155 protein-coding genes and 6 pseudogenes are annotated in these 169811 nt (G+C 68.4%); 104 read left to right on the forward strand and 57 right to left on the reverse strand.

The window, feature by feature from the left end:
* Positions 1 to 81 precede the first annotated feature (81 nt).
* Entirely contained in the window at positions 82 to 408 is a 327-nt protein-coding gene (locus FAB82_RS17530) for a tetratricopeptide repeat protein (RefSeq protein ID WP_136535838.1), read from the forward strand.
* 166 nt (positions 409 to 574) lie between these two features.
* Entirely contained in the window at positions 575 to 2092 is a 1518-nt protein-coding gene (locus tag FAB82_RS17535; RefSeq protein WP_136535839.1) for an alpha/beta fold hydrolase, read from the forward strand.
* A 59-nt stretch (positions 2093 to 2151) separates the two neighbouring features.
* Here the strand turns inward: FAB82_RS17535 and FAB82_RS17540 are convergent, their stop codons facing one another.
* From FAB82_RS17540 to FAB82_RS17555, 4 genes are all read right to left on the reverse strand, one after another.
* Positions 2152 to 2799 (reverse strand): LuxR C-terminal-related transcriptional regulator, encoded by a 648-nt coding sequence (locus FAB82_RS17540; protein ID WP_136535840.1) that lies wholly within the window; start codon positions 2797 to 2799, stop codon positions 2152 to 2154.
* Between the two features lie 11 nt (positions 2800 to 2810).
* Positions 2811 to 4079 (reverse strand): sensor histidine kinase, encoded by a 1269-nt coding sequence (locus FAB82_RS17545; protein WP_136535841.1) that lies wholly within the window; start codon positions 4077 to 4079, stop codon positions 2811 to 2813.
* 81 nt (positions 4080 to 4160) lie between these two features.
* Complete coding sequence (locus tag FAB82_RS17550; protein ID WP_136535842.1) at positions 4161 to 4691, reverse strand: DUF6069 family protein; 531 nt, start codon at positions 4689 to 4691, stop codon at positions 4161 to 4163.
* 151 nt (positions 4692 to 4842) lie between these two features.
* Complete coding sequence (locus tag FAB82_RS17555; protein WP_211116651.1) at positions 4843 to 5991, reverse strand: RNA-guided endonuclease InsQ/TnpB family protein; 1149 nt, start codon at positions 5989 to 5991, stop codon at positions 4843 to 4845.
* Between the two features lie 185 nt (positions 5992 to 6176).
* Here FAB82_RS17555 and FAB82_RS17560 point away from each other — a divergent pair, with 185 nt between their 5' ends.
* From FAB82_RS17560 to truB, 4 genes are all read left to right on the forward strand, one after another.
* Positions 6177 to 6473, forward strand: a complete 297-nt coding sequence (locus FAB82_RS17560; protein WP_136535843.1) for a DUF503 domain-containing protein — start codon at positions 6177 to 6179, stop codon at positions 6471 to 6473.
* A 41-nt stretch (positions 6474 to 6514) separates the two neighbouring features.
* Positions 6515 to 6952: a 30S ribosome-binding factor RbfA gene (gene rbfA / locus FAB82_RS17565; RefSeq protein WP_136535844.1), complete on the forward strand. Its 438-nt coding sequence runs from the start codon at positions 6515 to 6517 to the stop codon at positions 6950 to 6952.
* On the forward strand, positions 6949 to 8271 hold the full coding sequence (locus FAB82_RS17570; protein ID WP_136535845.1) for an MATE family efflux transporter: 1323 nt from the start codon (positions 6949 to 6951) through the stop codon (positions 8269 to 8271). The genes rbfA and FAB82_RS17570 overlap by 4 nt, the downstream gene beginning before the upstream one ends.
* 216 nt (positions 8272 to 8487) lie before the next feature.
* On the forward strand, positions 8488 to 9384 hold the full coding sequence (gene truB / locus FAB82_RS17575; RefSeq protein ID WP_136535846.1) for a tRNA pseudouridine(55) synthase TruB: 897 nt from the start codon (positions 8488 to 8490) through the stop codon (positions 9382 to 9384).
* 27 nt (positions 9385 to 9411) lie between these two features.
* On the opposite strand, the gene FAB82_RS17580 is transcribed toward truB, so the two are convergent.
* On the reverse strand, positions 9412 to 10584 hold the full coding sequence (locus tag FAB82_RS17580; RefSeq protein ID WP_136535847.1) for an MFS transporter: 1173 nt from the start codon (positions 10582 to 10584) through the stop codon (positions 9412 to 9414).
* 54 nt (positions 10585 to 10638) lie between these two features.
* On the opposite strand from FAB82_RS17580, the gene FAB82_RS17585 reads away from it, so the two are divergent.
* Positions 10639 to 10974 (forward strand): ArsR/SmtB family transcription factor, encoded by a 336-nt coding sequence (locus tag FAB82_RS17585; protein ID WP_136535848.1) that lies wholly within the window; start codon positions 10639 to 10641, stop codon positions 10972 to 10974.
* Positions 10975 to 11005: 31 nt separating this feature from the next.
* On the opposite strand, the gene FAB82_RS17590 is transcribed toward FAB82_RS17585, so the two are convergent.
* Complete coding sequence (locus tag FAB82_RS17590) at positions 11006 to 11821, reverse strand: helix-turn-helix domain-containing protein (RefSeq protein ID WP_211116652.1); 816 nt, start codon at positions 11819 to 11821, stop codon at positions 11006 to 11008.
* A 167-nt stretch (positions 11822 to 11988) separates the two neighbouring features.
* On the opposite strand from FAB82_RS17590, the gene FAB82_RS17595 reads away from it, so the two are divergent.
* A complete protein-coding gene (locus FAB82_RS17595; protein ID WP_136535850.1) occupies positions 11989 to 12633 on the forward strand; it encodes a mycothiol-dependent nitroreductase Rv2466c family protein in 645 nt (214 codons plus the stop codon).
* Between the two features lie 167 nt (positions 12634 to 12800).
* Here the strand turns inward: FAB82_RS17595 and FAB82_RS17600 are convergent, their stop codons facing one another.
* Positions 12801 to 13295: a DUF3145 family protein gene (locus FAB82_RS17600; protein ID WP_136535851.1), complete on the reverse strand. Its 495-nt coding sequence runs from the start codon at positions 13293 to 13295 to the stop codon at positions 12801 to 12803.
* Positions 13296 to 13685: 390 nt separating this feature from the next.
* On the opposite strand from FAB82_RS17600, the gene FAB82_RS17605 reads away from it, so the two are divergent.
* Complete coding sequence (locus FAB82_RS17605) at positions 13686 to 14036, forward strand: hypothetical protein (RefSeq protein WP_136535852.1); 351 nt, start codon at positions 13686 to 13688, stop codon at positions 14034 to 14036.
* Between the two features lie 232 nt (positions 14037 to 14268).
* On the opposite strand, the gene FAB82_RS17610 is transcribed toward FAB82_RS17605, so the two are convergent.
* The 3 genes from FAB82_RS17610 to FAB82_RS17620 form a co-directional block, all read right to left on the reverse strand.
* Positions 14269 to 16014 carry a protein kinase domain-containing protein gene (locus FAB82_RS17610; protein WP_136535853.1) on the reverse strand — a complete coding sequence of 582 codons (1746 nt, stop codon included), beginning with the start codon at positions 16012 to 16014 and terminating at the stop codon, positions 14269 to 14271.
* A 253-nt stretch (positions 16015 to 16267) separates the two neighbouring features.
* Positions 16268 to 18877 carry a trehalose-phosphatase gene (gene otsB / locus FAB82_RS17615; protein ID WP_136535854.1) on the reverse strand — a complete coding sequence of 870 codons (2610 nt, stop codon included), beginning with the start codon at positions 18875 to 18877 and terminating at the stop codon, positions 16268 to 16270.
* Between the two features lie 63 nt (positions 18878 to 18940).
* Positions 18941 to 20371, reverse strand: coding sequence for an alpha,alpha-trehalose-phosphate synthase (UDP-forming) (locus tag FAB82_RS17620; RefSeq protein WP_136535855.1), 1431 nt, complete (start codon positions 20369 to 20371; stop codon positions 18941 to 18943).
* A gap of 153 nt (positions 20372 to 20524) precedes the next feature.
* On the opposite strand from FAB82_RS17620, the gene ettA reads away from it, so the two are divergent.
* The 4 genes from ettA (at position 20525) to FAB82_RS17640 (ending at position 24241) form a co-directional block, all read left to right on the forward strand.
* Positions 20525 to 22204 carry an energy-dependent translational throttle protein EttA gene (ettA, locus tag FAB82_RS17625; protein WP_136535856.1) on the forward strand — a complete coding sequence of 560 codons (1680 nt, stop codon included), beginning with the start codon at positions 20525 to 20527 and terminating at the stop codon, positions 22202 to 22204.
* Positions 22205 to 22206: 2 nt separating this feature from the next.
* Positions 22207 to 22608 carry an acyl-CoA thioesterase gene (locus FAB82_RS17630; protein WP_136535857.1) on the forward strand — a complete coding sequence of 134 codons (402 nt, stop codon included), beginning with the start codon at positions 22207 to 22209 and terminating at the stop codon, positions 22606 to 22608.
* Positions 22596 to 23156 (forward strand): DUF8185 domain-containing protein, encoded by a 561-nt coding sequence (locus FAB82_RS17635; protein WP_136535858.1) that lies wholly within the window; start codon positions 22596 to 22598, stop codon positions 23154 to 23156. Before FAB82_RS17630 ends, FAB82_RS17635 begins: the two co-directional genes overlap by 13 nt.
* Positions 23157 to 23488: 332 nt before the next feature.
* On the forward strand, positions 23489 to 24241 hold the full coding sequence (locus tag FAB82_RS17640) for a type III secretion system chaperone family protein (RefSeq protein ID WP_136535859.1): 753 nt from the start codon (positions 23489 to 23491) through the stop codon (positions 24239 to 24241).
* A 105-nt stretch (positions 24242 to 24346) separates the two neighbouring features.
* Here FAB82_RS17640 and FAB82_RS17645 read toward each other — a convergent pair whose 3' ends face one another.
* Together FAB82_RS17645 and FAB82_RS17650 are read right to left on the reverse strand one after the other, a co-directional pair.
* The gene (locus FAB82_RS17645) at positions 24347 to 24775 is read right to left on the reverse strand and encodes a globin (protein WP_136535860.1); all 429 of its coding nucleotides are present in this window, start codon (positions 24773 to 24775) and stop codon (positions 24347 to 24349) included.
* 78 nt (positions 24776 to 24853) lie between these two features.
* Complete coding sequence (locus FAB82_RS17650; RefSeq protein WP_136535861.1) at positions 24854 to 25849, reverse strand: mechanosensitive ion channel family protein; 996 nt, start codon at positions 25847 to 25849, stop codon at positions 24854 to 24856.
* A gap of 263 nt (positions 25850 to 26112) precedes the next feature.
* Here FAB82_RS17650 and FAB82_RS17655 point away from each other — a divergent pair, with 263 nt between their 5' ends.
* From FAB82_RS17655 to FAB82_RS17665, 3 genes are all read left to right on the forward strand, one after another.
* A complete protein-coding gene (locus FAB82_RS17655) occupies positions 26113 to 26655 on the forward strand; it encodes an HNH endonuclease (RefSeq protein ID WP_342799464.1) in 543 nt (180 codons plus the stop codon).
* Positions 26656 to 26833: 178 nt separating this feature from the next.
* Positions 26834 to 27097, forward strand: a complete 264-nt coding sequence (gene ctaJ, locus FAB82_RS17660; protein ID WP_136535863.1) for an aa3-type cytochrome oxidase subunit CtaJ — start codon at positions 26834 to 26836, stop codon at positions 27095 to 27097.
* Positions 27084 to 27518 carry a DUF5130 family protein gene (locus tag FAB82_RS17665; protein WP_136535864.1) on the forward strand — a complete coding sequence of 145 codons (435 nt, stop codon included), beginning with the start codon at positions 27084 to 27086 and terminating at the stop codon, positions 27516 to 27518. Before ctaJ ends, FAB82_RS17665 begins: the two co-directional genes overlap by 14 nt.
* A 71-nt stretch (positions 27519 to 27589) precedes the next feature.
* On the opposite strand, the gene FAB82_RS17670 is transcribed toward FAB82_RS17665, so the two are convergent.
* Positions 27590 to 28522, reverse strand: coding sequence for a hypothetical protein (locus tag FAB82_RS17670; RefSeq protein WP_136535865.1), 933 nt, complete (start codon positions 28520 to 28522; stop codon positions 27590 to 27592).
* A 190-nt stretch (positions 28523 to 28712) separates the two neighbouring features.
* Positions 28713 to 31250, reverse strand: coding sequence for an aminopeptidase N (gene pepN / locus FAB82_RS17675; protein WP_211116653.1), 2538 nt, complete (start codon positions 31248 to 31250; stop codon positions 28713 to 28715).
* A gap of 148 nt (positions 31251 to 31398) precedes the next feature.
* On the opposite strand from pepN, the gene FAB82_RS17680 reads away from it, so the two are divergent.
* The 6 genes from FAB82_RS17680 to pyrE all read left to right on the forward strand — a co-directional run bounded on the left by FAB82_RS17680 (position 31399) and on the right by pyrE (position 37662).
* On the forward strand, positions 31399 to 32742 hold the full coding sequence (locus tag FAB82_RS17680; RefSeq protein ID WP_211116654.1) for an RNA-guided endonuclease InsQ/TnpB family protein: 1344 nt from the start codon (positions 31399 to 31401) through the stop codon (positions 32740 to 32742).
* A gap of 118 nt (positions 32743 to 32860) precedes the next feature.
* Positions 32861 to 34066, forward strand: a complete 1206-nt coding sequence (locus tag FAB82_RS17685) for a DUF1015 family protein (protein ID WP_136535867.1) — start codon at positions 32861 to 32863, stop codon at positions 34064 to 34066.
* 11 nt (positions 34067 to 34077) lie between these two features.
* On the forward strand, positions 34078 to 34545 hold the full coding sequence (locus FAB82_RS17690; protein WP_136535868.1) for a ribose-5-phosphate isomerase: 468 nt from the start codon (positions 34078 to 34080) through the stop codon (positions 34543 to 34545).
* 153 nt (positions 34546 to 34698) lie between these two features.
* Positions 34699 to 35175, forward strand: coding sequence for a hypothetical protein (locus tag FAB82_RS17695; RefSeq protein ID WP_136535869.1), 477 nt, complete (start codon positions 34699 to 34701; stop codon positions 35173 to 35175).
* A 170-nt stretch (positions 35176 to 35345) separates the two neighbouring features.
* Positions 35346 to 37058: a serine/threonine protein kinase gene (locus FAB82_RS17700; protein WP_136535870.1), complete on the forward strand. Its 1713-nt coding sequence runs from the start codon at positions 35346 to 35348 to the stop codon at positions 37056 to 37058.
* Between the two features lie 67 nt (positions 37059 to 37125).
* On the forward strand, positions 37126 to 37662 hold the full coding sequence (gene pyrE / locus FAB82_RS17705; RefSeq protein ID WP_136535871.1) for an orotate phosphoribosyltransferase: 537 nt from the start codon (positions 37126 to 37128) through the stop codon (positions 37660 to 37662).
* Positions 37663 to 37684: 22 nt separating this feature from the next.
* Here pyrE and FAB82_RS17710 read toward each other — a convergent pair whose 3' ends face one another.
* Together FAB82_RS17710 and FAB82_RS17715 are read right to left on the reverse strand one after the other, a co-directional pair.
* A complete protein-coding gene (locus tag FAB82_RS17710) occupies positions 37685 to 39487 on the reverse strand; it encodes a Stk1 family PASTA domain-containing Ser/Thr kinase (RefSeq protein WP_136535872.1) in 1803 nt (600 codons plus the stop codon).
* Positions 39488 to 39534: 47 nt separating this feature from the next.
* Positions 39535 to 41748, reverse strand: a complete 2214-nt coding sequence (locus FAB82_RS17715; protein WP_211116655.1) for a HelD family protein — start codon at positions 41746 to 41748, stop codon at positions 39535 to 39537.
* A gap of 261 nt (positions 41749 to 42009) precedes the next feature.
* On the opposite strand from FAB82_RS17715, the gene FAB82_RS17720 reads away from it, so the two are divergent.
* The 5 genes from FAB82_RS17720 to FAB82_RS17740 all read left to right on the forward strand — a co-directional run bounded on the left by FAB82_RS17720 (position 42010) and on the right by FAB82_RS17740 (position 48256).
* A complete protein-coding gene (locus FAB82_RS17720; protein WP_136535873.1) occupies positions 42010 to 43554 on the forward strand; it encodes a sodium-dependent transporter in 1545 nt (514 codons plus the stop codon).
* Positions 43551 to 43667, forward strand: a complete 117-nt coding sequence (locus tag FAB82_RS17725; RefSeq protein ID WP_136535874.1) for a methionine/alanine import family NSS transporter small subunit — start codon at positions 43551 to 43553, stop codon at positions 43665 to 43667. Before FAB82_RS17720 ends, FAB82_RS17725 begins: the two co-directional genes overlap by 4 nt.
* Positions 43668 to 43746: 79 nt before the next feature.
* Positions 43747 to 45285, forward strand: coding sequence for a sodium-dependent transporter (locus FAB82_RS17730; RefSeq protein WP_136535875.1), 1539 nt, complete (start codon positions 43747 to 43749; stop codon positions 45283 to 45285).
* Positions 45286 to 45499: 214 nt separating this feature from the next.
* Entirely contained in the window at positions 45500 to 46345 is an 846-nt protein-coding gene (locus tag FAB82_RS17735) for a lytic polysaccharide monooxygenase auxiliary activity family 9 protein (RefSeq protein ID WP_136535876.1), read from the forward strand.
* Between the two features lie 288 nt (positions 46346 to 46633).
* Positions 46634 to 48256: an ATP-binding cassette domain-containing protein gene (locus FAB82_RS17740; RefSeq protein WP_136535877.1), complete on the forward strand. Its 1623-nt coding sequence runs from the start codon at positions 46634 to 46636 to the stop codon at positions 48254 to 48256.
* Positions 48257 to 48295: 39 nt separating this feature from the next.
* Here the strand turns inward: FAB82_RS17740 and FAB82_RS17745 are convergent.
* A pseudogene (locus tag FAB82_RS17745) lies at positions 48296 to 49509 on the reverse strand (RNA-guided endonuclease InsQ/TnpB family protein); the annotation flags it as partial.
* A 145-nt stretch (positions 49510 to 49654) separates the two neighbouring features.
* On the opposite strand from FAB82_RS17745, the gene FAB82_RS17750 reads away from it, so the two are divergent.
* The 5 genes and pseudogenes from FAB82_RS17750 to FAB82_RS28645 form a co-directional block, all read left to right on the forward strand.
* The gene (locus tag FAB82_RS17750; protein ID WP_136535879.1) at positions 49655 to 50176 is read left to right on the forward strand and encodes a hypothetical protein; all 522 of its coding nucleotides are present in this window, start codon (positions 49655 to 49657) and stop codon (positions 50174 to 50176) included.
* A 118-nt stretch (positions 50177 to 50294) separates the two neighbouring features.
* Positions 50295 to 54263: an ATP-dependent RNA helicase HrpA gene (hrpA, locus tag FAB82_RS17755; protein WP_136535880.1), complete on the forward strand. Its 3969-nt coding sequence runs from the start codon at positions 50295 to 50297 to the stop codon at positions 54261 to 54263.
* Positions 54264 to 54427: 164 nt separating this feature from the next.
* The gene (locus FAB82_RS17760; protein WP_136535881.1) at positions 54428 to 55417 is read left to right on the forward strand and encodes an ATP-binding cassette domain-containing protein; all 990 of its coding nucleotides are present in this window, start codon (positions 54428 to 54430) and stop codon (positions 55415 to 55417) included.
* Entirely contained in the window at positions 55414 to 56223 is an 810-nt protein-coding gene (locus FAB82_RS17765) for an ABC transporter permease (protein WP_136535882.1), read from the forward strand. The genes FAB82_RS17760 and FAB82_RS17765 overlap by 4 nt, the downstream gene beginning before the upstream one ends.
* 65 nt (positions 56224 to 56288) lie before the next feature.
* Positions 56289 to 56426: pseudogene (locus tag FAB82_RS28645) on the forward strand (HigA family addiction module antitoxin); the annotation flags it as partial.
* A gap of 284 nt (positions 56427 to 56710) precedes the next feature.
* Here the strand turns inward: FAB82_RS28645 and FAB82_RS17775 are convergent.
* Positions 56711 to 57622 (reverse strand): EamA family transporter, encoded by a 912-nt coding sequence (locus FAB82_RS17775; RefSeq protein WP_136535883.1) that lies wholly within the window; start codon positions 57620 to 57622, stop codon positions 56711 to 56713.
* Positions 57623 to 57756: 134 nt separating this feature from the next.
* On the opposite strand from FAB82_RS17775, the gene FAB82_RS17780 reads away from it, so the two are divergent.
* Both FAB82_RS17780 and FAB82_RS17785 read left to right on the forward strand, forming a co-directional pair.
* Positions 57757 to 58269: a MarR family winged helix-turn-helix transcriptional regulator gene (locus tag FAB82_RS17780; protein WP_136535884.1), complete on the forward strand. Its 513-nt coding sequence runs from the start codon at positions 57757 to 57759 to the stop codon at positions 58267 to 58269.
* A 217-nt stretch (positions 58270 to 58486) separates the two neighbouring features.
* Entirely contained in the window at positions 58487 to 59758 is a 1272-nt protein-coding gene (locus tag FAB82_RS17785) for a vanadium-dependent haloperoxidase (RefSeq protein ID WP_136535885.1), read from the forward strand.
* Between the two features lie 63 nt (positions 59759 to 59821).
* Here FAB82_RS17785 and FAB82_RS17790 read toward each other — a convergent pair whose 3' ends face one another.
* The 3 genes from FAB82_RS17790 to FAB82_RS17800 form a co-directional block, all read right to left on the reverse strand.
* Entirely contained in the window at positions 59822 to 61246 is a 1425-nt protein-coding gene (locus tag FAB82_RS17790) for an extracellular solute-binding protein (protein WP_136535886.1), read from the reverse strand.
* A gap of 1 nt (position 61247) precedes the next feature.
* A complete protein-coding gene (locus FAB82_RS17795) occupies positions 61248 to 63224 on the reverse strand; it encodes a vWA domain-containing protein (protein ID WP_168801659.1) in 1977 nt (658 codons plus the stop codon).
* A 122-nt stretch (positions 63225 to 63346) separates the two neighbouring features.
* The gene (locus FAB82_RS17800) at positions 63347 to 64309 is read right to left on the reverse strand and encodes an MBL fold metallo-hydrolase (protein ID WP_136535888.1); all 963 of its coding nucleotides are present in this window, start codon (positions 64307 to 64309) and stop codon (positions 63347 to 63349) included.
* Positions 64310 to 64628: 319 nt separating this feature from the next.
* Between FAB82_RS17800 and FAB82_RS17805 the strand changes: the two genes are divergently transcribed.
* From FAB82_RS17805 to FAB82_RS17820, 4 genes are all read left to right on the forward strand, one after another.
* Complete coding sequence (locus FAB82_RS17805; RefSeq protein ID WP_136535889.1) at positions 64629 to 65738, forward strand: substrate-binding domain-containing protein; 1110 nt, start codon at positions 64629 to 64631, stop codon at positions 65736 to 65738.
* A 138-nt stretch (positions 65739 to 65876) separates the two neighbouring features.
* Positions 65877 to 66239 carry a YciI family protein gene (locus FAB82_RS17810; RefSeq protein WP_136535890.1) on the forward strand — a complete coding sequence of 121 codons (363 nt, stop codon included), beginning with the start codon at positions 65877 to 65879 and terminating at the stop codon, positions 66237 to 66239.
* Between the two features lie 15 nt (positions 66240 to 66254).
* Positions 66255 to 67532 carry an RNA polymerase sigma factor gene (locus tag FAB82_RS17815; RefSeq protein WP_136535891.1) on the forward strand — a complete coding sequence of 426 codons (1278 nt, stop codon included), beginning with the start codon at positions 66255 to 66257 and terminating at the stop codon, positions 67530 to 67532.
* A 170-nt stretch (positions 67533 to 67702) separates the two neighbouring features.
* Entirely contained in the window at positions 67703 to 68803 is a 1101-nt protein-coding gene (locus tag FAB82_RS17820; RefSeq protein ID WP_136535892.1) for an LPXTG cell wall anchor domain-containing protein, read from the forward strand.
* Positions 68804 to 68888: 85 nt separating this feature from the next.
* Here FAB82_RS17820 and FAB82_RS17825 read toward each other — a convergent pair whose 3' ends face one another.
* From FAB82_RS17825 to FAB82_RS17840, 4 genes are all read right to left on the reverse strand, one after another.
* Positions 68889 to 69191, reverse strand: coding sequence for an AzlD domain-containing protein (locus tag FAB82_RS17825; protein WP_136535977.1), 303 nt, complete (start codon positions 69189 to 69191; stop codon positions 68889 to 68891).
* 2 nt (positions 69192 to 69193) lie between these two features.
* Positions 69194 to 69889 (reverse strand): AzlC family ABC transporter permease, encoded by a 696-nt coding sequence (locus FAB82_RS17830; RefSeq protein ID WP_246039697.1) that lies wholly within the window; start codon positions 69887 to 69889, stop codon positions 69194 to 69196.
* A gap of 127 nt (positions 69890 to 70016) precedes the next feature.
* The gene (locus FAB82_RS17835) at positions 70017 to 70241 is read right to left on the reverse strand and encodes a DUF397 domain-containing protein (RefSeq protein WP_136535893.1); all 225 of its coding nucleotides are present in this window, start codon (positions 70239 to 70241) and stop codon (positions 70017 to 70019) included.
* Positions 70238 to 70972 (reverse strand): DUF5753 domain-containing protein, encoded by a 735-nt coding sequence (locus FAB82_RS17840; protein ID WP_136535894.1) that lies wholly within the window; start codon positions 70970 to 70972, stop codon positions 70238 to 70240. Before FAB82_RS17840 ends, FAB82_RS17835 begins: the two co-directional genes overlap by 4 nt.
* 88 nt (positions 70973 to 71060) lie before the next feature.
* Between FAB82_RS17840 and FAB82_RS17845 the strand changes: the two genes are divergently transcribed.
* From FAB82_RS17845 to hemC, 3 genes are all read left to right on the forward strand, one after another.
* A complete protein-coding gene (locus tag FAB82_RS17845) occupies positions 71061 to 71525 on the forward strand; it encodes an ATP-grasp domain-containing protein (RefSeq protein WP_136535895.1) in 465 nt (154 codons plus the stop codon).
* A 90-nt stretch (positions 71526 to 71615) separates the two neighbouring features.
* Positions 71616 to 72734, forward strand: a complete 1119-nt coding sequence (locus FAB82_RS17850) for a methyltransferase domain-containing protein (RefSeq protein ID WP_136535896.1) — start codon at positions 71616 to 71618, stop codon at positions 72732 to 72734.
* Positions 72731 to 73657, forward strand: coding sequence for a hydroxymethylbilane synthase (gene hemC, locus FAB82_RS17855; protein WP_136535897.1), 927 nt, complete (start codon positions 72731 to 72733; stop codon positions 73655 to 73657). Before FAB82_RS17850 ends, hemC begins: the two co-directional genes overlap by 4 nt.
* Positions 73658 to 73788: 131 nt before the next feature.
* Here the strand turns inward: hemC and glnA are convergent, their stop codons facing one another.
* Positions 73789 to 75213 carry a type I glutamate--ammonia ligase gene (gene glnA / locus FAB82_RS17860; RefSeq protein WP_136535898.1) on the reverse strand — a complete coding sequence of 475 codons (1425 nt, stop codon included), beginning with the start codon at positions 75211 to 75213 and terminating at the stop codon, positions 73789 to 73791.
* Positions 75214 to 75488: 275 nt separating this feature from the next.
* Here glnA and FAB82_RS17865 point away from each other — a divergent pair, with 275 nt between their 5' ends.
* Positions 75489 to 75908 carry an RDD family protein gene (locus FAB82_RS17865; RefSeq protein ID WP_136535899.1) on the forward strand — a complete coding sequence of 140 codons (420 nt, stop codon included), beginning with the start codon at positions 75489 to 75491 and terminating at the stop codon, positions 75906 to 75908.
* 104 nt (positions 75909 to 76012) lie between these two features.
* On the opposite strand, the gene FAB82_RS17870 is transcribed toward FAB82_RS17865, so the two are convergent.
* Positions 76013 to 77353, reverse strand: a complete 1341-nt coding sequence (locus FAB82_RS17870; RefSeq protein WP_136535900.1) for an NYN domain-containing protein — start codon at positions 77351 to 77353, stop codon at positions 76013 to 76015.
* A gap of 129 nt (positions 77354 to 77482) precedes the next feature.
* Here FAB82_RS17870 and FAB82_RS28650 point away from each other — a divergent pair.
* A pseudogene (locus FAB82_RS28650) lies at positions 77483 to 78601 on the forward strand (glycosyltransferase family 4 protein); the annotation flags it as partial.
* A gap of 48 nt (positions 78602 to 78649) precedes the next feature.
* Here FAB82_RS28650 and FAB82_RS17880 read toward each other — a convergent pair.
* From FAB82_RS17880 to FAB82_RS17890, 3 genes are read right to left on the reverse strand one after another with little or no spacing between them, the layout of a single operon-like run.
* A complete protein-coding gene (locus FAB82_RS17880) occupies positions 78650 to 79300 on the reverse strand; it encodes a response regulator transcription factor (protein ID WP_211116669.1) in 651 nt (216 codons plus the stop codon).
* A gap of 46 nt (positions 79301 to 79346) precedes the next feature.
* Positions 79347 to 81083, reverse strand: a complete 1737-nt coding sequence (locus FAB82_RS17885) for a GAF domain-containing sensor histidine kinase (RefSeq protein ID WP_136535901.1) — start codon at positions 81081 to 81083, stop codon at positions 79347 to 79349.
* 9 nt (positions 81084 to 81092) lie between these two features.
* Positions 81093 to 82886 (reverse strand): AMP-dependent synthetase/ligase, encoded by a 1794-nt coding sequence (locus tag FAB82_RS17890; RefSeq protein WP_136535902.1) that lies wholly within the window; start codon positions 82884 to 82886, stop codon positions 81093 to 81095.
* Positions 82887 to 83165: 279 nt separating this feature from the next.
* On the opposite strand from FAB82_RS17890, the gene FAB82_RS17895 reads away from it, so the two are divergent.
* Positions 83166 to 84122: an ROK family glucokinase gene (locus FAB82_RS17895; protein WP_136535903.1), complete on the forward strand. Its 957-nt coding sequence runs from the start codon at positions 83166 to 83168 to the stop codon at positions 84120 to 84122.
* Positions 84123 to 84195: 73 nt separating this feature from the next.
* On the opposite strand, the gene FAB82_RS17900 is transcribed toward FAB82_RS17895, so the two are convergent.
* From FAB82_RS17900 to FAB82_RS27575, 6 genes are all read right to left on the reverse strand, one after another.
* A complete protein-coding gene (locus FAB82_RS17900) occupies positions 84196 to 85755 on the reverse strand; it encodes an RICIN domain-containing protein (protein WP_136535904.1) in 1560 nt (519 codons plus the stop codon).
* Positions 85756 to 85970: 215 nt separating this feature from the next.
* The gene (locus FAB82_RS17905) at positions 85971 to 87125 is read right to left on the reverse strand and encodes a right-handed parallel beta-helix repeat-containing protein (RefSeq protein ID WP_136535905.1); all 1155 of its coding nucleotides are present in this window, start codon (positions 87123 to 87125) and stop codon (positions 85971 to 85973) included.
* A 129-nt stretch (positions 87126 to 87254) separates the two neighbouring features.
* On the reverse strand, positions 87255 to 89957 hold the full coding sequence (locus FAB82_RS17910; protein WP_136535906.1) for a cellulose binding domain-containing protein: 2703 nt from the start codon (positions 89955 to 89957) through the stop codon (positions 87255 to 87257).
* Between the two features lie 165 nt (positions 89958 to 90122).
* Positions 90123 to 91367, reverse strand: coding sequence for an ornithine cyclodeaminase, nickel-pincer nucleotide-dependent (locus FAB82_RS17915; protein WP_136535907.1), 1245 nt, complete (start codon positions 91365 to 91367; stop codon positions 90123 to 90125).
* A gap of 285 nt (positions 91368 to 91652) precedes the next feature.
* Positions 91653 to 92963: an MFS transporter gene (locus FAB82_RS17920; protein WP_136535908.1), complete on the reverse strand. Its 1311-nt coding sequence runs from the start codon at positions 92961 to 92963 to the stop codon at positions 91653 to 91655.
* 217 nt (positions 92964 to 93180) lie between these two features.
* A complete protein-coding gene (locus tag FAB82_RS27575; RefSeq protein ID WP_211116656.1) occupies positions 93181 to 93438 on the reverse strand; it encodes a hypothetical protein in 258 nt (85 codons plus the stop codon).
* A gap of 149 nt (positions 93439 to 93587) precedes the next feature.
* On the opposite strand from FAB82_RS27575, the gene bioA reads away from it, so the two are divergent.
* From bioA to FAB82_RS17945, 4 genes are read left to right on the forward strand one after another with little or no spacing between them, the layout of a single operon-like run.
* Positions 93588 to 94913 (forward strand): adenosylmethionine--8-amino-7-oxononanoate transaminase, encoded by a 1326-nt coding sequence (gene bioA, locus FAB82_RS17930; protein ID WP_136535909.1) that lies wholly within the window; start codon positions 93588 to 93590, stop codon positions 94911 to 94913.
* The gene (locus FAB82_RS17935) at positions 94910 to 96040 is read left to right on the forward strand and encodes an aminotransferase class I/II-fold pyridoxal phosphate-dependent enzyme (protein WP_136535910.1); all 1131 of its coding nucleotides are present in this window, start codon (positions 94910 to 94912) and stop codon (positions 96038 to 96040) included. The genes bioA and FAB82_RS17935 overlap by 4 nt, the downstream gene beginning before the upstream one ends.
* Positions 96037 to 96690: a dethiobiotin synthase gene (bioD, locus tag FAB82_RS17940; RefSeq protein ID WP_136535911.1), complete on the forward strand. Its 654-nt coding sequence runs from the start codon at positions 96037 to 96039 to the stop codon at positions 96688 to 96690. Before FAB82_RS17935 ends, bioD begins: the two co-directional genes overlap by 4 nt.
* The gene (locus FAB82_RS17945; protein ID WP_136535912.1) at positions 96663 to 97559 is read left to right on the forward strand and encodes a serine hydrolase; all 897 of its coding nucleotides are present in this window, start codon (positions 96663 to 96665) and stop codon (positions 97557 to 97559) included. The genes bioD and FAB82_RS17945 overlap by 28 nt, the downstream gene beginning before the upstream one ends.
* On the opposite strand, the gene FAB82_RS28430 is transcribed toward FAB82_RS17945, so the two are convergent.
* Positions 97553 to 97861: a LysR family transcriptional regulator gene (locus FAB82_RS28430; protein WP_136535913.1), complete on the reverse strand. Its 309-nt coding sequence runs from the start codon at positions 97859 to 97861 to the stop codon at positions 97553 to 97555. The two genes, FAB82_RS17945 and FAB82_RS28430, sit on opposite strands and share 7 nt — an antisense overlap.
* Positions 97862 to 97944: 83 nt before the next feature.
* Here FAB82_RS28430 and FAB82_RS17955 point away from each other — a divergent pair, with 83 nt between their 5' ends.
* Complete coding sequence (locus FAB82_RS17955; RefSeq protein WP_246039698.1) at positions 97945 to 98925, forward strand: MBL fold metallo-hydrolase; 981 nt, start codon at positions 97945 to 97947, stop codon at positions 98923 to 98925.
* A gap of 113 nt (positions 98926 to 99038) precedes the next feature.
* On the opposite strand, the gene FAB82_RS17960 is transcribed toward FAB82_RS17955, so the two are convergent.
* The gene (locus FAB82_RS17960; protein ID WP_136535914.1) at positions 99039 to 100160 is read right to left on the reverse strand and encodes a cytochrome P450; all 1122 of its coding nucleotides are present in this window, start codon (positions 100158 to 100160) and stop codon (positions 99039 to 99041) included.
* A gap of 51 nt (positions 100161 to 100211) precedes the next feature.
* Here FAB82_RS17960 and FAB82_RS17965 point away from each other — a divergent pair, with 51 nt between their 5' ends.
* Together FAB82_RS17965 and FAB82_RS17970 are read left to right on the forward strand one after the other, a co-directional pair.
* A complete protein-coding gene (locus FAB82_RS17965; protein ID WP_246039699.1) occupies positions 100212 to 101669 on the forward strand; it encodes a flavin-containing monooxygenase in 1458 nt (485 codons plus the stop codon).
* Positions 101666 to 102295 carry an alpha/beta fold hydrolase gene (locus FAB82_RS17970; protein ID WP_136535916.1) on the forward strand — a complete coding sequence of 210 codons (630 nt, stop codon included), beginning with the start codon at positions 101666 to 101668 and terminating at the stop codon, positions 102293 to 102295. The genes FAB82_RS17965 and FAB82_RS17970 overlap by 4 nt, the downstream gene beginning before the upstream one ends.
* Positions 102296 to 102436: 141 nt before the next feature.
* Here FAB82_RS17970 and FAB82_RS17975 read toward each other — a convergent pair whose 3' ends face one another.
* Together FAB82_RS17975 and FAB82_RS17980 are read right to left on the reverse strand one after the other, a co-directional pair.
* A complete protein-coding gene (locus FAB82_RS17975) occupies positions 102437 to 102886 on the reverse strand; it encodes a hypothetical protein (protein ID WP_136535917.1) in 450 nt (149 codons plus the stop codon).
* On the reverse strand, positions 102883 to 103650 hold the full coding sequence (locus tag FAB82_RS17980; protein ID WP_211116657.1) for an alpha/beta hydrolase: 768 nt from the start codon (positions 103648 to 103650) through the stop codon (positions 102883 to 102885). Before FAB82_RS17980 ends, FAB82_RS17975 begins: the two co-directional genes overlap by 4 nt.
* Positions 103651 to 103903: 253 nt before the next feature.
* On the opposite strand from FAB82_RS17980, the gene FAB82_RS17985 reads away from it, so the two are divergent.
* Positions 103904 to 104581 (forward strand): lysophospholipid acyltransferase family protein, encoded by a 678-nt coding sequence (locus FAB82_RS17985; RefSeq protein WP_211116658.1) that lies wholly within the window; start codon positions 103904 to 103906, stop codon positions 104579 to 104581.
* A 104-nt stretch (positions 104582 to 104685) separates the two neighbouring features.
* Here FAB82_RS17985 and FAB82_RS17990 read toward each other — a convergent pair whose 3' ends face one another.
* Positions 104686 to 105378: a Crp/Fnr family transcriptional regulator gene (locus FAB82_RS17990; RefSeq protein WP_211116659.1), complete on the reverse strand. Its 693-nt coding sequence runs from the start codon at positions 105376 to 105378 to the stop codon at positions 104686 to 104688.
* A gap of 326 nt (positions 105379 to 105704) precedes the next feature.
* Here FAB82_RS17990 and FAB82_RS17995 point away from each other — a divergent pair, with 326 nt between their 5' ends.
* The 4 genes from FAB82_RS17995 to FAB82_RS18010 all read left to right on the forward strand — a co-directional run bounded on the left by FAB82_RS17995 (position 105705) and on the right by FAB82_RS18010 (position 109266).
* On the forward strand, positions 105705 to 106241 hold the full coding sequence (locus FAB82_RS17995; protein ID WP_136535918.1) for a polyadenylate-specific 3'-exoribonuclease AS: 537 nt from the start codon (positions 105705 to 105707) through the stop codon (positions 106239 to 106241).
* A gap of 136 nt (positions 106242 to 106377) precedes the next feature.
* The gene (locus tag FAB82_RS18000) at positions 106378 to 107403 is read left to right on the forward strand and encodes a 6-phosphofructokinase (RefSeq protein WP_136535919.1); all 1026 of its coding nucleotides are present in this window, start codon (positions 106378 to 106380) and stop codon (positions 107401 to 107403) included.
* Between the two features lie 185 nt (positions 107404 to 107588).
* Positions 107589 to 108050: a hypothetical protein gene (locus FAB82_RS18005; protein WP_136535920.1), complete on the forward strand. Its 462-nt coding sequence runs from the start codon at positions 107589 to 107591 to the stop codon at positions 108048 to 108050.
* Positions 108051 to 108492: 442 nt separating this feature from the next.
* Positions 108493 to 109266, forward strand: coding sequence for a hypothetical protein (locus FAB82_RS18010; protein WP_136535921.1), 774 nt, complete (start codon positions 108493 to 108495; stop codon positions 109264 to 109266).
* A gap of 152 nt (positions 109267 to 109418) precedes the next feature.
* Here FAB82_RS18010 and FAB82_RS18015 read toward each other — a convergent pair whose 3' ends face one another.
* Positions 109419 to 110267, reverse strand: coding sequence for a bifunctional 5,10-methylenetetrahydrofolate dehydrogenase/5,10-methenyltetrahydrofolate cyclohydrolase (locus tag FAB82_RS18015; RefSeq protein ID WP_136535922.1), 849 nt, complete (start codon positions 110265 to 110267; stop codon positions 109419 to 109421).
* Positions 110264 to 110887 (reverse strand): cyclodeaminase/cyclohydrolase family protein, encoded by a 624-nt coding sequence (locus tag FAB82_RS18020; RefSeq protein ID WP_211116660.1) that lies wholly within the window; start codon positions 110885 to 110887, stop codon positions 110264 to 110266. The genes FAB82_RS18015 and FAB82_RS18020 overlap by 4 nt, the downstream gene beginning before the upstream one ends.
* A gap of 231 nt (positions 110888 to 111118) precedes the next feature.
* Here FAB82_RS18020 and FAB82_RS18025 point away from each other — a divergent pair, with 231 nt between their 5' ends.
* Positions 111119 to 112501 carry a class II 3-deoxy-7-phosphoheptulonate synthase gene (locus tag FAB82_RS18025; protein WP_168801658.1) on the forward strand — a complete coding sequence of 461 codons (1383 nt, stop codon included), beginning with the start codon at positions 111119 to 111121 and terminating at the stop codon, positions 112499 to 112501.
* 54 nt (positions 112502 to 112555) lie between these two features.
* On the opposite strand, the gene FAB82_RS18030 is transcribed toward FAB82_RS18025, so the two are convergent.
* Entirely contained in the window at positions 112556 to 113488 is a 933-nt protein-coding gene (locus tag FAB82_RS18030; protein WP_136535924.1) for a hypothetical protein, read from the reverse strand.
* Between the two features lie 139 nt (positions 113489 to 113627).
* Between FAB82_RS18030 and FAB82_RS18035 the strand changes: the two genes are divergently transcribed.
* Positions 113628 to 114692 carry an LLM class flavin-dependent oxidoreductase gene (locus FAB82_RS18035; RefSeq protein ID WP_168801660.1) on the forward strand — a complete coding sequence of 355 codons (1065 nt, stop codon included), beginning with the start codon at positions 113628 to 113630 and terminating at the stop codon, positions 114690 to 114692.
* Here the strand turns inward: FAB82_RS18035 and FAB82_RS18040 are convergent.
* The 3 genes from FAB82_RS18040 to FAB82_RS18050 form a co-directional block, all read right to left on the reverse strand.
* Positions 114607 to 115167, reverse strand: coding sequence for a hypothetical protein (locus tag FAB82_RS18040; RefSeq protein WP_136535926.1), 561 nt, complete (start codon positions 115165 to 115167; stop codon positions 114607 to 114609). The genes FAB82_RS18035 and FAB82_RS18040 overlap by 86 nt on opposite strands.
* A gap of 109 nt (positions 115168 to 115276) precedes the next feature.
* Positions 115277 to 116161, reverse strand: a complete 885-nt coding sequence (locus FAB82_RS18045) for a TIGR01777 family oxidoreductase (protein ID WP_136535927.1) — start codon at positions 116159 to 116161, stop codon at positions 115277 to 115279.
* Between the two features lie 27 nt (positions 116162 to 116188).
* Positions 116189 to 116671, reverse strand: coding sequence for an RrF2 family transcriptional regulator (locus FAB82_RS18050; protein WP_136535928.1), 483 nt, complete (start codon positions 116669 to 116671; stop codon positions 116189 to 116191).
* A 133-nt stretch (positions 116672 to 116804) separates the two neighbouring features.
* Between FAB82_RS18050 and FAB82_RS28655 the strand changes: the two are divergent.
* Positions 116805 to 117199, forward strand: a pseudogene (locus FAB82_RS28655) (RidA family protein).
* Between the two features lie 119 nt (positions 117200 to 117318).
* Positions 117319 to 117813 (forward strand): cupin domain-containing protein, encoded by a 495-nt coding sequence (locus tag FAB82_RS18060; RefSeq protein ID WP_246039701.1) that lies wholly within the window; start codon positions 117319 to 117321, stop codon positions 117811 to 117813.
* Between the two features lie 13 nt (positions 117814 to 117826).
* On the opposite strand, the gene FAB82_RS18065 is transcribed toward FAB82_RS18060, so the two are convergent.
* Positions 117827 to 118753 carry an acyltransferase domain-containing protein gene (locus FAB82_RS18065; RefSeq protein WP_136535929.1) on the reverse strand — a complete coding sequence of 309 codons (927 nt, stop codon included), beginning with the start codon at positions 118751 to 118753 and terminating at the stop codon, positions 117827 to 117829.
* Positions 118754 to 118812: 59 nt separating this feature from the next.
* Between FAB82_RS18065 and FAB82_RS18070 the strand changes: the two genes are divergently transcribed.
* Entirely contained in the window at positions 118813 to 119142 is a 330-nt protein-coding gene (locus FAB82_RS18070) for a hypothetical protein (protein WP_136535930.1), read from the forward strand.
* Entirely contained in the window at positions 119139 to 119483 is a 345-nt protein-coding gene (locus FAB82_RS18075) for a DUF3817 domain-containing protein (protein WP_136535931.1), read from the forward strand. Before FAB82_RS18070 ends, FAB82_RS18075 begins: the two co-directional genes overlap by 4 nt.
* On the opposite strand, the gene FAB82_RS18080 is transcribed toward FAB82_RS18075, so the two are convergent.
* Both FAB82_RS18080 and FAB82_RS18085 read right to left on the reverse strand, forming a co-directional pair.
* Positions 119480 to 120709 carry a L,D-transpeptidase gene (locus FAB82_RS18080; RefSeq protein ID WP_136535932.1) on the reverse strand — a complete coding sequence of 410 codons (1230 nt, stop codon included), beginning with the start codon at positions 120707 to 120709 and terminating at the stop codon, positions 119480 to 119482. The genes FAB82_RS18075 and FAB82_RS18080 overlap by 4 nt on opposite strands.
* Before the next feature lie 74 nt (positions 120710 to 120783).
* The gene (locus FAB82_RS18085) at positions 120784 to 121809 is read right to left on the reverse strand and encodes a coiled-coil domain-containing protein (protein ID WP_136535933.1); all 1026 of its coding nucleotides are present in this window, start codon (positions 121807 to 121809) and stop codon (positions 120784 to 120786) included.
* Between the two features lie 234 nt (positions 121810 to 122043).
* Here FAB82_RS18085 and FAB82_RS18090 point away from each other — a divergent pair, with 234 nt between their 5' ends.
* From FAB82_RS18090 to murC, 8 genes are all read left to right on the forward strand, one after another.
* Positions 122044 to 122526 carry a MarR family winged helix-turn-helix transcriptional regulator gene (locus FAB82_RS18090; RefSeq protein WP_136535934.1) on the forward strand — a complete coding sequence of 161 codons (483 nt, stop codon included), beginning with the start codon at positions 122044 to 122046 and terminating at the stop codon, positions 122524 to 122526.
* A gap of 97 nt (positions 122527 to 122623) precedes the next feature.
* Positions 122624 to 124093, forward strand: a complete 1470-nt coding sequence (locus FAB82_RS18095; protein WP_136535986.1) for a UDP-N-acetylmuramoyl-L-alanyl-D-glutamate--2,6-diaminopimelate ligase — start codon at positions 122624 to 122626, stop codon at positions 124091 to 124093.
* Positions 124094 to 124186: 93 nt separating this feature from the next.
* Entirely contained in the window at positions 124187 to 125569 is a 1383-nt protein-coding gene (locus tag FAB82_RS18100; RefSeq protein ID WP_136535935.1) for a UDP-N-acetylmuramoyl-tripeptide--D-alanyl-D-alanine ligase, read from the forward strand.
* Complete coding sequence (gene mraY / locus FAB82_RS18105) at positions 125566 to 126699, forward strand: phospho-N-acetylmuramoyl-pentapeptide-transferase (RefSeq protein ID WP_136535936.1); 1134 nt, start codon at positions 125566 to 125568, stop codon at positions 126697 to 126699. The genes FAB82_RS18100 and mraY overlap by 4 nt, the downstream gene beginning before the upstream one ends.
* Positions 126700 to 126702: 3 nt before the next feature.
* Complete coding sequence (gene murD, locus FAB82_RS18110; protein ID WP_168801661.1) at positions 126703 to 128070, forward strand: UDP-N-acetylmuramoyl-L-alanine--D-glutamate ligase; 1368 nt, start codon at positions 126703 to 126705, stop codon at positions 128068 to 128070.
* Positions 128071 to 128136: 66 nt separating this feature from the next.
* Positions 128137 to 129423, forward strand: a complete 1287-nt coding sequence (gene ftsW / locus FAB82_RS18115) for a putative lipid II flippase FtsW (protein ID WP_211116663.1) — start codon at positions 128137 to 128139, stop codon at positions 129421 to 129423.
* A gap of 29 nt (positions 129424 to 129452) precedes the next feature.
* Positions 129453 to 130565 (forward strand): UDP-N-acetylglucosamine--N-acetylmuramyl-(pentapeptide) pyrophosphoryl-undecaprenol N-acetylglucosamine transferase, encoded by a 1113-nt coding sequence (locus FAB82_RS18120; RefSeq protein ID WP_136535937.1) that lies wholly within the window; start codon positions 129453 to 129455, stop codon positions 130563 to 130565.
* Positions 130562 to 131974, forward strand: a complete 1413-nt coding sequence (murC, locus tag FAB82_RS18125) for a UDP-N-acetylmuramate--L-alanine ligase (RefSeq protein WP_136535938.1) — start codon at positions 130562 to 130564, stop codon at positions 131972 to 131974. The genes FAB82_RS18120 and murC overlap by 4 nt, the downstream gene beginning before the upstream one ends.
* A gap of 121 nt (positions 131975 to 132095) precedes the next feature.
* Here the strand turns inward: murC and FAB82_RS18130 are convergent, their stop codons facing one another.
* Positions 132096 to 133013 carry a siderophore-interacting protein gene (locus FAB82_RS18130; RefSeq protein ID WP_136535989.1) on the reverse strand — a complete coding sequence of 306 codons (918 nt, stop codon included), beginning with the start codon at positions 133011 to 133013 and terminating at the stop codon, positions 132096 to 132098.
* A gap of 145 nt (positions 133014 to 133158) precedes the next feature.
* Between FAB82_RS18130 and FAB82_RS18135 the strand changes: the two genes are divergently transcribed.
* From FAB82_RS18135 to FAB82_RS18165, 7 genes and pseudogenes are all read left to right on the forward strand, one after another.
* Positions 133159 to 133893, forward strand: coding sequence for a cell division protein FtsQ/DivIB (locus FAB82_RS18135; RefSeq protein ID WP_136535939.1), 735 nt, complete (start codon positions 133159 to 133161; stop codon positions 133891 to 133893).
* Between the two features lie 77 nt (positions 133894 to 133970).
* Positions 133971 to 134913 (forward strand): annotated as a pseudogene (gene ftsZ, locus FAB82_RS18140) (cell division protein FtsZ); the annotation flags it as partial.
* Between the two features lie 212 nt (positions 134914 to 135125).
* Positions 135126 to 135836 (forward strand): YggS family pyridoxal phosphate-dependent enzyme, encoded by a 711-nt coding sequence (locus FAB82_RS18145; RefSeq protein WP_136535941.1) that lies wholly within the window; start codon positions 135126 to 135128, stop codon positions 135834 to 135836.
* Between the two features lie 135 nt (positions 135837 to 135971).
* Positions 135972 to 136541: a cell division protein SepF gene (locus tag FAB82_RS28435; RefSeq protein ID WP_136535942.1), complete on the forward strand. Its 570-nt coding sequence runs from the start codon at positions 135972 to 135974 to the stop codon at positions 136539 to 136541.
* Between the two features lie 16 nt (positions 136542 to 136557).
* Entirely contained in the window at positions 136558 to 136854 is a 297-nt protein-coding gene (locus tag FAB82_RS18155) for a YggT family protein (protein WP_136535943.1), read from the forward strand.
* 82 nt (positions 136855 to 136936) lie between these two features.
* Entirely contained in the window at positions 136937 to 137881 is a 945-nt protein-coding gene (locus FAB82_RS28440; RefSeq protein ID WP_136535944.1) for a DivIVA domain-containing protein, read from the forward strand.
* Positions 137882 to 138297: 416 nt separating this feature from the next.
* Positions 138298 to 138942, forward strand: a complete 645-nt coding sequence (locus FAB82_RS18165) for a hypothetical protein (protein ID WP_136535945.1) — start codon at positions 138298 to 138300, stop codon at positions 138940 to 138942.
* Between the two features lie 420 nt (positions 138943 to 139362).
* On the opposite strand, the pseudogene FAB82_RS28930 reads toward FAB82_RS18165, so the two are convergent.
* Positions 139363 to 139581 (reverse strand): annotated as a pseudogene (locus tag FAB82_RS28930) (hypothetical protein); the annotation flags it as partial.
* On the opposite strand from FAB82_RS28930, the gene FAB82_RS18170 reads away from it, so the two are divergent.
* The 14 genes from FAB82_RS18170 (at position 139526) to FAB82_RS18230 (ending at position 151539) form a co-directional block, all read left to right on the forward strand.
* Complete coding sequence (locus FAB82_RS18170; protein ID WP_342799466.1) at positions 139526 to 139945, forward strand: TraR/DksA family transcriptional regulator; 420 nt, start codon at positions 139526 to 139528, stop codon at positions 139943 to 139945. The pseudogene FAB82_RS28930 and the gene FAB82_RS18170 overlap by 56 nt on opposite strands.
* Positions 139918 to 140583 (forward strand): signal peptidase II, encoded by a 666-nt coding sequence (gene lspA, locus FAB82_RS18175; RefSeq protein WP_211116665.1) that lies wholly within the window; start codon positions 139918 to 139920, stop codon positions 140581 to 140583. The genes FAB82_RS18170 and lspA overlap by 28 nt, the downstream gene beginning before the upstream one ends.
* On the forward strand, positions 140580 to 141539 hold the full coding sequence (locus FAB82_RS18180; RefSeq protein ID WP_136535947.1) for an RluA family pseudouridine synthase: 960 nt from the start codon (positions 140580 to 140582) through the stop codon (positions 141537 to 141539). The genes lspA and FAB82_RS18180 overlap by 4 nt, the downstream gene beginning before the upstream one ends.
* 387 nt (positions 141540 to 141926) lie before the next feature.
* Positions 141927 to 142841 carry a MinD/ParA family ATP-binding protein gene (locus tag FAB82_RS18185; protein ID WP_211116666.1) on the forward strand — a complete coding sequence of 305 codons (915 nt, stop codon included), beginning with the start codon at positions 141927 to 141929 and terminating at the stop codon, positions 142839 to 142841.
* Between the two features lie 102 nt (positions 142842 to 142943).
* Positions 142944 to 143711, forward strand: coding sequence for a DUF2567 domain-containing protein (locus tag FAB82_RS18190; RefSeq protein WP_136535948.1), 768 nt, complete (start codon positions 142944 to 142946; stop codon positions 143709 to 143711).
* A 45-nt stretch (positions 143712 to 143756) separates the two neighbouring features.
* On the forward strand, positions 143757 to 145067 hold the full coding sequence (gene hisD / locus FAB82_RS18195; protein WP_136535949.1) for a histidinol dehydrogenase: 1311 nt from the start codon (positions 143757 to 143759) through the stop codon (positions 145065 to 145067).
* Complete coding sequence (locus FAB82_RS18200; RefSeq protein WP_136535950.1) at positions 145064 to 146167, forward strand: histidinol-phosphate transaminase; 1104 nt, start codon at positions 145064 to 145066, stop codon at positions 146165 to 146167. Before hisD ends, FAB82_RS18200 begins: the two co-directional genes overlap by 4 nt.
* Positions 146164 to 146772 carry an imidazoleglycerol-phosphate dehydratase HisB gene (hisB, locus tag FAB82_RS18205; protein ID WP_136535951.1) on the forward strand — a complete coding sequence of 203 codons (609 nt, stop codon included), beginning with the start codon at positions 146164 to 146166 and terminating at the stop codon, positions 146770 to 146772. The genes FAB82_RS18200 and hisB overlap by 4 nt, the downstream gene beginning before the upstream one ends.
* On the forward strand, positions 146769 to 146930 hold the full coding sequence (locus tag FAB82_RS27200; protein ID WP_168801662.1) for a hypothetical protein: 162 nt from the start codon (positions 146769 to 146771) through the stop codon (positions 146928 to 146930). Before hisB ends, FAB82_RS27200 begins: the two co-directional genes overlap by 4 nt.
* A gap of 9 nt (positions 146931 to 146939) precedes the next feature.
* Positions 146940 to 147557, forward strand: coding sequence for an imidazole glycerol phosphate synthase subunit HisH (gene hisH, locus FAB82_RS18210; protein ID WP_136535952.1), 618 nt, complete (start codon positions 146940 to 146942; stop codon positions 147555 to 147557).
* Positions 147554 to 148282, forward strand: coding sequence for a bifunctional 1-(5-phosphoribosyl)-5-((5-phosphoribosylamino)methylideneamino)imidazole-4-carboxamide isomerase/phosphoribosylanthranilate isomerase PriA (gene priA / locus FAB82_RS18215; RefSeq protein WP_136535953.1), 729 nt, complete (start codon positions 147554 to 147556; stop codon positions 148280 to 148282). Before hisH ends, priA begins: the two co-directional genes overlap by 4 nt.
* A 54-nt stretch (positions 148283 to 148336) precedes the next feature.
* Positions 148337 to 148738 (forward strand): Rid family hydrolase, encoded by a 402-nt coding sequence (locus FAB82_RS18220; RefSeq protein ID WP_136535954.1) that lies wholly within the window; start codon positions 148337 to 148339, stop codon positions 148736 to 148738.
* Positions 148739 to 148807: 69 nt separating this feature from the next.
* Positions 148808 to 150571: a coenzyme B12-dependent isobutyryl-CoA mutase large subunit gene (icmA, locus tag FAB82_RS18225; RefSeq protein WP_136535955.1), complete on the forward strand. Its 1764-nt coding sequence runs from the start codon at positions 148808 to 148810 to the stop codon at positions 150569 to 150571.
* 170 nt (positions 150572 to 150741) lie between these two features.
* The gene (locus FAB82_RS18230; RefSeq protein WP_136535956.1) at positions 150742 to 151539 is read left to right on the forward strand and encodes a SigB/SigF/SigG family RNA polymerase sigma factor; all 798 of its coding nucleotides are present in this window, start codon (positions 150742 to 150744) and stop codon (positions 151537 to 151539) included.
* A gap of 130 nt (positions 151540 to 151669) precedes the next feature.
* On the opposite strand, the gene FAB82_RS18235 is transcribed toward FAB82_RS18230, so the two are convergent.
* Positions 151670 to 152224: a hemerythrin domain-containing protein gene (locus tag FAB82_RS18235; protein ID WP_136535957.1), complete on the reverse strand. Its 555-nt coding sequence runs from the start codon at positions 152222 to 152224 to the stop codon at positions 151670 to 151672.
* 156 nt (positions 152225 to 152380) lie between these two features.
* On the opposite strand from FAB82_RS18235, the gene FAB82_RS18240 reads away from it, so the two are divergent.
* Positions 152381 to 153049, forward strand: coding sequence for a UdgX family uracil-DNA binding protein (locus FAB82_RS18240; RefSeq protein ID WP_136535958.1), 669 nt, complete (start codon positions 152381 to 152383; stop codon positions 153047 to 153049).
* Positions 153050 to 153160: 111 nt separating this feature from the next.
* Here FAB82_RS18240 and FAB82_RS18245 read toward each other — a convergent pair whose 3' ends face one another.
* The 3 genes from FAB82_RS18245 to FAB82_RS18255 all read right to left on the reverse strand — a co-directional run bounded on the left by FAB82_RS18245 (position 153161) and on the right by FAB82_RS18255 (position 156273).
* Complete coding sequence (locus tag FAB82_RS18245) at positions 153161 to 153577, reverse strand: CBS domain-containing protein (protein ID WP_136535959.1); 417 nt, start codon at positions 153575 to 153577, stop codon at positions 153161 to 153163.
* A gap of 197 nt (positions 153578 to 153774) precedes the next feature.
* The gene (locus FAB82_RS18250; protein WP_425461590.1) at positions 153775 to 155625 is read right to left on the reverse strand and encodes a transketolase; all 1851 of its coding nucleotides are present in this window, start codon (positions 155623 to 155625) and stop codon (positions 153775 to 153777) included.
* A 225-nt stretch (positions 155626 to 155850) separates the two neighbouring features.
* The gene (locus tag FAB82_RS18255; RefSeq protein ID WP_136535960.1) at positions 155851 to 156273 is read right to left on the reverse strand and encodes a CBS domain-containing protein; all 423 of its coding nucleotides are present in this window, start codon (positions 156271 to 156273) and stop codon (positions 155851 to 155853) included.
* 285 nt (positions 156274 to 156558) lie between these two features.
* On the opposite strand from FAB82_RS18255, the gene FAB82_RS27205 reads away from it, so the two are divergent.
* From FAB82_RS27205 to FAB82_RS18290, 7 genes are all read left to right on the forward strand, one after another.
* Positions 156559 to 157032: a phage holin family protein gene (locus tag FAB82_RS27205; protein WP_168801663.1), complete on the forward strand. Its 474-nt coding sequence runs from the start codon at positions 156559 to 156561 to the stop codon at positions 157030 to 157032.
* On the forward strand, positions 157029 to 157544 hold the full coding sequence (locus tag FAB82_RS18265) for a hypothetical protein (RefSeq protein ID WP_136535962.1): 516 nt from the start codon (positions 157029 to 157031) through the stop codon (positions 157542 to 157544). Before FAB82_RS27205 ends, FAB82_RS18265 begins: the two co-directional genes overlap by 4 nt.
* A 185-nt stretch (positions 157545 to 157729) precedes the next feature.
* The gene (gene araB, locus FAB82_RS18270) at positions 157730 to 159394 is read left to right on the forward strand and encodes a ribulokinase (protein ID WP_136535963.1); all 1665 of its coding nucleotides are present in this window, start codon (positions 157730 to 157732) and stop codon (positions 159392 to 159394) included.
* Complete coding sequence (locus tag FAB82_RS18275; protein ID WP_136535964.1) at positions 159391 to 160059, forward strand: L-ribulose-5-phosphate 4-epimerase; 669 nt, start codon at positions 159391 to 159393, stop codon at positions 160057 to 160059. The genes araB and FAB82_RS18275 overlap by 4 nt, the downstream gene beginning before the upstream one ends.
* Before the next feature lie 22 nt (positions 160060 to 160081).
* Positions 160082 to 161578 (forward strand): L-arabinose isomerase, encoded by a 1497-nt coding sequence (gene araA, locus FAB82_RS18280; protein WP_136535965.1) that lies wholly within the window; start codon positions 160082 to 160084, stop codon positions 161576 to 161578.
* Between the two features lie 156 nt (positions 161579 to 161734).
* Positions 161735 to 162427 carry a haloacid dehalogenase type II gene (locus FAB82_RS18285; RefSeq protein WP_136535966.1) on the forward strand — a complete coding sequence of 231 codons (693 nt, stop codon included), beginning with the start codon at positions 161735 to 161737 and terminating at the stop codon, positions 162425 to 162427.
* An 82-nt stretch (positions 162428 to 162509) separates the two neighbouring features.
* The gene (locus FAB82_RS18290; RefSeq protein WP_136535967.1) at positions 162510 to 162773 is read left to right on the forward strand and encodes a CsbD family protein; all 264 of its coding nucleotides are present in this window, start codon (positions 162510 to 162512) and stop codon (positions 162771 to 162773) included.
* Positions 162774 to 163633: 860 nt separating this feature from the next.
* Here FAB82_RS18290 and FAB82_RS18295 read toward each other — a convergent pair.
* Positions 163634 to 164791 (reverse strand): ROK family transcriptional regulator, encoded by a 1158-nt coding sequence (locus FAB82_RS18295; RefSeq protein WP_136535968.1) that lies wholly within the window; start codon positions 164789 to 164791, stop codon positions 163634 to 163636.
* 133 nt (positions 164792 to 164924) lie between these two features.
* Between FAB82_RS18295 and FAB82_RS18300 the strand changes: the two genes are divergently transcribed.
* The 5 genes from FAB82_RS18300 to FAB82_RS18320 all read left to right on the forward strand — a co-directional run bounded on the left by FAB82_RS18300 (position 164925) and on the right by FAB82_RS18320 (position 169522).
* On the forward strand, positions 164925 to 166157 hold the full coding sequence (locus FAB82_RS18300; protein ID WP_136535969.1) for an MFS transporter: 1233 nt from the start codon (positions 164925 to 164927) through the stop codon (positions 166155 to 166157).
* Positions 166158 to 166392: 235 nt separating this feature from the next.
* Entirely contained in the window at positions 166393 to 166977 is a 585-nt protein-coding gene (locus FAB82_RS18305; protein WP_136535970.1) for a TMEM165/GDT1 family protein, read from the forward strand.
* A gap of 10 nt (positions 166978 to 166987) precedes the next feature.
* Positions 166988 to 167527, forward strand: coding sequence for a ribonuclease HI (gene rnhA, locus FAB82_RS18310; protein ID WP_136535971.1), 540 nt, complete (start codon positions 166988 to 166990; stop codon positions 167525 to 167527).
* Positions 167524 to 168423, forward strand: a complete 900-nt coding sequence (locus FAB82_RS18315) for a co-chaperone YbbN (protein WP_136535972.1) — start codon at positions 167524 to 167526, stop codon at positions 168421 to 168423. The genes rnhA and FAB82_RS18315 overlap by 4 nt, the downstream gene beginning before the upstream one ends.
* Before the next feature lie 187 nt (positions 168424 to 168610).
* Positions 168611 to 169522, forward strand: coding sequence for an arginase family protein (locus tag FAB82_RS18320; protein WP_136535973.1), 912 nt, complete (start codon positions 168611 to 168613; stop codon positions 169520 to 169522).
* Positions 169523 to 169811: the final 289 nt, after the last annotated feature.

Here is a 169811-nt window from a genome sequence, read left to right on the forward strand (position 1 = left end):
GTGGCTTCAAACGGTACGACCCCAGACTGACAGCAATGGCTGTGCCTTCTGCTGGCCGGGCAGGGTCGCGTCGAGGAGGGGTTGGCGGTCATCGACGACCTCGCAGAGCAATCCGGGGGCATGACGGACGAGTTGTTCGGCCAGCGCATCTCGCTCATGGCCGACGGTGGCCGCACTGACCAGGCGATCACCGAGTTGCGCGGCCACCCCTCGGTCGACACCAGGTGCGGGACGCGGCTCCTGGCGGTCATGTTGGAGCAGGCCGGCCGACTTGACGAAGCCATAGCGGTGCTGCGGCCGATGCACGTCGATGGAGCGAACGCCACCGATCTGGCGAGACTGCTCATCCTCCAAGACCGCGTCGGCGACGCGGTCACGGTCTTGGAGGATGCTCGAGAACGCAGATAGGCCAACGGTGTAGCCGGGGTTGAGGAGGCAATCGGGGCAAATGTGGAAATGTCCGGAACCCCATGGGGCCAAAGCTTTTCGTATTATTTGGTCTATCCCGAGTGGATATGAACCCTGGGCCGCGATCTGAGGCGCCCAGGTCCCTTCAACTGGAAGGCATTCCAGGATGCGAAGAAGCACCCGACACCTCGCCGCGGCCGCCGCCGCGGTCCTCGCCACCACCCTCCTGGCCGCGGCACCCGCGGCCGCGGCCGGTCCGACCCACCACGGCATCGACTGGCAGCCGTGCGCCGAAGTCGATCCCGTCGAAGAGGTCGACTGCGCCACCATCACCGTCCCGCTGGACTACTCCAAGCCGTGGGGCGAGAAGATCGAGATCGGTCTCGCCCGCAGGCAGGCCGCGAATCCGGACGAGAAGCTCGGCACGATCCTCATGGACCCGGGCGGGCCCGGCGGGTCGGGCGTCGAGGTCGTCAAGCAGGTGAACGTGCTGACCGGCGAGGCCGCCGAGCGATTCGACCTCGTCGGCTTCGATCCCCGCGGCGTCAACTCCAGCACGCAGGTCCTGTGCGGCGAGGACGCCATGGGCGCCGTCGCCTCGATCGGCGTACCGACCGACCAGGAGTCCTTCGAGTCCCTCGAGGCGGCCAACTCGGCCCTCACCGACGACTGCCGCGAGCGGACCGGGGAACTGTTCGACCATGTCAGCAATCTCGAAACCGTCGAGGACATGGAGCGAATCCGCCGCGCGCTGGGCGAAGGCAAGCTCAACTACCTCGGCTACTCGTACGGCACCATCATGGGTCAGCAGTACGCCGAGCGGTACCCCCGGCACATCCGCACGATGGTGCTGGACGGCAACATGGACCACAGCCTGGAGTCCACGTGGGACTTCATGAGTACCGAGACCGCCCCGGTCGAGGAGAACTTCGACGCCTTCGCCGACTGGTGCGAGTCCGAACCCGAGTGCGCGCTCCACGGCCAGGACGTCAGGGCCGGCTACGCCGATCTCAAGGCGTCGGCGCGGGCGGGCGAACTCGTCGACCCCTATACCGGTGAGCCACTGGACTTCTACGGCCTGACCGGCATCTACACCTTCGCGGCGAACTTCCCGCAGGACTGGCCGCTCCTGGCCGAGGACTACGCCGCGATGCTCGCCGGTGAGTCTCTCCCGGGCACTTCGCAGCTGCAGGAGCCCGAGGCGGTCGAGAACCTCTTCTACCCGGCCTGGTGCTCCGACTACGGGTTCGAGATCGCCGACTTCGCGGAGCTTGACGCGCTCCAGGGCAAGCTCGCCGCCGAGTACCCCGACGTGGAGTGGACGCCGTACGACGAGTTCGCGCTCGCCTGCGTCGGCTCGGGCATCGAGAACACCAACGAACGCGGGGAACTCGACATCGACCACGCCCCTGAGCTGCTGTTCATCGGCAACGAGCACGACTTCGCCACGGTCTACGAATGGTCCGAGACCGCCTCGGCCCAGGCCGACGGCAATCTGCTCACCTACGAGGGGTACCTGCACACCATCTACGGCGGGACGTCGGAATGCATCGACGACCTCACGAACGCCTACTTCGTCGAACGCGCGGTCCCGGACGAGGGCGCGAGCTGCCCGAACCTGGACTTCCCCGGCGCCACGGTGCTCTCGGAGCGGCGACTGCCGGGCGCGGTCAGTCCCTACTAGACAACTGGATTTGAAGTAATGCGCGACCGGGGGACCGGGAGACCGGTCCTCCGGTTCGCTCAGGAGCGCAGGTAGGCCAGGACGGCCTTGACCCGGCGGTGGTGGTCGCCGTCCTCGCTGCTGAGCGCGAGCTTGGTGAAGATATTGCGGATGTGCTTCTCGACCGCGCCGTCGGAGATGAAGAGCTTCTTGCCGATCGCGCGGTTCGAGTGGCCCTCGGCCATGAGCTCCAGGACCTCGCGCTCGCGCGGGGTGAGGCTCGCGACGGGATCGTCCTTGCGCCGGCGGACCATCAGCTGCGACACGACCTCGGGGTCGAACACCGTGCCGCCGGAGGCGACCCGGCGCAGGGAGTCCATGAAGTCCTCGACGTCGATGACCCGGTCCTTGAGGAGGTAGCCGACCGCGCCGCGCGCGTCGGCCAGGAGGTCGTCGGCGTAGGAGACCTCGACGTACTGCGAGAGGATGAGCATCGGCGAGCCCGGCACGAGGCCGCGGGCGCGGGTGGCGGCGCGAAGTCCTTCTTCGGTGAACGAGGGCGGCATTCGCACGTCCACCACGGACACATCGGGCCGGTGTTCGGCGACGGCCTCCACGAGAGCGTCGCCGTCGCCCACCTCGGCGACCACTTCGCAGTCGAACTCTTCCAAGAGCTTGACGAGCCCGGAACGAATCAGCACTGCGTCATCGGCCACCACTACGCGCACCCGTTAACCCCTTATGTGCACGGAACCTCGGCGAGGATCACTGTCGGCCCGCCCTCCGGAGAGTCGACGGTCCACTGTCCCTCGGCGGCTTTGATCCGGTCGGCCAGGCCCGAGAGCCCGTGCCCCTTCGAGACATGCGCGCCCCCGATCCCGTTGTCGCCGATCGAGACCACCAGCCTATCGTCCCAGTCCTCGACCGTCACCGACGCCTTGGTGGCCTGCGCGTGCTTGGCCACGTTGGTAAGAGCCTCCGCGACGACGAAGTACACCGTGCTCTCGACGCTCGTCCGGTAGCGGGCACGGGCCCGCACGTCCAGGTCGACCGGGACGGTGGAGCGCGCGGCCAGGGCCGCCAGGGCCGCCTCCAGGCCTCGGTCGGTCAGGATCGGCGGGGCGATGCCGCGAGAGAGGGCGCGCAGTTCGTCGATGGTCTCGCGGGTCTGGGAGATGGCCGCGTCCAGGGTCGCCTGGGCCGCTTCGGGATTGGCCTCCATTTGGCGGCGGACCCGGGACAGTTCCATGCCGAGGCTGACCAGCCGCTGCTGCGGTCCGTCGTGGATGTCCCGCTCGATGCGGCGCAACGCGTCGGCCTCGGCGGAGGTGGCGGCGTCGCGCGACTCCTCCAGGGTGTCGATGCGTTCGTACAGGCCGGCGAGCGAGGCGAGCAGTCCCTTGCCGGTCCAGGCCAGCGCCAGGGCCATGCCGCGGATGACCAGCGGCAGCAGCACGGCGACGATGAGGCCGGCGAGTACGGCGACGATCGATTGGGCCGTATAGGAGTCGCCCCAGCCGAGCCACACGGCGGCATAGTCGGGGCCGGCGTTGTAGTTCTCCTCGCCGACGGCGGCATTGATGATCCACCCGTACAGCGGGAACGCGAGCGTCCCGATGGTCGCGGCCCACCAGGCGATAGCGACGGCGAAACCGGCGACGGCGATCGGCAGGGCCGCGACGGCCCACAGCAGGTTGAGCCAGGACTGGCCGTCGGTGAGGGCGGTCAGGTACCGGCGCAGGGCAGAGGCGCCGGGCTTCGCCTTCTTGTAGTGCGGCCGGGGCACCTCGCGGCGGATCACGTGCGGAATCTGGGCCCGCCCGGCGGCCGCCATGCCGCGCATCGCGAACAGCGTGGCGGCCATGATCGGGACGCCGATCCAGATGACGGCGGTGCCGAGACCGAGGGCGAAGCCGACGACGCCGATGATGAAGGCGGGCAAGGCAATGAAGAACGAAGCGAGCAGGTAGCCCGAATCGATCCCCAGTTGCCGGAAGGTTTTACGCATGGGTCAAATGTAGAGAAGAGAGGCCGACCGCCGCGAGCCTGCGCACCGGCGTCTTGGAGGTAGGGACAGCCCTACCCCCGGTCAGGCGCCCGCGCCGGGCGGCTGGTTCGAGCGGGTCGCGATGCCGGCGACCGAGTTGAGCAGGCTCATGATGCAGATGCCGATGACCAGGTCGATCGCGGCGGTCGCGATCTGCGATTCGAGCAGCGCGTTCACGGTGAACGGGATGAGGACCGCGACGGCGATGGCCAGCAGCATGATCCAGTTGAAGAAGCTCATCGGCCGCGGCATGAGCAGCAGCAGCACGTGCAGGACCCCCGTGGCCAGGATCGCGATCGCGAACGACACGAACGCGTAGGCGGTGGTCGAGGCGTCGCCGTACATGCCGGCCTCGCTGGGGGACAGGATGGCGATGTCGAGGACCCCGCGCACCAGCAGGATGCCGACGAGCGCGACCAGCGCGGCCACCACCGCCGTCCCGAAACCGCCCGCCCACAGCTTGCCGGCGTCCACGGAGGGACGCTGCCCGGACTGCGGCTGCGGCACGGCCCCGTAGCGCCTGGTCGGGTCGTTTCCTTGCGGCTGGTCCCAGCCGCCCTGCGGTGCCGACATCGGGTCTCCTCTGCTCGCCTGCTTCCGCCATCGCGCCAGGCGTACGTGAGTCAAATCGCCATTCGCCTGATGGCGGTGGCTTGCACCTCGTCCTCCGCCACTGGCTGCGGCGTGGAGGATACATTGACGCTACCCATTTCGGGGAGCGTCGTTAGGACCTTTGACTAACAGCCCAAGCCATCCGTGAACGTGCACGCACGTTCACGGCGGCTATGACGTCGGCGGGTCCAGCGAGACCACACCCACGACACTCGAATTCATCCCTGGTTCTCCGGTTAGCGCGTTCGGTGTGGTGGCACAGAGGGCACTGCTGCGACGTATGCCGCGCGTCCACGACCACCACCGGCACCCCGGCCCGCTTCGCCTTGTAGGCGATGAACTGCGCGAGCTGGTGGAACGGCCAATTCGAGATCCTGCCCCGCTGGGACGCATGTAGCCGTACCCGGTCGCGGAGGCCCTCAAGGTCTTCCAGGCCGATCCCGCGTCCGGTGCGTTTCGCCGCCGACACGATCTCTTTTGATATTCGATGATTCTCATTCGCCGCATGCCGCGACTCGCGGCCCGAGCGCCGCTTGAGTTTCCGCTTCGCCGACTTCGTGGCCTTGGCCTGCAGCTCGGCCCGGACCCTGGCTTGGCTGCGCCGGTACCGCTCCAGGCCCTTCCCCTGGTAATTGATTTCATCTGAGGTCGTCGCGAGGTTCACGATGCCCCGATCGACACCGATGAAGTCGACCGGCTCGTATTCGGTTTCCTCAGGGATTTCAATCGTCGCGGCCAGATAGAGCGCGCCGTCGCGCTCCAGTAGATCCGACTCGCCCTGCCGGTGATCGACCAACACTTTCAGATCCGCGCGCGAACAAGCGAACGGGATGTTCTTCCGGCGACCTTCCAGGGTCCAGATGGAGTCTGTCCGTGCCTCCAGGTCCCAGGACAGGCACCGGTCGTCGAACGGCTGTGCCCCACCGGGACGGAACTCGACCGGCTTGCTCATCGCGGCGCGGGCGCGCTTGCCTCGCAGCATGCCGCACTCGACCTGGCCGTAAACGGCCGCATATGCGGCACGGGTCTTCTTGATGACGTGCAGGGCTGCCTGCGCACCGAACCCGGCGGCCTTCAAGTCTTGGTAGCAGCGCCGCTGCAAACCCTGGAACGACTCGACCCGACCGGATTTCCGGCTCCGGTTACGGTAGGCGATCCGCGAGACCTCGTTCGCGAAGGTGTTGGCCGCGTGCAGGGTGCGCCGCATGGCATCCCGGTCGGCATCGACCGGTTCAAGCTTCACCACCACGACCTGCTTCACACTCACGATCGTAGAAGCGGGGTCCGACACTTTCCGCCAAACTAAGGTTCGAACAGTCCCGCTTCGCGGGACCGATCGTCAGGTGATTCTGGTACTCCTCCAAACGGAAGATGCCCTGGACCTCTAGCCGGAAATCACGGTGTAAAGCGATTGGGGATGTCGGGAGCGGCGCGTAATCTAGAGCGGTGTTCACCGGATGTGTTGAATTTGACCTCCTCCTCCCCGAAGACTCCCGCTCGTTGAAGGCCAAGCGTTCCTACGTGCGCCCGATCATCGCCTCGCTTCGCAAGTACGAAGTGGCGGTGGCCGAGGTGAGCGATCAGGAAGTGCACGGACGCAGCACGATCGGCGTCGCCGCAGTGGCGGGGGACCACCGGCATGTACAAGAGATCCTCGACGCGTGCGAGCATCACGTCGCGGGACGCCCCGAAGCCGAGCTTCTGAGCGCCCGCAGGCGGGTGTTCGGACCCGAGGACGAATAACACAGCCGAATAGCAACAGTAGTTAGAGGCAGGGAGACGACATGGCAGACGCGGCTAAGCAGGCCCAGGTGGCCAGGCGGGTATTGGAGCTGACCGCGCAGGCGGTCCGCAAACTCAAGGACCCGCGCGTCGGCATGGTCACCATCACCGACGCCCGGATGACGCCCGACCTGCGCGAGGCGACCGTCTTCTACACCGTGATGGGCGACGAAGACCAGGTCAAGGACTCCGCGATCGGGCTTGAACGCGCCACCGGACACCTGCGCACCACCGTCGGGCGGGCACTGGGCATGCGGCACTCGCCGTCGCTGACCTTCGTGGCCGACACCGTTCCCGACCAGGCCAACCGGATCGAAGAGCTGCTCGCCAAGGCCCAGTACGCCGACGAGCAGGTCCACAAGATCGCCGAGGGCAAGACCTACGCCGGCGAAGCGAACCCGTATATCGAGCACGAGGACGAGGCGGAAAACACGAAATGACGGCGAGCGCCGATGCGGAGGTCGCCCCCGCCTCGTATCGGCGCATCGCCTCCCTCGCCCTCCCGGCCCTGGTGGTCCTCGCCGCCGAGCCGATCTACGTCCTCATCGACACGGCCGTCGTCGGCCACCTCGGCGCCGTCCCCCTGGCCGCCCTCGCGGCCGGGGCAACCATCATGGGCCTCGCCGCGTTCATCGGCGCGGTCCTCGCCTACGGCACCACAGCCCGAGCCGCCCGCCGCTACGGCGCCGGCGACTCGGACGGTGCCGTAGCCGAAGGCGTGCAAGGCACCTGGCTGGCGCTGGCCGTCGGCCTCGTCATGGTCCTCGTCGTCGAAATCCTCGCCGGGCCGCTGGCCACGGCCCTCGGCGACACCCCCGCCGTCGCCGACGCCGCCGCGCAGTGGCTGCGCATCGCCATCCTCGGCGCGCCGTTCCTCCTGGTCGCCGCCGCAGGCCAAGGCTGGATGCGGGCGATCCAGGACACGGTGCGGCCCATGTGGTTCGTGTGCGTCTCGTTCCTGATCTCGGCCGTACTCGCGCCGATCCTCGTCTACCCCGTCGGCCTCGGCCTGGTCGGCTCCGCGTGGGCCAACGCCCTCGCGCAGGCCATCACCGGGACGCTGTTCCTGCTCGCGCTGCGTCGCGAGGCGACGAGCCTGCGCCTGGACTGGCCGCTGCTGACCAAGCAGCTCATGGCCAACCGCGACCTCATCGTGCGCGGCGGGGCCATGCAGGCCTGCAACATCTCGGCCACCGCCGTCGCCGCCCGGGTCGGCGCGACCTCCCTCGCGGCCCACCAGATCGGCATGCAGCTGTGGTTCTTCGCGGCGCTGGCGCTCGATGCGGTCGCCATCGCGGCGCAGGCCCTCATCGGGGCCGACCTCGGCGCCGGAAAGGTCGCCACGGCGAAGGCCTCGGCGAAGCGCGTCACCTGGGTCGGGCTCGGCTACGGCGTGGTCTTCCTGATCGTCGTCCTCGCACTGGTGCCGGTGCTTCCGCGCGTCTTCACCTCGGACGCGACCGTGCGGGACCAGTTCGGCCTCATCTGGCCGTGGCTGGTGGCGGCGCTGCCCGTGGCGGGCGTGGTCTTCGCACTCGACGGGGTGCTGCTGGGGGCCGGGGACCTGGTTTTCACCCGCAATATGTCCGTGGCCGCGGCCGCGAGCTGGCTCCCGTTCATCTGGCTCACCCTCGTCTTCGACTGGGGTCTGGCCGGCATCTGGGGCGGCCTGGTCGTGTTCATGCTGGTCCGCCTCGCGATGATCTTGTGGCGCTTGCGATCCGGTGCCTGGGCCGTGACCGGCGCCGAGCGCGACTAACAGCTCTTGTCCCACTATGTGATTTCACCCATGAAATGATCTTGAACGTTCGTTAAGGTTTCGAGGATGAAGACCACTTCATCACCGAAGCGCAAGCGCCGCACTCGTCCCACTAAATGGGATGATGAGCAGGCGGAGGCCCGCCGCGCCCTCCAGGAATCGCTCGACCGCCACCAGTAGCGACCGACCCGGCGGCCACGGCTAGCCTGTACCGCTGTGACCACACCGCATCCGGGCCTCATCGTCGTCGACAAACCGCAGGGCATCACCTCGCACGGGGTGGTGGCCCGAATGCGTCGCATCTGCGGCACCCGCAAGATCGGACACGGCGGCACCCTGGACCCGATGGCCACCGGCGTCCTCATCCTCGCCATCGGCAAGGCCACCAAGCTGCTCACCTACGTCTCCGGGCTGGACAAGTCCTACGTCGCGACGATCCGACTGGGCCAGAACACGATCACCGACGACGCCGAAGGCGACGTGATCGCCGAGACCGACGCCTCCGGAGTCGAGGGGGCGGCGATCCGCTCCGCCCTGGTGTCCATGACCGGCGAGATCGACCAGGTCCCCAGCGCGGTCAGCGCCGTCAAGATCGACGGCAAGCGCGCCTATCAGCGCGTTCGCGAGGGCGAGACCGTCGCGCTCAGGGCCCGCCGAGTCACCATCGCTTCGATCGAGATCGGCCGGATCCGACGCAGCGAGACGTTCACCGATATCGACGTCGACGTCTCCTGCTCCTCGGGCACCTACATCCGCGCCATCGCCCGCGACCTCGGCGACACGCTGGGCGTCGGCGGGCACCTCACCGCCCTGCGCCGCACCAGGATCGGCAACTTCGGCATCGACGTCGCCGCGACCCTGGACGAGCTCGCGGAGCGCAGTGAGGCAGGAGAATCCTTGGGCGCGTTGACGATGGGCCAGGCGGCGGCCCGGCTCATGCCGACCCGCACCGCCACCGAGGCCGAGGCGAAGGCCCTCTCCTACGGCAAGTCGATCGACGCCGCCGGCATCGAGGGCCGCTACGCGGTGCTGGGCGAACAGGGCGAACTGCTGGCGGTCATGACCGAGGAAGGCGACCGCGCCAAGCCCGAGACGGTCTTCGCCGCCGCCTGACGTCGGTGAGTGCCCCAGCGGGCACGGTCAAGCTCGGCTCCCGACGAGCCGGCCGGGCCGCGTCGCGGGGCTCGCGATCACCCCGGCTGCGGCGAGGGCGAGTGCCCCGATGACGGGAATGGCCTGCGGGCCCAAGTGGTCGAGGGCGAGTCCGCCGAGGGCGCCTGCGATCGCGGTTCCCGCGTACAGGCCGGTGATGTTGAGCGAGACCGCGGTCATGGGGGCGTCCGGGGCCGCCGCGATGGTGCTGGCCTGCATGGGCGGATTGAGCGCCCACGCGAACAGCGACCAGACCGCGACGATCGCGGCGAAGGCCCAGATCGGCGCGCCGTATCCCGCGAGCAGTGCGAGGACGGCGAGCGCGGCGGCATGTCCGGTGATGACGATGACCCGGGAGCGCCGCGGCCCGAATCGGTCGCTGAGCCGTCCACCTCCGAGCGCGGCGCCGACGCCCACCAGCCCTGTCAGGAGCAGGAGCAGCGGAAGGTGTTCGTCGCTGCCGGTGGTCCGCTCGGTGATCGGCCCCAGGTAGGTGTAGAACATCAGTCCTCCCGTGCCGCACAGGAAGATCGCCGCGACCATGCGCAGGACGGAGGGATGGCGCAGCGGCGCGAGCCGTTCGGACAGGGGTGCGGGGGCGGCGCCGGGCAGGGGCGGCAGCGTGCTGAAGGCGGTGAGCGCCGCTGCGGCCGCGACGACGGCGATGAGGACGAAGGTCGCCCTCCAATTGAAGACGTCGGCGATCCACGCGCCGATCGGGACGCCGGTGAAGAGGGCCACGGTCAGGCCTGCGGTGACCACGGAGAGGTAGGTGCCCTGGCGGCCCCGGGGTGCGCCGGCGGCGGCGATGGCGAAGGCGCTGGTCGATACCGCCGCGGCCGACAATCCTGCCAGGATTCGGAGGGCGAGCAGGGCGGGGAAGTCGTCCACCGCGGCGCAACCCAGATTCGCGAGGGCGAAGATCGCGAGGCCGCCGCACAGTACCGGACGGCGCGGGTGGCGGTCCAACCACACCGCGAGCACCGGGGCGCCGAGGGCGAAGGCCAGCGCGAAGGCGGTGACGAGCTGTCCGGCCGCGCCGGTGCTGATTTCGAGGTCCGCGGCGACGGGGGTCAGGACTCCGGCGATGACGAACTCGTCGGTGCCGAGTGACAGGGTGGCGATGAAGAGGCTGGCGAGCCACAGGTGGTTACGAGTCATGTCCCATTCCATTGTTCGATGTTCGGCGAACATCGAACAAGTTATCATGGAGACATGCGCAATCCGGAACACCCCGATACCGGCGACATCGTCCTGACCAAAGTGCTGTCGGCGCTCGCCGACCCGTTGCGGCTGGGCCTGGTCTGCCTGCTCGCCGATGGGCGGGAGCGCCAGTGGGGAGAACTGGACGCCCCGGTGTCGAAGTCGACGCTGAGCCATCACCTCAAGACCTTGCGGGGCGCGGGCGTGACGCGGACGCGGGAGGAGGGCACCCGCTGCTATGTGCACCTTCGTGCCGATGACCTCGAGTCCCGTTTTCCCGGACTCCTGGGCGCATTGATGAGTGCCGCGCCGGACGACGCCACGCCCGTCACGCTCAAACGGCCGTGACGAGATCCCTTCCCTGAGCTGCCGAAGGGGGTCAGCGCTGCCTCGGCGGACCGAGCGGCTCCTGGTTCACGCTGGCGCGGAAGGCGATCGGCGTGGTTCCGGTGCGCTGGTGAAAGAACTTGTTAAAGTTCGTGGCGCTGGAGAACCCCAGCCGCGCCCCGATGCGGGCCGCCGCCAGGTCGGTGCAGGCGAGCATTCGCTTGGCCTCCAATACGACCCGCCGGTCGATGAACTCCTTGGCCGGCACTCCGGCGGCCGCGAGCGTCGCGCGCGAGAGCGTGCGCGGCGAATAGGCCAGCGCCCCCGCGTAGTCGCTCAGGCGCTTGGTGCCCGCGAAGTCGCGTTCGACGGCGTCGCGGAAGGCCAGGTAGACCTCGCTCGGCTCCGTCAGCAGGCCGCCGCGGGCCGGCAGGCCCGAGACGCGCAAGGCCAGCACGGCCAGCAGATGCCGCAGCACCTGGAGGTGGGTGTCGAGCGGCGTCCGCTCGGCGGCGGAGCACTCCCACTGGAGCTGGCTGGTGGCCACCCGCAGCAGCGCGTGGTCCTCGGTGCTCGGGACGCGCAGCACCGGCGCGTGCGGGTCGTCCGCGCACACCCCGATGGCGGTGTCAGGATCGAGGAAATCGCGCTCGAAACTCACCAGGGTCCCTTCGGCCCCTTGCAGATCGCCCCACTGCCGGACCTGGCCCGGGCGGACCCACAGCCACTGGCCGGGCGCCATCGCGTACTCGGCGAAGTCGACGGTCGGCCGCAGGGCACCCGAGGTGAGCGTCAGCAGGTGGTGCCGCTGTGAGCGCACCGGACCGGTCAGGACGGGGCCGGAGCGCAGCTGCGCCAGAGTGGACATCTCGACGCCGGACGCCGGTCCGGGCGAGGGGACGGGTATTTTGCCCGTTATGTCAGTGTGTCGTGTTTTCACCAGCATCAACAGCAAGCTTATTCCGTATGGCGGTTTCGCGGCGGGCACTCCAGCGATTCGGAGCATCGTCACATTGGCGACGTAACCTGGTTCCCATGGCTGAAACGAAGACTGTTGATTTCTGGTTCGATCCCGCCTGCCCGTGGGCGTGGATGACCTCCCGCTGGATCCTCGAGGCGGCGAAATATCGCGACCTTGACATTCGATGGAACGTGATGAGTCTCTACGTGCTCAACGAACCTCGGCTTGACGAGCTGCCGGAGCAGTACGCCGAGATGATGCCGAAGACGCGTGCGGCGGTCCGGGTCGCCGCGGCCGTGGCGGAGCAGTACGACAACGAAACCCTCGGGAGGCTCTACACCGCGCTGGGCAACCAGATCCACCTGGCGGGGGAGAAGGACTCCGCGGTGTACATCCCGGCCGCGCTCGAAAATGCCGGCCTCCCGGCCGAGCTCGCCGCGGTCGGCAAGACCGAGGAGTACGACGAGGCCGTGCGCGTCTCGCACGGCAGGGGCATCGGCCTGGTCGGCACCGACGTCGGCACCCCGGTGGTGGCGGTGGAGAACGACGAGGGCGAGAAGGTCGGGCTGTTCGGCCCGGTCGTCACCCCGGCCCCGCAGGGCGAGGCCGCGGCCAAGCTGTGGGACGGCGTCTACGCCGTGACCACCACCCCGGGCTTCTACGAGCTCAAGCGGACCCGGACCAAGGGCCCGGATTTCTCGAACCTGACCGCTGACTAAGGGAACTGTCGTACCTCGCGGGTAAACTTTCGCCTAGGGGTCCGCCTTGGACTACCTCTTTTGGCGTGCCCCGCAAACGGTGAAGACCCCGAGATCGACGCAGACCCCGCGATCGACATAAAGGAACCGGCCCCGCGTAATAGCGCGGGGCCGGTCTTCCTATTCGTCTAACCGACCTGCGAGAGCCAGGACTGCTCTTCGCCCCCGGCGGCCTGCCGGTAGGGCTCGATCTCGCGATCCCAGTCGAGGCCCAGCAGCTGGTCGAGGCCGCTTCGCAGGGCCTCGGCGCTGGTCGTGGTCGCCAGCAGCGCCCGGATGCGGTCCTCGGCGACCATCACGCCGCCGCCGGCGCTCATCGCCGCGCGGAAGACGCCCCGACCCGGGACGTGCATGATCCGCTCGCCGTCGCGCCCGACGCTGGCGTCCTCGGTCACCTCGAAGCGCAGCATCGGCCACTGCGCCAAGGCCTTCGCGACCTCGGCGCCGACGCCCGGCTCGGCCGTCCACGGCCGCTCCGCGCGCATCGTGCCGCGCTCGGCCGCCTGCGGCGCCCATCCGAGCTTGACCGTCGCCGAACCCAGGACACGTCCGATAGCCCACTCGACGTGCGGGCACACGGCCGACGGGCTGGAGTGGATGTAAATCACGCCGCGTGACTGCATCGCGCACCTCCTTGGGAATCGGCGTATCTGAGTACTGGCTCACTCCTTGTGGTCAATTGGTGACGATTAAAAATCGTCCAACGGCTATCGGCCGGGTCAGTTGAGGGATGAACTCGAACCCGGCACGCTATTCCGCTCACTTACATACTGACAGCTTCGAACACATCGCGCTAGGCTTAAACCGCTCCGGGCGCTCACTTTTTCGATGATTCGTTGCGTCACACCTGGTCTATGTGCTAGTTCGCACAGGCCGCACCTGAGCTACACTTGCGCATGACCGGCATACTGTCGGTTTTCTTTTGTGGCCCAACCCAGGTTCAGTGCCCGTCTTCCGGGCTGCTCTGCCTGTGTCAGGCCGAAGATTTCGTCTTACATGGTGAGGAGACCGGCGTGGCAGCCAACACTTCCAAGACAGCACGCGCTTCCGTCAAGGCCGGGCAGGCAAAGAACGGTGCTGGACTCAACGTTCTCGGTGAGTTCAAGTACCTGATCCCGCTCAACAACGGGAAGCACGTCTACCTGCGCAACCTGACCGACGGGCGCACCCTGCACCTGGCCACCGGCACCGACGCCTTCGCCGAGGCCATCAAGGCCCTCGCCGAGGCCGGTCACGGTGCGAAGATCAAGGTCGAGCTGGAGACCCTCGCGTCGACGCTCCCGGCCGAGCAGGGCTGGGACACCACGCTCAAGTCCCTCGAAGAGGCCGGTGCCTTCGGTGAGCTCGCCGACGCCGCCGCCTAAGGCCCAAACGTAAAAGGCTCCATGCACTCGCGATGCGAGGCATGGAGCTTTTTCATTGCCCGCTAGTCGTATCACCGTCTATCCCGCGCGCATTCGAACGGGACGCACCCACGCCTTACCGATGCCATTCGGTTGCGCGCTGCGACCCATTCCACAGGTCTTTCTCGTCCGTACGTATGAGAACCATTCAGTTCCTCGGGTACTGCGTCCCCATCTTGCATAAACGGACGGGCTAATCGCCGGTGCAGACCTCGTCGGACATCGGCACCCGGTCGACCTCCCACACCGCGCCCACCTGGAAGCAGTACTCGTCGGCCGGGCTCAGTCCCGCCGACGTAATCGTCGTCTCGGTCGTCGGCCCCTGGCCCAACAGCTCGGCCTGCTCGTCGCCGACGCGCTGCACGAACACCGTGTAGCTCAGCTGCGAGTCCTCGGCCGGGGCGCTCCAGCTCAGGGTGATCTGCCCGTCCGCCCACGACTCGATCGTCAGGTCCTGCGGCGCGCCGTCGCCCTCCAGCTGCGCCGGGTCCAGGTCCTCTTCGGTCTTGTTCGGCGCGATCAGCCACAGCCACCCGCCCATGACCGCCCCGAGCACCACCGTGATCACCAGGCCCAGAATCACGTACGGCCGCAGGCCGCCCTGCTGTCCGCGCTCCCTCGGACGCGGCGGCGCCTTCGGGGCCTTCATCGGCCGCGACTTGTGTTGCCTCTCGCCCTCGCGCCCGATCACCGGCGGCGCGAACGCCGGCTGCGGCGCCTGCTGGGGCGGCGCTCCCTGCTGCATGGCCTGCTGCGGCATCCACGGCGTGTTCGGCGGCTGCATGCTCACCGGTGCGTGCGGTGGCGCCGAATACGGCACGGTCGAGATCGGTGGCGCGCTGGCCTGCGGCGTGCCGCTCACCGGCATCGCCGAACCGTCAAGGGAGGCATAACGCGAGTCCACCGACTGGCCCAGCGTGTAGCGCCCGTCGGTCCTCCCACCGGTCACGCCCTGCCCGAGCGTCCCGCCGCCCTCAGGGCCCCTCTGGGACCCCACCGGCGCGAACGGGTCCAGCGGCACCCTGGTGCCCCGCGAGGCGACCTCGGGGCGGTACACCGTCTCCTCGTTGCTGACGTCGTCGATCCGCGAAGGCGCCGAGGCCGTGCCGACGCCATTGCCGTACATCCCGCGCTGGAGCTCGTCGGCGAAGGCCTGGCACGAGGCCGGGCGCCGGGCCGGGTCGCGCGCGAGCGCGCGCACCAGCAGCTCCTCGACCCACTCCGGGACGTCCTCGCGCGGCAGCTTCGGCGGCGGCTGGTCGGAGGTGACGCGGCCCCGGTGCGTGTCGGGGTCCGTCCCGCCCTCGGGGTTGGCGAACGGCGCGAAGCCCGCCAGCAGGTGCCACATGCTCGACGCCAGGCTGAACAGGTCGCTCGAAGCGGTCTGCGCCGTCCGCAGCAGCGCCTCGGGGGAGGCGTGGAGCGGGGTGAGCTTGTCGATCGCGGCCGTCGCCGACAGCGAGGCGCTGCTGCGGGCGATCCCGAAGTCCGCCAGCGCCGGTCCGTACTGGCCGCGCAGGATGTTCTGCGGCTTGACGTCGCGGTGGAGGATGTCGGCGTTGTGGGCGGCCTGGAGGGCCAGCCCGATCTTGATGCCGACGTCGATGACGTCGTCGATGCCGAGGGGCCCGTTCGCCTTCATGATCGCCGAGTACGAACCGCCCTCGCAGTACTCCATGACGATGTAGGGCCGGCCGTCCTCAGTGGAGCCGGTGTCGATGATCGAGACGATGTGGGGGTGGCCCGAGACCGCGACGGTCGCCTCCAGCTCCTTCTCGACGGAGTCGGCGGTGGTCATGTCGTCGTCCACGAGCAGGACCTTGACGGCCACGGCCCGGTCGAGTCGCTCCTGGACGGCGCGGTAGACGAACGCGGTCGAGCCGTGAGCGACCATCTCGAAGTCGCGGTAGCCGGGGATGGCCGGGGTGGGGGAGCTCAAGGCGGAGGCTTTCTGTTGGGGACGCGGTTCGCAGTGGCGGCGCGCAAGCTTCGCCGCGTGTGCGTCCCCAACAGATTAGCGTGTCGTTAGTGGTGCCCGCCCTAGATGGGTGGTCGCCGGTTGGGGAGGAGCATTGCCCGGTCTATTTTCCCGCTCCCGTCGTTATCGAACGTCCGCTTACCACTTTCGGTAGGCGGACATTCGGCCGTCTAGGGAGCGGAAAAATATCCTCGGGCACCGCGGACCTCCCCGATCAGCGACTACCCATCTGGCCGTTGAGGAGGTTCGCGACCCGGATCAGACCCAGGTGCGAGTAGGCCTGCGGGTGGTTGCCCAGCCCGCGTTCGGCGATCGGGTCCCACTGCTCGGGCAGCAGGCCGGTCGGTCCGGCGCAGGCGAGGATCTGCTCGAACAGTTCCTCGGCGTCGGCGCGGCGCCCCACCTGGAGGTAGGCCTCCGCGAGCCAGGCGGCGCAGATGATGAATCCGCCCTCGGTGCCCGGCAGGCCGTCGTCCCGGTGGTAGCGGTAAACGGTCGGCCCGCTGCGCAGTCCGGCCTCGATCTTGAGGACGGTCTTGAGGTAGCGCGGGTCGTCGGGCTTGAGCAGCCCCGACAGGCCCACCCACAGGGAGGCGGCGTCGAGGTCGTCGTGCCCGTAGGCGGCGGTGTAGGCGCCGACGTCGTCGTTCCAGCCCAGCTCCAGCACGTTCTTCGCGATCGCGTCGCGCAGTTCGGGCCAGGTGGGTGCGGCCTCCATGCCGAACTGCTCGGCGACCTTCAGGGCCCGGTCGACGGTCACCCAGCACATCACCTTGGAGTAGACGTGGTGCCGGGGGGCCTGGCGGGCCTCCCAGATGCCGTGGTCGGGTTCGTGCCAGCGCTTCTCGACCGCCTCGACCATCGATGACATGACCGACTGCTCGAAGTCGGACAGGTGGCCGCGCCGTTGGGCGACGTCCTCGATGAGCATGGCGACGGGACCGAAGACGTCGAGTTGGACCTGGCTGGACGCGGCGTTGTTGATGCGCACCGGCCTGGCCCCGGCGTAGCCGGGCAGGGTCTCGATGATGGCCTCGGGGCTGGGCGCCTGGCCTTCGATGTCGTAGAGCGGGGCGAGCCGCTCCGGGTGGCCGGCGGTGCGCTCCAGAATGCCGGAGACGTACTCGAAGTACGCCTCGGCCTCGTGGAGCGAGCCGAGGTCGACCAGGGCGTTCGCGGTCATCGCGGCGTCGCGGATCCAGCAGAACCGGTAGTCCCAGTTGCGGACCCCGCCGAGTTCCTCCGGCAGCGAGGTCGTCCCGGCGGCGAGGATCGCGCCGGTCGGCTGGTACTGGAGGGCCCGCAGCGTCAGCGCCGAGCGCGAGACCATTTCGGGCTCGATCAACGGCAGTTTCAGCGAGTCCGACCAGTTGCGCCAGCCCGCCTCGGTGGTGCGGCGGCGGACCTTGACCGGTGGCTTCCAGTCGTCCAGGTTGTCGATTCCGGCGCGCATCTCCAACGTCAGCGAGCCGCCCATCTGGGCGAGGTCGACGGTGGCGGTCGCGAAGGAGAACTGGCCGTCGTATTCGATGTGCCATTCCACGCCCGGCGAGCGGAGGCTGATGGGCTCCCTGCCGCCGAGGACCTTCAGGCCGTCGTCGCCGACCGGCTGGAGCTGCACGGGCAGCTGGCCGAATTCGGGGCGCGGCGCGAAGGTGATCTTGACGGGGATCTCCCCGGTGATCTCGCGGACCAGGATGGTGGCGTTGACGTCGCCCCGGCGCCGCAGCGTCGAGTCGAGCCAGTCGGTGACGGCCAGGCCCGGCCAGCGGGTCTCGACGGTCATGGTCCCGGAGATGTAGCGCTGGCCCAGCGGGATGCCCGCGTTGACCGGTTGCACCGTGAAGTGGCCGGCGTGTTCGCCGCCGAGCAGGTCGGCGAAGATCGAGCCGGAGTCGGGCCTGGGGTGGCACATCCAGGTCAGGCGGCCCTCTGGCGTGAGCAGCGCGTGGTTGGCGCCGTCGGCCAGGAGGGTGTGGCGCTCGATGAGCTGGGCCGATTCGCCCTGGAGCCATGAGCGCCGCGCGTCGACCAGGAGGGCCAGGAGCTTCGCGACGTCTTCGGGGTCGGCGATGCGGTGGCTGGCCCTGGTGGGGCCGGAGCCGACGCGGACGCCGATGTCGGGGCCATGGAGGTGCGCAAACGCATTCTCGTCGGTCACGTCGTCGCCCAGGAAGAGGACCGCGGACGCCCCCAGCTGGTGGCGGAGCTGGTCGAGGGCGTCACCCTTGTGGGTGGCCACCACCGACAGGTCGATGACGGCCTTGCCCTCCGTCGTCTGCACGCCATCCCAAGTGGACGGACCCTCGCGGACGTCCTCGGTGGCGCGCTCGGCGCCTGCGGCCGAGCACTCCCTGGTGTGCAGGGCGGCTCCCGCCGGTTTGGGCTCCACCCGGGCGCCCGGGTGGCGTTCGCCGATGGCCGTCAGCTCCGCGACGAGTTTGTCGCGCAGCCGCTGGTCCTCGCTGGAGAGCGCCCGGGTGAAGCCGATGTCGAACTCCGAGCCGTGCGAGCCCACCAGGTGGATCTCGGACGGCAGGCGCGAGAGCGTCGCCAGGTCGCGCAGGGCGCGACCGGAGATGACCGCGACCTTCGTCTGCGGCAGGTTCGCGAGTGTCCGCAGGGCCGAGACCGACTCAGGTATCGGCTTGGCCTGCGAGGGATCGGTCACTATCGGGGCGAGCGTGCCGTCGTAGTCGCACGCGATCAGCAATTGCGGAACGCGTGCGAGCAAAGTAAGGGCCGAGCGGAGCTCCTCGGAGGAACTCATGTCCTCGGGGGCGGACCCCTCTGAGGCGGATCCCTCTGGGCTTGGTGCGGTCATATGGCGTAACTCCAACACCGGTCAGTTGTGGAAAAGTGAGCCTACCGGCCTTCCGCCCCCGTATCAGTCGGCGGCGGGTGGGCTGCCCGGATTGTACGCCGCGCTGCGTTCCGGAACGCCTAGCGCCGTGAGGAAACTGCGCGCCCAACGACTCACGTCGTGCTTGCGCAGATAACGCCTCATCGCACGCATCCTCTTCATCTTATCGTCAAGCGGCGCGTTCGCGGCTGTCACAAATCCGTCTTTCAAACCGGTCAAATCATGCGGATTCACCAAGAACGCCTGCCGCAGATCGCCTGCGGCACCGGCGAACTCGCTCAAGACCAGCGCGCCGCGGTTATCGACCTGGCTCGCCACGTACTCCTTCGCGACCAGGTTCATGCCGTCGCGAAGCGGAGTGACCGCCATGACGTCGGCGGCCTGGTACAGCGCCGCCAGTTCGTACCGGTCGAAGGACTGGTGTAGATAGTGGACCGCCGGGAGTCCCACTTGACCATACTCGCCGTTGATGCGCCCCACCTCCCGCTCGACCTTGTCCCGCAGCCTGCGGTACTGCTCGACCCGTTCTCGACTGGGGGTGGCGACCTGGACCATGACGGTCCTGGGCACCTCGAATCGCCCGTCCTCGAGCAGTTCCCGGAACGCTTTGAGGCGCTGTTCGATGCCCTTGGTGTAGTCGAGGCGGTCGACGCCGAGGATGACCGTCTCCGGTTCACCCAGCTCGGTGCGGATCTCCTTGGCGCGCTGGCGGACCCGCTCGGTGCCGGCGACATCCTCGTTGGTGGCGGTGTCGATCGAAATGGGGAAGGCGTCGGCGCGCACCAAACGGTCGTCGACGGTGACATAGTGGCCCCGGGGCCGGTAGCCCAAGAGGTGCCGGGTCAGGGCCAGGAAGTTCTGCGCGGCCAGCGGCCGCTGGAATCCGACCAGGTCCGCCCCGAGGAGCCCCTTGAGGATCTCCATCCGGTGGGGCAGCTGCATGAACAGCTCCACCGGCGGGAACGGGATGTGCAGGAAGAACCCGATGCGCAGGTCCGGGCGCCGCTCGCGCAGCATCGCGGGCACCAGCTGGAGCTGGTAGTCCTGGATCCACACCACCGCGCCGGGCGCGGCCTCCGCGGCGCACACTTCGGCGAAGCGGGCGTTGACGTCGTGGTAGGACTTCCACCAGGAGCGCTTGAAAACCCGCGGTTCGACCGCGTCGTGGTATAGCGGCCACAGCGAGGCGTTCGAGAAGCCCTCGTAGTAGCGAGCGACTTCATCGGCGCTCAGTTCGACCGGCAGCAGTTTGATGCCGTCGGCCTCGAAGGGCTCGGGAGCGGCGCCGGGCCGGCCGGCCCATCCGATCCACGTGCCCTGATTGGCCTGCAGTACTGGTTCGAGGGCGGTGACGAGGCCGCCAGGGGATCGGCGCCAGGTTCGATTTCCCTCGTCGTCGACCACAGAGTCGACGGGGAGGCGGTTGGCTACGACAATGAAGGATGCGTTGCTCAATTCGTATTCCCTCCTTTACGCAAGCCTAACCTCGCAACATTGCCGACCGGTTGCGGTGACGTAGCCGGACCCGGGGTCGGCCCGCATTGGCGGGTTCGGCGCGGGCTTGACATCATTGACACCGGTCAGTTCCGAATCGTGCGAAGGATCAGCGTGGCGCAGTTCATCTACACCCTGGAAAAGGCGCGGAAGGCGCACGGCGACAAGGTCGTGCTCGACGACGTCACCCTGTACTTCCAGCCCGGTGCCAAGATCGGCGTGGTCGGGCCCAACGGCGCCGGCAAGTCGAGCCTGCTGCGGATCATGGCGGGTCAGGACCAGGTCTCCAACGGCGACGCCAATCTCGCGGTCGGTGCGACCGTCGGCATGCTGGCGCAGGAGCCGCCACTGAGCGAGTCCAAGACCGTCATGGAGAACGTCCAGGAGGCCATCGCGCCGATCCAGGCCAATCTCGACCGGTACAACGAGGTCGCCATGGAGATGGCCACCGACTACACCGACGAGCTGATGGAGGAGATGGGCCGACTCCAGGAGGAGCTCGACGCCGCCGGGGCCTGGGAGATCGACTCCAAGATCGAGCAGGCGATGGACGCCCTGCGCTGCCCGCCCGGCGACTGGCCGGTCACCAACCTGTCCGGTGGCGAGCGCCGCCGCGTGGCGCTGTGCAAGCTGCTGCTCGAAGCGCCCGACCTGCTGCTGCTGGACGAGCCCACCAACCACCTCGACGCCGAGTCGGTGCTGTGGCTGGAGCGCCACCTGGCCTCCTACGCCGGCGCCGTCATCGCCATCACGCACGACCGGTACTTCCTGGACAACGTCGCCGAGTGGATCCTCGAGCTCGACCGCGGCCGGACCTACCCCTACGAGGGCAACTACTCCACCTACCTGGAGAAGAAGGCCGAGCGCATGAAGGTGGAGGGCCGCAAGGACTCCAAGCTTCAGAAGCGCCTCAAGGACGAACTCGAATGGGTCCGCTCCAACGCCAAGGGCCGCCAGACCAAGTCCAAGGCCCGCCTCGGCCGCTACGAGGAGATGGCCGCCGAAGCCGAGAAGACCCGCAAACTCGACTTCGAAGAGATCCAGATCCCGCCGGGCCCGCGCCTGGGCTCGACCGTCATCGAGTCCAACGACCTCCACAAGGGCTTCGACGGCGTCACGCTCATCAACGGCCTCGACTTCTCCCTGCCGCGCAACGGCATCATCGGCATCATCGGCCCGAACGGCGTCGGCAAGACGACCCTGTTCAAGACCATCACCGGCCTGGAGAAGCCCGACATGGGCGAGGTCAAGGTCGGCCCGACCGTCGAGATCTCCTACGTCGACCAGAACCGCTCCGGCCTCGCCGGCGACAAGTCGGTCTGGGAGACCGTCTCGGACGGCCTCGACTACCTCATGGTCGGCAAGGTCGAGATGCCCTCGCGCGCCTACATCGCCGCGTTCGGCTTCAAGGGCCCCGACCAGCAGAAGCCCACCAAGGTCCTCTCCGGTGGCGAGCGCAACCGCCTGAACCTCGCGCTCACCCTCAAGCAGGGCGGCAACGTCCTCCTGCTCGACGAGCCCACCAACGACCTGGACGTCGAGACGCTCTCCTCGCTGGAGAACGCGCTGCTGGAGTTCCCCGGATGCGCCGTGGTCATCAGCCACGACCGGGCCTTCCTGGACAAGGTCGCCACCCACATCCTCGCCTGGGAGGGCGAGGACGAGAACGGCCAGCCCAAGTGGTTCTGGTTCGAGGGCAACTTCGACTCCTACGAGAAGAACAAGATCGAGCGCCTCGGCCCCGACGCCGCCAACCCGCACCGCGTGACGCACCGCAAGCTCACCCGGGACTAGCCATGGGCCGCTTCAACACCGACGTGGCACTGCGCTGGTCCGACATGGACGCGTTCGGCCACGTGAACAACAACAAGTTCATGGTGCTGCTCGAAGAGGCCCGCGTCGCGATGATGTTCACCCAGGCGACGGACGCCGGGATCCCCGGGTTCAGGGAGGGCATCGTGGTCGCGCGCCACGAGGTCGACTTCCTGCTGCCCGTCGTGGTCCCGGCCGACGCCCGGGTCGAACTCTGGGTCGACCGGATCGGGAACTCGTCCTTCACGTTCGCCTACGAGCTGTTCGCCGACGACAAGCTCGCCCTGCGGGCCAAGACCGTCATGGTCCCCTACGACGTCGCCGAGCAGCGGCCGAGACGCGTCACCGAGCAGGAACGGGCGTTCCTGGAGCAATGGACCGAGTGAACCTCGCCGGCGACGACGCCTCCTTCGCCTCCCGCGTCGCCCGGCTCGACCCCGACGCCCCCGTCCTGGTCAAGGACTCCCGGCTGTGGGCGACCCTGCCCATCGGCGTGCTCGCCGTCCGCGACCTCGACTCGGCGCTCGACGAGGGCGTCTACCGTGCCGCGGGCCTGGCACAGGGGACCGGCGAACCCGGCCCGGAGGCCGGCTGGCGCGGCAAACTGCCGCTGGGGGAGTGGGAGACCATCGAGACCATTCCGGCCGCCGAGATCGCCCGCCTGGACCGCCAGGCCGGCGAGGCGCTGGCCGAGCGGCGCGGCCAGGGCACCGGCGACCGGCGCCTGCGGGACGCCCTGCTCGACCACGTCGTGCTCCGCGTCGAGCACGACGGGAAGACCCATCACGTCGAGTTCCGGCTCATCGCCGCGCTCATGCGAATGGGCTTCCTCGGCGACGATCCCGTTCGGGTGGTTCGGGCCGGGCGACGCCTCGGACTCGCGGCGACGTTCGGGACCGTCTGGGAACGCGAGCGGGGCCTGCCGCTGCTGTGACGGGCCGGCCGTCCCAGAAACTGGACACCCGTTCACTCTGACGGAAATACGACTTCCGAGTGAATCTGTGACACCTTCCCGACCTCTACATATGAGACGGGTGACAGTCGCTCGTTCGGTACTGCGAACAGGCGCACGAGGGTTCATACTTTTGGTCAGGATTGGTTGACGGTTGTGCCATGTCGGTCCGAAGCCCTAGTCTGCTCACCACAACGCGACGTAACTTGGCACTGCCCGCGAAACACAATCAATTGCCCAGTCAAGCAGGTATGCCAACGTAAAGCCCAGTACTGCCAGTGATTCGCATTTTGGGTGGGAAGGCGGACAACACCATGACATGGTGGCGCAGCAGCAGAAAGCGCGATGCAGAGGAAGCGGCGATCGAACCGGTCGCCGAGGTCGACAGCGAGATCGGCGGCACGGCCGAGCGCGCCCACGCGCGCGGCAGCCAGCCGAGCGCGGTACCGAGTCCTCGCACCGACGGCCTCGAGGCCGCCGGTGTCGAGACCGAGACCGACGAGTTCGAGCACACCGCCGAGCAACTGGTCTACGGACCCGACGAGGAGCAGATCTCCGAGGTCGAACGGTGGCACCTGATCAAGCAGGACCTCGAAGAGATCGACCCTGACTTCATCACCGACCTCGAACAGATCGCCGCCGAGGCGCGCGACGAGTCCGCCCCGCTGGACTCCGACCGGATCGTCTCGGCGCTGAAGAACCTCGACATCCGCTACCTGATCGATGAGAACGGCGGCATCGTCGCCCTCTGGGAACGCCACATCGTGCAGGTGCGCGCCGAAGGACCCGACTCCGACATCCTGGTACTGCGCGCCCGCGCCTACCAGACGGTGCCCCGAGAGTGGGCCGAGCGCGGCTACGCGGCCATGAACGAGTGGAACCGCACCCGCCGCTTCCTCAAGGCCTACCTGGGCGAGCCGACAGAATCCGGCGCCATGCCGGTCTTCGGCGAGATCCAGGTCCCCGTCCGCCCGGGCATCACCACGGCCCTCCTCGAAGAACTCATCGACTGCGGCACCGCTATCTCGGGCACCTTCGTCGAATGGCTCGAAGGCGAACTGCTGTAGACCGCAACGAATTCGGGCCCGGAAGCACTGCTTCCGGGCCCGAATTCGTCGCGGTGAGAAAGGAGGGCGGGCCGCTTAGCGGCCCGCCCTTCCACCGATGCTTGTCTAAGAGTTCCGCATGAAATCTGCCGCGCGCTCCATGTACTCCCACATGACCTGGTCGTACTCGGGCGCGAGCTCCACGGTGTCCATCGCCGACCGCATGCAGCGCAGCCAGGCGTCGCGTTCGCGCTCGCCGATCGTGAAGGGGGCGTGGCGCATTCGCAGCCGCGGATGGCCCCGCTCCTCCGAGTAGGTGTGCGGGCCGCCCCAGTACTGCTCCAGGAACATCTGGAGGCGCCGGGCCGCGGGGGCCAGGTCCTCTTCCGGGTAGAGCGGGCGCATGATCTCGTCGCCCGCGACCTCTTCGTAGAAGGCGTCAGTGAGACGCTTGAACGTCGCCTCGCCGCCCACGGCCTCGTAGAAGGACTGCGTGGGCGCGGGCTGTCCGGTGGGCGTCAGCGGCACGACGCTGCGAGGGCTGTCAGTCGGCATCTCTCCATCGTGCCAACCGCAGGACCGCCTGGGAAGCCGATCCGGTACGCGTCACACCGATTGCGCCGCAGATCACCGTTACTGCGCGGGGCCGCCCGTGCCGCGCGGGATGTAGACCCGACTCGACGTGTTGACGATCTCCGCCTCGCGCAGCGACTCGCTGATGCGCAGCCGCAGCTCACGGCCGACCGCCCACTGCTGATCCGAGGAGGTCCGGACCCCGAGCCGCACCTTGATCTCGTCGATCGTCACCTCGACCACGCCGAGGTACTCCGGCGCCTCCAGAATGTGGCCGCGCCACTCGTCCTCCCCGACGAACGCCTCCGCGATCCCGGTGATGATCTCGCCGACCCGGTCCACATCCGCGCTCGGCGGCAGCGGCGTGTCCACCACGACGTACGCCCAGCTCTGACTGGAGTTGCCGACCCGAAGAATCTGGCCGTTGCGCACGTACCAGAGCGTCCCGTCGAGCGACCGCAGCGTTGTCACCCGCAAACCCATGTCCACCACTTCGCCCGTGGCGTCGCCCACGTCCACGAAGTCGCCGACCCCGTACTGGTCCTCCACCAGGATGAAGATCCCCGCCAGATAATCCTGCACCAGATTCTGCGCGCCGAAGCCGATCGCGATGCCCGCGATGCCGGCGCTGGCCAGGATCGGTGCCAGGTTCACGTTGAAGACGCTGAGCACCAGCATGAACGCGACGGACATGATGATGATGCTGGTCACATGCTGGAGCACCCCGGTGAGGGTGTCGGCGCGCTGCGAGGAGCGGTCGCCGACGATCCCCTCTCGGCGGGAGGCCGAGGAGGCCAACCTGTCGGCCAGGTCGGAGATCGAGGCGGGGCCCTTGGTGGTCGTGACCTGCTTGATGATCCGGTGGATCGATCGGTTCACGAGCCAGCGCAGCACGAGCGCGGCGGCGATGATCATCAGCACGTGGAAGATCGTGTCCAGGACCGCCCCGCCGTCGACGGCGAAGCTCTCGCTGTCGGTGATCTTCAAAAGCAGCGAGCAGGAGTTGAATCCCGCCTCGCAGGGCGAGGCGTCTCCGGTTGCGGCAAGCAGTTCCACGTTGGTCCTTTAGCGGTCAGCGGCGAAGGCGCCGGTCGGCAGCGGTAGGGCGCCAGAATCGGTGCACCGGGCCGGTCGTCGGCACCTGTTCGACCAGACGATATTCACCCGTCATCAAACATCCCATCGAACCGGGGTGCAATTTTCTGAGATTTAGGTCAAACTTGACGAGACCGATGGCTTGGAGGTATGTCACCGTGATAGGTCCTCGACATAGGAGCACGCTAGATAGCGATGGCTCTTCCCCAGGGGCGCATGGGAACCTGTTCTCAACCGCCGCAGCGCTCGGCTCCGCGCTGGTGCTGAACCAGAGTTATGAACCGCTGTGCGTGGTGCCAGTGAAGCGGGCGGCAGTCCTGCTACTGACTCGCAAGGCCGAGACCGTCACCCCAGGTGACGGTTTTCTCCGCAGTGAGACCATGAACATCCCTATCCCCGCTGTCGTCCGTCTCAACCGCTACGTCAAGATCCCTCGCCAGGTCGGAAGCAGCCCCTCGCGGCGCGGCGTCTTCGTCCGCGACGACTGGCACTGCGTGTACTGCGGCTCCACGGCCGAGACCATCGACCACGTCGTCCCTCGTTCGAAGGGTGGCACGCACACCTGGGACAACGTCGTCGCCGCCTGTGCTCCGTGCAACCACCGCAAGAGCGACAAGACCCTGGCCGAGATGGGCTGGCGGCTGCCGCGCGTCCCGCGGGCCCCCTCGGGTTGGCAGCTGCGCGGATTCCGCGGTCAGCGGCGCCCCGACCCGGCGTGGGAGGCCTGGCTGCCCCGCGGCCACCGCGAACGCTCCAGGGTCCACTGACCGGCACCGCTTCACCTATCGGACGCATGAGCCCGCCGACCGCCTGTTCAAGGCGATCGGCGGGCTCGTTCCGTCTGCGACCAACCGCACCTCATTGCCGCCTGCGAGGATGCCTGGGACGCATTTGGATTAGTCTGAGGGCCGAGGTCACCCTCAGTACCTGAATTAGGGGAGCAACATGACATTCCAGGAGCTGCTGATTATGTTCGGCGCCCCGATCCTGGTTGTGGTCGCGGTATTCGCCGTGATCTTCCTGCGGCATCCGCGCCCGCAGTCCCGTTACCGCCCCGGCGAGCCCTACAGCTTCAAGCCGGTCTGGTTCATCGCCCGGGACGGCGCCGTCGGCGCCCCCGCGAGCCACGCGTCCGGGGAATTGGAATCAGCCGAGAGCGGCGAGGCGTTCGCCGGTGGACCGAAGGGAGGCGCTCATGGCAAGTGGTAGCGAAGTGGTGCAAGCGAACCGCGCACCGGACAGCCCCGAGGGCCTCAGGCCCGCCGTCCTGGACGGTCCCTTCGACGTCCCGGAGCTGTTGCACCTGGACGAGGCCTTGTCCGCGGCCGAGCAGAACGGCGGCGGCCTGCACTTCAGCGTCTACGTCGGACCGCTCCACGACCCGGTTCGCGGCGCCGCCGAGACCCTGCACGACCGCCTGAGCGACCCGGACAGTTCCGTGCTCATCGCGGTCTCGCCCGAGCAGCGTCGCGTCGAGGTCGTCACCGGCAAGCTCGCCCAGGAGAAGATCCCGGACCGCTCCGCGGCCCTGGTGGTGTTCTCCATGGAGGCCGCCTTCGGCGCCGGTCAGCTGGCCGGCGGCATCATGACCGGCCTGCGGATGCTGGCCGAGACCGCCCAGAACGCGTAGGGCGCTAAGAACACCAAGACCAAGCACGCCGGTCCGGACTCAGTCCGGGCCGGCGTTTCGCTTGTCAGCGGTTACTTCTTCTTGCTCTCGGCGAGCGGCAGCCGGTGCCCCAGCATGGCCTCGGCGTCGGTCAACTCCAGCTTGTTCACGAACTCGACCCACGACAGCGAGTCGGCCACGGTCTCCCTGATGGACAGGATCGTGGTGCCGGGGATGCGCATCGTCAGCGTCGCCGGGAGCCCGATCTGCTTCTGCGCCAAGACCGCCTCGGTCGGCTGGCCGCTCGGGCCCCGCGAGAGCTCGAACACCGCCGCCTCGTTCTCCTTGGCCACCGGCACCCATTCCATGTCGCGCTTGAGCATCACGGCCGCGCCGACCTTCTTGCCGTCGGACTCGCCCTCGTACTGGAGCACGATCCGGTTGGCGTCACCGCGGGCGTTCGACAGATGCCAGGACTCGTCGGTCACGTCGACCAGCTGGCCGCCGAAACGCTCGACGGCGCTCCGGGCCTGCTTGAGCGCGCGCTTCTCGGCCAGCGGGCGGGCGATCCAGCGGAACGCCATCCCGAGCAGGGCCAGCACCAGCACACCGACCGCGACGGCCGCGACCTCGTGGAGACCGAGCTCGATCGCCGCCACGACCGAAAGCGACACCAGCACACCCGAGCTGAAGCCCAGCAGCGGCTTGAACCAGAACGGGGCATTGCCCCTCGGCAGCCGCAGCGGCGCCATCAGCCCGATGACGGTGGCGACCACCAGCGTGATCCCGACGAGCGTCGGCGCGGGCGAGCCGCTGCCCTCCAGCCACGAGACCGACCACCAGGAGAGGAAGATCGAACCGATGATGACGGTGGGGATGAGCAGCGCGACGGCGAACAGCAGCTGCTGCGGCTGCGGGCGGTTGCGCGAGGCCAGGACCGGTCCGAGCAGCAGTAGCGGCAGGACGATCCCGAACAACGCGACCAAGGTGGCACTGATGACGACCACCGGCAAAAGCGCAGACAAGACTGCTCTCCGTTCACATGACTGGTGAGCCTTAAGGCCTGTCAGGACAGGCCCGGGGGTGGATTCGCCCGAGCCTATCAATGCCCCGAATATGAGTCGGGGCTCCGGGACCGCCCTATAACGGCGGTCCCAGAGCCCCGATCGAATTCGCGGCCTCAGCGGTGCGCCAGGCGCGCCGCCGAGGCGACGGTCAGGACTGCGCGTCGAGCGCGCGCCCGGCCAGGGCCCGGGCGATGTCGGCCCGTCCCTCGGCCACGCCGCGCTTGACCGGCGCCGGCCGGTCCTCGGCCAGCCACCCGTCCAGCACGGCGAGCGTCTCGGTCTCGATCAGGCAGGACGGGAAGGCCAGCTTCGAGAACTCCACCGCCTGCTGCGCGCCCAGCTTCTCCCACAGCTCCGGGACCGCCTCCAGGTAGCGGCCCAGGTAGGGACGCACCAGGTCGGCCTGGTCGAGCGGCGCGAAACCGAGCATCGACGAACGGCGGATGTAGTTCTCCGTGTTCGGGTCGGTGATCCGCTCCCAGGCGCGCTCCTTGGCGGCCACGGTCGGCACCGCCGCGCGGGCGACGAACGACAGGCGCTTGCCGTCGGCGGTGTCGTCGCGCTCGAGCTCGTAGTCGATCGCGGCCTCGTCCACGGCGCCTCCGGCCACCAGCCCGGTCAGCAGGGCCCACCGCAGGTCGGCGTCGACCGCCAGCCCGTCGGGGATCCCCTGGCCGTCGAGCCAGCCGCGAATGCTCGCCTGGTCGGTCTTCGACCGCGCGGCCGAGGCGTACGCCTTGGCCCAGGAACGCTGCGCGTCGCCGCCGCTCGGGGCGGTGTCCATCGCCGTCTTCGCCGCCTGCGCCCAGGACTCGCGCAGGTCCGCGCGGGCCGCCGGGTCGGCGTAGGCGAGCGAGCCGGCGACCTGGCGCTGCGCGACGGTCACGATATTGATGTCGGTCTCGGTGGTCAGGCTCGATGCGCCCAGTGCGACGAAGCGGCGCGCCGGCAGCTCGGCGTCGCGCAGCATGTCCCAGGCCGCGGCCCAGATCAGCGCGCGCGGCAGCGAGTCCTCCAGCGCCGAGGTGTGCTCGACGGCGGTGCGCAGGCTTCGCTCGTCCAGGCGCAGCTTCGCGTACGTCAGGTCGTCGTCGTTGAGCAGCAGCAGGTCCGGCTGCTTGACGCCCGCCAGCGCGGCGACCTCGGTCTCCTCGCCGCTCACGTCCACCTCGAGGCGGTCGCGGCGCACCAGGGCGTCGCCCTCCAGGTCGTACAGGCCGATCGCGATGCGGTGCGTGCGGGTCGTCGGGTGGTCGGCCGGGACCTCCTGCTTGACCGTGACGCGCCGGTACTCGCCGTCGCTCACGGCGATCTGGGGACGCAGCGTCGAGACGCCGGCGGTGCGCAGCCACGTGTCGGCGAAGTCCGCCAGCGGCTTGCCGCTCGCGGTCTCCAGCTCGCCGAGCAGGTCCGAGAACACCGCGTTGCCGAACTTGTGCTTCTCGAAGTAGGCGCGCAGGCCCGCCAGGAACGGGTCGATGCCGACGTAGGCGACGAGCTGCTTGAGGATCGAGGCGCCCTTGGAGTAGGTGATGCCGTCGAAGTTGGCCTGGATCTCCTCGGTGTCGGCCGCGTCGGTGTACACCGGGTGGGTGGTCGGCTGCTGGTCGGCGCCGTAGCCCCAGTTCTTGCGGGCCGACAGGAAGGTCGTCCACGCCCCGTCGAAGCGGGTGGCCTCGACATTGGCCCAGTGGCTGGCCCACTCGGCGAAGGACTCGTTGAGCCACAGGTCGTCCCACCAGCGCATGGTGACGAGGTCGCCGAACCACATGTGCGCCATCTCGTGCAGGATCACATTGGCGCGCTGCTCCAGCTCGAAGTCGGTGACCTGGCTGCGGAACAGGAACGCCGCCTCGGCGATCGTGATGCAGCCGAAGTTCTCCATCGCGCCGAAGTTGTACTCGGGGGCGAAGATCTGGTCGTACTTCGGCAGCGGGTAGCGCACCCCGAACTTGGAGTGGAAGTGGTCGAAGCCCTGCCGCGTCACCTCGAAGACGCCGTCGGGGTCCAGGTGCTCCTTCATGGACTGGCGGCAGTACAGGCCCATGTCGATGCCGTCGTGCGTCTCGTGCACCCCGAAGTAGGGGCCCGCGCAGATCGCGGTGATGTAGGGGCTCATCCGCACTGACGTCTCGAACAGCGTCACCTTCAACTGGGCCGCCTCGACGACGGTCTCGGACACGGCGGGCATGTTCGAGATGACCGTCCACTGCTCGGGGGTGCGCACTTGGAAGGTGAAGGAGGCCTTGAGGTCCGGCTGGTCGAAGCAGGCGTACACGCGCTGCGCGTCGGCCACCTCGAACTGCGAGTAGAGGTAGGTCTCCTTGTCGACCGGGTCGGTCATGCGGTGCAGGCCCTGACCATCGGTCGAGTAGGCGCAGATCGCGTTCACGACCAAGGAGTTCTCAGCGGCCAGGCCGGTCAAACGCAGGCCGTCCTTGGGGTCGAACAGCGTGATGTCGACCTGCTCGCCATTGAGGTAGGCGTCCTCGATGCGCTCGGCGGCGATTTCGATGAAGGTCTCGGCACCCGGTTCGGTGCAAGAGAACTCCACCGCGGTACGCGAGGAGAAGGTGTCCCCCGCCGCGTGACCGGTCAGGTCGAGTTCCACCGTGTAGGAATCCACGTGGAGCAGCTCGGCGCGGCGCCGGGCCTCGTCCCGCGTGAGAATATGCGTTGCCGCCACAATGCCTCCAGTCTCGTAGTTTGCGATATGAAAGAAGTGTGTCATATCGCGGGGAGCGGCTCAGGGATCGAGTGGCCACGACTGGACGGGCTCATGGATCGTGACTGTTGGAACCGCAGGGTTACAGAAAGTGTCGTACCCCCTCGGCATGGTTAATCGCGTGACGCACCTGCGGTACAACTACCGGATCTACCCCGATGTCGACCAGCGAACGATGCTGGCTCGGACGTTCGGGTCGGCACGCGTGGTTTACAACGACGCGTTGCGGATCTTCCAGAACGCCTGGAAGGCGGGCTTGGATCGCCCGGGATTCGCGGCGGTCGCGCGAGCGGTGATTACTGAGGCGAAGCAGACGCTGGATCGGGTGTGGCTCGCTGAGGTGTCGGTAGTCCCGTTGCAGCAGTCTTTGCGGCATCTACAGGTCGCCTACAATGCGTTCTTCGCCTCTCTCAGGGGTGACCGGAAAGGCCCGAAGGTTGGGCCACCTCGATTCAAGCGGCGTTCGGCGCGGCAATCGGCGGAGTTCACTCGGCGCGGGTTCGTGCTGCGGGAGACCGGGAAGCTGTATCTGGCGAAGATCGGCGAGGTCAAGGTCGCCTGGTCGCGAGACTTGCCCTCGGAGCCGTCGTCAGTGACGGTGATCAAGGATGGGACGGGGAAGTATTTCGTCTCGTTCGTGGTGGCCGTCGACGGTGCGCCGTTGCCAGATCTCGGGGAAGATGCCGTGGTCGGGATCGATCTGGGATTGTCGGCGTTCGCGGTGACCAGTAGTGGGAAGCGGATCGAGTCGCCGAAGTTCCTGCGCCGGGCCGAAAGGAAGCTGAAGAAGTACCAGCGAGCCGTGTCCCGCAAGCAGAAAGGCTCGCAGAACGGCCGGAAGGCCCGTCTGAAGTTGGCGAAGGTCCATGCCAGGGTCGCGTCGCAGCGTCGTGACTTCATTGAACAGGAAACGACCCGCCTCGTGCGCGAGAGCCAAGTGCTCGCGGTGGAGACGTTGAACGTTCATGGTATGGCCGCCAAAGGCATGCGCCTCGGCAAGAGCGTGCACGACCAGGCCCTGGGCATGTTCCTTCGTGTCCTGACCGCGAAGGCCGCCCGTGCCGGGCGGACCCTCATCGCGGTCGACCGGTTCTACGCCTCGACGCAGATCTGCTCGGCGTGTGAGGCGAAGACCGGGCCGAAGGGCAAGGAAGAACTCCACGTCCGGGAGTGGCAGTGCACCGACTGTGGTGCGGTCCATGACCGTGATGTGAACGCTGCGATCAACATCCTGCGTGAAGGCCTGCGCCAGATCGCTGAACACGAACAGCTCGCCGCTGGACACCGAAAGGACCAGAGCAATCTGGGAGCGGAGAGCCTAAACGCCTGCGGAGGGGACACCAAGACCAGCGACACGCTGGCAGCCCCCGAAACCCCCAATACTGGGACAGAACCAGGAACCAGTGGGAACGCGAAACCCGAGAGGGATAAGTCACTACCACCTTCTTTGTGACGAAGCATCATTACAAGGCAAAGGAGATCCCTGGCCATCCGGTCAGGGAGGATGCCAAATCGCGGGAGTTCGCTCGGCGGCTGCGGGATGACCAGGGAAGTCCGGCTAGGCTGTCGGCGTGAGTGCTGCACACCCGATTTCGCAGGCCTGGCTTTCCACTGGATCGACCGGCGCCAAGAACTATGACGAGTTCCCCGACGAAACCGAGATCACTCGGATCATCGAGGCCAACCCCGCGAGCGTGCTCGGCGTCGAGATGCCCGCCCACACGCCTGAGGCGGTGGCGGCGGGACTGACGTTCGAGCAGGCCCTCCCGGCCGCCGCCGAGCGGCTCGCCGCCCTCAAGGAGGCCGGCCGCTTCGCGTCCTTCGGCGACGTCGCCGTCGCCTACCGGATCTCCGGCGGGCCCGAGCCAGTCGCCTACGGCGTGTTCTGCCTGGTCGACACCGCGGAGATCTCCTCCTCGGCCGACGAGCCCGGCAAGGTCATCCGCAATGAAGACGTCTTCATCGAGAAGGTGAAGCAGCGCAACGAACTCAATCAGCGCCTGCGCCACCTGCTCAGCCCCGTCCTGCTGCTCCAGTCCTCCAAGGGCGACGAGCTGCACGCGGCCATCGCCGCCGCGATCGAGGGCGCCGGTGAGCCGGTCGCCTCCGACGTGGACGAGGTCGGCCGGTCCCACGAGATCTGGGCGATCGGCGGCGAGGCCGGCGAGGCCCTGACCGCGCTGGCCGGGGACGGCGACCTGATCGTCGCCGACGGCAACCACCGTTCGCTGGCCGCGCAGGTGGGCAAGCTCGACCGCTTCCTGGCCGTGGTCACCACGCCGCAGTCGGTGGTGCTGCGTCCGTACAACCGGCTGGTCGCCGGGCTGCCCGGTTCCGCCGCGCAGCTGGTCGAGCAGATCGGTCAGATCGGCGCGAGCGTCACCGAGGTGGACGGCGCCCCCGAGGTGCCCGCCGAGGCCGGCAAGATCGTCGTCTACGGCCGGGGCCGCACCTGGGAGATCGCGTTCGGCGAGGTCGAGGGCACCGTGATCGACCGCCTGGAGCACACCCGCGTCGAGCAGGAGGTCTTCAACGGCCTCCTCGGCTGGGACGCCGGGGACAAGCGCATCACCTATGTCGGCGGGGACTACCCGGCTTCCTGGATGGCCGAGCAGGTCGACGCCGGGAAGGCCGACCTGGCGATCCTGATCGCGCCGGTCACGGTCGAGGACTTCATCGACGTCAACCTCAAGCGGCTCAAGATGCCGCGGAAGTCGACCTGGTTCGTGCCCAAGGCGCGGGCCGGTCTGACCATCGCCGAACTGCCGAAGGGTTAGGGGAGACTTTCGTGCGCATCTACATCGGTACCGACCACGCCGGTTTCGACCTCAAGCAGCACCTGGTGAAGCACCTGGGCGAGCGCGGCTTCGAAGTTGTCGACGTCGGCCCGCACGTGTACGACGCCGAGGACGACTACCCGCCGTTCTGCCTGAACGCGGCCGCCATGGTGGTCGCGGACCCGGGCAGCCTGGGCGTCGTCATCGGCGGCTCGGGCAACGGCGAGCAGATCGCCGCCAACAAGGTCCCCGGTTGCCGGGCGGCCCTGGCCTGGAGTGTCGAGACCGCCAAACTCGGCCGCCAGCACAATGACGCGAACGTCATCGCGGTCGGCGGCCGGATGCACTCGGTCGAGGAGTCCACGAGCTTCGTGGACGCCTTCGTGGACGAGGCCTTCTCGGGCGCGGAGCGCCACCAGCGGCGCATCGACATGCTCTCGGAGTACGAGCGGACCCGCGAGGTGCCCGAACTGCCCTAGGGGGTCCGCAACCACCCCCTAGGCGGCAAGCGAAGACACCGCTGATACGGCGGAAGGCCCGGGCGCGAGCCCGGGCCTTTTCGTCGGTGGAATTCCCTCGAATTCAGGTTCGTAAATCTGGAGTTAGTGGACACGTGTTGGTAGCGTCAATCTATGAATATAGGTCTTCGCGTTCTCCTCCACCTGTTCCAGGTGCTCCTCGTGTTGGCGGCTCTCGGACTGCTGGCCGCGGTGTTCGCCTCCGAGTTCGATATGTGGGACCTCAGCGAGCGGGAGGCGAACATCTTCCCGCTGTACGCCATCGGCACCGGTGTGCTGAGCATCGCCTTCTCCCCGTCGTTGTGGTCGCTCAGCCGCGGCGGCGGCTCGGCCCCGGCGCGCGCCTCGACCGGCAGTTTCGACCGTGTCTCGGAGGCCCCGGCGGGCCCAGTGCAGCAGCCGGGCCCTTTGCAGCAGCCGAGCGCCGGCGGCCCGAACTCGTTCGAGCCGCTGGGCGGCGGCGGTGCTCCGGCCCCGCCGGCCAGCTCGTACGGACAGCCGTCCGGTCCCGGTTTCGGTGCCCAGCCCTCGGCCGGCATGACTCCGGCCTCCCCGCCGCAGGGTGACAGCCCGTGGGGCGGCAGCCGTTGAGTCGGGCCCGGCGCGCCGCCTTCGAACCTTCGGCGCGTCCCGAAACTTCTTCGGAGCCGCCGGTTGCCCGTTGAGACGATGCGAACAGGGCGGCCGCTGTGGGCGGCGCAAGGGTGCGTGCGGGCGTTACGCTATGGGACAACCAACCATCCGCGAAGGAACCACGCCTCATGTCGAACGCCACCGTTGACCTCGTCTGCGGCCCGGCCGACCCCGTGCCGGGAGCGGAGCAGAGCTACCGGCTCACCGGTCTGCTCGGTTCCGGCGGCCAGGCCGACGTCTTCCAGGCCGTCCGCATGTCGGCGGGGATCTCCTCGACGCCCTTGACCGTCAAGGTCTTCCGGTTCAATCCCTCCGATCCGAAGGAACAGCAGTTCCGGTCGTGGGACAAGGGCGACGCGGTGCTGATGGATCTCCACAGCCGCAATGTCGGCGCGATCTGCCGCCGCATCGACGCCTTCTACGGCCGCGCGCCGCACTCGCCCGACGCCCCCGCCGTCGGCGACCCGGTCCCCTTTCAGGTCCTGGAGTACCTGCCGGGCCACGACCTGCGGCAGCTGCTGTCCCAGCGGCTCGCCCGCGTCAATGCCGCCCGCACCCTCCAGTCGGTCGTCAACGTCATGTTGGCGATGCACCACCCGCCGGCCGGCGCGCACCCGGTGCTGCACATGGACCTCAAGCCCGCCAACGTGATCATCGGTCCCGAAGGCTCGGCCAAGGTCATCGACTTCACCGGCGCCCGCTACTACACGCCGGCCCACCTGACGACGATCGCGTACACGCCCGAGTCGGCTGGGCCCGAGGCCCACCAGGGCACCGTCGGCCCGTCCTACGACGTGCACGGTTTCGGTTCGATCGCGTTCTACATGGTCACCGGCGCCAGCGCCCGCACCGACACTCCCGGGCAGGAGCAGTCGGTGCCGTGGTCGCGGCTGCGCACCCACCCGGTCCTCGAATCCAATCCGCGCCTGCGGGACATGCTGACGGCGACGTTGGACGACAAACCGTCGAACCGGCCTCGCACCGAGGAGCTCTCGCGCTGGATCACCGAGCTGGTCGATGAGGTCTCCCGTTCGAACCTGCCGGACCTGGGGGTCGACTGGGGAGCGTCCAATGGCGCTTTCGCGAGCTCGACCGAATCCACGCGACGCCTGGTCGGTCCGGTCAATTCGCCGATGGCCGCGCCCATGCCGTCCCCGCCCGCTCCCGCGGCCCCCGCAGCCCCGGCGAACAGCACCCGCATGATGGAGCCGGGCCTGGACGGCGTCGGCCCGGTGAATGGCGCGAAGCCGATCGTCGGCCACGTCCGCGTCCCCGAGCAGGGGAACTACGCGCCCGGCCAGTCCGACAATAACGAGCTGCCGCGCCTGCGCCTGGCGGGCGACCCGTCCCAGAGCCTGCGCCGGGACGACCACCCGGACCATGTCGACCGCGAGGAGCAGCCGCCGCTGCTCGGTCCGCCCGGCAGCCTCTCCAAGGGCCTCGAACTGTCCATTATCGGCGGGCTGTTCTCGCTGATCATGTGGCTGTTCTTCACGATCCAGCAGGGCATGGAGACGATCCGGAACCAGGCGCTGGGCTACCTGCTGGTCATCGGCGTCGCGATCGGGTTGTTCTTCCTGATCCGGCTGGCCGGCGGCCTGTTCTGGGGCCGGATCCTCCATGCCAAACGGCGCACCGCCCGGCTGGCGCACCTGGCGACGGGGATCTTCCTGTTCCTGGTCGGCATGAACTACCTCGACCAGCTGACGTGGTCCTGGCTGGACTTCGACTTCAACCCCATCGACTGGTTCACCGGTCTGTTCTCGTGGTTCTCCTTGGACGGCATCACCGCTGCGGTGACCGAGAAGGTCTCCGAGTGGTTCGAAAACCTGTTCGAGTAGGCGTGATCCGATCGGCATGAGCGCCGGTCTCCGCCAAGGTCCCGGGTGCTTCTGGCAGGGTGGAGCCATGAGCAATCACGCCGAGCTGGCCAGCGACATCTACCACCGATCCCACCTGACCGGCGAGTTCACCCTCCGGTCCGGGGTGGTGGCCAACGAATACTTCGACAAGTACCTGTTCGAGTCCGACCCGGTGCTGCTGCGGCGCATCGGCGAGGAGCTGGCGGCGCAGGTGCCGGCCCACGGGGTCGACATGCTGGCGGGCCTGGAGCTCGGCGGCATTCCCTTGGTGACCATGCTGTCCCAGCTGACGGGGGTGCCGGCGCTGTTCGTGCGCAAGGAGGCCAAGACCTACGGGACCTGCCGCCTGGCCGAGGGCGGCGACATCGACGGGCGCGAGCTGCTCATCGTGGAGGACGTCGTGACCTCGGGCGGGGCGATCCTGGACGGGGTCGCCGAGCTGCGCAAGCGGGGCGCGATCGTGAAGCGGGCCCTGTGCGTCATCGACCGCGAGACGGGCGGCGTGCAGAACCTGACCGACGTCGGGGTCGAACTCACGGCCCTGTTCACCATGACCGAGCTCAAGGCCGCCGGGGATAAGTAGCCCGGCCGCGGCCGCGCGCGGGTCAGCGGGCCCAAATCCAGATCTCGGAGCCCTTGTCGACCTCGTCGCCCTCGTCCAGCGACTGGTCGAACACCGTTCCGGTGAACCAGATCTGGCCCGTCTTGACCGTGAAGCCGAGTCCTTCGAGGAGTTCCTTCGCGTCGTCGACGTCCATGCCGACCACGTCGGGAACCTCGACCGGCTCCGGGCCCTCACTGATCACCAGGCCCACCTCGTCGCCCTCGGCGACCGGGCTGTCCGCCGCCGGCGAGGACTCGATGACCGAACCCTCGGGGATGGTGTCGCTGTAGCGTTCGCTCGTCTCGCCGACCTCGAGTCCGTTGGCCTCCAAGGCCTCCTCGGCGGAGTCCTCGTCCATGCCGACCAGGTCGGGCACCTGTAGCGGCGGCACCCCGTCGGAGACCGTGACGGTCACCGAGGCGCCGGCCTTGACCTCCTGGCCGGCCGGCGGATCGGTCGAGATGACCTGGCCCTTCGGGTACTCGGTGCTGTAGTCGTGCGCGACGGTGACCTCCGCGGAGAACTTCCCGAGCTCGGCGAGCGCCTCGTCCTCGGTCCTCCCCGCCAGCTCGGGCACCTCGTAGCGCTCCGGGCCCAGCGACAGCGTCACGGTGATGGTGCTGCCCAACCGGATCCGCTCGCCCGGTTCCGGGTTCTGCGCGAGGACCCCGTCCTTGGGCACGCCCTCGGAGTAGCCGCCCTCGTCGAACTCGACCTCGAAACCCTCGTCCTCGGCGTACGCGGCGACCGACGCCGCGTCCTGGCTCAGGAGCGAGGGCGCGTCGGTGTAGCGGCCGATGCCGATCCACCAACCGGCGGCCGCCACGGCCGCGATGATCGCAATGATGATGGCGAGCTTGATGAGCGCCTTCCAGGACCGGCCCGACCCCGCCTGCGGGACGACCATCGTGGTCCGCACCGCGCGCGTCGGGCGCGGGACCTGACCGGCCGCCTGCTCGCTGGGCTCGGTGTCGACGGCCTGGAGCCGACGCGCGAACGCCCCGGCGTCGACCGGACGCTCGCCCGGCCGGCGGCTCGCCGCGGCCGTCACCAGCTGCGCGAGCCCCTCGGGCACATCGGGGGCGGCCAGCCGCGGCGACGGAATGTCCTCGTCGCGGTGCCGGCGGGCCACCTCCCCGGCGTCGGGCCCGTCGAAGGGCACCTCGCCGGTCAGCAGCTCGTACAACAGGATCGCGGTCGAGTACACGTCGCTGGCCGGGGTCGCGCTCTGGCCGCTGACCAGCTCGGGCGCCACATACGCGGCCGTCGCCAGCAGCGGTCCGCCCCGCTGCGACTCCCCGTGCACGGCCTCGGCCAGACCGAAGTCCACGACCTTGACGCGGTCGCCGCGGCCGCCGTTCTTCAGCAGGATGTTCTCGGGCTTGATGTCGCGGTGGACCAGCCCGGCGTCGTGCGCGGCCTGGAGCCCGTCGAGGATCTGGGCGCACAGTTCGGCGGCCTCCTCGATGCGCAGGCGGCGCCGCCGGTTGAGCAGGTCGCGCAGCGTCGTCCCGGGGACGTACTCCATGACCACGTACGGCAGGCCGTCGTGAACGCCCTGGTCGAACACGGCCACGATATTGGGGTGGGAGAGCCGCGCGATATTGCGCGCCTCGTTCGTGAACGAGTCGAGGTCGAAACCGGTGATGCCGGACGCGGTGATGATCTTGACCGCGACCGTGCGGTCGAGCCGGTCGTCATGCGCCTCGTACACCGACGCCATGCCGCCGTGCGCGATGAGCCGCTGGAGCCGGTAGCGCCCGTCGACGTGCGCGCCCGTCAAGTCCCCGGTCGTCGTTGTCAACCCGCACCCCTTCCTGTGGACAACAGTCTAAAAGACTGGTGCGACGACTACAGGACCTCGGCACCGGGGAAGACGGGTTTGTCGGGCGCCACAATTCCGAGGCGCTTGGTGGCCCGGGTCAGTGCGACGTAGAGGTTCCGCAGGCTGGTGCCCGCGATCGCATCCGGGTCGACCACGATGACCGCGTCGAACTCGAGCCCCTTGGCCTGCTTCACGGTCAGGACCGAGGCCGAACTGATACCGGAGAGTCCCGCCGCGAGTTCGGGAGTGGTGATGATCGCCACCGATCCGCCGTCGACCTTCGCCGCCTCGGCGGCGACGAGGGCCTCCATGCGCTCCTCGAGGTTCTCCTGCACGACCTCCAGCCACGGCTCGTACCCGGACGAACGCACCGCCGTCGGACGCGGGGCCTCGACGTCGATCGCGTCCAGCACCCGGGTCGCGACGGCCATGATCTCGGCCGGGGTCCGGTAGGAGACCGTCAACTGCTCGGCCCGCCAGGCCAGCTCGGAGTCGCCGAAGACCTGGTCCCAGCTGCGTGGCGCCGAAGCGTGCCCGGCCTGGGCGAGGTCGCCGGCGACGGTGAATGACCTGGCGACGCAGCGGCGCAGCAGCGCCCGCCACTCCATCGGCGAGAGCTCTTGGGCCTCGTCCACGATGACGTGGCCGAAGATCCAGCGGCGGTCGGCGGCGGCCCGCTCGGCCACCGAGACGAACCGGTGGTCGACCTGCCGCTCGCCGAGGAGCGCGGCGTCGACCAGGTCGGACGCCATGAGGATCTCCGAATCGGCCTCGTCCTCGAAGTCGAAGGAGGCCGAACCGGACGCGATCGACAGGACGTCCTCGGCGTAGGCGACCTGTTCGGCGTCGATGGCCTGCGCCCGGTCGCGCTCGATGTCGCCCAGGTGCTCGGCGGCCTCGTCCAGCAAGGCGATGTCGGCCTCCGACCAGCCGCCGGGCTCCCGCCGGAGCAGCCGCCGTTCCTCCTTCTCGAGCACGGCCGCGGCCGAGGCGATGAGCGCGGGGGAGGAGAACAGGTCTTCGAGCAGATCGGTGGCCCGCAGCTGCGGCCACAGCGCCTCGATCTCGCCGCGGATGACCGCGTCGGTGGCGATCTCGGCGGCCAGCTTCGCCCGGTCCTCGAGCCCCAGCAGGTTCTCCCCGCCGAGGGGGTCCGCGCCGATGATGTCGGCGTACTGCATCGCCAGGTCGGCGATGACGCGCTTGTGGAAGGTCTCGCGGGCTTCGTTGTGCGGCAGGCCGGACTCGCGGGCGGCATCGCGCGCGGCAGTGATCTTCTCCGGACGCAGCAGCAGCTCGTGGCCCTCGAAGTCGACCGGCAGCGGCTCGCGGGGGACGACCTGGCGGTCGGCCACCGCGCTGGCGATGACCCCGGCCATGACGGCGCGGCCCTTGACGGCGGCGACGGCCTCGGACTCGGGCCGGTCGGCGACGATGCCGGGGTAGAGCTGGCTCGGGGTGCGCAGGAGGACGTCGGTCTCGGCCAGGCCCGGCAGCACGTCGGAGATGTAGCGCAGGAACTGCTTGCCGGGGCCGATGATGAGGACGCCGCGGCGCTGGAGGCGTTCGCGGTGCTCGTACAGCAGGTAGGCGGCGCGGTGGAGGGCGACGGCGGTCTTGCCGGTGCCCGGCGCGCCGTCGACGATCATTATGCCCTCCAAGGGGGCGCGGATGATCCGGTCCTGCTCGGCCTGGATGGTGGCGACGATGTCGCGCATCTTGTCGGTGCGGGCGGCGTCGAGCGCGGCCATGAGCGCGCCCTCGGAGCCGATCGTGGAATCGGAGCCGTCGGCCGCCGCAAGGTCCAGCACCTCGTCGTTGACCGAGGTCAAGCGCCGGCCCTTGGTGTGGAGGTGGCGGCGGCGCCGCACCCCTGAGGGGGCGGCGGCGGTGGCCAGGTAGAAGCGGCGACCGGCCTCGGAACGCCAGTCGACCTGCAGCTGTTCTCCGCCCTCGGCGTGGACGCCGATGCGTCCCAGGTACATCGGTTCGTCCTGCTCGATGTAGTCGAGCCGTCCGAAGCACAGGCCGTCCTCGACGGCGTCGAGCCCGGCAATGCGGAGGCGGTGGAAGTGGGCCTCGGCGTCGCGCTGCGAGAGCTCCTGCTCGTTCTCCACGTGCTTGCGCCGCGACTCAGCGAGGCGCGTGTGGGCCTGATCGCGAATCTGGTCGAGCCGGGCGTAGAGACTGTCGAGCCGTTTCTGCTCGGTTTCGATGGCAGGAGTGATGGCAGCGGACACGGGTCTCCTAGATGGTGATGCCGGAATTCGGCGCAGAGCGGCGCAACTGAAAAGAATACCGCGCTCCCGGCCGATCGTCTCCCTAGCGACAGAACCTTGATTACGCTGGTACAACGATCAAATCGGCGCAGAAGAGGACGAACGTCCGAAGTGCGAAATCGACAACAAGGTGATAACAGTGCCTTGACCTCGCATTCGCCCGGGGACTACGGTAACGCGCTATACGAGTGCCCTTTATTGGCGTGACTGGAGAGATTACTCATGACTAGAGAGAATTGGGGGACCAGGGTCGGGTTCATCCTCGCCGCCATCGGATCGGCGGTCGGACTCGGCAATATCTGGCGTTTCCCCGGTGTCGCCTACGAAAACGGTGGCGGTGCGTTCATGGTTCCGTACCTGGTGGCCCTCGTGACCGCCGGTATTCCATTGCTCATCATGGAATTCACGATCGGGCGGAAATACAAGGGATCCGCCCCGGTCGCCTTCCGCCGCTTGAACAAGAACGCCGAGGTGATCGGCTGGTGGCAGGTGGCGATCTCGATCGTCATCGCCGTCTACTACGCGGCGATCATCGCCTGGGCCGGCTGGTACGCCTTCTTCGCGCTGGACCAGCGCTGGGGCGACGACCCGGAGGCCTTCCTGTTCGTCGACTTCCTGCAAGCCGGCGACATGTACGACTTCGGCACCTGGCTGCCCGGCCTCGGCACCGTCATGATCGTCATCTGGGCGGCCACGCTCCTGGTGATCGGCCTGGGCGTCAAGAAGGGCATCGAGCTGACCGCGAAGATCGCGATCCCGCTGCTGGCGGTCATGTTCGGCGTCCTGGTCGTCCAGGCGCTGACCCTGGAAGGCGCCGAGGTCGGCCTCAACGCCTTCTTCAGGCCGGACTGGGAGCTGATCTGGAGCACGCCGAGCGTCTGGCTCGCCGCCTACGGCCAGATCTTCTTCTCGCTCTCCGTGGGCTTCGGCATCATGGTCACCTACGCGTCCTATCTGAAGAAGAAGTCGGACATCACCACTTCGGCTCTGACCGTCGGCTTCGCGAACTCCTCGTTCGAGCTGCTCGCGGGCATCGGCGTGTTCTCGGTGCTCGGCTTCATGGCGGTCCAATCCGGGACCGCGGTCGAGGACCAGGTCAGCGCCGGCATCGGACTGGCCTTCGTGGCCTTCCCGGCCATCATCAGCACGCTGCCGACCCTGCCGGGACTGTTCGGCGTCCTGTTCTTCGGCAGCCTCGTGATCGCCGGCTGGACTTCACTGATCTCGATCGTGCAGGTGCCGGTCGCGGCGTTCGAGGACCGCTTCGGCTGGAGCCGCGGACTGTCCACCGCGATCCTCGGCGGCCTTATGGCCGTCGTCTCGATCGGATTGCTGCCCACCGTCAACGGCATCATGCTGCTCGACGTCTCCGACGAGTTCATCAACAAGTACGGCATCGCCGTGGCCGCGCTGGTCTCCATCGTGGCCGTGGTCTGGGTCGCCTGGAAGTGGAAGGAGCTGCGCGACAACGCCAACGCCACCTCCACGTTCAGGGTCGGCCCGATCTGGGTGGTCTTCCTCGGCGTCATCACGCCGATCATGCTCACGGTCATCCTGTTCTACAACATCCGCGACCTGTTGACCGCGGACCCGAGCGACCCGGAGGACCCGCAGGCCACCTACAACCTGTACCAGTCCTTCGGTTGGTCCGTGGCGCTCGGCGCCGTGGCCTTCGGCATCATCATGGCGCTGATCCTGCGTCGCCGTGACGTGCCCGAGATCCCGAGCGAAGAGGAAGAGGCCATTCGAGAGGAGGTCGGCCAGTGACCAGCAGTGCGCTCATCATGATGATCGTCGCGATCGTCGTCATCTTCGGAGGACTCATCGTCTCCGCGGTAACGCTCATGACCCACCCCGAGCAGCCCGACGCCGACGAGTAGCCGCTAGCGGGGGGTCGGTCCTCGGACCGGCCCCCCGCTGTTTCAACCCACGGAACCTTGCCACGGAGAACTGAATTCAATGAAGACAAGAGAGACCTGGGGAACCCGCGCCGGGTTCATCATGGCCGCCGCCGGATCGGCGATCGGCCTGGGCAATATCTGGCGTTTCCCCGGCGAGGCCTACGAATTCGGCGGCGGCGCCTTCCTGGTGCCCTACCTGATCGCGATCCTCACCGCCGGCATCCCGCTGCTGCTGCTGGAGTACACGATCGGCCGCAGGTACCGCAGCGGCCCGCCCTCGGCCTTCCGGATGCTCTCGCCCCGCGCCGAGGGCATCGGCTGGTGGCAGAACGCCATCGCCTTCTTCCTGGCGACCTTCTACGCCGTCATCATCGCCTGGGCGGTCTGCTACGTCTTCTTCGCGGTGACCAGGTCCTGGGGCGAGGACTCGGCGATGTTCTTCGGCGTCGACTTCCTGGCCGCCTCCGAGGACCCGCTCACCTTCGGGGAGTACCGCCCCACCATCATGGCGGCCTTGATCGGCGTGTGGGTCCTGGTGCTGGTCATCATGCTCGGGGGCGTCCGCAAGGGCGTGGAGCTGGCCAACCGCATCTGCATTCCGCTACTGGTGGTGCTGTTCGGCGTCATCGTGATCCGCGCGGTCACCCTCGACGGCGCCTTGGACGGCCTGAACGCGTTCTTCACCCCGCAGTGGGACACCATTACAGCTCTTGAAACAGGGCCGGAGATCTGGCTGGCAGCCTACGGGCAGGTCTTCTTCTCCCTGTCGATCGGCATGGGCACCATGATCGCCTACTCCTCGTACCTGAAGAAGAAGGCGGAGTTGTCGACCACGGCCGTCACCGTCGCGTTCGCGAACTCCTCGTTCGAGCTCATGGCGGGCATCGGGGTGTTCTCGATCCTGGGCTTCATGTCGGCCCAGAGCGGCACCGCGATCGGCGAGCTGGTCGGCGTCGGCGGCGGGGTCGCGTTCGTGACCTTCCCGGCGATCCTCAACGAGATGCCCGGCGGCAACTTCGTCGGCGTGCTGTTCTTCGCCAGCCTGGTGGTGGCCGGCGTCTCCTCGATCATCTCGATGGTGATCGTGCCGTTCTCCTCAGTGGAGGACCGCTTCGGCTGGAGCCGCAAGAAGACCGTCGCGGTCATCGGCATTCCGATGGCGCTGTTCTCGATCCTGATCTACCCGACCACCAACGGCTCGTCGATGGTCGACGCGGTGGACTTCGCCGTCTCCGGCTACGGCCTGGTGCTCGGCGGCCTGGCGACGATCGTCCTGGCGTTCGCCACCGGGAAGATCCGGGTCCTGGCGGCCGAGGCCAACCGCACCTCGGTGCTCAAGCTCGGCTGGGTCTGGTACGTCTGCCTGGCCCTGACGACGATCATGCTGACTCTGGTGCTGATCCTGAACGTCAAGGGGCAGATCGAAGACCTGTCCGACCCGGAGATCGCCAACGAGCTGATCTACATCAACTGGGGCGTGGGCGGGGCGATGATCCTGTTCGGACTCGTCATGACCGCGGTCATGTACCGCCGTCCGCTGCCGGTCGCGAATTCTGAGGACGGCGAGTCCGTCGACAGCGGGTCGGCCACCGCCTGAGGAGCCCTTCCGTCGCATGTGGCCGCACACGTTTCGTGTGCGGCCACCTGGCTTTCCGTCAGCTTTAGTGCGAAATGCGAGAAAGGTTAGAAATCCCCGTACTCGCCTCTTGTGTGCCCTGTCGCCAACTGTTAAGTTTGCTTGCAATTCGGTGGTTCCCATCACGTCGCCGCCGAAGGACCGCTGACCCAGACATCGTCGATAGGAGACGAAGATGCGCAAGTCGCGCAAAATCATCCTGTCCCTCGCGGGAGTCGGGACCCTGGCCGTCTCGGCTTCCCTGGCCGCCCTCGCCTGGGGGCACGGCTACACCTCCGACCCGCCCAGCCGCTCGGCCCTGTGCGCCGACGGCACCGTCACCGACTGCGGCGCCATTTCGTATGAGCCCCAGAGTGTCGAGGGTCCCAAGGGCTTCCCCGACGCCGGTCCCGCCGACGGCGAGATCTGCGCCGGCGGCCACGCCGAGTTCGCCGAGCTGGACGACCCGAGGGGCGGCAACTGGCCGACCACCTCGGTCGGCTCCGGCGCCCAGACCGTCTCGTGGACGATGACCGCCCAGCACTCGACGGCGACCTTCGACTACTACATCACCAAGGACGGCTGGGACCCCACGCAGCCGCTCACCCGCGACCAGCTCGAACTCACCCCGTTCGACTCGTTCGACATGGGCGGTTCCAAGCCCGACCACACCATGACGCACGACATCACGCTCCCGGAGAAGTCCGGCCGGCACCTGATCCTCAGTGTTTGGAACATCGCCGACACCGCCAACGCCTTCTACTCCTGTGTGGACGTGGACTTCGGCGGCGGCACCGGCGGCGACCCCACTGAGGCGGAGCCGACGGACGGCGCATCCGAAGACCCGACCGACGGCACCACGACCGACCCGGCCACCGGTGCCGAGTGCGAGGCGGCGGCCTGGGACACCGGCGCCACCTACACGGCCGGCGACCAGGTGACCTACGACGGCGTCGCCTACCGGGCCGACTGGTGGACCCAGGGCGAAGAGCCCGGGACCACCGGCGAATGGGGCGTGTGGAAAGAGCTCGCCACCTGCTGATCCTGTGATCTGAGCCGAGGATGAGGGGAGAGTGCTTGACGGCGCTCTCCTCTCGAGGCTATCCTTGGCGGCGTCTTTGTAGTCGGCGTTAGGAACTCCCTTGAAGCTGTAGGTCCCAGACACCGCGCCACCACGTCTCTGCGCACGTGGGGCAGTCTGCGATCTTCAGGGAGCCCATCGACTTCCCGAACCCGCCACCGGTCACTCAATTCATGAGCATGGTCGGTCAATGGCGCGGTGTCTTCTCAATCGATTCCCGCATCGGAACCTGTGAGAGGACTCTGCTCCATGTCCACATTCATCACCGTCAACCAGCTCCGTTTCTCCTGGCCCGACGGCGACCGCGTCTTCGACGGGGTCGACGCCGCCTTCTCGGGCGGCCGGACCGCCCTGATCGGCGACAACGGCACCGGGAAGTCCACACTGCTGCGCCTGATCGCCGGGATCCTGACTCCCGAGTCCGGCGGCATCACCGTCTCGGGGCTCGCGGCCTACCTGCCGCAGGATCTGCCGCTGCGCCTGGACGACACCGTCGAGGACCTGCTCGGCATCACCGCGAAGCGAAAGGCCTTGGCGGCCATCGAATCCGGTGACGTGGACGAGGACCACTTCGCCGTCATCGGCGAGGACTGGGACTTCCTCGACCGCGCCCGCGTCACGCTGGACGAACTCGGGCTGGACCACATCGGACTCGACCGCACCATCGCCACGCTCTCGGGCGGGGAGTCGATGCTCGTCGGTCTGGCCGGGAAGCTGCTGCTGCGCCCCGACGTGCTGCTGCTGGACGAGCCGTCGAACAATCTCGATGCCTCGGCCCGTGAACGGCTGTACCAGGCGATCGGGCGATTCGGCGGCACGCTGCTCGTGGTCACCCACGACAAGGCCCTGATGGAGCACGTCGACGCCGTCGCCGAGCTCTACCGCGGCTCCATCCGCGTCTTCGAGGGCAACTTCGACGCCTACGAGCGGGCCATCGCGATCGAAGAGGAGGCCGCCGCCCGCGCCGTGCGCGACGCCAAGGCCGACCTCGGACGCCAGAAACGCGAGCTCATCGCCGCCCGCATCAAGGGCGACCGGGGCGCCGCCGCCTGGCGCAAGGAACGCGACTCCGGAGGCACGCCGAAGATCCTCCTCAACGGCAAGAAGAACGCCGGAGAGGTCAGCTCGGCGAAGTACCTGGGCGCCAAGCTCGACGACGTGGCCGAAGCCAAGGACCGCCTCGACGAGGCCGAGGACGCCCTGCGCGACGGCGCCGCCATCAACATCGACCTGCCCGAGACCTCCGTCAGTTCGCACCGCGAGATCGTGGTCTTGAAGGGGTACAGGCTGAAGGGCCTCAAGGCGACCGATCTGTACGGCGACGGCATCGACCTGCACCTGCGCGGCCCCGAGCGGGTGGCGCTGAGCGGCGACAACGGCTCGGGCAAGACCACGTTGCTGCGGGCCGTCGCCGAAGCCTCCCGGGTGCCGTACGGGTTCTTGACCCAGCGGCTCGAGCTGCTCGACGGCGCCGCCAGCGTCTTCGACAATGTCCGATCCCGCGCCCCCGAGGCCGAACAGGCGCTGCTGCGCACTCGCCTGGCCCGCTTCGGCATGCGCGGCGACGCGGTCTTCCAGCAGGTCGACTCGCTCTCGGGCGGCCAGCGCCTGCGGGCGGCACTGGCGACGGTGCTGTCGGCCCAGCCGGCGCCGCACCTGCTGCTGCTGGACGAGCCCACCAACAACCTGGACATGACCTCGACCCGCCAGCTCCAGCAGGCGCTCACCGCCTACCAGGGCGCGCTGGTCGTGGTCAGCCACGATGAGGCGTTCCTGGCCGGCCTCGGCCTGACCCGCCGCATCACGCTCGAACGCGGGGAGGGAATCGTCGCCGACACGACGGCCGAAATACCGCGTGCCGACCGGTTGTAGGTCGATACTGCCTGATTGACATCTCCCCTCCCTTCGGGAGGGGAGCCCAGCCGTCACCGGCCGGGTTTCCTGTTTCGTCGACAGTTGCACTCGCCCTAGGAGGGTTCGTGTCTGACACCGTCTCCGCAGGCGTTTCGCCTCTCCGCCAGCCCGGCGGCGAGGATGTTCTTGGCGGCGTTGACGTCCCTGTCTTCGCCGTGCCCGCAAGTCGGGTCGGGGCAGGTGAAGGTCCGTTGGCCGAGTGGCATCGCTTCGACCAGGGTTCCGCACGCCGAGCAGGTCTTGGACGAGGGCAGGAACCGGTCGACCGCTATCAGGTCGCGGCCGTACCATTCGGCTTTGTATTCGAGCATGCGCCGGAACGTGGACCAGGAGGCGTCCTGGATCGCTCGCGCGAGTGTGTGGTTGGCCAGCATGCCTTGCACGTTCAGGTCCTCGACTGCGATCGTTTGGTTTTCGCGAATGAGTCGGGTCGTGAGTTTGTGCAGGTGGTCGGCGCGCCGGTCGGCCACGCGCGCATGAGCGCGGGCGAGCTTCACCTTGGCTTTGCGAAAGTTGGCGGAGCCCTTCTGTTTGCGCGAGAGTTCACGCTGTCGCTTGGTGATGCGGTCGCGATCCCGGCGTTCGTGGCGTGGGTTGGTGATCTTCTCGCCGGTCGAGAGTGTGAGCAGGCTGGTGATTCCGGCGTCGATGCCGACCGCCTCGTCCCGTTTGGGGAGGGCGGGAATGTCTGCTTCGACCAGGAGGGACACGAACCAGCGTCCGGCCGCGTCGCGGGTCACGGTCACCGTCGACGGCACTGCTTCGACAGGAAGTTGGCGCGACCAGCGGATCTTCAGCGATTCTTGCTGTTTCGCGAGGGTGAGCTGCCCGCACGACCATTTGAACGCCGAGCGAGTGTATTCGGCCGACCCGGCCAGGACCCGCTTCTTCTTCATGCTCGGGTATTCGGTGTGGCCCTTGAAGAACCCCGAGAACCCCTTCTGGAGGTGCCGCAGGGCCTGCTGGAGCGGGACGGAGGAGACCTCGTTCAGGAACGCCAGGTCCTTGCGCCGCTTCCACTTGGTCAGCATGGTCGAGGTCTGCGTGTAGCCGATCGATTCCTTACGGCGGTAGTAGGCCTTGTGGCGATAGTCGAGGGCTTTGTTGTAGACCAGGCGCACGCACCCGAACGTGCGGGCCAGCTGCTCGGCCTGCACGGGAGTCGGGTAGCACCGGAACCGGTAAGCCCGGTGGCGCGCTTGGACACTCACGACTCACATTCTAAATAAATTTTTGTAAGAGCGACTCCGGGGTGGTCAGACGGCGAAAGCGTCGCGTTCGCCCGCCCCTGACCTGCTCCGCAAGAGTCAATTACCTCCTCGGCCTGAAGGTCAAGGTATCCATGAAGGAGATCCAATGAGAATCGCACCCGTTGCCGCCGCGGTCGCCGTCCTGCTGACCACGGTTGCGTGCGGCTCCGATGCCGAAGACGATGCCGACCTGGGCCGGTCCGGCACGGCCACGCTCGAAGTCCTGGACGAATGGGCCGAGGCCTACCCCCGCGGTACCGGGACCGCGAACGTCTCGACCGACGACGGCACCACCATCGAGCTCGCCGTGACGGGACTGGCCGCCGACAGCGAGTACACCTTCCACGTCCACGACGCCGCCTGCGATGCCGATCCGCCCGGTGGCGAACACTGGTCGACCGACGCCGAGGGCGGTGGATACTCGGGCGCCAACGGGTCCACGGCCTCTGACGAGATCGGCATGTCCTTCACCACCGGTGAGAACGGCGCGGGCAACACCACGGCCACCTCCGAGCTGGTCCTGGACGATCGCGCCGAGAGCATCGTCGTCCACGCCCCGAGCAGCGACGAGCACTTCGAGCACCTGGATTCGGATCGGCTCCTGTGCGGTGACCTGGCCGCGGGCTGAACTGCACCTCCCTTCGGCTTCCCGGGCCCGACGTAGTGCCCCGAGACGTGTCCGGTCCGCGCCTGCCGTAATTGCGTTGGCGCCCGAGGCGGATGCTCAAGTATTCTTAGCGATCGTCATGCCCGAGAGCACCTCGAACACCCGGACCAGCCTGCGCGAGCGCGTATCCGCCCTGCGCACGGCCGATCAGCGTGCACTGCGCCGCAAGCTTCGCGAGGCCCGCGAGGCCGATGGACCGGCCCGCGCCGCGGCCTTCGCCGCGCTCGAAACCGACGTGGAGGCGAAGGAGCAGGCTCTGAAGGCCCGCGCCGCCCGCCTCCCGAAGATCGTCTATCCCGAGGAACTGCCCGTCTCGCAGCGGCGCGAGGACCTGCTCGAGGCGATCCGCGACAACCAGGTCGTCATCATCGCGGGGGAGACCGGCTCGGGCAAGACCACGCAGATTCCAAAGATCTGCCTCGAGCTCGGCCGGGGCGTGCGGGGCATGATCGGGCATACCCAGCCCCGCCGCATCGCCGCCCGCGCCGTGGCGGAGCGCATTGCCGAGGAGCTCGGTTCCCCGCTGGGCGAGGCCGTCGGCTGGAAGGTCCGCTTCACCGACCAGGTCTCCGACGCGAGCTTCATCAAGGTCATGACCGACGGCATCCTGCTCACCGAGATCCAGCGCGACCGGCTCTTGAGCGCCTACGACACGATCATCATCGACGAGGCCCACGAGCGCAGCCTCAATATCGACTTCATCCTCGGCTGCCTGCGGCAGATCCTCTCCAAGCGGCCCGACCTGAAGGTCATCGTCACCTCCGCGACCATCGACCCCGAGCGGTTCGCGAAGCACTTCGCTGGAAGCGAAAAGGGGCTCAGTGCTGGAGGCGAAAAGAAGGGGCTCAGTGCCGGAGGCGAAAAGCAGGGGCAGAGCGGTACGGATGGGGACCCGGCGCCGATCATCGAGGTCTCCGGCCGCACCTACCCCGTCGAAGTTCGCTACCGGCCCCTGTTGGAGGACGAGGTCCAGCGCGACCAGACCGACGGCATCTTGGAGGCCGTCAGCGAGCTCGGCCGCGTCGGCGACGGCGACATCCTCGTCTTCCTCTCCGGCGAGCAGGAGATTCGCGACACCGCCGACGCCCTGGAGAAGGCGAAGCTCCGGCACACCGAGATCGTCCCGCTCTACGCCCGGCTCTCCGCCGCCGAGCAGCACCGCGTGTTCTCCTCCCACACCGGCAGGCGCATCGTCTTGGCCACCAACGTCGCCGAGACGTCCCTGACGGTGCCCGGCATCCGCTACGTCATCGACGCCGGCAACGCCCGCATCTCCCGCTACTCGGCCCGCACCAAGGTCCAGCGCCTCCCGATCGAGCGGATCAGCCAGGCCAGCGCCAACCAGCGGGCCGGGCGCTGCGGCCGTGTCGCCGAGGGCGTCTGCATCCGCCTCTACTCCGAAGAGGACTACCTTTCCCGGCCGGAGTTCACCGACGCCGAGATCCTGCGCACCAACCTCGCCAGCGTCATCCTCCAGATGACCGCCGCGAAGCTCGGCAAGGTCGAATCGTTCCCGTTCGTGGACGCCCCGGACCAGCGCAATATCAAGGACGGCACGGACCTGCTGGTCGAGATCGGCGCGCTGGAAGACATTCGAAGCGGCGAGCGGCGCCTCACCCAGACCGGCCGCGACCTGGCGCGGTTGCCGATCGACCCGCGCCTGGCGCGAATGATCCTCCAGGCTCGCGAGGAGGGCTGCGTCTACGAGGTCGCAGTCATCACCGCGGCCCTGTCCATTCAGGACCCGCGCGAGCGTCCGGCCGACAAGAAGGCCCAGTCCGACCAGGCCCACGCCCGCTTCAACGACCCCGAATCGGACTTCTCCGCCTACCTCAACCTGTGGAAGTACCTCGACGACGAGCGGCGCTCCCGCTCCTCGAGCGCCTTCCGCCGCATGTGCAAACAGGAATACCTGCACTACCTGCGCATCCGCGAGTGGCAGGACCTGGTGCGCCAGATCCTCTCCGTGCTCAAGAGCCTGAAGATCCCCACACATCCGACCAACCCGGCCCCGGACACCAAGCGCATCCACACCGCGCTGCTGTCGGGGCTCCTGTCCCACATCGGTGTCAAAGAGGCCGACAAGCGCGAATACCTCGGCGGGCGAAACGCCAAGTTCGCGATCTTCCCCGGTTCGGGATTGTTCAAGAAGCAGCCGCGGTGGGTCGTCGCCGGGGAGCTGGTCGAGACCTCCCGCCTGTGGGGCCGCGTCTGCGCCAAGATCGAACCCGAATGGGTCGAACCGCTCGCCGAGCACCTCACCAAGCGCACCTACTCCGAACCCCATTGGTCCAAGAAGTCCGGCGCCGTCCTCGCCTTCGAGCGCGTCACGCTCTACGGCGTTCCGATCGTGCCGCGCCGCCAGGTCAATTTCGGCCGCATCGACCCGGCCGCCAGCCGCGAGCTGTTCATCCGCCACGCCCTCGTCCAGGGCGAGTGGGAGACCCACCACGCGTTCTTCCAGCGCAACCGCGACAAGATCGGCGAGGTCGAGGACCTGGAGAACCGGGTGCGGCAGCGCGGCCTGCTGGCCGACGAGCAGACCCTGTTCGACTTCTACGACGAGCGCCTGCCCGCCGACATCGTCTCCGGCCGCCACTTCGACTCCTGGTGGAAGAAGCAGCCGGACAAGCACCGGCTCGACTTCGACGAGGCACTGCTGCTGGGCGACCGCGCCGGCGACGTCGCCGCCGAGCACTACCCCGAGGTGTGGACGTCCGAGGGCGTCGACCTCGAACTCGACTACGAGTTCGAGCCGGGCAAGGCCAATGACGGCGTCACCGTCGGCGTCCCACTTCCGGCCCTCCAGCAGCTCGACCAGGACGCCTTCACCTGGCAGGTCCCGGGCCTGCGCGCCGAGTTCGCCGAGTCGCTGCTCAAGAGCCTCCCGAAGTCCCTGCGCCGCAACTTCGTGCCCGCGCCGGACTTCGCCCGGGCCGCCGTCGCCCGCATGTCACCCGAGGACGGGCGGCCGATGACGGCCGCGCTGGCGGAGACGCTGCGGACCATGACCGGCGTCCACGTCCCCGAGGACGCGTTCGACCTCACCAAGATTCCCGGCCACCTGCTCATCACCTTCCAGATCAAGGACGAGGACGGCTCGGTCCTGGCCCAGGGCAAGGAACTGGGGGCGCTCCAGCGGCAGCTGGCGCCGAAGGCCGCCGAGGCCGCGTCCGAGGCCGCCCCGGAACTCGAACGCACAGGACTGACCACTTGGGACTTCGGTGATCTGCCGAAGCTCCAGGAGACCCCGCGGCGCGGCTACACCGCGAAGGCATACCCGGCCCTGGTGGACGAGGGCACGACCGTCGGCATCAAGGCCTTCCCCGACCCCGCCTCCCAGGCGGCCGGCATGTGGGCCGGCACGCGCCGCCTCATCCGCCTGAACGTCCCCGACCCGCACCTCAAAGAGGCGCTGACGCGGAACGAGCAGCTCGCGCTGGCCACCGGGCCCTACGACAATGTCGGTGCGCTGCTTGACGACTGCATTCGGACCGTGCTCGACAAGGTCCTCATCGAAGGCGGCGGAACGGCCTGGGACCAGGCCGGCTTCGAGGCGCTGCTCAAACGCGCCCGTCCCGAGGTCGCGGGAGAGTCGGCCGCGGTGGCGCGCAAGGCCGCCGCGATCCTGACCGAGGCCCGGGCGGCCTCGCGCCTCCTCGAAGGCAAGTTCGACTTCTCGATGCTGCCGGCCATGAGCGACATGCGCGCCCAGCTCGACGGCCTCGTCGGCAATGACGGCTTCATCGGCGCGACCGGCTGGTGGCGCCTGGACGACCTGCACCGATACCTCAAGGGCATCGTCTACCGCGCGAAGCGCGTCGTGACCGACCCGGCGGGGGACAAGGCGAAGATGGACCTGGTGCGCGGCCTGGAGGCCGAACGCGACTCCCTCGCCCGCACCCGGCCCACGGCCCTGCGCTCGGGCGAGGGCCGCGAGCTGCGCTGGATGCTCGAGGAGCTGCGCATCAGCTTCTTCGCGCAGCAGCTCGGCACCCGCTACCAGGTGAGCGAGAAGCGGGTCCGCAGGCTCCTGCAGTCGCTGTAACGCACCTGCCCGGATGATCCGACACGAAATGCGGGCCCCGAGGCGCGCCGATCGCCCATAGGATCGACGCCAGGTCCGCCCCGCGCGCCGAGCTCATCCCAAAACCGATCGATCTTGTCGGACCGGCGTTGCATGATCGGAGAGGACCTATTTAGGAGGACCTCGTGTCGCAAGACAACGCCATCGAAACCGAGGGGCTGACGAAGCGCTTCGGCGACCTGGTCGCCGTCGACAACGTCGACCTGACCGCACGCACCGGTTCGGTGCTCGGTGTGCTCGGCCCCAATGGGGCTGGAAAGACCACCATCGTCAGGATGCTGGCCACCCTCTCCCAACCCACCGCGGGAACCGCCAGCGTCGGCGGCCACGACATCGTGCACGACGCCGCCCGGGTGCGTTCCCTCATCGGCCTCACCGGCCAGTTCGCGGGCGTGGACGAACTGCTCACCGGCGAGGAGAACCTGCTGTTCATCGGCCGCCTGCTCGGCGTTCCGCGCCGCGCCGCGCGCGAGCGGGCCCGCGAACTGCTGGCCCAGTTCGACCTCTCCGACGCCGGCGACAAGGCCGCGAAGGCCTACTCCGGCGGCATGCGGCGGCGCCTCGACCTCGCCGCGAGCCTCGTCGGCCGACCCAAGATCCTGTTCCTGGACGAACCGACGACGGGACTGGACCCCCGCGCCCGCGGCGAGCTGTGGGACCTGGTGCGCACCCTCGTGGCCGACGGAACCACCGTCCTGCTCACCACCCAGTACCTGGAGGAGGCCGACCAGCTGGCCGACGACATCGTTGTGATCGACCGCGGCAAGGTCATCGCCACCGGCACCCCCAACCAGCTCAAGTCCAAGATCGGCGGGCAGACCCTCCGCATCCAGCCCGAGGACCCCGCCCAGCTCGAGACCGTCAGCGGCCTCGTCGCCGCCCGCTTCCCCGAACTCGACCCGCTGGTCGAGGCGGGAGCGATCACCATCGGCGTCAACGATGACGGGGTCATGCCCTCCCTTGCCGCCGACCTGCGCGAACGGGGCATCACCCTCACCGACTTCCACCTCGGACTCTCCAGCCTGGACGAGGTCTTCCTGACTCTCACCGGGCACCGCGCCGAGACCGACGATGAAACCGACCCGACCGAGACCGAACCCGAGGTGTCACAATGACCGCCGCGACGATCGACATCGATATCGAGACCACCGGCCGCCCGAACCCGGTCGACACCGTCCGCCAGACGCTGAGTATGGCCTGGCGGCAGATGGTCCGCATCAAGCACAACCCGTTCGAGCTCGTCGACCTCTCGCTGAGCCCGATCATGTTCCTGCTGCTGTTCGTCTACGTCTTCGGCGGCCAGATGGCCGGCTCCACCTCGGACTATCTGCAGTACGTCCTCGGCGGGCTCATCGCCCAGAACGCGATCTTCCTGACCATGTACACCGGCACCGGCATCAATGCCGACCTGCGCAAGGGCGTCTACGACCGCTTCCGGTCGTTGCCGATCGCCCGCTCCGCGCCCCTGGCCGGAAAAATCTTCGCCGACATGTTCAAGCAGGTCTGGTCCATCGTGATCATGCTCGGGCTCGGCCTGCTCATGGGTTTCGAACTCCGCAGTGTCGCCGGGGCAGTCCTCGCGGCGGTCGTGCTCGTGTTCTTCGCGCTCGCGATCTCGTGGGTCTCGGTCCTCATGGGCGTGGTGGCGGACTCGGAGGAGAAGGTCCAGATCTACGCGTTCGTGATTATCATGCCGCTGACCTTCACCTCCAGCGCCTTCGTCGACATCAACACGATGCCGGGCTTCATGCAGGCCTGGGCCAAGGTCAACCCGGTCACGCACCTGGCCGACGTCATGAGGGGCCTGCTCTCCAACGGCCCGATCGCCTCCCCGCTCATGTGGACGGCGGTCTGGGCGGCGGCGATCCTGGTGGTCACCGCCCCGGTGGCGATGGCCGCCTACAAGAGGAAAATGGTCTGACCCTCAACACGCCGATCATGACGCTTGGCGTTAATAACGTCATGCGTTATTGACAGCACAGCATTATCGTCCACGGCAAGCGACGCATCAGTGCCGACACCGCGCTGCGTCTAGCACGGTATTTCGGAACATCCGATCGGTTCTGGACGAACCTCCAGAACCGCTACGACCTTGAAATCGAACGAGACCGGCTCGCTGGATAGCTACGGCGGATCAAGCCCTACGCTGCTGCCTAGCCGAAATTGATTCGGAGGGAACAATTCATGCCCCGCAAGGACGAAATCCCAGGCGCCGCAGTTCCAATACCCTGGAGTGAGGCGCGCAAAGCAATGCTGGAAGCGGTGGGGCGCTACGAGGAAGGGACCGAGCGTCCCTGGACGATGCCCAGATCCTTCGGAAAGCCGCCTGAACCGATCTCCGCTTGTACCGCAGAATCGCTGGAGATCGCGGAGGGCTTGGACTACAGGTAGCCCTCCGCGATCGTCGATCAGACGCGGGCCGGTTCGAGCGTCTTGAGCGGGGCCAGCGGGGCGGCCGGGGTCTTCGGCCGATTGCCGAGCTGGCTGATGATCATGGCGCCCAGGGCCACCGCGAAGCCCGCGGTCTGCCAGGCCGTGAAGGTCTGACCCAGGACCAGCCAGCCGAGGAAGGCGGCGGTCAAGGGGGAGAACAGACCCAGGAAGCTCATCGGGACCACTGAAAGCCGCCCGATGCCGCGGAACCACAGCCAGTAGCCCAGCGCGGTGTTGATCAGGCCGAGGTAGGCGTAGCCGACCAGGTTCTGCCCCGTCAGGTTCGGGATCGCCCTTTCGACCGCGAAGGCCACGGGGACGAGCAGCAGGCCGCCCGCGGTCAACTGCCAACCGGCCAGCGCGGCCGGTCCGGCATTGTCGGGTTTGCCCCAGCGCTTGGTGAGGACCACGGCGACGGCCATCGAGATCGCGCCGCCGACGCCCGCGAGGACGCCGATCAGGTCGAGCCGCGCCTCGGCGGTGAGGGCGACCATCGCCACCCCCGCGACGCCGGCGAAGCCGAGCAGCCAGTTCCGCAGCCGGACCTTCGCCCTGAGGATGACGATGCTCGCGGCGGTCGTGGCCAGGGGCCCGATCGCGGCCGCGACGGCGGCGACGCCACCGGGGAGGCGGTAGGTGGCGATGAACAGCAGCGCGAAGAACACGGCGATGTTCAAGGTGCCGATCACCGCCGACTTCCACCACCAGGATCCTCTTGGGAGCCTTCGTGACAGGAGGATCAGGAGGAGGCCTGCGGGGAGGGCTCGGAGCAGGGCGGTGAGGAAGGGGCGGTCCGCCGGGAGGAACTCGGTGGTCACGAGGTAGGTGGTGCCCCACATGACCGGTGCGAGGGCGGTCAGCAGGATGTCCTTGGTGCTGCGGTTCATCGGGGGCTCCTTGAAGTTCCTTGAAGTAGCTTGTATAAAAGTAGCTTAGATTCAAGCTAGTATTGGTCAAGATTCTTGAGGTTGAGTTAGATCACTCCGAGGTACCTCCTCGGTGTTCGGGCAGGTGGGACAGAATGTCAGCTATGAATGAGGACGCCGTGGACCGCATCGTCGCGCAGTGGCGCCGGGAGATGCCCGACCTCGAACTCGACGCGATGGCCGCCTTCGGGCGCATCCACCGCGTCTCGAGAAAGGTCGGCGACCGCAACCACGCGGCGTTCGCCGAGTTCGGCATCGGGCGCAACGAGTTCGACGTCCTCGCCAGTCTGCGTCGTTCCGGCGAGCCGTTCACGCTCTCGCCCAAGCAGATCGGCGCGAGTCTCATGCTCAGCTCCGGCGGACTCACCGGGCGGCTCGACAAGCTCGAATCGGCAGGGTTCGTCGAACGCCTTCCCGATCCCAGCGATCGCAGGGGACTGAAGATCCGGCTCACGGAAGCGGGACGCGAAGCCGTCGAAGGTGCGCTGCGGGCCGAACTGGTGATCTTGGAGGATGCGCTCTCGGAACTCGATGCCAAGGAGCGCAAGGATCTCGGCGCTCTCCTGCGGAAGCTCCACGCCGGATTCGAGGATCAGCCGTTCGGCTAGTCGGGTTTCAGCTTTTCGCGGACCCCACCGTTTTGCGTCGCGCCCATATACTGGGGTGCGGAACCCAAATCACAAGACACCTCAGCGGTCCTACCCGCTTGGGAGTTCATTAGGACAGTCCTACTCGGACAAAACGCGCATGGCCCTAGCCGCGCATTCCCATTCACTGCCAGGGCTCATGCCACGCACCTATCTGCTGTAAAGCGAGGGACAGGCTATGACCGAGAACCGAGGCCGTACGGCCTTCGATCCAGTCCTGTACTGGAACGATACGCTATTGGAAACCTATAGGGAAGTGGGTGGAGCGCCAGGTCCGCTCGCCCGGTCCGGGGCAATGCTCCATGCGGCCCAATGGGACGCACTCGTATCGGTCTCCCGCAAGGGAACCCCCTACCAGTCGCAGACTCCCGAGCTGCCCGACGACGAGAACCCGCCGGCCCTCGAAGCGGCCCTGAGCTACGCCGCCTATGAGGTCCTTCGCTCCGTCTACTCCGGACGCGACTACGGCACCGCGCTCGACGAGGCCGTCTCCCGGTTCAAGGGCGAGTACACCCCGATCCAGCTCATCCGGGGCGCCCGCATCGGCGAGGCCGTCGCCGAGGCGATCGTGGCGGCCCGCGCATCAGACGGCGCGAACGGCGACGACTCCTACGAGTCCGAACTCGTCCCCGGCGCCTGGCGCCCCACCGCCTCGGGCGCGGCCGCGACCCCGCAGTGGGGCAAGGTCGCCCCCTTCACGCTCAAGCACGGTGGCCAGTTCCGGCCCTCACCGCCGGACGACTGCCCCGACTACGCGCGACTGCTGGCGTCCCCGCTGTACGAGCGCCAGCTCGAAGAGGTCCGCGCCCTCGGCGAGAAGGACTCCCGCGCCCGCACCAGGGCAGAGACCCGGATCGGCTTCTTCTGGGCCAACGACCTCGACGGCACCTACAAGCCGCCCGGGCAGCTGTTCGACGCCACCAAGCGCCTGTCGATCGAGGCCGGCCTGGGCGTGGAGCAGAACGTCCGACTCTTCGGACTCCTCGGCCTGGCCTTGGCCGACGCGGGCATCGCCGCATGGGACTCCAAGTACCTCAGCAATATCGACCTGTGGCGTCCCGAGCAGGCCATCCGATACGCCGACCGCGACGGCCGGCCCGACACCAACCCCGACCACGGCTGGGTGCCGCTGTCGCAGGACCGCAAGGGCGAGCCGTTCTCCCCGAACTTCCCCGCCTACGTCTCCGGCCACGCCACGTTCGGCGGCGCCTGGGCGGCGGTGCTGCGCCTGTTCTTCGACGCCGACAACGTGCCCTTCACCGTCGGCACCGAGGACCCGCACTCAGGGAACGGCGAGACCCGCGACTTCGAGTCGTTCACCGCCGCAGCGGAAGAGAACGCCCGCAGCCGCGTCTTCCTCGGCGTCCACTACCAGTTCGACGGGGACGCCGGGAACAAGCTGGGCGCCCGGGTCGGCGAGCACGTCTTCGCCAACCACCTGCGCGCCTAGGAAAAAGGTACAGAGAGCGGCGGCGGGGGCCACTGGCCCCTGCCGCCGATACGTCCGCACCGCTCACTCGTCCGCCACCTTGCCCTCGATGGCCGCCCCCAGCGCCGCGCCGAGCCCGTCCAGGTCGGGGCGGGCGCCGTTCGCGAGCGGGCCGTGGAGCGCAGCTTGGAACGCCTTGCTGAACCCGGTGTACCGCTCGTACTCCGGACGAATGCCCGGCGTCCCCAACCGCTCATCGCCCTCCAGCGCCCTGAGCAGCTGCTCGGCCTCCAGCCTCGGCACGTCGTCCGCCCCGTCGGTGCAGATCTGGTTCGCCGGCAGGTCATTGCCGTGGCGTCGCTGGTAATCCTCGATGAAGGCGATGGAGTCGTAATACGACTCGGTGCGGACCGAGGCGAACCCGCCCGAGTCGAACAGCTGCTGCTGGCTCGAACCGCTCGTCAGGAAGTCGATGAGCGCCCGCGCGGTGTGCTTGCGCTCGGAGAACTCGCTGATGGCCAGGCTCTGCCCGCCGAGCACGCCGCCCGGCATCGGGACCACGCCGACCTGGAAGCCCTGGTCGCAGTTCTGGAGCTGCCGGAACGCCCGCGGCCAATGCCGCAGGAACGGCGTCCTGCCCTCCTGGAACGCCGCGAGCGAGGCGTCCTCCTGGCACTGGAGCGACGCCGGCAGGATGTCCGGGACGCGGCCGTCGCGCGACTCCAGCGAGCCGGAGAGCTCCTCGAGCAGCACCACGGCATCCGAACCCGGGCCGAAATCGATGGACCCGTCCTCCGGATCGGCATCGATGCCATTGGCCAGCAAGTACTCCCACACGTTGACCGTGAAGCCCTCATAGGACGCCAACTGCATCGCTATCCCGGCCTCGAACGGGGCATCGCCCTCGCCGAGGAACTCGCCCTGACCGTCCAGGACATCGGCGATGACGCTCCGCAGCGAGTCCCAACCGGTGATGGAACCGATCTGGTCGGGGGAGACGAAGAGCTCGCGGTAGTAGAGCATCCCGACATCGGCGTTGAACGGCAGTGCGTACACGTCGCCGTCGACGCGCCCGGCCGCGAACGGCCGATCGATGAACCCGCTGTCCTCGGCCTCCTCCAGCCGGTGCAGGTAGCCCTGCTTGGCGAACTCGGCGATCCACGGCAGATCGAGATTGACGATGTCGACGCCCGGATCCTCGGACTGGAGCGCCGCGTGCATCGCGCTGTACTGGAGATCGGCGACGCCCGGGAGCTCGATCAGCTGCGCCGTGTATTTGGGGTGCTCGGCGTTCCAGGCCTCGATGAGCAGCCGGCGCTGGCCGCCGGTGCTGTCGTCCCGGCCGCTGTAGACCTTGAGCGGGTCGTCCTCGGTGACCTCCCATTCGTCGTCGCCGAACGGGACGCACCCGCCGGTCGCGGACAGGAACCCGGCCCCGGCGCCGCCGAGCAGCAGTCGCCGACGGGACGGTCCGGGCCGGAGCAGCGGGTGGTTCTCCTTGCGGCTCATCTCAACTCCAAAGCCGGTGGAAGAGGCTGTCGAATGTCGACCTGATCTGGTCCTCGTCCGCTTCCAGGCAGGTGATGCGCGAGTCCGCGGTCATCTCGGTGAACTGCTTGGACCGGCAGGAGGCCTCGCCGACGGCGATGACGTAGACCGAGACCTCGGAGTTGGCCACGTAGTCGCCGACCTCCGCCGCGCTGGTCGAGGAGGAGTCCTCGTCGGCGCCGTCGGTGAGCACCACCATCGCCTTCACGTCGTCCTCCTCCGAGGCGGCCTCGACCGCGTCGACGCCGTCCACGATCGTTCGGTTGAGGTCGATGCCGGTGACCGCTGGCCGTTCGTAGAGGAGGTCGGCGTCGTCCGGGCTGCGTCCCTCCGCGATGCCGAGCACCTCCACATAGGTGTCCCCGCCCTCGGCCGGGAACGTCCACATGCCGGCGCGGTCCTTGGGATCGAGGCGGCCCAGCGCCGTCCGGACCCCTTCGACGGCCAGGTCGAAGCGGCTGCGCTCCTGGCCGTCCACGACGTCCATCGACTGCGAGTGGTCGATGGCGAGCAGGACATTGGTCGGGACGCGGTTGTCGCCGTACTGCTCGAGCAGCGCGTCGGGCTCATCGGTCGCGAGCGGTTCGGTGTCGTCCTCGAACTCCAGGTCGAACTCGATGTCGCCGCCGAGCACACCGCCGTTGTGCTCATTGCCGCGGATGCCGAAGGCCTCCAGCGGAGAGGTTTCGTCCCCGGCCAGCCAGGTCGACAACGCGTCGGCGACCTCGGCGCGTTCCGCTTCCCCCGGATCGCCCCAGCCGGGCCGGACGGCCTGGTAGTCCAGGCCGCCGGCGCCTTGGAGGTAGACCGGCGACAGCGCCGCGCGGCCCGTGTCCTCGAGCGGGCAGTTCGCTCCGAGGGGCTCGCCCCGGTTGTAGCTGGACAGCGCCCGCTCGGTGGTGATCAGGGCCGCCTCCGGTTCGCGAAGGGCCATGTCGCACATCAGATCGGTGTCCGAGCCGGGAATGGCGAGCCCGGTCTGCGCCACCGAGCTGGCCAGGAGTTTCTCCACCTCGGTGCCGCTGGTCGTCGCGCGTTCGTCATAGAGCGACCGCAATGCGGTCAGGGCGGTGTAGGAGACCGTCGGGTCCGACCTGAGCATTCCCAGCTCATCGCGCAGCTCCCGCGCGAGGTCGCCCAACGGCAGGACCGACCGCTGCTCATCCTCGTATTCGGACTCGAAGACCGGGCCCGGCACGGCCATGACCAGCGGCGTCCATCCGAGCGGCCGCGACGAGTCGGGCTCGATGACCCGGTCGCCGCCCGCGGCGACCATGGCCTGGCCCGCGAGTTCGACCTGGGTCTGGGACTCGGCCACCCACAGGTCGGGCTCGGGTCCGACATCGCGGAGCGGGTCGAAGTCCGCCGGGCCCTCGTCCGAATCGACCGGCGCCCAACCGGCCTCGAAGGCCTTCCACACCTGGGGCCAGGGCGCGGAATAGGTGGTGATATTGGCTCGCCTGCAATCGGAGCCTGTGGTGTCGGAGCCGTTGAAGTCGGCGATGGCCTGCTCGAACCCGTACGCGCCGTCCTCAGGGACCAGGACGGTGAGTTCAATCGGGTCCTGGCAGTCCGGCGTGCGGTCGACCCAGTGGAAGACCGGCACGGACGCGGCGGTGACGACCAGGATCGGGACGAGCACGGCGGCGATCCGGCGCATCCGCGTCCTGCGGTCGGTGGTCCGCGAGGGCCGGAGCTGGTACAGGAGCCAGCCGGCGAAGCCGAGGGCGATCACGATCGCCGCGGCGAACGCCGCAGTCCGGACGGCTCCGGTGGCGATCTCGCCGATCGCGGCCAGCGCCGCGCAGAGGAAGCCGGCCGCGGCGGTGAGGATGCTCAGGGCGCGGTTGCTGACTCCTTGGAGCTCACGCGGACCGGCGGCTTCGGGGGCAGCGGGCGATGCGGGTGGCTCGGGTTCCTCGGGCGCGTCGGTGGACAATGGTGCCTCCGAACAGGGGTGGCGGCGGTGCCGTTCGAATCGTCGGGACATCGAACGAATTCATTATGCCGCAAGTCGGCCCGCGCCGGGTCCGTCCATTTCGGTCTATCGGGGCGGAATGCTCAGAGTCCTTGGGTGAGATCGATGTTGTAGTCGAAGACGTCGTAGATGATGACCGGCGCCCACGGTGCTTGGTCGAAGGCGGGATTGCCCATGCGGCTCTGCTCGGCCGAGGCCGGGCTCGGTGCCGGCGGCTCGGGGATCGGCGCGGGCGGGGGAGGAGGCGCCAGGAGGCGGCTTCGCTGGAGCGCCGTCTCCATGGTGGCGGCGCTGAAGGGATTGTGGTCCTTCGCCTCCTGCTCCGAGACGTGGCCCAGGGCCACCTCGTTGCAGAGCCGGGCGACCTCGGCGAGGTCCCGGGTCTGGGTGCGGGCCCACCAGTAGTCGACGGGGTCGCCGTGGCCTGGGACGACGATGGTCGGCTTCCAGCTCAGCAGGTATTCGACGTTCTGCGGCCAGTGGTAGGGAAACGCGGCGTCGTAGTTCGGCGGCGCGCCGTTCTCCAACAGGTCGCCCGCGAACAGCACGCCCGCGTCAGGGATCTCCACGACCATGTCGTTGTCGCTGTGCGCCAGGCCGACCTGGCGCAGCACCACGGTGCGCCCGCCGAGGTTCAGGCCGATCGCGCCGCGCACGGCGCAGTTGGGCGGCACCAGGCGGGAGCGCCCGATGCGCCGCGCGGCCTCCTCGCGGCGGTCCCGCCGGTACTTCGCGGCCCATTTCTTGCGCTGGTCGTCCCCGATGGCGAGGTAGTTGGCCCCATCGGCCACCGCCCAGATCGCCGACTCCCCGAACGCCTGCGTCCCGAACCAGTGGTCGAAGTGATCGTGCGTGTAGGCGATCTGCCACGGTTTGTCGGTCAGTTCGCGGATCGCGGTGGCGAATTCGAAGCCGTGGTCGGCGTCCACGCCCGTGTCGATGACCAGGCAGCCGTCGTCGCCGACGACCAGACCCAGCGAGAGGTCCAATTCCTCGCAGCGGCGCACCCACACCCGCTCCGCCACTTCAAGCCACCGATCGCCCATGCCGCAATGGTATGCGGTCGCGGACAGGCTCCTCCGGGAGCGATGGCCCTCGTGGAGAACGGTATATCCTATAGGAAACGGGCCAAAACGGGGGCGACGGACCTCGCTTCGGGGGAGGGTCGTGTCGACCAGGCGTTCGAGACCTTCTACCGTCGCATGGTGAGTTTCATTCCGGCGCTTAGCAGGCGGGTATGTCCCCGTTTGTCAGCCAGATAGGACACAGTTCCATTACGGAATGTGAAACTTATTGAGAATTTGGCTCGTGTAAGTTTCGGGGTGAAATGTCGCCCCGCCCCGCGTACGAAGGAGTACCTCCCCCATGCACCTCAGTCGCCGCGGCCTGCTGTCTGGATCGGCAGGTGTCGCAGCCGTCTCGCTGGCCGGATGCTCGGCGGGCGAGGATTCGGTCCAGCTCTCCGGCTTCACCGGGATCGCCATGCCCGCCACCGACTCCGACCGCTGGGTCATCGAGGGCGAGGTGATGGAGCAGCTGCTCAAGGACAAGGGCTACCAGACGGTCCTGGAATACGCCGAGAACAATGCCGATGACCAGATCGCACAGATCCAGTCGATGGTCGATCAGGGCGCCGAGTTCCTCATCATCGGCGCCGTCGACAACACCTCGCTCGGCCAAGTCCTGCTCCAGGCCAAGAACCAGGGCGTCTACATCATCGCCTACGACCGCCTGATCCTGGAAACCCCCGACGTCGACTACTACGCCTCGTTCGACAACAACCAGGTCGGCGTGCTCCAAGCCGAGCACATCATCAAGAAGCTCGACCTGGAGAACCAGGACGGCCCGTTCAATATCGAGCTGTTCTCCGGCTCCCTGACCGACTCCAACTCCGAGTACTTCTTCCAGGGCGGCCTCGACACCCTGGAGCGCTACATCTACGAGGACAAGATCCGGATCCTCTCGGGCCAGACCGAGCAGGACGTCACCGCGACCAAGGACTGGAACGGCGTCGTCGCCATGGATCGCATGACCGAGCTGCTGGAGACGTACTACGAGGACGACCCCCTCCACGCCGTCCTCTCGCCGTACGACGGCATCAGCCGCGGTATTGTCGCGGCCCTCAAAGAAGGCGGTTACAACCCCGGCGCCGACGACTTCCCGATCGTGACCGGCCAGGACGCCGAGGCCCGCTCCGTCAGGGCCATCAAGGAAGGGAACGGTCAGACCCAGACCGTCTTCAAGGACACCCGCGACCTCGCCGACATCGCTGTTTCGATGGTCGAGGCGATCGTCGCCGGCCGCACCCCCGAGGTCAACGACCTGGGCACCTATGAGAACGGCTTCAAGCACGTGCCCGCGTACCTGCTCGAACCCGTCAACGTGGACGCGTCCAACTACGTGGAGATCCTGATCGACAGCGAGTACTTGACCGCGGAGGAGATCGACAACGCCGAAGAAGACCTGGAGTTCTAGCCCGCGGAATAAAATCTGAAGCAGCATCCGCCGAGGTGTCGATTCGCCGCCGCCCAGATCGACGTATGGGTAGCCAGTCGCCTTCACGGCAGTCAGCTTCGCCGTGAAGGCCGAATACGAACTCGAAGGAGCAAGACCATGCGCTACCTCATCAACGTCGTCCACGACGGCCCCATCGACCCCGACACCGTCAAACCCGAGACGTTCGAGGCGATGGGCGGCTTCGTCGCCAAGCTCGCCGCCGACGGCATCCTGGTCGACGCCGCCGGCCTCGAACCCGTCGAACAGGCCACCCGCGTCGACCTGCACGACGGCCAGATCAAACTCCTCGACGGCCCCTTCGCCGAGGCCAAGGAGTGGATCGGCGGCTACTTCATCATCCAGGTGCGGGACCAGGACGAGGCCGTCGAGTACGCCCGTCAGTCGGTTGAAATCCACCGCGTGCACGCACCCGGCATGAACGTGATCCACGAAGTCCGTCGGATCGTCGACGAAGAATAGAGAGCGGCGGTCTCATTGAGTGGGCCCGACACCGTCCGCAGGACGGTCGACACGGTGTGGCGGATGGAGTCCGCCAAGATCATCGCCGTGCTCGCCCGGACCGTGAACGACGTCGGGCTCGCCGAAGAACTCGCCTCCGACGCCGCGGTGGCGGCCCTGGAACAGTGGCCCGTCGACGGCGTCCCCGACCGGCCCGCCGCCTGGCTCATGGTGACCGGCAAGCGCCGCGCCGTCGACCGAATCCGGCGCGACCAGAACCTCAAGACCAAGTACCAGCACCTCGCCGGCCGCCTCGAGGCCTCCGGCATGGCCGTGGACCCCATCGCCGAAGCAGAGGCCGAACTCGACGACGACATCGGCGACGAACTCCTGCGCGTCATCTTCTGCGCCTGCCACCCCGTCCTGTCGCCCGAGGCCCGCGCCGCCCTCACCCTCAAGGCCGCCGCCGGACTCTCTACCGCCGAGATCGCCCGCGCCTACCTCACCAGCGAATCCACTGTCGCCCAAAGGATCGTGCGCGCCAAACGCAAACTCGAATCCGCCGGCGTCACCTTCGAAGCCCCGGGTCAGGGCGAGTTCGCAGTCCGCCTGGACGCCGTCCTCGAAGTCGTCTACCTGATCTTCAACGAGGGCTACACCGCCACCGGCGGACACGACCTGATGCGCCCGGAACTGTGCCAGGACGCCCAACGCCTCGCCCAACGACTCACCGCCCTCGTACCCGACCAGCCCGAAGTCCTCGGCCTGGCCGCCCTGCTCGACTTCCAGGCCTCCCGCACCCGCACCCGCGTCGACTCCGACGGCGAACTCGTCCCGCTGCCCGAGCAGGATCGGTCCAAATGGGACCGCCTGCTCATCCGCCGCGGCCTCGCCGCCCTGCACCAGGCCAGCGCCTGGGGCGACGACGCCGGGCCCTACCGGCTCCAGGCCGCCATCGCCGCCTGCCACGCCCGCGCCGCCCGGCCCGGCGAGACCGACTGGGTCCGCATCGCCGGGCTCTACTCGCGGCTGCTGAACGTCCAGCCCTCCCCGGTCGTCGCCCTCAACCGCGCCGTCGCCTTTGGAGAGGCCTTCGGCCCCCAGTCCGGATTGGACCGCGTGGACGAGATCGCCGACCTGCCCGCCCTGGCCGGCTACCATCTGGTGCCGGCAGTGCGGGGCGAGATGCTCGAACGCTTGGGGCACAAGGAGAGTGCGCTGGCCGAGTTCGAACGGGCGGCTTCCCTGGCCTACAATGAACGCGAGCGGGCGAGGCTGACGCAGCGCGCCGCGGACCTCAGGAACACCATCTGATTCCTTGCGCCCCAGCAAATCGTGGGAGCGCTTGTTACCGGATTGTGATGCGACCTTTTCTCGCATTGCGACGTGTCTCATGAGTACGGCTCCGAGTCGACTGGCATTCGTGCCCGCGGCCGCCGGAGCCCATACCCCACTTCTGAAGATTCATCCCCCCAAGGAGCAATATGAACTCCACCCTGAAACGGGTGCTCGGAGTGACCGGCAGCGTCGCGCTCGGCATCGCCGGCGCGCTCACGTTCGCCTCGGCCGCCCAGGCCCACCACGTCGAGATCGTCGGCACCGCCACCTGCGCGGACGACGGCTGGACGGTCACCTGGGAGACCACCGACTGGGACTCGCAGAATGTAGGCGCGGGCGTCATCGAGACGATCACCTCCAACGGTGAGCTCTCGGGCGACATCGTCGAGGGCGCCGAGCTGCCCCACCCCAGCACGGGTGACAAGCTCATCGGTACGCAGGCCCTCGGCTTCGACGAGACTGTGGCGTCGATCCAGATCGACGCGGTGTGGCCGAACGGGCACACCGGTACCGGGGTCGCCGAATTGCCCCAGCCCGAGGGCGGCTGCGACGAGCCGGTCGACCCCGCGCCGGTCGTCGATGTCGGCGCCTCCAGCGACTGCTTCGGCCTGGAGATCCTGGTGACGAACCAGGACGCCGAGCGGACCGTGGAGATCGGTCTGCAGGACAGCCAGAACGAGTACGGCGACTGGTACTACTACGAAGTCGCGCCCGGCGACACGCTGACGGAGTACTTCGCCAACGATCCCGAGCTCGGCGATCTCGCGGTAGCGGTCACCGTCGACGGTGAGGACCACGGCACCTTCGAGTGGGACGGCGGGACCAACTGCGAGTGGGGCTACGTCACCGACACCTGTGAAGGCTTGGATCTCGAACTGACGATCCCCGAGGACGGCCTCGAGACCACCTACACGTTCAACCCGAGCAACTCCGACGAGGAGACCGTCGTGACGGTCGCCCCGGGCGGCACCGAGCCGGTCTCCTTCGCCGCCGGTGACGACGAGGAGTTCAGCGTCGACTACATCATCGACGACGGCAAGTCCTTCTACGAGGACACGCTCACCTGGACCAAGCCCGCCGACTGCGAGGAAGTCCCGACCGAGTCCGAGTCGCCCAGCGCGGCTCCGACCCTGCCGACCACCGGTAGCTCGATGACCATCATGATCAGCGCTGCCGCGGCCCTCGTGCTCGCGGCCGCCGTCCTGTTCATGATCGCCCGCCGCCGTAAGGCCGCCGGGAACTGGTAAACCGCTCCGCTAGTCGGAACAGGTAGACCCGAGGGGCCGCGCGATCTCGATCGCGCGGCCCCTTTCCCATGCCCGCGTTCGGGTCTCAGGAGATCCCGGCGAGGCGCAGCAGCGCGGTCGTGGCGGCCGCGGCGACGACGATGACGAGGATCGGGGCCCGGCGCCAGGCCAGGAGACCGCCGACGAGCACGCCCGCCGGGAGTGCCCAGCCCGCGAAGCCGCCGTCGGCGATGAGGGCGCCGGTGATCACCAGTGCCGCGAGCACGACCGTGGCGCCGCGTTTCATCATCGCCTCGGTGCGTTCGGAGACGTTGATGCGGTTGCGCAGGACGGGGCCGGTGAGGCGGACCAGGAATACCCCGACCGCCAGTGCGAGGACTGCTGTCATGGTCACCTCGCGGTCTCCGTTCCGCCGCGGCGCGGCCAGGTCACCGCGAGGCCGGCGAGCGCCAGTAGGACCGGGATGCCGGTCGGCAGGAACGGGGCGGTGGCGAGGGCGATGGCCGCGCCGACCAGTGCGGCCAGGAGCGTGCCGCGGTCCTTCAGCGCCGGGACCAGGAGCGCGAGCAGCAGGGCCGGGAAGGCGGCGTCGAGGCCGAGGACCGCCGGGTCGGCGATGTAGCCGCCGGCCAGGACGCCGATGACGGTGCCGACGTTCCAGGCGATGAAGAGGATGACGCTGGTGGCCCAGAACGCGGTCTTGGCGCGCCGCCTGTCCTCGCCGGCGGCCAGGGCGAACGCGGTGGACTGGTCGATGAGCATGTGGGTGCCGAGCAGGCGGGTCCACCAGTGCTTCCAGTACAGGTCGCCCACGGCCAGGCCGTAGGGGATGTGGCGGAGGTGGATGACGATCCCGGCGACGAGTCCGGCGATGACGCCGCCGCCGGCGGTGATCACGGCGAGCATCGCGAACTGGGAGGTGGCGGCGAAGGTCAGGAACGACATGGCGACGGGGATCCACCAGGGCAGGCCGGCGGTGGTGGCGAGGGCGCCGAAGGAGGCGCCGACGATGGCGATGCCGATCGCCATGGCTCCGGCGTCGCGGTAGACGTCCCGGTCGCGGTTGGGCAGGAAGCGGGGAGACACCGGGCGAGTATGCCTGGTGACTAGCCGACCGGCAAGCAAGGGGCGCGGCCGGTGTGAACCAGCCGCGGGCAAAAACAAGGCGCACCCCCCCTCTACAAGGTGGGCGCGCCCGTGAGCTGGGGGTGTGCTAGTCGATCTCGCCGGACTTGATTCCGGAAAGCAAACCCGTGAAGTCGCCTGTGGGCAAATCGAAAATCGGGGAGGAGTCTCCAAGCTTCGTATCCGCGATACCAAAACCTCCACCTTCGTAGAGGACCTCAACGCATTCACCGCTGGTGCCGCCGTTGCTCCTGCTGCTCTTGCGGCGCTGCGCGCGAGCCCACTTGTCTTGGTTGCAGGCCCTTTGAGTCATTGCTCCACTTCCCTCAACAATTCTTCCAAAAGTCTGTTGGTTTGCTCAGCATCTTGGGCTCCCTCGTCCCAGAGGAAATCGAAGGCGTCCAGAGCCGATCTCAAGTCTATGCCGCCGCTGTCACCGATAACCGGGCCGATCGGCGTCTCGACATGGACCAGAGTCGGCCATCCTGCTGGCAGTTTCATGACGGTGAATCCTGCGGTGACCTCAGTGACCGTGGGACAGTCGGTATTGATCGGCAGATAGCGAATCTCGACGTTCGCGTACTCGGCAACCTCGCGCAGATACCGGAACTGCGCAGCGTAGATATCCCTGGTGACGATGCGGAGTCGCTGGCGCAAGATGCCTTCGTAGAGCAGGAAACGTGCGGTCGGGGCGTTTGGCTTTACCAGGATGTCGGATCTGGCGAGACGAATTTCGATGTAGTTCTCAATATCCGCCTCGCTGCTGCCTCTCTCGCCGTGGCGGATCAATACCTCGGCCAGTTCCGGTGCTTGTAGCGGGCCAGGGAAGTTCGAGATGTGGTAACCATCGATCTCGGTGGCTTTGTCCTCACCCCACAGGAAGTCAGAGAAACCCTGGGTGGAGACCGCGCTCCAGAGTCCTCGCTTGCGCGCCTCCTCGGCGCGGTGGCGAAGCTGCGACCGTGTCTGTCGGTCGGTGACCCCGAGGACGTCCATGATCGGAGTCAAGTCCTTGAGTTCGACCTCCAAGATGCCTTGTTCCAACTTGGCGAGCGTGGGTCTACTGATCTTCCGCCACCGACTATCGGTGTCGCCCAGCAGCGCTCACAAGCCCAGGCAACTGAATCTCGCTGTGTCCGTTGGCCTCCGGGTCCCTGCCACGTACATCGGCAATGATCCTGAGCAAGCGAAGGCGTTCGCGAAGCTGCACGGCCCGCACTTGATCGCGAAGGCGTTCCAGCCGAACCTGTGGGTCGAGCACGGGGTTGCTCGAACTACCTGGACCACCCGAATCACCGTCGACCAGCTCAATGATGAGGGGTTCGGCGTCACCGCGAACCTCATCCAAGCATGGGTCGAAAAGGACCTCGAGGTTCGCGTCATCGTCGTCGGAGATGACGCGTTCGCCGTCCGGATCGACGCTCACTCTGATGCGGCCCGCATCGACTTCCGCTCGGACTACGACGCGGTCACCTACCAACTGATCGGCCTTCCCGAACGTCCTATGCGGGCTGCAAGCGTTCATGGCTCGCATGGGGCTGCTGTACGCAGCCTTCGACTTCGCGGTCACACCGTCCGGAGATTGGATTTTCTTTGAATGCAACCCCAGCGGCCAGTGGCAATGGCTCGAAGGCGAAACCGGCGCGGCAATCAGCAACGCAATCGCCCAGCTCCTAATCTGTGAGGCATGATGACCACCGAGACTGACTGGCGGCCCCTGGCCGCCGCGCTTACCGAGGAGATCTCGCACGAGGTCAGCCTGAGTCCCGAGTGGCGGGAAGCGTTCGAGCAGACCCCCCGGCACCGCTTCGTCCCGGAAGTCCCACTCGAAGCGGCATACCAGGACGAATCCATTGTCATCAAGACCATCAATGATCGTGGCTTCGACTGGCCGACCAGCTCATCGACCAAACCTAGTCTCATGGCCTACATGCTTATGATGCTCCGACTCGAAGACGATCACACAGTGCTGGAGATCGGCACCGGCAGCGGCTACAACGCCGCGCTCCTTTGCGATCGTCTCGATGCCGCCTCGGTGGCCGCGTTCGACCTCGGCCCCAAACAGGTCGCCTCGATCGACCTGGACCCGGACCTCGTCGCCGCAGCCGAACAGCGCCTCCTGTCCATCGGCCGCGGTCCTGACCTCATCGCCGGAGACGGGCGCAAGATCGCCTTCCCCGGTCGCGCCTTCGACCGCATCATCGTGACGGCGGGCGCTCGACGCGTCCCTGCGGCTTGGGCTGAACAACTCAACGACGGCGGCATGATCGTCACCGATCTCGGGGGCCGCAGTCAACCGCGCATCATCCGCCTCACCAAGGAGGCGGACGGCCGCCTGCTCGGCAAGTTCCGCCACCGGCCCGGCTGGTTCATGCCCCTGCGCCCGGACGCCGGCCACCCGGCAGAGGACCCCGGCAATCCGAACGGCGCTCTCGACCTCACCGGGGAAACTCGCCTCACGAACCCGCCTGTGCCTCCTGTGTTCCTGGACGAAGCCCACACCGGCCTCGCCTTCGCAGTCGACTTCTTCCTGCAACCAACGATGCTGGTCGATCAGCTTCGAGACGGATCGCCCGGCGTCCTCATCACCACCGAAGACGGGTCCTGGATCGAAATCGACCCCAATGGAAACACCACCACCGCTGGACCGACCTCACTTGCCGAACCCCTGGAACAGATCACGTCCGAATGGAAGCGGCTCAACGAACCTGAGGACGCCGACCTCCGACTGATCGTCACCCCCGATGACGCTCATACCCTCTACGCCCACGACTTCGAGCACCGATGGGAAGAACCGCAGGCATGAACCAACCCCTGCGGATCGTGACCCGCTCATCCCCGATGGCGCTCGCCCAGGTTGAGCGGGTCCGTTCCCTTCTCGCCGAGACCGATCCCGGCCTTGCGGTCGAGGTCGTTCCCATCACTACCACCGCCGACAAATGGACCGGGAGCCTCACCGCGCTCGGCGGGAAGGCCAACTTCGTCAAAGAGATTGATGCAGTCCTCGCGGCCGGCGCCGCCGACGTAGCAGTCCACTGCCTCAAAGACATGCCAGGTGAAACGCCGCTTCCTGAGGGCATGACCATCGCCGCCTACCTGGATCGCGACGACGTCCGCGACTGCCTCATCAGCCCTGCCGGGCACACACTCGCCGAGCTACCGCAAGGTTCGAGGGTCGGTACCTCCTCGGTTCGACGCCGCGCCCAACTCGCGGCCATCCGGCCAGACCTGGAATTCGAGGACTTCAGAGGCAACGCCAACCGGCGCCTGGAGAAGCTGTTCAACGGTGAGGTCGATGCCGCGGTTTTGGCCGTCTCCGGACTCGAACGCATCGGCCGGACCGAGGTCATCACCGAGGTATTCGAGCCCGAGACGGTCCTGCCTCCGGTCGGCGCGGGCATCCTCGCCCTCCAATGCCGCGAAGACGACAGCACCACCATCGGAGTCCTCGCTCCCCTGAACGACCCGAAGACATGGCGTGAAGCCGACTGTGAGCGAATGTTTCTTCATGTGCTGCAAGGCCACTGCAACTCTCCGATTGCGGGCTACGCCACCGAGGCCAATGGTGAGTTGACGTTGCGCGGAGCGGTGTACTCCCTGGACGGCAAAACTGTGCTCACGGCACGAGAGACGGCCGGGGCGCTCGCGCCGGCCGACCTCGGAACCGCCGTGGCGCTCGCCATCGCCCAGCAGGGTGGGCGCGGCCTCATCGAGAGCATCGACCACTAGAGACGCTCGGGCCCGGTCGCGGTTGGGCAGGAAGCGGGGAGACACCGGGCGAGTATGCCTCGCTACTAGCCGACCGGCAAGCAAGAGGCGCGGCCGGTGTGAACCAGCCGCGCCCCTTTGGTCCTAAATCGTTAGACCTCGTAGTACAGGTCGAACTCGTGCGGAGTCGGGCGGAGGCGGATCGGGTCGATCTCGTTCTCGCGCTTGAAGCTGATCCACGTCTCGATGAGGTCGGGCGTGAACACGCCGCCCTCGGTGAGGAAGTCGTGGTCGGCCTCGAGGTTGTCCAGCACCTGGTCGAGCGAGCCGGGGACTTGGGCGATGTCGCCGTACTCCTCCGGGCCGAGCTCGTACAGGTCCTTGTCGACCGGCGCCGGCGGCTCGATCTTGTTCTTGACGCCGTCCAGGCCCGCCATGAGCATGGCCGAGAAGGCCAGGTACGGGTTGCTCGACGGGTCCGGCACGCGGAACTCGACGCGCTTGGCCTTGGCGTTCGAACCGGTGACCGGGATGCGGGTGCACGCGGAGCGGTTGCGCTGCGAGTAGACCAGGTTGACCGGGGCCTCGAAGCCGGGCACCAGGCGGCGGTAGGAGTTCACCGACGGGTTGGTGAAGGCCAGCAGGCTCGGGGCGTGCTTGAGCAGGCCGCCGATGTAGTGGCGGGCGGTGTCCGAGAGGCCGGCGTAACCGGTCTCGTCGTAGAACAGCGGCTCGCCGTTCGCCCACAGCGACTGGTGGGTGTGCATGCCCGAGCCGTTGTCGCCGAACAGCGGCTTCGGCATGAAGGTCACCGTCTTGTTGGCCTGGGTGGCGGTGTTCTTGATGATGTACTTGAACTTCTGGACGTCGTCGCCGGAGTGCAGCAGCGTGTCGAAGCGGTAGTTGATCTCCGCCTGGCCCGCGGTGCCGACCTCGTGGTGGGCGCGCTCGATGGTGAGGCCGCCCTCGATGAGGTTGGTGACCATCTGGTCGCGCAGGTCCGCGAAGTGGTCGACCGGGCCGACCGGGAAGTACCCGCCCTTGTGGCGCGGCTTGTAACCGAGGTTGCCGCCCTCTTCCACGGCGCCGGTGTTCCACGCGCCCTCGATCGAGTCGACGTGGTAGAACGACTCGTTCGCCTTGGTGTCGAAGCGGACCGAGTCGAAGATGTAGAACTCGGCCTCGGCGCCGAAGTAGGCGGTGTCGGCGATGCCGGAGCCGGCCAGGTACTGCTCGGCCTTCTTCGCGACGTTGCGCGGGTCGCGGCTGTAGGCCTCGCGCGTGAACGGGTCGTGGATGAAGAAGTTCAACGCGAGGGTCTTCTGCTCGCGGAAGGGGTCGAGGAAGGCGGTGGCGACGTCGGGGAGCAGGAGCATGTCCGACTCGTGGATCTCCTGGAACCCGCGGATCGAGGACCCGTCGAAGGCCAGGCCCTCTTCGAGCAGATCGGCATCGAAGGACGCGGCCGGGATGTTGAAGTGCTGCATGACGCCGGGCAGGTCGCAGAAGCGGACGTCGATGAACTTCACGTCATTGTCACGGACGTATCCGAGGAGCTCTTCAGGGCTGGAAAACACGAATGTGTTCCTCTCGGTAGGTAGGCCTTGTAGAAGTGACCTTGTAGCAGTCACCTGGACGCATGGCTCGCGATCACAGCCAAGTGCGCGGGCACCGACGTCGCTGTCGACACCACTGTATTAGGCGAAACGCTAACCGCGATCAATTGCCTCATCGTAAATCAATTGTTTCGTGCGTGTTACTTGCAGCGGGCGATGTTGTTTCCCATTGACTGAAACCACTGCTCACCGTACCTGCGGGAAACGGTGTTGACCGGGTCCGTAAACTCCGCGACATGACGAGCGAAACCGGTGCGGCCCCAAGCGGAACGAGCCCCGAAGGCCAGGATCTGGCGAGCCTCAGCGGACGGTTCGTGGCCCTGGTCGTCGACTGGGTGTCGTGCTTGGTGGTCACGTGGATCCTCGGATGGATCGGCATCATGACCCCCGACCCCTTCGGCATCAACCTGTTCATCTACGTGCTGTTCATCTTCTACTACACGTACTGCATGACCGCCGGGACCCAGAGCCTCGGCATGCGCCTGATGCGCGTAGCCTGCGTCTCGGCCGCCACCGGCGGCCGCCTCGGCGTGCTGCGGGCGCTGGTGCGGGTCCTGCTGCTGACTCTGGTCATCCCCGCCCTGACCTCGTACACCGACGAGTACCGCAGAGGCCTCCACGACAAGGCCGCCGGCTCGGTCATGCTCAAGGTCTGACCCGGAACCGTCGGACCCCGGGCGCACACTTGAATCAAGGGGGCCCCCGGGACCACCTGATGCGGTGTGCCCCGGTCTCGGGTTCGCCGGGATCGCCGGGTCCCTCAGGTCCGTTGGATCCACTTGACCAGCAGCGGTGACGGCACCGGGTAGGCCCCGTGGCGCCTGGCCCGGTCGACCACCTCCTGGTCGGAGGACACCACGATCACCACTCGCCCCTCGGGCTCGACCCGCGCCAGGTCGACCACCACGTCGTCGGCGATCTGGCCCTTCGCGCTGAACAGCACCCGCACCCCGCGCGCGCTCGGCTTGGCCCCGAAGATCGCATCGGCCCCGTCGAACACGACCGTGACCTCCGCGTTCGTGGCCGCCGCGACCGCGCCGAGCCCCTGCACCAGGCGATTGCGCTGCTGCTCCAGCGTCAGCGTCTCGCCCCAGGCCGAGATCGTCACGTTGTAGCCGTCCACGATCAGGTGTGGATTCGGCAGCGACAGCAGATGATCGAGCCGCTGCGGATCGGTCTGGGCCAATCCTCGCGACCCCTCCGCCAGGCGCTCTTCCGGATCGGCGGACCGCTGCTCGGCGACGTAGTCGGCCGGCCGCTCGGCCGCCGGCTCCAGCCCGAGCTCCCGCCGCAGTCCCGTCGCGGTCCCCGACAGCGTCTCCAGCAGCAGCCACAGCCGCGTCGAATAAAGCCGGTCGGACTCCCGGTCGGACCGCCGGGCCTCCTCCAGCTGCGCGCGCAGTGAATCCATTTCGGACTCCAGTCGGCGGCGTTCCGATCGCCGCTGGGTATCGGCCTGCTTGATCCGGCCCCGCTCAGCGGCCAGGTCGTTCGCGGCCTTGTCGGCGCGCTCGGCCGCCTCGCGCAGATCCTTCCGGCTCCGCCGCAGATCCTCCTGCAACCGGGCCGCCGCCGCCCGCTGGTCGGCCAGGGCCTCGCGCAGCTTCTGGTTCTCCTTCTCGGCCGCCGCGGCCCGTTTCGAGGCCGACTCGTCGGGCTCGGCGGCGGGCGCCGGCTCGGGCTCCTCGCCGATCGCCTCCGTCGCCGTGGCCACCAGTTCCTGCCAGCCGCCGGGCCGGAGCAGATATGCCAGGGCCGCGACCTCGCCCGGGTCGGCCATCGGCGAGAGCTCCTCGCCGGCATCGATCGCCCGCACCAGCGACGAGTCGGTCCCTTGCAGGACTTCGGCCAGTCCCGCCCGGAAGTCGTCGTTGTCGGTCAGCTCCGCGGCCAGGTCGCCTCGGGCGAGTTTGGCCCGCTTGGTAGGACTGAACTTGAGGTATTTCCGCAACCGGGCGGGGACGCGGGGGGCGGCCAGTCCCGGCATCGCCGCCGCGGCAATCTCAATTGTCTTGCGGCGCACCGGGTCGGTCAGGAATACCGCCGCCGGTCCGTCCTCGTTCCCGGACTTTGGTCTGGGCCCGTCGTCGCCGCTGCTCATGGGCACCAGTGTGCCATCGTGCAACTGGACGGCGCGGGTCGACCGCTGGGATTCAAGTGCCGGTCATCTCGGATCGCCTCGGGATTCGGGCCGCCGTGACAGACTGGAGCGATCGTGAAGGGGGGCATGATGAGCAGGACCCTGCTGGTGACCAACGACTTTCCGCCGCGACGCGGGGGCATCCAGACCTTCGTGCACGGCATGGCCCTGCGACTACCGTCCGACAAGCTGGTCGTCTACACCTCCACCTCTCCCGGATGGGAGGCGTTCGACGCGGCGCAACCGTTCACTGTGGTTCGTGACCGGACCTCGATGCTGCTGCCGACCCCGCGCGTCGCCCGCGCCGTCACCGCCCTGGCCCGCGAGCACCGCTGCGACCGGGTCTGGTTCGGCGCCGCCGCCCCGCTCGGCCTGCTCGCCTCGAGTCTGGTGCGCGACACCGGGATCGACCGGGCCATCGCCCTGACCCACGGCCACGAGGTCGGCTGGGCGGCAATGCCCGGCACCCGCCAGGCCCTGCGCCGCATCGCCCGATCCCTGGACGTCATGACGTATCTGGGCGACTACACCTATCGCCGGCTCGAGCCGGTCGCCGGCGTCGAGACCCGGCTGGAGCAGCTGACCTTCGGGATCGACACCGAGCATTTCAACCCCGAGGTGGACGGCTCCAAGATCCGCCGCCGCCACGGGCTGGGGGACAAGCCGGTGATCGTGTGCGTCTCGCGACTGGTGCCCCGCAAGGGCCAGGACAAACTCATCGCGGCGCTCCCGCACGTGCGCGAGCAGGTCGGCGATGATGTGCGGCTGCTCATTGTCGGACAAGGACCCTACGAGAAGCGGCTCCGCTCCCTGGCCCGCCACCACGGCGTCGAACGCGAGGTGACCTTCACCGGCGGCGTCCCCGAATACGAGCTGGCGAAGCACTTCGCGGCCGGGGACGTGTTCGCCATGCCGTGCCGGACCCGCCGCCGCGGCCTCGACGTCGAAGGGCTCGGCGCGGTGTTCCTGGAGGCCGCCGCGTGCGGGCTGCCGGTCATCGCCGGGGACTCCGGGGGCGCGCCGGACACCGTTCTGCACGACCAGTCGGGATGGGTCGTCGACGGCCGCGACCTCGGCGAGATCACCTACCGGTTGACGCAGGTGCTCTCGGACGAACCGCTGGCCCGCAAGATGAGCGACGCCAGCCGCGAGTGGGCGTGCAGCGAATGGACCTGGGACCGGCAGGCGGGCAGGCTCGAAGCGATGCTCTACGGCGAGACGGTGTTAGGGGGTCTCGAAACACCCCCTGACGCCCGATCAGAACTTCGGCTGGTCCGGGGCCTCCAGGAGACCGAGCTTCAGGGCGGTCATGAGGGCCTGGGCCCGGTTGCCCGCCCCGAGCTTTTCGTAGAGCTTGGAGATGTGGGTCTTGGCCGTGGACTCCGATACGTACAGCTGCTTGGCGATTCCGGCCACCGACAGGCCGTCGGCCAGAAGCTTGAGGACCTGCGATTCGCGCGGGGAGAGCTGCGGGCCGGTCGGGGTCAGGCGTCGCTGCATCGCCTCGGCGAGGTCGGCCGCGCTGAAGGCCGTCGGGTTCGACGCGGCGTGGCGGGCCGCCGAGACCACGTCGTTCGCCGGAGCGCTCTTCGGGACGAACGCCGAGGCGCCCGCGTCCAGGGCGCCGAACAGCTGGTCGTCGCCGGCGTACATCGTCAAGACCACGATCCCCATGTTCGGGTGAGCCTTGCGGAGCTTGCGGGTCGCGTCCAGGCCCGAGCCGTCGGGCAGGCGCAGGTCCATGATCACGACGCTGGGCATGAGCGACGCGGCCTGGCCAATGCCGTCGGCGGCGGTGTCGGCCTCGCCGACCACCTCGAACTCGGGGTCGCGGTCGAAGGCGTGCCGCAGGCCCTTGCGGATCAGGTCGTGGTCGTCGACGATCAGGACCGTCGTCTGACCGGTCATCTCGGGCGCGTCAGCGTTCATCTCTCTCGTCTCTCCTCATCGGCGGTCAGGCCTCGTCGGGCCGCCTGGCCTGCTGTTCAGTTGCGGCCCCGGCGGCGGCCGCCCACTCCTCGGCCGCCGGATGCGTCGGCACCGCCTTCGGGGTCGGCCGGGCGGAGGCGTTGAGTACCACCGCCACCGTCGTCCCGTGCGGCTGATGCGGCCGGATCTCAAGCGAGCCTCTGATCCGCTCAGCGCGCTCGCTCATGATCGCCAGTCCGTAGCGGCCCTCCGAGGCCTCGCCGGTCAGGCCTTGGCCGTCGTCGGTGACCTCGATGCGGGTGTACGGGGGGTCGACCTCGCAGGTGACCCAGAGGTTTTCTGCGCGAGCGTGTTTGCGGGCATTGGTGATCGCCTCCTGCGCGATCCTCAGCAACTCGGCCTCGGTACTGGCGGGAAGCCGCGCCCCGCCCTCGTCGAGCGACAAATGCACTCGCAGTCCGGCGGAAGCGCCCACAGTACGAGCATAGTCCGCAATTGCGGACGCCAGGCCCCCCTGACGGTCGACGTTCGAACGCAGCTCGAACAGGGAGAACCGCAGCTCGGTCACGAGCCGGGTCACCTCCGACCGCAGGTCCTCCAATTCGCCGCGCGCCTCGCCCGCGTCGCCGGGGAGGATCGCCATCGCATTGTCGATGCCGTAGCCCAGCATCGCCAGCTCCTGCGCGATCCCGTCGTGGATCTCGCGGGCCAGGCGCTGGCGCTCCTCTGTGGTCGCCATGGACCTGACGTCCTCGAACAGCAGCGCGGTCTCCAGCCGCAGCGCGGTGCCCTTGGTCTGCTCCTGGGCGGCGGTGACGGACTCGGGCCCGAACGCGGCGGGGTCGTCGGACTCGATCGCGACGAGCCCGACGGTGCGGCCCTCGGCGACCAGCGGTATCACCAGCGACGACACCGGGCCCTGAGTGGAGCGCGAGAGCGGCAGCTGTCCGGTCTGCGGTTTCTGCCCGGCCCAGGCGTCGGCCAGCAGGGAGTTCATCTGCGGCGAGGTCTCCCAGTCGACCCGCTCCGCGGCGTGCTGGGACAGGACCACCAGCCGCCGACCGGAGGAGGCGGCCAGGACGGCGGCGCGGTCGGCGCCGGGGATGCGGGTGACGGTGTCGACGATCTCGGTGGCGATCCCGCCCGGGTCCAGGGTGGATCCCGGGAGCTGGCGGGCGACGACGCGCAGCTGCGTGAGCAGGGCCGCGGCCTCCGCGTACGGCAGTTGCGAATGGCTCAGATCGCTGCGGCGCGAGCGGCGCAGCCACCAGGCGCCGACCGCCGAGGCCATGCCGAAGGCGAGCGCGACCGCGACGGTCGTGACGTACGTGCCCTGGGCATAGCCCGAGACGCGGGCGGTCTGCGCGACCAGTCCGACCGCGGCGATCGCCACCAGCAGCGGCGGGCCCCAGATGCGGAAACGGGCGTACCGCTCCGAGTCGTTCGGCCCGGCCGCGTCGAACGCGGCCGTCGCGAACGGCGCGATCAGGTAGGGGAGCATCCAGGCCGGTAGCCCGCCCGTCGCCAACGTCCCCAGCACCACCACGGCCACCTCGGCCAGCCGCCCGGCCGGGGCCAGGAGCCGGTGGCGGGGCAGCAGCACGCCCGGCAGCGCCGCCAGCGCGAGAATCCCGCACCAGGTGAGCGCCGAGACGGCGCCGACCGACGCCCATCCGAACACCGCGACCAGCCCGAACAGCACCACCCGCAGGGCTACGGCGGGTAGGCGCCACTGCCGTTCAAGCACCGCCTCCTCGCTCATGCAGCCTCGCTAACGTTCCTTGTCGTAGAGCGCGTTGATCTCGTCTGAGTATTTTTTCATGACTACGTGGCGTTTGACCTTGACTGTGGGAGTGATTTCTCCGGTGTCCTCGGTGAGTTCGACCGGTATGACCCGGAAACGCTTGATCTGCTCCGCATGGGAGACCGTCGCGTTGGCCTTGTCGACCTCTCCTTGGAGCACCGCGAGCAGCTCGGGGTCCTCGGTGAGGTCGGCGATCGGGGTGGCCGGGTCCTTGCCGTGGCGCTCCAGCCAGTCCGGCAGCATGTCGCTGTCGAGGGAGATCAGCGCCCCGATGTAGGGGCGGCCCTCGCCGACGACCATCGCGTAGGCGATGAGCGGGTGGACGTCCAGGATCTTCTCCATCGGCCCCGGGGCGACGTTCTTGCCCCCGGCGGTGACGATGATGTCCTTCTTGCGACCGGTGATCGTGACGTACCCGTCGTCGTCGATCTCGGCGATGTCGCCGGTCGAGAACCAGCCGTCCGCGTCCAGTACCTCGGCGGTCGCCGCGTCGTTGTTCCAGTAGCCGGGGAAGACCTGCGGGCCCTTGGCCTGGAGTTCGCCGTCGTCGGCGACTCGCAGCGCGGTGCCGGGCGTGGGCCGCCCGATCGAGCCGACCTTGATGGCGTTGGGGAAGTTGAGGGACAGCACCGGGGAGGTCTCGGTGAGGCCGTAGCCCTCGAAGATGGTGATGCCGACGCCGCGGAAGAAGTGCCCCAGCTCGGGGCCGAGCGCGGCGCCGCCGGAGACGGCGGTGGTGCACTCGCCGCCGACGGCGGCGCGGATCTTGGCGTACACCAGCACGTCCCACAGCTTGTGGCGGAGCTTGAGCCCGAGGCCGGGTCCGCCGGGCTTGTCGAGGGCGCGGCTGTACTCCTTGGCGCAGGCGGCGGCCTTCTCGAACAGGTGGCCCTTGCCGCCGTCGACGGCCTTCTGGTAGCCGCCGGCGTAGACCTTCTCGAATACGCGCGGGATCGCCAGCAGCGTCGTCGGCTTGACGACCGGCATGACGGCGGTCAGCTTGGTGCGGTCGGCGTGCGCGATCGTGGTGCGCGACTCGACGCCGGCGAGTTGGAGGATCCGGGCCAGAACATGCGCGAGCGAGAGGAACAGCAGCATGCGCCCGCCCTCGTACAGCACGATCGGGACCTCGGGAATGACATTGCGGATGTCCGCCAACAGGTTCCGGTGGGTCAGCATGCAGCCCTTGGGGCGGCCGGTGGTGCCCGAGGTGTAGACGATCGTGGCCAGGTCGTCGGCCTGCCGCGAGGTGCGGCGGGCCTCGATGTCGACCTCGGCGCCCTCGCCGAGCGCCTCGATGGCCTCGACCGCGCCCTCGTCGATGGTCCACTGGTGCTTGACACCCGATTGCAGGCCCTCGACCATCGCGGCGATTTCGGGGGTCTCCACGATCACCGCGACGGCGCCTGCGTCCTCCAGGATCCAAGCGGTCTGGTCGGCCGAGGACGTCTCGTAGATCGGGACCGTCACGGCCCCGGACGCCCAGATCGCGTAGTCGAACAGCGTCCACTCGTAGCGGGTGGCCGACATCAGGGCCACCCGGTCGCCGGGTTGGACTCCGGCGGCGGCGAGTCCGCGGGCCACGGCGATCACCTGCTCCCGGAACTCGACAGCGGTCACGTCTTGCCAGGTCACACCGTCGTCAAAGGACCGCATGTAGAGAATCGAGGCGGGGTGGTTCTCGGCGGCATCCCAGAGGGCGGTGAGAGTGTTGTCTTCATCGGGCACAGTCACCACGGGGGGGACGGCGAACTCGCGCATGAAAAGGCTCCGTTCGAATAGCCGGGGTTCACGGCGTTGTAAATCGGCTGTCATCTAAGGGCACAACTTACCGGTGAGTAGCGTCACTTGGCAAGCTTGGATAGGTCCGATGCTAGAGCAACGAGCCGGTGTCCGCGCGCCCTGGCGGTGATACCTTCGCCAAGAGGGACGGACTAGTCGATATCCACTGCTCATTAACGTCGCGTAAAGTCTGATCTCGGCCCGCAGCGTCGCGGAGCGACCATCAGCTTAATTCCGTAATCCGCTGGAGGGACAGCAGTGAGTCTGACAATCGGGGTCGACATCGGTGGCACCAAAGTCGGCGGGGGCCTCGTCGACGCGACCGGCAATGTCCTAGCCACCGCCCGTCGCCCCACTCCAGCCGATGACACTCCCGGTGTCATCCAGGCGGTGAAGGAGGTCGTGGACGAGCTGCGCGCCGGCCACGAGATCGAGGCCGTCGGCATCGGCGCGGCCGGATGGATCTCCTCCGACCGCTCCACGGTCATGCTGGCCCCCAACCTCTCCTGGAAGAACGAGCCCCTGCGCGACAAGGTCTCCGAGGCGATCGGCCTGCCCGCCGTCGTGGAGAACGACGCCAACGTGGCCATCTGGGGCGAGCACCGCTACGGTGCCGCCAAGGGCCACCGCTCCTCGGTCCTGTACACGATCGGCACCGGCGTCGGCGGCGGCATCGTCGTCAAGGACAACCTGCTCCGCGGCACCAACGGCGTCGCGGCCGAGATCGGCCACATGCGCGTGGTCCCCGACGGCCGCCCCTGCGGCTGCGGGCGCCACGGCTGCCTGGAGCAGTACGCCTCCGGCCGGGCCCTGACCCAGGCCGCCCGCGACGGCGCCAAGGCCGACCCGACCAAGGCGCGGGTCCTGCTCAAGCTCGCCGGCGGCGACCCCGACGCCATCACCGGTCGCCAGACCACCGAGGCCGCCCGGGAGGGCGACGAGGTCGCGCTGGCCGCCTTCGACTCCATCGGCTACTACCTGGGCAACTCGGCCGCAGACATGGTCAACCTCATCGACCCCGGCGTCATCCTCATCGCCGGCGGCGTGGTCGACGCGGGGGACCTCCTGCTCGACCCGATTCGCAAGCACTACAAGGAGGCCCTGGCCCACCGCGCCGAGGTCCCCGTGGCCGAGGTGCGGGCCGCCGAGCTCGGCTCCAAGGCCGGCGTCATCGGCGCCTCTGACCTGGCCCGCCACCGCGAGGACCTCTCCTAGACGTCGTAATACCCAGACGCAGAAGCGAACGGGGCCGGAGGCGAAAGCCTCCGGCCCCTCGCGTTCTACCGCGCTAGCAGACGTTCACGGAGGCGTTCCCCGAGATGTTCCATGTGGAGTTGTCGGCGCAGGGCGATTCCCGCACCGAGGTGTTGTTGACCGTCAGGGTGATGTTGGTGTCGCGGGTGTTGGCGAATTCGGAGCGCGCCGCGATGCGCACCTCGCCGCCGCCGTTGACCGTGCCCGACGAGATCGTGTAGTTGTAGCAGTTCTCGATCAGGATCGAGTTATTGCCGTTGCTGGCCAGGTCGACATTGCGGATGAGCACGCCGCCCGACTGGGAGACGCAGAAGATCCCGCGCCCGCCGCCGCGGGAGATGACCTTGTCGACGGTGATGTTCGTCGAGTACGAGCCGTTCGACAGCCGGCCGGCGGTATTGGCCGTGCGGAACGTCGCGTAGCCGGTCCCGGTGGCGACATTGTTGCCGTCGACGGTGCCGATGGTCGCGTTCCGCGTGTTGTTCAGCAGCAGACCGGAATAGCCGGTGTTGCGGGCGACGACCGTGCCGATCCGCAGACCGTCGATGTTCCACGTCTCGACGCCGTGACCGCCGGTGCCGGCCACGTACACATAGTCCATGCTCACGTTCGTGCTGCCGGCGAAGTCGCGCTCGAAGCGGATGCCCGCGCCCCCGGAGAGGTTCAGGTTGATCTGCCCCAAGTGCAGGCCCGAGTTGCCGTAGAACCGGGTCGCGAAGTACGGGCTCCCCGTCATGTTCAGATAGGCGATGTTCACATTGGACGTGCCCAGCGATTCGATCGCGCCCCTCCCGCCGCGGTTGGTCGCGTTGATCGTCCCGCAGCCCTCGAACGTCTTGCCGCTGGAGATGGAGATCGTGTTAGCACCGATCGAGCCCGAGGCCATGACGGCGACGCGCTGGCCGCTGCCGATCGAGTCCACGGCGGCCTGGATGGCCGCGCGGTAGTCGCCGCCGGAGTAGACGGTCGAGGATCCGTTCGTGGCGGTGTAGCTGCCGCTCGTTCCGGTCACCCGGGCGTTCGGCGTTCCCGAACCGCAGGTGCCGGGGGTGCTCCCGCCGTCGACCTTGACCAGCTGGAACTGCTGGTTCGAGCCGCCATTGGCGGGGTACTGCGAGATCCGGCCGCCCGCGGTGGTGGAGTTCTCCCACACGTCGAGGGCCTTGCCGGAGTGGCGGTTGATGAAGGTGGCGTAGCCGCCCGACTCCTGGACCTGCCATTGCTGGTTGGTTCCGCCCAGGTCGGTCCACTGCGCGATGGTGGCGCCGTTGTCGGCGTTCCATTCGTAGGTCTCCAGCACCAGGTTCGAGTGGCGGGCCTGGATGCGGTAGTAGCCGCCGCCCGCGTCGATGAACCGGAACTGCTGGTTGGTGGCGCCGGTGTCATTCCATTGAATGAGCTCGGCGCCGGGGGCGGTCGAGCGATCGAGGATGTCGAGGTTCAGCCCGGAGGAGCGGCTGACGATCTTGTACCAGGTCCCAGTCTCGACCGCGCTCGCCGCGGGGACCGCGATGAAGGCGACGGCGAGGCCGGTGACGAGGGCGGTGAGGGTGGTGATGAGGAGGACGAGTTTTCGCTTGAGAACTCGGGTCATGGTCGTGATTCCTTTGAACCTTGCACGGCGCTGTGCAATTCGCACTCCACTGTGCGCTGAAATGAAGGGGATTCAGTTGTCCGGTGCGACGGCGGGAACCGCCGAATGGCGGCCCCCGCCGCACCGGCTCAGGCTTTCGGGGCGTTCACCTCCTAACTACTGAGACGGTGTCGATTGGAACGTTTCAGGTGTCGTGGGGCGGCGCGGTCGGTTCGTCAGCACACATCCAGCGAGGCGTCGCCGCTGATGTTCCAGCTGACGTTCTCCCCGCACGGGGACTCCCGCACGCTGGTGCCGTTGACCTCCGCGGTGATCGAGATGTCGCGGTTATTGGCGAACTCGTCGCGGGCGGCCAGGCGGACCTCGCCGCCGCCGTTGACGGTGCCGCCCTCGATCGTGACCCCGTAGCAGTTCTCGATCAGGATCGAATTATTGCCGTTGTCGGCCAGGTCGATGTTGGTGATGTTGACGCCGCCGGACTGCGAGACGCAGAAGATGCCCCGGCCGCCGCCGCGCGAGATGACGTTGTCGATCTGGACGTTGGTCGAGTAGTCGCCGTTCTGGCTGCCGTTCTCGTTGGCCATCCGGAAGGTCGCGTACCCGGTGCCGGTGGCGACGTTCTCGCCGTCGACTGTCCCGACATGCGCATTGGTGGTCGTCTGGAGCAAAAGGCCCGACTCGCCCACATCGCGCGCGGTCACCGAGCCGATCTCCAGCCCGTCGATGTTCCAGGTCTCCACGGCGTGGCTGCCCGCGCCGGACACGAAGACGTCGTCCATCGACACGTCGGTGCTCCCGGCCTCGTCGCGCTCGAAGCGAATGCCGAGGCCGCCGGACAGCTCCATATTGATCTGCCCGAGGTGGAGCCCGTCCATTCCGAAGAACCGCAGCCCGAAGTAGGGGTTGCCGGTCATGTTGAGGTGCGGGATCGACACGTCCTGGGCGCCGCCGGCCTCGATCGCGCCGTGCCCGCTCGAACTGCCGACGTCCATGGTGCCGCACACCGACAGCGAGGTGTGGCTGGGCAGGCCGATGTGGTTGCCGCCGATGGCGCCGTCGGCATTGACGACGACGCTCTCCTGCTCGGTGCGGTCCGGGTTCAGCGAGTCGATCCCAGCCTGGATGGCCGCGAGGTAGTCGCCGCCCGAGTAGACCTCGGAGCCGCCGTTGGTCGTGGTGTACGAGCCTCCGGACCCGTCGACGACCGCGTTGGACTCCCCGCCGCACTCCTGTGCCGGGACGGCGTCGGCCGGGTCCTCCTCGTCGGCCCCCGCCTGCTGGTTGATCAGCATGACGGACGCGACCGCGGTGGCGGCGGCCAGCGCCGCCGCCCCGATTGCGGCCCTTTGCCGCTTGTAAGTTCGTTGCATGCCCAGTTCCCTTCATATTGAGGAATCGAAATGAAACGATTTAATCATGTCAAATGGGGTGGGCCCTGTCACTAGCAGGGCCCGTCTTACTTCACAAAAGCCGCATAATTCGGCCCGGCTCAAGGGAACTCAACTCAACTCGCACTCCGCTTCGACCGCGATAGGCGCGGTGGAGGTCGAGGCGGTGAACCCGATATTGATCGAGGCCCCCGACGCGATCGAGCCGTTCCACCCGGCATCGGTGACCGTCACCGTCTTGTCGCTCTGGGTCCACTCGCCGCCCCACAGGCTGGTGACCTGCTCGTCCCCGGCGAACGTCCACGTCACCGTCCAGCCGGTCGAGACCGCGCCGCCCGCATTGCTGAGCGCGACATTGCCCTGGAAACCGCCCGGCCAGGTGTTCGACACCGACCAGACGACGCCGCAGTCACCGGTGGGCGGCTCCGTCGGAGACTGCGATTCGGTCGGCTCCTCCGAAGGCGTCTCGGAGCCCGTCTCGGTCGGGTCGGGAACGTAGTCGCTGGACTCGCCCACGATGACGCCGCGCCCATTGGTGCCGACGTAGACCCGTCCGAACACCTTCGGGTCGCCGGTGATGGCCGAACCGGTCCAACCCCACTGGTGCTCGTCGTCGTTGATCCGCGTCCACGACGCGCCGGTGTCGACCGAGCGCCAGATGCCGCGCTGGCCGCCGCGAGCGGCGCTGGAGTAGATCGCCGGGTACGACTGGCCCTCGGCGGCGGCGCCGAAGCCGACCGTGTCGGCCGCGTCGAATCCGGCGACGACCTCCCAGTTCGCGCCGCCGTCGGTCGACCTCCACATCCCGTAGGTCCCGTCGGCGCCGCCGCCCGCCAGCCACACGTGCCCGGCGTGGCCCGGCACCGCCGCGAATCGGACCTCGCCGCTGGAGGGGAATCCCGAGAACGACGACGCGGTGAAGCTCGCCCCGCCGTTGGCGCTGTAGTAGAACGTTCCGGCCGCGAAGCCGTACACGGCATTGGCGTCGGCCCGATCGGATCGCACGCGGGCGCCGGTCGGCAGGCCGCTCGCCGCCGACCAGGACGAGCCGTAGTCGGTCGAGCGCTGCGGAGCGGTCCCGGCCGGCGCCCACACGATGGCGCCGGCATTGGCGGTGATCGCCACGGTTCCGGCCCCGGTCGCGCCGCTGATCGCGGCCCCCGCCCACCACGAGCCCCCGCTATTGCTGGAGATCCCGATGCCCGGGGCGTCGGCCTCGCCGACGCGGAAGACGACGCTCGGATTGAGCTCGGCGAAGTCGATGGAGCGGGTATTGCCGTGGGTCGGGGCCAGGAAGAACGCGCTCGGCACGACGTCGAGGTCGGTGTGCACGAAGCCGCCGATGTCGCCGAGCGCCGAGTACAGCGCCGGGCCCTCGGGCGGGGACGCCAGGTCCTGGACCGAGGTCTCCTCCAGTCCGTGCACCATCGGCGTGACGGTGAAGGTGCTCCCCGCGTCCCAGGCCGTCAGGTTGGTCGAGCCGTAGATGGTCGCGCCGGTGCCCCACATGACCCGGTCCGAGTCGTGGGGGTCGATGGCCATCGTGTCGATCATCCAGCCGTACTTCGGCGACTCTTCGGGGGCGCTGGGGTTCGCGCCCCAGTCCAGCCAGCCGACCGAGTCGTGGTCCATGGTGTACGCGTTGACGCGGGTCGGATAGCCGTTGAGCGTCCACGACTGGGTCCAGCTCTCGCCCGAGTCCGTTGAGCGGAAGGTGGTCTCGTCGGGCCACCAGGCGTTGACGCTGCTGACCATCAGAGTGCCGGGACTCTGGCGGTCGAGCGTCAGGCCGCCGAAGCCGAAGCCGGCGTAGTCGGTCGCATTGGGCCCGGGGTGGATCTCGGTCCAGGTTCCGGAGGCGAGTTCGCAGCGCCAGACCGAGCCGCCGCGCGCGCCCTCGGCCGGGTTCCCGTTGTAGGGACCGGGATCCCACGAGGTGATGATGTACATGTACCCGTTGACGTCGTCGATCGCCGCCTGTTTGGGGATGTTGTCGTAGCCGTCGACGGTGCCGATCTGCGCGGCGCCCTCCACCGCGGCCCAGGTCGATCCATGGTCGGTGGACACATAGAGCGGATTCGCCGGGTCGGCCACGCCCACGTAGGTCGCGTCGGCCGCCTGGTCGAACTCGATCCACAGCACGCCCTGGTTGTCGCCCTGGTAGTCGTCGCCGGGGACGACCACGAAGTTCCCCGGGTTCGGGAAGGCGGTCACCTCGGCCCAGGTGCGGCCGTAGTCGTTCGACTTCCACAGCCCATTGCCCGAGGGCGTCCCCAGATACACCACCGAGTTGTCCCCGGGGTCGACGGCGAGTCGTTCGCCCATCCCGCGGCCGGGCATATTGCCGCCCTGCTTGAACGGGAGCTCGGCCGCGCCCCAGGTGTCGCCGTAGTCGTCGGAGTAGAGGACCGCGCCGTTGGTGGGGTCCCAGTCGTTGGTGTAGGTGCCGACGGCGGCGTAGACGCGGTTCGGTTCGACCGGGTCGGTCGCGACGGAGACGACGCCGGTCCAGCCCCAGTTGTCCCAACCGATCCAGTCCAGCAGCGGCTTCCAGGTCTGCGAGGACTCCTGCCAGCGGTAGAGCCCGCCGATGTCGGTGCGGGCGTAGATGAGATCGGCCTCGGTCTCGTTGAAGACGATGCCGGGGACGAAGCCGCCGCCCGCGATCTGGGCGTTGCGCCAGGAGTAGGTCTCGCCGTTCTCCTGGGCCCGGGCCGAACCGGCGCCGATTATGAACTGGGAGAGGCCGGCGGTGGCGGCGGCCGAGGCCCCGACCGCCGCGAGCCCTGTGAGGGTGCGCCTTCTTGAAATCATCGATCCGCCTTCGGGTCGCGGCGCCCTGGCGCGCGAGCCCAACCTGCGCCGGGACGCTTGCGTTAGTTGATCGACTAAATATAAACATATATCAATGGCTTGTCAACTGTGGGCAGACAAAGAACTCCCAGCGCAGAAGCACTGGGAGCGTTTGCGTTTCGGGAGCTATTCCCGCCGGTATCCCTTGACGAGTTCGCCGGCGAGCTGCTCGCAGAACAGGCCGATGTCGGTGATGACGCCGATGGCCTGGGCCGAGCCCCGGTCGGCCAGTTTGGTGACCGTGGCGGGGTTGATGTCGACGCTCACCAGCGGGACACTGGCGGGCAGGAGGTTTCCGGTGGCGATGGAGTGCAGCATGGTCGCGACCATGATGGCGAAGCCGGTGCCCGGCAGCGCGTCGCGCATGGCCCGCTGGCCGTCGATGACATCGGTGTGGACGTCGGGGAGCGGACCGTCGTCTCGGACCGAGCCGACGAGCACGTACTGCTTGCCGTTCTTGACCATCGCGTGCATGATGCCGCCGGTGAGGACACCCTGGTCGACGGCCGCGGCGATCGATCCGCAGGCGCGGATGCGGTTGATGGCGCGAATGTGGTGCTCGTGCCCGTGGGGGACGCCGTGGCCCTTGTCGAGGTCGACGCCGAGCGAGGTGCCGTACAGGTTCGACTCGATGTCGTGGGCGGCCAGGGCATTGCCGGCGAAGATGAGATCGACGTAGCCCGCGTCGATGAGTGCTTCGAGGGCCTTCCCGGCTCCGGTGTGGACGATGGCGGGGCCGCCGACCCACAGGATCTTCTCTCCGCGGGCCTTGACGTCGCGCATCTGCTGGGCGATCTGGCGGACCTGGAGCGCTTGGGGGCGTTCGGAGGAGACGCCCGAGTTCATGAACTCGAATCCGGCCGAGGCGGGGTCGGAGCGTTCGGGCTCGGGCAGCGGCAGGACCTTGACTCCCTCGCCGCCGCAGACGACGAGCTCGCCCTCCTTGACGTCCGAGACCGGCAGGGTCCAGGCGGAGCCGTGGTCGGTCGAGACGATGATGCCGCAGTCCATTTCGGAGCTGCGCACGTCCATCCAGCCGCCGTTGAGGCGGACCTGGGTGTCGAAGTTGGTGGTGGAGTAGAAGTCCTCGGGGAAGACGCCGTCGGCCGGGGCGGGCTTGAGTGTGGCGATGCCCGGATCGAGCGGGTTGGCGCCGTGGGTCTGGAGGCGCATGACGATGCGCTCGACCTGCTCGGCCGTCTCGGCGGTGACGGTGAGTTGGACGTAGGACTCGTCGGTGTGGTGGCGGCCCACATCGAAGCGGTCGATGGAGTAGGCCCCCGAGTATTCGAGGACGTCGTCCATGACGCGGGCGAAGACGCCCTGGTCGATGAGGTGCCCGCGCAGTTCGACGGTCTTTGCATGATCCACGGTTGAACTCCTGTGCTTCCCACTCTAGGGGGTGTCTGGTGATCCCGAACGGCCTGGCTCCGGCCCATTTGCCCGCTCGCTGCGTTGTCGGGCTTCCAGATCCAACACCGGGATCTGGAAGCCCTTCCGCCTTGCGAGCGAACAAATGGACTCGGATCCAGCCTCGCCCGGGATCACCAGACACCCCCTAGGCGACGCCGGCGGAGCCGTGATTCGGCACGGTCGCCTGGACGAGCCTAACTCCCGGGGCGTGAGGGACACCGGCGCACTCCGCCGTTTGGGCGGTCAGTCCTTGGACTCCGGCGGCGGGGCCGCGGCCCGCTTGGCCGCCTCGATTTCTTCAGAGGTGGGCCAGCGCCGCGTCACCAGGAACTGGATGACCAGCCCGATGACGCCCCACGCTCCGACCACGTACGACACCGGCACGCCGAACTCGGCGACGAGGCCGACGCCGGCGATCGCCGCGCCCTGGGCCAGTTGCAGGCCGCCGTTGACGGCCGAGACGATCCGGCCGCGCCATCCGTCGGGGATGCACAGGGCGAGGGTGGCGTTCATGGGCGCCATGATGGCGGTGGACAGGCCGATGCCGATGGCGATGGCGAGGACGCCTGCCAAGGGCGGATCGAACAGGGCGGTGGCCAGGACGAGCGGGGCGGCGAAGGCGAGCGGGCGGATGAGTTTGTCGCGCAGGCGGGGCGGGACGAATCTGGTGAACAGGAGCAGGCCGACGATGGCGGCGGCGGCGTCGGTGGCCATGATCGCGCCCTGGGTGGCGGAGCCCTGGCCGAGGTGGGCGGCCCACAGGACGGCGACGCCCTCGGGCACGGCGGCGAGGGCGAACAGGCCCCAGATGGCGAAGGAGATGGTGCGCAGGACCCGGTTGTCGCGCAGCATCCGCAGGCCGTCGGCGGTCTCGGTGAGGACGTGGCGGCGGTCTTCGCGCTTGTTGACCGAGGGCCGGTACTTGACCAGGCCGAGGATCGCGAAGCCGGAGAGGGCGAAGAGGGCGGCGTTGACGCCGAGGGCGGCGTAGGGGTCGATCGCGGCGAGCAGGCCGCCGCCGAGATAGCCGAGGATCTGGGCGACGCCGGAGGCGCTGAGGCTCAGGGCGATCGCCACGGCGAGCTCCTCGCCCTTGAGGATCTGGGCGAGGGTGGCGGTGCGCGAGGCGGTGTAGGCGGGCTGGACCGTGGCGACGGCGAAGACGATGACGATCATGATCGGCACGGGCAGGCCGGGTATGAGCAGGAGGGCGACGAGGGCGGCGCGGAGGAAGTCGCACAGGACCATGACGTTGCGGTAGGGGTAGCGGTCGACGACGGCGCCGAGGACCTGGGCGAGTCCGAGGTAGGGGGCGAAGCTGATGGCGAAGGAGGCGGCGGCGAGGGCGGAGGAGCCGGTGTTGTTCCAGACCAGGAAGGTCACGGCGACGCGGTTGAGCATGGCACCGGCGTTGGAGAGGCAGAAGGCGAGGAGGAAGGCCGCCGCTTCGCGATTGCCGAAGACGTCGGAGAAGGTGGGTTTCGGGACTTCCGTCCCGGCTTCCGTGTCGGTTTGGGCTGTGGTCTCCGCCGGCTTGGGATTCTGGTTCGACACGGGCCATTCCTTGCCATTGCACGGCTTCGCGGGGGTCGCCAGGGGCTCGCGAAGCCTGAAGGGGATGTAAACGACAATCCTCCGCGATTGCCGCAAGTGTCACTAGTTTGCCGCGACAACCAGTTGTTGTCAAGCACCCCAGTGTGTCCAAACTATATAAACACGGACGGACGCTCCGTCGCAGTCCTCACCCGGTCATATTCGGCCGCAATGGGATTCAGTGAATTAATGATGCAGGATCGGGCTCTGGTTCGGTCCGGGGTTCACGGTCCGGCTCGGGGTCGAGGACGCCGAGGCGCTCGGCCCGCACGGCTTCGGCCTTCTCGACCCGGATATTGAGCAACTCCACGGCCAGCGCGAATCCGATGGGGAGGTAGAGGTAGCCCTTGGGGAAATCGATGCCGAGGATGAGTTCGAGGGCCGTCAGCGACACCAGCGCGAACCACGTCTCGGGCGTGGTCAGCAGTTCCAGCATCGACCCACCATATTGGAAATCGGTCGCAGGCGGGGTGCGGCTCGCGACGAAACCCCTCCGTCGTGGAGCGGTGCCGGGGTCGCTCGGCCGGTGTCGGCCCTGCGGTTATCCTCCAAAGGTCTTTGTAGGAATCGTCTAAGGGAGCGCCGATGACCGTGAGCAGTGCCGACTGGATCGCCCGCGACAATGCCGCCGTGTGGCACCCGTTCACCCAGCACGCCACCTGGATCGGCGACGATCCCACCGTGGTCGAGCGGGCCGAGGGACCCTGGCTGATCGACACCGACGGCCGCCGCCATCTCGACGGGGTCTCCTCGCTGTGGACGACCACGCTCGGCCACTGCCACCCCGACATCAACGCGGCGATCGCCGCCCAGCTCGAAACCCTCGACCACTCGACGTTCCTCGGGACCACCCACATCCCCGGCATCGAACTCTCCGAGGCATTGATCGCCCTCGCGCCCAAGGGGACCGGGCCCGACCTGACCAAGGTCTTCTACGCCGGGGACGGCTCCTCCGCCGTCGAGGCGGCCCTGAAGATCGCCTACCAGTACTCCTCCCAGACCGGCCGCGCCCGGCCGACATTCGTGCGCCTGGAGCACGCCTACCACGGCGATACGCTCGGCGCCGTCGCCGTCGGCGGCCACGACCTCTTCCACGCCACCTACCGGCCGCTGCTGCTGCAGACCGTCGGCGTCCCCTCCCCGGGAGACCGCTCGCTCGGGCCGGACCGGCTCCGGATCGCCATCGACGCGCTCGAGGCGACCATGCGCGAGCACGGCGACCAGACCTGCGCGATCATCGTCGAACCCATGATGCAGGGCGCCGCGGGCATGTTCGACTACGACGCCGAATACCTCAGGGCCGCCAGACGACTCGCCGACAAGTACGGTGCTCTGCTGATCTTCGACGAGGTCGCCACCGGCTTCGGCCGCACCGGGAAGATGTGGGCCGCCGAGCACGCCGGAGTCGTCCCCGACCTGCTCACCTGCGGCAAGGGCATCACCGGCGGCTACCTGCCGCTGTCGGCCGTGCTCGCCGCCGAACACGTCTACGAGGCGTTCCTGGCCCGACCCGGCGACAGCGGCCCCCGCACGTTCTTCCACGGCCACACCTACACCGCCAATCCGCTGTGCTGCGCCGCCGCGCTCGCGAACCTCCGCGTCATGGGCGAGCAGGACGTCATCGGGCAGGCCCGGCGGCTCGGCGAACGCCTCGCCAAGCTGCTCGAACCGGTCGGCGCCATGCCCGGCGTCACCGAGATCCGCCGGCTCGGCACCATGATCGGTGTCGAGGTGGCTCCGAGCCGCGACCGCACCGGCTTCGCGGTCTGCCAGGCCGCCCGCGAACGCGGCGTCTGGCTGCGGCCATTGGGCGACACGGTGATCCTCATGCCGCCGTTGACCCTGGCGGAGCCCGAGACCGACCTGCTGGTGAACGCGCTGGCGGAGGCCGTCGCCGAGGTGTGCGAGTGAGCGCCTGGGATCGGCTGGCCCGCAAGGCCGACCTGCGCGGCAGGGCCGGTCTGGCTCGCACCCCGCGGCTTCGCGCCGCGGCGATCGACCTGGCGGGCAATGACTACCTCGGTCTCTCGCGCCACCGGGACGTCATCGCCGCCGCCGCCGGGGCGCTGGGGGAGTACGGGCTGGGCGCGAGCGGATCGCGGTTGGTGCGCGGAACGACCCTCGTCCACGAGTCGTTCGAGGACGAGTTCGCGGCGCATGTCGGGGCCGAGACCGCGACGCTCTACTCCTCGGGCTATCTGGCCAACCTGGGCGCGGTGGCCGCGCTCGCCGGGCCCGTGCTGCTCGACGCCCACGCCCACGCCTCACTGCACGATGCCGCCCGCCTGGCGGGGGGTACGTCGGACACGTTCGCGCACAACGACTTCGAAGACCTCGAACGGCAGTTGACGGGCCTCAGGCCGTCGATCGTGGCGGTCGAATCGGTGTACTCGGTGCTCGGGGACGCGGCCCCGCTGGCGCAGATCCACGCGCTGACGTCGGCGCACCAGGCGCTGCTGCTGGTCGATGAGGCCCACGCGATCGGCACGATCGGCCCGAAAGGCGCCGGGGGCGTGGCCGCGGCGGGCCTGGCCGGGGACGACGGCATCGTCATCACCGCGACGCTGTCGAAGGCGCTGGGAGCCGCGGGCGGGATCGTCGCCGGGCCGAAGCCGCTGCGCCGCCACCTCACCGACACCAGCCGCACCTTCATCTACGACACCGCGCCCGCCCCGGCGGTGATCGCCGGTGCCGGGGCGGCCCTGCGGATCGCGCGCGAGTCCGACGGGGCCAGGGCCGAGCTCGGACGCCGTTCGGCCATGGCCGCCAAGGAACTCGAGGCCCCGATCCCCGCTGCGCCTCCGAGCTTCGCTCCGGACCCGGCCCCCGCCGCCGGGGTCCTCTCCCCGGTCGCGGGCGATGCCCACGCCGCTCGGGCCTGGGCGGACCGCTGTGCCGAACGAGGCGTGGCCGTCGGATGCTTCCGGCCCCCCTCGACCCCCGATCACCGCTCCAGGCTGCGGCTTACGATCAACACCGCAGTCGCGGCCGCCGACTTCGAGAAGGCCCTGCGGATCGTCCAGGAGGAGCGTCCATGATCAACTTTGAGGGACCGGTCCTCGTCACCGGCACCGACACCGGCGTCGGCAAGACCATCACCACCGCCGCACTGGCGGTCGCGCTCATGGACCAGGGCAAGACCGTCGACGTCGTCAAGCTCGCCCAGACCGGCGACGATGACGACGCGGAGGTGGTGAACCGCCTCAGCGGCGCCCCCGCCAGATGCCTGGCCCGCTACCCCGATCCGCTGGCGCCGTTCGCCGCCGCCCGGAGGGCCGAAGCGGAGCCGCTGAAGCTCCCCGAGGTCGCCGACCTGGTATTGGATTCGCCCGCCGACGTGGTCCTTCTCGAGGGCGCCGGGGGTCTCCTCGTCCAGATGGGCGAGGGCGGCTGGACGGTCCGCGACCTGGCGGTCGAGGTCGGCTGCCCGGCGGTGGTGGTGGCCCGGGCCGGACTCGGCACCCTCAACCACACCGCCCTGACGCTGGAGGCCCTCTCCCGCAGGGGAATCGAAGCGGCGGTGGTCATCGGATCGTGGCCCTACCAGCCCGGACTCGCCGAGTTCGAGAACCTCATCGACCTCCCCGGCGAGCGCCTCGGGTGGATTCCCGGCGGCGCGGGCGAGTACGAACCGGAGGTCTTCCGCCGCCTCGCCCCCGAATGGCTCGACCTGACTGGCCGCGAGTGATCGACCAGTTCTTCGACCCCCTGGGCGTGGTCGCGCACGCCCACATCCGCGACCTGGACGATGGCCGGAGCCTCGGCGTGCGCGAGAGCGAGCCGGTCGTCCTCGTGTCCGTCGTCAAGGTCTTCATCGCCTGGGAATTCAGCCGCCGCGTCCATGAGGGACTGATCGACCCGGCAGAGACCGTCCGCGTCACGGCCGCCGACCGGCTCGGCGGGACCGGCACCGCCGGGTTCAGGCACGACGTGCAGATCAGCGTCGGCGACCTCGCCCAGCTCATGATGGAGGTCTCGGACAATACGGCCGCCGACCTGGTCACTCGGCACATCGGCGCGAGCGCGCTGCGGAGCCTGCCGTCCCGCTTGGGGCTCACCGGCACCCGTCTCATCGGCAGCCCCCGGACGATCCTGGAGGACATGGCCCGCGACCTCGACGTCGCCGACCTCGAAGCGCTCGCGCACGTCCTGGAGAGCAAATCGGTCACCGCCGAGGAACTGCGCGCCACCAGCCCCTGGGATCCGCTGCGCACCAACGCCTCCACCGCCGCGGACATGACGGCGTTCCTGCGGCACGTCTGGAACGGCCCCGAACCGGTCCGGCACGACGTCCGAAACTGGATGGGACGCCAGCTCACCGGCGGCAGGCTCGTCCGCCTCGCCCCCACCGGGGTCGTCTCGTTCGGACGCTCGGGGTCGCTCCCCGGCTGGCTGGGCGAGATCGCCGTCTGGGAATGGCCCGACGGCCGCCGCCACGCCATCGCCGTCTTCGCCAGCGCCGGCCAGGGCAACTTCCAGGGCAACTTCCGCGAGGTCGAACGGGCCATGAGCAACGCCGCCCTCCACCTCGCGGATGAACTCGGCGCTCCTCAGTAGATCTCCGACCAGGGCCGCGGCGGCTCCTCCCGCTCCCGGGACGCGGCCCGCTCCACCAGCGTTCGCATCCGCCGGTGCTGTTGCAGCAGTTCGGGGGCCTCGCGCATGAGCACGTGCCCGGCCGCCGTCAGCGACACCTGGTTCCCGCCCCGGTCGAACAGCTCAGCACCGAGCTCCTTCTCCAGGCGCCGGATACGCTGGCTCAGCGGCGGCTGCTCCATTCCCAGACGCGTTGCCGCCCTGCCGAAGTGGCGTTCCTCACCCACCGCCAGGAAGCACACCAGGTGCCGCATGATGTCCATCCGGCGACGATATCAATACCCGCAACACGCCATATCAACGTTGATATTGGACAGAAGCGGCCCGGCTCGGCTTATCTGACGCCATGACAGAGCAGACACCGCCCTTCCAGGGCCGCCTCACCAGGCGCCGCCTCGCCCTCGCCGCCGGAGGAACCGCTGCGGCCGCGGGCGTGGCCGCCGGCGCGAAGTTCATGGGCGACGCCGCTTCCGCCGACCCCGCCGTCGAGACGACCGGCGACCATCCGCCGGTCACCATCCGTTGGCTCGGCACCAACGCCTGGGAGATCAAGAGCGGCGACGCCACTGTGCTGGTAGACCCGTGGGTCAGCCGGTTCTACACCGGCGCGACAAAGGACGAACCGTTCGAGGACGCGCTCATCACCGTCGACGAGACCGCAGTGGACGAGCACATCGGCGACGCCGCGGACTGCATCCTCATCACCCACGGGCACTGGGACCACATCACCGACACCCCCTACGTCGCCCAGCGCACCGGCGCCACCGTGCTCGGCACCGAGACGCACCTGAACCTCCTGCGCGCCATGGACGCTCCCGAGGAGCAGATGGGACAGGTCAGCGGCGGCGAGTACTACCAGTTCGACGGCTTCACCGTCGAAGTCTTCGAGGCCCACCACAACGTCAGCGCCGCCAAGACGCTACTGTTCCCCGGCACTCGCCCCAGCGAGGTTCCACCGCGCCCCGAGAAGGTCAGCGATCTGGTCGAGGGCGGCAGCCTCGCCTATCTGATCCGGTTCGGGGACTTCTCGCTGCTGGCCGGAATAACCACGAACTTCCAAGAACGCGAACTGGACAGCCTCAATCCGACGGTCCTGTTCATGCAGGCCAGCGGCAGGCCCAGCGGCCCCGACTACGAGCGGCGCCTTCTGGAGGCGGCCGGCCGGCCGAAGTACGTCGTGCCGACTCACTGGGACGACTACGAGGAACCCCTGACCGAACCGGCCATTGACTGGCTCGGCGTCCACGACCTCGGCGACCGGGTGGCCGAGATCAGCCCCGAATCCGAGTTCGTGTTCCTTGACCACCTGGAACAGCGCGAATTTTAAGGGTGGGGCTTCGGGACCATCGTCCGGCAGTCCGTTCCCGGGGCCTGATCCGGATCAGGCCCCGGAACGCCCGAGCCTTCAGCATGTCGAGGGCGTCCTGTCTCGCCCGGAGGTCAGCGCAGCGACACCAGCAGCCGACTCGGCATTCGGAACGACAGGTTCTCCTCGCTCGCCGGCCGCTCCACCACCCGGCAGCGGCGCAGCAGCGGCGCCAGCTCGGCCACCACCACCTCCGCCTCCATCCGCGAGAGCTGACTGCCCAGGCACCGGTGCGCGCCCGCCCCGAACGCCAGGTGCCTGCGCGACCCGCGCTGGCCGGGGACCATCCGGTGCGGGCACTCGGCCACGTCCTCGTCGACCCCGGCGGCCGCCAGCCACAGCAGGACCGACTCGCCGCCGCGGACCGGGAAACCGCCGATATCGGTGTCGCGCACCGCCACGCGCCGCCACGACGTGATCGACGTGTGCAGCCGCAGACCCTCCTCGACGACCGCCTTCGGATCCTCTTTCAGCAGGTCAGGGATTTCGATCAACTGACAGGTAAGCAATGTCAGGAACTGCGAGGTGGTCTCCTGGCCGGCGACCAGCAGGAAGAACAGCGCCGCCGTCGCCACGTCCTCCCCGTGCTCGTCGTACGCCTCGCGCACCGGCCCCGTCGAGTCCCGCACCCAGGTCCGCAGCAGCGCGTGGAACGGGCCCACGATTCGCGCCAACTCCAGTTGCCGCTCCAGATCCGGTCGGCCCCAGAACAATTCGAGCGCCGCCCGGCTGAACCGCTTGACCTCCGGCGCCGTCGCCGCGTCGAGCTCCAGCAGTCGCGCCAACGCCGCCAATGGAATCCGGGACGAGACCGCCGCGTCCAGATCCACCGTCTCGCCCGCGCGCAGCCGCGCCGCCGCCCTCGCCACCGTCCGCCGCGTCAGGCCCGTCAGCCACGGCCGCAGCGCCTCCACCTTCCGGGGTTCGAACGCCTCACCGAATGCCGCCCGGATGGCCGGGTGCGACTCGGTCCCGTTGTTCGCCAACGTCGCGGGAAGCCGGAACCGGTGGCTCGCCAGCTCCCGCAGCGCCGCGGCCGGAATCGGCGTGATGGCGTCCAGTGCGTTGGCGGGGGAGAACCGTTGCGCGTCCGAAAGAACCCGTTTTGCCAAACCGTGCGAGGCCACGACCACTTGGCCCTGCTCGCGGAACACCGCTGCCGGCGGTCGGGGATGTTTCCACAGCTCGAACAGCACGCGCGCAGCCTACCTCCCCCGAAAGTACGAGGCCTGCTCACGGTAATCTGCTTGCAGAATTTCGACGCCCGCCCAGCGGTGCTCGCGAAACACGAGTCCCTGCGCGGCGCGGAGCCCGGCACCAGCAACGCCTCGATAGAAGGAGCAAGTCCCTTGCAGGAGTACTCCTCCCAGGCCGCCTACGACCGCGGCGAAGCCGTATGCGTGATCGGCGCTGGGGCAGCGGGCCTCATTGCCGTCAAGAACCTCCGCGAAAACGGCTTCGAAGTCGACTGCTACGAGAGGGACACCGTCCTCGGCGGTCTGTGGAATCCCCAGAACCAGCACAGCCCCCTGTACCCCAACACCCATCTCGTCACCTCCCGCTCGCAGACCGAAATCCCCGACTATCCCATGCCCGACCACTGGCCGGACTACCCCTCGGCCGCCCAGATGCTCGAATACCTCAACGGCTATGCCAAGCACTTCGGCCTGTCCGAGCACATCTGGTACGGCTCGGAGATCTCCGGCATCGACCCGGTCGAGGGCTCGCGCTTCGAGGTCGTCGTCAAGCCCGCCGCCGGCAACTCCGCCCGGCGCCTGCGCTACGCCGCCGTCATCATCGCCACAGGCCACCACTGGACCCCCAATCTGCCGTCCTACCCGGGCCAGGACCTGTACCGCGGCACCATCCTCCACTCCTCGCAGCTCAAGGACGGCTCACGCCTGCGCGGCAAGCACGTCCTTGTCATCGGCGGCGGCAACTCCGGCACCGACATCGCCTGCGAGGCCGCCGTCAACGCCGCCGGCTGTGTCCACTCCGTCCGCCGCGGCTACTGGCACCTGCCCAAATACCTCGACGGCGAACCGGCCGACTACGCGCTCGCGCGACTGAGCAAGCGGCCCAAGCTCTTCCGAAAGTACTTGACCAAGCGTCTCCTCAAGGGATCGCGGAACCTCTCCACCCGCATGGGCATGGACAAGCCCGACCACGACCACACCGACGAGGAGCCCGTGCGCAACGGCCGCTACCTCGAACACGTCGGCGACGGCTCCATCGACCGACGCGGCGAGGTCGCCAAGTTCGAGGGCAACGAGGTCATCTTCGCCGACGGCACCGAATTCCGGCCCGACATTGTCGTCCTCGCCACCGGATACAAGCCCGGCATCAAATGCTGCCCGCCCGAGCTGCTCGGCGTGGAGGGCGAGTCGTCCCAGCCGAAACTGCTGGCGCGCATGTTCTCTCCCCGCACGGAGACGCTCGCCGTCGCGGGCCTCGTCGAACCCGGCGTCGGCGCGCTGCCCATCGTCCACTGGCAGACCCACGCCATCTCCCACTGGTTGCAGGTCCGCAAGGAAGACCCCGAGCGCGCCGCCGCGTTCAAACACCAGGTCGTCAGCGAATCGGCCCAGTACGAGGTCAACTCGACCGGCATCTCCCCGCGCCACCAGCTCGCCGTCGACGTCGAGGAATACCTTGCCAGCCTCGGCCGCATCATCGACACCCTCGAACAGGAGCCCGCCAAGTGAGCCTCAACGACTGGATCCGGCGCACCCGCATCCCCGAGCCCGCGCCGGTGGCGCGCGAAGTCGCCGTGTTCGAACCCGCGGACCTGTACGACGTCGACACCCGCGACGACCCCGAGGCCGCGCCCATCCTCTGCTGCACCGGCGACGGCGCCGGAGCGGCCGCCTTCAATGCCCTATGGCTCAAGCGCATCGCCGCCTCCGGCCGCTATGCCGCCGCCGTGAGCGTGCGCGGCCAGGGCGGCACCCCCGCCGCCCCCGGCGGCATCGAGGCGCGCGCCCACGACGTGGTGCAGGCAGTCACCGGCATTCCCCGCCAGGCCGTCCTGGTCGGCCATGGACTCGGTGCCGGATGGGCCGCGCTGGCCGCCGCCCGGTACCCGGCCGCGGCGCTGGTCATGGTGGCGCCCGGCAAACTGCCGAAGCAGCTGCCGAAGCCGGTGGGCGGTCCGCCGGTGCTGCTGGTGGTGAGCGAGGACGACGCACAATCCAAAGGCGTGCAGGCGATCGCGGAAACCTTCGGAGTGGCGCCGCTGACGTTCGCGGGCGATGCGAACGACGTCTTCAAGGGAACGAACGCCGAAGGGCTCCTCGACGCGATCCTGTCCTGGCTCGACCGCAAGGATTGAGGGCGATCACGGCGCGCGTCGCACGGATCGCCTGTATGCCCTGCGCCGCATGGAAGGCATGCGGAAGCAGGTAGCCCCGGGGGGCCCCTTGGGTCAATCGTATGAGCGGGGTCCGACAATCCGTGGCGCCGAGATTCGGCGCTAGACCACGGCCCCGTCGTCGGAGTCGTCCTCTTCGGCGTCAGAGCGCAGTCGCGTAATGAGCAGCCACACGCCCAGCAGGAACACGCCGAAGCCGACCAAGCGACCCCCGGCCTGGCCCAGCGGGGCGACATCCGGGCGCACCAGCAGGACCACTCCGCCGAGCACGCACAGGACCCCGGCCACCGCCGGGAGGCTCGGCCACGGCAGCGGCGGCGGGTCCGGCGGGACGTACTCGTCCTCCTCGTCCTCCGGCAGCTCCGCGTCCCACAGCTCCAGCAGCGTCGGCTCGTCCTCCTCCTCGGGAGGCGGGGCCGGCGGCGTCATCGGTTGCGGCAGTTCGGGTCCGGTCTCCTGATTGAGCCCCTTGACGAGCTCGTTGAAGCGCCGGTCGACGTCCTCGGGATCGAGCTCGCCGCCGCTGCCGTGCTCCTCTTCGCGGTCGGTCATGAGACCCCCCGGCTCTTCGACAGCTGCCGGTTGATGAACTCGACGGTCCCCTCGAAGATCAACGGTGCGTCATAGTCGAGGGTCGCCACGTGATAGCTGCGGTGCAGGACCGTCGACTCGATGTCCTTGGAGCGCACCCCGGCCCGGATGACGGTGCTGTTGCGCGAGCTGACGATGTGGTCCTCGGCGCTGACGAACAGCCGGATCGGGACCGTCACGCGCGGCAGCTCGGGCCGGGTGACCTTCCACAGTTGACGCAGCTGGGCGTAGGCGGCCACGGGGGTGCGGTCGGTGGTGTGCTCTCGCACGTCGGGCTTGTTCAGGTCCGAGCCGATCGAAGCGACGGTCGGCATGACGTAGCGCAGCGCCGGGGCGAGGAAGCCGTGCGGCTTGTCGTCGAGGATCGCGGGGTTGACGAGCACGAGCCCGGCGAGATCGCCGCCGCGCTGCTCGGCCAGCCGGAGCGAGAGCGAACCGCCCATCGACAGGCCCCCGGCGAACACCGGGTGACCCAGCGCAAGGGCCTTGTCCAGGGCCGCGTCGAGCTCGCCGTACCACTCCTGCCAGCGGGACTTGGCCAGCTCGCGCCAGGTGAAACCGTGACCGGGGAGCAGCGGGGCGATGACATTGATGCCGGCGTCGCGAAGGTGCTCACCCCACGGCCGCATGCTGGCGGGGTCGCTGGTGAAGCCATGGCACAGCAGCATGGTGGCTTCGGCGCCCGGGCCGGCGTCGAACGTGAACGCCTCGGTATCGAGTGACACGCCGTCTCCCTTCGGGGAAGAATCAGATGCTTCGTGCCGCTCGCCCATTCTCGCACGGGTCGGCTCGCTCCGGCCACCGCGCGGGCCGGGCCGCGGACGGGCCATCGGGCGGCCGGGCGTGCGGGAACGATTCGCGGGACGCCTTGGTAACGTGCGATACGGCCGACCGGTTTTGCACCGCTTTGCCCGCCCGGTCGCGCCCACGTGGAAGATCGCCGACGAGGGATTGACTGGTACCGATACGCTTGAGCCCGTGATCTATCGGGTGTTGAAGGCGGTACTGGGTCCGATTCTGTGGGTGATCTGGCGCCCGCAGGTCGAGGGGCTCTCCTACGTGCCCGAGTCCGGTGGCGCCATTCTCGCCAGCAATCACCTGGCGGTGTTCGACTCGGTATTCCTGCCTTTGGTGGTGAAGCGGCACATCACCTTCATCGCGAAGTCGGACTACTTCACCGGCAAGGGGTTCAAGGGCTGGCTCACCCGCGTTTTCATGGGCATGGTGGGCGCCATTCCAGTGGACCGCACCGGCGGCGACGCCGCCCACGCCTCGCTGGGCACCGGGCGTCGGATCCTCTCGGAGGGCCAGTTGTTCGGCATCTACCCCGAGGGGACGCGCTCGCCCGACGGGCGCCTGTACCGAGGCAAGACCGGGGTGGCGCGTCTGGCGCTGGAGACCGGTGCGCCGGTGGTTCCCGTGGCGATGCTCAATACCGGTGAGCTGCAACCGATCGGGAAGCGGCTACCGAGCCGGGCCCGGGTGCGGATGCGGTTCGGCCCGCCGCTGGACTTCAGCCGTTACAAGGGAATGGTGGGGGACCGGACGGTCGAGCGGGCCGTGACGGACGAGGTCATGGACGCGTTGCGGGGTCTCTCCGGACAGGATTACGTGGACGAGTACGCCGCGAAGATCAAGCAGCAGCGGGACGACTGAGCGACGGGCCAATTCGCCCCGGTGCCCTATTCTTCGGCTCCGCCCCTGGTCCTTACTCTTCGGCTCCGCCCCTGCGCCCTATTCTTCGGCTCCGCCACTGTTTCTTACTCTTCGGCTCCACCGAATCCCGCCCTGCGTCGCAACGCGGGCAGATCGACCACCACGATCTTGCGTCCTTCCGTGCGAAGCCAACCCCGGTTGGCGAAGATCCCGACCGCCTGGTTCACGCTCTGGCGCGAGCCGCCGGCCATCTCGGCCAGCTGGGTCTGATTGAGCTCGATGGTGGTCATGGGGGAGGAATGCTGCTCGGCCAGTCGCACCAGCGTCTTGGCGACTCTCCCCGGTAGATCGAGGAACACGTGGTCGGAGGACTGCTCGGTCAGGCGGCGGACCAGAATGCCCATCGAACGCAGCACCGAATCGAGCATCTTCGGGCTGGTGTGCACGAGCTCGAGAAACGATGACCGGGCCAGCGCCAGCGCAGTGGTGTCCTCCAGCGCCTCGGCCGACGCCGAGCGCGGCGAGCCGTCCAACAGTGAGACCTCGCCGAGGACCTCCGGCGCCCGCGCCACGTGAAGCATTGCGCGCTCCCCGGTTGCGGCGGTACGGAAGACGCTGACGGCACCTGAGCGGATCATGATGAGCGATTCACCGGGCTCTCCCTCGAAGAACAGCAGGCGACCGCGACGGTAGTGGCGGGGTACCGCCACGTCCGCGATCTTCCGCCGGGCCTGCGGGTCGAGGCCGGCGAACATGGCGACGCCTGCTAGCGGGTCTTCAGATGGGCTGACACCCATAGTTTTTCCCCCTTCGGTGGGACCGATCCGCGGGTTCCCTCCGATGATCGCTTTCTTTTTCGTCGTTGTACAGGGCCAAGTGTCGGAAACTTCACGCTCCGTTGGTCCATGTGTCCAGACGAGTCACATGTCGGTAGGTCGGTTGTACGATCGAGTCTACGTGCTTTAGCGTCGATTGTCCGGTATCGAAATTCTCGCATGCAGACTGCGAGGTCAGATTCTGGCGGCTCGATCGTATGGCGTAGCGTCGACTGGAATCCGGCGACATACGGGCAGGGGCCAATAAGGGCCGTTCAAACCACCCGTGATCATACGAAAGGCCGAGCGTGGCGTACCGATACTTCTACGACTGCGAGTTCATCGAGGACGGTCGCACGATCGAACTGGTCTCGATCGCGGTCGTGGATGAGCAGGGTCGGGAGTTCTACGCCGTCTCCACGGAGTTCGATCCGTCCAAGGCCATCGAGTGGGTGCGCCGGAACGTGCTCGACAAGCTTCCGGCCCCGGCCAGCCCGGTCTGGAAGAACCGGTCGGTCATCCGCGACGAGCTGTATGAGTTCCTGGTGGAGCCGGTGCGCAAGAAGTCAGGGTCGCACCCGGGCGAGCGGATCGAAATGTGGGCGTGGATCGGCGCGTACGACCACGTGGTCCTGGCCCAGCTGTGGGGCGCGATGCCCGAGCTGCCGCGGGCCCTGCCGCGATACACCAAGGACCTGCGTCAGCGCTGGGAGGACCTGGGCCGCCCCGAGCTGCCCGGTGCCGACGACGCCGACCTGCACGACGCGCTCACCGACGCCAAGCTGAATCTGGCGCGCTGGAAGTCGCTGGAGGCCGCCCGCCAGGAGCGCAAGCTCTTCGGTTAGGTCCGGCCGGTTCCGGCTCGTTTCGGCCGGCACTGCCGCAACCCTCGATCGCCCCTCCGACGTGCCGAGATAGGCTGAGCGAAGTTTCGGCAATGGGGCCGCCCAGTTACAAATTCTCACTCTAGGAGTTCGACGCATGCGCATTGGCGTCCTCACCGGTGGCGGTGACTGCCCCGGTCTCAACGCGGTCATTCGCGCCGCGGTCCGTAAGGGTTCCAAGGAATACGGCCACGAGTTCATCGGGTTCAAGTTCGGATGGAAGGGCCCGATCGAGGGCATCACCACCCCGCTGGACTGGGACACCGTCGAGAACCTCCTCGACCAGGGTGGCACCATCCTCCACTCCTCGCGGACCAACCCTTACAAGATCGAGGGCGGCGTCGAGGCCATCAAGAAGAACATGGCCGACCTGGGCGTGGACGCGCTCATCGCCATCGGCGGCGAGGACACCCTCGGTGTCGCCACCAAGCTGACCGCCGACGGCGTCAACTGCGTGGGCGTGCCGAAGACCATCGACAACGACCTGTCGGGCACCGACTACACCTTCGGCTTCGACACCGCTGTCAACATCGCGACCGAGGCGATCGACCGCCTGTGGACCACCGCCGAGTCGCATGACCGCTGCATCGTCGTGGAGATCATGGGCCGCCACGCCGGCTGGATGACGCTGCACGCGGGCATCGCCGGCGGCGCCAACGTCACCCTGATCCCCGAGGTCGAGTTCGACATCCAGAAGGTCGCCGACTTCGTCAAGGAGCGCAAGGAGGCCGGCAAGGCCTCGATCGTCGCCGTCTCCGAGGGCGCGCACGCCATCGAGGGCATGGTCCTCAAGGATGGCGAGGTCGACGCGTTCGGCCACGTCAAGCTCGGTGGCGTCGGTGACTGGGTCGCCGCCGAGATCAAGGAGCGCGCCGAGATCGAGACCCGCGCGATCATCTTGGGTCACCTCCAGCGCGGCGGCACCCCGACCGCGTTCGACCGGGTCCTGGCCACGCGCCTCGGCCTGGAGGCCGCCGACGCGGTCAACGAGGGCGACTTCGGCAAGATGATGGCGCTCCAGGGCACCAACGTCGTGCGCATCCCGATCCACGAAGGCACCGACGTGCTCAAGACCGTTCCGGTCGAGCGCTACGCCGACGCGGAGGTCTTCTTCGGGGCGTAGCTCCCGAAGAAACAGAAGCAGGGCTTCGGGGCGTCGTTTCAGAGGCACGACGGAGCCTCGGCTTCACGGCTGGGAAGGGCCCCCGGTTTCAACCATAAGGCCTGGACCTGAAGCGGAGCTGAAGCACTTAACCGCCCACAAAGCACAACCACGGGCACGGCTGGTTCGTTAGACCAGGCGTGCCCGTGGCTTATTCAGAAGTCGGCCGGCTCCCGCAGCTCGGCCACTTCACGCATCACAAGACCCTTCGAAACGTCGACTTCGACGAGATCCCGGTACCGGGCCTTGATGCCGACTTCTACCGCAGGCCGGTCGCGGACCGGCTGCTCAGTGTCGGCGTGTACCGGTTCGGCGGCGCGGAGACGCACCGCGCCTGGGGCTGGGTCGGCGACGCCCACTGCTCGTGGCACGCCTACTGGAACCCGGCCGCGGACCGCTTCGACGGGCCCATCCCCGGCTGCCCCGAGCTGCGGCTCCTCCTCACCGAGGGCCGCGCCTACGGCTTCGAACTAGGCTTCGGTGGCCTTCACCGGCGGTTCCTGCTGGACGGCGAGTTCCTGCGCTCGGGCAGCCCGACGCGTGTAGACGATCCCCGCGACGCTGATCGCCAGCCCGATCCCGAGCCCGGCGCCCTGGAGCACGGATGAGGCCGACGGGACGAAGGCCAGGATGGCGACCGGGACCTGGACCAGGGCGATGAGCCCGGCCAGCGCCCACTTGCTGCGCCCCTTGCCCCACAACAGCGCCGTCCAGATGGGTGCGACCACGATCAGGAGACTGGCGATGTCCAGTGTCCAGTGGAGCACGGGATTGTGGACCCGGTCGTGTTGGAAGGCCATCGCCGGGCTCGACACGGCGACGAGCATGGCGGCGGTGGTCGCAACGAAGATGAGACGACGTTTCATGCCGTTCCTCCTAATGGGGTAACGAACACTTAACGCTACTTCCGGTAGTCGTCCGTGTCTGTCGGGTATCTGCCACTTGGGCGATGAAAACCGAGGTGGCGCAACGGTGTGGCGCGAACGGGGGAGGCGAGGATTGCCGAGTCGCCATACAGTGCTTGTGGATAGACGGTGGGAGGAATGTGTGGTGAGCTGGACCAAGCGCAGCGGGCTCGACTGGGTGGCCCTCGTGCTCGACCCCGAGCGCGGGCTCGACGCGAGTGCCGAACGCGAGGCCCGCCTCTGCATAGCGGGCTGGCAGCACTTCGCCCGCAAATACCGGCTCGACTTCCGGGCCGAGCTCGGCGCCGAGGACCTGAGCGAGGTGGGCGAGATCGGAGAGGTCCTGTTCGCCCTCGGCGGGCTCGGTTTCCCGGTGAGCCGCGTGCGCGGGTGGACTCAGGGGACCTGGGAGGGCCGCCGCTGCTACGGCTTCCACGCGCTCGATGCGACCGAGGCCGGCTCCATCTTCCAGCTGCGCTTCACCGCCACGCGTCTCGCGCGCGAATTCCCCGACGTGGTGCAGCACCGGCTGCTCGACACCGGGTCTTCGCTCGCGCGGACCTGGCATCCCCGCCGAGACGACTACCGGGTCTACTCCCCGCCGGAGCCGCCCCGCCCGGCCCCGCGCCAGCGGGGCCGCATCGGTCGCATGGCCGCCGAGGCGCTCGACAAGTTCTTCAAGCCGATTCCCAGACAGCTGCATACGGATCGGCTGAAGTTTGCAAAGGAGGTCGCGCTGGCCGGGGATCGATGCGGGGTGGATCTGTTCCGATACCCGTGGGCGGTCAAGGGCTCCTGGCTCGTGACTTGGAAGAGCGACGGCACCTCGGGCGACGGCCATCCGCAACGCGCCAAGTTCATGGACCACCTGACGGAACTGGCGACCTGCCTGGAGCAGACCCCCAGCAAGACACGGTAAGGCAGGAGCGGTCGAAGTGAGGGCACCTCTGATTCGCAACGCCCCCGGTTCAACGGTGGCGCGGGGGTGTGACAGTGAAGGAGCCGGTCGACCCTTTGGGGCGACCGGCTCCTTGATGCTTGCTTTGGTGGGTTTTGGTGCGGGCTTTGCGCTTAGGCGTGCGTTTGGGTCAGCGCTGCCGCTTCGGTGGTGTGGCGGAGCAGCAGCATTGTCGTCACCGGGCCGACGCCTCCGGGGACCGGAGTCAGCCTGCCCGCTTTCGGGGACACCGCGTCGTAGTCGACGTCGCCCACCAGGCCGCCGTCTTCAGTCGGGTTGGTTCCCACGTCGATGACCGTGGCTCCCCGCTTCACAAAGTCCGCGCCGATCATTCCGGCCCGGCCCACCGCCGCCACCAGCACATCCGCCTCGCGGCAGACCGCCGCCAGGTCCTTGGTCCGGGAGTGGCACACCGTCACGGTCGCCGATTCCGCGAGCAGCAGGAGCGCCGCCGGCTTGCCGACCACCGTGGAGCGGCCCACGACCACCGCGCGAGTACCCCGGAGCTCGATGTCCTCGCGCTTCAGCAGTTCCAGCACCGCCGCCGACGTCGCGGGGGCCCACGTCCGCAGCCCGGCCGCCAAGCGGCCCAGGCTGTGCGGGTTCGCGCCGTCGATGTCCTTGTACGGGTCGATGTAGCCGCCCACCTCGGACAGCGTCACGCCCTCGGGCAGCGGGGTCTGGCAGATGATGCCGTGGACCGCCGGGTCGGCCGAGAGCTCCTGGAGCTTCGCCACGATCTCGCCGCGCCCGGGGTCTTTCAGGTGTTCGATGCGGCAGTCGATGCCCACCTTCGAGGCCGTCTTCGCGATCGACCGCACGTACCAGGCGGTGCCCTCGTCGTCGGTCGGCACCACGACCGCGAGCGTCGGCGTCACGCCCTCGCTCCGCAGCTTCTCGGCGGCCTCGCCGACCTCCTCGCGCAGCGCCTTCGCCACCGCGCGCCCGTCAATGTCGCTCATGCCCTGATCCTCTTCGCCACCAACTGCATGATGGCCTCGGCCTGCACCTTCGCCTGGAACGCCTCGTTGAGCGCACTGGCCAGCCGCTCGCGCTGTTCGGCGTCCTTGATCGACACCAGGTTGATGTCGACGTTCAGCGCCGCCGACTCAAGCGCCGATTTCGCGCTCGAGGCGGCCACCGCCACGTCCGAAAGCACGTTCGGGTTCGAACCGTCGAGGATCCGCCCCGACAGCCGGATGATCTCGGCCGACACCTTCGCCACCGCCAGCGGCACCTCGGCCGCGTCGACCAGGCCCGCCTGGATCGCGGCGGTCCGGGCCGCCTTCTCCTCGTCGGTGCCCTTGGGCAGCTTGTAGGCCGCCACCACTCCCGAGAACGCCTCCGCGTCCTCTTCGGCGAGCCGGATCGCCTCGCCGCGCAGCCGCTCGGCCTCGGCCAGCGCCTCGGTCATGAGCGCTTCGTGCTCGGCGAACTTCGGTTTCCCGATGGTCAGGTTGCACACCATGGACACCAGGGCCGCGCCCGTGGCCGCGTTCATCCCCGCCGCCGCGCCGCCGCCGGGGGCCGGGGCCTCCGACGCGAGGTCGGTCAGCCACTCTTCAATAGTCGTCTTGCGCACCCGGCCAGCGTAGACGCGGCCGCAAAGATGGGATGTCTGCGATCGTCCGTTTGTGGCGTGTCGTTCGCGCCGCACACTGCGGCGCCTGAAGGCAGGTGTCTCGCGCCGTATAGGATATATCCTATAGGATTTCTCGCGGTGGTTTCCGGGCCGCTTGCCCGGTATCGGCTCACCTATTGGGACGGGGAATCTGCTTTGTACCCGGCCGAAACATCCACGTACCATTACCGCGTGAACCGCCAATGGCATGATCTGCGCAATCCTGGACTCGTCCCCGTCGTAGCCGACGCGGAGGAAGCCGAACGCTATCAGCTCGACGCATGGCGCAAGTTGCCGCGAGAGCAGGTTCCCCCGTGGCCCGACTATGCCGAGGTCGAAGAGGTGACCGGCGTGATGGCCGGCGTCCCGCCGATCGTCGCGCCGTACGAGGTCGACCACCTGCGGGAGCTGCTTGCCGAGGTCTGCGAGGGCCGGGCGTTTCTGATGCAGGGCGGCGACTGCGCCGAGACCTTCATCGACAACACCGAGCAGCACGTGCTCGCGAACATGCGCACGCTCCTCCAGATGGCGGTCGTGCTCACCTACGGCTCCTCGATGCCGGTGGTCAAGGTCGGCCGCGTCGCCGGCCAGTACTCCAAGCCGCGTTCCAAGGCGACCGACGCGCTCGGCCTGCCCGTCTACCGCGGCGACATGTTCAACTCGCTGGAGGCGACGGAGGAAGCGCGGGTGTGCGACCCGCAGCGGATGATCCGCGCCTACGCCAACTCGGCCGCGTCGATGAACATGCTCCGCGCCTACCTGCGCGGCGGCCTCGCCGATCTCCAGGCGGTGCACGACTGGAACAAGGACTTCGTCCGCAATTCCGCCGCCGGTGAGCGCTACGAGGCGATCGGCCGGGAGATCGACCGCGCCGTGCGCTTCATGGCCGCCTGCGGCGTCGAGGACGACGCGCTCCACACCGCCGAGGTCTTCGCCTCCCACGAGATGCTCGCGATCGAATACGACCGGGCGCTCACCCGCATCTACGACAACAAGGCCTACGCCCTGTCCGGCCACATGCTGTGGAACGGCGAGCGGACCCGGCAGCTGGGCGGCGCGCACATCGACTTCCTGTCCCGGGTGGCGAACCCGGTCGGCTGCAAGATCGGCCCGACGGCCACGCCCGAGATGGTCGTCGAGATGTGCCAGAAGCTCAACCCGGAGAACCTGCCGGGCAAGCTCGTGGTCATCACCCGCATGGGCCACAAGAACGTTCGCACGCTCCTGCCGCCGATCATCCAGAAGGTCGAGGCGGCCGGCTGCAAGGTCGTGTGGCAGTGCGACCCGATGCACGGCAACACCTATGAGGCCGCGTCGGGCTACAAGACCCGCGCGTTCGACCAGGTCGTGGACGAGGTGCTGGGCTTCTTCGAGGCGCACCGCGAGGTGGGCAGCCACCCCGGCGGCATTCACATCGAACTGACCGGCGAGGACGTCACCGAGTGCGTCGGCGGTGCCCAGGAGATCCGCGACGATCAGCTCGCGGACCGCTACGAGACCGCCTGCGACCCGCGACTGAACACCCAGCAGTCGCTGGAACTGGCCTTCCTCGTCGCCGAGATGCTCCGTCACTAGACACTCGACAGGTAACCAATTCATCAGGGCGTCCCGGGAGGGGCGCCCTTTTCCCTACTCGGTTCCGCGGCCGTTCAGCAAGCGCTCGGCCAGTTCGTCGTAGGTCGGCCCCAGCGCCCGAAGTGCGGCGGCCGCTTCGTCGGTGCGGCCCGTGACCACCTCGTACTGGAGCCCGCCCACGAGTTCGGACTGGTGCGCGGCGAGCTTCGCCGCCGAATTCCTTCCGATTCCCGACAGGCAGAGCGCGGCGTCGGCGAGCCTCCTGGCGCCGACCTGGATCGCGAAGTGCACCAAGTGGTTCCGGGTCTGTTCGGGCAAGCCGTCCTCGATGAGGGACGCCAGGTGCTCGGCCGCCTCCCGGTTCCGCAGCGTCCCCGCCGGGACCGGGTGATCGTGTTCCCCGGTGAGCCACGCGATCGCGGCCGGAATCGTGCTCTCGATCGCGGTGGCGGCGTCGATCTCTTCGGCCTTCGCGAAAGCCGTTCTGGCCGTGTAGGACTCGCCGTAGTCGAGACTGTCGGTCCGCCACGCGTCCAGGAACTGTCCGATCGGGAGGGTCGCGAACGGGAAACCGGCCGGGTCGTGGAAGCGGACCATGTCGTTCGCGACCCCGAGGGCCACCACGAAATGGTCGCCGCCGATCGGCTCGCCGAGACCCGGCCGGTGGACGTGCAGGCCCACCTCCACCGGGCCGACCAGGACCGGATCGTGCGTCTTCGCCGTACGCAGCAGCCGCTCGGCCTCGTCGCGGTCGCCCGCCACTCGGCGGCACTTCCAGCCCAGCGCCCCCAGCGCGGCGTCGAGCGCGATATCACCGTCGAAGCCCGCGGGGTCGAAGAACGGCGTGGTGCCTCCGAGTATCTGCATGCCCCACGGCGATCCCGTCAGCACCTCGATCACCGCCGGACCCGGGGAGTCCGGACCGAGGACCATCGACAGCGAGTTCGCGTAGCAGTAGGAACCGGAACCCGTATAGGGAAAGAGCATCGAGCCTCCAAATCGGTGGTTGTCCCGGGGGCCGCCGTATGAAACCGTATAGGTTGCCGGGTTTCACAGCGGATCGCTGGGACTAGCACAGACGGTATTCTTTTGAATTTTTCGCCGCAAGCCGATGGAGCCTCCGACAGTGACCGCACACGACCTATTCCTCCTCGGTGGAGTGTTCCCCGAAACGACTCCCGCGCAGTCGCTGCGTCACGTCGTCGCTTACGCCCAGGCCGCCGAGTCCGCGGGAATGGACGGCGCCTGGGTGGCCGAGCACCACTTCATCGAATACGGCGCCAATCCGTCCGCGACGCTCATGGCATCGCACCTGCTCGCCGCGACCGAGCGGATTCAGATCGGGACCGCCGTGGCGGTGCTGTCGAATCGGCATCCGGTGGCATTGGGGGAGGAGGCCGCGACCCTGGACGCCTTGGCGCCCGGGCGGTTCCGGCTCGGAGTCGGACGCGGAGGGCCGTGGGTGGACCTGGACGTCTTCGGGGCGGGCCTGGACCGGTTCGAACGCGGCTTCGAAGAGGGGCTGCGGCTGCTGAAGCGCTGGCTGTCGGGAGACGAGGAGGTCGCCCACACCGGCGAGTTCTTCGATGTCCTGCCGGTGCGCGTGATGCCGCCGGGCGGGGGCGGCCCGGTGTGGGTCGCGGCCACCGGTGAAGGCACCGCGCGCCTGGCCGGGCGGCTCGGGCTGCCGCTGCTGTTGGGCATGCACGCCTCCGATGAGGACCACGTGAAGCTATTGGACGCATGGCGGCGCGAAGCCGAGGACTCAGGGTTCGATCCCGAAGCAGCCGAACATGTCTCGACCCACCTGGCCCAGATCGCCGACGCCCCGGACGGGGTCGAGCGGCTGCGGGAGTCGCTGACCGAACTCCTGGAGCGCGGCGTCGGACAGTACGTGAGCCTCAAACCCTCCAAGGCCAAACGCGACCACGGCGCCTATGTGGACTGGATGATCGAGCGGCACGCAGTCGGCACCGCCGGGCATGTGGCCGAGCAATTGGCGCGGTCGGCAGAGCGCACCGGTGTGTCCCGCCAACTGCTCATGGTCGAGGGCATGGGTGATGCGCACGCCGTCCGCGAGAACATCGGGCGGCTCGGCGAGGCCCTCAGCCGTTCACGTACGGCGAGTACTGCTGCCCCGGTCCGGTCGGAGGCGGCCCCTGCCGCAGCGGATCGAGCCCGCCCTGCCTGAACCACTGGTTGGCCGAGCCCGTGCAAAGGCAGACCAGGGTGATCACGGGCATCACCAGCCACGGCATCGAACCGAAGACCCCGGAGGTCTCCAGCGGGACGCCCGAGGAGTCGCCGAGCTTGAAACCGAAATTGAAGGAGACAGCCCCGCCCACGATGGACAGCAGCATGAGCACGGCAGTGGTGATCTGCGCCCAGCGGCGGCCTGCCCCAAGCTTGTTCGCGAGCACCGCGTACAGGATCGCGACGACGATTATCACCGTTACGATAGGGGCGATTACTTGGGAGAACATCGGATCAAGGCCGTGTGACCCCAGTCTGGGAAGGATGCCGAAGACGATCAGTCCGACGAACCCGACGACGGTCCCGGTGCAGACCGTGAGGGCGAATTGGAGCCACATGAGCACCTGCGCGGTCGTGACCGTACCGGGCTTGCGGAGCAGGAGTTCGGGGGCGGTGGGTCGGGGTGGTTCCAAGGCAGTCCTCCGGTGACAGGGGAGGACCGATTCTATTGGCAGGCCGCCATATAGCGCTCGGAGTCGGCCCACCAGCCATCCCAGTTCCCCACCGCTCAGAGCGATACGGCTAGCGCCCCTCGGCCAGCGCCCACTTCAGCGCGTCGAGGACCGTCCGGTCCTGGTAGGCGAAGCCCGCCTCCTCCAGCACCGCCGGGCGGACCTTGGCGCCGCGCAGCAGCTCGACGGCCGCCTCGCCCGCGACGAGCTTCACGGCCCAGCCGGGGATGATCCACGGCGTGGGCCGGTGCAGGGCGGTCCCCAGCGACCGGGTGAACTCCCGGTTCGTGACCGGGTTCGGGCCCACCAGGTTCACGGCCCCGGACGTGCCGTCCTCCAGGAGGAGAACCACCGCGTTCACCCAGTCCCGCAAGGAGATCCACGGCAGGTACTGCTGTCCGTTTCCGAATCGTCCGCCCATGCACAGCTTGAAGACCGGCACGAACTTCGCCAGGAGCGGGCTATCCGGGCCGAGCACGTGGCTGGTGCGCAGCCGCACCACCCGCGCTCCGGCGTCCTTTGCGGCGGCCGTCGCCTGCTCCCACGCCAGGCAGGTCCGGCCCAGGTAGTCGGTGGAGGCCGGAGTCGACTCGTCCACCGGGACCGCCGCGCGGTCCCCGTACCAGCCGACGGCCGAGGCGTTCACCAGCACCGGGACCCCCGCCCGCGCTACTGCTTCAGCCAGGACCTCGGTCGGCACGACGCGGCTGGTGCGGATGCGCCGCTTGTAGGCCTCGTTCCAGCGCTGGCCCGCGATGGGTACACCGCACAGGTTGACCACGGCGTCGACGCCGTCGAGGATGGACGGGTCGAGGGGTCCTCCGTAAGGGTCCCAGCGGATCTCGTCCTCCGCGTCGGGTTCGCGGCGCACCAGCCGGACCAGGTCGTGGCCGTTCAGGGCCTTCGTGAGGGCAGTGCCGAGGTAGCCGCTGGAGCCGGCGATGACGATCCGCATACTCACACCCTATGGCCTGCAGCCCGGTCAGCGCGCGGCATACCAGTCCTGGACCTGGCGGCGCAGTCCCGGCGCCTGGAGCTCGGCATTGGCCTGGACCTGCGCCAGCGTCTGGGCGGCCAGCGCCCGCCGCCATTCCAGTTCGGCCGAGCGCATCGCGGTGTCGATGGCGCAGGGCGCGCGGAAGGCCGAGGCGGGGAGGTCGGCCCAGACTCCGGCCTGGCGGATCTCGGCGCACTTGAAGGCCTCGTCGGGGCCTTCGATGGCGGTGAGGATGTCCATGAGGGTGATGTCGCCCAGTCCCTTGGCGAGGCGGAACCCGCCCTTCTTGCCGGCCGTCGAGGTGAGGACCCCGGCCTTGACGAGCGGTTGCAGCTGCTTATTGAGGTAGGCGGGCGGCAGCCCGTACCCGGCGGCCAGGCGGGCGGTGGACACCGGCCCGTCGGCCTCCATCCAGTTCAGCAGCAGGCAGCAGTGCGCGGCCCATTCGACGCCTTCGTTGATCTTCATGAACAGGATATTACCTGTCCGGATTAATGTGAGTCAGGGCACGGTGAAGAACGGTTGCGAAGCTGTATCTAGACATATAATATCTAGATATGAGCTCCTGCTGGACGGGAGCCGAACCCTGAAGGAGACCGCCATGTCCATCGAGATCACCAACCCCGCCGAGCTCCACGACCCCACCGGGTTCGGCTACAGCCACGTCGCCCGCGTCTCCGGCGAACTCGTCCTCATCGCCGGCCAATACGACTCGGACGCCGACGGACACACCACGAGCGACGACTTCGCCGTCCAGGTCGAGCGGGCCTTCGCCAACCTCGGGAAGGCGCTGCGCTCGGTCGGGCTGGACTACGCGGACGTCGCGCAGCTGCGCACGTTCATCGTCGGGCACGACCAGGGGAAGCTCGAGGCACTCGGCGGGGCGATCGCCCGGATCTGGGGCGACCGGCCGCCGGTTCAGACCTCACCGGGGTGGCCGCGCTGGCGCTGGCCGAGATGCTCTTCGAGGTCGACGCCGTCGCCGTCCGGTCATAGCCGCAGAGTCCCGAGTTCCAGTCGCCCCGAAGCGCCGGGCGGCAGATCCTTCGAAGCAACTGAAGACCGAGCAACATCCGGCCCTCCCGGGCCGTCTAAAACCTTATGGAGACAGCACCGTGAACGCGAACCTGACCACCCCGAAGCCGGTCATCGCCCGCGCCGCCACCGCCGAGAACCTGGCCCACGCCCAGCGGTCGGTCATGACGCTGCTGGCCGACTCGTCCCAGACCGGTGGGGCGCTGTCGGTGACTCGCTCGGTCTTCCCCTGGGGCGGTGACGGGGCCCCGTCGCACTTCCACACCAAGGCCAGCGAATCGCTGTTCGTCATCGGAGGCCGCCTTCAGGTTCTGGCCGGGGACGAGGTTCTGATCCTGGAGGAGGGTGACTTCATCACCATCCCGCCGGGCCTGCCGCACGCCTTCGGGGCCGTGTCCGGCGCGGACGCCGAGGTCCTGGCGATCTTCACGCCGGCGGCCGACCGCTTCGACTACTACCGGCTCCTGGAGCGAGTCGTCGCGGGCGAGGCCGACCCGGCCGAGATCGCGGCCTCGGGGGAGCGGTTCGACAACCACTATGTCGACAGCCCGGCCTGGCGCAACGCCAGGTCCTAAGGGCGGCAGGGGTTTACAGTCCCAGGCGCTCCCGGGACAGGCCCCCGGCGCGGGAGCGCCATTCGACGCCGGCCTTGAGACCGGCCAGGACGGACCGCTGGAGGGTGTTGTCGGCGGGCAGTTGGTCCATCGGTGTCTCGGGGGCCCGGGCGAAGACGAAGCGCCAGATGTCGTCGTGGCCGCCCTCGTTCCCGGGGGCGACGAGGTCGAACAGCTTCCCGAACCGGAGGATGTTCGAGTGCTCGGGCAGCCAGTCGCGCAGTTGCGGGTCGAGCAGCCAAGAGGTGCACATGAACTCAGGGAAGCGGCCCTTCCCGAAGTGCTCGGGGAAGGCCGCCGGGAAGAATTCGAGCGCCTGCCGCAACGAGTCGCGGACGATCTCGGGCGCGAGCGAGCCGCCCTCGCCGCGGATGTGCAGGCCGATCCGGGGCGCCCCCACCGTGCCTTCCATGCAGAACTGGAGGCGGCCCAGCTGGTACAGCGAGCCGCGGACGTGGGCGGTGAACCAGAACGCCACGTCGAGTCCGGCGCGGCCGTACAGGATCCGATTGAGCCGCAGCTTCTCGCCGATGTCGGCCAGGATCAGCTTCGAGTGTTCCTCGTCGACGCCCCGCTCGCGGTGGATGTCGAGCATCAGCGGCACCGCAGCCAGCAACGGGTAGAGCCCCAGCAGGTGCCCGGCGTCGCTCTGGTGCTCGGGACCCTTGGGCCATTGCTTCCACATCCGCCCGCCCATGTCGGCCGCGATCGACTGGTAGCACCGGTCGGCCCACCGCCGCAGGTCCGAGCCGTAGACCTCTCCGACCGCCTCGGCGGCGGCCCGGGCGTCCTCGGGGTCGGCGCCGCACCAGTCGAGCAGGAGCTCGCGGACCTCCTCGGAAGTGAGGACGGGGAACGGCCGTATGGAGCCCTCGGCGGGCAGTTCTGAATTCACCGGCATATGTCACCACGGTGCGACCCCCGCTCGCAACCTGGCCGGGGCGGACCTAGTCTGTCGGAGTGCGCCGGTTGTTGACGCCCCCGTGGCTCGTCCTCCACTTCTTCGCCGTGGTGCTGACCACGGGATTCAGCCTGCTCGGCTGGTGGCAGCTGTCGAGGGCCCAGGGCGGCAACGCGATCAGCTGGGGTTATGCGTTCGAGTGGCCGCTGTTCGCCCTGTTCACGCTCGCGCTCTGGATTCGCCAGATGCGCTTGGAGCTGCACAAGGACGCGCCGGAGGGCAAGGCCCGCAAGGGACGTCCCGAGCCGCCGCCGATGACCTCGCCGTTCGAGACTTCCATTCTCAGGGCGCGCCAGTCCGACACTCAATCTCCCGGGAGTACCGCATGAACGCCGCCTTGAAGCGCTTCCGCATCGTCGCCTGGATCGTCGGCACGTTCCTGATCGGGCTCGTCTTCGTGGCGATGCCGCTGAAGTACATCTGGCACGACGACACCCTGGTGACGGTGATCAGCCCCATCCACGGCCTGTGCTACATGGTCTACCTGGTGCTCGGCTTCCACCTGGCGCAGCAGGCCGGCTGGAAGTTCTGGCCGCAGACGGTGGGGCTGCTGCTGGGCGGCACGGTCCCGGTTTACTCGTTCTTCGTGGAGCGCTGGGCGCACCGCAAGATCCTGGCCGAGCACCCGCAGGCGTCGGACCCGAAGGTCCGCACTGAAGAGCCGGTCTAGTCGGATTCGCCGGAGGACGAGTCGAGGTATGAGCCCGCGACGACGTCTTCCCAGCTGAGGTCCCAGGTGGTGAACCCGTCGCCCTGGGGCAGCGCGAGCCCGGTGTTCAGGACGACGACCGGGTCGCCCCAGCGCACGAAGTTGTAGATCCACTCGCCCATCTCGTCGGAGACGTTGATGCAGCCGTGGGAGCCGTTGCTCTTGCCGAGTCGGTCCGCGGCCCAGGGCGCGCCGTGGATGAACTGGCCCGAGAACGTCAGGCGCATCGCCCACTTGACGGGGGTCTCGTATTCGTACAGCTCGGAGACGAACGTCGACTCCTCCTCGCGGCTCATGACGATCATGTTGCCCGAGAAGGAACGGGCGTCGTTGCCGTCGATCGGCTCGTCGGCGCCCAGCGAGATGGGGATGGTCTGGACGATGGTGCCGTCCTGGTAGGCCCGCAGCTGCTTGGTGTCGTTGTCGGCCTCGAGCAGGCGCGCCTCGGGGTCGATGGTGAAGTTCGTGTCCTGGTCGAACTCGCCGTAGTAGTCCTCGCCGAGCGGCAGGCCGCCCAGGCCCAGGCGCACGGTGACCTGGGTGTTCGGCTGCCAGTACTCCTTGGGCCGGTACTCCAGGGCGCGGGCGTTGATCCAGTGCCAGGAGCCCTCTTGGGCGGGCTCGGAGGTGACGAACAGGCGGCGTTCGACGGCGGCGCGCTGGTCCTCGGGGATCTCGTAGCCGGAGAAGCGGAACGGCAGCACCGCGGCCTGGCCGACCGTGGAGTCCACACCCGGCAGGTAGTTCTCGATGCTGACCCGGTTGGGCGGGGAGGCGATCGTGGTGAAGGTCGCCTCGACCGTGGCCGCCAGGCCGGCCGAGTCCTCGGCGGAGACCGCCGCGGTGTAGGTGCCCTCCCAGTCCAGCGGGGAGGCCGGGACCCAGGTGGTCCCGTCGGGGTGCATGTCGCCCTCGACCTCATTGCCCTCGGCGTCGGTGAGCGTGAACGAGGTGAACTCGCCCTCCTCGACCTTCCAGGCGATCTCGGTGGCGGCGGTCGCGTCGGCGGCGCCGTCGGCCGGGGTGACGGTGATCTTGGCGGCGCTCTGGGGCTCGTCGCTGCTCTCGTCGTCGGACCCGAGGGTGCCGGTGTCCTTGGTGCAGGCGGCCAGGCCCGCGCCTACAGCGACAACGCCGCCCGCGGCGAAGACACCGCGTCGGCTCAGTGGGGACCGTCCGAACGTCATGGACCAACAGTACACAGCGTGAGCGAGGCTCAGGCGCCTCAATGGAGTGCCGTGCCCCTCAGATGACGTGCCGGTTAACGGATGCTGACGTGCACGTGGTTGGTGTGGTCGCTGGAGGGGTCGCCATAGGCCCCTCCGTAGGACTTCCACCCGCTGCCGGGGAACCAGATCTGCCGGTACCAGATGACGTACTGCACACCAAGTGCGTCGGCGTTCTCGGTGAACCACGCGGCCAGGTTCTGGCCGTAGTCGTAGTCCTCGCCGCCCGCGGCGCCGCCGAAACCGCCGGATTCGGAGGAGTAGTCGCAGGCGCGGCCCTTGGGGTGCTCGCCCGAGCCGGTGGGCCGGTAGCAGTTGACGTAGCGGGTGAAGCCGGCGAACTGCGCCTGCTCCAGGGAGTGGAGGGTGCGCGGGGTGACGCAGCCGTCGGCGGGGGACGGGTCGTCCTCCGAGCAGCTCTCGTACGGCAGGGAGCCGTCGGGGTTGCGCGGCGCCGGGTCGGCGGCCCGGGCGTCGGAGGAGGTGGGGCCGGCGGCCGAGTCGCCACCCGAGGCGGCCAGCTCGTGGGCGGCCTCGTCGCGGGCCGCCTCCATGTCCTCGGTGGCCTGCTCCTGCTCGGCGATGTTGTCGTCGAGGGTCTGCTGGGTCGCCTCGATCTCGGCCAGGCGGTCGACGAGGTCGTTCAGGCGCTCGGCGCGGGACTGACCGAGGAACTGGAGCGTTCCGAGCGCGTCGATCATGGCGCCGGGATCCTCGGAGGCCAGGAGCGCGGAGGTCGACTGGAGGTCGGAGGAGGCGTAGGCGCGGGCCACGTATTCGGCGAGCTCGGCATTGAGCTCCTCGATCTCCGCTTCGGAGTCGGACAGCTCGGCGACCAGGTCCTCCTGCTCCTGCTCGAGCGCGTTGAGCTCGTCCTGTGCGTTGAGGTAGTCCTCGATGGCCCCGGAGAGGCCCTCCGAGACGGAGTCGTCGCCCTCTTCCTGCGCCTCGGATTGGGAGGCCGGGGCGATCAGGAGGACCACGAAGACCAGCATCGCGATCGGGAGAACGAGGGCTCGGCGGGCGGCATGTGGGCCGGTGCGCGCGGCATTACCGTTCAAAGCGGGAGGTCCTTCGGGTGCTCGGCCGATGGGACGGGTCGTCGGCACACAGCGTAGAACGCGAGTTTTGCTCGATCAATTCGGGTCCGAGATGGGCACTCTGCGCCACTACTCGGGCACTGACCTGCGGCCAGGCTATGGCCTCGCTTACGAGTCCTGGGCGACAGGAGTGTCAACTGATAAGGTAGTTCGAAATTGAACCGGATCATTTACGCCGTTGGAGGGAGGCCGGGAATGCCAGAGGGCAACTTTCAGAGCCGCTGGCTCGCCCCCGGAGTCGACGACGTGTGGAACCAGTTCCTCACCGTCACCCACCGCCTCGAGCACCAGATCGACCGCCGCCTCCAGGACAACCACGGCATCACCCACACCCAGTACGAGATCCTCGTCCGCCTCGCCGACGCCCCGAAGCACGCCCTGCGCATGTCCGACCTCGCCGAACGCATCGTCACCGCCAAGAGCGCCGTCACCTACCAGATCGGCAAGCTCGCCGACATGGGCCTGGTCGAGCGCCACAAGTGCGAGAGCGACAACCGCGGCGTCTGGGTCAAACTCACCGACGCCGGGCGCGAACGCCTCGAAAAGGCCGCGCCCTGCATCCTCTCGCTGGTCCGCGAGCTGTTCCTCGACGCCATCACCTGCGACCAGGCCGACGAGCTCAATAAACTCCTCGAAACCTGGGCGGGCAACCTCGACCGGATCGAGCGCGGCGCCTGAGCACGGTTATTCACGCCGCGCGTTCGGTTCCGTGGTCGGTTTCGACCCTGTCACCCCGGTGTAGGGTCAGGCCGTGTCAACCTTTCCGCGACCCGATATGACCACGCCGTACGAGCTCACGGCGCTGGCGGACCTCATTCCCGCCGCAAAGGAAGCCGAGCTCGCCGTCACCGGCGTGAGCCTCGCCGCGAACCTGGTCGAACCCGGCGATCTGTTCGCCGCACTGCCCGGCGCCAACCGCCACGGCGCCGAGTTCACCGCCCAGGCCGTCGAGCGCGGCGCGGTCTGCGTCCTCACCGACGCCCGCGGCGCAGAGCTGGCAGGAGACCTGCTCCCCGTCTTCGTCGTGGACGACCCGCGCGCGCTCACCGGCGAGATCGCCGCCCGCGTCTGGGGCCGCCCGTCCGAGCACCTGAATCTCCTCGGCATCACCGGCACCAACGGCAAGACCTCCACCGCCTACCTGGTCGAGGCCGGCCTGGCCCACGCCGGGCGCATGACCGGCATCATCGGCACCGTCGAGACCCGCATCGCGAACCAGGTCCTCAAGTCCGAGCGCACCACCCCCGAGGCGCCCGAACTCCAGGCGCTCCTGGCGCTCGCGGTCGAGCGCGGGGTCACCGACGTGGTCATGGAGGTCTCCAGCCACGCCCTCGCCCTCGGAAGGGTCGCCGGGAGCCGCTTCCGCGCCGCCGGTTACACCATGTTCGGCACCGACCACCTCGACTTCCACGCCGACCTGGACGACTACTTCAACGCCAAGGCCAAGCTGTTCGACGGCCGCGCGGAGACCGAGATCCTCAACGCCGACGATGAACGCGTCGTCACCCTCGCCCACGAGGGGACCCTCACCTACTCTCTGCGCGACGCCGAGGCCGACTACTTCGCCTCCGGTCTCACCACCGACGGCTTCACGCAGACCTTCCACCTGAAGGGCCCCGCCGGGGAGGCCGACGGCCGCGTCAATATGCCCGGCCGCCACAACGTCGCCAACGCCGCCCTGGCCGCCGCGCTTCTCGAAGCCGCGGGGATCGACCTCGCCACCGCGCTCGACGGCATCGCCTCCTGCCGGGGCGTGCCCGGCCGCATGGAGCTGGTCTCCGGCGCCGGTCCGGTCCGCGGCGTGGTCGACTACGCCCACAAGCCCGAGGCGATCACCGCCGTGCTCGATTCGCTGCGCGAGTCCACGCCCGGCAAGGTGATCGCGATCCTCGGCGCCGGGGGCGACCGCGACCGCTCGAAACGCCCGCTCATGGGCGCCGCGGTGGGCCGCGGGGCGGACCTCGTCATCGTCACCGACGACAATCCGCGCACCGAGGACCCCGCGCGCATTCGCGACGAGGTGGCCGCCGCCGTCGGGGACGTACCCTGCCGTAATATTCCGGGGCGAGAGGTGGCCGTGCGCGAGGCCGTGAACCTGGCCGCGCCCGGGGACACCGTCGCCTTGCTCGGCAAGGGCCACGAGACGGTCATCGAGACCGCCGCGGGCCCAGTTGGAAGCGATGACCGCGTGCTGCTCGCCAGGGCGTTGCGCGAGGTCGGCTGGGTCGAGTCGGCCCCGGCATAGCGCCGCAACCGGCACAGCGGCCGCCGCGTGGATACCTAAAGACACCGCAGTCACAACCTGCACTGCGTCAACCGAACAGGAGGAGATCGCCGAGTGATCCCCATGAGCCTGGCCGAGATCGCCCAAGCCGTCGAAGGCAGGTTGAGCGATTCGGCCGACCCCGAGGCGATCGTCACCGGCGGGATCGAGTTCGACTCCCGCAAGGCCGGCCCCGGCGGCCTTTTCCTGGCCATCCCCGGCGAGAAGGTCGACGGACACACGTTCGCCGCCAAGGCCGCAGCGCAGGGCGCCCTAGCGACCATCGCCACGGAGCCGATCGACACCCCCGCGATCTATGTGGACAACGGCATCGACGCGCTCACGAGGCTCGCCAAGCATGTCGCCGCCGCCTCCGACGCGATCATCATCGGCGTCACCGGCTCAAACGGCAAGACCTCCACGAAGGACATCATCGGGCAGGTGTGCGCCGACCTCGGCCCGACCGTCGCCACCGAGGGCAACTTCAACAACGAACTGGGCCACCCCTACACCGTGTGCCGGGTCGAGCCGGACACCGAATACCTCGTCCTCGAACTCGCCGCGCGCGGGCTCGGGCACATCACGCAGCTGTGCGAGATCGCCCCGCCGAAGATTGGCGTGGTCCTCAATGTCGGCATCTCCCACCTCGACGGCTTCGGCGACATCGAGACCACCGCCAAGGCCAAGAGCGAACTTCCCCGCTACCTCAACCGGTACACCGGCGACGTCATCCTCAACGCCGACGACCCGCGGGTCAAGGCGATGGCGGAGGGCCTCCCCGACATCAACGACCTGTACTTCGGCATCGACAGCGAGAACACCGATTTCTTCGCCGAGAACATCGACCCCGGCGACGGCCGCCACAGCTTCACCCTCTGGACTCCAGAGGGCTCGGCCCGGGTGAACCTCCAGTTCTGGGGCCGCCACCACGTCTACAACGCGCTCGCCGCGGCCGGCGTCGCCCGGCAGCTCGGCGCGAAACCCGACCAGATCGCCGCGAGCCTGTCCAAGGCCGGGCGCCGGTCCGAGCGCCGGATGGACGTCTTCACCCGCGCCGACGGAACCACCGTCATCGACGACTCCTACAACGCCAACCCCGCCTCGATGGGTGCCGCCCTGCGCGCCCTGGGCCAGGTCCCGACCGAAGGGCGCCGCATCGCGGTCCTCGGGCTCATGGCCGACCTCGAAGAACAGAGCGAGTCCTGCCACCGCCGCGTCGGCGAGCAGGCCGCCGAAGCCGGAGTCGACGAGCTCATCGCCGTCGGCGACGGCACCCAGTACATCATTGAAGGCGCCGATGCCGTCGCCTCGACCACCCACGTACTCGATCAGCCCGCGGCGATCGAACTGCTGCGGCAGCGGCTGCGCCCCGGCGACACCGTCCTGGTGAAGGGCTCCCGGTACCGCACCTGGGACGTCGCCGATTTCCTGCGTCCCAAGGAGGACAAAGACCAGTGAGAGCCGTAATCATCGCCGCGTTCGTGGCGTTCGCGCTCACCATGGCGCTCACCCCGCTCGCGGCGAGGCTGTTCCGCCGCTTGAAGGCCGGGCAGCCCATCCGCACCGACGGACCCCAGTCCCACTTGGCGAAGGCCGGCACCCCCACCATGGGCGGCGTCGTCTTCATCTTCACGACCGTCGTCGCCTACGTCGCCGGCCACCTGGTCCTCATGGCCCTGCCCGAGCAGGTGGACGGCGTCGTCCTCAACCGCCCGACCGGCTTCACCGCCACCGGCATATTCCTCATCGGACTGTTTGTCACCTGCGGCTTCGTCGGTTTCATCGACGACTGGCTCAAGATCCGCAAGAAGCACTCCGGCGGCATCTCCGGCAAGGCCAAGGTCCTCGGACTCTCCATCGCGGCAACCATCTTCGGCATCGTCGCCGTCTACTACACCGGCTCGATCGACACCCAGGAGATCTCCGAGACCGTCGCGACCCCCTTCGTCTCCTTCACCCGCGACATCAGCTGGCTCAACGTCACCAACATCGGCATGGTCGTCCTGATCGTGCTGCTGGTCAACGCCACCGCCAACGGCGTCAACCTCACCGACGGCCTCGACGGCCTCGCCACCGGCGCCTCCATGATGAGCTTCCTGGCGTTCCTCATCATCGGCTTCTGGGAGTACCGCCACTGGTGCGGCGGCGTGCAGCCGGCCGACAACCTCTGCTACGACGTCCGCGACCCCCTGGAGATCGCCCTCATCGCCGGGGCCGCGGCCGGAGCCATGTTCGGCTTCCTGTGGTGGAACACCTCGCCCGCCCAGATCTTCATGGGCGACTCCGGGTCCCTCAGCCTCGGCGCGCTCATCGCCGGACTCGCCATCGCCTCCAAGACCATCCTCCTCCTGCCAATCCTCGGTGCCCTGTTCGTCATCACCACGGCGAGCGTCATGATCCAGGTAACCTCGTTCAAACTCACCGGCAGACGCGTCTTCCGCATGTCCCCGATCCAGCACCACTTCGAACTCGGCGAGAAACGCTGGTCCGAGGTCACCATCGTGGTCCGCTTCTGGATCATCGCGGGCATCTGCACGGCCCTGGCCCTCGGTTTCTTCTTCGCAGACTTCCTGCGAATAGCGGGGTAACAGGTGGAGATCGCCGATCGCTTTCTCGTCGCCGGGGCCCGCGTGGCCGGGGCCGCCTGCGCCGAAGTCCTGCTCGACGCCGGCAAGGCCGTCACCGTCTACGACCGCGCCGACTCCGACCGCATGAGGGCCCTGGCCGCCAAGGGCGCGCGCTGCGTCGTCGCCGACGACTTCGACCCCGCGCTGCTCGCCGACATCGACCAGGTGATCCTCTCCCCGGGCTTCCCGCCGCACCACCCGATCGCCGTCGCCGCGAGCGCAGCGGGCCTGGAGACCTACTCCGAGCCCGAACTCGCCTGGCGGCTGCGCGGACCGGGCGCCCCGCAGTGGCTGGCCGTCACCGGCACCAACGGCAAGACCACCACCACGACGATGCTCGCCGCCATGCTCAAGGCCGGCGGCCTGCGCGCCGAGGCGCTGGGCAATATCGGCGAGCCGCTCGTCTTTGCCGCGAACGGGCCTTACGACGTTCTCGCCGTCGAGCTCTCCAGCTACCAGCTCCACTGGTCCCGTCTGCTCGCCCCCAGCGCGGGCGCCATCCTAAACCTGGCACCCGATCATCTCGACTGGCACGGCGGTTTCGACTCCTACGCCGAGGCCAAGACCGCGGTCTGGCGCGGGGGAGTGGCCGTGGTCAACCTGGACGACCCGGCCGTCGTCGCCCTCGCCAAGAACTCCAGTGCCGAGATCACCGGCTTCACGCTCGGCGAGCCCAGGCCCGGTCAATACGGTGTGGCCCTTGGCTTCCTGGTCGACTACACCGGCGGTGAACCCGTCAGGATCTGCTCGGTGGACCAGGTCCGCCCCGCCGGCGAGCACAATGTGGCCAACGCCCTCGCCGCCGCTGCCCTCGCCCGCCGCGTCGGCGTCGCCATCGAGGACATCGCCCGGGCCATCCGCGACTACACCCCCGAGCCGCACCGCAACGTCGCCATCGCCAGTGGCGGCGGCGTCGACTGGGTGGACGACTCCAAGGCCACCAACCCCCACGCCGCCGCCGCCGCGCTCGCCGCCTACGACTCCATCGTGTGGGTCGCCGGCGGCCAGCTCAAGGGCGTCGATGTGGACGAGTTGGTCCGGCGATTCGCCCCGCGCCTGCGGGCCGCGATCCTCATCGGACAGGACCGGGCCCAGATCGCCGACGCGCTGGCGCGACACGCCCCGGACCTCCCCGTCCACGTGCTCGACGGACGCGACGATGCGGTCATGACCGAAGTCGTCGCGCACGCCGCCGCCGAAGCCCTGCCGGGGGATACGGTGCTGCTCTCGCCCGCCGCGGCCTCGTTCGACATGTTCACCTCCTATGCCCACCGCGGGGACGCGTTCGCCGCCGCGGTCCGGCAGAATCGGGCCATGGATCCGACCGAGTAACGGCCGGTAGGGCCCAATTGGAGAGAAGCGCTTGATGCCGAAGACGCCGAACCCGGACGCGGCCCCATGAGGGCCGGCTTCACCGAGATGCTGCGCGGCCTGCTCGACCGGCCGCTCGCCTCGTACTACCTGCTGCTGTCCTCCAGCGCCCTGCTGCTCACCATTGGCCTGGTCATGGTGTTCTCCGCGACGATGGTCGAGTCCTACGCGGACCAGGGATCGGCATTCTTCGTCATCATCCAGCAGGCCACCTGGGCCCTGGTCGGCGTCGTCGTCTTCTGGGTCGCCCAGCGGCTCCCCGTCCGCACCTACCGCGGCATCGCCCGGCCCCTGCTCGTCATCTCGATCCTGCTCGGCCTGGTCCTGGTCTTCATGCCCTCCAGCGGCTCCTCCGATTCCGGCGTCGGGACCGACGGCCTGTGGCTCCACATCGGACCCATCCAGTTCCAGCCCGCCGAGATCGCCAAGTTCGGCCTGCTGCTGTGGGTCGCGGACTCCCTGGTCCGCCTCGGCCCGCGCATCGCCTCCTGGCGCGACCTGGCCGTCCCCATGTTCCCCATCGCCGGACTCTCGATGATCATCATCGGCTACTCCGACCTGGGCACCATGCTCATCATCGTGGCCATGTTCATCGGACTGCTGTGGGCCTCCGGCGTCCCGCTGCGCATCCTCGGCGTCCTCTTCGGCGTCGCCCTGGGCGGCTCGGCCCTCCTGATCGCCTTCCAGCCCTACCGCATGGAACGCATCCTCTCCTTCTCGCGGCCCGAGGACTTCGCCAGCGGATGGGGCTACCAGGCCATCCAGGGCTACTACGCGATCGCCGACGGCGGCTGGTTCGGCGTCGGACTCGGCGAGAGCCGCCAGAAATGGGAATGGCTCCCCAACGGCCACAACGACTTCATCTTCGCCCTCATCGCCGAGGAGCTCGGCGTCATCGGCTGCATGGTCATCCTGATCCTCTTCGCCGTCCTGGTCTACACCGGCTTCCGCATCGCCCGGCGCTCCGACGACCCCTTCCGCAAACTCGTCGCCGCCGGCGTCACGATCTGGCTCGCCGGCCAGGCGTTCATCAATATCGGCGGCGTCTTGGGACTCATCCCCATCACCGGTGTCCCGCTGCCGTTCATCTCCGACGGCGGGACCGCCCTCGTGGTGGTCCTCGCCGCGGTCGGCATGCTCGCCGGGTTCGCACGTGCCGAACCCGACGCCTCCGCCGCACTGCGGGCGCGCAATCCGTCCCGCCTCGTACGCTTGCTCTGGGCACCCCTGCCGCCCGCCCCTCGATCCGAGGAAGCGGCACCCAAGGCGAAGACCCGCTCCAAGGCGGGATCCAAACCCCCGCAGACCAAGTGAACCCGTCCCTTCGACCAGAAAGCCTTGAAGTGCCACAGCTACGATCGGTCGTCCTCGCCGGAGGCGGCACCGGCGGCCACATCTACCCGCTCCTGGCGTTCGCCGACTGCCTGCGCCGCCACGACCCGAACATCCACATCACCTGCCTCGGCACCGAGAAGGGCCTGGAGAACGAGCTCATCCCCAAGGCGGGCTACCAGCTGCGGAACGTCCCGGCGCACCAGCTGCCGCGCAAGATCAACGTCGACCTCCTCCTGACCGCCCCGCGCATGCTCAAGGCCATGAAGGCCACCCGCGAGATCATGGACGAGGTCGGGGCGGAGGTCGTGATCGGCTTCGGCGGTTACGTCGCCGTCCCCGCCTACCTCGCCGCTTGGCGCCGCAAGACCCCCATGGTCGTCTTCGAATACAACGACCCGCCCGGCGTCGCCAACAAGATGGCCCTCAAGTTCACCGACAACCTCGCCCTGGGCTTCCCCCACCTGACGCAGGCCTCCCCGATCCTCGCCGACGGAACCTACACCGGCATCCCCCTGCGCCCGGCCATCTCCCACCTCGACCGCGCCGCCCGCCGCGCCGAGGCCTGCGCCCACTTCGGGCTCGACCCGAACCGGCCGGTCCTGTTCGTCTACGGCGGCTCCCAAGGCGCCGCCTCCATCAACAACGCCGTCTCCGGCGCCGCGCAGGTCCTGACCAAGGGCGGCGTCCAGGTCCTCCACATCATCGGCGCCCGCCGCGACGAACCCGTCCACATCCCCGACGGACTCCCGGTCGCCTACCGCACCCTGAACTACCTCGACCGCATGGACCTCGGATACGCCGCCGCCGACATGGTCCTCGCCCGCGGCGGATCCATGACCGTCGCCGAAGTGACCGCCCTGGGCCTGCCGACAGTGTTCGTGCCCATGCCCTGGGGCAACAAGGAGCAGTACCGCAACGCCGGCCCCGTCGTGGCCGCCGGCGGCGCCGTCTTCTGCGACGACGAAGCCCTCAACCCCGCCTGGATCGAGTCCAACCTCGTCCCGCTCATCACCGACCGGCAGAAGCTCTCGGCCATGGCCCAGGCGTCCGCCGGATTCGGTCGCCGCGACGGCGACGAGGCGCTGCGGCAATTCACGTACAAGGTGGTTCAGCAAGGATGACCAAGGATCCCAACGATCTGACCAGCCCGATCGACGAGGGCATCACCGCCGAAGACCTCGGCCGGACGCTGTTCATCGGCGTCGGCGGCGTCGGCATGAACGGACTCACCCGCCTCTACGCCACGCGCGGTCTCCCCGTGTCCGGCTCCGAGTTGAAGGACTGGCCCAGCCTGCCCGAGCTCGAAGCCCTCGGGGTCACCCTCCACCGAGAGCACACAGTGTCCAACCTCGATGGCATCGACACGGTCGTCCGCTCCACCGCGCATGGCGACGACCATCTCGAAGTGGCCGAGGCGCGGCGCCGCGGCATCCGCGTGTATCACCGCTCCGAGGCCCTGGCGGCGGCCATGACCGGCCGCAAGTCCGTGGTCGTCACCGGAACCCACGGCAAGACCACCACCACCGCGATCATCGTCGAGATGCTGGAGCACGCCGGGGTCGACCCGTCCTACGTCAACGGCGGCGAGCTCATCGCCGCCCACACCGGTGCGCACGGCGAGGGCGAGTACTTCATCGCCGAGGCCGACGAGTCCGACCGCTCCTTCCTGCGCTACCGCCCCGAGATCGGAGTGGTCACCAATATCGACGTCGACCACCTCAACAACTACGGCGACATGGACGCCCTCACCGAGGCGTTCGAGCGGTTCTGCCACAACACGAACAAGGACGGCCTGCTGGTCCTGTGCGCCGACAACCCGGGCACGAAGGCGCTGGCCGCGAAGCTGCGCGCCGAGGGCCGCACCGTCGCCACCTACGGGTTCTCGGACGGCTCCGACATCCAGCTCGGCGAGGTCGAGTCCAGCAAGGACGGGGTGGACTACACCGTCCTCGCCCACAACCAGCTGCTCGGCCGCTTCCACCTGCCGATGCCCGGCAAGCACATCGCGCTCAACTCGGGAGCCGCGATCGCCGTGGGCCTCCAGGTGGGACTCGAACCCGAGGCCATCGCCGCGGGCATCGCCGCGTTCGGCGGGGTCAAGCGCAGGTTCGAGAAGCGCGGCGAGGTCCGCGGCTACTCGGTCTTCGACGAGTACGCCTACCACCCGACCGCGATGCACGAGGCCATCAAGACCCTCAAGGAGGTCGCGGCCCCCGGCAAGCTCATCGTGGTCTTCCAGCCCTACCGCGTCTACCGCACGGTCGAGATGCGCGTGGACATCGCCGAGGCGCTGTCGTTGGCGGACAAGGTCGTCGTCATGGAGATCTTCGGGCCCGGCGAGACGGTCCCCGAAGGCGAGGGCGGCGAGAAGCTCAGGGACTTCGTGGACCTGCCGGATGCCGACAAGGTCTTCGTCGCCGAATGGGACGACGTCCCCGCCGCCGTGAAGGCGCTGGCGGCGGAAGGCGACGTGGTCGTGACGATGGGCGCCCCGCCCGTCTCCATGATGCCCGACGCCCTCCTCCGTTGAGGGACAAGGTTTTAGAGCGCGCAGGGCCCTCCCAGGACGGCAGGGCCCTGCGCGTCGTCCTGGGTCACCACCGGCATGCGAAAGTCCCTCACTGAACGGCACGGGCCCTGTGAGGGTCGGTCTAGTCGGCGTCCTTGCCCAGGCGCCAGTAGCCCATGAAGGCCCCGCATTCCTTGGGGAAGCCGAGTTCCTGGCGGACGGTGCGGCGCAGCGTCTTCACCACGCCCGCCTCGGCGGCGAGCCACACGTACGACTCGCATGCGTCGAGTTTTTCCGGTGCGTCCCAAAGGATCTCGGCGTCGACGTCGATGTCCTCCACCGGCTGGGCCTCGGCCTTGGACTGGAGGGCGGCGGCCGCGGCGGCGAACTGCGGCACCAGGAACGCGCCCCACGGGGCGCCGTCGCGCGGCAGCCACGAGACGCGGACCTCCGGCGGTGCGCTGAGGTCGAGGATGTCGGTGGTCAAGGGGACCTCGATGAAGACCTTGCCGCGCGCGGTGATCGGCAGCCGCTCCAGGATCGCCGCGATGGCCGGCATGGCCGTCTCGTCGCCGCCCAGGAGCAGTTCCGCACCTTCTGGCGCGTGAAAGTCGATGCCGCCCTGCGGGCCTTCGAAGCGGGCGTCCGGGCCGAGCAGGATCAGCTCGTCGCCGACCTCCGCGTCCAGGATCCAGCGCAGCGCCGGGGCGGGCGCGTTGCCGTGGGGTTCGTGGACGACCATGTCGATGTCGACCTCGCCGAGCTCGCGGCGAACGCCGCGGACGGTGTAGGTCCGGACCCGGCACTGCTCCTCGTCGGGCAGCGCCCGCAGGTCGGAGTACCAGCGGTCGGTACCCGGGAACTTCTCGAATCCGCAGGCCGGGGCCGGGAAGATGAGCTTGATGCGCTGGTCGAAGCCGTTGTCGGCGAACAGCCGCAGCTCCTCGGAGGCGAAGGTGACCCGGACGAACGACGGGCTCAACCGCCGGATCTCCTTGACTCGTCCGGGGAACGGCTGATAGGGCCGGACGGTGGTGAGGCTGAGTCCAGCGGTCTGGATCGTCACGCGCGGCTGCTCCTTCGCATTCGCGCCCGGCTCTCATTCGCCGCGCGCTGCTTCTCCGGTAGATAAGGCTTGCCTAACCTTATATGACACTCGGGCATGTCGCCACTTCCGGCGAGCGCCGCCGTGACAAGATCGAGCGATGCGCGGCCCTGACAAAGAGACCGAATCGGGCCCGTGGCGACTGGTCCACGTGGTGCGCCGCCGCCTGCCCAATAAGCGATTGCGGCTGATCGTCGCGATCGCCGCCGCACTCGCCTTGACCGCATTCGTCATTGTTTGGGCCACACCGCCATTCGCGGTCAAGGACCTCCAAGTCACCGGCACCTCCGTGCTCGATCCGAAGGAAGTGGCCGAAGTCGCGTCCGAGGCCCGCGGCCAATCGATCCTGCGCGCCGATCTCGACGAGATCGCCGCGGCCGTCGCCGAACTCCCGCCGGTGAAATCCGTCGAGGTCTCGCGGTCGTGGCCCAGCGCCGTCCTCATCGAGGTCAACGAACGAGAGCCGTTCCTCGCCGTACCCCAGGACGACGAGACTTTTCTCATGATCGATTCCGAAGGCGTCGTCTTCGACGAGGCAGAGGAAATCACCGGCCCAATTTGGAACGTCGAGCTGGCCGAGCCGGGACCCTCCGACCTCGCCACGATCGAGACCATCAAGGTTCTCCAGGACCTCCCCTCCTCCCTCGCTGACAAGGTGCAACGCGTCGAATCGCCTTCCCCCGCGGGAGTCACGCTGTATCTCGAAGATGGACGGACGTTGCAGTGGGGAGACGCGTCCGAGAACGACCAGAAAGCCCGTGTCGCGGACCGATTGTTGGCGAGCGGGTATGAACATGTCGATGTCAGCGCACCAGATGCACCCACTGTGAGTTAGCGTTATGGGGGAGCGGGTGTGTTCGCACATCCCGTTTCTCGCACCCAGGGGCCGGTCAGGGAAGGAAGGCAGCAGCGATGACACCACCGCACAACTACCTCGCCGTCATCAAAGTCGTAGGAGTCGGAGGCGGCGGGGTCAATGCTGTCAACCGAATGATCGAGGCGGGACTCAAGGGCGTTGAGTTCATCGCCATCAACACCGATGCCCAAGCGCTGCTTATGAGTGACGCCGATGTCAAGCTCGACGTCGGCCGCGAACTCACCCGCGGACTGGGCGCCGGCGCCAACCCCGAGGTGGGCGCCAAGGCCTGCGAGGACCACCGCGACGAGATCGAGGAAGTCCTCAAGGGCGCCGACATGGTGTTCGTTACCTGTGGGGAAGGCGGCGGCACCGGCACGGGTGGCGCTCCCGTCATCGCCAATATCGCCCGCAAGCTCGGCGCCCTCACCATCGGTGTCGTGACGCGTCCGTTCGCCTTCGAAGGCAAGCGGCGTCAGACTCAGGCCGTGTCGGGAATAGACGATCTGAGGAACGAGTGCGACACGCTCATCGTCATCCCCAACGACCGCCTGCTGCACCTCGGTGACCGCACCATCTCCATGATGGACGCCTTCCGGCTCGCCGACCAGGTGCTGCTGTCCGGTGTCCAGGGCATAACGGACCTCATCACCACACCGGGCCTCATCAACCTCGACTTCGCCGACGTCAAGAGCGTCATGAGCGGGGCCGGATCCGCCCTCATGGGCATAGGTTCGGCGCGCGGCGAGAACCGCGCCGTCGAGGCCGCGAGAGCCGCGATCGAGTCGCCGCTGCTGGAACAGAGCATGGAGGGCGCCCAGGGCGTCCTGCTGTCCATCGCCGGCGGTTCGGATCTGGGCCTGTTCGAGATCAACGACGCCGCCGAGCTCGTCTCCGACTGCGCCCACACCGACGCGAACATCATCTTCGGCGCGGTCATCGACGATGCCCTCGGAGAAGAGGCCCGCGTGACCGTCATAGCAGCCGGCTTCGACCAGAGCGAATCCGAATTCGAACTGGCGCAGCCGACCCGGATCTCCAGCAGCGTGCCGGAGCCGGAGAAGAAGCGCCCCGAGCCGATCGCCGAGCCCGAGCCGGTGCGGGAGTCCGCTCCCGAGCCGCGCAAGGTCCTGTTCGACGACGTGGACGTCCCCGACTTCCTCAAGAACGGTTCCTGAGGTCCGGCGGCGAGCATTACCGGTACACACGGCATGAGCACCGACACCGACCGCAGGGACCAGTTGCGCGCCAACCTGTCTCGCGTCCAGGACGCCATAGCGGCGGCCTGCCGCGAGGCCGGGCGCTCCCCGGATTCGGTGCGGCTCATCGTGGTCACCAAGAACTTTCCCGCCGCCGACGCGGCCGTGCTCGTCGAAGAGGGCCAGACCGATCTGGGGGAGAACCGCGACCAGGAGGCGGCCGGCAAGGCCGCCGAGCTCGCCGCGCAGGGTCTCACCCCCTCCTGGCATTTCGTGGGTCAGTTGCAGCGCAACAAGACCCGTTCCGTGGCGTCTTACGCCTCCTGGGTCCACTCGATCGACCGGACTCGCCTGGTGGACGCCCTCGACGCCGCCGCGACGGCCTACGGGCACAGCGTCAACTCACTCATTCAAGTGAGTCTCGACGGCGACACCTCGCGCGGCGGGGTCACGATCGCCGACCTGCCGGCGCTGGCCGATCGCGTCGCGGGAGCGCAGTCGCTGCGGCTGCGCGGCGTCATGGCCGTCGCGCCGATCGGCTGGGAACCGCGGAAAGCCTTTGAGCTGCTTGCCGAATGCTCACGGACCGTTCGGAACGTCGAGCCCGCGGCGAGCGAGATCTCGGCGGGCATGAGCGGCGATTACGTCACCGCGATCGGATGTGGGACCACAATGGTCAGACTGGGCAGAAACGTGCTCGGCGAACGTGAACCGATGGCGTAAGGTATGGAAATATCGTTGCCGCGCCGCCGACCTTGACGGCGATCGCGGCAAAAACACATCCGTGTAAGGAGTCGGCGCTAGGATGAGACCGCGTACCTGACTCAACAGGGGCGGCCCGAGGAGGGAGCACGATCGATGGGCGCGATGCGGAAGGCAGGCGTTTGGCTCGGCCTCATCGAAGACGAGGAGGACCGCGGCGGATACAACGCCTTTGAAGACAACGACGAATTCGCCGACGAGGAACCGGTCCGGGCTCGCGGCACCCAGCGCAACACCGGCCGTCTCGGCCGCGGCAGTGACGACCGCAGCACCGTCCGTCAGCTCAATCGCGGCTCCGGCTCGGTCACCCCGCTGACGCGCGACAACCTCGCCTTGGCCGATCCCGCACCGGTGCGCCCGGTACCGTCGGAGGAGGAGTCCCCCACGAACTACCGGATCACCACCCTGCACCCCACCACCTACAACGAGGCGCGGACCATCGGCGAGCGCTATCGTGACGGCACCCCCGTCATCATGAACCTCTCGGAGATGGAGGAGGCCGACGCCAAGCGTCTGGTCGACTTCGCCGCCGGGTTGATCTTCGGCACGAGGGGTTCGTTCGAGCGGGTGACGAATCGCGTGTTCTTGCTCTCCCCTCCTCATGTTCAGGTCACGGCTGAGGACAAGGCCAAAATCGCCGAGGGCGGGTTCTTCAACCAGTCGTGACTGAGGGATACTGCTGATCGTGAACCTGGCACTACAGCTGATCTATCTGGCGCTCTTCACCTTCTACCTGTTTCTGCTGGCTCGAATCGTCGGCAGTGTGGTGGTCCAATTCTCGCGGAGATGGGAGCCCGGCCCCCGGTCCGCGGCCCTGCTTGAGACCATCTTCAGCGTGACCGACCCTCCCCTGAAGGGGTTGAGGAAGGTGATACCGCCTCTCAGGCTTGGTACTGTATCGATTGATCTGGCGTTCCTGGCGCTGCTGCTGATCGTGTGGATCCTGATGGACTTCGTCGTCGCGGGGTGGATCAGCTAGCAGCGATGGGAAGTGGTGCGAGACCCGGTTATGGTGTCGAGTGGCCCTGGCCGCCAGGCGAATAGCTGAGAAGGAGTTTCGAATGCCGCTGACCCCAGCCGACGTTCACAACGTCACGTTCAAGAAACCCATGCTCGGAAAGCGCGGATACGACGAGGACGAGGTCGACGGTTTCCTCGATGAGGTGGAGCGAGAGCTCGCACGCCTCAGCGATGAGAACGGCGAGCTTCGGGCTCAGATCGAAAGCCTCCGCGCCGGTGCTCCCCCCGGAGCAGCCGATCACGCCGAGATGGCCGCAGTACTCGACCGAGTACAGCGGGAAAAGCACACGCTTGAGCAGCAACTGCAGGAGATCGACGCCGAGCTGCACGAGACCCACCAGGCAATGGTGGGCGCGCAGCAGCAGGTGCAGCAGCTCCAGCAGCAGCCGCCGCCGCAGCAGCGCGCGCCCCAGCAGTCCGCGCCCGAGGGCGGCGGCGAGCAGGAGGCCCTGCGTCTGCTCATGGTCGCCCAGCGCACCGCTGACGAGCACCTGGAGGACTCGCGCCGCGAGGCCGACCACCTGGTGTCCGAGGCCCAGCGCGAGGCCAAGCAGATGGTCTCCGAGGCGCAGCGCGAATCGCAGACCATGGTCACCGAGGCCCAGCGCGACTCCAAGGGCATGATGACCGAGGCTCAGCGTGAGGCCGAGATGATGGTGACCGAGGCCCGTTCGCAGGCCGAGGACCTCGTCGGTCAGGCCCGCGATAAGGCCGAGCGCCTGGAGATCGAGGCCGAGGCCGAGCGCCAACGCGTCATCGGACAGCTGGAGGACTCTCGGGCTTCGCTGCTGAAGAGCATCGAGGAGCTCAAGACCTTCGAGCGCGAGTACCGCACCCGCCTGAAGCTCTACCTGGAAAGCCAGCTTCGCGACCTCAACGGGCGTCAGGAGGTCTCCGAGGAGGAGGCCTTCGAGGAAGCCCCGCAGGTCGAGAACGAGCGCGCCGGTTCCCGATCCACCTTCGCCATGCCGGGCGGCCGAGGCTAGACCCCTGCACTCCAGCCACCCCGGTTAGACGACTGACCCAAGGCCCGCAGGCCCGCGACAAGCGACGCTTGCGGGCCGGCGGTCTATCGGCGGAAGGGTCGGGCGCCGGGTGACGGGTCTCGTGGGTCGCGCGGACTGCGCCGACCTCGTTGAGGCCCGTTTGAAATCGGGTTCCGGTAACCGTTCGAACGATGTCCGGATGAGGTCGATTACGGCTCGAATTCGGTCGGGCTGAACGGGTTTGCTCGTCTTAGGCCATAACCTGAACGCCGATCGTCTCGTTATGCATGTGTGAGCAGGTGGGGGCCCTATGCCCCTGCCCGATCCACCACTATGCGTAGCGAAGACGCGGCCCGCTCTGGTCGCGAAGGACCGCGCGGGGGCCCTTCCCCTCGCGCTGGGGAAGGGGACTCGACGTGATCGTCAGCAGCCTGCTGATCCTCGTCACTGCGGCGGTCTTGCTGGTCACGGGCATGATCACCGGCAACAACCATTTGTTGTACTCGTCGATCGCGGCGAGCTCGGCGGCCGGAATCGCGCTCTATGTCGGGGCCAGTGCCCGCGCCAGGCGGCGCCCGAGTGTGTATGTCCGTCCGCCGGCGGTGGACGACACCCAGGAATTGAAACGGGTCAGGCTGGATGACACCCCGACCACCGAGATGCCATTGCTCGAAGGCAAGGCCTTCGAGCCGACCGACTATGTCGTGGACCGCGACCCCGAGCTCAGGTTCGAGGACGTGCCGCCGCGGCAGACCCGGGGTTCCACCGCCGGGAACTCGGCGCGCGATGCCGCCGCCGCTCGGGCGGCCGCGGCGGATGCGCAGAACGAACCGACCGAGCAGCGCATGTCGACGATCGAGGCGTCCGCGCTCATGCGGCTGGATACCCACGTGGCCGTCGTTGACGGCCGCCCCCGGTTCCACCACACCGCGTGCGTCCATCTGGTGGGCCGGGAGCACGAACCGCTGCCGGTGGCCGAGGCCCTGGAATTGGGGTTCTCGCCATGCGGCATGTGCGAGCCGGCCTCGCGCCTCCTGATGGTTCCGCTGGCGCGGAGCTGACCGGATTTCACAGTGACGGGCCCGTCGAACCGAGGGTTCGGCGGGCCCGCCGTGTTTGGGTGTCTTCCGGCCCGATGTCCGTTATCCCGGAGCACTCGATTCACCGACTATCCACGGACAGTTCGGATTCAAGTTCTTCAAGTAATTGACCAGGTTGCAGGTCTTGCGTATCCTGTGTGCTTAATTGCGCGGTCGGTACCCGTCTCGACGGACCCATCCGCGCATTGTCCTCGTCTTGACGAGGTGTCATAAAGTACGCGATTTCGGGAGCCGCGATGTCGAACGCCGGGGCCTTGGCCTTGAACCGGGCTGGGAAGTGCGTGCGTGCGTGGTCGCCGGCCGCCCTGAACCGTGTGGAACCAGACCCGACCCACCCCTCCAGAGGCGTGTCATGAGTACAGCCAGGAAATCTCAGAGCTCCGCCGCCAAGAAGGCGGCCAAGAAGACGGCGAAGAAGACCGCCGTCAAGAAGGCAGCGCCCGAGAGCGGGGTGAAGGCGACCGTCAAGAAGGCCACCGCCAAGAAGACGGCCGCGAAGAAGGCGACCAAACCGGCCGCGAAGAAGACCACGGCCAAGAAGGCCGTGTCGAAGGCGGTGCCAGAACAGGCACCCGAGCCGTCGCCCGTGGCCGAACAGATCCGGACCGAGGCCGAGCAGTCGGAACTGCGTTCGGCCCTGAAGGAGCGGCTGGACGAACTGGTCGAGGAGCAGCAGCGCTTCGTCGACTCGATCGCCATGGCCCAGCGCGAACGGCTGTCGGACACGGCCGGCGACGACCAGGTCGACTCGGGCACCAAGACCGTCGAACACGAGCACGAGGTCACGGTCGCCAATTCGCTCTCGGAGCGGATCCTTCAGGTCAGCCATGCCCTCGAGCGGCTGGACGAGGGGGACTATGGCGTCTGTGAGAAGTGCGGTAAACCCATCCCGGCGGCGCGTCTGGCCGCCTTCCCGTCGGCTACCCTCTGCGTCAGTTGCAAACAGCTGGAGGAACGACGCTGAGCGAGGACACGCAGCCCGACACCACTGAAACCGGTGATTCGGTGCCCGATACCGACCCGACCGATCGCACACCTGTTCAGGAGCGCCCTCGCAGGCGTGGACTGGTGCTGGCCGCCTACCTGATCGCGGCCTTCGCGATCGTGCTGGACCAGGTGGTGAAGGCCTGGGCCGTCAATAATCTGGATCCGGACGACCCGGAGCGAATTCTCGGCGGGCTGGTCTACCTGAGCCTGACGTGGAATCCGGGCGCGGCGTTCAGCATCGCGACCGACTACACGTGGGTGCTGGCGATCATCGCCACGGCGGTGGTCGTCTTCCTGATCGTCCTGGCGCGCAAGATTCTCTATCCGGCCTGGTCGATCGCGATCGGCCTGGTGCTGGGCGGCGCCGCGGGGAACCTGATCGACCGGTTCTTCCGCTCGCCGTCGGACGTCTCCAGTCCACTCGACGGAAACCTGGGGCAGGGCCATGTGGTCGACTACATCAGCGTGTTCCAGCCCTACGGCGAAGTGTTCGCGATCTTCAACCTGGCCGATTCCGCGCTGTGCTGCGGCGTGGTGCTGATCGTGCTGCTCGAACTCACCGGGCACGGCTTCTCGCCGGAATCCCGCAGACCCAAGTCGGAGCAGAGCGAATGAGCGACCTCGCGGGTGCGCGCCAGACACGTTCGGTGCCGGTCCCTGAGGGCTTCGAGGGCCAGCGGGTCGACCAGGTCGTCTCGCGGATGCTGGGACTGTCGCGCACCGTCGCGGCGGAGCTGGTGGCCGACGGCGACGTGACCGTGGACGGGCGGGTCTGCCGGACCAAGTCCGAGCGGGTCAGCGCCGGCTCGTGGATCGAAGTGGTGCTCCCGCCGCCGCCGGAGGACGTGCGGGCGGCCGTGGCCGCGGCCGAACCGGTGGAGGGCCTGGATGTGGTCTTCACCGACGACGACATCGTCGTGGTGAGCAAGCCGGTCGGCGTCGCAGCGCACCCCAGTCCGGGCTGGACGGGCCCGACCGTGACCGGCGGGCTGGCGGCGGCCGGACACCGGCTCTCCAGCTACGGTCCCGATGAGCGGCAGGGGATCGTGCACCGCCTCGACGTGGGCACCTCGGGGCTCATGGTGGTCGCCAAGAGCGAGCGGGCCTATACGGAGCTCAAACGCGCCTTCAAGGAACGCCGAGTGTCCAAACGGTACCGTGCTGTGGCTCAGGGACACCCTGATCCGTTGTCGGGCACTGTGGATGCTCCGATCGGGCGGCACCCGCGCCACGACTACAAGTGGGCCGTGGTGGCCGACGGCAAACCGAGCATCACCCATTACGACACGATCGAGGTATTTCCGGGCGCGTCCCTGATGGACCTCGGACTTGAGACCGGACGCACCCACCAGATCCGGGTGCACTTCGCCGCGCTGGGCCATCCGCTGGCCGGCGACCTGACCTACGGCGCGGACCCGAAACTGGCGGAGAAACTGGGCCTGACCAGGCAATGGCTGCACGCGTACCGCCTGGAGTTCGTGCATCCGGGGACCGGCCGCACGGTCACCTTCGAGAGTGAATACCCCGAGGATCTGGACTTGGCACTGGCGCGGTTGCGGGCCGAGCAATGAGAAGCCACTAGACTGCACTGGAGGGTCGGCGCGATGATGCGTTCGACGTAATGCACGCCTCACCCGCGAGTCGGCGCGGCCCGCGATTCGAGGCGGGCCTTGAGAAAACGTTGTGTTCTAATAGTCGCGGGTGGTAGTTGATTCCGGTCGGGTAGGCGCAAATTTATCCTGGCCGAGAGGAGGTCTCGTGTGAGCTCACCCGAAGCTTGGAGCAGTGAAAAAGCCGATTCAGGGTCCCGGTGGCGGAACCTGCTGGGTCGGCGCGGGCGCGGTAGCGCCCAGCAGACCGAAGCACCGCCGCCGCGAGAGCCGCATCCCTCTTCCCCGCCGCCGGCGCAGCCGTACAACTCGGTACCGACGGCGGGCCGCCGTCCGGGACCGCAGCAGATGCCCACCCAGACGCCGCCGAGCACGACGCAGATACGAAGGCCGCCCCAGCAGCAGGGACTGCCGCCGCAGCCGCCACCGCCGCCGCCGCGCCAGCAGCCTCCCCCGACGACCGCCCCGAACCCGGCCACGATCCAGCGGCTCCGCCGCGACCTGGGCCGCAGCAAGGTCGTGGCGTTCATCAACCCCAAGGGCGGGGTGCACAAGACCACCGCCACGGTTCTGGCGTCGGCGGCGATGGGCGCCGCCCGCAACGGCGGCGTCATCGCCTGGGACGACAACGAACTGCGCGGCACCCTGGGCCTGCGCGCGGGTTCGGCCCGCCACGGCCGCACCATTCGCCACCTCGTCGAGCACCTCGACCAGGTCGAGGCCGCCGGCGTGCACCTGCCCGAGCACCTGGACGAGTTCCTGCGCCACTCCTCCGAGGGCACCTTCGACGTGCTCGCCGGGGACGAGGACCCCAAGCTGCAGCGCCAGCTCGACCCGACCACGGTCCTGCGGGTGCTCGACATCCTCACCCGCACCCACCAGATCGTCTGCATCGACACCGGCAACAATGTCGAGTCGCAGAACTGGCGCACCGTCGTCGGCAACGTCGACCGGCTGGTCGTCACCACCGTCCCCCGCGAAGACGCCGCGTTCTCGGCCGACTGGATGCTGGACCTGTTGGAGGAGAACGGCTACGGCGAGCTGGTCCGCAATGCGGTCACGCTCCTGTCCATGCCCACTCCGAACGCCGGACCGCTGCTCACCGACCTCCAACGCCACTTCGGCACCCGCACCCGCGCCTGCGCCGTGGTGCCCTACGACCCGGCGCTCGAAGCGGGCTCCAAGATCGAGTTCTCCGCGCTCCGCCCGGACACCCGCGTCGCCTGGTTCGAGGCCGCTGCCACCATTGTCGACGGCCTCTGAGGTCCCTGTACGGGGCTTTTGTCCGAACTGTCCCGGCCCGCGCCAGTGCGCGACTCGTGTGCCCGGAATCGGCGCTGGCATGCCTGTGGCAGGATCGCAGGCGTGACAGACGACGCCGAACAAGCAGCCGCAGCTGAACCAGTTGGTGACTTCCAGCACTCGGACCAGCAGAGCGCGGACCAGCAGGGCGCGGGCGTCGCCGAGCCGCAGGGGGCCCGCGTCGCCGGAGCACCCGTCGAAGGCGAAGAGCCGACCCCGAAGCAGGGCCGCACCGAACGCGACGGCGAGCGGACCCTCGGGCGCGACCTCCTCGCGGCCAGCGTCCTCGCGGTGGTGCTGACCGCGCTCGGGTTCCCCTACGCGATGCTGTGGCAGATCATCACGCCGCGGGTCGAGTACGTGACCGTCGAGGGCGGCTGGTCCGGCGTCGTAAGCCACGACGACCGCTTCGTCGAGGGCGACCTGATGTTCGCCGGCCTCGGCCTCGTCCTGGGCATCCTCGCCGCGATCATGGCCTGGTCGGTCATGCGCGAGCGGCGCGGCCCGATCGTGATGCTGGGCCTCGTCATCGGCTCCATCGCCTGCCAGGTCGTGGCCTGGCGCATCGGCCTCCACGAATGGGAGTCCTTCTGGGAGGCCATCGCGCGCGCCCCCATCGGCGTGCACATGTGGCGCCCGCCCTCGGTCCTGTTCGTCAACCTCGACCCCGCCGCGGCCTGGGACGACCTCATGGTCGGGCATTTCACAGCCGCGCTCGCCAACCTCCAGCTCGGCGCGCTCGCCGTCATGGCCCTGGCCGCCGTCTTCACTTACACCGTTTCCGCAGGTTGGTCACGTCGGTCCAACCTTCGGTCACACGTTCCCGAATAGCGGTATGGGCTTCGCCCCTCGGATCGCGCCCATTACGCTTATAGCGTGCTCAGACGCATTGATCTATCAGGAGATGTAGCCCGTTACTCGGCCCGCGCACTGCGCGAGCTGCTGCCGCGCGCCGCGTTCGACGTGAACGCCGCCCTGCGGGAGATCCAGCCGCTGCTGGACGACATCGCCCACCGCGGCACCCCCGCAGTGGTCGAGGCCGTCGAGCGGTTCGACGGCGTGCATCTGGAGCACCTGCGTGTCCCGGAGTCCGCGATCAAGGCCGCCGTCGAAGACCTCGACCCGGACCTGCGCCGCGCCTACCAGACCTCAATCGACCGGGTCCGCAAGGCCCACGAGGCCCAGCGCCTCCCCGAGGTCGTCACCGAAGTCGCCCCCGGCGGCACCGTCACCGAACGGTACGTGCCCGTGGGCCGCGTCGGCCTGTACGCGCCCGGCGGCCTCGCCGTGCTCGCCTCCTCGGTCATCATGAACGTCGTCCCCGCCCAGATCGCCGGGGTCGAGTCGATCGCTCTCGCCAGCCCCGCACAGAAGAACAGCGGGGGCTTCCCTGACCGCGGCATCCTCGCCGTCGCCGGAATGCTCGGCATCGACGAGGTCTACGCCGTCGGCGGACCCACCGCGATCGGCATGTTCGCCTACGGCACCGATGAGTGCGAGGCGGTCGACATGATCACCGGACCCGGCAATATCTACGTCACCGCCGCCAAACGCGCCGTGCGCGGCCTGGTCGGCATCGACGCCGAGGCCGGCACGACCGAGATCGCCGTCGTCGCCGACAACACCGCCGACCCGGCCCACGTCGCCGTCGACCTCATCAGCCAGGCCGAGCACGACCCGGCCGCCGCCAGCGTCCTCATCACCGACTCGGACTCCCTGGCCGACGCGGTCGACATCGAGCTGGAAGAGCGCGTCCCGGCCACCCGCCACGCCGGTCGCATCGCGACCGCGTTGGCGGGGGAGCAGTCCGGGACGATCCTGGTCGCGGACATGGAAGAGGCCGTCGCGGTCGCCGACGCCTACTCCGCGGAGCACCTGGAGATCCAGTGCACCGACGCGAGCGAGATCGCCGGCCGCATCCGCAATGCCGGGGCGATCTTTGTCGGCGCCTACTCGCCGGTCTCCCTCGGCGACTACTGCGCCGGGTCGAACCACGTGCTGCCCACCGGCGGGTGCGCGCGGCACTCGGCCGGGCTGAGTGTCCACACGTTCCTGCGCGGCATGCACATCATCGACTACACGCGAAGCGCCCTGGAGGCCGTCGCCGAGGACGTCGTGAACTTCGCGATCTCCGAGGACCTGCCCAGCCACGGCGAAGCGGTCTCCGCGCGATTCGAGGCCCGATGAGCGAGATCGAGGACCTGCTGCGCGAAGACCTGCGTGGGCAGACCGCCTACGGCGCGCCGCAGCTGGACGTGCCGGTGCAGCTGAACACCAACGAGAACGCCTTCGCGATCCCCGACGACGTCGCCGCCGTCATCGAGGAGTACATATCCCGCGAGATCCGCGGGCTCAACCGCTACCCCGACCGCGACGCCCTGGCCCTGCGGGAGGACCTCGCCGCCTATCTGGGCCACGGACTGACCCCGTCCCAGGTGTGGGCCGCCAACGGCTCCAACGAGATCCTGCAGCAGCTGCTCCAGGCCTTCGGCGGACCCGGGCGCACCGTGCTGGGCTTCATGCCCTCGTACTCGATGCACCCCCTGCTCGCGCGCGGCACCGGCACCAACTTCGTGGACGCCCTCCGCGACGCCGACTACACGCTCAGCCCCGGCCACGTGGGCTGGGCGATCGAGGCGCACGACCCCGACCTGGTCTTCCTCGTCTCGCCGAACAACCCGACCGGGACCGCACTCGACCCCGCCGTCGTCGACGCCGCCTACGAGGCCTCCCGCGGCATCGTCGTCGTGGACGAGGCCTACGCCGAGTTCGCCCGAGACGCCTCCTCGACCGCCTTGGGGCGCTTGGAAGGCCGACCGAGGCTCGTCGTCACGCGCACCATGAGCAAGGCCTTCGCCTTCGCCGGCGCCCGCGTCGGCTACCTCGCCGCCGACGCCGAACTGATCGAGAAGCTGCTGCTGGTGCGCCTGCCGTACCACCTGTCGAGCCTCACCCAGGCCGCCGCGCGCGGCGCCCTCGCCTGCGCCCCCCAGCTCCAGGCCGAGGTCGACGAGCTCAAGCACCAGCGGGACCGGATCGTCAAGAACCTGCGCGCCAAGGGACTGCCAGTGGCCGACTCCGACGCGAACTTCGTCCTCGTCGGCGGCCTGGTCGACGCCGCTGCCGTCTGGAAGGCCGTCCTCGACCAGGGCGTCCTCGTCCGCGACGTCGGACTGCCCGGCCGCCTGCGCATCACCGCCGGCACCGAAGAGGAGACCACGGCGCTCCTCGACGCCTTCGAGATCGTCATGAAGCAAGAACCGTCATTGTTCGAGGAGAGCAAGTGAGCCGTACCGCGCACATCGTCCGCACCACCGGTGAGACCGCAGTGGACGTCTTCGTCGACCTCGACGGCCCCGAGAAGATCGTCGAGATCGCCACCGGCGTCGGCTTCTACGACCACATGCTCCACCAGCTCGGCAAGCACGGCGGCTTCGACCTCAAGGTCAATGTCAAGGGCGACCTGCACATCGACTCCCACCACACGATGGAGGACACCGCCATCGCGCTCGGCCAGGCCTTCGCCGAGGCGCTGGGCGACAAGGCCGGCGTGGTCCGCTTCGCCGACGCCTCCGTGCCCCTGGACGAGGTGCTCGCGCGCGCCGTGATCGACCTGTCTGGCCGCCCGTACATGGTCCACGAGGAACCGATCGACATCCAGCCGATGATCAACACCGACTACCCGACGTCGATGACCCGGCACATCCTGGAGTCCTTCGCCTACCACGCGCGGATCTGCCTGCACGTCACCGTGCTGCGCGCCTCCAACCCGGGCCAGAAACCCGACGCCCACCACGTGATCGAGGCCCAGTTCAAGGCCCTCGCGCGGGCGCTCAAGGCCGCCACCCGGATCGACGGGAACGACATTCCGTCCACCAAGGGCGTGCTGTGAACGACTACGTCGGCCCGATCCTGCTCATGGCGCTGGCGGGCATTCTCATCGGCGGCGCGCAGAGCCTGCGCAAGAACGAGAAGTACGTCCCGGCGCTGATCTGCGCGCTCCTCGCCGCGATCGCGTTCATCGGCGGCGTCTACCTGATCTACGTCTAGGAGACGATTGTGGCCAAACCCAGTGTCGCCCTGTTCGATTACGGCTCAGGGAATCTCCGCTCCGCCTTCCGCGCACTGGAGCGAGCCGGAGCCGACGTCGAGCTGACCAGCGACCTCGACCAGGCCCGGAACGCCGACGGACTGTTCGTGCCCGGGGTGGGCGCCTTCGCCGCCTGCATGGCCGGGATCGAGAAGAGCGGCGTCGACGCGGTCATCCGCGCGCGGGCCGCGTCGCAGCGGCCCGTGCTCGGCGTGTGCGTCGGCGCCCAGGTGCTGTTCGCCGAGGGCATCGAGCACGGCGTCGAGACCGCAGGGGTCGGCGTCTTCGAGGGCCGGGTCGACCACCTCGAGGCCGACCGCGTGCCCCACATGGGCTGGAACACCGTGACCGCCGACGAGGGCATGCGGCTGTTCACCGGCATCGACCCCGAAGAGCGGTTCTACTTCGTCCACTCCTACGCGGCGAAGATCGTGCCCGAGGGCGCCCTGGTCGCCACCACCGTGCACGGCGAGCCGTTCATCGCCGCGGTGGAGCGCGGATCGGTCGCGGCCACCCAGTTCCACCCCGAGAAGTCCGGCGACGCCGGAGCCGCCCTGCTGACCAACTGGATCGAAGGACTGTCATGACGAAACTGCAACTCCTGCCCGCCGTCGACGTCACCGGCGGCAAGGCCGTCCAGCTCGTGCAGGGCGTGGCCGGTTCCGGCAAGCAGTACGGCGACCCGATCGAGGCCGCCCTCGAATGGCAGCGCCAGGGCTCCGAATGGCTCCACCTGGTCGACCTCGACGCCGCCTTCGGGCGCGGCTCGAACCACGAACTGCTCTCCGAGGTCGTGTCCAAGGTCGACATGCAGGTCGAGATCTCCGGCGGCATCCGCGACGACGAGACACTCAAGCGCGCCTTGGACTCCGGGGCCCGCCGCGTCAATATCGGCACCGCCGCCCTGGAGAACCCCGAGTGGTGCGACCGGATCTGCGGCGAATTCGGCGACCGGATCGCCATCGGCCTCGACGTCAAGGCCGGTCGCCTGGCCGCGCGCGGATGGACCCGCGAGGGCGGCGAGCTGTTCGAGACCCTGGAGCGGCTGGAGCGGGCCGGGTGCGCCCGGTACGTCGTCACCGACGTCAAGAGCGACGGCATGCTCTCCGGCCCCAACCTGGACCTGCTGCGCAGCGTCTGCGAGGTCACCGACAAGCCGGTCATCGCCTCGGGCGGGGTCTCGTCGCTCGATGACCTGCGCGCGCTGGCGAGCCTGACCGAGATCGGCGTGGAGGGCGCGATCGTGGGAACTGCGCTGTATGAGCGTAACTTCACGGTCGCTGAAGCGTTGGACCTGCTGAAGGATCTTTAGCGGCGTCGGCCAGGGATAGCGGCGCCGTTCCCCTCTGAACAGGAGCGAGCGCTGATGTCACTGGTCAAACGAGTCCCGGAAACCGGCCATTGGGCGCAGCTGTACGGCTACTCGCGGGCGGTCGCGGTGGGACCGCTGGTGGTGACCAGCGCCTGCACCGCGGATCTGGACGCGAACCCGGATCTGGCCGGTGATCCGAGGGGACAGGCGAAGGCCGCGTTCCGCACCGCGCTGGACGCGATGGTGCATGCGGGGGCGGGCGTGTCGGACGTGGTGCGGTCGCGGCTGTACGTGACCGACCCGTCCTACGCCGACCCGGTCGGCCGGGTCCACGGCGAGTTCTTCGGCGTGGTCAAGCCGACGGCGACGGTGGTGACGGTGTCGCAGCTCTTCCATCCAGGACAGTTGGTGGCGGTCGAGCTGGAGGGCTTCAGAGCCTGGCGCGACATCGACTGATGTTCAACCGCCGCGTGCCTGAACGATCGTTCAGGTTCGCCGCGTACTATGGCGTCAGGAGGTATCGCCGTGGATCCTGAGGAAATCGCCGCCGGTCGGAAACGGTGGGCTGATCGCTACGAGTCCGCCCGCAAGCGCGAGGCCGATTTCACGACCTTGTCCGGCATGGAGGTCGATCCCGCCTACGGTCCCCCCGCAGGCGTCGCCGACCCCCGCATGGAGCGCATCGGCTGGCCGGGCGAGTACCCGTACACCCGCGGGCTCTATCCGACCGGGTACCGGGGCCGGGCCTGGACGATCCGGCAGTTCTCCGGCTTCGGCAGCGCCCACCAGACCAACGAGCGGTACAAGATGCTGCTCGGCGCGGGCGGCGGCGGGCTGTCCGTCGCGTTCGACATGCCCACCCTCATGGGCCGCGACTCCGACGAGCCCGCCTCGCTCGGCGAGGTCGGCCACTGCGGTGTCGCCATCGACTCGACCGCCGACATGGACATCCTCTTCGGCGGCATCGACCTCGGCAAGACCACCACGTCCATGACTATCTCGGGCCCGGCCGTGCCGATCTTCTGCATGTACCTGGCCGCCGCGGAGCGCCAGGGCGTCGATCTCTCCACGCTGGACGGCACGCTCCAGACCGACATCCACAAGGAGTACATCGCCCAGAAGGAGTGGCTGTTCCCGCCCGAACCGCACCTGCGGCTGATCGGCGACCTCATGGCCTACTGCGAGGCCGAGATCCCGCGCTACAAACCGCTCTCGGTCTCGGGCTACCACATCCGCGAGGCCGGTTCTACCGCCGCGCAGGAGCTCGCCTTCACCCTCGCCGACGGGTTCTCCTATGTGGAGCTCGGGCTTTCGCGGGGGATCGACGTCGACAGATTCGCGCCCGGACTCTCGTTCTTCTTCGACGCGCATATCGACTTCTTCGAGGAGATCGCCAAGTTCCGGGCCGCCCGGAGACTGTGGGCCAAGTGGCTGCGCGATGTCTACGGGGCCGAAACCGAACGCGCCCAATGGCTCCGCTTCCACACCCAGACAGCCGGGGTCTCCCTGACCGCGCAGCAGCCGTACAACAATGTCGTCCGCACCGCCGTCGAAGCCCTCGCGGCCATCATGGGCGGCACGAACTCCCTGCACACCAATGCCCTCGATGAGACGCTCGCGCTGCCCACCGACCAGGCCGCCGAGATCGCCCTGCGCACCCAGTCGGTGCTGCGGGACGAGACCGGCGTCGTCAATGTCGCCGACCCGCTCGGCGGCTCCTGGTACGTCGAGGCGCTCACCGACAAGATCGAGGCCGAGGCCGAGGAGCTCTTCACCCAGATCCTGGCCCTGGGCGGCGAGGCCGGTTCAAGCCAGGAGGGCCAGGCGGGCCCGGCCCAGATCGCCCTGGAGGCGATGCGCGCGCCCGACGCGGCCGACCGCCACGCGATCGGCCCGGTCACGACCGGGATTCTCAGGGGTATCGAGGACGGCTGGTTCACCTCGCAGATCGCCGAGGCCGCCTTCGCCTACCAGCAGCAGCTCGAATCGGGCGCCAAGCACATCGTGGGCGTCACCGAACTGCACGAGACGGTCACGCCGGAACTGGAAATCCTCAAGATCTCCGACGAGATCGAGGCCGACCAGCGCGAGGCCCTTGAGGCGCGGCGGGCCGGTCGGGACCAGGCCGCGGTGGACCGGGCACTCGGCGAGATCGTCACGGCCGCCAGGGGAACGGCGAACATGATCGAGCCGATTCTCAATGCCGCCAGGGCGGAGGCCACCCTCGGTGAAATCTGTGATGCCCTGCGACAGGAGTGGGGCGAGTATCGCGAACCGGCCCGAATATAGAGCACTTCTTCCAAGCGCCGCATTATTTTGGTTCAATCAGGGTATACGAGTTACTGATTGTCTCCGGAAACATCCGAATATCGCCGCTACTTCGCGGCGAGCCCTAGGAAGCAGCAAGAGTCGGCAACCAGCCGGCACGACGCAAACGCCACGGGCAGGACGGGATTCGCATGGAGGAACAACATTCAGGAACAGGTCGGGCCGGCCCCGACGAGTACGGCCACCTGTCACCACTCTTCGCTGAACTGAAAGCGCTCGAAGAGCACGACCCCCACCGATCGGTCGTGCGCGAGCAACTCGTCACCGGATATCTGCCGCTCGCCGAGCACATCGCACAGCGCTTCTCCGGGAAAGGCATTGCGAAGGACGACCTGGTCCAAGTCGCTTCTGTCGGCCTCATTCACGCGGTCGACAGGTTCGACCCGGATCACGGGTCAGACTTCCTCTCGTACGCGGTACCGACGGTCATGGGGGAGGTGCGACGCCACTTCCGCGACGCCAGCTGGCCCATGCGGGTTCCCAGGCGCCTTCAAGAGCTGCGGTTGTCGATCAACCGGGCCACCGGTGAGCTGTCGCAGGTTCTGGGCAGGCCGCCGACTTCGGCCGAACTGGCCGAGAGCCTCGGGATCTCCGAGGCGGAAGTGGGCGAGGGCTACGAGGCCCGCCAGGTTTACCGCGCGGTGTCGCTCGACGAGCCGCCGTTCGAGGACGAGGACCGGGCACCGCTGGCCGAATCGGTCGGTGAGGAGGATGCGTCGCTGGAGTTCGTGGACAACCACGAGTCGCTGGTGCCGCTCCTGCAGGAGTTGCCGGGCCGGGAGCGCAAGATCCTGGCGCTGCGCTACTTCGACGACATGACACAGACTCAGATCGCGGAGGAGGTGGGCATCTCACAGATGCACGTTTCCAGGCTGCTGCACCGCACCCTTGATGAACTGCGTGACGGCCTGACCAGTGCCTCGGCATGAGGGCCAGGCCGTATTGGGGCCGGGCCCGCCGAACGCTTCGAGCGTTGCGGCGGGCCCGGCCCCTTTTGGCGCCTCGACGGCTGACATGCGCTCAGTCACTCGCACCGCCGCCAAGGGCCGCCGGGGCGGCTCAGACTTCGCGCCCGGTCACGGCGTCACGGATCTTGTCGATGAAGCCGGCGCCGGGGCCGAGGATCAGATTGGCCGGCGGCTTGTCCGGGGCGTTCGGGTGCGGACGGGTCGGGGCGTACTTCTTGGCCTCGAGCACCTTGAATCCCAGGTCTTCGAGCTCCTCCTCTCGGCATTGCTCGCGCATCTGGGGGAGCAGGTGCGCCTCCTCGTCCGACATGTGGTGGCGCACGGAATCCATCAGGTCGGCGAGATGCTGCTCGAAGTGCGGGCTCTCCGGCCCCTGTTTCTCGAGCTCCTTCATGATCGCCTCGGCCTCGTTGTGCTGATGCAGCTGGCGGTCGGCGAGCTCGTCCCCATTGGGAAGCGCCTTTCGGGCGGCTGGATAGACGAACTGCTCCTCGGCCACCCATTGGCGGACCAGTTCGGCGATGACATGGTCGGACAGGTCCTTGCGTCCCTCCGCGTGCCCCTTGTGCCCTTCCAACTCCTCGAAGAGGGTTTCAACCACCTGGTGCTCATGGGTGACGACGTCGATCAGATCGGTGTGCGGCATGGTTCCTCCCGTTTTGCCTCGACGAACCGGCGGGTTCGTGGGTTCGTGGCATACCCGCAGTGGCGGGCCCGAAACGCGAGGTGTCGCCGTCGCGTGTCGGGGGTACCCATGTGCAATCGCACCGCTGAACGACAGCACGGCCGGTAGGGGGCGACGATGACACCGAAGACGCTCGGCGCGGACCGGTTCGTGCCACCGGGAGCCGGGATCGAGCGGCTGGAGGAGGCCGCCGAGACCTGTGAGGGCTGCGAGCTGCACCGCGACGCGACCCAGACCGTGTTCGGCGACGGCTCGGCGACGGCGCGCATCGCCCTGGTCGGGGAGCAGCCCGGCGACGACGAGGACCGCTCGGGACGGCCGTTCACCGGGCCGTCGGGGACCCTGCTCTACCGGGCGCTCGACCAGGCCGGGATCGACCGCGGCGAATGCTATGTCACCAATGCGGTCAAGCACTTCAAGTTCGCGCAGCTGCAACCGGGCGGGCGGCGCATCCACAAGACGCCGACGCGCGGGGAGGTCAACGCCTGCCGGCCCTGGCTCCTCGCCGAGCTCAACGCCGTCAAGCCGGAACTGGTGGTGGTCCTGGGGGCCACGGCCGGGCAGTCGCTCATGGGACCCGAGTTCCGGATCAGCACCAGGCGCGGCATCATCCAGGACCTCGTGCACGACGGGCTCGCCGAGTCGATGAAGCTCATGGGGACGGTGCACCCGTCGGCCGTGCTGCGATTGCGCGAATCCGAGCGCAAGGAGGCCTTCGCTCAAATGCTGGTGGACCTGCGAAAGGCCGCCGATTTCCTCGAGACCGGCCATGAAAAGGCGGGTTAAAGCAGGGAAAAGGGCCGGCCCCCGGTTCCGGTGACGACCAAGGGGGCCGGCCCGGCCGGTGGGCGCCGCATCCCCTCGATGCGGCGCCCACCGGCCCTCAGATCAGCGGTGTCATTGCGAGATCGATCCGACCAGTTCGCCGGTGACCGGGACGGGTGCGCGGCGTGCCACGTCGGCCAGCGCGATGATGCCGACCAGACGCTTGCCCTCGAGGACCGGGATGCGGTGGATCTGGTGTTCCTTCATCTTCGCGATCGTGATCTCGATGTCCTCGTCGGCGTCGGCCAGGATCAGGTGGTTCTGCGGTAGTTGATCGACCGTGTACAGCTCGGCGTCCTTGCCGGTCGCCATGACGTTGAGTACCAGGTCGCGGTCGGTGACCATGCCATGGATCTTGTTGTCCTCGGCGCCGCAGATCGGCAGGCAGCCGACGTCCATCTCCGCCATCATCCGCGCGGCGTTCGCCGCCGTGTCGTCGCTTCGGACGCAGGCGACGCCGGGGTGCATCAGGTCTCTCGCCTTAGCCATCTGCATCAGCTCCTCTCCTCGGCCCGCTGCTCCGGCGCGTATCGCCGGCCTGAGGCGGGTGCGCCGAGAATACCCATGCCAGGCGGTTCTATTCCTGGAAATGCCTCGATTCGGTTCCCTATCTACCTGCGGTTTCGTTTCAAACCACGGACGATCGCGGCCTCGGTTCGAGCAGTGCCGGGTACCGGGGTTTCGGCTCAGGCCGCGAGCCGGCGGGCGGCGTTGACGATCGCGTCCGCGTCGATGCCGGCGGCGGCGAGCTGCTCGGTCGGGCTGGCCGAGGCGGGCATCCCCCGCACGCCGAGTTTGGTGAAGCGGATGGAGGGCAGGTGTCCTCCGATGGCGTCCAGGACGGCGTCGCCCAGACCTCCGACCGGCCAATGGTCCTCGACGGTGAGGACGCGGCCGGTTTCGGCGGCGGCCTGCCGCAGCGTCGAGACGTCGATCGGCTTGATCGAGTAGGCGTCGATGACCCGCGCCGGGATGCCGATGTCGGCGAGTTGCTCGGAGGCCGACAGGGCCTCGGAGACGGTGACGCCGGCGGCGACGATCGTGACCTTGTCGCTTCCGGACGAGACCAGGGTCCGGCTGCCTCCGACCGGGAACAGCTCGTCGGGCCGGTAGATCACCGGTGTCTCGCCCCGGGTGGTGCGCAGGTACGAGATGCCGGGCAGGTCGACCATGGTGGCGGTCAGGTGCGCGGCCTGGTTGGCGTCGCACGGGTACATCACCACGCTGCGCCACAGCGGTCGCATCATGGCGAGGTCTTCCAGGCCCATCTGGCTGGGGCCGTCGCGCCCGATGGAGACGCCCGCGTGGGAGCCGGCCAGCCGCAGGTCGGCGCCGCCGATCGCGGCCATTCGCAGGAAGTCGTGGGCGCGGGTGAGGAACGCCGCGAACGTCGCCGCGTACGGGACCCACCCCAGTGCCTGCATGCCGATGGCGTTGGCGATCATCTGCTGCTCGGCGATGTAGCACTGGAAGAACCGCTCGGGGTGCGCCTCGGCGAAGTAGGCGGTCCGGGTGGAGTCGGCGACTTCGCCGTCGAGCACGACCACGTCGGGGCTGGCGTCGCCGACGGCGACCAGTGCCCTGCCGAAGGCCTCGCGGGTGGCGGCGGTGGAGCCGATGTCGAAGCGCGGCAGGTGGATCGAGCGGCCGGGACGCTCCATACGGGGTTCGCGGTACTCCGGTTCGGCGACGCGCACCCGGATGTTCGCGCCTTGGCCGAGTTCGGCGAGCGCCTCCTCGAGATTGGGGAGCGGCTTGCCGTGCATGCCTTCTCGGTTCTCGACGGCGGCGACGCCCTTGCCCTTCTTGGTGCGGGCGAGGATCGCCGTGGGCCGGTCCGTTGCCTGCTCTGCCTGGCGGTAGGCGCGCTCGATGGCCTCGGGGTCGTGGCCGTCGATCTCGATGGTGTTCCAGCCGAAGGAGCCGATCTGGGACGCGTATGCCGCAGTGTCCCAGCCGTATCGGGTCGGCCCGTTCTGGCCGAGCCGGTTGACGTCGACGATGGCGGTCAGGTTGCCGAGTCCTTCGTACGCGGCGGCGGCGAACGACTCCCACATGGAGCCCTCGGCGAGTTCGGAGTCGCCGCACAGCACCCACACTCGGTAGGGCGCGGCGGAGAGCCGCTTGCCGGCGAGTGCCATGCCGACGCCGATCGGCAGGCCCTGCCCGAGCGAGCCGGTGGCGACATCGATCCAGGGCAGGCGCGGGGTCGGGTGGCCCTCCAGGACGCTGCCGAGTCGGCGGTAGGTCAGCAGCTCCTCCTCGTCGATGACGCCGGCGGCGCGCAGCATCGCGTACAGCAGTGGCGAGGCGTGCCCCTTGGAGAAGATGAGCCGGTCGTTGCCCGGCAGTTCCGGGTCGGAGAAGTCGTACTTCAGGTGACCCGCGAGCAGCACCGCCATCAGGTCGGCGGCCGACATGGACGAGGTCGGATGCCCTGAGCCTGCTCTGCTGGAGCAGCGCACCGCGTCGGCGCGCAGCTGCTGGGCGAGTTCGGCCAGGTCGATGGTGCGGCTTTCGATGGTGGTCACGGGCAGATTCCTTTGTGCGCGGGTTGTGGCCTGGTGGCCCTTCCGCGTTGGCTACCCGGCCCCTGCGGCGTAAAACCGCATTAGACGGTCGATCCGCGCGGACCGGTTGACCTGGGTTTAGGGCCTGTCCTGTGGCCGCCGACCCGGTCGCGCTTCCCCCACGCGGTACCGGGCCGACGGCCTCTCTTCCCCCCGTTGATATTCGGGTGTGCCGTCGGGCTCGCCTGTGGCCTACCTCGATGCGCTGACGGCGCCGACGACCTCGCCGACGATGGGTTCGGGCATGGTCAGGGCGACGTCGGCCTGCGAGATCATGCCGACGACGGCACCGGCCTCCACCACGGGTACGCGCCTGACCTGGTTCTCGGACATCTTGGCCAGCACCAGGTCGGCGTCCTCGTCGACCTCGGCCAGGACGAGGATGGGCTGCTGCGGCAGGTCACCGACCTCGAACGCCTCGGGGTCGAATCCGGCCGCCATGACCTGGATGGCCAGGTCCCGGTCGGTCAGGATGCCCTTGATGACACCCTCGGCGTCACAGATGGGCAGCGCCCCGATGTCGTGCTCGGCCAGCATTCGCGCCGCGTTCCCGGCGGTGTCGTGGGCCTGGATGCAATGGGCGTGCGAGTGCATGAGGTCTCGTGCGGTCGCCATGAATCGGCTCCTCTGAGTGGTGGCTTCGAATGTCAGTGGTTGCTGACGAGCGGCTACCCGACTCGGCCGGATGTATGCGTGCCGCGCGGCCTTCTGTTCAGAGGCGCCGCGGCCCGTCCCCGTGGCGCTCGCGCAGCCGCCGCCGGAACCGGATCGCGGACCGGTCGAACCGCGGAGGCGTCACCGCCTGCCAACGAGGTTTCCCCCGCGCAGGCGGGGGAACCCACCAAGCGGCGGGCTCGCAGCCCAAAACGGGCACCGCGCCCGCCTGAAAGAGGTGAGGACATGGAGGTTCGACACGACCCCGAGGCCGGCGAGCACCGGACCCGGGAACACGCGAGCGACACCAGGCGCAAGGTCTGGGAGGACACCGACCGCTCCGTCGGGCAGGTGGTGGGCGACCTGACGTCGCAAGTGGCGCACCTGGCCCGAGTCGAGGCCAAGCTCGCCGCTCGCGAGGCCGCTGACCAGGCCAAACGAGGTATGGTCGGAGGTGGCCTGTTCGCCGTCGCGGCGGTGATCGCGATCTACGGCGGAGCCGGTCTGGCCGGCGCCGCGGTGTTCGCGCTCGCGCTCGTCTGGCCCGGATGGCTGGCGGCGCTCGTCGTCGGCGTGGTGCTGTTCGCGCTGGCAGGGATCGTTTCGGCGATCGCCCGAGCCAAGCTTCGCCGAACGGTGCAGCATCCGGCCCCCGAGGACATGATGGATCGTGCACGGGAAGACGTGCAGGCCATACGCGGAAGGATGGATGAACGATGAGCGGATGGACAGTACCCCCCGCCGGGGCGGTTCCTCCGGGCGTGGGCATCGGCCCCGTCCCCGGGGTGGCCATGCCCGTCAGTCCGGAGCGGGACGACAACCGCGAACTGGACGACACGCAGGCGGAGTGGGCCCAGCAGGACCGAGAGGCCGCCGAGTACGAGTCGTCGCACGACCTGCGACAGGATGCCGAGCGCACCCGCGAGCGGGTCAATCAGGACGTGCTCGAGCTGCGCCACAAGCTGCACCTGGACGACGAGACCAAGGCGCGCCGCGCAGCGGCCACCGGCCCGTTCGGGCCGGTCAAGCGCCACCCCATCACGGTCATGGTGGCGGCCGCGGGGGCGACGACGGCCGCGTTGATCGGCTACAGGGCCGCCCGCAACCATCGCAAGACGGCCAAGCGGTCGGCCATCAGGTACATGAAGGCCGCGAAGGCCCGCCGCAAGGCGCTTCAGCACCACATCGGCGAGTCCGGACACGCCATCGCGGGGAGCATGCACAAGCGTTAGCAGCCTCACAACCGCAAAGGCGGTCGGCCCGGCGTATGGACGCCGGGCCGACCGTCTGTGGTCTTGGACGTCGCATTGCGTTAGGTTATGCGTGATTCACCTGTGGGTATTGGTCGTTCCACAGGTTGATCGCTTACGATGTGAACGATCACCTACAACTTGAGCAATCCCCCAAGGAGGCCTCTATGACAGGCAGCGACAACGGTGCCGTTGCTATCGGGATCGACTTCGGCACCCTCTCCGGCCGGGCCGTCGTCGCCTCGGTCGCCGATGGTCGCGAACTCGCCAGCGCCGAGCATGTGTACCGCCACGGTGCCATCGAGGAGACGCTGCCGACGTCCGGAGCGAAACTGCCCCGCAGCTGGGCGCTCCAGTCGCCCGCCGACTGGCGCGACGTCCTGCGCATTGCCGTGCCGAAAGCCCTGGAAGCGGCCGGTGTCACGGCCGACCGGGTCGTCGGCATCGCCACCGACTTCACCGCCTGCACCGTCCTGCCCGCGCTCGCCGACGGCACCCCGCTGTGCGAGCTCGATGACCTGGCCGAGCGTCCCCACGCCTGGCCGAAGCTGTGGAAGCACCACGCGGCCCAGGGACAGGCCGACCGCATCAACGCCCTCGCCGCCGAGCGCGGCGAGGAGTGGCTGCCGCGCTACGGCGGCAAGATCTCCAGCGAATGGCAGTTCGCCAAGGGGCTCCAGCTGCTGGAGGAGGACCCGGAGGTCTACGGCCGCGCCGAGCGCTGGATCGAGGCCGCCGACTGGATCGTGTGGCAGCTGTGCGGCGTCGAGACCCGCAACAACTGCACCGCCGGTTACAAGGGCATCCTGCAGGACGGCAAGTACCCGTCCAGTGAGTTCCTGGCCGCGCTGAACCCCGAGTTCGCCGACTTCGTGGAGAAGATCGACTTCCCGATCGCCGCGCTGGGCGACCGCGCGGGCGGCCTGACCGCTCAGGCCGCCGAGTGGATCGGCCTGAACGAGGGCACCGCCGTGGCCGTCGGCAATGTCGACGCCCACGTCACCGCCGCCTCGGCCAAGGCGGTCGGCCCCGGCCAGATCGTGGCGATCATGGGCACCAGCACCTGCCACGTCGTCAACGGCGAGAACCTCACCGAGGCGAAGGGCATGTGCGGCGTGGTCCGCGACGGCATCGTCCCCGGCCTGTGGGGCTACGAGGCCGGCCAGTCCGGTGTCGGCGACATCTTCGCGTGGTGGGTCAAGAACGGCGTGCCCGGCGAGTACACCGCCGAGGCCGAGAAGCGCGGCATCTCGATTCACCAGTACCTGACCGAGCTGGCCGAGAACCAGAACGTCGGCGAGCACGGCCTGGTCGCCCTCGACTGGCACTCGGGCAACCGCTCGGTCCTGGTCGACCACGACCTGCACGGCGTCATCCTGGGCCTGAGCCTTCAGACCAAGCCCGAGGAGATCTACCGCGCGCTGGTCGAGGCGACCGCGTTCGGCACCCGCAAGATCGTCGAGACCCTGGTCGGGTCCGGTGTGCCGATCGAGGAGTTCGTGGCCGCGGGCGGCCTCTTGAAGAACAAGTGGCTCATGCAGACCTACTCCGACGTGCTGCGCATGCCGATCACGGTGCTGACGTCCGCGCAGGGCCCGGCGCTCGGTTCGGCCATCCACGCCGCCGTCGCCGCCGGTGTGTACCCGGACATCAAGGCCGCCGCCGAGGCGATGGGCAAGGTCGAGCGAAACGCCTACGTTCCGGACCCGGCCCGCGCCGACGCCTACGACGAGCTCTACGCCGTCTACGACGAGCTGCACGACCACTTTGGCCGCGGCGGCTCCAAGGCGCTCCACAAGTTGCACAACATCGCGATTGAGGCTTCAAAATGAGTTTCAAGACCACCGAGGCCATCGAGGCCATGAAGGTCGAGGTGTGCAATCTGCACGCCGAGCTGCTCCGCTGGGGCCTGGTGACCTGGACCAGCGGCAATGTCTCCGGCCGGGTGCCGGGCACCGACTTCATCGTCATCAAGCCCTCGGGCGTGTCCTATGACGACCTGAAGCCGGAGCTGATGGTCGTGACCGACCTGGAAGGCAAGGTCCTCGACGGGGACCTCAAGCCCTCCAGCGACGCCGAGAGCCACAACCACGTCTACCAGCTCATGCCCGAGGTGGGCGGCGTGGTGCACACCCACAGCCCGTACGCGACGGCGTGGGCCGCGCGCGCCGAGTCGATCCCGTGCGTGCTCACGGCGATGGCCGACGAGTTCGGCGGGGAGATCCCGCTGGGCCCGTTCGCGCTCATCGGTTCCGACGCGATCGGCAAGGCCATCGTCGAGACCCTGCAGGGCCACCGCTCCCCGGCGGTCATCATGCAGAACCACGGCGTCTTCACGATCGGCAAGGGCCCCAAGGCGGCCGTCAAGGCCGCGGTGATGACCGAGGACGTGGCGCGCACCGTGCACATCTCGCGTCAGCTCGGCGAGCCGGTGCCGATCGCGCAGCAGAACATCGACGCCCTTTACGACCGCTACCAGAACGTCTACGGCCAGTAGCGCCCCCGGAGGAGATACATCAATGCAAGCCAAACAACTGTGGTTCGTCACCGGCTCTCAGCACCTCTACGGTGAGGAGGCCATCGCGCAGGTAGCGCAGAACTCGGCCGACATCGTGGCCGGGCTCGACGGCGCCGACGCGATCCCGGTGGAGGTCGTCGCCAAGCCGGTCCTGACCACCCCCGACGAGATCCGCAAGGTCCTGCTGGAGGCCAACGGCGACGACAACTGCGTCGGCGTCATCGCCTGGATGCACACGTTCTCGCCGTCGAAGATGTGGATCGCCGGGCTCGGCGTGCTGGACAAGCCGCTGCTGCACCTGCACACGCAGCACAACCGCGACCTGCCGTGGGCCGACATCGACATGGACTTCATGAACCTGAACCAGGCCGCCCACGGCGACCGCGAGTTCGGGTACATGCTCACCCGCATGCGCCACCGCCGCAAGACCATCGTGGGCCACTGGGCCGACGAGAAGGTCCAGAAGCGCGTCGGCGACTGGGCCCGTGCGGCCCTGGGCTGGAACGAGGTCCAGAACCTCAAGCTGGTGCGCTTCGGCGACAACATGCGCTACGTCGGCGTGACCGAGGGCGACAAGGTCGAGGCTCAGATCAAGCTCGGCGTCGAGGTCAACACCTACGGCGTCAACGAGCTGGCCGCGCGCGTCGAAACGATCGAGGACAAGGCCGTCGACGAGCTCGCGGCCGAGTACGAGACGTCCTACGACGTCGTGGCGGAGCTGAAGGCCGGCGGGGCGCGGCACGAGTCGCTGCGCGACGCCGCCCGCATCGAGCTGGCGCTTCGCTCCTTCCTGGAGGAGCAGGGCGCGAAGGCGTTCACCGACACGTTCGAGGACCTGGGCGCTCTCAAGCAGCTCCCGGGCATCGCCGTGCAGCGCCTGATGGCCGACGGCTACGGCTTCGGCGGCGAGGGCGACTGGAAGACCGCGGTCCTGGTGCGGCTCATGAAGGTCATGGCGACGGGCCTTGAAGGCGGAACGTCCTTCATGGAGGACTACACCTACAACCTGGGTGCCGAGTCCCCGCAGATCCTGGGCGCGCACATGCTCGAAGTGTGCCCCTCGATCGCGGCCGAGAAGCCGACCTGCGAGATCCACGAGCTGGGCATCGGCGGCAAGGAGGACCCGGTCCGCCTGGTCTTCACCGCCCCGCCCGGCCCGGCCGTCGCGGTCGGCATGCTCGACCTCGGCACCCGGCTCCGCCTGGTGGCCAACGAGGTCGACGTGGTCGAGCCCGACGAGGACCTGCCGAACCTCCCGGTCGCACGCGCGGTCTGGGAACCCCGCCCGAACCTGGAGACCTCGGCCGAGTCGTGGCTGACGGCCGGCGGGCCCCACCACACCTCGATGACCCAGGCCTTCGGCCGCGAGGTCATGGAGGACTTCGCCGAGATCGCCGGCATCGAGCTGGTCACCATCGGCGAGGGCACGACCGTCCGCGAGTTCAAGCAGGAACTGCGCTGGAACCAGGTCTACCACCACCTCGAGGGCGGCCTGTAAGCCAAGCGACGCAAGGAGAGGGACGGGCCGGCGGCCCGTCCCTTCTTCGTTGTCCGCACCTACGGCCGGACCGGATGAGAGCTGAACACCCACCCGGCCGATTCGACTATCCTCCGAACGGCGAGCCCGGCCCGCCGACAATCGAATGGAGTACGCATGACCGAGATCCGCGACATCGAAGTGGTCGTCCTTGACGTCCTCGGCACCCTGGTCGACGAGCCCAGCGGGCTCAGAGCGGCGATCGGCGAGGCCGTTCCCGCGGCCGACGAGGCGTACCTCGACCAGTTGCTCGTCTTGTGGCAGCGGCATATCGAGGTCGAGCAGGGCCGCATCGCGCAGGGGCTCCGGTCCTATGAGGCCACCGAGATCATCGATCGAGGGGCGGCCCGCCTGGTGGCCGACCGGGCCGGACTCACCGACCCGGTGGCCATCGCCCACCTGGCCACGGCGGCCGAGCGCCTGAACCCCTGGGACGACGCCGCCCGAGGCCTCGAGCGCCTGGCGCGGCATTTCCCCGTCATCGGTCTCTCCAACGCCGGCAACGCAGCCCTGCTGCGCCTCAACGCCCACGCCGGGCTGCGCTGGCACCAGGCCCTGTCGAGCGAAACCGTCCGGGCCTACAAGCCGGCCCCGGAGATCTACCGACTCGCCATCAACACCGCCGGATGCCCACCGGAACGCGTCCTCATGGTCGCCGCCCACGCCTGGGACCTCCGGGGAGCCCAGGCGAGCGGCATGCGCACCGCCTACGTCCACCGGCCCGTCGGCGATCCGCCACGGGACTCCGACACCTTCGACCTGCACTGCGACGGCCTGGAGGAACTGGCCACGGCGCTGATCGGGCGATGATCACCCGCTGCCGGGTTATCCGCCGGTGGTGCGGGTATCCCCTTCCCGTCCACCACGGATTTTCCAAGGAGGGATTGCCGATATGAGCGGCGTCGACAAGGCGAAGGACAAACTTCAGCAGGCCAAGGGCAAGCTCAAGGAGCGAACGGGCGAAGCCACCGGCAACGAGAGCCTGGAGGCAGAGGGCAAACGCGACCAGTTCGTCGGTAAGACCAAGGAGACCGCCCACGACCTGCGTGACAAGGCCGCAGGCAAGGTAGAGGAAATCAAACGCGAATTCAAGGACGGCAAGGACGGCAAGCGCGACGACGAGCGTGACGATGAGGGCCGAGACACCCGCCGTTAGAGCTTTTCGCGGAGCCGGTCCTCGGTGAGGATGGCGTCGAACGCGATTTCGGCGGCCCCTCGCAGGGGGCCGTCGTTTCCCACCGTTCCGGGCAGGATCTGGGGCGGTTCGGCGCGGCAAATCGAGAGTATGTCGGCTTTTCAGGACTGATGCGCACGCCTCGAAGGAGCGTCTTCAGGCCTTGGTGCGTGCTTGGGCGCCGGTATCCGCGTCGATGGTTGTTTGACTGCCAAGCCAGTACGAAAGAAGAACGATGCGGTGAGGTCTGCAAGAGCTCGAAGGATCTCAGCTCGATCCCCAGGACGGGTCCGCCTGAGAGCAAGCGCAGCGATGAACGCCATCACAAGCGGCACTATCGCCATCATCGAGCCGCCCCACAAGGCGAGGTATACGAGATTCATGCTTCATAGCCTAGGAAACCCAGCTCGTCCCTGAAGAAACAAGAACACTAAGTGTCCGGCCACGACTGTAGAGCGATTGGCGATACGGCTCTGTCAGGAACTTGTGGGGGCGGGGTGATCCAGAGGGGCTGAAGATGCTGGTCGGGGCAGAACGTCAAGTCTTGTTGTCGGTGGAATTCCCGCATGAGGACGGGTGTCGATCCGACGCGGACTTCGTGGTCTGGGGCAGCACCAGCACGGCAGTCCGAGGGTGTCGTCGATGTCGAGGGACTTGGCGCGCATCGACGCAGGTGAAGACGCTGTCCAGGATGGAATGGGCCTCCGTTTCGAGTTCGTCGGTGTCGGCCACGCGCTGGAGTTCGATGTGCATCCACGACTCGGTGGCTCTGGAGACCGGCGAAGCCTGCGAGCCGTCCATTGGCGCGGCGAGGGCGGCAGCGGTCCCGGGGTGGCCTTTGCTTAGAGGCGGTCGCGGAGCCGGTCCTCGGTGAGTATGGCGTCGAAGGCGATTTCGGCGGCCCCTCGCAGGGGGCCGTCGTCTCCCACCGTTCCGGGCAGGATCCGGGGCGGTGCGGTTCGGCGGAAGGCCATCAGGTTCGCCGCGCACGTCCGCTCGATGAGGTCGCGGCGCAGGCGGATCAGTTCGATTCCCAGCCCTGAGAGGCTGATCGCCTCCGGGTCGAGGGCGTTCGCCAACGCGCCCAAGCCCTTTCCGAGCGCCGCCGCATTCTCGTCCACCGCCGCCGTCGCTTCAGCGTCTCCGGTCTCGGACCGGCGCAGGACCTCCTGGGCCAGGTCCCTGCCGGTCCCGTAGCCGGGCTCCTTCCCGAAGCGGCGCACCAGCGCGTTCGCGCCCACATCCAGGCTCCAGCAGCCCTTGACGCCGCACATGCATTCCAGTGTGGACCCGGTCAGCGGCATGTGCCCGAACTCGCCGGCGATGTGGTGGGCTCCGCGCTGCGGGTCGCCTCCCAGGAGGAGGGTCCCGCCGATGTCGAAGTCGATGTGGAAGTGCATGACGGTTCCCATGCCCCGCAAGGCACCGCGACGGACTTCCGCAAGGCCCGCCAGTCGGGCGTCATTGTCGATCACCGTTGGCGGCCAGCCGTCACCGATGTGATCGTCGAGGTCCACCTCGTCCCATCCTAGGTGCGAGATGTGGAGGCGGTGGCCGTCTCGGATCGGGCCCGAGATCGCAATTCCAAGTGCCGCGAGGTGCTCGGTTTCGTGCCGTCCTACGGCCGCCTTGATGTCGGCGAAGAGCGCCGGGGTGCGATCGTGCTCGCCGGTCTCGAGGACCTGGAGCTCGCCACCGAGCGCGACCCTGGCCAGGGTCCAGGAGTCCTCGCGAATGTCCGCCGCGAACGCCACGGGCCCTTCGGGATGGGGGACCAGCAGGGTGGTCGGCCGGCCTCTGCCGCTGGCCTCGGCGGGGACCTCGTGGAGGAGCCCGGCGGCCTCCAGGTCGCCGACCAGCGCACCGGCGGTATTGCGTCCGATGCCGAGCAGCCGGGCGGCGCTCGCGCGGGTCAGGGGCTGATCGGCATTGTGGACGGCGCGCAGCAGCCGGGCCTGGTTGTGGACGCGGAGGTCGGCGCTCGTCATGGACTGGGGCATGTTAGGGATTATGCCAGGCCCGAAAAGTTTTTTGTGTCTGCCGCGAACATAAGGCTTGCGGCAGGGGTCGAAGCTTGTTATGTTCTTAGCAAGAACAAAAAGTTCTGCCGTTCCCCGCTCCCTGAGGATGGACATGACCGCCGACTCCGCAGCCCCTCCCACGCCCCTGCCGGACTCCCTGCGCCAAGCCAGAATCGGCATGTTCGGCGCCTTCGCGACCTCCGGCTTCGTCATGGGCGCCTGGGCCGCCGCGCTGCCCTCGCTCAGCGCCCGGCTCGAACTCGGCGAGGCCCGGCTCGGGACCGTGCTGCTGCTCATCCAGGTCGTCGGGCTCGGCTCGATGTTCCTCGCCGGGAAGATCGCCGACCGCATCACCACACGAAACCTCCTGCGCTGGACCGGCCCCGCCACCCAGCTGGTCCTCCTCGCCCCCGCGCTCGCACCCTCCTACGAGACGCTGCTGCTGTGCACCGCGATCTACGGCATCGGCGTCGGCTTCGTGGAAGTCGGCCTCAACGCCCACTCAGTCGAGCTCGAACGCCACTACAAGCGGCCCATCGTCTCCTCGTTCCACGGCTTCTGGTCCCTCGGCGGCGCCGTGGCCGGAGCCTTGACCTCCCTCGGCCTCACCCTCGGCCTGGGCAGCCCCGCGATGCTCATCGCCGTGGCGCTCATCAGTACCGCGGCCTTCGCCGCCTTCACCCGTCCGCTGCTGCCGCCACCGGGTCAAGACGCCCGCGGCAGCAGCGGCGCCCCCTCCAACACCGCCCGCATCGGCGCGGTCCTGCTGGGCGCCATGTTCCTGCTCGGCCTCGGCGGACACCTCATCGAGTCCGGCGCGATCGACTGGGCCAACCTCCACGCCGCCCGCGTCCTCGAAGCCGACGACGCGCTGGCCCCCTTGTCCTACACCGTGTTCGCCTGCGCGATGACGGTCTTCCGCCTCTCGGGCGACCCCATCCGCGCCAAGCTCGGCCCCGGCCGCACCCTCTGGTGGGCCGGCGCGGTGGCCGCCGCCGGCTACGCCCTCGTCCTCGTCTCGGGCGCGACCGGCGGCCTCCCGCTCGCCTGGACGGGCTGGATCCTGGCCGGCTCCGGCATCGCCATCATGGTCCCGGTCCTGTTCAGCGCCATCGGAGAAGCCGGCGGGTCCCCGTCGAACATCGCCCTGATCTCCATCTCCGGCTCCGCCGGCCTCCTCCTCGGCCCGGCCGCCATCGGCTACCTCGCCGAAGGCACCAGCCTGACGATCGGCCTCATGGTCCCCGCCGCCCTCGCGGTCTTCATCGCCCTCGCGGGCCCGACCACCCTGCGCCGCTTGCTGAGCCGCTCCGCACCCGAGCCCGAGGCGGCGCTGGTGAAGTGATGTTCGCCGCGCCGGGTCCCGTCAAGGGGGTCCGGCGCGGGCCGCCGCGTATAGTCGGTGGCGCAGAAGGGGAGTAGCTCCCAATGACGCGGTCGACATACTGGCCTGCCGTTCACTCGGTGGCCCGGCCGCGCGGCCTCCGCAAGGAGGCGAGCGAGACCTTCGACCAAGGCAATGCGCCGGGTCGAGGTCTTTCCTGCCTTCTCCCGGCCCCGACTGGGAGGATCACCCCCGAATGGACGTCTTCTTGACCGCCGCGGCACTGAGCTTCGGCGTCATCTTCGTCGGCGAGATGGGCGACAAGAGCCAACTCATGGCCCTGTCCTTCGCCACCAAATACAAGCTCCGCAGCGTCGTCATCGGCCTGATCATCGCCACCTCGATCCTGTTCGGCATCTCCGTCGGCATCGGCGCGACCGCGGGCGAGCTGCTGCCCACCGACTGGATCACGCTCGGCGCCGCCGTCCTGTTCATCGGCTTCGGCCTGTGGACCCTGCGCCCCGAGAAGGACGACGCCGAGGCGCACGGCTACACCGAACGCAAGTCCGGGCTGCTGACCGTCATCGGCGCCATGATCCTCGCCGAGCTCGGCGACAAGACCATGATCATCGCCGTCGGCCTCGGCGCCCAGTACAACCCGTGGGGCGTGTGGCTCGGCGCCACCGCCGGGATGCTCGCCGCCGACCTCCTCGCCGTCTTCGCCGGAGCGTGGGTCGCCAAGAAGATCCCCGAGAAGGTCATCCGCTACGTCTCGGCCGGCCTGTTCCTCGTCCTCGGCGTGCTCCTGGGCATCGAGGCCGTGAGGGCCCTCACCAGCTAAGCTGGCGATCATGCCGCAAACGGACGTTAATCAGGACACCGCCGTCATCTACACGGACGGGGCCTGCTCGGGCAACCCCGGGCCCGGCGGATGGGGCGTGTACTTCAAGTGGGGCGACCACGAACGGGAGCTCTACGGCGCCGAGAAGGCCACCACCAACAACCGGATGGAACTCATGGCCGCGATCGTCGCCCTGGAGACCCTCAAGCGTCCCACCACGATCCACCTCTACACCGACTCGTCCTACGTCCGCAACGGCATCACCTCCTGGATGAAGAACTGGAAGCGCAACGGCTGGCTCAACTCCCAGAAGCAGCCGGTCAAGAACTCCGACCTGTGGAAACGCCTCGACGCCGCGGCCCAGGGCCACGACGTCGACTGGCGCTGGGTCAAGGGGCACTCCGGCGACCCCGGCAACGACCGCGCCGACGCACTCGCCGTCAAGGGCCGCGACGAGGCCGCCGGGCGCTTAATTCTGCGCACGGTGGCACACAGTGATGCCTACCCGACCAGTCACCAGCCAATGAGAATGGAACAATCACGTCCATGAACGACCAGGTACCGTCTCGATTCTCCGGCGGCGTCGACCTCAGCGCCCTCGCCGCTCAGCAGCAGCAACAGCAGCCGGCGCCCTCGCAAGCACCGGCGGCCCCGGGCCTGCCCGGCGCGGGCGGACCCGGCGTCGTCTCGATCGACGTCACCGACGCCACCGTGCAGAGCGAAGTCCTCGAACGGTCGCTCGAATCGCTCGTCATCGTCGTCTTCTGGGCCGACCAGGTCCCCGAGAGCCTCCAGACCCGCGACCTGCTCCAGCAGCTCGCCCAGGCCGCCGGCGGCGCCTGGATGCTGGCCAAGGCCGACGTGCAGCAGAACCAGCAGCTCGCCGCCGCCCTCCAGCTCCAGGCCCTCCCCGCAGTCGTCGCGCTCGCCCAGGGACGGCCCGTCGACCTCGTGCAGGGCCCGCAGAACGAGAGCGGCCTGCGCCAGTTCATCAACAAGGTCGTCCAGGCCGTCGGCCTCGACGTCCCCCAGCAGGTCGACCCCGAACTCGCCGCCGCCGAGAACCACCTCATGGAGGGTGAACTCGACGCCGCCGAGGCCGCCTACGACAAGTACCTCAAGAACCACCCCGCCTCCATCGAGGCCGAAGCCGGGCTCGCACAGGTCAAACTCATCCGCCGCGCCGGAGTCCTCCCCGAGAACGCCGCCGCGCTCGCCGACGCCGCGCCCGACGACATCGACGCCGGCCTCGCCGCCGCCGACCTCGAAATGCTCTCCGGCCTCGCCGAGAACGCCTACGACCGGCTCATCAAGCTCGTCGCCGGCCACTTCGGCGAAGAGCGGGAACGGGTCCGCAAGCGCCTGGTCGAACTGTTCCTCATCGCGGGAGCCGACGACCCGGCCGTCGCGAAGGCCCGCCGCAAACTCAGCTCCGTGCTGTTCTAAACGCAGAAACGAAGGCGCGCGGCCCTTACCGGGTCCGCGCGCCTTTGCTTTCGCGTAATTCGCGGTGAATTGAGCGACTTCCACTCGAACGCGAACACCTCTCCGGGTAACGACGCACGGGCTCAAATGAGCTAGCGTTGCCGCACAGCGTCAATACGCGGCTCGCGAGTGTGGGAGGTGAGCGCCGGTGGCGACCAGATCCAAGCGCGTGGCCGTACTCGACGCACCCTCGAACCTCGGCCTGCGCCCCCCGACACCGCACACCGTCCCCGGATGCGCCAAAGCACCGGGAGCGCTCCGCGACCACCGGATCATCCAGCGCCTCAACGCCATCGACGCCGGATGCCTCACCCCGCCCCGCTTCGACCCCTCCGGCTGGAGACCCGGCGACGGCGTCGGCCAAGCCGAGGCCATCGCCGAATACACCCGCAGCCTCGCCGACCGCGTCGAACGGCTCTGGCGAGAGCGCACCTTCCCACTCGTCCTCGGCGGCGACTGCTCGATCATGCTCGGCCCCGTCCTGGCCGCCCGCCGCCGCACCGAACGCGACGGCGAGCACCGGGGCCTCATCTTCGTCGACGCCCACGCCGACTTCCGCCACCCCGGCAACTCCCAGTACGTCGGCGCCGCCGCCGCCGAAGAGCTCGCGCTGGCGACCGGGCGAGGGCAGCCCGACCTCACCGACATCGGCGGCCTGCGTCCGTATGTGGACACCGACCACCTGGTGATGCTCGGCCTGCGCGCCGACGATCCGCATCGGGTCGAACTGGAGGCCACGGGCGTGGCCGTGCGGACCGTGCCCACCCTCCGCGCCGGCGGCGTCGGCCGCTCCGCCGAATGGGCCCTCGACGCGCTCGGGGACGTGGCCACGTTCTGGCTCCACGTCGACGCCGACGTCCTCGACCCCTCGGTCATGCCCGCGGTGGACGGGCCCGCGCCCGGCGGGATCTCCCTGGGCGAACTGGGCCAGATCATCGCCACCTGCACGGCCGACGAGCGCTGCTCCGGCATGGAGCTGACGGTCTTCGACCCCGACTACGACCCCGACGGCGAGTACGCCAAGGCGCTGGCAAACACCCTGGTCGAAGCCCTTCAGTAAGAAGCTTTCCGTAATTCCATTGTGGGGATTCGACGGATTGATCGAGCGGATGCTCCGTAGCCCGAGCGCCGTTCGGTGCGGTCTTCAAGCGTCGGCGATGAGGAGGTGGCACCGTGCCCGGGTGGATTGGCCGTAGCCCGAGCGCCGTTCGGTGCGGTCTTCAATCGGGCAGCGACGGAAGGGTGTGGAGGGTGCCCGCGCGACGCGCCCGACCGCGGGTGGCAGTGACACCGAGTCGTGTCGGTCCTCGGGGGCATCTTTGAGACCGGGGGGTGCCGATCCGCGACAC

This window comes from Glycomyces buryatensis (assembly GCF_004912275.1).
Classification (GTDB): Bacteria; Actinomycetota; Actinomycetes; order Mycobacteriales; family Micromonosporaceae; genus Glycomyces; species Glycomyces buryatensis.

Excerpts from the sequence above, each read along its gene's own strand:
- FAB82_RS18245 (WP_136535959.1), bottom strand. The coding sequence starts at position 153,577 with ATGGCTAAGGCGAGAGACCTGATGCACCCCGGCGTCGCCTGCGTCCGA.
- FAB82_RS17990 (WP_211116659.1), bottom strand. The coding sequence starts at position 105,378 with ATGGGTGTCAGCCCATCTGAAGACCCGCTAGCAGGCGTCGCCATGTTC.
- FAB82_RS17910 (WP_136535906.1), bottom strand. The coding sequence starts at position 89,957 with ATGATTTCAAGAAGGCGCACCCTCACAGGGCTCGCGGCGGTCGGGGCC.
- FAB82_RS17535 (WP_136535839.1), top strand. The coding sequence starts at position 575 with ATGCGAAGAAGCACCCGACACCTCGCCGCGGCCGCCGCCGCGGTCCTC.
- FAB82_RS17835 (WP_136535893.1), bottom strand. The coding sequence starts at position 70,241 with ATGACTCAAAGGGCCTGCAACCAAGACAAGTGGGCTCGCGCGCAGCGC.
- FAB82_RS18255 (WP_136535960.1), bottom strand. The coding sequence starts at position 156,273 with ATGGCGACCGCACGAGACCTCATGCACTCGCACGCCCATTGCATCCAG.
- pyrE (WP_136535871.1), top strand. The coding sequence starts at position 37,126 with ATGAGCAATCACGCCGAGCTGGCCAGCGACATCTACCACCGATCCCAC.
- FAB82_RS17800 (WP_136535888.1), bottom strand. The coding sequence starts at position 64,309 with ATGGGCGATCGGTGGCTTGAAGTGGCGGAGCGGGTGTGGGTGCGCCGC.
- FAB82_RS17975 (WP_136535917.1), bottom strand. The coding sequence starts at position 102,886 with ATGACCGACCGCGAAGAGGAGCACGGCAGCGGCGGCGAGCTCGATCCC.
- FAB82_RS17570 (WP_136535845.1), top strand. The coding sequence starts at position 6,949 with ATGACGGCGAGCGCCGATGCGGAGGTCGCCCCCGCCTCGTATCGGCGC.
- FAB82_RS28430 (WP_136535913.1), bottom strand. The coding sequence starts at position 97,861 with ATGGACATCATGCGGCACCTGGTGTGCTTCCTGGCGGTGGGTGAGGAA.
- priA (WP_136535953.1), top strand. The coding sequence starts at position 147,554 with ATGACGAAACTGCAACTCCTGCCCGCCGTCGACGTCACCGGCGGCAAG.
- FAB82_RS17680 (WP_211116654.1), top strand. The coding sequence starts at position 31,399 with ATGGTTAATCGCGTGACGCACCTGCGGTACAACTACCGGATCTACCCC.
- FAB82_RS17665 (WP_136535864.1), top strand. The coding sequence starts at position 27,084 with ATGGCAAGTGGTAGCGAAGTGGTGCAAGCGAACCGCGCACCGGACAGC.
- FAB82_RS17750 (WP_136535879.1), top strand. The coding sequence starts at position 49,655 with ATGAGAATCGCACCCGTTGCCGCCGCGGTCGCCGTCCTGCTGACCACG.
- FAB82_RS17890 (WP_136535902.1), bottom strand. The coding sequence starts at position 82,886 with ATGCGCGAGTTCGCCGTCCCCCCCGTGGTGACTGTGCCCGATGAAGAC.
- FAB82_RS17780 (WP_136535884.1), top strand. The coding sequence starts at position 57,757 with ATGTCAGCTATGAATGAGGACGCCGTGGACCGCATCGTCGCGCAGTGG.
- FAB82_RS17765 (WP_136535882.1), top strand. The coding sequence starts at position 55,414 with ATGACCGCCGCGACGATCGACATCGATATCGAGACCACCGGCCGCCCG.
- FAB82_RS17785 (WP_136535885.1), top strand. The coding sequence starts at position 58,487 with ATGACCGAGAACCGAGGCCGTACGGCCTTCGATCCAGTCCTGTACTGG.
- FAB82_RS18135 (WP_136535939.1), top strand. The coding sequence starts at position 133,159 with ATGCGCGGCCCTGACAAAGAGACCGAATCGGGCCCGTGGCGACTGGTC.
- FAB82_RS17700 (WP_136535870.1), top strand. The coding sequence starts at position 35,346 with ATGTCGAACGCCACCGTTGACCTCGTCTGCGGCCCGGCCGACCCCGTG.
- FAB82_RS17880 (WP_211116669.1), bottom strand. The coding sequence starts at position 79,300 with ATGACCGGTCAGACGACGGTCCTGATCGTCGACGACCACGACCTGATC.
- murC (WP_136535938.1), top strand. The coding sequence starts at position 130,562 with ATGACCAAGGATCCCAACGATCTGACCAGCCCGATCGACGAGGGCATC.
- ctaJ (WP_136535863.1), top strand. The coding sequence starts at position 26,834 with ATGACATTCCAGGAGCTGCTGATTATGTTCGGCGCCCCGATCCTGGTT.
- FAB82_RS17590 (WP_211116652.1), bottom strand. The coding sequence starts at position 11,821 with ATGTCCACTCTGGCGCAGCTGCGCTCCGGCCCCGTCCTGACCGGTCCG.
- FAB82_RS27575 (WP_211116656.1), bottom strand. The coding sequence starts at position 93,438 with ATGCTGGAACTGCTGACCACGCCCGAGACGTGGTTCGCGCTGGTGTCG.
- FAB82_RS17545 (WP_136535841.1), bottom strand. The coding sequence starts at position 4,079 with ATGCGTAAAACCTTCCGGCAACTGGGGATCGATTCGGGCTACCTGCTC.
- FAB82_RS18080 (WP_136535932.1), bottom strand. The coding sequence starts at position 120,709 with ATGACGTTCGGACGGTCCCCACTGAGCCGACGCGGTGTCTTCGCCGCG.
- FAB82_RS17635 (WP_136535858.1), top strand. The coding sequence starts at position 22,596 with ATGGACCGAGTGAACCTCGCCGGCGACGACGCCTCCTTCGCCTCCCGC.
- rnhA (WP_136535971.1), top strand. The coding sequence starts at position 166,988 with ATGCCGCAAACGGACGTTAATCAGGACACCGCCGTCATCTACACGGAC.
- FAB82_RS17720 (WP_136535873.1), top strand. The coding sequence starts at position 42,010 with ATGACTAGAGAGAATTGGGGGACCAGGGTCGGGTTCATCCTCGCCGCC.
- FAB82_RS18030 (WP_136535924.1), bottom strand. The coding sequence starts at position 113,488 with ATGCTCTTTCCCTATACGGGTTCCGGTTCCTACTGCTACGCGAACTCG.
- FAB82_RS17730 (WP_136535875.1), top strand. The coding sequence starts at position 43,747 with ATGAAGACAAGAGAGACCTGGGGAACCCGCGCCGGGTTCATCATGGCC.
- FAB82_RS17955 (WP_246039698.1), top strand. The coding sequence starts at position 97,945 with ATGACAGAGCAGACACCGCCCTTCCAGGGCCGCCTCACCAGGCGCCGC.
- FAB82_RS17580 (WP_136535847.1), bottom strand. The coding sequence starts at position 10,584 with ATGACTCGTAACCACCTGTGGCTCGCCAGCCTCTTCATCGCCACCCTG.
- FAB82_RS17790 (WP_136535886.1), bottom strand. The coding sequence starts at position 61,246 with ATGAGCCGCAAGGAGAACCACCCGCTGCTCCGGCCCGGACCGTCCCGT.
- FAB82_RS17630 (WP_136535857.1), top strand. The coding sequence starts at position 22,207 with ATGGGCCGCTTCAACACCGACGTGGCACTGCGCTGGTCCGACATGGAC.
- FAB82_RS17900 (WP_136535904.1), bottom strand. The coding sequence starts at position 85,755 with ATGACCCGAGTTCTCAAGCGAAAACTCGTCCTCCTCATCACCACCCTC.
- FAB82_RS17695 (WP_136535869.1), top strand. The coding sequence starts at position 34,699 with ATGAATATAGGTCTTCGCGTTCTCCTCCACCTGTTCCAGGTGCTCCTC.
- FAB82_RS17640 (WP_136535859.1), top strand. The coding sequence starts at position 23,489 with ATGACATGGTGGCGCAGCAGCAGAAAGCGCGATGCAGAGGAAGCGGCG.
- FAB82_RS18180 (WP_136535947.1), top strand. The coding sequence starts at position 140,580 with ATGAGCGACCTCGCGGGTGCGCGCCAGACACGTTCGGTGCCGGTCCCT.
- FAB82_RS17600 (WP_136535851.1), bottom strand. The coding sequence starts at position 13,295 with ATGCAGTCACGCGGCGTGATTTACATCCACTCCAGCCCGTCGGCCGTG.
- rbfA (WP_136535844.1), top strand. The coding sequence starts at position 6,515 with ATGGCAGACGCGGCTAAGCAGGCCCAGGTGGCCAGGCGGGTATTGGAG.
- FAB82_RS18290 (WP_136535967.1), top strand. The coding sequence starts at position 162,510 with ATGAGCGGCGTCGACAAGGCGAAGGACAAACTTCAGCAGGCCAAGGGC.
- FAB82_RS18015 (WP_136535922.1), bottom strand. The coding sequence starts at position 110,267 with ATGAGCGACATTGACGGGCGCGCGGTGGCGAAGGCGCTGCGCGAGGAG.
- FAB82_RS17810 (WP_136535890.1), top strand. The coding sequence starts at position 65,877 with ATGCGCTACCTCATCAACGTCGTCCACGACGGCCCCATCGACCCCGAC.
- ftsW (WP_211116663.1), top strand. The coding sequence starts at position 128,137 with ATGAGGGCCGGCTTCACCGAGATGCTGCGCGGCCTGCTCGACCGGCCG.
- FAB82_RS18090 (WP_136535934.1), top strand. The coding sequence starts at position 122,044 with ATGCCAGAGGGCAACTTTCAGAGCCGCTGGCTCGCCCCCGGAGTCGAC.
- FAB82_RS18185 (WP_211116666.1), top strand. The coding sequence starts at position 141,927 with ATGCCCACCCAGACGCCGCCGAGCACGACGCAGATACGAAGGCCGCCC.
- FAB82_RS18235 (WP_136535957.1), bottom strand. The coding sequence starts at position 152,224 with ATGCCGCACACCGATCTGATCGACGTCGTCACCCATGAGCACCAGGTG.
- FAB82_RS18000 (WP_136535919.1), top strand. The coding sequence starts at position 106,378 with ATGCGCATTGGCGTCCTCACCGGTGGCGGTGACTGCCCCGGTCTCAAC.
- FAB82_RS18300 (WP_136535969.1), top strand. The coding sequence starts at position 164,925 with ATGACCGCCGACTCCGCAGCCCCTCCCACGCCCCTGCCGGACTCCCTG.
- FAB82_RS27205 (WP_168801663.1), top strand. The coding sequence starts at position 156,559 with ATGGAGGTTCGACACGACCCCGAGGCCGGCGAGCACCGGACCCGGGAA.
- FAB82_RS18275 (WP_136535964.1), top strand. The coding sequence starts at position 159,391 with ATGAGTTTCAAGACCACCGAGGCCATCGAGGCCATGAAGGTCGAGGTG.
- FAB82_RS17820 (WP_136535892.1), top strand. The coding sequence starts at position 67,703 with ATGAACTCCACCCTGAAACGGGTGCTCGGAGTGACCGGCAGCGTCGCG.
- hrpA (WP_136535880.1), top strand. The coding sequence starts at position 50,295 with ATGCCCGAGAGCACCTCGAACACCCGGACCAGCCTGCGCGAGCGCGTA.
- FAB82_RS17865 (WP_136535899.1), top strand. The coding sequence starts at position 75,489 with ATGACGAGCGAAACCGGTGCGGCCCCAAGCGGAACGAGCCCCGAAGGC.
- FAB82_RS18050 (WP_136535928.1), bottom strand. The coding sequence starts at position 116,671 with ATGAAGATCAACGAAGGCGTCGAATGGGCCGCGCACTGCTGCCTGCTG.
- FAB82_RS18145 (WP_136535941.1), top strand. The coding sequence starts at position 135,126 with ATGAGCACCGACACCGACCGCAGGGACCAGTTGCGCGCCAACCTGTCT.
- hemC (WP_136535897.1), top strand. The coding sequence starts at position 72,731 with ATGAACCAACCCCTGCGGATCGTGACCCGCTCATCCCCGATGGCGCTC.
- FAB82_RS18045 (WP_136535927.1), bottom strand. The coding sequence starts at position 116,161 with ATGCGGATCGTCATCGCCGGCTCCAGCGGCTACCTCGGCACTGCCCTC.
- FAB82_RS17905 (WP_136535905.1), bottom strand. The coding sequence starts at position 87,125 with ATGCAACGAACTTACAAGCGGCAAAGGGCCGCAATCGGGGCGGCGGCG.
- FAB82_RS17550 (WP_136535842.1), bottom strand. The coding sequence starts at position 4,691 with ATGTCGGCACCGCAGGGCGGCTGGGACCAGCCGCAAGGAAACGACCCG.
- araA (WP_136535965.1), top strand. The coding sequence starts at position 160,082 with ATGCAAGCCAAACAACTGTGGTTCGTCACCGGCTCTCAGCACCTCTAC.
- FAB82_RS18230 (WP_136535956.1), top strand. The coding sequence starts at position 150,742 with ATGGAGGAACAACATTCAGGAACAGGTCGGGCCGGCCCCGACGAGTAC.
- FAB82_RS18095 (WP_136535986.1), top strand. The coding sequence starts at position 122,624 with ATGACCACGCCGTACGAGCTCACGGCGCTGGCGGACCTCATTCCCGCC.
- FAB82_RS18315 (WP_136535972.1), top strand. The coding sequence starts at position 167,524 with ATGAACGACCAGGTACCGTCTCGATTCTCCGGCGGCGTCGACCTCAGC.
- FAB82_RS18200 (WP_136535950.1), top strand. The coding sequence starts at position 145,064 with ATGAGCGAGATCGAGGACCTGCTGCGCGAAGACCTGCGTGGGCAGACC.
- FAB82_RS17735 (WP_136535876.1), top strand. The coding sequence starts at position 45,500 with ATGCGCAAGTCGCGCAAAATCATCCTGTCCCTCGCGGGAGTCGGGACC.
- FAB82_RS18240 (WP_136535958.1), top strand. The coding sequence starts at position 152,381 with ATGACACCGAAGACGCTCGGCGCGGACCGGTTCGTGCCACCGGGAGCC.
- araB (WP_136535963.1), top strand. The coding sequence starts at position 157,730 with ATGACAGGCAGCGACAACGGTGCCGTTGCTATCGGGATCGACTTCGGC.
- bioD (WP_136535911.1), top strand. The coding sequence starts at position 96,037 with ATGATCAACTTTGAGGGACCGGTCCTCGTCACCGGCACCGACACCGGC.
- FAB82_RS17805 (WP_136535889.1), top strand. The coding sequence starts at position 64,629 with ATGCACCTCAGTCGCCGCGGCCTGCTGTCTGGATCGGCAGGTGTCGCA.
- FAB82_RS18265 (WP_136535962.1), top strand. The coding sequence starts at position 157,029 with ATGAGCGGATGGACAGTACCCCCCGCCGGGGCGGTTCCTCCGGGCGTG.
- FAB82_RS17740 (WP_136535877.1), top strand. The coding sequence starts at position 46,634 with ATGTCCACATTCATCACCGTCAACCAGCTCCGTTTCTCCTGGCCCGAC.
- FAB82_RS17870 (WP_136535900.1), bottom strand. The coding sequence starts at position 77,353 with ATGAGCAGCGGCGACGACGGGCCCAGACCAAAGTCCGGGAACGAGGAC.
- FAB82_RS17775 (WP_136535883.1), bottom strand. The coding sequence starts at position 57,622 with ATGAACCGCAGCACCAAGGACATCCTGCTGACCGCCCTCGCACCGGTC.
- FAB82_RS18305 (WP_136535970.1), top strand. The coding sequence starts at position 166,393 with ATGGACGTCTTCTTGACCGCCGCGGCACTGAGCTTCGGCGTCATCTTC.
- otsB (WP_136535854.1), bottom strand. The coding sequence starts at position 18,877 with ATGACCGCACCAAGCCCAGAGGGATCCGCCTCAGAGGGGTCCGCCCCC.
- FAB82_RS28440 (WP_136535944.1), top strand. The coding sequence starts at position 136,937 with ATGCCGCTGACCCCAGCCGACGTTCACAACGTCACGTTCAAGAAACCC.
- FAB82_RS18065 (WP_136535929.1), bottom strand. The coding sequence starts at position 118,753 with ATGCCGGTGAATTCAGAACTGCCCGCCGAGGGCTCCATACGGCCGTTC.
- FAB82_RS17850 (WP_136535896.1), top strand. The coding sequence starts at position 71,616 with ATGATGACCACCGAGACTGACTGGCGGCCCCTGGCCGCCGCGCTTACC.
- FAB82_RS17825 (WP_136535977.1), bottom strand. The coding sequence starts at position 69,191 with ATGACAGCAGTCCTCGCACTGGCGGTCGGGGTATTCCTGGTCCGCCTC.
- FAB82_RS18295 (WP_136535968.1), bottom strand. The coding sequence starts at position 164,791 with ATGCCCCAGTCCATGACGAGCGCCGACCTCCGCGTCCACAACCAGGCC.
- FAB82_RS18285 (WP_136535966.1), top strand. The coding sequence starts at position 161,735 with ATGACCGAGATCCGCGACATCGAAGTGGTCGTCCTTGACGTCCTCGGC.
- FAB82_RS28435 (WP_136535942.1), top strand. The coding sequence starts at position 135,972 with ATGGGCGCGATGCGGAAGGCAGGCGTTTGGCTCGGCCTCATCGAAGAC.
- FAB82_RS17585 (WP_136535848.1), top strand. The coding sequence starts at position 10,639 with ATGCGCAATCCGGAACACCCCGATACCGGCGACATCGTCCTGACCAAA.
- FAB82_RS18220 (WP_136535954.1), top strand. The coding sequence starts at position 148,337 with ATGTCACTGGTCAAACGAGTCCCGGAAACCGGCCATTGGGCGCAGCTG.
- FAB82_RS17945 (WP_136535912.1), top strand. The coding sequence starts at position 96,663 with ATGGCTCGACCTGACTGGCCGCGAGTGATCGACCAGTTCTTCGACCCC.
- FAB82_RS17645 (WP_136535860.1), bottom strand. The coding sequence starts at position 24,775 with ATGCCGACTGACAGCCCTCGCAGCGTCGTGCCGCTGACGCCCACCGGA.
- FAB82_RS17885 (WP_136535901.1), bottom strand. The coding sequence starts at position 81,083 with ATGAGCGAGGAGGCGGTGCTTGAACGGCAGTGGCGCCTACCCGCCGTA.
- bioA (WP_136535909.1), top strand. The coding sequence starts at position 93,588 with ATGACCGTGAGCAGTGCCGACTGGATCGCCCGCGACAATGCCGCCGTG.
- FAB82_RS17595 (WP_136535850.1), top strand. The coding sequence starts at position 11,989 with ATGGCTGAAACGAAGACTGTTGATTTCTGGTTCGATCCCGCCTGCCCG.
- FAB82_RS18075 (WP_136535931.1), top strand. The coding sequence starts at position 119,139 with ATGAACGCCGCCTTGAAGCGCTTCCGCATCGTCGCCTGGATCGTCGGC.